The 187561-nt window shown below is 69.4% G+C and carries 184 protein-coding genes, 1 tRNA gene and 3 pseudogenes (1 of these 188 only partly in view); 71 read left to right on the forward strand and 117 right to left on the reverse strand.

From position 1 onward, the window contains the following. The 7 genes from ACQFZP_RS06000 to ACQFZP_RS06030 all read left to right on the forward strand — a co-directional run. Nucleotides 1-522 carry the 3' portion of an ABC transporter ATP-binding protein gene (locus ACQFZP_RS06000; RefSeq protein ID WP_211890613.1) on the forward strand. It extends 339 nt beyond the left edge of the window, so 522 of the gene's 861 nt are visible here — the last part of the coding sequence; its start codon lies off the left edge, out of view; its stop codon occupies nucleotides 520-522. 54 nt (nucleotides 523-576) lie between these two features. Continuing rightward, a complete protein-coding gene (locus ACQFZP_RS06005; protein ID WP_104311715.1) occupies nucleotides 577-1038 on the forward strand; it encodes a LexA family protein in 462 nt (153 codons plus the stop codon). Further along, the gene (locus tag ACQFZP_RS06010) at nucleotides 1031-2335 is read left to right on the forward strand and encodes a Y-family DNA polymerase (RefSeq protein ID WP_179556908.1); all 1305 of its coding nucleotides are present in this window, start codon (nucleotides 1031-1033) and stop codon (nucleotides 2333-2335) included. The genes ACQFZP_RS06005 and ACQFZP_RS06010 overlap by 8 nt, the downstream gene beginning before the upstream one ends. Before the next feature lie 197 nt (nucleotides 2336-2532). Beyond that, entirely contained in the window at nucleotides 2533-4014 is a 1482-nt protein-coding gene (locus tag ACQFZP_RS06015) for an HNH endonuclease signature motif containing protein (protein ID WP_211890614.1), read from the forward strand. A gap of 200 nt (nucleotides 4015-4214) precedes the next feature. Further along, on the forward strand, nucleotides 4215-4937 hold the full coding sequence (locus ACQFZP_RS06020; protein WP_307852759.1) for a DsbA family oxidoreductase: 723 nt from the start codon (nucleotides 4215-4217) through the stop codon (nucleotides 4935-4937). Then, complete coding sequence (locus ACQFZP_RS06025; RefSeq protein ID WP_104311710.1) at nucleotides 4934-5122, forward strand: hypothetical protein; 189 nt, start codon at nucleotides 4934-4936, stop codon at nucleotides 5120-5122. The genes ACQFZP_RS06020 and ACQFZP_RS06025 overlap by 4 nt, the downstream gene beginning before the upstream one ends. A 36-nt stretch (nucleotides 5123-5158) precedes the next feature. Beyond that, a complete protein-coding gene (locus ACQFZP_RS06030; protein ID WP_104311709.1) occupies nucleotides 5159-5908 on the forward strand; it encodes an SGNH/GDSL hydrolase family protein in 750 nt (249 codons plus the stop codon). 61 nt (nucleotides 5909-5969) lie between these two features. On the opposite strand, the gene ACQFZP_RS06035 is transcribed toward ACQFZP_RS06030, so the two are convergent. After that, nucleotides 5970-6488, reverse strand: a complete 519-nt coding sequence (locus tag ACQFZP_RS06035; protein WP_211890615.1) for an SRPBCC domain-containing protein — start codon at nucleotides 6486-6488, stop codon at nucleotides 5970-5972. 360 nt (nucleotides 6489-6848) lie between these two features. Between ACQFZP_RS06035 and ACQFZP_RS06040 the strand changes: the two genes are divergently transcribed. After that, the gene (locus ACQFZP_RS06040) at nucleotides 6849-7094 is read left to right on the forward strand and encodes a hypothetical protein (protein WP_179556911.1); all 246 of its coding nucleotides are present in this window, start codon (nucleotides 6849-6851) and stop codon (nucleotides 7092-7094) included. A 171-nt stretch (nucleotides 7095-7265) separates the two neighbouring features. Here the strand turns inward: ACQFZP_RS06040 and ACQFZP_RS06045 are convergent, their stop codons facing one another. The 4 genes from ACQFZP_RS06045 to ACQFZP_RS06060 form a co-directional block, all read right to left on the reverse strand. Continuing rightward, a complete protein-coding gene (locus ACQFZP_RS06045; RefSeq protein WP_211890616.1) occupies nucleotides 7266-7547 on the reverse strand; it encodes a hypothetical protein in 282 nt (93 codons plus the stop codon). Nucleotides 7548-7708: 161 nt separating this feature from the next. Further along, nucleotides 7709-8134 (reverse strand): hypothetical protein, encoded by a 426-nt coding sequence (locus ACQFZP_RS06050; RefSeq protein WP_104311705.1) that lies wholly within the window; start codon nucleotides 8132-8134, stop codon nucleotides 7709-7711. A 47-nt stretch (nucleotides 8135-8181) separates the two neighbouring features. Continuing rightward, nucleotides 8182-9438, reverse strand: coding sequence for an alpha/beta fold hydrolase (locus ACQFZP_RS06055; protein ID WP_249312225.1), 1257 nt, complete (start codon nucleotides 9436-9438; stop codon nucleotides 8182-8184). 122 nt (nucleotides 9439-9560) lie between these two features. After that, nucleotides 9561-10778, reverse strand: coding sequence for an MFS transporter (locus ACQFZP_RS06060; RefSeq protein WP_211890617.1), 1218 nt, complete (start codon nucleotides 10776-10778; stop codon nucleotides 9561-9563). A 121-nt stretch (nucleotides 10779-10899) separates the two neighbouring features. Between ACQFZP_RS06060 and ACQFZP_RS06065 the strand changes: the two genes are divergently transcribed. The 8 genes from ACQFZP_RS06065 to ACQFZP_RS06100 all read left to right on the forward strand — a co-directional run bounded on the left by ACQFZP_RS06065 (nucleotide 10900) and on the right by ACQFZP_RS06100 (nucleotide 16970). Beyond that, complete coding sequence (locus ACQFZP_RS06065; RefSeq protein ID WP_211890618.1) at nucleotides 10900-11346, forward strand: MarR family winged helix-turn-helix transcriptional regulator; 447 nt, start codon at nucleotides 10900-10902, stop codon at nucleotides 11344-11346. Nucleotides 11347-11481: 135 nt separating this feature from the next. Then, nucleotides 11482-13131, forward strand: coding sequence for an ABC-F family ATP-binding cassette domain-containing protein (locus tag ACQFZP_RS06070; protein ID WP_211890619.1), 1650 nt, complete (start codon nucleotides 11482-11484; stop codon nucleotides 13129-13131). A 45-nt stretch (nucleotides 13132-13176) separates the two neighbouring features. After that, on the forward strand, nucleotides 13177-13914 hold the full coding sequence (locus ACQFZP_RS06075) for an MSMEG_4193 family putative phosphomutase (RefSeq protein WP_211890620.1): 738 nt from the start codon (nucleotides 13177-13179) through the stop codon (nucleotides 13912-13914). Nucleotides 13915-13930: 16 nt separating this feature from the next. After that, nucleotides 13931-14539 (forward strand): DUF3090 domain-containing protein, encoded by a 609-nt coding sequence (locus tag ACQFZP_RS06080; RefSeq protein WP_104311700.1) that lies wholly within the window; start codon nucleotides 13931-13933, stop codon nucleotides 14537-14539. A 185-nt stretch (nucleotides 14540-14724) separates the two neighbouring features. After that, the gene (locus ACQFZP_RS06085; protein WP_211890783.1) at nucleotides 14725-15468 is read left to right on the forward strand and encodes an SCO1664 family protein; all 744 of its coding nucleotides are present in this window, start codon (nucleotides 14725-14727) and stop codon (nucleotides 15466-15468) included. Nucleotides 15469-15680: 212 nt separating this feature from the next. Next, complete coding sequence (locus ACQFZP_RS06090) at nucleotides 15681-16145, forward strand: SRPBCC family protein (protein ID WP_211890621.1); 465 nt, start codon at nucleotides 15681-15683, stop codon at nucleotides 16143-16145. A 124-nt stretch (nucleotides 16146-16269) separates the two neighbouring features. After that, nucleotides 16270-16755 (forward strand): DUF2975 domain-containing protein, encoded by a 486-nt coding sequence (locus ACQFZP_RS06095; RefSeq protein ID WP_211890622.1) that lies wholly within the window; start codon nucleotides 16270-16272, stop codon nucleotides 16753-16755. Beyond that, nucleotides 16755-16970: a helix-turn-helix domain-containing protein gene (locus ACQFZP_RS06100; RefSeq protein ID WP_104311697.1), complete on the forward strand. Its 216-nt coding sequence runs from the start codon at nucleotides 16755-16757 to the stop codon at nucleotides 16968-16970. The genes ACQFZP_RS06095 and ACQFZP_RS06100 overlap by 1 nt, the downstream gene beginning before the upstream one ends. Nucleotides 16971-16986: 16 nt before the next feature. On the opposite strand, the gene ACQFZP_RS06105 is transcribed toward ACQFZP_RS06100, so the two are convergent. Next, on the reverse strand, nucleotides 16987-18180 hold the full coding sequence (locus ACQFZP_RS06105) for a zinc-dependent alcohol dehydrogenase (RefSeq protein WP_211890623.1): 1194 nt from the start codon (nucleotides 18178-18180) through the stop codon (nucleotides 16987-16989). Between the two features lie 161 nt (nucleotides 18181-18341). Between ACQFZP_RS06105 and ACQFZP_RS06110 the strand changes: the two genes are divergently transcribed. The 3 genes from ACQFZP_RS06110 (at nucleotide 18342) to ACQFZP_RS06120 (ending at nucleotide 20822) form a co-directional block, all read left to right on the forward strand. Beyond that, nucleotides 18342-18959, forward strand: a complete 618-nt coding sequence (locus ACQFZP_RS06110; protein ID WP_307852760.1) for a maleylpyruvate isomerase family mycothiol-dependent enzyme — start codon at nucleotides 18342-18344, stop codon at nucleotides 18957-18959. Continuing rightward, nucleotides 18956-19939 carry a carbohydrate kinase family protein gene (locus tag ACQFZP_RS06115; RefSeq protein WP_211890625.1) on the forward strand — a complete coding sequence of 328 codons (984 nt, stop codon included), beginning with the start codon at nucleotides 18956-18958 and terminating at the stop codon, nucleotides 19937-19939. The genes ACQFZP_RS06110 and ACQFZP_RS06115 overlap by 4 nt, the downstream gene beginning before the upstream one ends. A 130-nt stretch (nucleotides 19940-20069) precedes the next feature. Continuing rightward, nucleotides 20070-20822, forward strand: a complete 753-nt coding sequence (locus ACQFZP_RS06120) for a sulfite exporter TauE/SafE family protein (RefSeq protein WP_104311693.1) — start codon at nucleotides 20070-20072, stop codon at nucleotides 20820-20822. 46 nt (nucleotides 20823-20868) lie between these two features. On the opposite strand, the gene ACQFZP_RS06125 is transcribed toward ACQFZP_RS06120, so the two are convergent. From ACQFZP_RS06125 to ACQFZP_RS06165, 9 genes are all read right to left on the reverse strand, one after another. Further along, entirely contained in the window at nucleotides 20869-21162 is a 294-nt protein-coding gene (locus ACQFZP_RS06125; RefSeq protein WP_211890626.1) for a hypothetical protein, read from the reverse strand. Between the two features lie 56 nt (nucleotides 21163-21218). Then, on the reverse strand, nucleotides 21219-22250 hold the full coding sequence (locus ACQFZP_RS06130; protein WP_211890627.1) for a heme-dependent oxidative N-demethylase family protein: 1032 nt from the start codon (nucleotides 22248-22250) through the stop codon (nucleotides 21219-21221). Further along, nucleotides 22247-23272 carry a PDR/VanB family oxidoreductase gene (locus ACQFZP_RS06135; RefSeq protein WP_211890628.1) on the reverse strand — a complete coding sequence of 342 codons (1026 nt, stop codon included), beginning with the start codon at nucleotides 23270-23272 and terminating at the stop codon, nucleotides 22247-22249. Before ACQFZP_RS06135 ends, ACQFZP_RS06130 begins: the two co-directional genes overlap by 4 nt. After that, complete coding sequence (locus ACQFZP_RS06140) at nucleotides 23269-23955, reverse strand: dimethylamine monooxygenase subunit DmmA family protein (RefSeq protein WP_211890629.1); 687 nt, start codon at nucleotides 23953-23955, stop codon at nucleotides 23269-23271. Before ACQFZP_RS06140 ends, ACQFZP_RS06135 begins: the two co-directional genes overlap by 4 nt. Nucleotides 23956-24002: 47 nt before the next feature. Then, nucleotides 24003-24404 carry a cupin domain-containing protein gene (locus ACQFZP_RS06145; protein ID WP_211890630.1) on the reverse strand — a complete coding sequence of 134 codons (402 nt, stop codon included), beginning with the start codon at nucleotides 24402-24404 and terminating at the stop codon, nucleotides 24003-24005. An 87-nt stretch (nucleotides 24405-24491) separates the two neighbouring features. Next, nucleotides 24492-24821, reverse strand: a complete 330-nt coding sequence (locus ACQFZP_RS06150; protein ID WP_211890784.1) for a biopolymer transporter Tol — start codon at nucleotides 24819-24821, stop codon at nucleotides 24492-24494. A 95-nt stretch (nucleotides 24822-24916) separates the two neighbouring features. Then, nucleotides 24917-26734: a dipeptide ABC transporter ATP-binding protein gene (locus ACQFZP_RS06155; RefSeq protein ID WP_249312047.1), complete on the reverse strand. Its 1818-nt coding sequence runs from the start codon at nucleotides 26732-26734 to the stop codon at nucleotides 24917-24919. 66 nt (nucleotides 26735-26800) lie between these two features. Then, nucleotides 26801-28129: an enolase C-terminal domain-like protein gene (locus tag ACQFZP_RS06160; RefSeq protein ID WP_211890631.1), complete on the reverse strand. Its 1329-nt coding sequence runs from the start codon at nucleotides 28127-28129 to the stop codon at nucleotides 26801-26803. A gap of 150 nt (nucleotides 28130-28279) precedes the next feature. Beyond that, nucleotides 28280-29179: a LysR family transcriptional regulator gene (locus tag ACQFZP_RS06165; RefSeq protein WP_104311687.1), complete on the reverse strand. Its 900-nt coding sequence runs from the start codon at nucleotides 29177-29179 to the stop codon at nucleotides 28280-28282. Nucleotides 29180-29326: 147 nt separating this feature from the next. Here ACQFZP_RS06165 and ACQFZP_RS06170 point away from each other — a divergent pair, with 147 nt between their 5' ends. The 3 genes from ACQFZP_RS06170 (at nucleotide 29327) to ACQFZP_RS06180 (ending at nucleotide 32776) form a co-directional block, all read left to right on the forward strand. Next, nucleotides 29327-30286: a 5-dehydro-4-deoxyglucarate dehydratase gene (locus ACQFZP_RS06170; RefSeq protein ID WP_211890632.1), complete on the forward strand. Its 960-nt coding sequence runs from the start codon at nucleotides 29327-29329 to the stop codon at nucleotides 30284-30286. A 97-nt stretch (nucleotides 30287-30383) separates the two neighbouring features. Further along, nucleotides 30384-31742 (forward strand): enolase C-terminal domain-like protein, encoded by a 1359-nt coding sequence (locus ACQFZP_RS06175; RefSeq protein ID WP_211890633.1) that lies wholly within the window; start codon nucleotides 30384-30386, stop codon nucleotides 31740-31742. Between the two features lie 62 nt (nucleotides 31743-31804). Further along, the gene (locus ACQFZP_RS06180) at nucleotides 31805-32776 is read left to right on the forward strand and encodes a 2-hydroxyacid dehydrogenase (RefSeq protein ID WP_211890634.1); all 972 of its coding nucleotides are present in this window, start codon (nucleotides 31805-31807) and stop codon (nucleotides 32774-32776) included. 219 nt (nucleotides 32777-32995) lie between these two features. On the opposite strand, the gene ACQFZP_RS06185 is transcribed toward ACQFZP_RS06180, so the two are convergent. The 4 genes from ACQFZP_RS06185 to ACQFZP_RS06200 form a co-directional block, all read right to left on the reverse strand. Next, nucleotides 32996-33724 (reverse strand): sulfite exporter TauE/SafE family protein, encoded by a 729-nt coding sequence (locus ACQFZP_RS06185; RefSeq protein WP_211890635.1) that lies wholly within the window; start codon nucleotides 33722-33724, stop codon nucleotides 32996-32998. A gap of 70 nt (nucleotides 33725-33794) precedes the next feature. After that, complete coding sequence (locus ACQFZP_RS06190) at nucleotides 33795-34835, reverse strand: ABC transporter permease (RefSeq protein ID WP_104311682.1); 1041 nt, start codon at nucleotides 34833-34835, stop codon at nucleotides 33795-33797. After that, nucleotides 34828-35874 carry an ABC transporter permease gene (locus ACQFZP_RS06195; RefSeq protein WP_104311681.1) on the reverse strand — a complete coding sequence of 349 codons (1047 nt, stop codon included), beginning with the start codon at nucleotides 35872-35874 and terminating at the stop codon, nucleotides 34828-34830. Before ACQFZP_RS06195 ends, ACQFZP_RS06190 begins: the two co-directional genes overlap by 8 nt. Before the next feature lie 34 nt (nucleotides 35875-35908). Continuing rightward, entirely contained in the window at nucleotides 35909-37528 is a 1620-nt protein-coding gene (locus ACQFZP_RS06200) for an ABC transporter substrate-binding protein (RefSeq protein ID WP_211890636.1), read from the reverse strand. A 276-nt stretch (nucleotides 37529-37804) separates the two neighbouring features. Here ACQFZP_RS06200 and ACQFZP_RS06205 point away from each other — a divergent pair, with 276 nt between their 5' ends. Continuing rightward, the gene (locus ACQFZP_RS06205; protein WP_211890637.1) at nucleotides 37805-38833 is read left to right on the forward strand and encodes a 2-hydroxyacid dehydrogenase; all 1029 of its coding nucleotides are present in this window, start codon (nucleotides 37805-37807) and stop codon (nucleotides 38831-38833) included. 120 nt (nucleotides 38834-38953) lie between these two features. Here ACQFZP_RS06205 and ACQFZP_RS06210 read toward each other — a convergent pair whose 3' ends face one another. After that, nucleotides 38954-40534, reverse strand: a complete 1581-nt coding sequence (locus ACQFZP_RS06210) for an aldehyde dehydrogenase (NADP(+)) (RefSeq protein ID WP_211890638.1) — start codon at nucleotides 40532-40534, stop codon at nucleotides 38954-38956. Nucleotides 40535-40887: 353 nt separating this feature from the next. Here ACQFZP_RS06210 and aqpZ point away from each other — a divergent pair, with 353 nt between their 5' ends. After that, on the forward strand, nucleotides 40888-41652 hold the full coding sequence (aqpZ, locus tag ACQFZP_RS06215; protein WP_211890639.1) for an aquaporin Z: 765 nt from the start codon (nucleotides 40888-40890) through the stop codon (nucleotides 41650-41652). A gap of 116 nt (nucleotides 41653-41768) precedes the next feature. Here aqpZ and ACQFZP_RS06220 read toward each other — a convergent pair whose 3' ends face one another. The 3 genes from ACQFZP_RS06220 to ACQFZP_RS06230 all read right to left on the reverse strand — a co-directional run bounded on the left by ACQFZP_RS06220 (nucleotide 41769) and on the right by ACQFZP_RS06230 (nucleotide 44630). After that, nucleotides 41769-43091: a glucose-6-phosphate dehydrogenase gene (locus ACQFZP_RS06220; RefSeq protein ID WP_211890640.1), complete on the reverse strand. Its 1323-nt coding sequence runs from the start codon at nucleotides 43089-43091 to the stop codon at nucleotides 41769-41771. Nucleotides 43092-43173: 82 nt separating this feature from the next. Continuing rightward, on the reverse strand, nucleotides 43174-43890 hold the full coding sequence (locus ACQFZP_RS06225) for a DUF4166 domain-containing protein (RefSeq protein ID WP_211890641.1): 717 nt from the start codon (nucleotides 43888-43890) through the stop codon (nucleotides 43174-43176). Further along, a complete protein-coding gene (locus ACQFZP_RS06230; RefSeq protein ID WP_211890642.1) occupies nucleotides 43890-44630 on the reverse strand; it encodes a TetR/AcrR family transcriptional regulator in 741 nt (246 codons plus the stop codon). Before ACQFZP_RS06230 ends, ACQFZP_RS06225 begins: the two co-directional genes overlap by 1 nt. Before the next feature lie 26 nt (nucleotides 44631-44656). Between ACQFZP_RS06230 and ACQFZP_RS06235 the strand changes: the two genes are divergently transcribed. The 4 genes from ACQFZP_RS06235 to ACQFZP_RS06250 are packed head-to-tail and all read left to right on the forward strand — an operon-like array spanning nucleotide 44657 to nucleotide 48994. Next, nucleotides 44657-45673, forward strand: coding sequence for an epimerase (locus ACQFZP_RS06235; RefSeq protein ID WP_211890643.1), 1017 nt, complete (start codon nucleotides 44657-44659; stop codon nucleotides 45671-45673). A 47-nt stretch (nucleotides 45674-45720) separates the two neighbouring features. Beyond that, nucleotides 45721-46638, forward strand: coding sequence for a WcbI family polysaccharide biosynthesis putative acetyltransferase (locus tag ACQFZP_RS06240; RefSeq protein ID WP_211890644.1), 918 nt, complete (start codon nucleotides 45721-45723; stop codon nucleotides 46636-46638). Further along, entirely contained in the window at nucleotides 46635-47612 is a 978-nt protein-coding gene (locus ACQFZP_RS06245; protein WP_211890645.1) for a hypothetical protein, read from the forward strand. Before ACQFZP_RS06240 ends, ACQFZP_RS06245 begins: the two co-directional genes overlap by 4 nt. Further along, the gene (locus ACQFZP_RS06250) at nucleotides 47609-48994 is read left to right on the forward strand and encodes a glycosyltransferase family 2 protein (protein ID WP_211890646.1); all 1386 of its coding nucleotides are present in this window, start codon (nucleotides 47609-47611) and stop codon (nucleotides 48992-48994) included. Before ACQFZP_RS06245 ends, ACQFZP_RS06250 begins: the two co-directional genes overlap by 4 nt. A 23-nt stretch (nucleotides 48995-49017) precedes the next feature. Here the strand turns inward: ACQFZP_RS06250 and ACQFZP_RS06255 are convergent, their stop codons facing one another. Continuing rightward, on the reverse strand, nucleotides 49018-49332 hold the full coding sequence (locus tag ACQFZP_RS06255) for a hypothetical protein (RefSeq protein WP_211890647.1): 315 nt from the start codon (nucleotides 49330-49332) through the stop codon (nucleotides 49018-49020). 157 nt (nucleotides 49333-49489) lie between these two features. Here ACQFZP_RS06255 and ACQFZP_RS06260 point away from each other — a divergent pair, with 157 nt between their 5' ends. Together ACQFZP_RS06260 and ACQFZP_RS06265 are read left to right on the forward strand one after the other, a co-directional pair. Beyond that, nucleotides 49490-51238 carry an ABC transporter transmembrane domain-containing protein gene (locus ACQFZP_RS06260; RefSeq protein WP_211890648.1) on the forward strand — a complete coding sequence of 583 codons (1749 nt, stop codon included), beginning with the start codon at nucleotides 49490-49492 and terminating at the stop codon, nucleotides 51236-51238. Then, nucleotides 51235-53085 carry an ABC transporter ATP-binding protein gene (locus ACQFZP_RS06265; RefSeq protein ID WP_211890649.1) on the forward strand — a complete coding sequence of 617 codons (1851 nt, stop codon included), beginning with the start codon at nucleotides 51235-51237 and terminating at the stop codon, nucleotides 53083-53085. The genes ACQFZP_RS06260 and ACQFZP_RS06265 overlap by 4 nt, the downstream gene beginning before the upstream one ends. Nucleotides 53086-53160: 75 nt before the next feature. On the opposite strand, the gene ACQFZP_RS06270 is transcribed toward ACQFZP_RS06265, so the two are convergent. Beyond that, nucleotides 53161-53631, reverse strand: coding sequence for a hemerythrin domain-containing protein (locus ACQFZP_RS06270; RefSeq protein WP_104311665.1), 471 nt, complete (start codon nucleotides 53629-53631; stop codon nucleotides 53161-53163). Between the two features lie 32 nt (nucleotides 53632-53663). On the opposite strand from ACQFZP_RS06270, the gene ACQFZP_RS06275 reads away from it, so the two are divergent. The 4 genes from ACQFZP_RS06275 (at nucleotide 53664) to ACQFZP_RS06290 (ending at nucleotide 58031) form a co-directional block, all read left to right on the forward strand. Then, nucleotides 53664-54320: a pentapeptide repeat-containing protein gene (locus ACQFZP_RS06275; protein ID WP_211890650.1), complete on the forward strand. Its 657-nt coding sequence runs from the start codon at nucleotides 53664-53666 to the stop codon at nucleotides 54318-54320. A 251-nt stretch (nucleotides 54321-54571) separates the two neighbouring features. Continuing rightward, the gene (locus tag ACQFZP_RS06280; RefSeq protein WP_211890651.1) at nucleotides 54572-55036 is read left to right on the forward strand and encodes a DoxX family protein; all 465 of its coding nucleotides are present in this window, start codon (nucleotides 54572-54574) and stop codon (nucleotides 55034-55036) included. 138 nt (nucleotides 55037-55174) lie between these two features. Continuing rightward, nucleotides 55175-57037: an AMP-dependent synthetase/ligase gene (locus tag ACQFZP_RS06285; protein WP_104311662.1), complete on the forward strand. Its 1863-nt coding sequence runs from the start codon at nucleotides 55175-55177 to the stop codon at nucleotides 57035-57037. Nucleotides 57038-57110: 73 nt separating this feature from the next. Continuing rightward, the gene (locus ACQFZP_RS06290) at nucleotides 57111-58031 is read left to right on the forward strand and encodes a DUF1295 domain-containing protein (protein ID WP_211890652.1); all 921 of its coding nucleotides are present in this window, start codon (nucleotides 57111-57113) and stop codon (nucleotides 58029-58031) included. On the opposite strand, the gene ACQFZP_RS06295 is transcribed toward ACQFZP_RS06290, so the two are convergent. From ACQFZP_RS06295 to ACQFZP_RS06330, 8 genes are all read right to left on the reverse strand, one after another. Next, the gene (locus ACQFZP_RS06295) at nucleotides 58012-58272 is read right to left on the reverse strand and encodes a hypothetical protein (RefSeq protein ID WP_104311660.1); all 261 of its coding nucleotides are present in this window, start codon (nucleotides 58270-58272) and stop codon (nucleotides 58012-58014) included. The two genes, ACQFZP_RS06290 and ACQFZP_RS06295, sit on opposite strands and share 20 nt — an antisense overlap. A gap of 188 nt (nucleotides 58273-58460) precedes the next feature. Continuing rightward, nucleotides 58461-59504, reverse strand: coding sequence for an LLM class flavin-dependent oxidoreductase (locus tag ACQFZP_RS06300; protein WP_104311659.1), 1044 nt, complete (start codon nucleotides 59502-59504; stop codon nucleotides 58461-58463). A 35-nt stretch (nucleotides 59505-59539) separates the two neighbouring features. After that, a complete protein-coding gene (locus ACQFZP_RS06305) occupies nucleotides 59540-59737 on the reverse strand; it encodes a tautomerase family protein (RefSeq protein WP_104252646.1) in 198 nt (65 codons plus the stop codon). 5 nt (nucleotides 59738-59742) lie between these two features. Next, complete coding sequence (locus ACQFZP_RS06310; protein ID WP_211890653.1) at nucleotides 59743-61224, reverse strand: aldehyde dehydrogenase; 1482 nt, start codon at nucleotides 61222-61224, stop codon at nucleotides 59743-59745. Then, nucleotides 61217-61993, reverse strand: coding sequence for an alpha/beta fold hydrolase (locus ACQFZP_RS06315; RefSeq protein WP_307852761.1), 777 nt, complete (start codon nucleotides 61991-61993; stop codon nucleotides 61217-61219). Before ACQFZP_RS06315 ends, ACQFZP_RS06310 begins: the two co-directional genes overlap by 8 nt. Before the next feature lie 10 nt (nucleotides 61994-62003). Further along, the gene (locus tag ACQFZP_RS06320) at nucleotides 62004-62555 is read right to left on the reverse strand and encodes an amino acid synthesis family protein (protein WP_104311656.1); all 552 of its coding nucleotides are present in this window, start codon (nucleotides 62553-62555) and stop codon (nucleotides 62004-62006) included. Continuing rightward, on the reverse strand, nucleotides 62552-63208 hold the full coding sequence (locus ACQFZP_RS06325) for an amino acid synthesis family protein (protein ID WP_211890655.1): 657 nt from the start codon (nucleotides 63206-63208) through the stop codon (nucleotides 62552-62554). Before ACQFZP_RS06325 ends, ACQFZP_RS06320 begins: the two co-directional genes overlap by 4 nt. Nucleotides 63209-63253: 45 nt before the next feature. Next, nucleotides 63254-63961 carry a GntR family transcriptional regulator gene (locus ACQFZP_RS06330; protein WP_104311654.1) on the reverse strand — a complete coding sequence of 236 codons (708 nt, stop codon included), beginning with the start codon at nucleotides 63959-63961 and terminating at the stop codon, nucleotides 63254-63256. Between the two features lie 117 nt (nucleotides 63962-64078). Between ACQFZP_RS06330 and ACQFZP_RS06335 the strand changes: the two genes are divergently transcribed. Both ACQFZP_RS06335 and ACQFZP_RS06340 read left to right on the forward strand, forming a co-directional pair. Further along, nucleotides 64079-65023, forward strand: coding sequence for a flavin reductase (locus ACQFZP_RS06335; RefSeq protein ID WP_104311653.1), 945 nt, complete (start codon nucleotides 64079-64081; stop codon nucleotides 65021-65023). 69 nt (nucleotides 65024-65092) lie between these two features. After that, nucleotides 65093-66841, forward strand: a complete 1749-nt coding sequence (locus ACQFZP_RS06340) for a BCCT family transporter (protein WP_104311652.1) — start codon at nucleotides 65093-65095, stop codon at nucleotides 66839-66841. 97 nt (nucleotides 66842-66938) lie between these two features. Here ACQFZP_RS06340 and ACQFZP_RS06345 read toward each other — a convergent pair whose 3' ends face one another. Together ACQFZP_RS06345 and ACQFZP_RS06350 are read right to left on the reverse strand one after the other, a co-directional pair. Continuing rightward, nucleotides 66939-67430 carry an SRPBCC domain-containing protein gene (locus ACQFZP_RS06345; RefSeq protein ID WP_104311651.1) on the reverse strand — a complete coding sequence of 164 codons (492 nt, stop codon included), beginning with the start codon at nucleotides 67428-67430 and terminating at the stop codon, nucleotides 66939-66941. 211 nt (nucleotides 67431-67641) lie between these two features. Beyond that, complete coding sequence (locus ACQFZP_RS06350) at nucleotides 67642-69381, reverse strand: FAD-binding protein (protein ID WP_211890656.1); 1740 nt, start codon at nucleotides 69379-69381, stop codon at nucleotides 67642-67644. Nucleotides 69382-69458: 77 nt separating this feature from the next. On the opposite strand from ACQFZP_RS06350, the gene ACQFZP_RS06355 reads away from it, so the two are divergent. After that, nucleotides 69459-70385 carry a LysR family transcriptional regulator gene (locus tag ACQFZP_RS06355; protein WP_181026954.1) on the forward strand — a complete coding sequence of 309 codons (927 nt, stop codon included), beginning with the start codon at nucleotides 69459-69461 and terminating at the stop codon, nucleotides 70383-70385. Between the two features lie 19 nt (nucleotides 70386-70404). Here the strand turns inward: ACQFZP_RS06355 and ACQFZP_RS06360 are convergent, their stop codons facing one another. The 3 genes from ACQFZP_RS06360 to ACQFZP_RS06370 are packed head-to-tail and all read right to left on the reverse strand — an operon-like array spanning nucleotide 70405 to nucleotide 73611. Continuing rightward, a complete protein-coding gene (locus ACQFZP_RS06360; RefSeq protein ID WP_211890657.1) occupies nucleotides 70405-71943 on the reverse strand; it encodes a tripartite tricarboxylate transporter permease in 1539 nt (512 codons plus the stop codon). A gap of 1 nt (nucleotide 71944) precedes the next feature. Next, nucleotides 71945-72574: a tripartite tricarboxylate transporter TctB family protein gene (locus tag ACQFZP_RS06365; protein WP_211890658.1), complete on the reverse strand. Its 630-nt coding sequence runs from the start codon at nucleotides 72572-72574 to the stop codon at nucleotides 71945-71947. After that, a complete protein-coding gene (locus tag ACQFZP_RS06370; RefSeq protein ID WP_211890785.1) occupies nucleotides 72571-73611 on the reverse strand; it encodes a tripartite tricarboxylate transporter substrate binding protein in 1041 nt (346 codons plus the stop codon). The genes ACQFZP_RS06365 and ACQFZP_RS06370 overlap by 4 nt, the downstream gene beginning before the upstream one ends. Before the next feature lie 172 nt (nucleotides 73612-73783). On the opposite strand from ACQFZP_RS06370, the gene ACQFZP_RS06375 reads away from it, so the two are divergent. Continuing rightward, a complete protein-coding gene (locus ACQFZP_RS06375) occupies nucleotides 73784-75076 on the forward strand; it encodes an ATP-binding protein (RefSeq protein ID WP_249312051.1) in 1293 nt (430 codons plus the stop codon). A 121-nt stretch (nucleotides 75077-75197) separates the two neighbouring features. Next, a complete protein-coding gene (locus ACQFZP_RS06380; protein WP_211890659.1) occupies nucleotides 75198-75980 on the forward strand; it encodes a response regulator in 783 nt (260 codons plus the stop codon). A 32-nt stretch (nucleotides 75981-76012) separates the two neighbouring features. Here the strand turns inward: ACQFZP_RS06380 and ACQFZP_RS06385 are convergent, their stop codons facing one another. Beyond that, a complete protein-coding gene (locus ACQFZP_RS06385) occupies nucleotides 76013-78163 on the reverse strand; it encodes a cell wall-binding repeat-containing protein (protein ID WP_211890660.1) in 2151 nt (716 codons plus the stop codon). 134 nt (nucleotides 78164-78297) lie between these two features. Between ACQFZP_RS06385 and ACQFZP_RS06390 the strand changes: the two genes are divergently transcribed. Continuing rightward, nucleotides 78298-79092, forward strand: coding sequence for an alpha/beta fold hydrolase (locus ACQFZP_RS06390; protein WP_211890661.1), 795 nt, complete (start codon nucleotides 78298-78300; stop codon nucleotides 79090-79092). Between the two features lie 86 nt (nucleotides 79093-79178). Here the strand turns inward: ACQFZP_RS06390 and ACQFZP_RS06395 are convergent, their stop codons facing one another. The 6 genes from ACQFZP_RS06395 to ACQFZP_RS06420 form a co-directional block, all read right to left on the reverse strand. Continuing rightward, complete coding sequence (locus ACQFZP_RS06395; protein ID WP_211890662.1) at nucleotides 79179-80117, reverse strand: hypothetical protein; 939 nt, start codon at nucleotides 80115-80117, stop codon at nucleotides 79179-79181. After that, complete coding sequence (locus ACQFZP_RS06400) at nucleotides 80114-81811, reverse strand: ABC-F family ATP-binding cassette domain-containing protein (protein WP_211890663.1); 1698 nt, start codon at nucleotides 81809-81811, stop codon at nucleotides 80114-80116. Before ACQFZP_RS06400 ends, ACQFZP_RS06395 begins: the two co-directional genes overlap by 4 nt. A gap of 196 nt (nucleotides 81812-82007) precedes the next feature. Continuing rightward, nucleotides 82008-82481 carry a DUF2809 domain-containing protein gene (locus ACQFZP_RS06405; RefSeq protein ID WP_211890664.1) on the reverse strand — a complete coding sequence of 158 codons (474 nt, stop codon included), beginning with the start codon at nucleotides 82479-82481 and terminating at the stop codon, nucleotides 82008-82010. Then, the gene (locus ACQFZP_RS06410) at nucleotides 82478-83722 is read right to left on the reverse strand and encodes a flavin monoamine oxidase family protein (RefSeq protein WP_211890665.1); all 1245 of its coding nucleotides are present in this window, start codon (nucleotides 83720-83722) and stop codon (nucleotides 82478-82480) included. Before ACQFZP_RS06410 ends, ACQFZP_RS06405 begins: the two co-directional genes overlap by 4 nt. Nucleotides 83723-83858: 136 nt before the next feature. Next, nucleotides 83859-84545, reverse strand: a complete 687-nt coding sequence (locus ACQFZP_RS06415) for an ABC transporter ATP-binding protein (RefSeq protein WP_211890666.1) — start codon at nucleotides 84543-84545, stop codon at nucleotides 83859-83861. Then, the gene (locus tag ACQFZP_RS06420) at nucleotides 84542-85726 is read right to left on the reverse strand and encodes an ABC transporter permease (protein ID WP_211890667.1); all 1185 of its coding nucleotides are present in this window, start codon (nucleotides 85724-85726) and stop codon (nucleotides 84542-84544) included. The genes ACQFZP_RS06415 and ACQFZP_RS06420 overlap by 4 nt, the downstream gene beginning before the upstream one ends. A gap of 165 nt (nucleotides 85727-85891) precedes the next feature. Between ACQFZP_RS06420 and ACQFZP_RS06425 the strand changes: the two genes are divergently transcribed. Both ACQFZP_RS06425 and ACQFZP_RS06430 read left to right on the forward strand, forming a co-directional pair. Further along, nucleotides 85892-87184 carry a sensor histidine kinase gene (locus ACQFZP_RS06425; RefSeq protein WP_211890668.1) on the forward strand — a complete coding sequence of 431 codons (1293 nt, stop codon included), beginning with the start codon at nucleotides 85892-85894 and terminating at the stop codon, nucleotides 87182-87184. Then, nucleotides 87181-87807, forward strand: a complete 627-nt coding sequence (locus ACQFZP_RS06430; RefSeq protein WP_211890669.1) for a response regulator transcription factor — start codon at nucleotides 87181-87183, stop codon at nucleotides 87805-87807. The genes ACQFZP_RS06425 and ACQFZP_RS06430 overlap by 4 nt, the downstream gene beginning before the upstream one ends. Before the next feature lie 106 nt (nucleotides 87808-87913). On the opposite strand, the gene ACQFZP_RS06435 is transcribed toward ACQFZP_RS06430, so the two are convergent. Together ACQFZP_RS06435 and ACQFZP_RS06440 are read right to left on the reverse strand one after the other, a co-directional pair. Next, nucleotides 87914-88441 carry an HNH endonuclease signature motif containing protein gene (locus ACQFZP_RS06435; RefSeq protein WP_211890670.1) on the reverse strand — a complete coding sequence of 176 codons (528 nt, stop codon included), beginning with the start codon at nucleotides 88439-88441 and terminating at the stop codon, nucleotides 87914-87916. A gap of 1188 nt (nucleotides 88442-89629) precedes the next feature. Then, nucleotides 89630-91150 (reverse strand): amino acid permease, encoded by a 1521-nt coding sequence (locus tag ACQFZP_RS06440; protein WP_307852762.1) that lies wholly within the window; start codon nucleotides 91148-91150, stop codon nucleotides 89630-89632. 128 nt (nucleotides 91151-91278) lie between these two features. Between ACQFZP_RS06440 and ACQFZP_RS06445 the strand changes: the two genes are divergently transcribed. After that, nucleotides 91279-91731, forward strand: a complete 453-nt coding sequence (locus tag ACQFZP_RS06445; RefSeq protein ID WP_211890671.1) for a VanZ family protein — start codon at nucleotides 91279-91281, stop codon at nucleotides 91729-91731. A gap of 41 nt (nucleotides 91732-91772) precedes the next feature. Here the strand turns inward: ACQFZP_RS06445 and ACQFZP_RS06450 are convergent, their stop codons facing one another. Further along, nucleotides 91773-92891, reverse strand: coding sequence for a sensor histidine kinase (locus tag ACQFZP_RS06450; RefSeq protein ID WP_211890672.1), 1119 nt, complete (start codon nucleotides 92889-92891; stop codon nucleotides 91773-91775). Further along, nucleotides 92888-93583, reverse strand: a complete 696-nt coding sequence (locus ACQFZP_RS06455) for a response regulator transcription factor (RefSeq protein ID WP_104311630.1) — start codon at nucleotides 93581-93583, stop codon at nucleotides 92888-92890. The genes ACQFZP_RS06450 and ACQFZP_RS06455 overlap by 4 nt, the downstream gene beginning before the upstream one ends. An 86-nt stretch (nucleotides 93584-93669) precedes the next feature. Between ACQFZP_RS06455 and ACQFZP_RS06460 the strand changes: the two genes are divergently transcribed. Then, on the forward strand, nucleotides 93670-94380 hold the full coding sequence (locus tag ACQFZP_RS06460; protein WP_211890673.1) for a M15 family metallopeptidase: 711 nt from the start codon (nucleotides 93670-93672) through the stop codon (nucleotides 94378-94380). Between the two features lies 1 nt (nucleotide 94381). Here ACQFZP_RS06460 and ACQFZP_RS06465 read toward each other — a convergent pair whose 3' ends face one another. The 3 genes from ACQFZP_RS06465 to arfB all read right to left on the reverse strand — a co-directional run bounded on the left by ACQFZP_RS06465 (nucleotide 94382) and on the right by arfB (nucleotide 96838). After that, nucleotides 94382-95806, reverse strand: a complete 1425-nt coding sequence (locus ACQFZP_RS06465) for a purine-cytosine permease family protein (protein WP_211890674.1) — start codon at nucleotides 95804-95806, stop codon at nucleotides 94382-94384. After that, nucleotides 95803-96219 (reverse strand): YybH family protein, encoded by a 417-nt coding sequence (locus ACQFZP_RS06470; RefSeq protein ID WP_211890675.1) that lies wholly within the window; start codon nucleotides 96217-96219, stop codon nucleotides 95803-95805. Before ACQFZP_RS06470 ends, ACQFZP_RS06465 begins: the two co-directional genes overlap by 4 nt. A 196-nt stretch (nucleotides 96220-96415) precedes the next feature. Further along, nucleotides 96416-96838, reverse strand: coding sequence for an alternative ribosome rescue aminoacyl-tRNA hydrolase ArfB (arfB, locus tag ACQFZP_RS06475; protein ID WP_104311626.1), 423 nt, complete (start codon nucleotides 96836-96838; stop codon nucleotides 96416-96418). 254 nt (nucleotides 96839-97092) lie between these two features. Between arfB and ACQFZP_RS06480 the strand changes: the two genes are divergently transcribed. From ACQFZP_RS06480 to ACQFZP_RS06510, 7 genes and pseudogenes are all read left to right on the forward strand, one after another. After that, the gene (locus tag ACQFZP_RS06480; protein WP_211890676.1) at nucleotides 97093-97485 is read left to right on the forward strand and encodes a hypothetical protein; all 393 of its coding nucleotides are present in this window, start codon (nucleotides 97093-97095) and stop codon (nucleotides 97483-97485) included. Continuing rightward, nucleotides 97482-97721: a hypothetical protein gene (locus ACQFZP_RS06485; protein ID WP_211890677.1), complete on the forward strand. Its 240-nt coding sequence runs from the start codon at nucleotides 97482-97484 to the stop codon at nucleotides 97719-97721. Before ACQFZP_RS06480 ends, ACQFZP_RS06485 begins: the two co-directional genes overlap by 4 nt. Nucleotides 97722-97746: 25 nt before the next feature. Next, entirely contained in the window at nucleotides 97747-98403 is a 657-nt protein-coding gene (locus ACQFZP_RS06490; protein WP_307852765.1) for a cyclase family protein, read from the forward strand. A gap of 250 nt (nucleotides 98404-98653) precedes the next feature. Further along, nucleotides 98654-100555: an ABC transporter ATP-binding protein gene (locus tag ACQFZP_RS06495; RefSeq protein WP_211890678.1), complete on the forward strand. Its 1902-nt coding sequence runs from the start codon at nucleotides 98654-98656 to the stop codon at nucleotides 100553-100555. Between the two features lie 63 nt (nucleotides 100556-100618). Next, nucleotides 100619-101170, forward strand: a complete 552-nt coding sequence (locus tag ACQFZP_RS06500) for a HEAT repeat domain-containing protein (protein WP_249312053.1) — start codon at nucleotides 100619-100621, stop codon at nucleotides 101168-101170. 262 nt (nucleotides 101171-101432) lie between these two features. Further along, nucleotides 101433-101570: pseudogene (locus ACQFZP_RS06505) on the forward strand (IS481 family transposase); the annotation flags it as partial. A gap of 37 nt (nucleotides 101571-101607) precedes the next feature. Beyond that, nucleotides 101608-101874, forward strand: coding sequence for a hypothetical protein (locus ACQFZP_RS06510; RefSeq protein WP_211890679.1), 267 nt, complete (start codon nucleotides 101608-101610; stop codon nucleotides 101872-101874). A 77-nt stretch (nucleotides 101875-101951) separates the two neighbouring features. On the opposite strand, the gene ACQFZP_RS06515 is transcribed toward ACQFZP_RS06510, so the two are convergent. The 4 genes and pseudogenes from ACQFZP_RS06515 to ACQFZP_RS06530 all read right to left on the reverse strand — a co-directional run bounded on the left by ACQFZP_RS06515 (nucleotide 101952) and on the right by ACQFZP_RS06530 (nucleotide 106018). Continuing rightward, the gene (locus tag ACQFZP_RS06515; protein ID WP_211890680.1) at nucleotides 101952-102872 is read right to left on the reverse strand and encodes a restriction endonuclease; all 921 of its coding nucleotides are present in this window, start codon (nucleotides 102870-102872) and stop codon (nucleotides 101952-101954) included. A gap of 402 nt (nucleotides 102873-103274) precedes the next feature. Next, nucleotides 103275-103916: pseudogene (locus tag ACQFZP_RS06520) on the reverse strand (IS481 family transposase); the annotation flags it as partial. Between the two features lie 281 nt (nucleotides 103917-104197). Then, on the reverse strand, nucleotides 104198-105460 hold the full coding sequence (locus tag ACQFZP_RS06525) for an ATP-binding protein (RefSeq protein ID WP_211890682.1): 1263 nt from the start codon (nucleotides 105458-105460) through the stop codon (nucleotides 104198-104200). Nucleotides 105461-105944: 484 nt separating this feature from the next. Beyond that, nucleotides 105945-106018, reverse strand: a tRNA-Pro gene (locus ACQFZP_RS06530). A 405-nt stretch (nucleotides 106019-106423) separates the two neighbouring features. Between ACQFZP_RS06530 and ACQFZP_RS06535 the strand changes: the two genes are divergently transcribed. After that, nucleotides 106424-107686: an MFS transporter gene (locus ACQFZP_RS06535; protein ID WP_211890683.1), complete on the forward strand. Its 1263-nt coding sequence runs from the start codon at nucleotides 106424-106426 to the stop codon at nucleotides 107684-107686. Between the two features lie 21 nt (nucleotides 107687-107707). Here the strand turns inward: ACQFZP_RS06535 and ACQFZP_RS06540 are convergent, their stop codons facing one another. After that, nucleotides 107708-108142 carry a hypothetical protein gene (locus ACQFZP_RS06540; protein WP_211890684.1) on the reverse strand — a complete coding sequence of 145 codons (435 nt, stop codon included), beginning with the start codon at nucleotides 108140-108142 and terminating at the stop codon, nucleotides 107708-107710. A 326-nt stretch (nucleotides 108143-108468) separates the two neighbouring features. Here ACQFZP_RS06540 and ACQFZP_RS06545 point away from each other — a divergent pair, with 326 nt between their 5' ends. After that, nucleotides 108469-108651, forward strand: coding sequence for a hypothetical protein (locus ACQFZP_RS06545; RefSeq protein ID WP_146080763.1), 183 nt, complete (start codon nucleotides 108469-108471; stop codon nucleotides 108649-108651). A gap of 10 nt (nucleotides 108652-108661) precedes the next feature. Here ACQFZP_RS06545 and glsA (ACQFZP_RS06550) read toward each other — a convergent pair whose 3' ends face one another. From glsA (ACQFZP_RS06550) to ACQFZP_RS06565, 4 genes are read right to left on the reverse strand one after another with little or no spacing between them, the layout of a single operon-like run. Continuing rightward, nucleotides 108662-109708 carry a glutaminase A gene (gene glsA, locus ACQFZP_RS06550; protein WP_307852768.1) on the reverse strand — a complete coding sequence of 349 codons (1047 nt, stop codon included), beginning with the start codon at nucleotides 109706-109708 and terminating at the stop codon, nucleotides 108662-108664. A 10-nt stretch (nucleotides 109709-109718) separates the two neighbouring features. Continuing rightward, nucleotides 109719-110765, reverse strand: coding sequence for a glutaminase A (gene glsA / locus ACQFZP_RS06555; protein WP_307852769.1), 1047 nt, complete (start codon nucleotides 110763-110765; stop codon nucleotides 109719-109721). 9 nt (nucleotides 110766-110774) lie between these two features. Further along, nucleotides 110775-112487 carry a flavin monoamine oxidase family protein gene (locus tag ACQFZP_RS06560; protein ID WP_374100748.1) on the reverse strand — a complete coding sequence of 571 codons (1713 nt, stop codon included), beginning with the start codon at nucleotides 112485-112487 and terminating at the stop codon, nucleotides 110775-110777. Then, a complete protein-coding gene (locus tag ACQFZP_RS06565) occupies nucleotides 112484-113992 on the reverse strand; it encodes an amino acid permease (RefSeq protein ID WP_211890685.1) in 1509 nt (502 codons plus the stop codon). The genes ACQFZP_RS06560 and ACQFZP_RS06565 overlap by 4 nt, the downstream gene beginning before the upstream one ends. Nucleotides 113993-114126: 134 nt before the next feature. Here ACQFZP_RS06565 and ACQFZP_RS06570 point away from each other — a divergent pair, with 134 nt between their 5' ends. Next, nucleotides 114127-115635 carry a PucR family transcriptional regulator ligand-binding domain-containing protein gene (locus ACQFZP_RS06570; protein ID WP_211890686.1) on the forward strand — a complete coding sequence of 503 codons (1509 nt, stop codon included), beginning with the start codon at nucleotides 114127-114129 and terminating at the stop codon, nucleotides 115633-115635. On the opposite strand, the gene ACQFZP_RS06575 is transcribed toward ACQFZP_RS06570, so the two are convergent. Continuing rightward, nucleotides 115636-116220 carry a hypothetical protein gene (locus ACQFZP_RS06575; protein WP_211890687.1) on the reverse strand — a complete coding sequence of 195 codons (585 nt, stop codon included), beginning with the start codon at nucleotides 116218-116220 and terminating at the stop codon, nucleotides 115636-115638. Between the two features lie 228 nt (nucleotides 116221-116448). On the opposite strand from ACQFZP_RS06575, the gene ACQFZP_RS06580 reads away from it, so the two are divergent. The 3 genes from ACQFZP_RS06580 to ACQFZP_RS06590 all read left to right on the forward strand — a co-directional run bounded on the left by ACQFZP_RS06580 (nucleotide 116449) and on the right by ACQFZP_RS06590 (nucleotide 120430). Beyond that, nucleotides 116449-118191, forward strand: coding sequence for a sensor histidine kinase (locus ACQFZP_RS06580; protein ID WP_211890688.1), 1743 nt, complete (start codon nucleotides 116449-116451; stop codon nucleotides 118189-118191). Then, nucleotides 118179-118859 (forward strand): response regulator transcription factor, encoded by a 681-nt coding sequence (locus ACQFZP_RS06585; RefSeq protein ID WP_211890689.1) that lies wholly within the window; start codon nucleotides 118179-118181, stop codon nucleotides 118857-118859. The genes ACQFZP_RS06580 and ACQFZP_RS06585 overlap by 13 nt, the downstream gene beginning before the upstream one ends. A gap of 74 nt (nucleotides 118860-118933) precedes the next feature. Beyond that, entirely contained in the window at nucleotides 118934-120430 is a 1497-nt protein-coding gene (locus ACQFZP_RS06590) for an RNA polymerase sigma factor (RefSeq protein WP_211890690.1), read from the forward strand. Nucleotides 120431-120560: 130 nt separating this feature from the next. Here ACQFZP_RS06590 and ACQFZP_RS06595 read toward each other — a convergent pair whose 3' ends face one another. From ACQFZP_RS06595 to ACQFZP_RS06605, 3 genes are read right to left on the reverse strand one after another with little or no spacing between them, the layout of a single operon-like run. Further along, nucleotides 120561-121787, reverse strand: coding sequence for a serine hydrolase domain-containing protein (locus tag ACQFZP_RS06595; protein ID WP_211890691.1), 1227 nt, complete (start codon nucleotides 121785-121787; stop codon nucleotides 120561-120563). 43 nt (nucleotides 121788-121830) lie between these two features. Further along, nucleotides 121831-123489 (reverse strand): D-alanyl-D-alanine carboxypeptidase/D-alanyl-D-alanine endopeptidase, encoded by a 1659-nt coding sequence (dacB, locus tag ACQFZP_RS06600; protein ID WP_211890692.1) that lies wholly within the window; start codon nucleotides 123487-123489, stop codon nucleotides 121831-121833. Then, a complete protein-coding gene (locus ACQFZP_RS06605; protein WP_211890693.1) occupies nucleotides 123486-124682 on the reverse strand; it encodes a serine hydrolase domain-containing protein in 1197 nt (398 codons plus the stop codon). Before ACQFZP_RS06605 ends, dacB begins: the two co-directional genes overlap by 4 nt. 166 nt (nucleotides 124683-124848) lie before the next feature. Here ACQFZP_RS06605 and ACQFZP_RS06610 point away from each other — a divergent pair, with 166 nt between their 5' ends. Next, entirely contained in the window at nucleotides 124849-125358 is a 510-nt protein-coding gene (locus ACQFZP_RS06610) for a hypothetical protein (protein WP_211890694.1), read from the forward strand. 111 nt (nucleotides 125359-125469) lie between these two features. Here the strand turns inward: ACQFZP_RS06610 and ACQFZP_RS06615 are convergent, their stop codons facing one another. The 12 genes from ACQFZP_RS06615 to ACQFZP_RS06670 form a co-directional block, all read right to left on the reverse strand. Further along, complete coding sequence (locus ACQFZP_RS06615; protein WP_211890695.1) at nucleotides 125470-125697, reverse strand: hypothetical protein; 228 nt, start codon at nucleotides 125695-125697, stop codon at nucleotides 125470-125472. A gap of 76 nt (nucleotides 125698-125773) precedes the next feature. Continuing rightward, nucleotides 125774-125995, reverse strand: coding sequence for a hypothetical protein (locus ACQFZP_RS06620; RefSeq protein ID WP_211890696.1), 222 nt, complete (start codon nucleotides 125993-125995; stop codon nucleotides 125774-125776). A gap of 197 nt (nucleotides 125996-126192) precedes the next feature. Next, nucleotides 126193-127215 (reverse strand): MBL fold metallo-hydrolase, encoded by a 1023-nt coding sequence (locus ACQFZP_RS06625; protein ID WP_211890697.1) that lies wholly within the window; start codon nucleotides 127213-127215, stop codon nucleotides 126193-126195. 246 nt (nucleotides 127216-127461) lie between these two features. Continuing rightward, nucleotides 127462-128445 (reverse strand): agmatinase, encoded by a 984-nt coding sequence (gene speB, locus ACQFZP_RS06630; protein ID WP_307852771.1) that lies wholly within the window; start codon nucleotides 128443-128445, stop codon nucleotides 127462-127464. A 620-nt stretch (nucleotides 128446-129065) separates the two neighbouring features. Then, nucleotides 129066-130325 carry a M20 family metallo-hydrolase gene (locus tag ACQFZP_RS06635; protein WP_211890698.1) on the reverse strand — a complete coding sequence of 420 codons (1260 nt, stop codon included), beginning with the start codon at nucleotides 130323-130325 and terminating at the stop codon, nucleotides 129066-129068. Beyond that, nucleotides 130322-131296 carry an NAD(P)-dependent oxidoreductase gene (locus ACQFZP_RS06640; RefSeq protein WP_211890699.1) on the reverse strand — a complete coding sequence of 325 codons (975 nt, stop codon included), beginning with the start codon at nucleotides 131294-131296 and terminating at the stop codon, nucleotides 130322-130324. Before ACQFZP_RS06640 ends, ACQFZP_RS06635 begins: the two co-directional genes overlap by 4 nt. Before the next feature lie 10 nt (nucleotides 131297-131306). Beyond that, a complete protein-coding gene (locus ACQFZP_RS06645; RefSeq protein ID WP_271982391.1) occupies nucleotides 131307-132089 on the reverse strand; it encodes an amino acid ABC transporter ATP-binding protein in 783 nt (260 codons plus the stop codon). After that, a complete protein-coding gene (locus ACQFZP_RS06650) occupies nucleotides 132089-133036 on the reverse strand; it encodes an amino acid ABC transporter permease (protein ID WP_179556999.1) in 948 nt (315 codons plus the stop codon). Before ACQFZP_RS06650 ends, ACQFZP_RS06645 begins: the two co-directional genes overlap by 1 nt. Before the next feature lie 40 nt (nucleotides 133037-133076). After that, nucleotides 133077-133967 (reverse strand): ABC transporter substrate-binding protein, encoded by an 891-nt coding sequence (locus ACQFZP_RS06655; protein ID WP_104311599.1) that lies wholly within the window; start codon nucleotides 133965-133967, stop codon nucleotides 133077-133079. A gap of 171 nt (nucleotides 133968-134138) precedes the next feature. Further along, a complete protein-coding gene (locus tag ACQFZP_RS06660) occupies nucleotides 134139-134732 on the reverse strand; it encodes a helix-turn-helix domain-containing protein (protein ID WP_104252584.1) in 594 nt (197 codons plus the stop codon). Then, nucleotides 134729-136405, reverse strand: coding sequence for a thiamine pyrophosphate-binding protein (locus tag ACQFZP_RS06665; protein WP_211890700.1), 1677 nt, complete (start codon nucleotides 136403-136405; stop codon nucleotides 134729-134731). The genes ACQFZP_RS06660 and ACQFZP_RS06665 overlap by 4 nt, the downstream gene beginning before the upstream one ends. A 3-nt stretch (nucleotides 136406-136408) precedes the next feature. Beyond that, nucleotides 136409-137422: a dimethylarginine dimethylaminohydrolase family protein gene (locus ACQFZP_RS06670; RefSeq protein ID WP_179557000.1), complete on the reverse strand. Its 1014-nt coding sequence runs from the start codon at nucleotides 137420-137422 to the stop codon at nucleotides 136409-136411. A 172-nt stretch (nucleotides 137423-137594) separates the two neighbouring features. Between ACQFZP_RS06670 and ACQFZP_RS06675 the strand changes: the two genes are divergently transcribed. Continuing rightward, a complete protein-coding gene (locus ACQFZP_RS06675; protein WP_104311596.1) occupies nucleotides 137595-138050 on the forward strand; it encodes an SRPBCC family protein in 456 nt (151 codons plus the stop codon). A gap of 9 nt (nucleotides 138051-138059) precedes the next feature. Here ACQFZP_RS06675 and ACQFZP_RS06680 read toward each other — a convergent pair whose 3' ends face one another. From ACQFZP_RS06680 to fdhD, 8 genes are all read right to left on the reverse strand, one after another. Then, nucleotides 138060-138527, reverse strand: a complete 468-nt coding sequence (locus ACQFZP_RS06680; protein ID WP_104311595.1) for an SRPBCC domain-containing protein — start codon at nucleotides 138525-138527, stop codon at nucleotides 138060-138062. Nucleotides 138528-138685: 158 nt separating this feature from the next. Then, nucleotides 138686-140200, reverse strand: coding sequence for an MDR family MFS transporter (locus ACQFZP_RS06685; RefSeq protein ID WP_211890701.1), 1515 nt, complete (start codon nucleotides 140198-140200; stop codon nucleotides 138686-138688). 95 nt (nucleotides 140201-140295) lie between these two features. Next, on the reverse strand, nucleotides 140296-141450 hold the full coding sequence (locus ACQFZP_RS06690) for an ABC transporter ATP-binding protein (RefSeq protein WP_211890702.1): 1155 nt from the start codon (nucleotides 141448-141450) through the stop codon (nucleotides 140296-140298). Beyond that, the gene (locus tag ACQFZP_RS06695; protein WP_211890703.1) at nucleotides 141447-142307 is read right to left on the reverse strand and encodes an ABC transporter permease; all 861 of its coding nucleotides are present in this window, start codon (nucleotides 142305-142307) and stop codon (nucleotides 141447-141449) included. The genes ACQFZP_RS06690 and ACQFZP_RS06695 overlap by 4 nt, the downstream gene beginning before the upstream one ends. 5 nt (nucleotides 142308-142312) lie before the next feature. Then, complete coding sequence (modA, locus tag ACQFZP_RS06700; protein WP_307852772.1) at nucleotides 142313-143149, reverse strand: molybdate ABC transporter substrate-binding protein; 837 nt, start codon at nucleotides 143147-143149, stop codon at nucleotides 142313-142315. Next, a complete protein-coding gene (locus tag ACQFZP_RS06705; protein WP_211890704.1) occupies nucleotides 143142-143555 on the reverse strand; it encodes a TOBE domain-containing protein in 414 nt (137 codons plus the stop codon). The genes modA and ACQFZP_RS06705 overlap by 8 nt, the downstream gene beginning before the upstream one ends. A 99-nt stretch (nucleotides 143556-143654) precedes the next feature. Next, nucleotides 143655-144137: a hypothetical protein gene (locus ACQFZP_RS06710; RefSeq protein ID WP_104311589.1), complete on the reverse strand. Its 483-nt coding sequence runs from the start codon at nucleotides 144135-144137 to the stop codon at nucleotides 143655-143657. After that, nucleotides 144134-144988 carry a formate dehydrogenase accessory sulfurtransferase FdhD gene (gene fdhD / locus ACQFZP_RS06715; protein WP_179557005.1) on the reverse strand — a complete coding sequence of 285 codons (855 nt, stop codon included), beginning with the start codon at nucleotides 144986-144988 and terminating at the stop codon, nucleotides 144134-144136. Before fdhD ends, ACQFZP_RS06710 begins: the two co-directional genes overlap by 4 nt. 96 nt (nucleotides 144989-145084) lie before the next feature. Between fdhD and ACQFZP_RS06720 the strand changes: the two genes are divergently transcribed. Genes ACQFZP_RS06720 through ACQFZP_RS06740 form a run of 5 tightly spaced genes read left to right on the forward strand, consistent with a single transcriptional unit; the run spans nucleotide 145085 to nucleotide 149250 of the window. Then, entirely contained in the window at nucleotides 145085-146299 is a 1215-nt protein-coding gene (locus ACQFZP_RS06720) for a ThiF family adenylyltransferase (RefSeq protein ID WP_211890705.1), read from the forward strand. Then, the gene (locus ACQFZP_RS06725; RefSeq protein WP_211890706.1) at nucleotides 146296-147555 is read left to right on the forward strand and encodes a molybdopterin molybdotransferase MoeA; all 1260 of its coding nucleotides are present in this window, start codon (nucleotides 146296-146298) and stop codon (nucleotides 147553-147555) included. Before ACQFZP_RS06720 ends, ACQFZP_RS06725 begins: the two co-directional genes overlap by 4 nt. Nucleotides 147556-147557: 2 nt before the next feature. Next, nucleotides 147558-148031, forward strand: a complete 474-nt coding sequence (moaC, locus tag ACQFZP_RS06730; protein WP_104311585.1) for a cyclic pyranopterin monophosphate synthase MoaC — start codon at nucleotides 147558-147560, stop codon at nucleotides 148029-148031. Then, complete coding sequence (locus ACQFZP_RS06735) at nucleotides 148013-149005, forward strand: NTP transferase domain-containing protein (protein WP_211890707.1); 993 nt, start codon at nucleotides 148013-148015, stop codon at nucleotides 149003-149005. Before moaC ends, ACQFZP_RS06735 begins: the two co-directional genes overlap by 19 nt. Beyond that, a complete protein-coding gene (locus tag ACQFZP_RS06740) occupies nucleotides 149002-149250 on the forward strand; it encodes a MoaD/ThiS family protein (RefSeq protein WP_104311583.1) in 249 nt (82 codons plus the stop codon). Before ACQFZP_RS06735 ends, ACQFZP_RS06740 begins: the two co-directional genes overlap by 4 nt. A 50-nt stretch (nucleotides 149251-149300) precedes the next feature. Here the strand turns inward: ACQFZP_RS06740 and moaA are convergent, their stop codons facing one another. The 4 genes from moaA to ACQFZP_RS06760 are packed head-to-tail and all read right to left on the reverse strand — an operon-like array spanning nucleotide 149301 to nucleotide 151830. Beyond that, nucleotides 149301-150428: a GTP 3',8-cyclase MoaA gene (gene moaA, locus ACQFZP_RS06745; RefSeq protein ID WP_104311582.1), complete on the reverse strand. Its 1128-nt coding sequence runs from the start codon at nucleotides 150426-150428 to the stop codon at nucleotides 149301-149303. Further along, on the reverse strand, nucleotides 150425-150847 hold the full coding sequence (locus ACQFZP_RS06750) for a molybdenum cofactor biosynthesis protein MoaE (protein ID WP_104311581.1): 423 nt from the start codon (nucleotides 150845-150847) through the stop codon (nucleotides 150425-150427). Before ACQFZP_RS06750 ends, moaA begins: the two co-directional genes overlap by 4 nt. Further along, nucleotides 150844-151386 carry a MogA/MoaB family molybdenum cofactor biosynthesis protein gene (locus ACQFZP_RS06755; RefSeq protein ID WP_211890708.1) on the reverse strand — a complete coding sequence of 181 codons (543 nt, stop codon included), beginning with the start codon at nucleotides 151384-151386 and terminating at the stop codon, nucleotides 150844-150846. The genes ACQFZP_RS06750 and ACQFZP_RS06755 overlap by 4 nt, the downstream gene beginning before the upstream one ends. 39 nt (nucleotides 151387-151425) lie before the next feature. Next, nucleotides 151426-151830, reverse strand: a complete 405-nt coding sequence (locus tag ACQFZP_RS06760) for a DUF1304 domain-containing protein (RefSeq protein WP_211890709.1) — start codon at nucleotides 151828-151830, stop codon at nucleotides 151426-151428. 55 nt (nucleotides 151831-151885) lie between these two features. On the opposite strand from ACQFZP_RS06760, the gene ACQFZP_RS06765 reads away from it, so the two are divergent. From ACQFZP_RS06765 to ACQFZP_RS06775, 3 genes are all read left to right on the forward strand, one after another. Continuing rightward, nucleotides 151886-152446, forward strand: coding sequence for a TetR/AcrR family transcriptional regulator (locus tag ACQFZP_RS06765; RefSeq protein ID WP_211890710.1), 561 nt, complete (start codon nucleotides 151886-151888; stop codon nucleotides 152444-152446). A 106-nt stretch (nucleotides 152447-152552) separates the two neighbouring features. After that, a complete protein-coding gene (locus ACQFZP_RS06770; RefSeq protein ID WP_211890711.1) occupies nucleotides 152553-152921 on the forward strand; it encodes an ArsR/SmtB family transcription factor in 369 nt (122 codons plus the stop codon). Beyond that, nucleotides 152918-153403, forward strand: a complete 486-nt coding sequence (locus tag ACQFZP_RS06775; RefSeq protein ID WP_104311576.1) for an SRPBCC family protein — start codon at nucleotides 152918-152920, stop codon at nucleotides 153401-153403. Before ACQFZP_RS06770 ends, ACQFZP_RS06775 begins: the two co-directional genes overlap by 4 nt. A 139-nt stretch (nucleotides 153404-153542) precedes the next feature. Here the strand turns inward: ACQFZP_RS06775 and ACQFZP_RS06780 are convergent, their stop codons facing one another. The 4 genes and pseudogenes from ACQFZP_RS06780 to ACQFZP_RS06795 form a co-directional block, all read right to left on the reverse strand. Further along, on the reverse strand, nucleotides 153543-154832 hold the full coding sequence (locus ACQFZP_RS06780) for a glycosyltransferase (RefSeq protein WP_179557015.1): 1290 nt from the start codon (nucleotides 154830-154832) through the stop codon (nucleotides 153543-153545). Between the two features lie 196 nt (nucleotides 154833-155028). After that, a pseudogene (locus ACQFZP_RS06785) lies at nucleotides 155029-157107 on the reverse strand (glycoside hydrolase domain-containing protein); the annotation flags it as partial. Between the two features lie 112 nt (nucleotides 157108-157219). After that, on the reverse strand, nucleotides 157220-158119 hold the full coding sequence (locus tag ACQFZP_RS06790) for an oxygenase MpaB family protein (protein ID WP_211890712.1): 900 nt from the start codon (nucleotides 158117-158119) through the stop codon (nucleotides 157220-157222). Then, complete coding sequence (locus ACQFZP_RS06795; RefSeq protein WP_104252558.1) at nucleotides 158103-158510, reverse strand: MarR family winged helix-turn-helix transcriptional regulator; 408 nt, start codon at nucleotides 158508-158510, stop codon at nucleotides 158103-158105. Before ACQFZP_RS06795 ends, ACQFZP_RS06790 begins: the two co-directional genes overlap by 17 nt. 89 nt (nucleotides 158511-158599) lie before the next feature. Between ACQFZP_RS06795 and ACQFZP_RS06800 the strand changes: the two genes are divergently transcribed. Further along, nucleotides 158600-159526, forward strand: a complete 927-nt coding sequence (locus tag ACQFZP_RS06800; RefSeq protein ID WP_179557017.1) for an SDR family NAD(P)-dependent oxidoreductase — start codon at nucleotides 158600-158602, stop codon at nucleotides 159524-159526. A gap of 12 nt (nucleotides 159527-159538) precedes the next feature. On the opposite strand, the gene ACQFZP_RS06805 is transcribed toward ACQFZP_RS06800, so the two are convergent. Next, on the reverse strand, nucleotides 159539-160252 hold the full coding sequence (locus ACQFZP_RS06805; protein ID WP_307852773.1) for an RraA family protein: 714 nt from the start codon (nucleotides 160250-160252) through the stop codon (nucleotides 159539-159541). Nucleotides 160253-160359: 107 nt separating this feature from the next. Between ACQFZP_RS06805 and ACQFZP_RS06810 the strand changes: the two genes are divergently transcribed. Further along, nucleotides 160360-161826, forward strand: a complete 1467-nt coding sequence (locus ACQFZP_RS06810) for an alanine--tRNA ligase-related protein (protein WP_211890713.1) — start codon at nucleotides 160360-160362, stop codon at nucleotides 161824-161826. Next, on the forward strand, nucleotides 161823-162494 hold the full coding sequence (locus tag ACQFZP_RS06815) for a hypothetical protein (protein ID WP_146079098.1): 672 nt from the start codon (nucleotides 161823-161825) through the stop codon (nucleotides 162492-162494). The genes ACQFZP_RS06810 and ACQFZP_RS06815 overlap by 4 nt, the downstream gene beginning before the upstream one ends. A 57-nt stretch (nucleotides 162495-162551) precedes the next feature. Here ACQFZP_RS06815 and ACQFZP_RS06820 read toward each other — a convergent pair whose 3' ends face one another. The 6 genes from ACQFZP_RS06820 to ACQFZP_RS06845 all read right to left on the reverse strand — a co-directional run bounded on the left by ACQFZP_RS06820 (nucleotide 162552) and on the right by ACQFZP_RS06845 (nucleotide 166801). After that, nucleotides 162552-163214, reverse strand: coding sequence for a PadR family transcriptional regulator (locus ACQFZP_RS06820; protein WP_211890714.1), 663 nt, complete (start codon nucleotides 163212-163214; stop codon nucleotides 162552-162554). Nucleotides 163215-163331: 117 nt separating this feature from the next. Then, entirely contained in the window at nucleotides 163332-163757 is a 426-nt protein-coding gene (locus ACQFZP_RS06825; RefSeq protein WP_211890715.1) for an NUDIX hydrolase, read from the reverse strand. Between the two features lie 70 nt (nucleotides 163758-163827). Then, nucleotides 163828-165318: a S1C family serine protease gene (locus ACQFZP_RS06830; RefSeq protein WP_211890716.1), complete on the reverse strand. Its 1491-nt coding sequence runs from the start codon at nucleotides 165316-165318 to the stop codon at nucleotides 163828-163830. A gap of 69 nt (nucleotides 165319-165387) precedes the next feature. Beyond that, nucleotides 165388-165684 carry a hypothetical protein gene (locus ACQFZP_RS06835; protein ID WP_104252551.1) on the reverse strand — a complete coding sequence of 99 codons (297 nt, stop codon included), beginning with the start codon at nucleotides 165682-165684 and terminating at the stop codon, nucleotides 165388-165390. Next, nucleotides 165681-166256, reverse strand: coding sequence for a hypothetical protein (locus ACQFZP_RS06840; protein ID WP_104312637.1), 576 nt, complete (start codon nucleotides 166254-166256; stop codon nucleotides 165681-165683). The genes ACQFZP_RS06835 and ACQFZP_RS06840 overlap by 4 nt, the downstream gene beginning before the upstream one ends. Continuing rightward, a complete protein-coding gene (locus ACQFZP_RS06845; RefSeq protein WP_104252549.1) occupies nucleotides 166253-166801 on the reverse strand; it encodes an RNA polymerase sigma factor in 549 nt (182 codons plus the stop codon). The genes ACQFZP_RS06840 and ACQFZP_RS06845 overlap by 4 nt, the downstream gene beginning before the upstream one ends. A gap of 230 nt (nucleotides 166802-167031) precedes the next feature. On the opposite strand from ACQFZP_RS06845, the gene ACQFZP_RS06850 reads away from it, so the two are divergent. Further along, complete coding sequence (locus ACQFZP_RS06850; RefSeq protein WP_104312638.1) at nucleotides 167032-168531, forward strand: APC family permease; 1500 nt, start codon at nucleotides 167032-167034, stop codon at nucleotides 168529-168531. Nucleotides 168532-168627: 96 nt separating this feature from the next. Here the strand turns inward: ACQFZP_RS06850 and ACQFZP_RS06855 are convergent, their stop codons facing one another. From ACQFZP_RS06855 to ACQFZP_RS06935, 17 genes are all read right to left on the reverse strand, one after another. After that, entirely contained in the window at nucleotides 168628-170079 is a 1452-nt protein-coding gene (locus ACQFZP_RS06855; RefSeq protein WP_104312639.1) for a glyceraldehyde-3-phosphate dehydrogenase, read from the reverse strand. A 231-nt stretch (nucleotides 170080-170310) separates the two neighbouring features. Next, nucleotides 170311-171858 (reverse strand): ribosome biogenesis GTPase Der, encoded by a 1548-nt coding sequence (gene der / locus ACQFZP_RS06860; protein ID WP_104252546.1) that lies wholly within the window; start codon nucleotides 171856-171858, stop codon nucleotides 170311-170313. Next, nucleotides 171855-172646 carry a (d)CMP kinase gene (locus ACQFZP_RS06865; RefSeq protein WP_104312650.1) on the reverse strand — a complete coding sequence of 264 codons (792 nt, stop codon included), beginning with the start codon at nucleotides 172644-172646 and terminating at the stop codon, nucleotides 171855-171857. The genes der and ACQFZP_RS06865 overlap by 4 nt, the downstream gene beginning before the upstream one ends. Continuing rightward, nucleotides 172643-173737, reverse strand: a complete 1095-nt coding sequence (locus tag ACQFZP_RS06870) for a prephenate dehydrogenase (RefSeq protein ID WP_211890717.1) — start codon at nucleotides 173735-173737, stop codon at nucleotides 172643-172645. The genes ACQFZP_RS06865 and ACQFZP_RS06870 overlap by 4 nt, the downstream gene beginning before the upstream one ends. Continuing rightward, nucleotides 173734-174639 carry a pseudouridine synthase gene (locus ACQFZP_RS06875; protein ID WP_179557190.1) on the reverse strand — a complete coding sequence of 302 codons (906 nt, stop codon included), beginning with the start codon at nucleotides 174637-174639 and terminating at the stop codon, nucleotides 173734-173736. Before ACQFZP_RS06875 ends, ACQFZP_RS06870 begins: the two co-directional genes overlap by 4 nt. Nucleotides 174640-174742: 103 nt before the next feature. After that, nucleotides 174743-175339: an SMC-Scp complex subunit ScpB gene (gene scpB, locus ACQFZP_RS06880; RefSeq protein WP_179557023.1), complete on the reverse strand. Its 597-nt coding sequence runs from the start codon at nucleotides 175337-175339 to the stop codon at nucleotides 174743-174745. Next, nucleotides 175332-176201: a segregation and condensation protein A gene (locus ACQFZP_RS06885; RefSeq protein WP_374100749.1), complete on the reverse strand. Its 870-nt coding sequence runs from the start codon at nucleotides 176199-176201 to the stop codon at nucleotides 175332-175334. Before ACQFZP_RS06885 ends, scpB begins: the two co-directional genes overlap by 8 nt. Then, nucleotides 176185-177057: a ParA family protein gene (locus tag ACQFZP_RS06890; RefSeq protein WP_104312643.1), complete on the reverse strand. Its 873-nt coding sequence runs from the start codon at nucleotides 177055-177057 to the stop codon at nucleotides 176185-176187. The genes ACQFZP_RS06885 and ACQFZP_RS06890 overlap by 17 nt, the downstream gene beginning before the upstream one ends. Nucleotides 177058-177080: 23 nt before the next feature. Continuing rightward, on the reverse strand, nucleotides 177081-178016 hold the full coding sequence (xerD, locus tag ACQFZP_RS06895; protein WP_211890718.1) for a site-specific tyrosine recombinase XerD: 936 nt from the start codon (nucleotides 178014-178016) through the stop codon (nucleotides 177081-177083). A 10-nt stretch (nucleotides 178017-178026) separates the two neighbouring features. Next, entirely contained in the window at nucleotides 178027-178671 is a 645-nt protein-coding gene (locus tag ACQFZP_RS06900; RefSeq protein WP_104312645.1) for an NUDIX domain-containing protein, read from the reverse strand. Then, the gene (locus ACQFZP_RS06905) at nucleotides 178668-180389 is read right to left on the reverse strand and encodes a CTP synthase (protein WP_244295986.1); all 1722 of its coding nucleotides are present in this window, start codon (nucleotides 180387-180389) and stop codon (nucleotides 178668-178670) included. The genes ACQFZP_RS06900 and ACQFZP_RS06905 overlap by 4 nt, the downstream gene beginning before the upstream one ends. A gap of 11 nt (nucleotides 180390-180400) precedes the next feature. Further along, the gene (gene recN / locus ACQFZP_RS06910) at nucleotides 180401-182170 is read right to left on the reverse strand and encodes a DNA repair protein RecN (protein WP_211890719.1); all 1770 of its coding nucleotides are present in this window, start codon (nucleotides 182168-182170) and stop codon (nucleotides 180401-180403) included. Beyond that, complete coding sequence (locus tag ACQFZP_RS06915) at nucleotides 182167-183090, reverse strand: NAD kinase (protein ID WP_104312646.1); 924 nt, start codon at nucleotides 183088-183090, stop codon at nucleotides 182167-182169. The genes recN and ACQFZP_RS06915 overlap by 4 nt, the downstream gene beginning before the upstream one ends. Further along, entirely contained in the window at nucleotides 183087-183968 is an 882-nt protein-coding gene (locus tag ACQFZP_RS06920) for a TlyA family RNA methyltransferase (RefSeq protein ID WP_211890720.1), read from the reverse strand. The genes ACQFZP_RS06915 and ACQFZP_RS06920 overlap by 4 nt, the downstream gene beginning before the upstream one ends. Next, nucleotides 183965-184180: a hypothetical protein gene (locus ACQFZP_RS06925; RefSeq protein WP_211890721.1), complete on the reverse strand. Its 216-nt coding sequence runs from the start codon at nucleotides 184178-184180 to the stop codon at nucleotides 183965-183967. Before ACQFZP_RS06925 ends, ACQFZP_RS06920 begins: the two co-directional genes overlap by 4 nt. After that, nucleotides 184177-185214, reverse strand: coding sequence for an HAD-IIA family hydrolase (locus ACQFZP_RS06930; protein ID WP_104312649.1), 1038 nt, complete (start codon nucleotides 185212-185214; stop codon nucleotides 184177-184179). The genes ACQFZP_RS06925 and ACQFZP_RS06930 overlap by 4 nt, the downstream gene beginning before the upstream one ends. A 171-nt stretch (nucleotides 185215-185385) precedes the next feature. Continuing rightward, nucleotides 185386-187561: hypothetical protein (locus ACQFZP_RS06935; protein WP_211890722.1), on the reverse strand; the 2176-nt coding region annotated here is incomplete at its 5' end.

Consider the following 187561-nt stretch of genomic DNA (forward strand, 5'->3'; position numbering starts at 1 on the left):
AGGTGGAGCCACGACGACGACCTCGCCGTCGCCGCTGCCCTCGAGGCGACCGAGACGACGGCACTCGCCGACCGGCACGTCGACGAGCTCTCCGGCGGGCAGCGCCAGCGTGTGTGGATCGCGATGGCGCTCGCCCAGCAGACCGACCTCCTGCTGCTCGACGAGCCGACGACCTTCCTCGACGTCAGCCACCAGGTCGAGGTGCTCGACCTGCTCACCGATCTGAACCGCTCGCGGGGCACCACCATCGTCATGGTGCTGCACGACCTCAACCTGGCCGCACGCTACGCCGACCACCTCATCGCGCTCGCCGACGGCGGACTCCACGCGGCCGGTCGGCCCGGTGACGTCCTCACGGTCGACACCGTTCGCGCCGTGTTCGGCCTCGAGAGCCTCGTCGTCGAGGACCCCGTCTCCGGCCGGCCCCTCATGGTGCCGATCGGACGACACCACGCGCCGGGCGCATCCGTCACGCACTCCGAAGGTTCATCCGCGACAATTGGTGCTCGCACAACCGTGTAATGCACGCGCGCCGGCACCGGGCCCGCCTGCCGGACGAAGGACAGGAGGCGGCGCATGAGCGATGCAGGCGTCGAAGTCCTCGCCTCCGTCTCGCTGCCCGCTGAGGGCGCGAGCAGCTCGGAGTCGCGGGCGCCGCTCGCGGAACGTGCCGAGGAGGCCGTGCCCGCCGGCTTCCCATCTCCCGCGCAGGGCTACTACTCGGGCCCCGTCGACCTCAACCGGCACCTCATCAACGATCCCGCTGCGACCTTCATCGTGCGCGTCAGCGGTGACAGCATGATCGGGGCCGGCATCTTCGACGGCGACGAGATCATCGTCGACCGATCGCTCGAACCGCACGACGGCAACGTCGTCATCGCCGTCGTCGATGGCGAGCTCACCGTCAAGCGCCTTCGATTCGACCACGGCCGCGTACGGCTGGTGCCCGAGAACCCCGCCTACGCCGACATCGTGCTCGAAGAGCTCAGCGAGCTCACCGTGTGGGGCGTCGTCACGAGGTGCCTGCACCGTGTCTGAGGCGAGCCAGACTCGCGACGCGCCACAGTCATCGATCGCGATCGTCGACGCCAACAACTTCTACGCATCCTGCGAGCGCATCTTCGACCCGAGCCTCGAGGGCACGCCCATCGTCGTGCTCTCCAACAACGACGGATGCGTGATCGCGCGCTCAGAGGAAGCGAAGGCCGCGGGAATCCCGATGGGCGCCCCCTGGCAGGCCATCGCGCCGGAGGCCGCGATGAAGGGCGTCGTCGCCCGCTCGAGCAACTACGAGCTCTACGGCGACATCAACGCGCGCACAATCGAGCTCCTCGGCCGGTACACGCCGTCGCAGGAGGTCTACTCGATCGACGAGAGCTTCATCCGCCTTCCGGGCAGCCGCGCGGAGGCGCTCGCCGTCGCGCGCGAGATCAGGGTCGCCATGCGCAAGCTCATCGGCATCCCCGTCAGCATCGGCATCGCGCCGAGCAAGACGCTCGCCAAGCTCGCGAACCGCGGCTCCAAGTCCGAGCCGTCGCTCGGCGGGGTCTGCCACCTCGACGCCTACGGTCGGGAGCAGCTGAGCGGCATCCTCGGCACGATCGACGTCGGCGATGTGTGGGGCGTCGGCCGCAAGATGGCCGCGAAGTACGTGGGACTCGGCATCCGCACCGCCCTCGACCTCCGCGAATCGTCGCCGACCGCGATCCGGCGACGCTACGGGGTCGTGCAGGAGCGTGTCGTGCAGGAGCTCCGCGGCATCGACTGCCTCCCCATGGATGAGGTGCCGTCGGAACGCGAGCAGATCCAGTTCTCGAGATCGTTCGCCGTGCCCATCTCGACGGTGCAGGAACTCGAGGAGGTGCTCTCCGTGTACACGCAGCGCGCCTCAGCCCGCCTGCGGTCCCAGGGCTCGCTGGCCCGGGCGATGAGCTGCTACGCGGCCACCTCCCCCTTCCGCGAGGGGCACGAGTCGCATGCCGTGTCCGTCGCCTTCCCCGAGCCGACGGACGACCCGGTGGTGCTGTTCCGGGCGGCCGCCACGGCCCTGGGCCCGCAGCTGCGCAGCGACCTGAAGTACGTGCGCGTGGGCGTCTCGCTGTTCGAGTTCGTCGCTCGCGACTCGTACGCCGCGCTCGACATCTTCGGCGAGCGCAGCGAGGACCGGCGCGTGGGAGAAGCCCTCGACGCCGTCGCCGCGAAGTTCGGGCAGGAGTCGCTTGGCCTCGGCGTCGCCGGTCTTCGAGGTGGACGCAGCTGGACGATGCGTCGCGAGATGATCTCGCCGCGCGCCACGACGCACTGGGATGAGCTGGCCGTCGTCAAGGCGGAGTGAGTGCGGGGACCCCGGAGTTACAGCAAGTTCACTTGCTTGAACTGCTCGCCTTCGTGGCATACAAACGAACACAGCTCGCTGAAGTCGCGTCCAGATCAGGTGATAGCCAGCGCGTGAGCCCGTAGAGAGCAACTCACGGGTGAGGAAGTTATCCACGAACCCGCAGAATGTCGGTGGTGCTCCGTAGGGTTGGGGGCATGCAGCAGCACCGCGATGGCCACGTTCCGGACCGGGGGTTCGATCCCTCGGATCCGGGGTCGGTCGCGGCGCGGCGGTCGGAGGTTCTGGCTCTGGAGGAGGCGGCTGCGGCGATGCTGGCGGCTGGCACCGCGCTGCAGTTGCGGGCGCACGCGGCGGCGTACGAGTTCGGGCACGCACTCGATGTCGCTGAGGGATGCGCGGAGTCGGCGATGCACGTGAGGTCGATCGCGAACGAGGTGGGGCTGCTCGTGAAGCTCGCCGCTGGCACCGCGCAGGGGCACCTCGCGTTCGCGTCGGTGACGTTACGCGAGTTCCCGGCACTGGCCCTCGCGCTCGAGGAGAACCTAGCGACTCCCGCGCAGGTGACCACGCTCGCGAGTGTCGGGTTGAAGGTGAACCATGCGGACCCCGCCGAGCAGTCCGCGCGGCGCGCGGAATTCCTGCAGGTCATGCTGGAGCGGGTGCGGGTGGAGCCGTTGCCGCCGAGAGCGTTGCAGAAGGCGGCCGAGCGGGTCGCGGAGGAGCTCACCGGGGAGTCCATCGACGAGCGCTACGAGCGAGCGAAGAAGCGCCGCCGCGCGACGGTCGAGGATCTCGGCGACGGCATGAGCGTGCTCTGCGTGCTGATGAGCTCGTTCGTCGCGAACGCGGTCCTGGACCGGGCACGGAAGCAGGGGAAGGCGATCATCAAGGCCCGCCCCAAGCCCGGCTCGCAGGCGGCAACCGGAGCGGGCGCAGCAGCCGACGCGAACGCGAACCCGTCGAACGCGGCGAGCGGTGGAGACAGCACGGCGCTCGCGCCCGATGAGCGCACCCTCGATCAGGTCATGTCGGACGTCATCGCGGACATGCTCCTCACGAGCGACCCCATGGCGGCGAGCCTCGCGAAGGGCATCCAAGCCATCGCGCACATCAGCATCCCCGCGACGACGATGCTGGCCGGCCCCAACACCGGCGGCCCAGGCAGCACGGGCCTTGCCCCGGCGCTGCTCGATGGCATGTCCCCCATGCCGCTCGAGGAGGCGAAACGCCTCGCCGCCACCGCCCCAGCCTTCATCCGCGTGCTCACGCACCCCGTGACGGGCCCAGTGCAGGCCGTCGACTCGTACAAGCCGACCACGGCGATGCGGGCGTTCCTCCAAGCCCGCGACATCCACTGCCGCTTCATCGGCTGCCGACAACCCGCAGCCAGATGCGAACTCGACCACACCAAGGACCACCAATACGGCGGCGAGACCGCCGTCTGGAACCTCAGCGACTTCTGCCTCGCACCACATCGTGAAACACCACACCGCCTGGGAAGTCCGACAACTCGGCGGCGGCGTCCTCGAATGGACCACACCCAGCGGGAAGATCTACATCGACCGACCCGAACCCTACGACGTGATCTTCAGACCAAGCGGCGAGCTCCCACGGATGGCTTCGGGGAGCCCAACGCCCGGAGCAGCATCAGCGACGGCGACTACGACGACGGATGACCACCCGCCAGGAGATGACCCGCCTCCGCGCCAACACGCTCCAAAACCACCGCCTTTCTAGGCTCGCCGGTTGCGAGAGAGCATGGCGAGATGGTTCCTGCCCGGTACGGGCAGCCGAGTGGGGGTATCTGCGAAGGGGGCCCGGAACAGCTGCGAACGCAGCCGGGAATAGCCGCGGAGCGGGCCCGGTTGCAGTGCGTGTGACGACAGCAGCGCAGAACGCACCCCAGACCTCTCCGCAAGCCAGCCCAGAGCAGGCACCGATCCGCATCGACATCTGGTCGGACATCGCGTGCCCTTGGTGCTACATCGGGAAGCGGAAGCTGGAGAGCGGCATCGAGCAGTTCTCCGCGTCGGGCGACGCCCCGGCCGTGGAGGTCGAGTACCACAGCTACGAGCTCTCCCCCGATACGCCCATCGACTTCCACGGGTCGACGACCGAGTACCTCGCCGAGCGCAAGGGACTCCCCCTCGTGCAGGTGGAGCAGATGCTCGACCGTGTGACCGGCATCGCGAAAGACGTCGGCCTCGACTACGACTTCGACTCCGTGCAGCACGTGAACACTGTGCGCGCCCACGAGCTCATCCATTTCGCCAAGGCGAACGGCCGCCAGCTCGAGGCAAAGGAGCAACTCCTCAAGGCGTACTTCGTCGAAGGGCAGGACCTCAGCGATATCGCCGTGCTCGCCGACCTGGCCGACGAGCTCGGACTCGACCGGGCCGCGGCCGTCCACGCTCTGGAGGAGCGTGTGCACCACGACGACGTGCTCGCCGACCAGCAGCAGGCGCAGGCCTACGGCATCCAGGGCGTGCCGTTCTTCGTCATCGACGGCAAGTACGGCGTCTCCGGCGCGCAGGAAGCAGCAACCTTCGCGGAGGTCCTCGCCAAGGTCACGAGCGACCGCGACGAGGCGAACGCATGAACGCCGAGACCGGCATGAGCGACACCAGCACGAGCGACACCAGCACGACTACGACCACGACGCTCGAGGAGCTGCCAGGAGCAGGCGCAGCGGCCCCGGCCGACGGGGTCGCGCCGGCCGCCGGTGGCTTCACGATGCTCGGCGTCGCGGGCACAGCCTGCGAGGGCGACTCCTGCCTCATCTGAACGTCACCTCGCCTCCGGTGTGATGGACTCTCCCGCATGGGATTCACGAGTTTCGCGGCCGTCGGAGACAGCTTCACCGAGGGTGTCGGCGACGAGCTGCCGGATGGACGCGTCCGTGGGTGGGCCGACCTGGTCGCGCAGGGCCTCGCCGTCTCGTCGGCGGAACCGGTCAGCTACGCCAACCTCGCGATCCGCGGTCGTCTGCTCGACGCGATCCTCGAAGAGCAGCTTCCCGCCGCCATCGCGCTCAAGCCACAGCTCCTGAGCCTCAACGGCGGCGGCAACGACATCCTGCGGCCGCGCGTCTCCATCGACGCCGTCGCCCAGCGCCTCGTCGACGGCGCCAAGCAGGCCCTCGACGCGGGCATCCACGTGATCCTCCTCTCGGGCGCCAACCCCTCCGACCACCTGCCCATGGGCAAGCGCATCAGCGCCCGCGGCGACGCCCTCGCGGCCGCCGTCCACGCGAAGATCCCCGCCCAGCCGGGCCTCACCTTCGTCGACAACTGGGCAGACCCCGAGCTCACGCACCTCGACTACTGGTCGCGGGACCGCCTCCACATGGGCGTCAGCGGGCATCAACGAGTGGCGGCCAACGTGCTCGCCGCCCTCGACGTTCCCGCGCCGGACTTCGGCCCCCGCGCCCCGAGCATCCAGCGCCCCCGCAACTCCGCGTACTGGCGCGAATACGTCCTCCCATGGATCGGCCGGCGCCTCACCGGGAAATCGTCGGGCGACACCCGGACGGCCAAGTACCCGACGCTCGAACGCGTCATCACCGAGTAGGCAGCCGACACCACGACCCCGAAGGCCGCAGCGCCGGTCAGGGAGACCCGGGCTTGGCCAGTTACCTGTAGAACCCTTCGCGGAGACGAATACCGTGCTCGAGCCACACCTTCATGGCCGCGAGCATGCCCGTCCACCCCATCGAGTTGCCAAACGCAGCCTTCGCACCGGCATCGCTCAGGCGCCAGGCCGCCTCGCTGATGCGCACCCTCGTGCGGGATCCGTCGTCAACAGGATCGAACTCGAACGTCGTCGTCGTGAAGCCTTGCCTCGCGCTGTCCTCATCGGCCTCCCACCGGACGACGATGCGGCTCGGTGCAACCGCCTCGATGACGTCGACGGGGAACGCCCCAGGGAAGTCCGCGAAGTCCCACTGCACCTCCGCTCCGGCCTCCAACCGCCCCTTCGCACCTCCCGTCGTGAAGTACTCGGAGAGGACGGAGGGGTCGGCGACCGCCTCGTAGACCTCACGCACCGGCTTCGAGATGAAGCCCGAAACCGTGAAACCAAGCTCCGTCAACTCACCGCTCTCGCTCGCGCCGCCATCCTCGCCGACGCTGCTCTTCGTGTCATCGCTCATAAGAAAACCCTCTCACTCAGGCTTTGTGCCGTATAGTCGTGGAGTCGACGCATGATCACCCCGCTTCTCGCGGACATTCCAGATCTTGCCAGTCGCCATCCGCGCCACCGGATCCGTGGCCACCAGGACCCAAGTCCGAGACGCCGTTCCACTCAACAGCAGACGCTGCTCGCGAAGACGCTCTCCACGAGAGCACACGGCTGACCAGCACGCGCCCACCCGGGCGCACACATGCTTGAAATACCGCGCCCCGCCAACGCAGGCGGGCTGCGCCGCAACGAAACGAAGAATCGCATCACACTCGCACTACCATTCACTCTGCCCGCACCTCGAGTCTCCTGGCGACAAGCCGACGACGATGTGTACGCGGCAACCATCAGCGACGAGTTCGCTGGCTTCATCACGATCGCAGACACCGGTCTGCACACGCTGCAGGGCCCTCAAGGCCAGAGCATCGGCGACTTCGGGACGCTCGACGAGGCCCAGGAGGCACTGGCCGCAGCCCTGTTCCCGCTCGAGCACGACCAGTCCGACGTCGCGGCGGCGCGGCCCCGTCGCCGCCGCGCGGGTCGACGCAGCGCCGTTGGCACGCGCACTGCCGGATAGCTAGGCGAACTGCTGGGTAGAGCTTCCGGCGCAACGGCCCCTTGAACGGGAGCCGCCGCCGTGGAGTCAACGCCGTCGCCGACAGCAAGTAGCCGCAGCCCATTTCCAGGCTGCGGCTACAGCTGTACCAGGGGCTAGAACTCGGCGTCAGGTTGAGACCGAGACGGCCGCTCAGCTCTCCCCCGGGTCGTCGCCGTCGGCCACTGCGACCGTCGTCGGCGCAACGGCCGGGCCCGCCACCTCCGGACGCGCCTGTCCCGGCAGCACCGGGTCAGGCCGCCAGCCGTGCGCGCGAAAGTGCGTGCTCTCACCAGAACCGCCCTCGTCTCTCCAGCGCTCCTCGCCCTCGGGAACTCCCTCTTCGATGCTGTCTTCACCCATGATCGTCGCCGCCTCACTGCGCTCGGATCCCGCGGGCGACTGACTGTCGCCCGACTCATCCCAGAGAAGCACTCGAGGCTCCGAACCGGATGCACGCGAGTCGAGCAGTCGCTCCGCATCCGCACCAGCGCTCGCACGCCCACCCGCATCCAGCACCAGGCACCAGCAGCAGCACCAGCACCAGGCACCAGCACCAGCGCTATCACCCGCACCGGCACCGGCTCCGGCCGAAGCTAGTCCGCGAGCGGCTCGATCGCAGTGATCTTCGCCGACCACGGGCAGTACACGTCGCTCGTGACGGTTCCGTCCTCGACGTACTCGGGAAGACCGTCGCAGACCTCCGTCGTGAAGTCTGCGAACTCGAGCGTTGCCGGGTCGATGTGCCACGTCCACGGTTCGTTGACGGACGCGTCGCCGCGGACGACGGTACCCAGAGGGATCGACGACACGTCCTCGCCGTCGAGGAGCTTCTGCGCGTGCTCGACGAGCTCCGGGGTTGCGAGCTCGACCTTGAAGCTCTGATCGACGACCTGGAACGTGGCGACCGCCCGCGTGAGGGGCGCGTCCGCTTGCGGCGAGCATCCGCTCAAGGCGGCAACCGCCCCGGCACTCAGTAGCACCGCGAGGCCAGTGGATGCGGCGCGACGGGTCTTGGACATCAGGAGCCTCCGTTGTCGGGGACGTGCTGTTCGAGCCAGCGTTCCAGCTAGGGAAGCGCTTCATAGGCGATCGTGCCGTGGCTCGCGCCTGGCACGGTCACGGCATGGACGTCGACCCCGATGGATTCCTCGTGGGCGACGAACGCCGAGGTATCGGCGGGCAGCACCAGCTCGTCCGCGCTCCCCTGCGCGACGAAGAGCGGCGCCTCGAACGCCTTCGCCCCGGCCGAGTTCTCTGCAAGGAGCGTCGCCCAAGGCTCGACCGTGGTCGGGTCGTGCAGCGTGAAGTCACCGACGAGCGGCTGCCCGATGTCGTGCAGTTCGGTGAGGCTCGTGAGCAGGCACAGCGAGTTCATCTGCGCGACCTTCGCGATGGCAGGTGGAGTGAGGATGCCCGCGAGCTCCGCCCCCGGCACGTCCGCGTAGACCTCGGCGAAAGCCGGGAACGCGTACGAGCCGATCGTCACGCCCGAGATGTCGTCGAGGTGAGAGCCCATGAGTTTCGTCAGGTCCGCGGCGGGTGCCGCCGCCGCAACCGCCACGACCTTGAGCTCGGGCGCGTAGCTCGGCGCTTCCTGGGCCGCGAACAGCACAGCCTGGCCGCCCTGCGAGTGCCCCCAGAGCACAACCTCGGTCCCGGCCTCTGCTGCTTCGATCTGCTGCGCCGCGCGCACCGCGTCCAGCACGCTTCTGGCCGCCGTCTCTCCCACGAGGTACGAATCCCGCTCGGCCTGCTTGCCGTCGGCGGTCACAACGCCCATCCCGAGATAGTCGGTCGCGACGACCGCATAGCCGCGGTCGAGCATGAGCCGCATCCCCTCGATTCCGAGGAACGGATCGAACGCGCGTGAGGGAGCGCACGACGGGTCGGTGCCGGTCGTGGGGTGCCCCCAGGCGAGCACCGTGCGGCCCCCGGCGGGCGCCTCCCCATCCGGGACGACGACAACGCCCGTGACCAGCACCGGCGAGCCGTTGAGATCGGTCGACGAGTACATGATGCGCCACGCCTGCGAGCCGAGGGGTGTGCCGAGGAGCTGCTCGCTCCGCACGAGGGTGCCAGGCTCGCTCGGCGCGTCCCCGCCCGGCAGCTCGTAGAACGCGGCAAGCTCACCCTGCTCGATCGTGTCACCGCTCACACGCAGCACCTCGGCGCCCACGATGATCGCGACGAGAGCGAGCGCCCCGGTCAGGACGAACGCGGCAGCACGCTTCAGAGCTCGCTTCCGGGTCCGAGCCCCACTCAGCTGGGGCGGGCGCGGACCGGTCGCTCGACGCGGGGATACCTCTGGCGGGTTCGCTGGCATCTCGGCCACTGGCGGTCCTCTTCTGAACTGCTCCGGCCTCAACTGCTTCCTGAGGCGAGCTTCGACGCAGCCTGCGGGGATTCGAGGCTACGAGATCAGTGTCGGCCCGCCCAGGCAGGCGGTCAAGCAGCACGTGCTGACGCGGGCGCCGGTTGCTCGCGCGGAGCCTCTCCCCCTCGCGAACCGCGTCGGAGTTCACCGCCGGGCATGACGCCGGCGATCACCAGCGCGGCGAGCCCGGCAAGCGTCACCGCGGCGCCGGCCCAGAGCGGCGAAGCGTAGCCGAGCCCGGCAGCGATGGTCAGCCCGCCGATCCACGCGCCGAACGCGTTCCCGACGTTGAAGGCGGCGATGTTCGCGCCGGAGGCGAGCGTCGGGGCGTCACCAGCGAAGTTCATGATGCGCATCTGCAGTCCGGGGACCGTCGCGAACCCGAAGCCGCCCATGAGGACGAGCAGCACCAGCGTCGCGACCTGGCTCGACGCGAGCAGCGCAAACGCGACGAGGATCACGATGAGTCCGACCAGCAGGACCAGCAGGGTGCGCCCAAGGTTCCGGTCGGCGGCCCTGCCGCCGACGATGTTGCCGACGAAGAGACCGACGCCGAAGAGCACCAGGAGCCAGGGCACGGTGGACGCGGCGAACCCGGACACCCCGGTCAGCGTGAAGGCGATGTAGCTGAACGCCCCGAACATGCCGCCGTAGCCGAGCACCGTGATGGCCGCCGAGGCCCAGACCTGCCCGGAGCGGAAGATGCGGAACTCGGCGAGGACGCTGCCGCCGCCGCTGCGCCCGGCGGACGCGGGGATCAGCACCGCCATGCCGACGAGAGCGACGACGCCGATCGACGCGATCACCCAGAACGTCGAACGCCACCCAGTGGCCTGCCCGATGAACGTCCCGATCGGCACGCCGAGCACGTTGGCGACCGTGAGACCCGCGAACATCAGCGAGATGGCCGCCGCCTTCCGGTTCGCGGGAACCAGGTTCGCGGCGACGACCGCGCCGATCCCGAAGAAGGCGCCGTGGCTGAGGGCCGCGACGATGCGCCCGAGCATCATCACCTCGTAGCTGGGTGCCAGCGCCGAGAGCACGTTGCCCGCGATGAAGATGATCATGAGCCCCACCAGCGCCTTCTTGCGGTCCAAGCGGGTGAGAGCGACCGTGAGTCCGATCGCGCCGACTGCCACCGCCAAGGCGTAGCCGGAGATCAGGGCGCCGGCGACAGCCTCCGAGACGGCGAAGTCGGCAGCGACCTCGGGGAGCAGCCCCATGATGACGAACTCGGTCAGACCGATTCCGAACCCGCCGAGTGCGAGCGCGAAGAGCGCGATTGGCATGTTTCCTCCAGCGATATACGGCGCGTGCAGTAGTTGCACACGCAACGAAGATGATCGTTGCACACGCGCTATATCCGCGCAAGTGGAGTAGTATTGGCAGCCACGCACCTGAGGAGGGCACATGGGAATCGCCGACGACGCCGTGGAGATCCGCGCCAGAGGCTGGCGCACGCTCGCGGCCCTCCACGGACTCATCGAGATGGAGCTCGAGCGCTCCCTGCAACGCGAGCACAAGCTCTCGGTCGTCGAGTTCACCGTCCTCGACGCCCTGAGCCGCCAGGACGGATGGCACATGCGGATGCGTCAGCTCGCCCGAGCCGCCGCACTCTCGAGCAGCGCGACCACTCGCCTCGTGACCCGCTTGGAAGACCGGAAGCTGCTGACGCGCATCCTGTGCGACGACGACCGACGTGGCATCTACACGGAACTGACGCCGCTCGGCCGCGACCTCCTCGAGCGTGCACGTCCCACGCACGATTCAGTGCTCGAGCAGTCCTTGTCCGAGGCGGCGAAGGTGCCTGAGCTCGCACCACTCGTCGGAGCCCTCCACGTCGACACCCTCGTGTAGCCACTCCCGCCGAAGGGACCAACGGCCGGGGCTCGACACCAGGCCTCGGACCACGGGCCCGGAACCGAGGCTGCGACCGGGCGCTGAACAGGGGCGCCGTCGCCGCGCAGCGCCGGAGTGCGCGACCATAGAACAATGACCGCAACCCTCGTCGCCAAGGACCTCGCCGGTGGCCACGACCACCGAACGCTCTTCTCCGCCCTCGACCTCGTCGTCGCCCCGGGCGACGTGGTCGGAGTCGTGGGTGCGAACGGTGCCGGCAAGTCGACGCTGCTGCGCCTCCTCGCCGGCATCGACGAGCCCCAGGAGGGCAGCGTCTCGCTCGCACCCGCCGACGCCTTCATCGGCTGGCTGCCGCAGGAGCACGAGCGCGTCGCCGGCGAGAGCGTCGCGCAGTACGTGGGCCGCCGAACCGGCACCACCGAGGCGACCAGAGAGATGGATGCGGCCGCCGAAGCCCTTGCCGAGGAGGCGAAGCCCGGCGCCCCCGACCCCGGCGAGATCTACGCGCTCGCCCTCGATCGCTGGCTCGCGAGCGGCGCTGCCGACCTCGAGGAGCGCCTCCCCGCGGTCCTCGCCGAGCTCGGCCTCGAACTGAGCGCCGACGCCCTCATGACGTCCCTCTCCGGCGGGCAGGCGGCCCGAGTCGGCCTGGCAGCGCTCCTCCTCTCACGCTTCGACATCGTGCTCCTCGACGAGCCGACCAACGACCTCGACCTCGACGGTCTCGATCGCCTCGAGGCGTTCATCCAGGGCCTTCGCGGCGGAGTGGTCCTCGTCAGCCACGACCGCGAATTCCTCGCCCGCAGCGTCACGCGTGTGCTCGAGCTCGACCTCGCCCAGCACAGCAACCGCGTCTACGGCGGCGGCTACGAAGCCTTCCTGGAGGAGCGCGCCACCGCGAAGCGGCACGCGCGCGAAGAGTACGAGGAGTTCGCCGAGAAGAAGGCAGACCTCGTGGGGCGCGCGCGCACGCAGCGTGAGTGGTCGAGCCAGGGGGTGCGCAATGCGATGCGAAAGGCGCCAGACAACGACAAGATCCGTCGCAAGGCGTCCACCGAGTCCAGCGAGAAGCAGGCCCAGAAGGTGCGCCAGATGGAGAGCCGCATCGCCCGCCTCGACGAGGTCGAGGAGCCGCGCAAGGAATGGCAGCTGCAGTTCACGATCGGCTCGGCTCCGCGTTCGAGCAGCGTCGTCTCCACCCTGTCGCGCGCGGAACTCCGCCTGGGCGAGTTCACGTTCGGCCCCGTGTCCGTGCAGGTCGACGCCGGCGACCGCATCGGCATCACTGGCCCGAACGGCGCTGGCAAGTCGACCCTCCTGCGCCTCCTCCTCGGGCGCATCCAACCGGATTCGGGCACCTCGAGCCTGGGTTCGAGCGTCGCCATCGGCGAGATCGACCAGGCCAGGGCGGCCCTCGCGGGCCCCACGCCGCTCGCCGAGCAGTTCGAAGCGCAGGTGCCAGACTGGCCAACCGCCGAGGTGCGCACCCTCCTCGCGAAGTTCGGGCTGAAAGCCGACCACGTCGGTCGAAGCGCCGACGAGCTCTCCCCCGGCGAGCGAACCCGGGCGGGCCTCGCCCTTCTCCAGGCCCGCGGCGTGAACCTGCTGGTGCTCGACGAACCCACCAACCACCTCGACCTCGTCGCCATCGAGCAGCTCGAGCAGGCGCTCGAAAGCTACGACGGCACCCTCCTGCTCGTCACGCACGACCGGCGGATGCTCGAGACCGTGCAGCTGAACAGGGCCTGGCACGTCGAAGGCGGGCAGCTCACCGAGCGCTGACACCGCGCAGGGACTTCCCGTGACGCACCGATTAGGGTGACTCGCATGGCCACCGTCATCCTCGTCCGCCACGGACGCACCACGGCGAACGCGAGCGGACTCCTCGCGGGACGCACCCCGGGAGTCCTCCTCGACGAGACCGGGCGGGCGCAAGCCGCCGCGACCGGGGCGAGGCTCGCGTCGGTGCCCCTCGCCCGCCTCGTCACGAGTCCTCTCGAGCGATGCGTCGAGACCGCGGCCGCGATCCGCGCGCAGCAGCCCACCGACCCCTTCGACGCCCCTCACGTCGACCCCTCGCTCGACGTCATCGACGAAGACCTCACCGAGTGCGGCTACGGGGCCTGGCAGAATCGGAGCCTCGCCGACCTCGCCAAGGAGGACCTCTGGGCGACCGTCCAGACGCAGCCGTCCGCCGTCTCGTTCCCCGACGGAGAATCGATGGCCGCCATGCAGTCGAGGGCGGTCGCCGCGGTGCGTCGGCACGACGCCGACGTCGAGCGCGAGTTCGGGCCCGGCGCCGTCTGGGTCGCCGTGAGCCACGGCGACATCATCAAGGCCGTGCTCGCCGACGCGCTCGGGATGCACCTCGACCTGTTCCAACGGCTCGCCGTCGGACCCGCATCGACCTCGATCATCAGCTACGGCAAGGCACGCCCGAGCGTCCCCATCATCAACTCCGATGCCGGAGACCTGTCCTGGCTCGCCCCGTCGCACGCTGCCGCGGCAGGTGGCCCCCAGACGGGAGACGCGACCGTCGGCGGCGGCGCGGGCAGAGCCTCCTGAGCATAGGCTTGAGACCATGACGACCCTCGTGCACGAATTCGACTGGCCGGACCGATTTGTCGTCGGCACGCTCGGCAAGCCCGGCGAGCGAACCTTCTACCTGCAGGCACGCGACGGCTCCCGCGTCGTGAGCGTCATCCTCGAGAAGGAGCAGTCCGCTCTGCTCGCCGAGAAGGTCGACGAGATCCTCGACCAGCTCATGCTCGAAGACGGCAACCGCTACAGCGTTCCGAGTTCGACCCCCATCGAGCTCATCGATGAGGAGCCGCTCGACACGCCCGTCGACGGCCGCTTCAGAGTCGGCACGATCGGCCTCGGCTGGGAGCCGGCAACCGCGCAGGTCATCCTCGAGGTGATCCCCGTCGTCGAGGTCGAACTCGAGGTCGACGCGGACGTGGACACCGAGGCTCTCGAGGCTGAGCTGGCCCGCATGGCCGGCCTCGACGAGCTCGTCGAGGCGGCCGAACCCGAGGAGCTGCTCCGCGTGCGCATCCCCGTGGGCTCGGCCCGTGCCTTCGCGAAGCGGACCCTCGAAATCGTCGGCGCCGGCCGATCGCTGTGCCCCCGCTGCGGCCTCCCGATGGACCCGGAAGGCCACGACTGTCCGGCAGACGACGGCCTGTGACCGAACCCGAGCCGAACGAGGAAACCGCGGACACGGCTCAAGTGCCCGAGTCCGAGGGGCCGACGGCGTCCGCGTCGATCGCCTCCGACCCGGGTGACACCGACCCGGGCGACACCGACCCGGGCGACATCGCTCTGGGTGACGCCGCTCCGAGCGGTCCGGTGCTCGAGCTCACCGCCCGGCTCATGAGCGCGTCGAACGCGACCTTCGTCGGCACCTACACCGTTCCAGGTGCCGACCCCGTCGACGTCGTGTACAAGCCATCCCGCGGCGAGAAGCCGCTCTGGGACTTCCCGAACAACGACCTCGCCAATCGCGAGGTCGCCGCGTACCTCGTCTCGGAGGCCCTTGGCTGGAACATCGTGCCGCGAACCTGGCTCGGTGACGGCCAGTTCGGGCCCGGGATGCTCCAGCTGTGGCAGGACATCGACGAAGCGCAAGACCCCGTCGATCTCGTCGCCGCGACCGAGGTGCCGGGAGACGGTTGGCGGACCGTCCTCAGCGGCGAAGACGAGACCGGTCGCGAGGTCGTCCTCGTCCACGAGGACTCCCCCATCATGCGGCGCATGGCGATCTTCGACGCCATCGTCAACAACGCTGACCGCAAGGGCGGCCACGTGCTCGCCATGCCGGACGGGCACCGCTACGGCGTCGACCACGGCCTCTCATTCCACGTCGAGCCGAAGCTGCGGACCGTCCTGTGGGGGTGGGTCGGCGAGCCGATCAGCGACGATGAGGCGACGAGCATCCGAAAGCTCCACGAGGCGCTTGCCGACACGCGTGGCGGCGGTCTCGGAGCCAGGCTCGCCGAGCTCCTCTCGGTCGCCGAGCTCGGGCAGCTCGCCGCCCGCGTTGAACGCCTCACGGCCGAACGCGAGTTCCCGGCCCCGGAGGGCGACATGCCCGCGGCGCCCTGGCCGCTCTTCTGAGACACGACCCTCGGTTGCCGGGCTGCACGGCGCGCCGCCCAGTGACGAGGCACGGGGCCCCGGTGACGCGCGTTGTCGAGGAGACTCCAACCCTGGGTGCCTAGCCTTGCTGCAGGCCGACGAGCTGACCCCACCGTGGCCAGCCGCGACCTGAGTCGCGGTGACGCAGCGTCGATGAAGACCGCGTCCACGAACACGCAGAGGAGTCAGCCATGACCAGCCCGGAAGCCGTCGCACAGCCGGTGTTCGCCCTCAGCCGCACCGTCGCCGCTCCTCGCGAGCGCGTCTGGCGCGCGTGGACGGACGCCGACGACCTCAGCCACTGGCACCACCCCGTGAGCGTCTCGACGCCTCGCGAGACCATCAACCTCGATGTCCGAGAAGGCGGCGCCTACGCCTACACGATGGTGAACGACGACACCGGCGACGAGTATCCGACGGCGGGCACCTACCTGCTGGTTGCCGAACCGGAACGCCTCGTCTTCACGTGGGGCTCGCCCGACGACGATCCGGCGGCATCCCCTGTCGTCAGCGTCGACCTCACGACGGGCGACCATGAGACCGACACCGAGGTCGCGCTGCACGTCCGGGGAATTCCCGGCCAGCCCGGTGACGACAACGTCTACGACGGCTGGATGCAGGCGCTCGACAACCTCGCCGCATACCTCGCCCGATAACCACACCAGTGTCAACGTGCTGAGGTGAGCATGGACAGGTGATCGTGTCGCATGTCAGCGTCCACCTGCTGTAATCTATCGAAAATCGATAGAAAAGCATCGCTAGACAGCAGGAGGTCACACCGTGGGCACCGTCACCATCTTCGTACTCAAGACCGTCATCGCGGTCTCGCTCCTCGGGTCGCTCGCAGTCCAGCTCCTGCTCCTGCCGCTCGCCTGGGCGGACCTCGCGGGTGTTCCCACGCCGGCCCGGGTCGCTCTCGTCGCGCTCGCCGCGATCTTCGTGCTCACCCTGCAGGTCAGCGCTGTCAGCATCTGGCGTCTGCTGACGATGATCCGCCGAGGCTCGGTCTTCTCCGCAGGAGCCTTCCGCTACGTCGACACGATCATCGGCGCGATCGCCGTCGCCTCACTCACCATCCTCACGCTGGCCATCCTGCTCGCTCCGGGACCCGCGGCTCCCGGCCTGATCGGCCTTCTCTGCGGTGCCGCGCTCGTCACGGCCGGCGGCGCCCTCCTCATGGTGGTGATGCGGATGCTGCTGCGCCTCGCCACCAGGCGCGAGGCCGAGGCCGAGGCGCTCCGCGGCGAGCTCGGCGAGGTCATCTGATGCCGATCGCCATCGATATCGACGTCATGCTCGCGCGCAGGAAGATGTCCGTGGGCGAGCTCGCGGAGCGGGTCGGCATCACCCCGGCCAACCTCGCCGTCTTGAAGAACGGCCGAGCCAAGGCAGTGCGCTTCACGACGCTCGAGGCGCTCTGCGTCGCCCTTGAGTGCCAGCCGGGCGAGCTCCTCCGCTGGGAACCCGCCGCGGCCGAGTGACTCCTCTGGACGTGGCTCAGCCGCGAGGCTTCAGCACGACCTTGATGCACCCTTCGGCCTTCTTCTGGAACACCTCGTACATCCGTGGCGCGTCTTCGAGCGGCATGCGATGCGTCACGAGATCCTCCGTGCCGAGCGGGTCGCTGCGGTCTTCCACGAGCGGCAGCAGCTCAGGGATCCAGCGCTGCACATTGCACTGGCCCATGCGCAGGGTCAGCTGCTTGTCGAACATCTTCATCATCGGCATCGGGTCGGCCGTGCCCGCGTATACACCGCTCAGCGAGACCGTGCCGCCCCGGCGCACCGCGTCGACGGCGAGCATGATCGCCGGCAACCGGTCGACACCGGCGGTCTTGATGACCTTCTTCGCGATCGCGTCCGGCAGCAGGCCAGCACCCTTCTGCGCGAGCTCCGCGAAGCCGGAGCCGTCTCCGGAACCGTGCGCCTCCAGGCCGACCGCATCCACGACGGAATCGGGGCCACGCCCGTCGGTGGCGGCACGCAGCGCATCAGCCGTCTCGTCGTCGTAGTCGAAGACCTCGACCCCGTAGCGCTCCGCGAGCGCTCGCCGCTCGGGCACCGGGTCGACCCCGAGCACCCGGTAGCCCAGGTGCTTCCCGATACGCGCCGCGAACTGGCCGACCGGTCCGAGGCCGACGACGGCGAGCGTCCCGCCGTCGGGAACGGCGGCGTACTTCACGCCCTGCCAGGCCGTCGGAAGGATATCGCTGAGGAAGAGGTAGCGTTCGTCGGACAGCTCGTGCCCGACCTTGATGGCGTTGTTGTCAGCCAGGCGAACCCGCAGGTACTCGGCCTGCCCGCCGGGCACCGAGCCGTAGAGCTCCGTGTATCCGTAGAGGTCGGCACCGGTGCCCTGCTCGGTGTTCTGCGTCACTTCGCACTGCGTGGACAGCCCTGAATGGCAGGCGGCGCAGTCGCCGCAGGCGATCACGAAGGGCACGACGACTCGGTCGCCCACGCTGAGCTTCGTCACGCCAGAGCCGACCTCCTCGACGATGCCCATCGTCTCGTGGCCGAGGATGTCGCCCTTCTCGAGAAACGGCCCGAACACGCTGTACAGGTGGAGGTCAGAGCCGCAGATGGCCGCGGACGTCACGCGGATGACGGCGTCACCCGCCTCTTCGATCGTCGGCTTGGGGACCGTCTCGACGGACACTTCGCCGGTCGACTGCCAGGTGAGCGCGCGCATGGGGATTCCTCTCGTCGGGGTGGCGCCATCTTCGAGCGGGCACCAGACATTCGGGGGTACGCCTCGAGGCTACGAAGGAAGGCGGCCCGGATGCGCGGGGTTGACTTCACAGGCGCGCCCACGGCTCGCCGATGGGGCCTCGACGCGGTAGCGTCAGGGCTGTGAGTCGACCGGGAGCCCATTGGCGCATCGTGCACGCGGAACGCGCGGCGCTCATCGCCGACCTCCGCAACCTCGACGACGCCGACTGGGTCACCCCATCGCTCTGCGCGGGGTGGACGGTGCACGACGTGCTCGCGCACCTCGTCAACGACGCGACGACGACTCGCCTCGGCTTCGTCGCGCAGCTCACGGCCGCACGCTTCGACTTCGACGCCTTCAACCAGCGAGGAGTCGAGGCGGAGCGTCGAGCGCATCCCCTCGACACGCTCGCCCGATTCGGTGAAGTCGCGGACCGCACGTCGAGCGCTCCGACGCCGGCCGCGACGCGCTACGTCGAAGCCATCGTGCACGGTGAGGACATTCGCCGCCCCCTCGGCATCGCGCACGACTATCCGCAGGACGCCGTCCTCGCCGCGATCGCTCATCAGCGCAAGACCCCCGTCTCGATGGGCGGCGGACGCGAACTCGCCGCCGGCCGCAGACTCGTCGCAACCGACGCGGTCACAGCGAATGGAAAGCCCCTCGCGCTCGGCGAGGGCCCCTCCGTCCGGGGAACCGCCATCGACCTGCTCCTCTGGCTGAGCGGTCGCGACATCGAACCGGAGGCGATCTCATGAACGAACGCGCAGCATCCGCCGCAGACACGCAGAACGACGCCGCGGGCAGCGAGCTGGCGAGCGCGCTCGTGATCGGCGAGGCGCTTGTCGACCTGCTGCCCGGTGACGAGCATTCCCCAGAGGGGCGGGCCCTCCCGGGAGGCTCCCCCATGAACGTCGCCGTCGGCCTGGCCCGGCTCGGCCACCGCTCTCAGCTCGCCGCGCGGCTCGCCGACGACGAGCTCGGCGGGCTGGTGATCACCCACCTCGCGGAGTCCGGCGTCGAACTCGTCGATGGCGCGCTCGACGGCGAGCGCACCTCGACCGCGAGCGCCACCCTCGATGAGCACGGCAGCGCGAGCTACGAGTTCGATCTCGACTTCTCGCTGCCCACGCCAGATCTCACGCGCGTCGACGTGCTGCACACGGGGTCCATCGGCGCGGTCGTCGACCCCGGAAGCGCAGTCGTCCGAGCCGTGTTCGAGGAGGCAAGGGACCGCGGCGGCATCCTCACGAGCTACGACCCCAACGTGCGCGCGGCCATCATGGGCGAGCGCGCGGCGGTCGTCGAACGCGTCGAGGCCCTGGTCGCCCTCAGCCACGTCGTGAAGCTCAGCGACGAGGACGCCGCCTGGCTGTACCCGCAGCTGAGCCCCTCAGATGTGCTCCTTCGCCTCACCGAGCTCGGCGCCCGCCTCGCCCTCATGACGCGCGGCGGCGACGGCGCCCTTGCACGCACGGCCGAGCGCGAGTTCACCGTGCCGGCCCCGGCCGTCCGAGTCGTCGACACGGTCGGCGCGGGCGACGCCTTCATGTCGGGCCTCCTCCACGCCGTCTCCACCCCGAACATCCGCAGGGTGATCCTCGGTGGCGCTCACGGCAGCACCTTCGACGACTCCTGGGTGGATGCTGCCCTCGCGACAGCCGCGCAGAGCGCCGCCGTCACGGTGGCCCGAGCTGGCGCGAACCCGCCGTGGCCGGACGAGCTCGACCGCGCGTGACGACGAGCCCCGCGTGACGACGAGCGGCGCGTGCCGACGCTCGAGGCGTGGCGGGACCGATTCCGTCCCCGCCAGCACCGCGCTTGTCGTCACGACAGGACAAGGACGGCCCCGGCCCTAGACTCGACAGGTGCTCGAGCTGATCCCCCAACTCCCCACCTTCGGATGGGTCCTGCTCGCAGTGGCCGCCTTCGCCGTCGGAATCTCGAAGACGGCACTGCCAGGCGTCACGACGCTGTCGGTCGCGACCTTCGCGGCCGTGCTCCCCGCCAAGCAGTCGACCGGGGCCCTGCTCGTGCTGCTCATCGTCGGCGACATGTTCGCGCTGTGGACGTATCGCCGCCACGCGGACTGGTCGACGCTCGTCAAGCTCATCCCGGCAGTCGCGGTCGGCCTGCTCGCGGGCGCCGCCTTCCTTGCCTTCGCCGACGACGACTGGGTGCGCCGCGTCATCGGCATCATCCTGCTCATCCTCGTCGCCATCACCGTGTGGCGCCGCTACCGCACCCCGGAGACGCCTGGCGACCGCGCCGCCAAGATCGCGCGTGTCGGCTACGGATCGCTGGGCGGGTTCACGACGATGGTCGCCAACGCCGGCGGTCCCGTCATGGCGATGTACTTCCTCGCCGCCAAGTTCCCCGTCAAGGCCTTCCTCGGAACTGCCGCCTGGTTCTTCACGATCGTCAACATCGCGAAGCTGCCGTTCTCGATCGGGCTGGGCCTCATCACGCCGAGCACCCTCGTGCTGGACTTGCTGCTCGTTCCGCTCCTCATCGGCGGCGCATTCCTCGGGCGCTGGCTCGCCCCGCGGCTGAGCCAGCAGCTCTTCGACCGCATCGTCCTGGTGCTCACGATCGCCGGTGCCGTCTACCTGCTCGTGTGAGGGCACCCGGCACCGCGTGAGGGCGCCGCGGCTCTCGAGACGCCGCCTACTTCGCGCGGCGGAAGAGCGACTTCAGCCGCGACACGTGGCGGTCGGTGAAGTCGTTCGAGAGCTTCATCGTCTCGGCGGTGAGATTGCCACCGGACATGATGGAGCGCAGTGTGGCCTCGGCCCGCTCCTGCTGCGTCAGCTCGAGCGGCTCCGCCGCGGTAGGGGCGGCTGAGTCCACAGCCGAGTCCTCTGGCCGGTCCTCGACATTGCCCTCAGCGTCGTGCCCGGGAGCGCGCTCACGTCCAACCCCGTGCTCTCGCTCGCTCGGGACCTGCGCTGCATCAGCCATGTCGGCCAGGCTACACAGGAACGGGAGCACCCCGGCCCGCGGCGAAAGCACGAGCATCACGCCGCCCCCGCCGCGCTCCCCTCGCAGACTCCCCCGAACTCGCGCAGCCACCTGATGCCCACCTCGCGGGTGCGCGTCACTCCCTTGTACTCGGCCATGTCGGCTGGCAGCTCCTCGAGCACCTCGACCGTTCTCGCCGCCCACTCTGGCACGGTCGCGAGGGCCGCGAACGGCAGCAGGTAGCTGCGGATCAGGAACATGATGGCGTTCGACTCGGGGAGGCGGATGAGGTGCTGCACCTCGGTCCGCAGGTGCAGCCTGTCGCCGACCGCGACGAGCGGGCCGTCCACGAGCGAGGTCCGGTCCGGACCCCACTGCGGGTACGTCTCCGTCGACGTGTCGAGCTTGCCGTCGACGGTCAGCGTCCAGTTCGTGCGCCGGTAGCTCTGCCCGGGCTCGAGCCGCATGATGAAGGCCTGCGCCCGTGGGATGACCCCTTCGTCGTGGACACGCGGCACCGGTCCGTGGATCTCGAGGAACGACATCCCGACATCGAACCCGAACGACCAGTCCGCGGCGAACGTCACGAGGCCGGCGTCGGCCCACAGCTCCCCGTCACGCTGGTCGAGGAGCACGACGTCCTCCTGCAGCTGCTGGCCGATGAACCCGAGGGGCCCTTCAGGCATCGACGAGGTCTCGCCGACCGCGAAGCACCGGTCGATGCCGAGGAGAGCGTTGTGCCAGTGCCAGCCGCCGCCCTCCCTGGTGAGGCTCATGTGCTGCGGGTAGGCATCGGCGAGCTGCTCCATGAGCACGAACATCGCATCCCACGCGGCTGGCAGCATGTGCGGCAGGCACTGCAGCCGTGACGGGTCGGCGCTCAGGATGCGTGCCCGCTCGGCGAGCTCATCGCGGTAGCAGTGGTCGATGTCGACCGGATGCTCGCCCCAGGAGCCGGCCGCCGTCGGCCGCGGCACCGAGGCCGGCTCCACGTTGGTGCTGTAGCGGTAGGTCTCTTTCGGGAAGGGGAACGGGAAGCCGGCGACGGCGACGGAATGGTCGGCCTTGCCGGTGGCGGATGCGGTCACAGTTCGAACTCCAGGATCTCGCCTCTCGGGCGGGAGACGCACGGCATGAGGCAGTCGCCGCGGTCCTTCTCCTCATCGGTGAGGAAGCTGTCGCGGTGGTCGATCCCCGCGGGGTCGCGCGCGTCAGCGCCCTGCGAACCGGACGGCGCGCGGACGGCGACGCGGCACTCGCCGCACACGCCCTGGCGGCAGAGGTTGGGCACCGGCACGTTCGCGCTGAGCAGCGCATCGAGCAGGGTGACGCCGGACTCGACTCGGATCGTCCGGCCGAGGCCCAGGAGCCGCGCCTCGAATGGCTCGCCCGGGTCGAGGGCGGGCGGGGTGAACGCCTCTGCGTGGAGGCGCGCCTCGGGCCAGCCGGCCGCGCGAGCGGCTGCCTGCACCGCGTCGATCATGGCGACCGGACCGCAGACGTAGAGGTGCGCGCCGAGTGGCTGGTCGAGCAGGGCCGCCGCGAGGTGCGTGTGCAAGGCGGCGCGGCTCGCGCAGACGGTCAGGCGGCCCCCGCTCAGGCGCTCCAGCTCATCCCGGTGCGCTCCCCCGCCCTCCCCGTACGCGTACACCACGTCGAAGGAACGCCCCCACTCGGCCGCGGCCCTGGCGTGCGAGAGGATCGGGGTGACCCCGATGCCGCCCGCGATCAGCAGGTGGTGGCGTGCCGCGAGCACAGGCGGGAACGCGCTGGATGGGGCGCTCACCGTCACCTCGTCGCCGACGCTGAGGCCGTGCATCCATTTCGAGCCGCCCCGGCCCGCGTCGTCGAGGCGCACCGAGATCGCGTAGTGGTCTGGGCGCCGCCCGCTGCCGGTCAGCGAGTACGAGTTTCGGCCGCCGTCGCCGAGCTGCACCGCGATGCTGCTGCCCGGCGCGAAGGATGGCAGGGAACGGCCCCGCGGGTCGCGAAGCGTGAACGAGCGGACGCCCCTACTCAGCTCCGCGATGTCGGAGACGACGAGGTGAAGCGCGGCGCCGGCAGCAGGACGGCGAGTCGTCGCAGCGTCGGCTGCGGGAGCGCGGGTCACGCGAGCACCGGTTCGCTCTGGCTGGGCGCAACGGCGACGAACCGGGTCGGGATGCCGGCAGCGCGCGACCCGTCGGACTCGGCAACCTCGGCCTCAGCGAAGTACCCGAGGTAGGCACCCTGGCTGCGCGAGAAGTGGGGGTAGACGGTGAGGTGCAGGCCGCATCCCGAGCACGGCACGCTTCCGCCTGTCGGCGCACTCGTCTTCGCCTGGCAGTGCCCGCAGTGCACGAGGACCTGGGCGACGCCTAGCTCCGGGGCCGTGAGCGCGAACTCGATCTCCTCGTCGAGCACGCCGGCGTCGTGCAAGATGGTCCGCAGCGCGCCGAGCGCGAGCTCGTCGCCGACGACTCGGAACCGCCACCCCGTGCGCGCGGCCCGGAGCGCCTCGAGGATCCGGGCTCGCGACGCGGCCGAGGTCGCGTCCTCGAGCTCGACCGACACCGTGCCACCGGACGTCGACCGCGCCGTCTCGGCGGGCCGGGAGCCGCTGGAAGCCGTGTCGCCTGGCCCTGACTCGTTGGGAGCACCGCGTTCGGGCACCCCGCCATCTGGCGCCGCGCCGACCACGAACGTCATGGTGCGCGCTGGGCAGACCGCGTCGCATCCGGAGTCGGTCGCCTGCTGGTTCCCCGCTTCGAGCAGCTGCCGCCATCGAGCTGAACTGGTGGCGGTTGCGCTCACGCCCGGCCCGACCTCGGCCGGTTGCATGGTGGACGTCGCCATGATCGTCAGGGAGCGACGGAGCGGTGGCCGACGTAGAACGCGAGCGCCGAATCCTCGGTGCTGAAGAGGATGCGCGACCCCTTCGGGAAGAAGATCGCGTCCTTCGGGCCGGCATACGACACCTGTCCGGTGTCGACGTTCTCGAGCCGGAACGTGCCGGAGATGACGACCTTCATCTCGTCGTAGTCGTAGAAGTAGTCGAGCGGGGCGTCGGTGTGGGTCAGGGCGAAGTAGCCGGCCGACATGGCGGAGCCGTCCGGGTTCGAGTAGACGTCGGCGATGTAGCCCTCAGTGCCCGGGTACTGCTCGAGCGGCATCCTGGGCAGCTGTGACCAGAAGTCCGGGGTCACGCGGAACGGTGGAACGGCGGTGGCCACGGCATCGGTGCTCATGAATTCTGTGCTCATGAACCAAGTATCGAGTGAACACAGTTTCCTGGGTGTAAACACTGGTGGTCGATCATGTGCCCGAGCGACCCGCCGCGATCGGCAGCGTCAGACGCTCTCCGGGGTCGTCCGGTCGAGCTCGTCGAGCTCAGCGAGCGCCTCCCGGGCCCGCTCGAGTCGAGCCGCCTCCGGTTCCTCCCACCAGCGCGGACCGCGCTCGCCCAGCCCGTGCTTCGCGAGTCCGACGCGCTTGCGCGACGCCGCCACCGCGGAGTCGTCGCCCCGACGCTTCGCAGCACCCACGCCCGATCGCCCGCGGCCGAGATGCGACTTCAACCGTTCGACGACGTCGGCGGGGAGACTCGGATCGGTGCGCCGCCAGCGCCGGCCCTTGACGACGAGCCAGCGCTCGTCGGAGTACTCGTCGCCGACCGCCAGACCATCGACCCCACTGCTCGTCCCGCCAGTCGTGCTGCCAGCACCCCCGGCGGCACCTCCTCCGGCCCCGCTCACCTCGCCCATAGGCGCCGAGCCTACGCGGCGTGCGAGCTTCCGTGACCGGGGATGGCGTCGATGAGCTTGCGCGTGTAGGGCTCCTGCGGCTTCATGAGGATGTCGCCGGTCTTGCCCAGCTCGACGAGCACGCCGTTCTTCATGACGGCGACCCGGTCGGAGATCTGCGCGACGACGGCGAGGTCGTGCGTGATGAACAGGTAGGTGAGGTCGTTCTCCTGCTGCAGCTCAGTGAGCAGGTCGAGGATCTGCGCCTGCACCGACACGTCGAGCGCCGAGACTGCTTCGTCGAGCACGATGAACTCGGGCTCGAGGGCAAGGGCCCTCGCGATCGCCACGCGCTGGCGCTGCCCGCCGGACAGCTCGTCCGGGCCGCGGTTCAGGAACAGCTGCGGCAGCTGGACCTGGTCGAGCAGCTCCCGCACCCGCTTGGCCCGCGACTTCGAGTCGCCGAGCTTGAACGACACGAGGGGCTCTGCGATGAGCTGCTCGATGGAGAAGCGGGGATTCAGTGACGCGTACGGGCTCTGGTACACCATCTGGAACCTGCGGCGAAGGGCTCGCAACCGCTCACCCTCGAGGTCGGTGATGTCCTGGTCGTCGAAGACGATGCGGCCGGAGGTCGGCTTCTCGAGGCGCAGCACGAGGCGCGCCGTCGTGCTCTTGCCGGAGCCGGACTCCCCCACGACCGCGAGCGTCTCGCCGCGGTGCAGGTCGAAGCTCATGTCGTCGACCGCGGTCAGCGTGCGCTTGCCACCGCGCCCGCCGGGAAGTGCGAACTCCTTGGTGAGGTTCTCGACCCGCAGCAGCGGCGCGGTGATGTCGGGAGCCCCAGCACGCGCATCCGCCGCTCGACTCGACGCCTTGCCCGTCGCTTTGTCGGTCACGAGCACGGTGCGCGCCTCGTGGCTGTGCAGGCTCGGCGCGGCACGCAGGAGCTTCTTCGTGTAGTCGTGCTGGGGGCGGAGCATGACGTCGTCGGCCGTGCCCGTCTCGACGATCTCGCCCTTGCGCATCACGATGATGCGGTCGGCACGGTCGGCCGCGACTCCGAGGTCGTGCGTGATCATGAGCACGGCGGTCCCGAGCTCCTTCACGAGCCCGTCGATGTGGTCGAGGATCTGCTTCTGCACCGTCACGTCGAGGGCACTGGTCGGCTCGTCGGCGATCACCATCTCCGGCTGACCTGCCAGCGCCGTCGCGATGAGCGCGCGCTGCTTCATGCCACCCGAGAACTCGTGCGGGTACTGCTGAGCCCGGGCCGCCGGCTCGGTGAGGCCTGCCATGTCGAGGAGTCGCACTGCCTCGGCGTGCGCGTCCTTGCGGCTCGCGAGTCCGTGGATGAGGAGCGGCTCGGCGACCTGGGCGCCGACCTTCGTCGTCGGGTTGAGGGAGAGGGCCGGGTCCTGCGGGACGAGGCCGATGCGCCGACCGCGGATGCCGCGCCACTGCGCGTCGCTGAACCCCTGGATGGGCTCCCCGTCGAACTTGATCTCTCCCGAGGTGACCGTCGCATTCGGTGCGAGGAGGTTGATGAGCGCGTGGGCCACCGTGCTCTTGCCGGAGCCGGACTCGCCGACGACCGCGAGCACCTCGCCGGCGTACAGCTCGAACGAGACGTTCCTCACGGCGTCGACGGCGCGTCCGCCGATGCCGTAGGAGATGCAGAGATCGCGGACCGAGAGGAGCATGGCCTTCTCCACTTCTTGATCGGGTCGAACCTGATCGGGTTGAGCCTGGCCGTTGAGGGCCTCGCCATTCGGGGCCACCTCGTCCCGGCTTCCGGCCTGGCCGGCCGTCGCGGCCAGTTCGTCGGCCTGGAGCTGCTGCTGCGTCATTCGCTGGTCCATTCTCACACCTCGTCGTGTTGGATTGGTTGCTCTGGGGTGCCTGTGCCGCGTCCGCTAGGCGCGGATGAGGGCGGGCCGCTTCGGGTGGAATGCCCACTCGGGCATGAAGGTCTTCATCGCGAACGCGTCGTCGCGCGCCGAGTTCTCGAGGCTCAGGTAGAGCTCGTGGGCGCGGTTCACCGCGCCGTCATCGAGCGTGACGCCGAGGCCGGGTGCCGTCGGCACCTGGATGACGCCGTCCTCGATCTTGGGTGCGGCCGTCGTGAGCTCCTCGCCGTCCTGCCAGATCCAGTGCGTGTCGATCGCCGTCGGCGTTCCAGGGGCCGCCGCTGCGACGTGCGTGAACATCGCGAGACTCACGTCGAAGTGGTTGTTCGAGTGCGAGCCCCAGGTGAGGCCGAGCTCGTCGCACAGCTGGGCGACGCGCACGGAACCGCTCATGGTCCAGAAGTGCGGGTCGGCGAGCGGGATGTCGACGGCCTGCGAGCGGATCGCGTGCCCCAGCTCGCGCCAGTCGGTCGCGATCATGTTCGTGGCGGTTCGCAGCCCCGTGGCGCGGCGGAACTCCGCCATCACCTCGCGTCCCGAGTAGCCGTTCTCCGCGCCGACCGGGTCCTCGGCGTACGCGAGCACGCGCTTCAGGTCGGGGCCGAGGCGCAGCGCCTCGGCGAGCGGCCAGGAGCCGTTCGGGTCGAGCGTGATGCGCGCATCCGGGAACTCGGCGGCGAGGTCGGTGACGACGGCGGCTTCGACGGCCGGTTCGAGCACGCCGCCCTTGAGCTTGAAGTCGCGGAAGCCGTAGCGCTCCTGCGCGGCCTTCGCGAGCCGCACGACTCCCTCGCTGTCGAGGGCGCGCTCGCGGCGCACCGTGCCCCACGCGTCGCTCGTGTCGTCGCCGCGCAGGTAGTCGAGTCCGGTCGCGTCGGGGTCGCCGACGAAGAAGAGGTAGCCGAGCACGTCGACGGCCTCGCGCTGCCTGCCGTCGCCGAGGAGCGACGAGATCGGCAGGCCGAGCTGCTGCCCGAGGAGGTCGAGGAGCGCGCACTCCCAGGCGGTGACGACGTGCACGGTCGTGCGGAGGTCGAAGGTCTGCGCTCCGCGGCCGGCGCTGTCCTGCCACGCGAATTCCTGGTGGATGCTGCGCAGGATCGCGCGGTAGTCGGCGACGGGCTTGCCGACGATGAGTTCGGCCGAGGCGATCAGCGTCGATCGGATGCTCTCCCCGCCGGGGACCTCGCCGATGCCGACGCGTCCTTCGCTGTCGGTGAGCTTCACGAGGTTGCGAGTGAAGAGGGGCGCGTGGGCTCCGCTGAGGTTCAGCAGCATGCTGTCGTGGCCCGCGACCGGGATCACTTCCCACGTCTCGACCGTCACCTGGTTCATAGCTCCGCCTCCATCGCCGCGCTGAGTGGTCACGCGTGGCTTGGGCCACGGTGCCGTATTGCCACTCTAAGGAGCCGCATCCATTCGATCGAGGGCGTATTCGGCATGACCGGATGCGCGTTGAGCATCAATGCTCGTCCGAGGCCGCGCTCACGCGTTGCGCTGCATGAGCTCGACGACCGCCGCCACGAGCGGGTTGTCGGAGTCCTCCCGCCACGCGATGTCGAGGTGCACGCGGTTGTACGGCTCCGACCGGTCACCGTCGGCAACCGGCCGGCAGATGACGCCGTCGGGCGCGAGCTGCGTCGCGGACTCGGGGATGAGCGCGACGCCGATGCCCGCGTTCACGAGCGCAAGCAGTGCAGGCACCTGACCCGCGTACTGCACGATGCGCGGGTGGCTGGACGAGGCGACGAACATGCTGAGGAGCAGGTCGTGGAAGTAGCGAGCCCCGCCCGGCGAGTACATGAGGAGCGCCTCATCGTTGAGGTCGCTCAAGAAGATAGGCCCGGTGAACTCCGCGAGCCGGGACCCCCGCGGGAGCGCGAGCACCAGGCGCTCGGTGAGCACCGTCGTCGACTGGACGCCCGGGCGGTCCCGCATGGGACGAAGGAGGCCGATGTCGACCGTGCCGCGCTCCAGCTCGTCCATCTGGTCGACGGTCACCGACTCCTGCAGGATGAGCTGCAGCCCGGGCAGCTCCTCCGCCGCCGCCCGCAGCAGCTTGGGCAGCACGCTGTGGGCCGCGACCGCGGTGTACCCCACGGTCAGCGTGCCGGTCGCCCCCTCGCCGACGGCGCGGACATCGGCCGCGGCCTTCGCCGAGAGGTCGATGAGCTTGCGTGCGCTCGGCAGGAGGGTGCGCCCGGCCTCGGTGAGCGCGACACGGCGGCTCGTGCGGACGAACAGCTGCGTGTCGAGCTCGCGCTCCAGCTGCTGGATCTGGCGGCTGATGGGCGGCTGCGTCATGCGGAGGCGCTCGGCGGCCGCGCCGAAGTGCAGCTCCTCGGCGACCGCGACGAAGCACTCGAGCTGAACGAGGGTAAACATCAATTCACTCCCAACATTGATTCATCCACACTTTAGTTTGTTTGCGCATCCATAAGACCATAGCGTCGCAGATAGCCGGGCAACCAACTCGGAACAGCCGCACCGTGCAACGACGCACCGCGGAGACACGCAACTAAGGAGATCGACGTGCTCGACAGAATCCTCTTCTTCCCGGTCACCCCCTTCACGGCCGACGATGCCGTCGATGTCGCAGCCCTCGCGCAGCACCTCGAACAGGGGCTCGCCCATGAGCCGGGCGGAATCTTCATCGCCTGCGGCACCGGCGAATTCCACGCGCTGAGCCTCGACGAGTACACGACCGTCGTGGACACGGCCGTCACGACCACCAAGAAGGCCACGCCGGTGTTCGCCGGGGCCGGCGGGACGCTCGCCGACGCCAAGGCGCAGGTGCGCAGCGCCGAGGAAGTCGGAGCGGACGGCATCCTCCTCCTCCCGCCATACCTCGTCACCGGCCCCAGCGAAGGCCTCGTCGCCTACGTCGAGCAGGTCGCGGGTGCCACGACGCTGCCCGTGATCGTCTACCACCGCAGCACGGCCCGGTTCGACGAGCACACCGCCGTCGCCGTCTCCCGCATCCCGAACGTCATCGGCCTCAAGGACGGCGTGGGCGACATCGACCTCATGTCCCGCATCGTGCGCTCCGTCACCGACGAGACCCAGTCGCGCGGCGAGGACTTCCTCTTCTTCAACGGCCTCCCCACGGCAGAGATCGCCCAGGAGGCGTACAAGGCCATCGGCGTTCCCCTCTACTCTTCGGCGTCGTTCGCGTTCGCCCCCGACATCGCCCTCGCGTTCTTCGACGCCGTCGAATCCGGCGACAAGGAGCGCCTCGCCGAGCTCAACCGCAGCTTCTACCACCCCCTCGTGCGCCTCAGGAACTCGGTCCCCGGGTACGCCGTGTCGCTCGTCAAGGAAGCCACGAAGCTCGCCGGCATCAACGCCGGCCACGTGCGCGCGCCCCTCATCGACGCCAAGCCCGAGCACGTCGAAGAGCTCAAGAAGCTCATCGACGACACCAGGGCCCTCCTCGCGAAGCGCCGAGCCACTCCGGCCGAGCAGGACCGCGTCGCGACCCCCGTCGCCTGAGCCTGAGCGCACCCGGTTGCGCTGACGAAGCGCAACCGGGCGCGCCCGCCCGCAACGACGAACACACCTCGTTCAACGACGAACACAGGGAGACGACATGACCGCGCAGAGCACGTCCACCGCATCCACGACCGCATCCGAGTTCGCGTCCACTTCGACTGCCGCCGCGGCGGCGGCCTTCGACCGGAACCCGCAGAACGAGATCGCCGCCGTCACGATCACGCCGGTCGCCTTCAAGGACCCGCCCCTCCTGAACACCGTCGGCGTGCACGAACCGTACGCGCTCCGCGCGATCGTGCAGGTCACGACCCGCTCGGGCCTCACCGGACTCGGCGAGACCTACGGCGATGCACCCCACCTGCACCGCCTGGCCCTCGCGGCGGACGCCGTCGTCGGCATCAACGTCTTCGACACCAACCGCCTGCGCTTCGCGGTCGCGCAGGCGCTCGCGGCCGACACCTCGCAGGGTGGCCACGGCATGAGCGGCATGGTGACCGGCTCGAGCACGGCCGACCGCGTCCTCTCCCCCTTCGACGTCGCCGCCCTCGACCTGCAGGGCAAGATCCTCGGCGTGCCCGTGAGCTCGCTCCTCGGCGGCGCGATCCGCCCGGAGGTCGCGTTCAGCGGCTACCTGTTCTACAAGTGGGCCGGCCACCCCGGCGCCGGCGCCGACGAGTTCGGCGAGGCGCTGAGCCCAGAAGGCATCGTCGAGCAGGCACGCCAGCTCGTCGACGGCTACGGTTTCTCCGCGCTCAAGCTCAAGGGCGGCGTCTTCGAACCCGACCAGGAGATCGCCGCGATCCTCGCCCTCGCAGACGCCTTCCCCGACCTCGGGCTGCGCCTCGACCCCAACGCCGCGTGGAGCGTCGAGACGTCGCTGCGCGTCGCGAAGGCCCTCGAATCGTCGCTCGAGTATCTCGAGGACCCCACCCCGGGCCTCGCCGGCATGGCCGAGGTGCGCCGAGGCACGACCCTCCCCCTCGCCACGAACATGTGCGTCGTGAGCTTCGCCGACGTGAAGCCCGCCGTCGAGCAGGGCTCCATCGACATCGTGCTGTCCGACCACCACTTCTGGGGAGGCCTCACCCGGTCGCGCACCCTCGGCGGCCTCGCCGAGTCGCTCGACTGGGGCCTGTCGATGCACTCCAACTCGCACCTCGGCATCAGCCTCGCGGCGATGGTGCACCTCGCCTCCGCGACGCCGTCGCTCAGCTACGCGTGCGACACGCACTGGCCCTGGAAGCAGCCGGACGAGGACGTCGTCACCCACGACCTCTCCTTCGTCGACGGCTCGGTGCTCGTGCCGACCGGGCCCGGCCTCGGCGTCGAGCTCGACGAGGACGGCCTCGCGAAGCTGCACGAGCAGTTCCTCGAGAGCGGCATCACGCAACGAGACGACACGGGCTACATGCAGCGCTTCCAGCCCGGCTACACCGTCGCCAGCCCCCGCTGGTAGCGGCAGAGCTCGACTTCCCGCCCAGCCGCCGACCCACCCCCGGAGAGAGTCAGAGACTCCGCATGCGCATCCTCGTCACCGACCCGATCATCGCCCGCTTCGCGGAGCTCCTCGCGCAGACGGAGCGCGCGCACGAGTGGGGCTTCGCCGCCGAGCTCGGCCCCGCGGAGCTGGACGACGCGCTCCGCGGGGCCGACGTCGTCATCGCCTCCGTGCTCACGCCGGAGCAGGCGGCTTCGCTTCGCCCGGACGCGCTCCTGCACGTCACGGGTGCCGGCGCCGACCGCGTGAGCGTCGATGCGCTCCCGCCTGGCGTGACGATCTGCAACACCGGCCACCACGGGGCGGCGATCGCCGAGCACGTCGTCATGACCGCGCTCATGCTGCGCCGGCGCGCGCTGGAGGCGGATGCGCAGATGCGCGCGGGCGAGTGGCGCACGATCGGCAACGACGCGAGCGTCCCCTTCCATCCCATGCTGCGCGGCACGACGATGGGCCTCCTCGGACTCGGTGAGATCGGCACGGAGGTCGGGCGCCTGGCGCAGGCCCTCGGCATGCGCCTCACCGCGCTCCGACAGCGACCGGATGCGCCCAGTCCAGACGGGCTCGTCGCCGAGGTCTACGGCCCCGACCGGATGCTCGAGTTCGTGGGGGGCGCCGACGTGCTCGTCGTCTCCATCCCCCTCTCTGAACGCACACGCGGCATGATCGGCGCGGCCGAGCTCGCGGCCGCGAAGCCCGACCTGCTGCTCATCAACGTGGCCCGCGGCGGAGTCGTCGAGGAGGACGCGCTCTTCGACGCGCTCTCCGAGGGCCGCATCGGCGGCGCCGGCATCGACGTGTGGTGGGGAGCCCCCGACTCGGAGGGCCGCGTTCCCGCATCCGTCGAGCGCTTCTCGACCCTCGACAACACCGTGCTCACGCCCCACCACTCCGGCCACGCACGCCGGGTCTTCGAGCAGCGCGCCGCCGACATCGCGCGCAACATCGACCTGCACGCGGCCGGGCTGCCCCTGGAGCGCGTCATCCGGTAGCCGGCGCCCCGCTCGCCACCTGCCCCGCCCCGTTATCCCGCTCGGCGCACAGACATACGTCAGATGCAGGTTCGTCTCCCAACGAACCTGCATCGCTCGCGTGTTCGCCCCTCCGCTGGAGGTACAGCGCGGGTCGTCAGCCCAGCAACTGCAGGTTGGTTCGTCAACCAAGCTGCATTTCTCGTGTGGCTGCGCCGCGACTCAGGCAGGACGGCGCTGTCACCCGAGCAGCTGCACGAGCTGCGTCGCGACGAGCAGTGCGCAGCCGAGGAGGGATGCGCCGAGTGCGAGCCGCTTCGTGCGCGTCTTGTCGAGGTGCGGGGTGATGAAGCGGCTCGCGACGAAGCCCATCAGGACGACGGGGACCATCCACAGCACGACCGTCCAGGTCTGCGGTGCGACGGCACCGAACGCGAGCAGCAGTCCGAACGAGATGATCGACCCGACCAGCAGGAACGCCGAGAGCGTGCCTCGCAGCCGCGCCGAGTCGGAGCCCTGCCAGATGATCGCCATGGGCGCCCCGCCGATCGACGTCGTCGTGCCCATGACACCGGAGGCGGCCCCGGCCACGATCTGCGACCAGCGCGTCACCTTCGGTGCCCAGCCGCGCAGCGAGAAGACCACCCCAGTGACGACGGTCGCGACGACGACCCAGGAGAGCGCGGCCGGCGCCATGACGGTCACGAGCAGGGCCCCCGCGACGCTGCCGGGCACCCGCCCGACCAATGCCCACCCGGCGCCCCTGAGATCCAGCGAGTCCTTCTCCGCGACCGTCACGATCGAGGTGAGGAGGATCGACATGATGATCACCGTCGCGGGCAGCAGCGCCGGGTCGATGAGGGCGATGAAGGGTGCCGCGAGCATCCCCATCCCGAAGCCGATGCCGGCCTGCAGGCAGGAGGCCGCGAAGAAGATGACAACGAGGGCAGCCCAATCGGCCGGAGTCATGCTGCGACTCCGGCCGATCGGGCGTGCCCGGCGCGTGGCACCGGAAGGCGTTGCTGCGGGAGGATGAGGGTCACACCTCGCCGGCGGGCTCGCGCGTCGGGAGCGACGGGCGGAGCTTCACCTTGGCGGACTTCTGCATGAGCCGCCACTTCTGGTTCGGGTCGGTCGCGATGCGCAGCCAGGAGGCGAGCACGTTCGCGGCGACGGCCGTGATGACGATCGCGAGGCCAGGCAGCACCGAGAGCCACCACGCCTGCTGCAGGTACTGGCGCCCCTGGGCGACCATGAGCCCCCAGCTGACGTCGGGCGACTGCACGCCGATGCCGAGGAAGCTCAGCGACGACTCCGCGAGCATGACGTAGCAGAACTCGAGCGTCGCGAGCGTGACCAGGGTGGGCACGACGTTCGGCACGATGTGGCGGAAGATGATGCTGCGCGGCTTCGTGCCGAAGTTGGTGGCCGCGTCCACGAACATCCGCGATCGCAGCTCGGCGGCCTCGGCCCGCGCCGTACGCAGGTAGATCGGGATGCGGGTCAGCGCCAGCACGGCGACGATGTTCGCGAGGCTCGGGTTGAAGACGTACAGGATGACGACCGCGAGCAGCAGCGACGGGAAGCTCATGATGATGTCGGCGATGCGCATCGACACCGACTCCCGCCAACCGCGGAAGTAGCCGGCCCAGACGCCCCAGATGGATCCCACGATGAGGGCCACGAGGACGGCGGGGACCGCGACGCCGAGCGTTGTTCCCGTCGCGATGACGAGGCGCGCGAGCATGCTGCGCCCGAGCGAGTCGCTGCCGAGGATGAACGCCCAGCCGTTGTCGAGGCTGAACGGGGCCAGGTTGATGGCCGTGAGGTCCTGCTTGGAGGCGAGCTCCCCCACGAGCAGCGGCCCGAAGACGGCCACGAGGGCGATGAAGGCGAGCACGGCGGCCGCGACCGTCGCGACCTTGTCCTTGAGGAGCAGCGTGAAGAGCGTGGGTCGCTCGGCGCCGTTCCGCTCGCGCTTCTCCTTCTGCAGGAGCACGTTCGTCGTCGCGGGCGGCTGCTGCGGGGCGGCGCCCGTGCTGGGGCCGCCGGGGACCTGTGGGTTCTGCGGGTCAGACATGCGCCTTGCCCTTCTCTGCGTCGCTGCTCTCGGTGCCCTTCGCGGCCGACTTCCGTGCGGCCGCTCCGGCGGCGTCGCGCTTCGCATCCTTGTCCGTAGGACGGATGCGCGACTGCTTCGCCACCGGTCGCACCCGCGGGTCGAGGAGCGCGTAGCCGAGGTCGATGAGGATGTTGAGGATGAAGATGGACAGCGCCGTGATGAGCACCGCGGCCTGGAGCACGGCGAAGTCGCGCTGCAGGATGGAGTCGATCATGAGCTTGCCGATGCCGGGCCAGCCGAAGATGGTCTCGACGACGACCGCACCGTTGATGAGGCCAACCGTGAGGTCACCGGCGACCGTCAGCGCGGGAGCCGCCGCGTTGCGCAGCGCGTGCTTGAACACGACGCGGAGCTGACCGGCGCCCTTGCTGCGGGCCACCTTGATGAAGGGCTGCCCGAGCACGCTCACCATGGAGCCTCGGACGATCTGCGTGAGCACTCCGACGGGCCTCAGCATCAACGTCGCGATCGGCAGGATCCAGGAGAGGCCGCCGCTGTCGACGCCCGAGGTGGGCAGCCAGCCGAGCGTGATCGCGAAGATCCAGATGCCCATGATGGCGAGCCAGAAGTCCGGCACGCTGGCGGCGGCCATCGAGAAGAAGCTCGCGATGCGGTCGGCGACGCCGTTCGGCTTGAGGGCCGCCCAGCTGCCGATGATGATCGCGAGGACCACCGTGAGGAGCATCGTGACGCCGGCGAGCTGCAGCGTGGCCGGGAAGGCCCGCAGCACCATGGCCGCCGCGGGCTCTCCCGTGCGGAGCGACTCGCCGAAGTCGAAGCGCGCCACCCCGGAGAAGTAGTTGACGATCTGCATCCACAGCGGCTGGTCGAGCCCGTTGCGGACCGCGAAGTCCTCTTTCATCTGCTCCGTCGCGTTGAGCGGCAGGTACAGGCTCGCCGGGTTTCCGGTGAGGCGGGCCAGCACGAACACGCCGAGGACGACGGCCACGAGTGGCAGCAGACTGGAGACGATTCTGGTTCTGAGATAAGTCCACATGAGCGGCTGCTTTCTCCAGGGTGGCGGGCGGCCGTCAGGCCGCTGGCTTCACCTCGGCGATGCGCAGCTCGTCGCCGCTCGCCGAGTTCGGCTCGTAGGTGATGCCAGACGCGATGCCCAGGAGGCCCGTCTGGTGCGCGATGTGCGCGAACTGCACGATCTCCTCGTTCTGGTCGGCGAAGATCTGCTCGTAGGCGGTCTGCCGCTCGTCGCCGGAGGTCTTGGCCGCGGCGTCGAGCTTCTGGTCGAACTCGGGGGTGCCGAACGTCGACTGCGCGCCCGTGGAGCTCATGTACTGGTCGACCGTGAACTGGGCATCACCGGCCTGGTTGCCGTGCTGCACGAGCAGCGCGATGGGGCCCTCGTTGGTGACGAACGGGCGCAGCTGGTACTGGAGGTGCTGCGTCGTGTCGACCATGCGGAGTTCCACGTTGAGGCCGGCCTGGCTGAGCTGCTCCTGCAGCACCTGCGACAGCTCGTTGACCTTGGGGAACTGCGCCGTGCGGGTCACGAGGGTGATCTTCGTGTCGACGGGGACCCCGTCGGCCTTGGCCTCGGCGACGAGCGCCTTCGCCTGGTCGAGGTCGAACTCCCACGGCTCGAGCGAGTCGTTGTGGCCGACGACGCCCTCGGGGATCAGCTGGGACGCGACGACGTCGCCGTTCGGGTAGAGGGAGGCGATGATGCCGTCCTTGTCGATGGCGAAGTTGATCGCCTGGCGCACCCGGATGTCATCGAGCGGGGCGATGTCGCCGGAGAAGCGGAGCGCGATCGTCTCGTTGTTCGGGTAGCTGACGCCGTTCTCGCCGATGCCGTCGTCCGGGCTGAGGCCCATGGCGATGTCGGCTTCGCCGCCGGTGATCATCGCCGCGCGGACGGTGCCCTCACCGCGCCACTGGTACTCGACCGATGGGTAGGCGGGAGCCTCGCCCCAGTAGCCGTCGTAGGCGCCGAGGGTGAGCTTCGTGCCGACCTCCCACTGGTCGATCTGGTAGGGGCCGGTGCCGACGGGCTCGCGCACCTTGTCGGTGGTGCTCGTCGACGTGGGGACGATCTCGATGAACGAGAGCTTCAAGGGGAGGATGGGGTCTGGTTCGGGCGTCGTGACCGTGAGGGTGGTCGCGTCGACCGCGTTGACCTCGAGGTCGGACTCGCCGAACACGTAGCCCTCGACGTTGCAGCCGAGGTCGCTGTTCACGGCCCGGTCGATCGAGAAGGCGGCCGCTTCCGCGTCGAAGGGGGTGCCGTCCTGGAAGGTCACGTCGTCGCGGAGGGTGAAGGTCCACTCGTTGTCGCTCGTCTGCTCCCACTCGGTGGCGAGCAGCGGGTCGAGGTCACCCGTCGTGGGGTTGCGCTCGATGAGCGGCTCGGTGATGTTGGAGCGCACGACGACACCGGTCGACGTGAGGTTCGCCTCGCAGGGCTCGAGTGTCGGCGGCTCCTGCTGCAGGACAACACGGAGGGCGCTGGCAGCACCTCCGCCACCGCCTCCGGCCGCGCCGTCGGAGTTCGCGACGGCGCAGCTGCTGAGGAGCAGCGCGGCGGCACCGACGGCCACCGCCTTGCTGACGGATGCGAGGGGGCGGCGCGCTGGGGACGGCCTGTTGGATGCGGTGCGCCCGAGTGTCGGGGATGGTTCGTGTGAAGAAGACATCGTTGTTCCTCCGGTGTTGTGAACTCGAGGGCCGAGCCCTGAGTCAGTGGTTCTCCTCGTTGAGACGCCTTCAGCTTGGGCGCGTCGATTCGACTGCGTCAACACGACTGGGCGAGGGAGCCGCGGGGGACGGCGGGAGGCGCGGGGCCGGACTCAACCCTAGCGACCCGCGTGCCCTAGTGATTACTGGCAAGACTCGCATCCATGCGCCGAGTGGATCAATCAATGCAAAGTGCATCTTGGACCAGCATCGGTCCTGCGACCTACGATCCAGACATGGAATCCCCTCTCGCAACGACGCCAGACGCCGCCCCCGCCAGCACTGCCGCGGCCACCGCCACCCCAGCGGCGACCACCGCGACCCCCACCGTGCTGCGCGTCGGTCCCCTTATGCCGCAGCTCGAGCAGGAGCTCATCGCCGAGTTCGGTGCGCCGATCATCTCCGCCGTCGCGAGCGAGCTCACCGCCGAGCAGGAGGCGGAACTCGCCGACGTGCGCGTCGTCGTGACGGGCGGCCGGTTCGGGGTCTCACGCGCACTCATGGAGCGGCTCCCCTCTCTCGAGGCGATCGTGAACTTCGGCGTCGGATACGACACCACCGACACGAGCGCAGCTCGCGATCGGGGCATCGCCCTCAGCAACACCCCTGACGTGCTCAACGACTGCGTCGCCGACACCGCCCTGTCCCTGCTCCTCGACGTCTACCGCGGCATCAGCGCCTCCGACCGCTACGTGCGGGCCGGCTCGTGGGCGAGGTCCGGCAACTTCCCGCTCACGACGAGGTTCACCGGCACCCGCGTCGGCATCGTCGGGCTCGGGCGCATCGGAAGCGCGATCGCCAAGCGCCTCTCGGGCTTCGACTGCCCCATCAGCTACCACAATCGGCGTGAAGTCCCCGGCTCCCCCTTCCGGTACGTCGACTCGCTTGTGGAGCTCGCACGGAGCAGTGACGCGCTGGTCGTGGCGACCGCTGGGGGTGCGGACTCGCAGAAGCTCATCTCCGCCGAGGTGCTCGACGCGCTCGGGCCGAACGGCGTCCTCGTGAACATCTCCCGCGGCTCCGTCGTCGACGAGGATGCGCTCGTCGCGGCCCTGCAGGCTGGCACGATCCGCGGCGCGGGCCTCGACGTGTTCGCCGACGAGCCGAACGTCCCGGAGGCGCTCATCGGTCTCGACAACGTCGTGCTGCTCCCCCACCTGGGCAGCGGTACGCGGGAGACTCGCGACGACATGCGGCAGCTGGTCGTCGACAACCTCAGGTCGTGGCTCGCGAACGGCGCGCTCGTGACGCCGGTCAAGCTCTAGTTGCGCATCGGCCAGATCGCGCCGAGCGGGCCTCGCTCGGACGCCGCGTGAACGGAGCTCACCCGTCCGGGTGAGCTCCTTCCACGTTCAACGAGTCGGCGCTTCGTTGGGCGCCGGGGCTCAGTACCCGCTCGGCAGCTGGATGCGCCCCTCGACGAGGCGCGGCACGCCCCACTCGTTCGCATCGCGCAGCGCCTCGGGCAGCAGCGCGTCGGGCACGTCCTGGTAGGCCACGGGGCGGAGGAACCGTTCGATGGCGAGCGCCCCGACCGACGTGGAGCGCGCATCCGACGTCGCCGGGTACGGCCCGCCGTGCACCATCGAGTACCCGACCTCGACGCCCGTCGGCCAGCCGTTGAACAGGATGCGCCCGACCTTGCGCTCGAGCACCGGCAGGAGCGCGCGGGCCGCGTCGGTGTCGTCGTCGGTCGCGAGGACCGTCGCGGTGAGCTGGCCTTCGAGCTGCTCGGCGAACTCGCGGAGCTGGTCGGCGTCGTCGTAGCGCAGCACGAGCCCGGCAGCACCGAAGATCTCGCCCTCGAGCGCCTCGCCGAACGCCTCGACGGCTTCGCTGAAGACGATGGGGGCCGGCGCGTTCAGGGTCGAGTCGCCCTGCCCCCTCGCCACGACCGTCGCCCCGGACGCCTCACGTTCCGCGACGCCCTCCCGGTAGGCGTCTCCGATGCCGTGCGTGAGCATCGTCTGCCCGTTCGCCTGGGCGATGCGCTCGCCGACTTCGCGCAGGAACGCGTCACCCGCGTCGCCGCCCGGCACGAGCACGATGCCGGGGTTCGTGCAGAACTGTCCGGAGCCGAGCGTGAGGGATCCGACGTAGTCGGCCGCGACCTCCTCGGGGTCGGCCGCGAGGGCGGCCGGGAGCACGAAGACCGGGTTGACGCTGCTCATCTCGGCGTACACGGGGATGGGCTCGGCCCGCTGCTGCGCGATGCGAACGAGCGCGAGCCCACCCGAGCGCGAACCGGTGAATCCCACAGCCTTGATGCGCGGGTCGGCGACGAGCCCCTGTCCGATCACCCGGCCCGAGCCGAACAGCTGCGAGAACACGCCGCTCGGCAGCCCGGAGGCCTCGACGGCGCGGGCGATGGCGTGGCCGACGAGCGATGCGGTGCCGAGGTGTCCGCTGTGGGCCTTCACGATGACGGGGCTCCCTGAGGCGAGCGCGGACGCCGTGTCCCCACCTGCGGTCGAGAAGGCCAGCGGGAAGTTGCTCGCACCGAAGACCGCGACGGGGCCGAGGGGAATCTTTCGCTGGCGGATGTCGGCGCGGGGCAGCGGGGTCCGATCCGGCAGCGCCTCGTCGATGCGGGCGCCCTGCCAGCCGCCTTCGGCGATGACCTTCGCGAACAGTCGGAGCTGGCCCGTGGTGCGACCGACCTCACCGGTGAGGCGCGCGACGGGAAGCCCGGTCTCCTCGTGCGCTCGGGCGATGATCTCGTCCTTGTCGGCCTCGATCTCCGTCGCGATGCGCTCCAGGAACGCCGCCCGGTCGGCCGGTGACGTCGCACGGTAGACGTCGAACGCGTCGTGCGCGGCCTGCACGGCCAGCTCGAGCTCCTCCGCGGTGTTGCTGCGGAAGGTCGGCGCGAGCACCGCCCCGTCTGCGGCGCGACGGGCGACGAGCTCGTCGCCTCCCCCGAGCTCGCTGCTTCCGGCGATGAGCGAATGTGGTGCCAGCGTCATTGCGTGCCTTTCGTCGTGCGTTGGAGCCTCGTGCGGCGACGAGCCTCGTGCGGTACTGAGTCCTTCTTCGAGGCTATGGCCGTCCGCCGACACTGGCGCTTCAGATTCGGCATGACCCGATGCAGTTTCGACATGCTCCCGGCGTCGGCATCGGTGTCGGCCCCGAGCGAAGCGACACGGGGCCGGGAACCGCCCCGAGCGACCGACCGGTGGGTTTTGTCGTACACTTCAGAGTCGATTCAGGGGGAACGATCCCCCAGGCGAGCCCTGGGTCGTGGGACGAGCACCCTCGTTCCCGAGATCACCGCGCGGTGAGAATCCTCATTCCACGCGCCCACCTCCTAGGAGCATCCATGACCACCGATGTTGCAATCGCCGACGTCGCCATCGAACGCGACCCCTCGACGACCAGCCGCCTCGCCGCCGAGTTCTTCGGCACCTTCCTGCTCGTCTTCGGCGTCATCAGCGCCGCGATCTTCGCCGCCGCCAACGGAGTGGCCGAGACCGGAATCGGCTGGGTCGGCGTCTCGCTCGCCGTCGGCATCACCGTGATCGCAGGCGCCTACGCGGTCGGCCACATCTCGGGCGGCCACTTCAACCCGGCCGTCACCGTCGGTGCCGCTGCCGCCGGCCGCTTCGCGTGGAAGGACGTGCCCCTGTACGTCGTCGCGCAGATCCTCGGCGGCATCCTCGCCACGACCATCGTCGTCCTCATCGCCTCGAACGGCCCGGACGGCTTCCTCGCCGCGGCGCAGGCGGGCGGCTTCGCGTCGAACGGCTACGGCGAGGCGTCGCCAGGCGGGTTCGGCCTCGTCGCCGTCATCGTGACCGAGATCGTCGCGACGGCGCTCTTCCTCTACGTCATCCTCGGTGTCACCGACCGTCGCGCGCCGAGCGGCTTCGCTCCCCTCGCGATCGGCCTCGCGCTGACGCTCTTCCACCTCATGACGATCCCAGTGTCCAACGCGTCGCTCAACCCGGCCCGCTCCATCGCGACGGCCGTGTTCGGCGGCTCCGAGCCGCTCGCGCAGCTGTGGGTGTTCATCCTCGCCCCCGTCGCGGGCGCCCTCATCGCTGGCTTCACCTACAAGCCGCTCTTCGAGGGACTTCGCAGGTAGGGCCCTCCATTCGGACCACCGCTCGCCTCGAGCGAGACCGCCGCGGGGCGGCACCAGTTCCTGCTGGTGCCGCCCCGCTGTGGTCCGCTCGCGCTGCCAGCGTCAGGCGTCAGGCGTCAGGCGTCAGCGCCGACGGTGCCGGCCGCGTACTCGGGCAGCTCTCCTGCGTCGCTTTCCCATGCTTCGAGCACGGGCGTCACGATGCGCCACAGCTCCTCGGCGACGTCGCCGCGCACCGAGAGCAGCGTGTTCCCGGTCAGCAGGCCCGCGATGACGCGCGCGTACGGATCCGCGCTGCTGTCGCCCGCAGGGGCGCGGAGCGGGATGCGTGTGGGCGCCGACCCGTCGCCAGGGGTCAGGACGATCTCCTGCCGCGCCTCACCGATGGCCTTCGCGGAGCGCAGCACGAACGGCACGCCGCGCCACCTGGGGGTGTCGATCTGCAGTGTGATCTCGGCGAGCGTCTCCGTCCCGCGGTCGGCATCCACGTCGTCCTCGTCGACGTACGCCTCGAGCGGCTTCCCGTCGACCTCCCCGGTCGCGTAGCGGGCGCGGCGGGCGGACACTGGGTGCTCGTCCCACAGGCGCACGGCCCGCAGGACCTCCGCGAGGGCGTCGTCGAGCCCACCGGTCTCCTCGTCCGGCTGCTCCATGGCCGTCAGCGCGAGCATGAGCATGAGGTGGCTCTGCAGCATGTCCCGCAGCGCGCCGGTCTCGTCGTAGAAGGCGCCTCGCCCCTCGATGCCGAGGCCTTCCTCGAAGATGATCTCGACGCGGCCGGGCGACTGCGCATCCCGAGTGTCCTCCGTGTCCTCCCTCTTCGACCCACCGTCGGCAACCGGCACGCCGCTCGCCTCGATGCGGTCCCGCGACCGAATGAGCCCCACGGCCGCCGGGGTGCCGAGGAAGTGATCGATACGCCAAAGGCGATCCTCCGGCACGACGGCGGCGAGCGCCTCGTTGAGCGCCCGCGCGCTTTCCTCACTCTCGCCGAACGGCTTCTCGATCGCGATCCTGAGGTCGTCGGGGAGATCCAGTTCGGCGAGGGCCGCCGCGACCTTCTCGCCCATGATCGGCGGCAGCGCGACGTAGAGCAGCGGCGAGCTCGGGCACGCTTCGAGCAGCTCCCGCAGCTCGTCGGCGGAGGACGCGTCGGTCGGCACGAAGTCCGAGCGTGATACGAGCGCATTGATTGTGTCCTCCGAGACGCCCGTGCCCTCGAGGCTCTGCCGGACGACGTCACGCCACTCGTCGCGCGACTGCGGGGTGCGGGCGGCGCCGATGATGTGCAGCTCGACGTCTGGGCTCGCGTCGGCGACCCTCGCGATCCCCGGCAGGAGGAGGCGCTCCGTCAGGTCGCCACCGGCGCCGAGGATCGCGATCGTCCGCCTGACCTTGCCGCCGGTGGCGACCTCTGGAATCTCGGTGCTCGTCTGCATGTGACCTCCGGGTGCTGGCTTCCTCGGCTGGGCTGTTCCGGCGCGAGACTACGCGCTCGTGCCCGAGAATCCGCCGGTCATGTCAGGGCTCGCTGACGGCCACGACGTCGTACGCGAATTCGCCGACGTAGCGGAACACGTCGCCGATGATCGGCGACCGCAGGCGCACGTCAACGCATTGGCGACCGTCGCCGTCAGGATGCGCCCGCTCGTCGAGCGTCATGGTGACGACGCGAGGCAGTGGCACGCGAAGGACCGCGACTGCGACCGGGACCCGCATCCGGAGCCACAGGCGCGTCGAGCGCATCCGCACACCGCCCTCGTGCACTCGGACCTCGAGCTCGACCTCGAGGCCCCGTCGGCGACCGAGCCGGTCGACGAGCCGCGGCCTCCCGCCCGGCACTGGGATGGCCCTCATCGTGTCCTCCATGACGCGCGTGACGAGCGGGAACGCGAACTCACGCCTGGCGGAGAGGGCACCATCGTCCTCCGGTCGATTGCGGATCGTGAAGGGAACGCTGCGCCCGCGCTCCGGGAACAGAACGTGCCGCCAGGCGAGCCAGGCGAACACCGGCCGCAGCACCGAGTGGCGGGGGCCCGCCCACGAGTAGACCCCACGACCCCGGCCCTCGTGCCCGGCGGGTATGAGGCCGAAGTAGCGGCGGAGCTGCGGGTGGAGGAGTTCGATCTGCGACCCGAGGACCTGCTCGTAGACCGACTGCAGCGGCTGGGTGCAGCGCTCTTCGACCGCGCTGCGTCCGGACGAGGCCGCTCCGGGTCCGAACACGGAGCGCGCCATCAGGCGCGCACCTCCCCCGCGAGCGCGAGCAGCTCCCGCAGCGGCGCCCGGACGACGGGGATGCGCGTGAGCGGCAGCGTCATGCGCAGCAGGTTGAGGGCGCGGTCGAGGATGCGGTGCGTGCGCTCCCGCCCCGGCGACGAGTCGTAGACCCAGAGGAGCGCCAGCAGCAGGTGGCTCAGCACCAGAACCTGCGGGAGGCCGGTCTTGAACTCGTCGGGCAGCGGGGACTTCGCGTCGTCGACGGCACGCTCGAAGAGGCCGCGGATCACCGCGAGCGCGGGCGCGGATGCCTCGGAGAGCGGGTTGATGGGCGACCTCGGCGACACTGCGGCGGCGAGGAACTCAGGCGCGTGCGGGTGGTAGGGCTCGAGCTGCTCCAGGCCGGTGCGGTAGACGATGGCGAGGCGCTCGGTGAGCTCGCGGATGCCCTCCAGCTGCGGGATCGCGGCGTCTGCGTGCGATTCCTGCACGTCCAGGTACAGCTCCTGCACGAGGTGGTTCTTGGTCGCGAAGTGGTAGTTGGTGGTGCCGACTGACACCCCGGCCTCTTCCGCGATGCGACGGATCGTCGTCGCGTCGTAGCCGCGCTCGCGGAAGGAGCGGAGGGCGACGTCGCGGATGAGCGCCCGGGTGCGCTCCCTCTTGGTGGACGGCACCGCCGGTCCTCGCTCTTCTCGGGGTGCCTCGTCGACGGAACCGCCCGAGTCGCCGCTGCCACCGGATTCAAAACTGAACATGTTCAGAAAGTACTACACTCGGCCTCATGAAACAGCACAACCACGCCAGTCACGGGGCAGAGCGCCCCGACGCGCTCCGGGTCGTCATCGCGGGAGCGAGCGGATTCGTCGGCCGAGCGCTGGAGGACGACTTCGAGAGCCGCGGCTGGGAGGTCGTCCGCATCGGCAGGCGCGAGGCCGTGCGCTGGGGCGACGCAGACGCCATCCAGCGCGCCATCGACGGTGCCGAGGTGCTCATCAACCTCGCCGGCAAGTCCGTCAACTGCCGGTACAACGACGCCAACCGCGCCGAGATTCTGCGCTCCCGCGTGGAGACGACGGCCGAGCTGCGGGCCGCGGTCGCAGCAGTGCCGAACCCGCCGCGGGTGTGGTTCAACGCCTCCACTGCCACCATCTACCGCCATGCGACCGACCGGCCGAACACGGAGTCCGAGGGCGAGCTCGGGCAGGGCTTCTCCGTCGACGTCGCCCGCAACTGGGAACGTGCCTTCTTCGAGGGCACCCTCCCGAAGACGCGCCGCGTCGCGCTGCGCATGGCCATCGTGCTCGGCGACGGACCCGCCGTGAGCACCCTCTTCACCCTGGCCCGCCTGGGCCTCGGCGGCCCGAACATCGACGGCTGGGCCCCGAACCACCGGCGCTATCGCGGCATCGGTCCCGCACCGAGCGGTGACGGGCGTGCCCCGCAGTACCGGACGCGGGGTCGGCAGAAGTTCAGCTGGGTGCACGTCGACGACGTCATCGGCGCCGTCAGGTTCCTCATCGACCGCGACGACCTCGACGGTGTCATCAACGTGAGCAGCCCCAACCCGAGCGACAACCGAACGCTCATGGCGAGCATCCGCCGCGTCGTGCGCGCCCCGTTCGGGCTGCCATCCTGGCGGTGGATGCTCGAGCCCGCGATGGCCGTGCTGCGCACCGAGCCCGAGCTCATCCTGAAGAGCAGGTGGGTGACACCGCAGCGGCTCACGAATGCCGGCTACCACTTCGTGCACCCGGAACTCAACCCCGCGCTGCGCCAGGTCGCGCGGGAGCTAAGATAACTCGCCCCCCCCACCCACCTCGGCAGGTTCGGAGACCTCTCCCCTCGATGACGCACGCCACCGCACGCCTCGCGCACTACGCAGACTTCTTCGCCTCCGGAAGCGACCCGTCTCCTGCCGGGGACGACCGGCCCATCGGCCTCACGATCGGCAACTGCCAGGCTGAGTCCCTGCGTCTCGCTCTCGGCGACGACGTGCGCTTCGTGCGCACGCCGCCCGTACACGAGCTCGAGCCAGCCGACCTCCCGCACCTGGAGTCGTGGCTCGCACGCGCCAGCTTCCTCGTCGCGCAGCCCGTGCGCGACGACTACCGGGGGCTGCCCGTCGGCACGAAGCAGCTCAGCACCAGGCTGCGCGCCGGTGCACGCACCGCCCTGTTCCCCGTCATCAGGTTCGCGGGGCTGTACCCGTTCCAGGCGATCGTCCGGCCACCGTCCGACACCTCGCTTGTGCCTCCCCTGGTCCCCTACCACGACCTCCGAATCCTGGCAGAGGCCGCGGGCCTGGACGCACTGCCCCAGTCGCCGTCGCGCGATGCGATCACGGCGGTCGGGGCCGAGTCGATCGCGCAGCTGCGGGCCCGCGAGGACCGCCACGGCACCGTGCGCGTCTCCGAGCTCTTCGCCCGCCCCTCGTTTGCGCAGGCTCGCACGATCAACCACCCGGGAAACCCCATCTGGCTCGCGACCGCGGAGCGCATCCGCGAGCGCCTCGGCCTCCCGGAGCGGGAGCTCACGCTCGACCGGGAGATCCTGGACTCGATCCACGCGCCGCGCGAGCAGGCGGTCATCGACGCCTGGGGCCTCGACGCGGAGGCGACCGAGTCGTGGACACGCGACGGCGAGCCGATCGACAGCGAACGCATCCGTGCCGCTCACCTCGAGTGGTACGCCGAGCATCCCGACGCCGTTGCGGCCGGATTCGCGAGACACGGCGCGACGATCGAGACGTTGAGGGCCGCGTGAACGCCCCTCCGCTGCTCCTGCACCGCGACGACGAGACCCACGGTGTCGACCAGTACGCCCGCGCCGTCGCGACGGCCGTCGCGAAGCTCGACTCCGCCGTGACCTACCGCAGCGCGCACGGGCTCGTCTCGTCGCAGCTCGCGCACGTCCACTTCACCGACCGCCTGTGGGGCAGCACGCCCGAGCGGGCGGCTGAGCGCTTCGAGCGTCTCGCCGCGCGCGGCCCCGTCAGCGTCACGCTCCACGATGTGCCGCAGGCCTCTGACGGAGCGAATGGCTTCCCCCGCCGCACCGAGTGCTATCGCCGAGTGGTCGCGGCAGCCGCCGGTACCGTCGTCAACAGCACGCACGAGCAGCGCCTGCTTGAGGTCGCTCTCGGGAGCCGCGTGCAGGTGCACGTCGTGCCGCTCCCCGCGCAGCCACCCCAGCCGCGACCCGACGGGTGGCTCCCGACCGACGAGGTCGCCGTGCTCGGCTTCTACTACCCAGGCAAGGGGCACCTCGAGGTCGTCAACGCTGTCGCCGCCATTCCGAGCGAGCGGCGGCCGCGCGTCGTCGCGCTGGGATGCGCGTCGGCCGGGCACGAGCAGGAGCTCGCGGACCTGGAGCGGTACGCGGGCGGGCTTGGCGTGGAGTTCTCGAGCACCGGCTTCCTCTCGCCCGAGGAGCGCCTCGAACGCAGCCGCAGCGTGGCCGTTCCGATCATCGCCCACCAGCACGTCTCCGCCTCCGGCTCCCTCACCGACTGGCTCTCCGCAGGCCGCAGGCCCCTGACCGTGGACTCCGCCTACTTCCGCGAGATGGATGCCATCCGGCCAGAGACCATGCACCTCGTTCGGTCTGGCGAGCTCGCAAGGGCGCTGCAGCTCGCGCTCCTGCAGCCCGAGTCGACGTGGCTCGACGACGGGACGTCGACCTCCCCGAGCATCGACGAGATCGCCCGCGCCTACCTCAGCTGGTGGGCGGCGCTGTGACCATCAGCACCCCGAGCCGCCCGCCGTTCGGACGCACGGTTCCGGGCAACCGCTGGGACCTGGCGGATGCGGACGGCGCTGACGGCGGCGCATCCGCCAGGTCGGTGTCGGTCATCGTCGCGCACTTCGAGCAGCAGGCCGAGCTCGACCGCACGATCGCCGCGCTCGCCAGGCAGACGCATCCGACGCAGCTCATGGAGGTCATCGTCGTCGACGACGGCTCCCGCGTGCCCCCGACGGTCCCGGCCGACGTTCGAGTGCTGGCGCAGGAGAACCTCGGGTTCCGGGCCGGCTCCGCCCGCAACCTCGGAGCGCGGGCTGCGACGGGAGACATCCTGTGCTTCCTGGACGCCGACACGTCCCCCGAGCCCGACTACGTGGCGCGCATGGCTGCGCTTCCGTCGTCGCTGCCGGAGGCGGTCGTCGCGGGCCACCGCAAGCACGCCGACTTCACCGGGGTGGACGTGGATGCTCCCGTCGAGACTGCCGGGCCGGCGCGCGAGCTCCCCGAACCCAGCTGGCTGGCTTCCGCCTACCGCGCGTCGAGGGACCTGCTCGACGCGGACGACCGCTCCTACCGGTTCGTCATCGGGGCCGTGTTCTCCTGCACGAGGTGGTTCTTCGACGAGACCGGCGGATTCGACGAGGACTTCCTGGGCTACGGCGGTGAGGACTGGGACTGGGCCAGCCGCGCCTGGCTGGCCGGCGCCGTGCTGGCGCACGAGCCCCTCGCCGTGGCCTGGCACGACGGTCCGGACTGGGCGGGACGGAGCTCAGGCGACGCGAAGCGGCAGGAGCAGAAGAACGGGGAGACGCTGCTGCTCGCGCAGAAGATCGGCGTCGTGGGCTCACGTCCGCGCGCCCTCCGCACGGTCGCCGCCGACGTCGTCGCGGTGCTGGCGTCCGCGCCGAGCGACGGCGCGGCCTTCGTCTGCGTCGACAGCCTGCTGGAGCAGCTGCCGCACGCGAGCGTCGTCGTCCCGGCCGACACGCATCCGCTGTTCGCGTCGGACCCGAGAGTGCTGTCCGCTTCGGGGCCGATCCCGCGGGGCCGCGTGCGCATCGACGTCGACGCCGCCGTGCACTTCGGCAGCCCCGTTCGGTCTGTCCAAGAGACCGGGGCTGCGACAGGAACGGAGTCCCCCGCGGTCGGGTCCACCGCCCTTCAGGACGCTGCCGCCCGAGTCGGCAGCTCCGACCTCGGCGCCGTGCGCGTCGGCGAGCACGTCACCGTGCGGTCCGAACGCGCGCTGCGACGCGAGGAACGCTGGGGCGAGGCAGCGGGCTGGCGCACCGAGTGCGTGACCGACGACGCTGTTCGCCCGCTTCCCGCCGACGTCAGTGTGGCCGCCCACCTCGGCGGGTGGCTCTCGCTCGACTGAGCTCCCACCGCATCGCGATCGCCTCAGCCCGCGCCCGCGCCCGGCAGCCTGGTCCGCCAGCTGGCCTCGAAGTCCGCATGCTGGTCCCACGTCGCCGCGAGCGTCACGAGCAGCTGCAGACTGAGCCGCTCGCCCTCGCTCGCCGGATCCGCGCCGAAGAGGTACTCGATCGCCTTCTCCTCGTCATCGGCCCCGAGCAGCCAGTCGACGATGTCGTCATCCTCCCCGCCGGTGACGGCCTCGCCCGCGAGAGCGAGCAGCCGCCGATACGTGCGCTCCACACCGTCGGGCAGTCCGCCTTCGTCGAGCCGCGCCACCACGAAATCCCTAGGATTCATGCGCTCATTCTGACGCGACTTCCCCACACATCCATGGGGAGTGGGCGGAAATCGCGATTGTAGGGAAAAATAGGAAGGTCGCCCTCACCACGGGCGTCGCTCGTTGCGGCTTCGCGCATCCGGAGCGCCCCGACCGAAGCCGCCAGGAGGCCGCCGCGTGCCAGCAGCAGCAGCAGCAGCTCAGACGACCGGACCGCGTCGCCTCATCGTGCAGACCGCGCTTGGCGTGAAGCGCTGGCTGGCGCCCGCGACCACCCTGTTCGTCTCGCACCAGCTGTGCGAGGTGGCAGTGCCGGTCGTGGTCGGGCTCGTCATCGACCGCGGCATCGTCGACCGCGACCTCCCGCAGCTCGCGGTCTGGGCCGCGGTGCTCGTCGGCGTCTTCGTGCTCCTCGCCTGGTCGTACCGGGCGGGCGTGTACTTCCTCGTCAACGGCATCCAGCGGGCCCATCACGAGTTGCGCATGCGCGTCAGCGAGCGCTCCCTCGACCCGCGCGGCTTCGGCGACCGGCAGCGGCCCACCGGCGAGCTGCTCGGCATCGGCGGCTCGGATGTGCAGCGCGTCGCGTTCGGCGGCCTCCTCTTCGTGCACCCGGTCGCCGAGCTGGCGGCGGTCGCGGCGGCCGGGGCCGTCCTCATCAGCATCGCCTGGCCGCTCGGCCTCGCCGTCATCCTCGGCGGCCCCGTGTTCCTGCTCCTGCTCGACCGCTTCGGGCGGCACCTCCGTGCGAGGGCTGAAGACCAGCAGCGGCTCACCGCAGACTCCGCCTCGCTGGCGGCGAATGCCATCGCCGGCTTCCGCACGCTCACCGCCCTCGGAGCGACGGGGCGCGCCTCGCGCAGCTATGCCGAGGCCAGCGAACGCGCCCGTGTCGCGGCGATCGCGACGCGCCGCGCCGAGGCGTGGTTCGTCGCCGTCTCGAGCACGGCGACGGGCATCTTCGTCGTCGCGATCGGCGTCATCGCCGCGGCCCTCGCATTCCAGGGCGCCATCACGGTCGGCCAGCTCATCACCGTCGTGGGTGTCGTGCAGGTCGTCATGGGCCCGATGGAAGCGCTCGCCGTCAACGTCGGAGCGGTGTGGGCCCGCGCGGGGGCCTCCGCGAAGCGCGTGCTCTCGCTGCTGGAGGCGCCGTACGCGCGGGAGACGCTCGTCGACACGACGAGGGTCGGCGAACCGCGAGACGACGATCGACGCCCGAACGGGACGGAGCCGGCTCTCGCCGTCGCCCGGCTCGCAGGCGAGCACCTGCGCGACCTGAGCTTCACCGTCGAGCGAGGTGAGACCGTCGGCATCGTCGCTGAGGCGCACGAGGCGGCCGAGCTCGTGCAGCTCCTCGGCGGTCGCATCCACCCGACGCAGGGATCCGTCACGATCGACGGCCTGCCCCTCGCCGAGGTCGACGCCGGCAGTCTCCACGAGCTGGTCACCGCGCCTCCGCACGCCGCGCACACGCTGCCCGGCACCGTCGCGGCCAACGTCGTCGGCATCGGCGCAGCCTCCCGTTCGCTGTATGAGGCGCACGAGGCGCTCGACGCGGCGGCGTTCACGGATGTCCTCGACCAGCTCCCCAACGGCATCCGCACCCCGCTCGGCGGCGCGGGCAGAACCCTCTCCGGCGGCCAGCGCCAGCGCCTCGCCCTCGCGAGGGCCCTCGCGGCACCAGCTCCCGTGCTCGTCCTTCACGAGCCGACCGGTTCGGTCGACGCCGTCACCGAGCAGCGAATCGGCGAGCGGATGCGCGCCGCCACCGCGAGCCGGGCCACGGTCGTCGTGTGCTCGAACCCGCAGCTGCTCGTGCGCGCGCACCGCGTGCTGGTGGTCCGCGACGGCGCCCTCGCCGCCGAAGGCACCCACGACGAGCTGCTCGCGAGCAACGCCGACTACGCGGAGGCGATCGCGTGAGCGCCACCACCCCGGGCTCGCAGGCCGAGGCCCAGCCAGCCGCACCAGCGCTCCCCATCGCAACCGGGAAGCGCTCCACGCGCCTTGCCTTGCACCTCCTGACGCTGCGCCCGTGGATGCTCGTGCTCGCGATCGTGCTGCTCGGCGCGGCCGCCGCGGCCGCCCTGCTGGTCCCAGCGGGGCTCGGGCGCCTCGTCGACGCCGTCACGGGTGTCGACCGGAGCCTCGTCGAGGTCGCCCTCATGCTGCTCGCCGGTGTCGCTGGCAGCGCGGCGCTCGGAGCGCTCGGGTCGATGGCGCTCGCCGCGGTCCTGGAGACGGCGCTGGCACGGCTCCGGGAGGACTTCGTGGCGGCGTCGCTCGCCCTCCCCGCCGTGCTGGTGGACGAGGTCGCCGACGGCGAGCTCGTCTCGAGGGCAACCGACGACGTCGACACGGTCGGCGAGGTCACGACGGGCGCCGTTCCCGCGGTCGTGTCCGCCGGCCTGGCGATCGTCGCGACGGGCGTCGGGCTCGCCGTGCTGAACCCGCTGTTCCTGCTCGCCATGCTCACGGTCGTTCCGGTGCACGCGTTCGCGCTCTGGCGCTACCTGCGGAAGGCGCCGCGCCTCTACGCCGCGGAACGCGTCGCCATCGCCTCGCGGTCCCGCGAGATGGTGTCCGCCATCCAGGCCCTCCCGACCGTGCACGCCTACGGGTGGGGCGGGGCTGTCACGGAGCGCATCCGCACCCGCTCCTGGAACGTGCTCAGGTGGGCGCTGCGCACCCGCATCGTGCAGAGCCGGTTCGGGTTCCGCATGAACATGGCGGAGGCGGTGGGCCTGACCTCCGTGCTCCTGGTCGGGGCGTGGCTCGCGTTCACCGACGCCGCGACGATCGGCGAGGTCACGACGGCGGCGCTGCTCTTCCAGGCCTTGTTCGGCCCCTTCATCTCGCTGCTCATGCTCGTCGACGACCTGCAGTCGGCTGGCGCCTCGCTCGCTCGCGTCGCGGGTGTCATCCAGCTGGCACCGGTCCCACCGGACGAGCAGCCGCGTGTGCGCGTTGCCCTCGGGGAGAGCCTCGCGAACGCGGGCGCGGCGATCGCCAGCGCCGCCGCTGGCGAACCGCCGGCCCCCGAGATCGCCCTCGAGTCCGTGGAGGCCGCCTACCCCGGGCGCCCGGTCGTGCTCTGGATCGACGAGCTGCGCATCCCCGCCGGCCAGCGGGTCGCCGTGGTCGGTTCGTCCGGCGCCGGCAAGAGCACGCTCGCCCGCGTGCTCATGGGCCTCCTCGAGGTGCGCGATGGGCACGTCGACGTCGGTGGCCTCGATCCGGCAGAGATGAGCGAGCTCGAACGCGCGAGTCGCATCGTCATGGTGAGCCAGGACGTGCACGTCTTCTCCGGCACCCTCCGCCACAACCTGCTCATCGCGAGGGAGTCGGCGAGCGACGACGAGCTGCGGGATGCGCTCGAGTCAGTCGCGGGCCCCCGCTGGCGGCACACCTTCACCGACGGACTCGACACGATGATCGGCGAGGGCAACGCAGAGGTGAGCGCAACGGATGCGCACCGCCTCGCCCTCGCGCGTGCGCTCGTGACGCGGGCGCCGATCGTGATCCTCGACGAGGCGACGGCGGATGCCGACACCGCCGACGCTCGCGACCTGGAGGCCGCCGCGGGGCGGGCGCTCGCCGGGAGGACGGTCGTGACCATCGCCCACCACCTGTCGCAGGCGAGCAGCGCCGAGCGGGTGCTCGTCATGGAGCACGGCCGGGTCGTCGAAGATGGAACGCACGACGAGCTGCTCGAGATCGAGGGACCGTACCGCGAACTCTGGGCTGCCTGGACCTCGCACCGCGCGTAGGCGGAGGGCGGCGGTGAGGGTCAGCGCTGAGCACTACCCGGCCCGCTCGGAGTGGCCTGTCGCCCCGCCACCTCGCTACAGGGGTCCGAGCACTGCCGCCGGGTCTGCGTCGAGAGCCAGCGTCTCCAGCACCCCGAGCAGCTGGCGCTCCTCGTAGCGGAAGTGCGACTCCATGATCGCCGCGATGCCCTCCAGGTGCCGGTCCAGCTCGCTCGGCGACTCCCCCGCATCCACGGACGCCTGCAGCCCGGAGATGAGGTGGCCGATCATCGAGTGGTCCTGCTGCAGGCGGGCGAGCGTGTCGCGCAGCTCGGGATGCGCCGCAGCGATCGCGGGGAACAGCTCGCGGTCCTCGCCCCGATGGTGACCGTCGAGCGCGGTGCAGAAGCCGTGGCAGTACAGCAGCAGGTCGCGGGTGGCGGGCTCAGCCGGGTCGCCGCGCTTCACTGCCTCACGCGTGACGGCCAGGGCCTTGCGCAGCCGCGCGTGGACGGCCCTCAGCTCGCTGCTCCACGCGGCCAGCCGGTCCTTCTCCTGTGCACTCATCTGATCGCCTCGCTCACCAAGATAGTCATCGCGTGGCAAGTACGCTCGACGGCATGAGTGCCGCCGACAGCAAGACCCTGCGCGACCGCTGGACCTCCTCGGAGCTCTCGTCGCTGCGGACCCAGCTCGCGCGGCTCTCCGAGGTGGTTCCAGGGCCGCATCGCATCACGCCGAGCTGGCACGATCCGGCATCCTCGGTGACCGACCTCCGAGGGCTGCAGGCCGGCAGCCTCGGCGTGAGCATCACCCACCTCGAGGTCTCCGAGGTCGACGCGAGCAGTTTCACGGGCGGCCTCACCATCCGGGACAGCACGCTCACGCACGTCCGCTTCGAGCACGCGAAGGTCGCGGCGCACGCACGACTCGAGGGTGCTCTGCGGGCCTGCACCTTCACGGGGGCGAACATCCCGCAGGCGTCCATCGGACCCGAGGTGTCGAACTGCTCGTTCGCCGACTCGAAGCTGCGACGCCTCCACGCTGTGCCAGGAACCGTCTTCTCGAACTGCAGCTTCGACGGCGCGGAGCTGTCGGGGGCGGAGTTCACCAACACGCGCTTCATCGACTGCAGCTTCACCGGCGCGAAGTTCAATGCGGCCACCACGTTCCACGGCTGCACGTTCGTTGGCGCGTCCCCGAAGTTCGGCAAGGCGAGCGAGACGGGCACGAAGATCGAACCGCTGGCTGGCTGACGTGGCCCGCCACACCCGGGAGCGCGCGGGCTGAGAGAGTCATAGCAACCTCATACGCGCTGGTACGTACTGAACGGGGCCGTGCTCGAGCCTTCCACGCGCAGGCACTGCGTTCAACGGCGCGTGCCTGGTTCCGTGAACGGCGTTTCTCATGCCGAACTCATGACCCGGGTCGTTCCCCGGGTTTCGCGGTGGCACGGTCGGCCGCCCCTCTCAGCATTCAGCTGAGGGGCCTTCCTACCGTCGAGCGCATGTCATCTTCAGCGAACGCCGCACTGCTCATCCTCCGACTCGCCCTCGGCGCCACCATGCTGCTGCACGGCATCCAGAAGCTCACGACGACCGGGATCGGCGGCGTGCAGGAGATGCTCGGCAGCCTCGGCATCCCCCTCGCGGACGTCGCCGGGGCTGCGCTCCCCTTCGTCGAGATCGTCGCCGGCGCCCTGCTCATCGTCGGGCTGTTCACGCGAGTCGCCGCCGCGCTGCTCGCGGTCGTCTCCCTGGGGGCCATGTTCACCGTGCACTTCACTGCTGGCTTCTTCGCCCAGGACGGCGGGTACGAGTTCGTGCTCGTGCTGGCGCTCGTCGGCATCGCGCTCGTGCTGACCGGTGGGGGCCGCTGGGCGGCGGATGCGCTCATCCGTCGGCCTCGGAGCAACCGCGAGAGCCACCCCGAGAGCCACTCCGAGCGTCGGTCTGCAGCTCAGGTGGCCTGATACCTAGTCCGCCTAGCTACTTGCGGCGAGTCGCGCCCGAGTGGCCGAGGTTTGCGATACGGTCCAATCCACCGGCCCCCCTGCTCCGAATCTCCTCGCACACGGGTGAAGTGACCCGGCGCGCGAAAGGCGGCTGCAGTGCTGGAATCGACAACCCCTCTCCTTGTGGGCCCCGAGACCATCGGATCCGCGGGCACGTACCGAAATGTGACCGACCTGCTCGTCCGACGCCTGGAAGTCGCGCCAGATCACGCCGCATTCGACGTGCCGAGCGACTCCGCTGACCGCTCCGCTCCCTGGCGTCAGGTCTCCACGCGCGAGTACACCGACGCGGTCCGGGCTGTCGCGAAGGGCCTCATCGCCCTTGGCGTGCGCCCCGGTGATTCGATCGCGATCATGGCGCCCACCCGGTACGAGTGGGCCGTCGCCGATCTGGCGGTCTGGTTCGCCGGGGCCGTCGTCGTGCCCATCTACGAGACGTCGGCGCCCACGCAGGTCTCCGCGATCATCCACGACGCCCGCGTCGTCCTCGCGTTCGGCGGCAGCGCGCAGCACGTGCGTCTCCTCGAGGAACCGCTCACCGAGCGCGGCAGGGACGCCCTCGGCGTCTGGTCGATGGATGCGACCTCTGGCCGGAACGAGGGACGCGACCTCGACCGCCTCGCCGCGCTCGGGGCCGGTGTGGCGGATGAGGCGCTCGAGGAGCGCCGACTGCTCGCGACGCCCGACTCTCCCGCGACGATCGTCTACACCTCCGGGACCACCGGCGAGCCCAAGGGCGCCGTCCTCACGCATGAGAACTTCCTCGGACAGGTGCTCAACATCGCGGCCGCCTACGGCGAGGTCGTGCACCCTGCCGGCAACACGATCATCTTCCTGCCCCTCGCCCACGTGCTCGCGCGAGGCCTGCAGCTCATCTGCCTCGCCAGCGGCATGCGCATCGCCCATCTCGCCGACCCGGCCGCTGTCGTGGGAACGCTCGGACAGCTCACGCCGACATTCCTTGTCGTCGTGCCTCGAGTGCTGCAGAAGATCCAGGCCGCCGCGGGGGCCAAGGCCGCGGCCAAGGGCCTCGGCAAGGTCTGGGCTTCGGCGCAGCGCACGGCGGTGCAGTGGGGCGCGTTCCGCGAGACCGCCAGCCCGACGACGCGTGCACCGATGGGTCTGCGCCTCCGCCACGGCGCCTTCGACCGGCTCTTCTTCAGCCGCCTCCGCGAGGTCATGGGCGGCCGCGTCACCCACGTCCTCTCCGGCGGCGCCACGCTCGATGCCGAGCTGTCCCTGTTCTTCGGCGGCATCGGCGTGCCCGTCATCGAGGGCTACGGTCTCACCGAGACCACGGCGCCGCTCACCGGCAACCTGCCGAACGACATCCGCTCCGGCACCGTCGGCCGGCCGCTCCCCGGGTCCACGGTCCGCATCAGCGACGACGGCGAGATCCTCGCCCGCGGCATCGGCGTCTTCAGCGGCTACCGCAACCCGGAACACAACCGCGACGCCTTCGTCGACGGGTTCTTCCGCACCGGCGACCTCGGCCGCCTCGACGAGCAGGGGCGGGTCGTCCTGGAGGGCCGCCTCAAGGACGTCATCGTCACCTCGAACGGCAAGACGATCGTGCCCATGAGGTGGGAGTCGTCGGTCGAGTCCGACCCGCTCGTCTCGCACGCCGTCATGATCGGCGAGGGACGCAACTACCTGTCCGCGCTCATCATCCTCGACCCGGAGGCGCTCGCCGAGTTCTCGGCGGAGATCGCCGCCGCCACCCACCCGGACCCCGCGCACCACGAGCTGCTCACCGTCGTGGACGCCCGTGCGCGCGACCACGTGCAGGCGGCCGTCGACCGGGCCAACGCGCTCGTCGCCCGAAGCGAGCAGGTTCGACGCTTCACGCTCATCGCGACCGACCTCGAAGACCCCACCTTCATCACGCCGACGCTGAAGCTCAAGCGCGCCGCTGTCCTGCAGCGCAGCACCGACGCCGTCGCGGCCCTGTACGCCTGACGCACGGCCCCACCGACTTTCCCCGTTCACCCGGCGCCAGTTCCAGGCGCCCGACGCCTCGAGAGGCACCAGCATGAGCAGCGAGACCACCGCGAGCAGCAGCACCGCCGGCAAGAAGAACAGGGCGACGATCGTCACGATCCTCATCGCCCTCCTCATCGGGGCGCTCGTCGCCCTCGCCGGGAGCCAGGGCGGAGCGCAGCTCGCCGGCATCCCCCTCTACGCGTGGGCGGTCGCGGCGGCCTTCCTCATCCAGGTCCTCGTGTACCTGCCGTCCGCGGCAGCGAAGACCGAGCGCTTCTTCGACCTCACGGGAAGCGCGACGTTCATCGTCGTCACGATCGGCCTCCTCGTCGCGGCCCCCGAACCGGATGCGCGCGCCTGGGTCCTCGGCGCCATGGTCATCCTGTGGGCGCTCCGCCTCGGGTCGTTCCTCTTCGCGCGCATCCACCGCTCCGGCTCCGACGACCGCTTCGACGACATCAAGGGCGACAAGCTGCGCTTCCTTCGCGTCTGGATCATGCAGGGGCTGTGGGTGAGCCTCACCGCGGCCGCGGCCTGGATCGCGATCGCGGGCGGAACCGACGACCGCGAGCCGTTCGGCTGGCTGGGCGTCGTCGGCATCGTCGTGTGGGCGGCCGGGTTCATCATCGAGGTCGCCGCCGACCTGCAGAAGAACGCCTTCAAGGCGGATCCCGCGAACGAGGGCCGCTTCATCCGCTCGGGCCTCTGGTCGCGTTCGCGCCACCCCAACTACTTCGGCGAGATCCTGCTCTGGGTGGGCGTCGCCATCGTCGCCGCGCCGGTCCTGGTGGGCTGGCAGTGGGTTGCGCTCATCTCCCCCATCTTCGTCGCACTCCTGCTCCTGCGCGTCAGCGGCGTCCCGCTGCTTGAGGCGAAGGCCGACAAGAAGTGGGGCGGCGACGCCGACTACGAGGCGTACAAGCGCGAGACGCCGGTGCTGCTGCCGCGGCTCACGAGCCCGAAGGCGTAGCGCCCGGACGGGGGTCCTCAGGTCGAGGGTCTCCCGGACGCCCGCCGCGCTTGGCCAGGCGGGCGAGGATCGCACCCGTCACGATGCCGAGGACGAGCCCGAGGGCGAGGCCGATCGCCCAGCTGTCGAGGATGAGGGCGAGGGCGACGCCGATCGCGAGTCCGACAGCGATGCCGGTCCCCATCTGGGTCGAGCCGTTGGTGCCGCCACCTCGAGTGCCGTCCTGCTGCGTGCTGTCCATGTCATCTCCCATCGTCGTTTCCGTTGCGCTCAACGCTACGGAGCCGACGCGGGCCGTGCTTCCCCCCGGCGGCTGACATCCCTCCCCCTGGTGCCGGAGATGCGACTCACCACAGCGGAGGACGGTGGCGCACCTGCGGGCGGATGCGTGTCCGCACCCGCCCGCCTGTCCACCGTCTCGCGGAGGTCCTACGAGAACTCCGGGACGACCTTCTCGATGAACAGCTCGAGCGAGCGCTTCTTCTGCTCGTGCGAGAGCGAGTTGTCGCTCCAGAAGCTGAACTCGTCGACGCCGAGCGCCTCGTACTCGCGCAGCCGAGCGATGACCTCATCCGCCGTGCCGATCATTGCGGTCTTGTGGAGCGCCTCGGGCGTGAACTCGGGCCGTTCGGCGAACTTCGCCGCTGGGCTCGGCTCGAGGAACCCGTCGACGGGGTCGGTCTTGTTGCCGAACCAGGCATCGAACGTGCGGTAGAACTTGTTGACGCCCTCGGCTGCCGGACGCCACCCCTCCGGGTCGGCGTCGTCGTGCACGTAGGTGTGGCGCAGCACCATGATGTCGGGGCGTGCAACCTCCGGATGGTTCGCGACGGCCGTCTCGAACTTGCTCACGAGGTCGGCGACCTCCTCGTCGCCCTTCATGAGCGGCGTCACCATGACGTTGCAGCCGTTGGCGACGGCGAAGTCGTGCGTGTCGGGGTCGCGGGCCGCCACCCACATGGGCGGCGTCGGCCGCTGAACGGGTTTGGGCACGCTCGTCGAGACGGGGAACTGCCAGATCTCGCCGTCGTGCGCGTAGTCGCCCTGCCACAGCTCGCGGACGGCGGGGATGAGCTCGCGCAGGTGCTGCCCGCCCTCCTTGCCCGGCATGCCACCGGCCAGGCGGTCGAACTCGAACTGGTACGCACCTCGGGCGAGCCCCACCTCTGCGCGGCCGCCGCTGATGACGTCGAGCAGCGCCGTCTCGCCGGCCACGCGCAGCGGGTTCCAGAACGGGGCGATGATCGTGCCGGCGCCGAGCCGGATCCTCGTCGTGACTGCTGCGAGGTATGCGAGCTGCGGCATGGGGCTCGGCGAGATCGTGTACTCCATGGAGTGGTGCTCGCCGATCCACACCGTGCTGAAGCCGGCTTCCTCCGCGAGGAGCGTCAGCTCGACGAGCTCCGCGAACAGCTGCTCGGTGCTGACGGAGTCGTCCCAGCGCTCCATGTGGATGAACAGAGAGAAACGCATTGTCGTGTCCTTTCGAGAGTGGATGTGCTCCGCGGTCAGCTGCGGCGGGCTCGTTCTGCGATCGTCGTGTTGCCGCGCGACCAGTGCTCGTGCTCGATCTCGCGGACGACGACCGTGATGTTCTCGGGCGCGGCCCCGACGGTCTCTTCGGCGACGCGGTGGACGCCGTCGATGAGGGCGCGGAGCTGCTCGGGTGTGCGCCCCTTGGCGATCGAGATGTCGATGAGTGGCATGGCCCCTACCCCCGCATCACGAAGGGGTCGGCGACGGGTGACTCGTCGGTGTTGATCCACACGCTCTTGAGGCGCGTGTACTCGTGCATCGACTCGATGCCGTGCTCGATGCCGACGCCGGAGCTCTTGAAGCCCTGCCTCGGTGACATGGGCGACATGGCGCGGTAGGTGTTGACCCAGATCGTTCCCGCCTCGAGTCGGCGAGACATGCGGTGCGCCCTGGCGAGGTTCTGCGTCCAGACGCCGGCGGCGAGGCCGAACTCGGTGTCGTTGGCGAGGCCGACGACCTCATCCTCGGTGTCGAAGGGCATGATCGCGGCGACCGGTCCGAAGATCTCCTCGCGGACGACGCGCATGCTGTTGGTCACGTCGGTGAGCACGGTCGGCTCGAAGTAGTAGCCGGGGAGGGCCACGTCGGGTCTGCCGCCGCCCGCGTAGAGGGTTGCACCCTCGTCGACGCCGATGCCGACGTAGGAGCGGACCTTGTCGAGCTGGTCGCCGAACGCGAGGGGCCCCAGCTCGGTCGCGTCGTCGAGGGGGTCGCCGATGACGATCGACTTCGCCCGCGTCGAGACGCGCTCGAGCAGCTCGTCGTAGACGGACCTGTGGGCGAAGACGCGGCTCCCGGCGATGCACGTCTGCCCTGCGGCCGCGTAGATGCCGGCGATGACGCCCATCGCCGCGTTCTCGATGTTCGCGTCGTCGAAGACGATGTTCGGGCTCTTGCCGCCGAGCTCCAGCGTGCACCCGATGAACCGGGCCGCGGCGCTCGCCGCGATCGCGGAGCCCGTGCGAGTCGACCCGGTGAAGGAGATCTTCGCGATGGTGGGGTTCTCGACGAGCGCGGCGCCCGCCTCTGCCCCGAAGCCCGTGACGACGTTGACGACGCCGTCGGGGAAGCCTGCCTCGCTCGCGAGCTGCGCGAAGCGGAGCACGGTGCGCGACGTGTACTCGCTCGGCTTGATGACCACGGTGTTCCCTGCGGCGAGCGCCGGGGCGAGCTTGGAGGTCGTGAGCGTGAGCGGGGAGTTCCAGGGCGTGATCGCGCCGACGACGCCGAGCGGCTCGTGCTGCGTGTAGTTGAGGATCTGCAGGTTACTGGTCGGGATCTGCGAGCCCTGGATCTTGTCGGCGAGACCGCCGTAGTAGTAGAGGTACTCGGGCAGTGAGGCGAGCTGGCCGCGCATCTCGCGGAGGAGCTTGCCGTTGTCGAGGCTCTCGAGGCGGGCGAGCTCGTCGGCGTTCTGGGCGACGAGGTCGCCGAGACGCCGGAGGAGCTTCCCTCGCTGCGTCGCGGTGAGGCCGCTCCAGCTGGGCGCCTCGAACGCGCGTCGCGCGGCGGCGACGGCCAGCTCGACGTCGGCCGCATCGCCGCGGGCCGCCTCGTAGAGCACCTCGAGGGTCGCCGGGTTGATGCTCTCGAAGTAGGCGCCGCCTGCGGGGTCGCGCCAGGACCCATCGATGAAGTGTCCGTAGCGGTCAGTCATGGTGTGCTCCTTCGTGATGCCGTTGGATGGAGAGTTCTGCGTCGCCGATGAGCGCTTCGAGCTCGTCGACGAGCGTGGAAGGTGCTTCGACCGGGAGCATGTGCCGCACGCCGGGGACGACTTGGGTTCGCGTGCCGGGGATGGCGTCGGCCAGCCTGCGGGTCATGTCCGGGGTCGATCCTGGGTCGAGCTCCCCCGTGATGGCGAGGGTCGGCGCCGTGATCGCGCCGAGCGCGTCCGACACCTGCTGGTCGCCGGTCGCGAAGATCTCGTACGCGTGCCCGAACGACTCGACGTCGTTGGCCTCGAGCACTCGCCTCGTCTCGGCGATCGTCGAAGCGCTCACGCCGCTGCCCGAGTACCAGCGTTCGAGCGACCGCTCGACGGTCGCGCCGAAGTCGGTGCCCGCCGAGGCGAGACGCTCGAGCACCGCGGCACGTTCATCCGGTGTGCGTCGGCAGACCGAGCTGACGCAGGTGAGCGTCGCGACGCGCTCCGGTGCGCGGCTCGCGATGTGCTGCGCGGCGAGCGCGCCGAGCGAGAAGCCGACGAGGTGGATCGGCCCGTCAGGCAGTCGCCGTTCGATGTCGGCCGCGAAGTCGGCGAGCGAGGTTGGTGCGCGCAGCGGGGGCTGGGCTCCGTGGCCGGGAAGATCGAGAGCGACGGCCCGCTCGCCGAGCAGGGCCTCGACCGGGGCCCACATCGTGCGGTCGAGCCCCACACCGTGCAGCAGCACGATGGGGGTCTGCTGCGCCTGGGTCGAGCTCACGGTCGCTCCCCTAGAGCTCGGTGGAGAGCGCCGCGAGCCGCTGCTGCGGGCGTCCCTGCGCCGCGCCTGCCAGCGCGATGAGGATCTCGTCCGGGTGCGGCGCATCCGCGATGCGCACCTCGAACGACTGGTGGTGCGAGCGGATGGTCGCGTCGGTGAAGTGCTTGAGGGGGATGTCGAAGGCCACTCCGGCCGGCCCGCGCTTCTCGACGGCGGGGAGCAGCGTGCTCGCGTTCGCCGCCTTGCGGAAGTGATCGCCGAACTTGAGCGTGTGGATCAGCGCCGACCCGTGCTCGACCTCGCCGTTCAGGCCGATGATCGCCGCCTTGCCGTAGGCCTCGAGCGGAGCGCCGAGCGCCTCGATGACGCGGGGTGCGAGCAGCTCCCCGAGCTCGGAGGCGACCGCGTCGATGCCCGCGGTCAGGTCCTCGACGAAGCCCTGGCCAGCCCACGGGTTGTCGATGATCGCCGCGACGACCGCTGTGCGTGCCGCCGGTGAGACCTCGCGGCCTCCCTCGATGAGCGTCTCGTCGACGATGGTGATGACTCTGCGAACCTTCATGCGGTGATTCCTTTCAGGATGTCCGAGGTGACCGGCACGTCAGTCGTGCGGTCGCCGATTCGGGGATGTGGGCGGGGTCCAGAGGAAGCGACCGCGATGACCGCGATCTCGTCGCGGTGCGGCGCATCCGCGAGGTGCACGTCGAGCGATTGGTAGTGGCTGCGCGTCGCGGCCGCAGTCTTGTGCCAGAGCGGCACACGGAGGTCGCCGCCGGCATCAGCCCTGGTGTCGGAGAAGCAGATGATCGAGGTGCCCTCGAGGAACTCGCGCAGCAGGTTCCCGAAGTACGGGGTGTGGATGAGGGCACCCGCGTGCTCGATCTCGCCCTCGAGCCCGACAACCGCCGCCTTGCCGAAGGCCTCGACCTTGCCGGCACCCCCGAGGGCAGCGAGGAGTCGGTCGCTGAGGAGCTTTGCGACGACCGGCGCGACCTCGGCGGTCGCTTCGGTGAGGTCGGCGAGCTTGCCCTGCCCGATCCACGGGTTGCGGACGACCGCAACGGCGCTTGCCTGCCGGATCGCCGTGGGCGCGTCGACGCCGCCGTCGGAGATGACGTCCTCGTACGCGGTGAAGATCTTCCGAACCCCGAGCGCGACGGCCCGTTCGAGCAGGGCATCGCCGTGCTGCTCTGTTGCAGTGACGGTGGTGGTCATGGTGGCTCCTGGTCTTCCTATCGTTCGCGAGCGAGCGCCAGCGGGTCAGGCGTGCGCCGACTCGCTTTCGGCGGGGTTGCCGTGGTCTTCCGGTGCGAGCGCTGCCCGGCTCGAGGCCTCGACGTGGGTGCGCATCGCGAACTCGGCGCCGATGGCGTCCTTCTCCACGATCGACCGCACGATGGCATGGTGCTCATGGTCGGATGCGAGCAGACGGCCGGGGCGCTCGATGGTGCGGAGCACGATGCGGTGGTACGCAAGCTGGTTCATGAGGCGCTCGTAGTGCTCGGCGAGCTTCGCGTTGTCGGCTCCGAGCACGATGGTCCAGTGGAACTCGTGCACGAGGCGTGCGTACTCGGCCGTGTCGTTCGCGCGGACGGCGGCATCGCTCTCGTCGAGGTTGCGTGTGAGGGCCGCGAGCTCTGAGGTCGGCCCGCGCCGGGCGAGCAGGTTCGCGGCGAGGCCTTCCAGCGACTCCTTGAGTTGGAAGAGCTCCACGATCTCGCGCCGAGTCGGTGTCCGCACGAACGTTCCGACGCGGGGGCGGATCTCGACGAGGCCCTCGTTCTCGAGCTGCTTGAGCGCCTCGCGGATGGGCGTGCGGCTCACGCCGAACTCCTGCGCGAGTACGAGCTCCGGCATCGGATCGCCCGGAGGGTACGTCCCGCTCGTCACGAGGCGCCGGAGCCGCTCGAGGAGCGGGAGGTCTGCGTAGGCCTCATCACCGAGACCCAGGGGCGTGATCTGTTGCATACAAGAAAGCTAGCTGGCATGCCACAGGATTGTCAACGGGTCCCGCCTTTCCCAGGAAGCACAACGTTTACAACGAATCATTGACGCATACATGAACCCGGGGTTACGCTCCGTTGCATGCAAGCAAACATCAAAGATGCTGTCGCAGCTGCATGGTCCGACGCGTGGGATCGGGGTGACTTCGGTGCGTTCGAAGCTCTCGTGACGGAGGACTATCAGCGCGAGAGCACACGGTCAGGTCGAGTCTCCGCGCTCGACGAGTTCAAGCAGGAGGTCACCGAGGTGCGCGCCGCGTTCCCGGATCTCGTCACGCGCATCGATCGAGTCCTGGTCGAGGATGACGCCCTCGCCGTCTTCTGGACCTCCGACGGCACGTTCAGCCAGCCGCTCGGCACGGTCCCCCCGACGGGCAAGCGCGTCGTCACGAACGGATCCAACTACGGCACCCTTCGGGACGGGCTCGTCTCCTCCGAGCGTGTGACCTGGGACTCCGCGGAGCTCCTCGCCAACCTCGGCCTGCCCTCGCTGCGCTCGGCGTTCGAGGACGCTGAGGATGACTACGCTGACGAGTCTGCGGCGCCCCCGCGCGAGATGCTCAAGGCGTTCAACAAGCAGTTCATCTCCGGCGTCACGGTCGTGACCACGAAGGATGAGGAAGGCAAGCCGCGCGGTCTCGCCGTGAGCGCCTACTCCTCGGTGTCGCTCGACCCGCCCCTCGTGCTCGTCTGCGTGCAGAAGTCATCCTCGACCTACCCGTCGCTCTTCCGGTCCACGAACCTCGGCATCAACATCCTGTCGAGCGAGCAGCAGGATGTGCTCGCCACCTTCGCCTCGAAGAGTCCAGACAAGTTCGCCGACATCACGTGGCACGAAGGGCCGGATGGCAGCCCCCTCATCGACGGCTCGTCCGCGTCGATCGAGGTCGAGATCAAGGAACGCTTCCAGGCCCTCACCCACACCATCTTCATCGGCCGCGTGCACCACGCGACGACCACCGACGACGCGCCCATCCTCTACAAGGCCGGCAAGTTCTTCGATGGACGAGGGCTCTCAGAGCTCTGACCAGGTCATCACAACCGCGATGACCGTTCCGCCCTCCCGGGCCTGCCTCCTCCGAAGTGGAGCAACACCATGACTCTTCACCATCCCCCGAAGCCCGAGCTGCATGATGACGACGCACTCGATGGTCACGGGCTCGAGCCGACGTCCGGCCCGAGTCGAGCTCAGGCGGCGGCCGACGCGCTGCGTCACCGCCCCGGCGTCGTCTTCTGGGTGTCGATCGCCCTCATCCTCGCGTTCGTGTCGTGGGCTGCGCTGTCGCCCGAGACGCTCAACGCGTCGATGACGGGAGCCATCAACTGGGCCTCGGCAACCGTCGGCTGGTCGTACCTGCTTGTCACGACCGGCTGCATCGGCCTGCTCATCTACCTCGCGTGCAGCAGGTTCGGACGGGTCCGGCTCGGGGCCGACGAGGACCGCCCCGAGTTCAGCACGTGGGCCTGGCTCGCCATGATCGTCTCGACCGTGATGGGCGTCGGGCTCATCAGCTACGGTGTCGCCGAGCCGATCTCGCACTTCGTGCTGCCGCCGCACGCACTCGCCGACCCGGGCACCGCTGAGGCCGCGGTCGTCGCCATGCAGTACTCGTACCTCGACTGGGGCCCCCACGCCTGGGCCGTGTTCGGCGTCTTCGGCGTCGCGATCGCCTACTCGACGCACCGCAAGGGCAACACCGGTCTCGTCTCCCCCATGCTTCGACCCATTCTCGGCAAGCGCGTCGACGGGTGGCTCGGCAACGTCATCGACGTCTTCGCCATCATGGCGACGCTGTTCGGCACGACGACCTCGCTCGGCCTCGGAGCCTCGCAGATCACCGAGGGCCTGAACCGGGTCTTCGGCCTGCCCGCAGAGACCTTCACGCAGATCCTCGTCATCGCCGTCATCACGGTCATCTTCACGCTCTCCGCACTGTCGGGCGTGAACCGCGGCATCAAGTACATCAGCCAGTTCACGATGCTCGCCTCGATCCTCCTCGCCATCTACGTCTTCTTCGCCGGCCCGACGAACTTCATCACCAACCTGTTCTTCCGGTCGACGGGTGCGTACTTCGCCGACTTCTTCTCGATGAGCCTCACGACGCCGCTCACGGCAGAGGACGGGCAGTGGATGCAGTGGTGGACGTACTTCATGATGGCCTGGTGGCTCAGCTGGGGTGCGTTCGTGGGCGTCTTCCTCGCAAAGATCTCGCGCGGCCGCACGATACGCCAGTTCGTGATCGGGGTGATGGTCGTCCCGAGCCTCGTCTTCTTCGCCTGGTTCACCATCTTCGGCGGGTCGGCGATCAAGTTCGACATGGACGGCGTGGGCAGCATCGGCGAGGCCGCCAGTGCCGACGTCAATACGGCGTTCTTCGAGATGCTCTCCAACCTGCCGCTGGTGGGCATCACCTCGGTGGTCGCGATCATCCTGGTCGTGCTGTTCTTCGTCTCCGGCGCTGACGCGAACACGTTCGTCCTCAGCATGATGTCGTCCCGCGGCGCGCTCGAGCCGACGAAGCTGGTGCTGGCGATCTGGGGTGCGCTGACCGGCCTCTGCGCGGCCCTGCTGCTCCTCACCGGCGGGTTGCAGGCGCTGCAGCAGGCGGCGATGCTCTCCGCGCTGCCGTTCACGGTCATCGTCGCGCTGCTCGCCGTCTCACTGGTCATGCAGCTGAAGAAGGACCCGCACTTCGACTACACGCGGGACGTGCGTCGGGAGGACCTCCGCACCGGGGTCCTTCGACTGCCCTTCCACGGCCCCGCGCGGAAAACGGAGTCAGATTCAGCGCCTGAGCCACCGGCCTCGGCGGGTCAACGGCCGCTCCTGCCTCCGACGCCGTAGACGACGATCGCGGGAATGGGGATGGGGATGGCGAGGAAGAAGATCCACGCCCATCCCCATCCCCATCCCCCGGCGTCTCGCCCCGAACCCGCTTTCGCTACTCCGAAGCCAATTTCTCGGACAGCTCCGCCAGCGCTTCGGTGACTGCGCCCCAGCCGTCGAAGAAGCCGAGCTCCGCGTGCAGCGCACGTGCTGCCCCATCCACGTGACGGGCGAGAGCAACGTATTCGGTGCCCTCTGGGTGCTCGAGGAACAAGAACGATGCCACGATCGAGACTGGGGCAGGCTCGGCTGGGCGCAGCGCCGACGTGACCGCGTTCGTGAAGACGAGGCGTTCCCCCTCCTCCACGATCAGGAAGATGCCGTCGGTGTGCGGGACGAACATCTCGCCGTCGTCGCTCATCTGCGTCGTCAACGCGCCACCGGGCCGGACATCGAGCTGCTCGACGCGGGTCATCGTCGGGGCGGGCGTCCACCAGCTCGCGAACAGCTCCGGGGTGGTCCAGGCGCGCCAGACCACATCGCGTGGTGCGCGGATGACGCGACTCAGGGTGAGGTCGAGCTCGGGGTCGAGTGCTTCAGCTGTCATGGGCGCTCCAGTTCTGCGATGACGAACAGCCCGATCCTGGCAGACCGCGAGCGTGCAGTCGACCCGGACCGGGCTGAATCGCCGTTCAGTTCCCGAAGTACGAGGTGTGGCTCTTGGAACCGGCGCTGGAAGCCGACCTGTGGTCACGTCAGCTGCGTCTTGACGACCACAACACCGCCACCGGTGTGTGGCCCGTCCGGGCCCCAGCGCGTTATTCGACGAGCTTGCCTTCGACGGAGACCTCTCCGATGAGCTCGGCGATCTCGGCTGGCACCGGCGGGATCTCCTCACGCGTGATGCCGCCCGTCGGCGACCACACGAGGTTCACCTGCATGGCCGGGTCGAGCTCGGGGAAGTCGCTGCGGTTATGGCAGCCGCGCGTCTCGCGACGCTCGAGGGCAGCCTCCAGCGTCGCCCGAGCGGCGAGGGCGGACGACTTGAGGTCGAAGGCGTGCGCGAGGTCCTGGAATCCGGCGATGTCGGGGTGGATGCCGACGTCCTCCATGCGCGACTCGATGACATCCAGCGCTGCGATGCCCGCCTTCAGCCCTTCTTCGTCGCGAACGACGCCCGCGTACTCGGTCATCGTGTCGCGGATCGCGCGCTGCAGGGCGCGCACGTTCTCGCGTCCGTCGGCCGAGAGGAGGTCGTTGATCTCGCCACGTGCCTGCGCGACGGCCGATGCTGAGCGGCGCTGCGCATCCAGTCCCCCGGAGTGCGCGACGGCTGCCTGGCCGACGATGCGGCCGAACACGAGCAGCTCGATGAGCGAGTTGCCGCCGAGGCGGTTCGCGCCGTGCAGGCCGCTGGATGCCTCGCCGATGGCGTAGAGGCCGTCGACGTCGGTGCTGTGGTCGTCGGGGCGAACCCACACGCCACCCATCGAGTAGTGCGCGGTTGGCGCGATCTCGATCGGCTTCTCGGTGATGTCGAGCATCTGCAGCTCGAGCATCTGCTGGTAGATGCGCGGCAGGCGGTTCATGATCGTCTCGCGGGGCAGGTGCGACACGTCGAGCCAGACGCCGCCGTTCGCGGTGCCTCGCCCCTCCTTGATCTCCGTGTAGGCGGCGAGGGCGACGCGGTCGCGCGTCGAGAGCTCCATGCGCTCCGGGTCGTAGCGTTCCATGAAGCGCTCACCGAGGCCGTTGGTGAGGATGCCGCCTTCGCCGCGGGCGGCCTCGGAGACGAGCGTTCCGGCCGCGTTCTCGGGCTCGATGATGCCGGACGGGTGGAACTGCACGAGCTCAGGGTCGCGGAGTCGCCCGCCGGCCTCGACGGCGAGGCGGAACGAGTCGCCGGTGTTCTCGTCGCGGCGTGAGGACGTGCGCCGCCAGATGCGGTTGTGGCCGCCGGCCGCGAGGATCACGGAGTCGGCGTGGATGAGGTACCGGGTTCCGTCGTTGATGTCGAAGCCGTACGCGCCGAAGACGACGTTGTCGCTGACGAGGATGCGCGTGATGTAGACGGTGTCGAGGATCGGGATGTCGAGCTGCTCGCTGCGTGCGACGAGGGAGCGCTGGATCTCGAGGCCGGTGTAGTCGCCGGCGAAGGCGGTGCGGCGGAACTTGTGGGCACCGAAGAAGCGCTGCGAGATGCGGCCGTCGCCTTCGCGCTGGAAGCCCATGCCGTAGCGCTCGAGGTCGCGGATGCCCTGCTCGGCGCCGCGGGTCACGATCTCGACGGTGTGCGGGTTGGCGAGCCAGTAGCTCTCCTTGATGGTGTCGGCGGCGTGCTGCTGCCAGCTGTCTTCCTCGTCCATGGTTCCGAGGGCGGCGTTGATGCCGCCGGCGGCGAGGGAGGTGTGGGCGTCGTGCTTGGGTCGCTTGCCGACGGCAAGCACATCCACGCCCTGCTCGGCGACTCCGATGGCGGCGCGCAGCCCGGAACCGCCGGTTCCGATGACGAGCACGGTGGTGGAGATCTGGCGTTCAATGGACGTTGTCGCGGTCATGACAGCAACGCTAGAGAGCTTCGTGTGATTACTCCAATGCATAGTCCTGCTCGTGGTGATGCGCGTAGGCTATGGCCATGAACTTGGACCAGTTGCGGAGCTTCGTCGAGGTCGCCTCGCAAGGGCACTTCACGCGGGCGGCGGAGGCGCTGCATCTCGCGCAGCCCTCGCTGAGCCGACAGATCTCGACCCTCGAGCAGGATCTCGGGGCGCCGCTGTTCAACCGCACGCCCGGCCGGGTCGCGCTCACCGATGCCGGCGAATCCCTGCTCCCCCTCGCGAGGCGAATGCTCGCCGACGCCGACTCGGTGCGCCGGGAGATGGCGGAGCTCGCCGACCTGCAGCGGGGCACGGTGCGCCTCGGCGCGACCCCGTCGCTCTGCGTGAGCCTCGTGGCGGATGCGCTGCAGTCGTTCCACGCATCGCATCCCGGCATCGAGCTGCACGTCTCGGAGAGCGGCTCGCAGGGGCTCATCGAGCAGCTCGCTGAAGGCGCACTCGACCTGGCGCTCATCACGACCCCCGAGTCGCGGCAGTCTCCGCGCGCGACGCTGAGCCGGATCCCGCTGCTCAACGAGGAGCTGCTCGTCGTCTCTTCCCTGACGGGCGACCGGGCGCTCGACGCCCAGACGCTCACCCTCGCCGATCTTGCGGCCAGGCCACAGGTCGTCTTCCACCGTGGCTACGACCTCCGCGCGACGACGGAGGCCGCCTACCTCGAGGCGGGTCTGAACCCGAACGTCGTCGTCGAGGGGCCGGAGATGGATGCGGTGCTCCGGTTCGTGGAGCTGGGCCTGGGCGTGGCGGTCGTGCCGGCCATGGTGCTCCGCGGACGGCAGGGCTTCCGCTCGGCCCGCCTCACCGACTCGAGCCTGCAGCGCACCGTGAGCCTTGCGCACCGCAGCGACGTGCCCCTCTCCCGCGCCGCACGCGCCATGGCGGCGACGATCGAATCGATCGCCGCCGCCATGGTCGGCCAGACGCCGGGAACCAGCAGCGTCTGACCCAGCACGTCCCCGAGGGTTATCGTGCGTCGGAGCTCACGAGCTCCTTCTCCTCCTGCTTCGCACGCTTGCGAGCCACGAGGCGGCCGCGCACGGTGAAGGCAAGCACCAGCGCCAGGAGGGTGTAGAGCGCGATCGCGATCGGCCCCTGCACGAGCACGGAGAAGTCGCCATTGGCGCTCATCGCCGCATCCCGCAGGCTCGTCTCGGCCAGTGGGCCGAGGACCATGCCGATGATGAGCGGTGCGATCGGGAAGTCGAGAGCCCGCATCAGGAAGCCGAGCAGGCCGACCCCGAGCAGCATGAGCAGATCGAAGGTCGAACCCGACGTGGCGTAGATGCCGAGCGCGCAGAAGATCGTGATGCCCGCGTACAGGTAGGGGCGCGGGATGAGGAGCAGCTTCGCCCACAGCATCGCGAACGGCAGGTTCAGGATGAGCAGCACCACCATGGCGATGAAGAAGCTCGCGAGCAGCGCCCAGACCAGCTCAGGGGCGCGGTCGAAGAGCAGCGGGCCCGGCTGCAGGCCGTACTGACGGAACGCGGCGAGCATGATCGCTGCGGTCGCCGAGATGGGGAGGCCGAGCGCCAGGAGCGCACCCATCGCCATGCCCGTCGTCGCGTTGCCAGCGGCCTCCGGGGCTGCGAGGCCCCTGATCGCGCCCTTGCCGAACTGCGGGTTCGTGCGGCGCGCATCCAGTCGCTTCTCCAAGCCGAAGGCGAGGAACGTGGGGATCTCGGAGCCACCGGCCGGCACCACGCCGAACGGGAGACCGATGACGGTGCCACGCAGCCAGGCCGGCATGGCCTCCTTGAACTCCTTGCGGCTCAGCCACGGGCGCCCCTTCGGACGGATCAGGCCCTTGTCGTTGACGTGCCGCTCGAGGCAGGCGACGTAGATGACCTCGCCGAGCGCGAGGACCGCGACCGTCACGGTCACCAGCGATATGCCGTCGAACAGCTGCGGGGAGTCCATCGTGAAGCGCGGGGCGCCGGAGACGCCGTCGATGCCGATGACGGCGATGCCGAGGCCGATGAACAGGGCCGTGAGCCCCTTGACGACGTTGTCGGTGACCACGGTGGAGGTCGCCGCGAACGCGAACACTGCGAGGGCGAAGAACTCCGCCGGCCCGAAGCTGCTGGAGAAGTCGGCAAGCGCGGGGGCCAGGAAGACCACCACGATCGAGGCGATGAAGCCACCGATGAAGGCGCCGATGGCAGCCGTCGCGAGCGCCTGAGCGGCCCGCCCGTTCAGCGCCATCTTGTGGCCCTCGAACGTGGAGGCGATGGCTGATGCCTGGCCGGGCGTGTTCATCAGGATGCCCATGGTCGAGTCGCCGAAGAGGCCGCCGAAGTAGACGCCGGCGAACATGATGAACGCGGCCGTCGGCTCGAGGGAGAACGTGACGGGCAGCAGGAGGGCGACCGCCATCGAGGAGCCGAGGCCCGGCAGCACGCCGACGGCGGTGCCGAGGAGGCACCCGACGAAGACCCACATGAGGTTCTGCCAGGTGAGGGCACCGGCGAACCCCTCCATGAGGAGTTGGAGCGTTTCCATGTCAGATACCTCCGAGGATGCCGGACGGGAGCGACATGCCGAGTGCCATGTCGAAGGCGATGTAGGCGAGCGAGCTCAGCGTGAACCCCACGACGAGGCTCGCCACTGGCTTCGTGGAACCGAAGCCGCGGGCCACGCACCAGAAGAGGAGGGCGGCTGCGATGACCCAGCCGAGCAGGTCGAGCGTCAGCGAGAACACCAGGAACGAGCCGACGACCCAGGCGAACGACTTCACGTCGACGCGCACCTTGCGCGGGGCGTCTGCTGCACCCGCCGCGGCGAGCGCCTCGTCGTCGGCCAGTGCACGGGCGAGAAGCTCCTCCTCGGTCATGGTCGACGCAGAGGTCGCGGTCGCGCGCATCTCCCGGACAGCACCGACGGCGAGCAGAGCCGCGAAGAGGTACAGGCCGGCGGCGATGAGGCCGGGGAAGAACTGCGGTCCAGGGAAGTCGGCGCCCTCTGGCACCTTCATCGTGACGATGCCGAAGACGAGGTAGGTGGCGAAGGCTGCGATGACCAGCGGCATCGTCAGTCCCTTGAGGAGGGTGGCCGTCTTGCTCGGGCCGGCGGCGAAGGTCAGGTCTCCGCCGATGACCGCTGACGCGGCCGTCGGGTTCGCGTGGTGCGTCATTGTCCCATCTCCTCGTAGAGCTCCTTGATGCGCAGTTCCTCTTCGGCGAGGAAGGTGTCGAGCTCGTCGCCCGTGATGAGGCGCTCGTTCCAGTGGTACCTGTCGATGGCGTCCTGCCACTCGGGGGTCTCCGTCGTCTGCACCACGAGTTCGGCGAGCGCGTCCGTCTGCTCCTCGGTCAAGCCGGAGGGAGCGTGAATCGAGCGCCAGTTCGTGAGCGAGATGTCGTAGCCCTGCTCGGCGGCTGTCGGAATGTCGACGCCTTCGATGGGCTCCTTCGCCACGACCGCGAGCGCCCGCAGCCTGCCGGCCTCGATCTGGTCGATGTTGTCCGCGTAGCCTCCGGCCGCGGCCTGCGCCGTTCCGTTGAGGAGCGCCTGAATGGCCTCGCCACCGCCATCAGATGAGATGTAGGTGGTGTTGACGGGCTCGATGCCTGCGCTCAGCGCGAGGTCGGTCACCACGAGCTGGTCGAACGAGCCACCGCCCGTCCATGGAATGGACTTCGGGTCGGCCTTCCATGCCGTGGCGAGGTCCTCGAGGGTCTCGTACGGCGAGTCGGCGGGGACGACGATGACGTCGTACTCTTCGACCATCACCGCGAGCGGCGTGACGTCCTCGAGCTTCGCCGCGGAGTCGTACTGGATGGTGGCGGCCAGCAGGCCGGTTCCTCCGACGAGGAGGTTGTTGGGTTCACCATCGAGCACGCTCACGTTGCCGAGCGCGATCGTTCCGCCGGCCCCGGGCATGTTGACCACCTGCACGTTGTTGACGAGCCCGTTGGCTTTCTGCGCCTGCTGCAGTTCGCGGGCGACGGTGTCCCAGCCGCCACCGGCAGCTGCCGGGGCGATGATCGTCATGGACGCGTTGATGTCCTGACCCGCCGCGGCGGACGTGATCGAGCCGAAGCTCGCGACGGCGATCGATGCGGCGGCCACGACCCCGCCGATGACGCGGCCGACGACGCGTCCGCCACCGGACTTGGCCCGCCGGCCAGGTTCGTCCGGTGCCACCGGCTCTCTCGTTGCTCGGATCATCATTGCTCCATTCGCGCGGACATCGTTGTCTCCGCAATATCGCCCTAGGATTGCATCGCGTTCGAACGTGGGGAGCTCCACGAGGAGTTGTGCTCATAAGTGCTCGTGAGCCCGGTGCGAAGAGGCATCGCGTGGCGACAGCGGGCCGGAGGCGAGAGCGCGGGAGGTGAGGATGACGTTGCCGTTCAAGCTCAGCCAGCGGGCCGTGCGCCTCGGGATGCTCGTGGTGCCGAGTCTCATCACGCTCGGCTCCGTCTCGATCACGGCCGCGATCGCGTTCTCGGCGCAGGAGCGAGAGCTGCGCGACACGACCGCCGAGCGCGTGCAGGAAGTCGCGTCGAGCCTCGCGGAGCTGGATGAGGTGCGCGGCGCGCTCGAGGGCGTCGCGAACGCGGGAACCGCGTCGGCGCTCGCTGACGCGGATGACCTCGCCGTGGCCACCGATGACCTGCAGCCGCTCGCAAGCCTCGTCGAGAACGCGACGGGCGTCTACTACGTCGTGGTGACCGACGACGAGGGCGTCCGCATCACGCATCCGGACCCCGCCGAGCGCGGGGTGCAGGTCTCGACGGCCAATGCGTCCGTGCTCGCCGGTGAGCCGTACCTCGGGACGGAGGAAGGCGCATCCGGCCCCTCGCTGCGCGCGAAGGTCCCGGTGTTCGGGGACGACGGCGCCATCGTCGGAATGGTCGCCGTCGGCGTGCTCGAGTCGAGCATCTCCGCGGAGGGCGCCGAGGCCCTCGGGGAGCTCCTCCCCTGGACGATCGGCGCGCTCGTCCTCGGCACGCTCGCCAGCTCGGCCCTCGCGTTCGCGGTCGAGCGCCGATTCCGCAGACTCGACGCGCTCTCCGCCGAGCACGCGCAGATGCAGCGGACGACAACCGCCCTGCGGGAGCAGTCGCACGAGTTCAGCACCCGCATGCACGTGGTCCACGGCCTCGTCTCGAGAGGCGACGCCCAGGACGCGCTCGAGTACATCGACGAGGTCGTGCCGGTGCGGACGGCAGGGGTCGGTGCCCCCGACAGCACCGACTCGAGCATCCACCTTCCCCTGCTTGACGCCACGACGCAGGCGGTGCGGGCTGAGCTGCACGAGCTGGGAACGCAGGCGAGCTTCGACCTGGAGCTCGACGACGACATCGACGACGGAGTCGTGACCGTCATCGCGAACCTCTGCCGCAACGCCGGCGAGGCAGGCGCATCTCGGGTGCGCTGCACGCTTCGCGAGAGCGACAACCGCATCATCGGGCTCGTCGACGACGACGGTCCAGGTCTGGATGCCGAGGCGAGCGGCCGCATCTTCACTCCAGGGTTCTCGTCCAAGGCGGACCCCACTGGGCTCGGACGGGGCATCGGCCTCGAGCTTGTCCGCCGGACGGTCACGTCGCGCGGCGGCACCATCGAAGTCGGAGCGTCCAGACTCGGCGGGTCGCGCTTCGCCTTCGAGATCGAGCGTCTGAGGTGAACGCGATCGCGGAGGCAAACGCAGGCGCAGACGCCGACGCCAACGCCAACGCAGGCGCAGAAGCGGCGGCGGCAGCAGCAGCAGGAGCAACATCAGCAGCGAAAGGGATGAGAGGAGCCGGATGAGCGATCGAGAAGGCAGCAGCCCGCAGGCGACTGCGAACCCGATCCGGGTGCTCGTCGTCGACGACGATCGCGGGGCTCGGGCGCTGCACAGCGGGTTCGTCGCCGACATCCCCGGGTTCGCCCTCGCCGGGACCGCCAGCACGGGTGAATCCGCGCTCGCGCAGAGCATGAGCGGCGTCGACCTCATCCTCCTCGACATGCGGCTTCCCGACATCAGTGGGGTGGAGGTGCTGCACCGGCTCAGAACGCTCGGAGCGAAGGTGCCGGATGTGCTGGTGATCAGCTCCTCCCGAGACCAGACCACGGTGAGACAGGCCCTCGCGGCGCACGTCGTCGGCTATCTCATCAAGCCGTTCACGCAGGCGGCCCTGCACGAGCGCCTCGACCTCTACATCGCAGAGCGTCGGGCGAGCTCGGCGAACGACCGCGAGCGGCCGCTCGGCCAAGGCGAGATCGACCGCCTGCTGGCCACCGGCAGCATCCGCCAGCCCGCAGCGCCGCGAGGCCCCTCGAGCGCGGCCCGAAGCGGGGCATCACCGTCCACCGAGCTTCCCAAGGGGCTGGCCCAGGTGACGCTCGAGCGGGTCGTTGCTGCGCTCGACCCGGTGATCCCCGCGACGGTGCTCGACGTGGCCGAGGCATGCGAGATCTCCCGTGCGACGGCCAGACGCTACCTCGACCACCTCGTGGTCACAGGGGTGATCGACCTCGCGCATCGGTACGGCAAGCGCGGGCGGCCGCAGGTGCTCTACCGGTTGTCTCCTTCCCCCGAGCGCTGATCGGCGGTCGCGGGCACTGCGTTGCTCGACTCCTACGTGCAGCGCTTCTTGTGGATGTCAGAGACCAGGTCGGTGGTCGTCCCGACGATGCTGTAGTTGGCACCCGGGTACTTCGATGTGACCTCACTCGCCCCCGCAGGGACGCACGATTGCTGGGCGAGCACGAGTGGATACCCGGTGCGCGCTGTGACGAGGAGGGCCACGGCGATGTCAGCGGCACTCCCGGAGTTCGCGATCGCGAAGCCCTTCGGGCGGACGCTGCCGGCATCGAAGTCCTTGAGCAGGGCCGCGTTGACGCTGAAAGCCTCCGAGGAATTGACCCGAGTCGTCGCCGCGACCTTGGCCTTCACCTCGTTGAAGACCGCCGCCGAGATCGATGTTCCTGTGCCGATGACGCGGGCGGAGGTGACCTTCCCGGTCGCGAAGTAGGCCTTGAAGTTGGCGCTGGTCTGCGTCGGGCCGGTCAGGAGCAGGGGCGCCTTGGCGAGTGCGGCCCGCCCGGCGGCGTTGGCGATGTCCGTCGCCATGCCGCTGTTGGCGATGTACACGGCGGGGTCGTTCGGGAAGAACCGCTTCGCCACCGCCAGCGCGGTCTCGGACTTGTCGGCCGCCGCGACGACCTCGAGCCTCGGAGTGAGCTTCCCGAGCGCCGTCTTCTGCGCTTCTGAGATCTGCCCGATCACGAAGATCGCGGAGGGTTTCAGTCTCGTCAGCTCTGCGGAGACGTTCGTCGGCAGTGCGCTGGGTTTGGTGAGCAGCATGCTGCCGCCGATCTTCGCGGCGACCGGGGCCGCGAGCAGCGCATCCACTCCCCCGTCTCCGCTGGCGATGACGAGCTTGCCGCCGACCGTGTTGAACTTCCCGGATGCCGTGACGGCGTTCGCGTACGTGTCGGCCGAGCCGATGCGCTCGGCGACCCCGGGCTGCACCGTCGGCGTCGGCGTGACCGTCGCGGTCGGGGTGGCGGTGGGTTTCGGGGTGGAGGTGGGCGCACCGAACTGCGGCAGCTTCGTGCTCGAGGTGATCTCGCCCCACTTGGTGAGGGTCCACGGGATCTTGTTGATCAGGTCGACGTTGCCGTGCTTGTTGTGCACGATGCCGCCAGGCAGGTACGGGTTGGGCTTGCCCTGGGCGGTGAAGGTCACGGGATGCTGCAGGTTGAGCGCCATGGTCCAGTAGTTCTGGTCGGTGACGATGCCCCCGTACTCCTGCAGGTTCTTGACGACGACCTTCTCGAAGCTGGAGAGGCCGAGGGCCGCGATCTTCGCGTTGGTCGCGGCGTCGTTCGGGATCCAGAACCGCTGCCCCATCTTCGGCGCATGCGCCTCGCTCAGCTTGCCATCCGTCTGATAGGCGGGCCACATCGCGGCCCCCGAGCGGGTCGATGGGAAGGTCCAGCTGGTGATGTGGTTGATCGACCCGGCAGCGATCTCCTCGGCGCCCGCCATGAGGAACTCGTTCATGACGCCACCCACGGAGCTCGTGCCGCGCTCCGTCTTGAGCCACTCGTTCTGATCGAACCAGTTCGTCGACTTCGGCGAGTTCAGCGTGGTGAGGTAGCCGCCGCCCATGAGCCAGGACCCGTCGGCCTGCTTGTCGGCGACGTAGTAGCCGCGCACGATGCCCGTGGCGATGTCGACGACGGTCATCGACTTGTCCCCTCCGGGCAGCGGCCCGCCTGGTTCGGCATGCGCCGGGATGACGACTTTCCCGTAGTTCTTGGCGTTCGACTGGAACGGGGTGATCTGGAAGCCGTAGGTGCCACCGGTGGCCGAGGCCGTCGCCTTGCCCTCCATGACGGGATGGATGTCCGGGTAGAGCGCGTAGCTCTGCATCTTGACGGTCACCCAGTTGGCGTCGGCCCTCGAGCTGTCGACCGTGTAGATGGGGATGGTGAAGTTCTCCCGGTTGGTCGAGGTCTTCAGGCGCCCCTTCCAGAAGTCGTTGAGGTACCGGTCGGGGAGGGTGTCGACCATCGCCGCGGTCTGCGCGGAGAGCGACGAGACCGGCGCGCCCTGGGGTGTGGTGGTCGCGTAGCTGCCCTTGGCGACGTAGTTCGCGGGCGACATGACGTCCTGGTTCACGACCCCGAAGGACGCGGCCTGCGCGGGCGTGGTTCCGAGGAACGTGAGGGCCGAGGCCGAGAGCAGGAGCGCGGCGAGGAGGGAGAGCGCCTTTTTCATGGTCACATCCGGGTTGTGTGATCGAGCGGTGGTCCCCCCAGGGTGAATCGTAGGGTGATTTCTGGACGAAACGCCGTTTTGCGTGCAAATTCACGCGGATCCGGACACACCGAAGCAGAGGTAGCGTTGCTGGCATGGCCAACTTCGACGGACATCTCGGCCTCGGCGGATGCACGGTCTGGTTCTCGGATACCGGCCCCGGCGCGGTGCCGGGCTCCGTCGTCTTCCTGCACGGCGCCGGCGCGGACCATACGATGTTCGAGCGCCAAGCCGCCGCGCTCCGTCGCGCCGGCCACCGTGTTGTGCTCGTCGATCTGCGGGGGCATGGCCGGTCACGCCCGACCACGATCGCGGTCTCCCCGGAGCTGCTGGCGAGCGACATCGAGCGGCTCATCGCCCACCTCGACCTCGGCCAGGTGTCGCTGGTGGGGCACTCGCTCGGCGGCAACCTCGCGCAGGAACTCGTCCGTCGCGCGCCGGAGCGCTACGGGAGGCTCGCGGTGCTCGACGCGACCTGGAACGCGGGGCCGCTGACTGTCGGCGAGCGCGCCGCGCTCCGGCTCGCGGGGCCGATGCTGCGGCTCATCCCGTCAGCCCGACTCCCGCAGCTCATGGCAGACGCCTCGGCGACCACGGCCTCCGCGCGAGGTGCCCTGACTCGAACGTTCGCGTCCATGTCGAAGGGCGAGTTCATCGCCGTCTGGCGCGCGACGACCGAGTTCGTGCGTCCGGACGCCAGCTACCGCACCCCGGTGCCGACCCTGCTGGTGCGGGGCGAACGCGACACAACCGGCAACATCGCACGCGCCATGCCGGCCTGGGCGGCCGCAGACCGACTCACGGAGGTCGTGATTCCCGACGCGGGGCACGTCGTCACGATGGATGCGCCGGAAGCGACCTCAGAAGCCCTCTTGACCTTCCTCGCCTGAACACCGCAGCGCCGCACGTCCCAGCGTCCCAGCGTCCCAGCGTCCCGAGGGCGCTCTCTTTGCGCGTTGACCAGCTCCTGTGCCGTTCACTGAGGGGCGAGGACCGATGGCACCTCGCGCTGACGCTGTCGCAGCGGCGAGATCGGTCTGCGTGCTCGCACAATGTGCAGGACGAGCGCGAGGAGCCCCGCGAGCACCGCGGCTCCGAGAGCAGGGGGCGCAAGCTCTCCCGCGAGGGGAACGAACAGCGTCCTCGCCAGATCCGTCATGAGGTACACGTCTCCGAAGGCGTTCCGGGTGCCAAGCGCGTACTGCACCGAGCCGAAGACGACGGGGAGCAGCCAGACGGCGGCAAGCGACCCCGCCCAGACGCCGATGCGTGCCCATGACGAGACGCCGAGCATCCCGAGCACGACGCCGACGGCCAGGCCGGGCGCCCAGCGGACGAGCTCGTACGAAGCCACCCCGCCGCCGGCCGGGCCGTTGGAGAGCATGTACCAGAGGCCGAGCCACGTCCCGATGGGGATCACGCCGAGGCAGAGGCCGAGCGCTGAGACGGGCGCGCGGCGCGAGCTCACGAGCCAGTAGACCGCCTGGGACGCACCGACGACGGCGAGCGTGCCGAGGAGCATCCCGCCCGTGTAGGCGAGCGCCCGGATGCCCATGCCGAGACCGAAGGCGAGCCCCAGGCCGAGGCCGCCCGTGAGCGCGAAGAAGCTCTGGAAGACCGCGAGGAGCTGGACTGCGACGAGCGCGAGCGCCGCCGCCCGGCGAACCTCTGATGCGCGCTCGCGGAGCAGCCGGACGGCGAGGCCGGCCAGGGCTCCGCCGAGAACGAGCAGGGCGACCAGGTCGATGGCGAAGTACTGGTGGATCGGGAGCAGCGCTATCGGCATGTCAGCGGGCAGCGTGTCGGACGACCAGAGGTTCTGCCCGGGCAGGTTCGCGCCGGTGGCGAGCCAGGGCGCCAGTCCGAGGACCCCGGCGACGACTCCGATGATGGTTCCTCTGCCGGGGCTTCTCATCTGATCATCCTCGCATCAGCCACCGACATCGGCGCGGGCCCGAGGTCGCGGTCGAGGTCGCCCGGGCCTTCCAACCGCAGCTGCGGCCACTGCTCGGTGTCCCGAAGCAGCTGGCGGTCGTGCGTCGACAGCAGGACGGCGGCCTGCGTCGCGCCGAGCGCCTCCGTGAGCTCGTCGACGAGCGCGATCGAGAGGTGGTTGGTCGGCTCGTCAAGCAACAGCACGTGAGGCCGCGAAGCGAGGACCATCGCGAGATCCAGTCTTCGCTGCTGCCCCATCGAGAGCTCGCCGACCCGTTTCCCGGCCTCCCTGGAGCGCAGCAGCCCGAGGTGCGAGAGACCGACGGTCTCGCTCGCGGCGAGCATGCCGGATGCCTCGAGTTGTCCGAGATGCGCCTCGAACAGCTCGGCGGCGCGGCGCTCGGCGGGGAGTGACGACTCCTGCGACAGAACCCCGACCCTGGTGCCAGGCTGGACCCGCACCACCCCGGAGTCCGGGGGCAGCTTGCCGGCGAGCAGACTCAGCAGCGTCGACTTGCCGGCACCGTTCGGGCCCGTGATCGCCAGCCTCCCCTCCCGTGAGAGCGCCACGGATACGGGCTCGGCGAGACGCCCGGCGACGGAGACGCCCACCGCCGTCAGGAGCTCGGCGCCCGCCCTCGCCTGGAGTTCCGGGAATCGGAAGCGCTGCGGTGGCACTGGCACCGTCACGGCATGCGCCGCCAGCGCTTCCTGCCGGCGATGCACGCTCTGCGTCAGGCCGGCGGCTCGGGTCGCGCGCCCGTGCTTGTTCGCTCCCTTCTCGGGCCGCCACCCCGTGACGAGCCGGTTCTGTGCGGCGCTCAAGCTGTCCTGCAGCCTCGCGTGTTCGAGCTGCTGCCGTTCGTACGTCTGCTCCCAGCGCTCGCGCTCCGCGAGCCGCCCCTCGCGGTAGCCGTCGAACCCGTTCCCGTACACGCGGGGAAGCCCATCCGGTGTCGGGTCGAGGTCGACGATCGTCTCGGCGACGTCTGCGAGGAGGGCCCTGTCGTGGCTCACGATGACCACCCCTCCTTTGCGGGATCGGAGCTGCTCGGTGAGGAAGTCGAGGCCGGAGCGGTCGAGGTGGTTGGTGGGCTCGTCGAGGAGCAGGAAGTCGTGGTCGGCGCCCAGCAGGCAGGCGAGGCGGACCCGGTAGCGCTGGCCGACCGAGAGCTCCGCGAGCCGTCGAGTCTGATCGGTCTCCGCGTCGAGCGCTTCCAGGGCGATCAGGACTCGACGTTCGGCGTCCCACGCGTCGAGCGCTTCGGCGGATTCGAGGGCCGCCGCGTAGCGGTCGTCGGCACCGCGTGCGCCGTCGGCGAGTGCGGCTCCGGCCAGGTCGAGCGCGGCGAGCGCGGCGATGGGTTGAGCGATGGCGTCTGCGATGGCCTGCCCCACGGTCCGGTCGTCGTCGGCGCTCATCTCCTGCTCGGCGATGCCGAGCGTTCCGACCCGATGCACGGTGCCGCTGTCAGGGGCGAGTGTGCCCGCGAGCACGTGGAGGAGCGATGACTTGCCTCGCCCGTTCTCGCCGACGATCGCGGTCCGCGACGCCGGCGTGACCGAGAGATCGACAGAGGTGAGGACCTGTGTTGCGCCCCGCATCAACGAGACGTCCGAGAGGGTGAGCTGCGCGCGATGGCGCGCTGGAAGAGCGATGGAGGTGGCGTGCATGGTGGTTCCTTCGAGCAGGCGCACACAGCGCTGCCGGGCCAGGCGGAAGCTGGCCTGCAGCAGGGTGCGCAGAACGGCGACCCGGGAGGGTCAGAGCTTTCGGCCGCCGCCTGCTCGGAGGGTCTCGAGGAGACCGAGCTCAACGAGCGCGGAGGGCCAGCTCAGCCGTTAGGAGAAAAGCAAGAGGAACACGCGTTCACCGTACCAGCGGTGTCGCGGCTCGTCGAGGGGCCTCAAGGCGTCGAGCACGGATGCGATGGACAACGAGGTCGGCCGCGCAGGCGAGCACGCCGGCGAGCGCGTAGACGAGGAGGTCGCGCGGGTCGAATCCCGCCCCGAGCACCAGTCGGGTTGGCGCGAACGCCTCGGCGGCGCGATGCGGCAGCTCCGTGAGCTGGAGGAACTCGACCGCGAAGGACCAGCCGACCGCGAGCGCGGCGAGCAGCCATGGTCGAGCCCGAGGTGCGAGCAGCATCACACCGAGGTAGACCGCGACCGTGTACAGGGCGTCGCCGGCGATGTCGGAGACGGCCCCCTCCGGAAGCAGGAAGTGGGTCGCGAGGCCGAGGGCGACCGTCACCGCGAGCAGCACTGCGGCGGCGGCGCGACGGCGGCGGCCAGCCGGCCTTACCCGTCCGGCGCTGTCGGGCTGCTGGGCGCGGGTCTTCATCGCGCGCCGCGCGCAGTCGCGCCCACGGGTTCGAGCGCTCGAGCCGCGCGCAGCCCGGAGACGACGGCACCGTTGAGGGTCTGCTCGAGGCCCGTGTGCTCGCCGGCGAACGCGACGCGTCCGGCTGGGGCGTCGAACGCGTCGAGGTCGGCGGGGGTCCAGTCGAGGGACGCCGCCGAGTACGAGCCGTGAGTCCACGGGTCGGCGCTCCAGTCGGTGAGCAGCACGTCGCCGTCGATGACCAGCTCGGGGCGCAGGGCGCCCAGCTGGCCGACCCAGGTGTCTGGCCCGTCGGCCGTGCGCAGCGCGTCGAGCGTCGCGCGGTTGCCCGCGAAGCACGAGAGGGCAGGGATGCGGTGCTCCCCATCCGCAGACAGGGACCGCCACGACCACCAGCTCAGGTCGGCGCTCTGCAGGGCAACGTCGTCGTCGACCGCGGTGAGCGGCACGCCGAGCTTCGCAGCCGTGCCCATGATGCGGTGGTCGAGTGCCGCCTGCTGTGCATCCGGCAGCTCGAACCCGAGCCGCAGTCCGCGCAGGATCGGGAGCGGCACCGCGATGACGGCCGCGTCGCCGTGCAGCGCGGAGCCGTCGGACAGGGTCACCTCGACCCCGGCCGGGGACTCGTCGACGGCCGTGATGGGATGCTCGAGCCGCACGGCCGTCCCCAGCCGGTGCGCGAGCTCGATCGACAGTGACTGGTTGCCGGCGACGAACCGCCCGCCGTCGTCGATGAACGGCTGGCCTGCGTCGGGATCGTGGAGGAGGGCCGATTCGGCGCTGACGAGCCTCGGGTCGTTCGCGAGCGACGTGACCACGCGCCGGTACACCGGGTCGTGTCGGTAGCCGGGGCCGAGCGCCTCCCTGTGCGCCTCGTCGACGGAGACTTGCGTGGCCCCGTCGGCGAGCATCCGTCGCAGCGTCTCGGTGACGCGCGCGGTCGTGGCCTCGAGCTCGGCGAACGACACGTGCCGGCCGTAGAGGGTGCGCCTGGCGTAGCGGACGTTGTGGCTGAGGATGGGCACCCCGACCTCGGCGGCGAGGCGGCGGATCGCGAACTCGGTGGGGAACACGTACTCGCCGCCGCGCTCGGTCAGCTGCCCGTTGCCGAGTCGCTGCGACCAGGTGCGGCCGCCGACGCGGTCCCGCGCCTCGAGCACGGTGACCTCATGGCCGAGCTTGTGCAGTTCCCAGGCGGACGTGAGGCCGGCGAGGCCGGCTCCGACGACGATGATGCGCATGCGTTTTCGGCCACCTTCCTCAGCGGCCGGAGTTCGGTCGCCTCCCGATTCTCGCGCAGCTCGACCGCGTTCGTGCCAGCTTGGCGGAACCGAGCTCGCCTGGCTGCGTCGAGGCCGTCTGGCGGAGCCGCATCCGTCAGCTCTGGAGCTGCGCGAGGCGCCCGTCGACGAGCTGCACCGACGAATGCAGGCTGGGGAGGTGCGTCAGGTCGTGGGTGACGAGCAGGGTGGCGGTGTCGAGCTCCCTGCTGAGGCGCAGGACGAGCTCGATGATGGCCGCTCCCCGCTCCTGGTCGAGCGCGCTGGTCGGCTCGTCGACGAGCAGCGCGCTCGGACCGTTCATGAGGGCTCGCGCGATGTTGACGCGCTGCCGCTGGCCACCGGAGAGCTGGTGCGGGCGCTTCGCCCGGTGCTCGGCGAGGCCGACCGCGTCGAGCAGCTCGTCAGCGCGGGCGGACACGTCCCGCCGGCGCTCGCGACTGCCCGGCTCACCGAGCTCGTTCATGACGAGGAGCTGCTCGCGCGCCGTCAGCGAGGGAAGGAGGTTCGGCTGCTGGAAGACGATGCCGATGGAAGAGCGGCGCAGGGCGGCCGACTCGGAGCGGCTCAGCGTGCTTGCGTCGACGTCTCCGATGCGCACGCCGCCTGAGTCGGGGCGGATGAGGGTGGCCGCGACGGCGAGCAGGCTCGACTTGCCGGAGCCGCTCGGCCCTGTGATGCCCGTGACGGTGCCGGGCGCGGCCGTGAGGCTGACGCTCTCGAGCGCCGTGAGGCGGCCGGCGCCGTCTGGGAAGGTGAGCGTGACGTTGTCGAGGGTGATCATCGGTTGCCTCCGAGGGCGGTGAGCGGGTCTGCTGAGGTGACGGATCGCAGCGCGAAGGCGGCGCCGGCGAGGCCGAGCGCGACCATGATCGCGCCGGGAACGAGGGTCGTGAGGGGGCTGAGCAGGAACGGGAGCGCCTGGCCGGCGAGGGCGCCGAGGATCGCGACGAGCCCGATGCCGGTGCCGATGCCGACGAGTAGGACGAGGAGCGCCTGCCCCAGCGCATCCCGAGCCAGTGATCGTGTGCTCGCGCCGAGCGCCTTGAGGACCGCGACATCACCCTGGCGCTGCATCGTCCAGACGGTGAAGAACGCGCCGATCACGAGGCCGGAGATGCCGAACAGCATGGCCACCATGAGCAGCAGCGACCCCACTTCGGAACGGAACGCGGAGAGAGCGGTGAGCGATCCGACCAGGGTCTCCGAGACGACGCCGGCCTCCGCATCCACTGCGGCCCAGTCGGGGGCGCCGGCGACGGCGAGCACGGTGGCGAACGCGTCGGGTGACCCGGTCGCCTCGGCGAGTGCGCGCCAGTCGGCGATGCTGATCTCGACGACGGGCGTGTGGCTGTACCAGGCGTCCGGGCCGACGCTGTCGACCCTGAACGACGTGCCGCCGATCGTGACGTCGTCCCCCACAACCGCGTCGAGTTGGTCTGCGGCCGCCTCGGAGAGGACGATCGTGCTCTCGGCGGGTGCGGAAAGGGCGTGCGTGCCTGGTGCTGGCTCGGGGATGGTGTTCGTGCCGTCCGAGGGCACGGAGAGGGGGCTCGTCCCCTCCGAGGGCACGGAGAGGGGGCTCGTCCCATCCGAGGGCCCGAAGATGCTGGAGTCTGCAGGGACGCCGAAGACGGCGACTGCGGCGCCCGTGGTCGGGCTCTCTGCGCGGAGCTGGCTGATCCCGAGCGGGTCGACCCGAGTGACCCCCGGCATGGCGGCGATCGTGTCGGCCTGGTCTCGGGTGGGCGACGACGTCGAGAAGCTCGGGGCGTCGTCGCCGGCCGGAACCGTGAACGCGAGCCGGTCGGCGGGCAGCGCGAGGATGCCCGAGATGTTATGCGTGGCGAGGCCGCCGGTGAGGCCGCTGAGAAAACCGACGAGCACGGTGATGAGCGTCACGACGGCGCCGATGAGCATGAATCGGCCGCGTGCGAAGCGGAGGTCGCGGAGCGCGACGAACATGGTGGTCCTTTCCCGCCGCCGGTTGCGGCGACTCAGGCAACCTTCTCGCCGCGGGCCGGGGCCGGGCATCGGCCGTCGGCACGGACCTTTCGCTCCACACGGCGGAGCGACCCGTCCAACTTTCGAAGGATGCCGGCGCTCCGACTCGTGTCTAGGCTGAGCGGCATGTCCCCCTCCGCGCTCACCCCCGTCTTCGTGGGGTTGCGCACGGGGCTCCACGTGCTGCTGTTCGGGCTGCTCGCACTCGTCGCGGCTCGGGCACTCCTCGCGCCCGAACCGAACACGCCCGCTGTGCTCGGCGCGGTTGCATTGTTCGCTTCGACCTACGCCCTCGGGATCGTCGCGGGTGCCCGTGCCCGTGCCAGCGCCGAGCCTGCAGCTCGCGCCGAGCGTGCAGCCAGCGCCGAGCCTGTAACTGGCGCCGAGCGTGTAGCCAGCGCCAAGCCGGGCTCGCGCGCCGAGCGTCTAGCTCGCTTTGAGCGTCTGCGTCTGCTCTGGCTGGTCGCGCTGACGCTCGAGTGGATGCTGCTTCTGTGGCTGTCCAGAGAGGCCGCGTACCTCGTCTTCCCGCTGTTCTTCGTGGTCCTGCACGTGCTCGGTCGGCGTGCCGGGATGCTCGCGGTCGCCGCGATGACCGCCGTCGCCGTCGTCGGGCTCGGCGTGCACGAGGGCTGGTCGGTGGCTGGTGTCATCGGCCCGTGCATCGGGGCCGGCGTCGCCGTGCTGATCGGTCTCGGCTATGCGGCGCTCGCGGAGGAGGCGAGGGAGCGGGAGGCGCTGATGCGGGAGCTGCTCGAGACGCAGGCCCACCTGGTCGCGACGGAGCGGGAGGCGGGGACGCTCGGTGAGCGGGCGCGGCTTGCCCGCGAGATCCACGACACGGTCGCTCAGGGGCTGGCGAGCATCCAGATGCTCTTGCACGCCGCCGAGCGCGCGGACCCGGAGGGGCCTGGCGTCGGGCACATCCGTCTCGCCCGGGAGACGGCCGCGGCCGATCTCGCGGAGACGCGGCGCTTCATCCGCGAGCTCTCGCCACCGGACCTCGACGGTGCTGACCTGGAGCAGGCGCTCCGTCGGCTGGGCGAGGCGACGACCGCGGCGCACGGTCTGCGTGTCGACGTGCGCGCGAGCGCCCACCCGCTGCCGATGCCCGTGCAGACTGCGCTGCTGCGCATCGCCCAGGGTGCGCTCGCGAACGTCACCCAGCATTCGGGTGCTCGCCGCGCGACGATCACGCTCGACGAGACGGATGCCGGACTGGTGTTCACGATCGCCGACGACGGCCAGGGGTTCGATGCGGATGCGGCTTCGAGGGCGGCGCGTCCGAGCTCCGACTCGTTCGGTCTCGTCGCGACCCGCGACCGTGTGCAGCAGCTGGGCGGCACTCTGGCAGTGGCGTCCATGGCGGGCCGGGGCACGACCCTGACCGTCACGCTCCCTCGCGAGGTCGCCGCATGATCCGCATCGTCCTCGCAGATGACCATCCTGTGGTCCGTGCTGGCCTGAGGGCTCTGCTCGGCGGCGAGTCCGACATCGAGGTCGTCGCTGAGGCTTCGACCGCGGAGGAGGCGGTGCGCGCCGCGGTGGACACGCGGCCGGACCTGGTGCTCATGGACCTGCAGTTCGGGGCTCGCGAGAACGAGACGGGGGCTTCGGCGACGAAGCGCATCCGCGCCTTGCCGGCTCCCCCGCACGTGCTCGTGGTGACGAACTACGACTCGGATGGCGACATCCTCGGTGCTGTCGAGGCCGGTGCCAGCGGGTATCTGTTGAAGGATGCGCCCCCGCACGAGCTGCTCGCGGCGGTGCGGGCGGCGGCGGGAGGCGCGAGTGCGTTGGCCCCGCCGATCGCGTCGCGCCTCATGGATCGGCTGCGGGCGCCGCAGCAGAGTCTCTCGCCGCGGGAGATCGAAGTGCTCGAGCTCGTCGCGGCCGGCCGTTCCAACACGGAGGTCGCTGCTGCGCTGTTCGTCACGGAGACGACGGTGAAGTCGCACCTTGCGCACGTCTTCACGAAGCTCGGCGTGACGTCGCGCACGGCGGCGGTCTCCGAGGCGAGGGCGCGCGGCGTCCTCCGCTAGTCCTCCGCTCGTCCCCGCGGCGGCCCTTGCGTGCAGGTATGACCGCGCGCAGGAGTCAGGAGCAGCAAAGAACACGGCAACGACAACGACAACGGCAACGACGGGACTAGAACGGTGGAGTCGCGCTGCTGTTGGGCCGCGGCGGCAGAGCTTCACTGACGGAACGCGCTCGTTCGCGTCGCTCCGAGTGAACGGGCTCGCCTCTCCTGGGTTCTTCCATCGGTCTGAAGAGTTGGTCGGTTGGTCTGAAGATCACCCCGTGTGGTTCGGGTCTGCTGATGTAGATCCTCCCGCTCGGCGTGGTCCATTCGAGGACGCCACCGCCGAGCTGTCTGACTTTCCAGGCGGTGTGGTGCTTGACGATGTGGTGGTTCTTGCAGAAGTCGCTGAGGTTCCAGACCGCGGTCTTGCCGCCGTGCTGGTAGTCCTCGGTATGGTCGAGCTCGCACCTCACGGCGGGTTGTCGGCAGCCGATGAAGCGGCAGTGGATGTCGCGGGCCTGCAGGAATGCGCGCATCGCCGCGGTGGGCTTGTACGAGTCGACGGCCTGCACGGCCCCGGTGATGGGGTGCGTGAGCACGCGGAGGAAGGCTGGTGCGGTCGCGGCGAGGTGTTTCGCGTCCTCGATCGGCATGGTGTCATCCCGTCGAGCGCGGGCGCCCGGCCCGGCTGGTCGCTGGCGGGTCGCTGTCGGCGAGTACCGTCGTATCGGGATCAGGCTGCACGCTGGCTCGATGCCGGCGCGGCGGAGTTCATCGGATCGCTGGTGAACATGTCGGCGACGACGTCGGACATGATCGTTCAGACTCCGCTCGTCCAGGGCCGCGGCATCTCCGCCCCGCTGTGACACCACTGTTCAGCTCAGACGCAGGGCAGGTCATCGCCTGCGCGAGCATGGTCGACGGCGGCCCCGAACGCACTCGCGGATTCGACGCGGAACGACGACCCGAGCTGTCTTGTCTCCGACCTTCTGGCGCGCCTGATGATCTGAGCGCCTGTTTCCGCACCCGGTCGCGGATCGCGTGCGCGACGAACGTGTCCGTCGCATCCGAATGATGCTCATGCCGTCGCCAGACCTTCGACCGTCGCTCGGCGTTGCAGCTCGCCCGCGTATGCCGTTGATCGATGGACTCCAGTGGCTCTGGCACGCCTGGCGGCCTTCCGCGCCTGCGGCGGCAGGCTCCTGCCGCACGCGCTCGAGCATCACCTCCACGAACAGCGCCCGCCGCTCCGCCTGCTCGACCGGATCCTCGTGGCTGACTTTGAGGCCTACCTCGACGAGCTTGTGCACCTGCGCGGGCGTCACGACGTTCTCGTCAACGCGACCGCCAAGGTAGGAAGTCCTGCTGCGTCATCGACGCGACGCCAGCTGTCCCTGATATTCCGGACGTCACCTGCATGACCAGCGCAACCTCGTTCGCGATCGACCGCACATGTATCGCCGACTCCGCGCACCCCCCCGCCGCATCCAACGCGTGACCGAAGTCGTACTGCAGCGTGCGCCCGCAACTGCAACGCGGACCCTGCCGCGATCATCGCGGCCCGCTCCTCAACGCCAGAATGTCCGACCTACGCGCAGCAACAGACGCCGGATCGAAGGGTCGAACCTGATCGAAACGCCGAGGAGCGGTGCTGTTGCATGACCCCAACGCTACGGACAACCACCGACATTCCGCGGTTTCGTGGATAACTTTCTGCACCGATCGCGACCGAAAATCGGCCACCCTTGGACTTATCCCGTGACGTGGGTGGAACCTAGATTCCCGACTTCCCGAACATAGGTTCGGATGAACGGGTCAGGCAGTGCAGAAATCAGGTTCACTTACTTCTTCTGTGCGTTGCCAGATCCGGGCGCCTCAGTTCCTGCAGCCCCTTCGTTCACCTCTCCGCGCAGCAGCTGCACGGGGTCGACGCCCTGCCTGCGCAGGTGCCGGTTGGTGAGCGCGCAGGCGACGGCGATGACCGCGGTCATGCCCAGCGTCGCGAGCAGCTGCTCCCGAGAGCCCTCGTTCAGCATGGTCAGCACGACGATGACGGCGAGGATCACGGCCGCCAGGATGCTCAGCCAGGGGAAGCCGGGCATGCGGGCTGTGAGGGTCTCGCCGCGCGCATCCGCTCGCCGCCGCAGCACGAGCTGGGAGGCGGTGACGGTCGCCCACAGCACGATGAGGGTCGAGCCGACGATGTTGAGGAGGGTCGGCAGGACGGCGTCGGGCGCAAGGAAGTTGAAGATGACGGTGAGGAAGCCGACCCCGACGGAGACGAGCACGGCGACGGTGGGCGTGCCGTTGCCGGCGAGGCGTTGCATGCCGCGGGGCGCGAAGCGGCGCTCGGACAGCGAGTAGACCATGCGGGAGGCGCCGTAGAGGTTCGCGTTGAGTGCCGAGAGCAGGGCGATGACGATGATGGCCGACATGATGAGGTCCACGCCGGGGATGTTCGTGAGGGCGAGCACGGCGGCGAACGGGCCGGCGACGACGCCCGGGTCCATCCACGGCAGGGCGGCGACGATCACGAACACGGAGCCGATGTAGAAGAGCAGGATGCGCCAGAGCACGCTGCGCACGGCGCGGCGGATGCTCGTGGCGGGGTCGCGGGTCTCGGCGGCGGCGATCGCGGTGAGCTCGGTGCCGCCGAAGCTGAACATGACGATGAGGAGCGCTGCGGAGATTCCGAGGATGCCGGTCGGCGCGAAGCCGTCGTGCGCGACGAGGTTGGACAGGCCGGGCGAGGGCACGTCGGGGATGAGCCCGAAGAGGAGCGCGGCACCGAGGGCGAGGAAGCCGATGATGGCGGCGACCTTGAGCACCGCGAACCAGAACTCGAAGGAGCCGTAACGGCGCACGCCGAGGAGGTTGATGAGGGTGAACGCCACCATGAAGGCGAGCGCCCAGATGCCCTGCGGGATGCCGGGCGTCCAGGTGGCGACGATCGCGGCGGCTCCCGTGGCCTCGGCGGCGATGACGATGACGAGCTGCATCCAGTAGAACCAGCCGAGCGTCGCACCCGCGGTGGCGCCGAACGCCTTCGCGGCGTACACGGAGAAGGCACCGCTCTGCGGGTCGGCGGCGGCCATCTCGGCGAGCATGAACAGCACGAGGATGACGAGGAGGCCCGCGACCGCGTACGACACGATGACGGCGGGTCCGGCGACCGCGATCGCCTGCCCGGAACCGACGAAGAGGCCGGCGCCGATCGCCCCGCCGAGGCCCATCATCGCGAGCTGCCGAGGCGTCAGCGAACGCTGCAGGTGGTGCGCGTCGCTCTTCTGGCCGGCGACGGCTTGCGGTTCGCGCGCGGCCTCATGCGGGTTGCTGTTCTCGGATGCGCTTGCGGAAGTCACAAGCCGGAAGTCTCTCACGAATGGCGAGCGCGGCCCGTCGCCTGTGGAATCCGCCCACCCGCCGGGTATCGTCCGCGTATCGAAACTCGCATACGCTCCCGCAACACGCCCCTCGAGAGGCTGTAGCCATGAGCTACAGCCGCGCAGACCAGACCCTCGAACTCCCGACGACCGGGGCGTTCGTCAGCGCCCAGCGCCAGCCGCGGACTCGTCGTCCGTCGCGCGCGCCGCGCTTCCTCGTGGCCGTGCTCTTCCTCGCGTACCTGGTGATGCTCACGTGGCTCATCGTGTGGAAGCTCGAGGCCCCGTTCGTCGGATGGGGTGAGATGCGGGCGCTCAAGCTCGTCCCGTTCGTCGCGAGTGAGGGGTACGCGGCGAGCCTCCCGCTCGAGGTGCTCGCGAACGTCGCCGTCTTCATCCCGTTCGGCCTCTGCACGGGCTACCTGTGGCGTCGGTCGCCCGGCCCGAAGACGTTCTTCGCGGCCGGGTTCGCGAGCCTCGCCATGGAGACCACCCAGTTCGCGCTTGCGGTCGGCAGCTTCGACACGAGCGACATCATCGCGAACACGGTCGGCGCCTGATCGGTGCCGCGGTCCTCGCGCCAGCGTGCGGCGCTCGGCGTTCAGCTAGGCGCTGCCGCCCGCCGGTGCGCCCGTCGCGGCATCGGTGGCGGCGGCAGCCGCACGGTCACGCGCAGCCCGCCGCCGTCTCGCGCCGCGAGCCGCATGGACCCGCCGTGCGCCTTGACGACGCTCTTCACGATCGCCAGCCCAAGCCCGACACCGGCGTGGTCGCTGCGCGCACGCTGCTCGCCTCGCTGGAACGGCTCCGTCAGCGTGGCGAGCAGGTCATCGCCGATCGGGCTGCCGGTGTTCTCGACGACGAGGACTGCCGCATCCGTCGCCGAACTCGTCGTGAGGGTGACCGAGCCGCCCTGCGCCAGGTTGTGCACGATCGCGTTGTGCAGCAGGTTCGTGGTGAGCAGCGAGATGAGCGCGGGCGAGCCGATCGTGGTCGCGGCCTCCCCCGCCGTCTCGATGGCGACGCCGCGCTTCTCGGCGAGCGGCAGCAGCGTCTCGGCGGCCTCCTCGGCGACGAGCGACAGGTCGACGCGCTCGGTCGCGAAGGTGCCGTGCTCGGTTCGGCTCAGCACCAGGAGCGCCTCGGTGAGCTCGATGGCGCGCGCGTTCACCGAATGCAGGCGCCCGAGGACCTCGTCGTGGTCGTGGTCAGGGTCTCTGCGGGCCACGTCGAGGAGCGTCTGCGAGATGGCGAGCGGCGTGCGCAGCTCGTGCGAGGCGTTCGCGGCGAACCGCTGCTGCTGGGCGACGTGCGCCTCGAGCTGCGCGAGCATCGCGTCGAAGCTGTCGGCCAGCTCGGTGAACTCGTCGCTCTTCCCGTCGAGGCGGATGCGGTGCGACAGCGACCCGGCCTCGGCGGCCCGCGTCGCGGAGGTGATGCGGGTGAGCGGGGCGAGCATCCGCCCGGCGAGGAACCAGCCGCCGACGAGCGCGAAAACGAGCAGGAACAGCAGTGCCCACGCCGCGGCGGGAACGAACGCGCGCACGAGGTCGGTGCGGCCGGGGAAGAACGTCCACTCGCTGGCCATCGCCTCGGCGGGCACGTAGCGGAGCAGGAACGCGTAGACGACGGCGAGCAGCAGCGCGCCGGCGATCATGAGGAAGCCGGCGTAGCTCAGGGCGAGCTTCAGCCGCACGCTGAGCCCGCGCTGCCGGGTCACCGCTGGTCGTCCTCGTCGAGCACCGAGTTCGCTTCGGCGTCGATGCGGTAGCCGACACCGGGCACGGTCATGATGAGCCAGGGCTCGCCGAGGCGCTTGCGCAGGGCGGAGACGGTGATGCGGACGGCGTTCGTGAACGGGTCGGCGTTCTCATCCCACGCCTTCTCGAGCAGCTCCTCGGCGCTGATCACTCCCCCGCCCGCGCTCATGAGCACCTCGAGCACCGCGAACTGCTTGCGCGTCAGCGCGACGTAGCGTCCGTCTCGGTACACCTCGCGGCGGAACGGGTCGAGCTTCAGGCCAGCGATCTCGTGGATGGGCGGGCGGCTGTGCGCGCGGCGGCGGTTGAGGGCGCGCAGCCGCAGCACGAGCTCCTGCAGCTCGAAGGGCTTCGTGAGGTAGTCGTCGGCGCCGAGCTCGAAGCCGGACGCCTTGTCGTCGAGGCGGTCGGCGGCCGTGAGCATGAGGATGAGCACGCCGCTGTTCGAAGCGACGATGCGCTTGGCGACCTCGTCGCCGGAGGGGCCCGGGATGTCGCGGTCGAGGACGGCGACGTCGTAGTCGTTGACGCTCAGCAGCTCGAGCGCGGCGTGCCCGTCGCCGGCGATGTCGGCGGCGATCGCCTCGAGGCGCAGCCCGTCGCGGATCGCCTCCGCCATGTAGGGCTCGTCCTCCACCAGCAGCACACGCATGAGCCGATGATACGAGCCGCGGCATATTGCCGGCGTATGCGAAAGACGGAATGCCCCGGCAACGTGCGCGCACGTGGACTTGCCGTATGACGCTCACCAGCCCGACCCGCCATCAGCGCACCGACGACGACCAGCCACCTCGCAAGCGCGGGGTGCGCCTGCTGCTCTGCGGCGCATCCCTCGTCGCCCTCGCAGGCCTCGGAGTCGCGCTGTTCTCGGCGCAGCTCGGCGAGACGACGGCGTCGCACACCGAGCTGCCGGCCCAGGACACGGTGCTCGCGGAACCCTCAGACCTCGGGCCTGTCGAGACCGGCGACTCACCTGTCTCGGAGACAGACGGCGCCGAGAACCCAGACGGGCGCCTCCAGTTCGGCACGACCGCCTTTGACACCGAGTACGCGGGCATCGGCAAGCTGTCTCCCGAGCTGCGTGATGCGCTCCAGGCAGCGACGCGCGACGCGCAGTCGGCGGGCGTGTCCGTCATGGTCAACAGCGGCTGGCGCTCCGTCGAGCTCCAGGAGCAGCTGCTGCAGGATGCGGTCGCCGAGTACGGGTCAGAGGACGAGGCGTCGCGGTGGGTCGCCTCGCCCGAGACGTCGCTCCACGTGTCGGGCGACGCCGTCGATGTGGAAGGCAACGGCGCATCCGACTGGCTCGCCACCAACGGCGCCAGCTACGGGCTCTGCATGACGTACCTCAACGAGCCGTGGCACTTCGAGTACCAGGCTGGCGCATCCACGAACGGATGCGCGGAGCCGTACGCCGACCCGACGGACGACCCGCGGTTGCGCGGGTAGGTCAGCGGCCCCGCGTCGGCTCCCCCGCCTCTTCCTCCTCGTCGAGCAGGTGCCCCGCCTTGATGGCGTCGCGCGGATCGGCGAGCGCGAGCGGCTTCACGCCGCGCAGCGCCCAGGTGAGGCCAAGGTAGAGGGCGAAGCTCACCGCGAAGGCCGGGATGTTCGCGCCGATGGGGCTCGGCGCGACGTACGCGAGCACGTAGGAGAGGGCCGCTCCGACGATCCATACGGCCACGGCCACCCAGTTGATGCCGCGCAGGTACCAGTAGCGGCTCTCGCGCCGCTCCTGCAGGATCTGCCGCGAGTAGCTGCGGCGCTTCAGCAGGTAGTAGTCGGCGATCATGATCGCGAAGACGGGCACGAAGAACGCGCTGATGATGAACAGGAAGTCGGTGAACTGGTTCAGCAGGCCGAGGAACGTGGACCCGATGATCGAGATGATGCCGAGGATGATCGCGGTCGGCAGGAAGCGCAGGTGCCACTTCGACTGCGCGTTGATGACCGAGGTGACCATGCCGAAGACGACCATGGTGTTGGTCGCCATGACCGACAGGAAGATGGCGATGCCGAGCGGCCAGCCGAACTCGGCGACGATGACGGTCGGGTCGAACGCGATCGCCTCACCGCCGCGAAGGAGCACGACGCTGAAGGCGACGAGGCCGAGGAACATGGCGATCGTGGTCGAGAGCGTGTAGCCGACTCCTGAGCCGATGACTCCGGCGACGCTGTTCTTCGCGTGCCGGTTCATGTCGGCGGAGAGGACGGTCCACGAGATCGCCGTCGCGATGACCAGGTCGAGGGTGATGAACGCGGTGCCGCCGAGCTCCGCATCCACGGTCATCGCCGCGAAGTCTCCGGGGCTGAACGCGCCGAACGCCGCCGCGAACACGAAGCCCATCACGACTAGGATCACAAGCGCCAGCCACGGTTCGACGCGCGAGATGCCCGTGTGGCCGAAGATCGCGAGCACGACGACGATGCCCTGGCAGATGGCGGAGAACAGCATCGGGTTCGAGAAGCCCGTCGCCTCGAACACGAGGTAGTCGACGGTGACGCCGGCGAGCATCGCCTGCACCCAGCTCCACCCCATGAGCACGATGAGGTTGGAGGCCGCCGGCACGAGGCTGCCTCGGATGCCGAACGCACCGCGCGTGAGGGCCATCGTCGGCAGGCCGGTGCGGGTGCCCATGTTGCCGATGAGCACCAGCACGACGACGCCGAGGAGCGTGCCGAGCACGATCATGCCGGTTGCCGTGCCGAACGAGACGCCGGGAACGAAGAGCGTGCCGGTGAGGAGCGTCGTGACGACGAGGTTCGCGGCGAGCCAGATGAGGGCGATGCGGATGAGCGACTGCGTGCCGCGGACGGGGCCGGCCGAGTCGTCCTGGCCGTCGAGGTTCAGGGCCATGGTTTTCGGCCCGGTCATGAGGTGGCCTCCGTGTCCGTCGTCGGCGCGGACAGGTGCTCGTGGATCGCGAGGAGGGATCCGTCGTCGCCGACCGTGAAGATGATGCTCTCCCGCTCGAGGTACGAGTCGGGGCCGTCGGCCGAGTCGATGCTGGTCGCAACCGTGTGGCTGAAGACCGCGCCGCCCGGGAAGACCTGCACGAGGCGGTCGGTGGATGCGCAGGAGGTGACCCGCCAGCCGCCCGCGATCCAGCCCGCCCACAGCGCTTCGTACTCGGCGCGCGAGTCGAGCCGCGCGGGCTCCGGGTGGAAGATGAACGACGCGTCGGGCACGAACCCGGCGAAGTACGCCTCGGTGTCCGTGGCGCGGAACGCGTCGATGATGGCGTCGGCGGCGTCGAGCACCGCGTCGTGTGTAGGTGTGATCGACATTCAAGTGCTCCCTTGGACTTGGCGTGCCCTGCTGCGCAGGTGTCGCACGGCGATGATGCATGCGACTGCCGCACTGCGGCCGCCGCTCTACACTAAGGAAACACCCGCTGCCCGAGTCTCGTCCAGGGAACAATCGAACAAGTTTCGGTTCTTGAGGGGCGATTCGCCCGGACGACCGTGGGCTTCGGTCGCCGTCTTAGTCGGCGGCCGGACGCCTGCGTTGCGCCTTGGTCGCGGAGCGCTGGCCCTTCGATTCGAGCCTCCGCCGCTGCGAGCCCTTCGTCGGCTTCGTCGCCCGACGCTTCGGTCCGGGCGGGGCGAGGCCTTCGCGCACGAGGTTCGCGAGCTTCTCGAGCGCCGCCTCCCGGTTGCGGAGCTGCGAGCGCCGTTCGGAGGAGGCAACCGTGAGCACGCCGTCGACGAGGCGCTTCCCGAGGCGATCCAGGAGCATCCGGCGCCGGTCATCGGTCAGCACCAGGGATTCGCTGATGTTCCAGGAGAGCTCGACGCGACTGTCGGTGGTGTTGACATGCTGCCCGCCCGGCCCTGAGGATCGCGAGAACCGCCAGCCGAGCTCCGCGGCCGGAATCGTGAGCGAGCGCGACACCTCCAAGTCCATGCGCCAAGCCTCCCACGCGCGGGGCACCTCCCCCGTGAAGCCTGCCCGCGCTCTGTGCCCACCTATATTCGCGTTCGGGTCGCAGGGAACGAGATGCTCACGGTTGCGATCCTGCGTTTGTGAATCCCCGCTTCGGTCACGGTTGCGCACCGGACTGCACTCACACCTTTCACCTTCTCTTCGCCGGGACTAACGTCGGGCTCAGCCCCCTCAACCCACGAGTGGGTATTCCGTTTGGCCCCGGGAGGCTCCACATGCAAACAGGATTGATGGGTTGGCGGGGAGTGTTCACGCTCATTCTGCTGCTCATCGTTACCGCCGCCGTTACCTTGGCCATTGCGACTTCGGCAACTGTTCCGACCTTCGATGCGAAGGGAACGCTGCTCGTTGACCCCCATGAGAACAGCAAAGACATCTTGGCAGTCGTGCTGGCTCCCGCGACACTCGCGCTCGGCTACTGGTTCGGTTCTTCCGGAACGGAGAGGGCAGAGGAACAACGCGCGACTGCCGTCGTCGCGGAGAGAACAACGAAAGAAAAGCTGAACGACGCGCAGTCTGTGGTTGCGGCACTTGAGAGCGATGCCAGTCCGGTTCGGCTCGCGGAACTCAAGGCTCGCTACCCCCAGGCGTTCGGAACGCGGCCGTGAGCGTCCTCAAGCACGATGACGACGGAGGCGATCTGAGCCTCATCGTCGCCGACTCGACACTCGTGGTGGCCTGCAATCAAGGTCACGCCTGGACACTTCCGCTCACAGCTCTCGACGGCGACGGCGCTGCGCTCGAGGACTCCCCCGTGCTGCGGAATCTCGTCCCAGACGACGAGCCCGAAACGATGGACCGCGACCGATTGTCGAAGATCATAGAGAAGTACCAAGAACACTGATGCCCGAAAGGCAGGGCCCCTGCCCGTGATCGTCGACCTCACGCATCCGCTCGCCTCTGGGATGCAGATCTACCCCGGCGACCCGGAGGTGCGGATCGCGCCCGCCACCTCGCTGGCCGAGCACGGGGTCGTCGTCCATGGTCTTCAGCTCGGCACGCACGCGGGCACGCACCTGGATGCACCCTCGCATTCGATCGCCGGCGGAGACACCGTCGACAGCCTCGACCTCGCTCGGCTCGTCGCGCCGCTGCACCTCGTCGACGTGACGGCAATTGCGGCTCCCTCGCGTCGGATCGCGCTCGCCGAGGTCGCCTCGCAGCTCGACGCGGTGCAGACCGGCGCGATCGTTGTCTTCAGGACCGACTGGTCCGACCGGTTCGGGCAGCCGGACTACCTCGAGCATCCCTACCTCGACGTCGCGATCGCCGAGCGGCTACTTGCTGCGGGCGTGACGGTCGTCGGTGTCGACACCCTCAGCCCTGACCGCACGGACCCGACTGCCGAGTCTGCCGAGCTGCCGTTCCACGAGGTCTTCCTAGGCGCGGGCGGCGTCATCATCGAGAACCTGACGAACCTGTCGACCATCGACCCCGCGCGCGACCCCTGGATCTCGGCGCTGCCGCTGCCGTTCACGGGCCTCGACGGGTCCCCGGTTCGAGCGGTCGCGATGCATCGCGCCTGACTGTCGGAGGCGTCGCGATCGCCGAGTGGGTCGCCGTGCAGGCGGCGTGGAACGGAGACCTCGCCGAGCACTCCTTCTCCCCGATTTCCCGCGCGTCCCGAGCAGCGACTCGCGTGAGACGCATCAGTCGAGGCCGGCTCCGAGCAGGTGTGGATTACCTACATCGAACTTCCTTCGCCCCTGGCGGACAACGCCAATCGCGGGCAAACCGCGATCTAGGCTGAGCCTCCTGCTAGGGGAAGGAACCGCTATGAGCATGGAAGGCGCGGCCTGGAGTTCGCTCTACAAGATCTCGTCCGCCAGGGATGGGAAGCACGGCTTCTCGCGTGAGTCGGTGCGGCGCATCCTGACGTTCGCGGTGCCCTACCGGTCGAAGCTGGTGCTCTTCATCGCCCTCTCCATCGTGGGCGCGTTCCTCGCAGTCGCGACGCCGGTCCTCGCCGGGCAGGTGGTCGACGTCATCGTCGCCAAGGGCGCGCTCTCCACGATCGTCTGGCTCGCCGTCCTGATCGCCCTCGTGGCCGTCGCCGACGCGGGCGTCTCGCTCGTGACGCGCTGGTACTCGGCGCGGATCGGCGAGGGCGTGATCCTGGACCTCCGCACGGCCGTGTTCAACCACGTGCAGAAGATGCCGATCGCGTTCTTCACCCGCACGCGGACGGGCGCCCTCGTGAGCCGCCTCAACAACGACGTGATCGGCGCGCAGCAGGCCTTCAGCGGCACACTGTCGGGCGTGGTCACGAATCTTGTGGCGCTCATCCTGACGCTCATCGTCATGCTCAGCACGTCCTGGCTCGTGACGGTGCTGGCCGTGATCATGCTCCCCATTTTCCTGATTCCCGCGCGCCGCATGGGTAGCCGCCTGGCTGCGCTGCGCCGCGAGGCCGCCGATCACAACTCGGCCATGAGCACGCAGATGACGGAGCGCTTTTCGGCGCCCGGCGCGACGCTCGTCAAGCTGTTCGGTCGGCCCGACGAGGAGGCCGAGGAGTTCCGCGTCCGGGCGGCCCGTGTCCGCGACATCGGGGTCCGTACCGCAATGCTGCAGTTCGTCTTCTTCACCGCGCTGATGCTCGTCTCCGCGCTCGCCCTTGCCCTCGTGTACGGGCTCGGCGGCGCCCTCGCGCTTGGCGGCCAGCTCGAGACCGGCGACGTGGTGACCCTGGCACTGCTCCTCACCCGCCTCTACGCGCCGCTCACGAGCCTCGCGAACGCGCGAGTCGAGATCATGAGCGCGGTGGTCAGCTTCGAGCGCGTCTTCGAGGTGCTGGATCTCGAGCCGCTCATCAAGGAAAAGCCGGACGCGGTTTCCGTTCCTGAGGGCCCGGTGTCTGTCGAGTTCGACGACGTGCACTTCGGCTACCCGTCTGCGGACAAGGTGTCGCTCGCCTCCCTCGAGGAGGTGTCGACGCTGGATACGCGCGGCGGCGAGGAGGTGCTGCACGGTGTGTCCTTCCGGATCGAGCCGGGGCAGACCGTTGCCCTCGTGGGCACGTCGGGTGCCGGCAAGTCGACGATCGCGCAGCTCCTGTCGCGCCTCTACGACGTCGACAGCGGCGCTGTGCGCCTCGCGGGGACGGACGTTCGCGACGTCACCTTCGCATCGATGCGGCACACGCTTGGCATGGTGACGCAGGACGGCCACCTGTTCCACGAGACGATCCTCTCCAATTTGAAGCTCGCGAGGCCGGAGGCGTCTGACGATGAGGTGTGGGATGCGGTGCGCCGTGCACGGCTCGAGCCGCTCATCCGGTCGCTGCCTGACCAGCTGGACACCATGGTGGGCGAGCGCGGCTACCGGCTGTCGGGCGGTGAGCGTCAGCGGATGACGATCGCGAGGCTCCTGCTGGCCCAGCCGCGGGTTGTCATCCTCGATGAGGCGACGGCAGCGCTTGACTCGACGTCGGAGGCGGCCGTGCAGGCGGCGCTGAGCGAGGCGCTCGAGGGGCGGACGGCGATGGTGATCGCCCACCGCCTGTCCACGATCCGCAGCGCTGACATGATCCTCGTGGTTGAGGACGGCTCGATCGTGGAGCGCGGCACGCACGAGGAGCTGCTCGCCGCGGCTGGGCGGTACGAGGAGCTGCACCGGACGCAGTTCGCAGTGCAGAAGAAGCTGGCGGCGGATGCGGATGCGGCGGGTGGATCCTGACTTCGAAGCGGTAAGGCGTTTCTCGGGCACCTGACCGGACGTCGGCCCGCGTAGGGTGAGCTGATGCCTGAAAACTCTTCCTCGAACCCTGCGCCCGTTCCTGTAGACCTTCCGCTCGAGCAGCGGCTGGCTGCTGCCGCGGAGCGATACGGCCACTCCGAGTTCGTTGAGCGGGTCCTCAACCTCATCAAGGGGTATGACGAAGGCGACGACCTTCTGCTCTTCGTCGGCGGCGATCACGCGCAAGGAATCCTCGATGGGGCGCCCGTGCTCTACTGGCCCGAGCTCTGGGGCACCCGTGCGTTGCTGTATGTGTGGGATGAGTCGGCCGCGCCTGCAGTGATCGGCACGCTCGGGAACCCGGCTTGGCGGGTCCGCGAGATGGGTGCTCGGGTTGTCGCGGCGCACGAGCTCCCGGCAGTGTCCGAACTGGCCGGGCTGCTCGGCGACGGCGTGGCTCGAGTGCGATCGGCTGCCGCGAGGTCATTGGAAGCCGTGGGCGCGCTCGAAGACGTGGATCGCCTGCTCCCGCTGCTGAAGGATCCCGAAATCGATGTGCGGCGGAGTGCGCAGCAGAGCATCGACGCGCTGCGCGCGAGGTTCCCGAAGGACTAGCGGGCGTCACGCGTCGGCTCGAACCACCGGCTCCGGAGTGGTGAAGCAAAGTCGGCTACGACGCTCCGAGAAGACGACACGAGCGGGCACGTTCACGAGGTTCCGCGGCTCGTGGCGATAGTCGCTGATGCGCGGATTGGCTGGAGTACTCAAGGATGTTTGTTGACCTGTGACGACTCGCGGGAGGCGAGGAAATGGGGTGAGAAACCCTCAGTGCATCGTGGAGCTGCCTACCACCACCCGCTGCGCCCGAGGGGTCCTCATGTCCCACGCTAACGCCGCGCTGACGCCGCGTCACCGTCTGCGCCTCGAGCGCCCTGTCATCGAGGACGGATGGACGGTCGCTGCCGCCGCCCGTTTCCTCCGAGTGTTCTGGCCCACCGCTGACCGGTGGTCTGAGCTATCAAACTTCGGCCAAGGAACTTGGTATCCGACGCGTGGCAGTAGCTTTTGGGCTTAGCGAATTAAAGCTCACCGACCTGGTCAACAGCGCACCGGACGAATTCAGCTATAACGCGTTTGGAAGGTTCGATTCGATAATCGCCGACCTCGATGCCGATGCGGCGATGAGCTATACCTCCCACGCGGAGGGGAAGCCTGCACCAAGGTACAAGGCAGTGATGCGGGTGAAAAATCTCATTCGTGAGTTCGTCCTCCACGGCACTCTGCCTGCCGCCCTTTCGGATAGAGATACGACCGGTTAGGTGGTTAGGGAAGTTAGTAGACAAACCTTGTACCAGGCCCGTCACGCAACGCTTCGACGTCGCTACCCTTCGGTCAGCTACTCGAAGTAGTCCTCGTCGATCTCAATGGCGCTGAACTTCTGCTTCTCCTGCACGCCGATTCGGTAGGCGATCATCAGCTCTACGAGCTTGGCTCCGTCGATAAGGATGATTCGCGACTGCACCCTTTTTGCGTAGTCGATCGCACTCGACGTGAACGCACTCGTCGAGAGAAACACTCCTCGGGAAGCGCCAAAGCCGTGGAGCGCGCCGACGAACGCCTGGATCGGCTCTCGACCGACGTTGTTGCCCTCCTTGTAGCGCTTCGCCTGGATGTAAACCTGGTCGAGGCCAAGCGCATCCTGGTCGATGAGCCCGTCGATGCCCTCGTCGTTTGAACCACCGATACGGCGGCCCCGCTGGGCGGCCCCACCGTAGCCCATCTTCAGGAGCAGATCCACGACCGCCTGTTCGAAGAAGTCGGGATGGCTGTCGCGGAGGCGGTCAAGCAGGTCGTTACCGATGCTCGCCTCAATGCGGGCGACCGCGTCCTCGATCACTTCGATCGGGTCCGAGATCGCGTCGGAGGGCCTCTGCTCAGACGCAGCCGAGGGTCTAGAGGCCTTGGGTTTCTCAGGCCAGAATTTGGCGAAGACCTCGCGCGCCAGCGCGTAGTCGAACCCCTGAGGATATTTCACGAGCGCTGACCTGCCCGCTTCGTTGATGACATAGCGGCCGCGTTCGGGACGGTCCACCCATTGCGCCTTCCCGAGGTGGCTGAGGACCCACCCCATGCGCTGCTCGTAGCGGCTGCCGCCCGACTTCAGCGTTTCAGCTCGAGCTTCATCGCTGACGCCTGCGTGCACGGCCACGGCGTCGAAGACCTCTCTGCGCTGACGGCTATGACCGTCAGCGAGGACCTGGAGCGTAGGCACGACTAATTCGGGCCAGATAGGAACGAGCGAGGCTTCTTCGGGCATAGAGCTCATTATCCCAGGCGCACCCGGGCGAGTTCGACGATCAGGTTCCAGGTCGATTGCTTGCGAAATTGACCTGGTCGTCTCCTGGCGTCCGGCTCGTCCCGTGCCGCGCGGGAGCAGCTTGCGCCACAGCAGGTCCCTCACCCATGCACACGAACTCCGCCGGGCAGAACGTACGGTTCTACGTCATGCGCGCGCTCGAGTTCAGTTCGGCTCGTGTGAATGCGGAGCAGCCGCAGCTGACCCGTTCGGAGGTGGGCTTGATGGTAACGCCGGTTTGGATGCGGCGGCTCTTGCCACCCCGCTCGCGATAGCGGGCTCGAGCAACGCAGCGGTCGCCTGGGGTACGCGCGGTGGTGATGCTGGCGGTCGGGGTGCGGGGCCGAGCTTGTATTCCGTCGTGAGGTTGTGAACGCGTTCTGATGGGGTCGCGCCTTTGATGACGGTGTGGGGTCGGTGGTGATTGTAGTGATGGAGCCAGGTGTCGTAGGTCGCGGCCCTGGCTTCGTCGCCGTCGTAGGTGCTCGCGTAGGTCCATTTCTGGGCGAGGGTTCGGTTGAAACGTTCGACTTTGCCTTCGGTTTGGGGGCAGTAGACGCGGGTTCGGCGGTGCGTGATGTTCGTGTTGGCGAGTGTGTCTCGGAAGGCGTGTGATCGGTAGCAGGAGCCGTTGTCAATGAGGACTTCTTTGACGGTGATGCCGATGCTGGCGAAGTAGGTGTTCGCGCGGTGCCAGAAGTCGGCGGCGGTGTCTTTACGTTCGTTCTCGAGGATCTCGGAGTACGCGATCCTGGAGTGGTCATCGACCGCGTCGTGGAGGAAAACGTAGCCGCGGCCCTGTTTTCGTTGTTGTGGTTCCCGATGGTGCGGCCGAGCTTGCGGTGCCCACCGCCGGGGATGCGGCCGAGTTTCTTGGTATCGACGTGGACGAGATCGTCTGCGTGTGCTCGCTCGTATCTGACCGGCCGCGGCTTTCGGATAGGGAGTCCGGCGGCTTGGTCGAGTTGCGAGGCGGGGCATGCGGAAGCGTCGGAGAGCGCGGTCCGGAGGAGTCATTCGTCAGCGCTTCACCGTCGCGGAAGCAGTCTGGGCAGTTCTCCGTGTTCGCCGCTGGTACTGGAATCGCTCCACAGCACTGCAGTAGCTCTACCCGCAATCAATAAACTGGAACACGATGCTAAGGCATCCATCCGGGCGAGGGTTCAGGGGTGCGTTTTTGCGGCCTACGAAAACTCTCGTGCTCGTGATGGTGAATAGCATGCACGACATGCTGCACAAACGTCTGCGCTTGCGTCAGTCGGTCAAAACGTCCGAGGGCAGTAAGCCTAGACGTCTACGCCAATGATCTCCAGTAAGTCGCTCTGATCTTGATGCTGCAGCCAGACGAGAAAACTGCGGTCCACGACCGCGAGTCTTCTTGCAGTCTGATCGTAGTCAAGAACGATGGGTTTCACGGCCAACTTGTTCACCTGCAATCGCGCGATCGCGGCAAGTGCGATGGTTATGTTTCCCGCGTTCACCTTCTGCTCAGGGTGAGCATCGTTGATCGCACGCGAGATCTCACCGTATGAGACTCCCTTCTCGAGTTGACTGGAGTCCGCCATGATGACTGCGTACAAAAGCCACCGGTAGATCTCCAAGCGTGCACTCTGGAACCCTTCAGCAAAGTGGGTGAGGAAACCGTTGAAGCGCGCGGAGTCAGAGTCAACGACTGCCTTCACGATCGCGGTACCGTCCGCGGAAACGAGCGTACGGTCGCTCATCGTCGCAAAAACTCCGGCTGCCTCACACGCGATTTTGCAAGCTTCCTGAACAATCCAGACGCTATCCATCGCGCTCTCAAGCACTGCGTCGACGAACTCGGGTGCAAAATCGATCGCCAACAATCGCGCCCCTTCGTTGACGACTTCGCGCAGATCAACCTCGCGCCACTTGTCGACGTTGATCGACACCACTCGTCCGCCAAGATCGCCGTTGTGTTGCGTCATTCGGTTCTCGTCGATCCACACTCCGACGACTATGAAGCTGTACAGCGACGATTCATGGAACGCTTTGAGTGCGACCGCGAAGTCCTTCTGGGTGTCTTCCGGCAAGTAATGGAAATCCTCCAGCACGAGGTACTTTGGCGCCTCCGCGTTCTGGAGGCCAGAGATCACGTCGTTCACATCGTTCGGATCGAGCTCCAACGCCTGACCCTGCTGGGTCGTTTGCTCCGTGTGGCCTGCATCAGTCCCGGCGGCACCCCCGAATTCTCCGACGAGTGGCACCTTGATCCCGGCGCGAGCTTCAACGCGAATCTTGAAATCACCAGAGACCGTTCGTGTAGTCGTTCCCTCAACCACATACCCCGCAGCCTTAAGGACTGCGGTGTGCAAGTCTCGAAGCGCCCACTTGTTAGAACATGTCACAACTAAGTGGTCGCCTTCACCGAGGTTAAACTTGCGTAGCGAAGTCTTGCCCTGCTTCGAACTTCCATGAATGACGATGTGCTTATCCTGCGTCAGCGCGTCAACGAATGCCTTGTCAACCGCCTGACGGACAGCGTAGTTCGCCGGCACGTCGCGTGACATGCCGAAAACGTCGTACACGGAGTATTCCTTCGACCTGGCCATAGTCGAATGATAGCGGAGGTGTTGGGGATTCCCGCACGCAGATGGCCCGGAGACTCTTGCGAGCTTCCGAGCCTTTCTCGGTCAAGCCGCCAGCGTGTGATTCCAGGACATCCTGTGCAGTTTTCCCAAGACACCCTGCACATACCCTGTCTCGGGGGTCGGCGCGCGAGCGAAGTGTCGGGACATGCTGGACACCCCCGACGGTGAGGCATGTCTGCCGGGAACCGAAACCGCGTCATCGTCCTCGCCATCAGGACCGGGGCCCTCACCAGTCCTCATCCTGATCCACGACCGCGACACCATCGTCACGAACCCGACCACCGGCGAGATCCTCGCCCAACACACCATCAACCCAAACCGCGACTATCAACCCAAAAACAAAAATCCCCCTCCCGAAGGAGGGGGATAATCGCCGAAGAGTGGGGACATCTTTTTTACGATGTCCCGACACTTCACACCGTCGGGCTGACAAGATTTGAACTTGCGACCCCTTGACCCCCAGTCAAGTGCGCTACCAAGCTGCGCCACAGCCCGTGGCTTTCGTTATCCGCGAGGACAACTCGACCATCCTACCGGAACCTGGGAGGTTCGCGCACCACCGTGTCGAACGTGTCGCGCACCGACGAACGTCGCGCGGCCGCGGTCGACCACCGAAGAGTTGTGGCGCGATGTACGAAGCAACCGCGCCGACAGCAGCGGGCCACAACTCTGCTCCGGGGCAGCCACCTGGCGCGCACAGCCGCGCGAGCAGGAACCGGGAGCGGCAGCGGGCGCCCAAGTGAATCCGAGGCGTGGGCACGCTCGCGGCCGCACCGGCCCCGAGCACATCCACATGCCCGATTGTTCGCACAATCGACCGCCTGGGAATAGCCTGGTAGGCGCGCAGCGTTGCGAACCCAGTCCCCGAACTCAGAACCAGAGGTCCGCAACATGCAGGTCATGCCCGAACTCACCCCCTTCCGGCGAGGAATCGCCCTCTTCGCGCTCGCGCTCGGAGGGTTCGGCATCGGCGTCACCGAGTTCGCCACGATGGGCCTGCTGCCCGACATCGCGCGCGAACTGCTCCCCGGCTTCGAACAGAACCCGGATGCGGTCATCGCGCAGGCGGGCATCCTGATCTCCGCCTACGCCCTCGGCGTTGTGGTCGGCGCCCCCGTGTTCGCGGTGCTCGCGGCACGCATGTCGCAGACGAAGCTCGCCTTCTGGCTCCTCGGCATCTTCATCGTCGCCTCGGCCGCATCCGCCCTCATGCCCGACTTCGGCACGACCGCCGTCATGCGCTTCATCGCGGCGCTCCCTCACGGCGCCTACTTCGGTGTCGCCTCACTGCTCGCCGCCCGCATCATGGGCCCAGGCAAGCAGGGCCAAGGCGTCGCCCTGGCCCTCTCCGGCCTCACGATCGCCAACATCTTCGGCGTGCCCCTCGCGACCTGGCTCGGCCAGGCCAGCGGCTGGCGCTACGCGTACGTGCTCGTCGCCGCGATCTTCTTCGTGACGTTCCTCCTCGTGTTCTTCTTCGTGCCCCGCTACCCCGGCAACCCCGAGCGCAGCGCCATGAAGGAACTCATCGCCTTCAAGAACCCGCGCCTCTGGATCATGGTCGCCGTCGGCGCCATCGGCTTCGGCGGCTTCTTCGCCGTCTACTCGTACATCGCCGAAGTCACCACCCGCGAGACCGGCCTCGGCGCCGGCATCGTGCCCTGGGTGCTCGCGACCCTCGGCGTCGGCATGACGCTCGGCAACCTCATCGGCGGATGGGCAGCCGACCGCAACCTGACCCGCACGATGTTCATCGGCTTCGGCTCATTCATCGCCTCACTCGTCTTCTACAGCCTCATCGCTTCGAACCCGATCGGCCTGTTCATCGCCGTGTTCTTCCTCGGCCTCACCTCGTCGTCGCTGCTGCCGGCAATCCAGTCGCGCCTCGTGCGCATCGCCGACGAGGCCGCGCTCCTCGGAGCGGCCATCAACCACGCCGCCTTCAACGTCGGCAACAGCCTCGGCGCGTGGCTCGGCGGCATGGTCATCGCCGGCGGCCTCGGCTACCTCGCCCCCGGCTGGGTCGGCGTCGTCCTCGCCGTCCTCGGCATGGGCCTCACCGCACTCGGCGTCTCCGTCGAACGCCGCGACAAGCGCCACTCGCTCGACACCACCGGGCTCCGCACGATCCCCGCCGCCGAGCGCGCCGACGTCGGAGCCTAGCCGGGCCAGCGGCCTGCCTCGCTACGCTGTCGCCTCCGCACGCGTGCGGAGCCGCGGCAGGAAGCCGACGTAGCTCGGCCGCGACAGCCAGCCGAAACCGACTAGGGCTTCCACGCTGAGCGCCGTCAGCGCGCACCACAGCGGGACGCAGAGCCACACCCACGCGAGCGCACTCGTCGCCGGCACGCTCAGCACCTCGAGCGTCACACCGAACTCGGCCACGAACATCCCGACCGCCACGACCACAGAGCTCACCAGCGAGCCGACGGCCGCGAACACGACCGCCCAGCGCGCATCCCTGGCCCCGCCGACCACCCACGCGGCAGCCTCCGCGAAGATCACCGCAAGCACCGGCAGCAGGAACTCGCCAGCAGCGACCGGGCGGATCCCCTCCTCCGGTGTCGTCCCCCACACACACCACAGCACCGACACCGCGAACGTCACCAGAAACGCCACCAGCTGCGCTCCGAGACTCGACGCGTACCAGGCAAGAGCCGGCCGAAAAAGCAACCCACGAACCGCCATGAAGACCCCCATCCCCCGCGCCCGAATGTAGCACCGGCCTGAGACGCCCAGCCCCTGCCGGGCGCCACCGAGTCCACATACGTGCGCCAGCCTCGCAACTCCGAGAAAGCGGCCACGCAACCGCGATCACCGCCCGTGTTTTCAACCGCCGAGTCAGGCTCAGAGGTTGGGAACTCAAGCAGCGAGAGAACGCCCCTAGGATTCAGAGGCCCCCGACGATCGGACATCCGATAGCGGGAGCCGCGTAGGCTTTCGGCGTGAACCGATACCCGAGACCGTTCGCATTGACCATGGTCATCGCCGCCAGCCTCCTCCTCATCGGCTCCGTCGTGGTGATCGCGGGAGACCCGAGCCAGTTCGGCCCGTGGCTCACCGCCGGCGCGATGCTGCTGATCGTCGTCATCTTCGCTCCGTCATTGCGGCGCGACCGCAACGACTGAGCACCCGCGCCTACTGCACGGTCGACGCGAACATGTTCAGGCCAAGCTTGTTCGAGAGGTGCCTGGTCGCGCGGATGCCGCGCACGCTGTTGCCGGCCGCATCCAGTGGCGGTGAGAACGTCGCAAGCGAGCCCTTGCCGGGCGCGATCGTGACGATGCCGCCCGAGACGCCGCTCTTGCCCGGCATGCCCACCTCGAACAGCCAGTCGCCGCTCGCCTCGTACATGCCGTTCGTCGCCATTACGGACAGCACGTCGCGGCTCACCGACGGATCGACGACATCGACGCCGGAGATGGGGCAGTCGCCGCCGTCGGCGAGCGTCGCCCCCATCGTGGCGAGGTCCTCGGCCGTGACAAGCAGCGAGCACTGCCGCGTGTACAGCTCGGTCACCTGCGTCGGGTCGAGCGAGATGTGCCCGTAGCTCTCGAGCAGCCTCGCGATGCTGCGGTTGCGCGTGTTGGTCTGCATCTCAGACTCGTAGACGCGCTCGTCGATCTCGAGCGGGTGGCCGACGAAGTTCGACAGCCCCGCGTGGATGAAGTCCCACTTCTCATCCCACGTCTTCCCGGGCACGAGCGACGTCGTCGCGATCGCCCCCGCGTTGACGAGCGGGTTCATGGTGCGTCCGCCGTTGAGCTCGATCGCCATGACCGAGTTGAACGGCAGCCCTGTGTTGTTGACGCCGATGCGCTCGCGCACCTCCTCGTGCCCCAGCTCCTGCACGACCAGCGCGTAGACGAACGCCTTCGAGATCGACTGGATCGAGAACTTGAGCTGCGCGTCCCCGAACGAGAATCGGTGCCCCGTCGCCGAGGTGAGGCTCAGCCCGAACCAGGACGAGTCGGCCTCCGCGAGCGCAGGGATGTAGTCGGCGACGGCGCCGTCCTGCACGTGGCGGTACCGCTCATATGTCTCGGAGAGCATCTCCCGCACATGCTCGGCATCCGGCAGACTGCCGGTCGACACCACGCGGGTGTCGGGATGCACGAGGTCCGGCTCGCTGGGGAACGCGGTCGGGTGTTCCGGCAGGAGCGTCTGTTCGGGGAGAGTCGTCACGACCCCGAATCTAGTCCTGCACGGTGCCCGACGCGAAGAGGTTCATGCCGAGCTCGTTCGAGAGGTGCCTGGCCGCCTTGATGCCGCGCACGCTGTTGCCGGCGTCGTCGAGGCGCGGCGAGTAGCTCGCGAACCCGCCCTTGCCCGGGGCGATCGTGACCAGACCGCCCGAGACGCCGCTCTTCGCGGGCATCCCGATCTCGTACAGCCACTCGCCGCTCGCCTCGTAGAGCCCGTTCGCGGCCATGACGGCGAGGGCGTCCCTGGACGCACCCTGCCCGATCACCTGCTCGCCCGTCTTCGGGTTCTTCCCGCCGTCGGCAAGCGTGGCCCCCATGACGGCGAGGTCTTCCGTGTTGACGAGCAGCGCGCACTGCCGCGTGTACAGCTCCGTCACCTCGTGCGGGTCGAGCGTGATGTGCCCGTAGCTCTGCAGCAGGCGCGCGATTCCCTGGTTGCGGATGTTGTTCTTGCGCTCAGACTCGAACGCGTCCTCGTCGATCTCGAGGTCACGCCCTGCGAAGCCGGAGAGGCCACGGAGGATGAAGTCCCACTTCTCCTCCCACGTCTCCCCCGGCGCGAGGGCCGACGTCGCGAGCGCGCCCGCGTTGACCAGCGGGTTCATGGTGCGGCCGCCGTTGAGCTCGATCGCCATGACCGAGTCGAACGGCAGACCCGTGTTGTTGACGCCCACGAGCTCGCGCGCCTTCGTGTGCCCGACCTCCTCGCGCACGAGCGCGAACACGAACGCCTTCGAGATCGACTGGATCGTGAAGAGCAGCTCCGCGTCGCCGCGACTGTAGCTCTGCCCCTCCGTCGAGACGATGCAGATCCCGAACAGGTCGGGATCCGCATCCGCCAGCGCAGGAATGTAGTCGGGCACCTCGCCGTCGTCGACCGACGAGAACTGCTCGTACGTCTCGTCGATCGCCGTCTTCACGTCGCCCGAGTCGGGCAGCTGCCCCGTCGAGATCGCCGAGCGGCTCGAGTGCACCATCTCCGGCTCGTCGCCGAACATGTGCGTTGCGTCTATGGAGCCGTTCCCAGTGTCAGTCACACGGGAAGGCTAGTCGAGGCGCACCGGAGCAAGCTCCGACCACACGTCCCCCGGTCCAGGGTTCTCGGCAGCGGATGCGCCGCCCAGGTGCTTCGCGACGCCCCACACGGCGTTGAGTGCCGTCGTGACGGCACCCTCCGCCCAGCCGGCCGTGAACGAGATGTCGTCGCCCGCGAGGAAGATGCCCCGCTGCTCGGCGGCGAGATCGTCCTGCACGAAGTGCCCGAAGAGGCGCTCCTGGTACCGGTAGTGGCCTGGCAGGTTGTTCTTGAAGGCGCCCATGTAGTTGGGGTCGGCCTCCCACGACACGGTGATCGGCTCGCCCACGATGTGCGCGCCGATGTCGAGCCCTGGGTAGATCTTGTCGAGTGAGTGCAGCATGAGCCGCGTGCGCTCCGACGCGTCGAGGGCCAGCCACTTGAGGGCGTCGTCGTTCCACGTGTAGGAGAGCAGGATGACCGCCGGCTTGTCTGGCCCCTCGTCGATCAGGTAGGTGGCGCGGGGCAGACGGTCGGTGAGGGTCATGCTCATGACGGGCTTGCCCGTCGCCGGGTCGAGGTCGCGCCAGAACGGGCGGTCGACCATGACAAACGTCTTCGAAGAGAGCATGTAGTGGCTCTTCTCGATGGCCGTCCACATCTCCGGCGTGAACAGCGCCTCGTCGGTGTCGATGCGGGCCGAGAGCAGCCACGACTGGCACGTCACGATGGCGGACGCGAACTCCTGGGTGCGCCCCCACTTCTCCGTGATGCTGACCCCGCCGTTCGCGCCGCGCCTGATCGCGGCGACCGCGCCGCGCGGCACGCCGCCGTGAAGGCTCGCGAGGCTCGTGCCCTCTGGCCAATGCTCGAGCTCGGTCGGCTCGTGGTGCCAGAGGTCGACGGGCAGCTTCTGCGCGCCACCCACGATGCGGCGGTGCGCGTCGTCGGCGTTCGTGAACACGACCCGCAGGATCTCGAGGATCGAGTTGCCGAAGTCGGTGTCCCATCCACCCGTACCGAAGCCCACCTGCCCGAAGGCCTCGATGTGCTCGAAGCTGAGATCCCTGAAGGCCGCGCTCTCTGCCACGAAACCGTAGAACGAGCGGTTGTCGAACTTCCCCACCAGCTCGTTCCAGGCGGCCTTCAGGGTCTCGGTGTCACGCGCCCGGATGGCGTCCTGGATGCGAACCAGGTCGGCCTCCTCCGTCAGCGCGCGCTTCCACGCCTCCGCCACCTCCGTGAAGAACGGGGGCAGATCGGCGGGAGTCTCCGCGTAGAACGAGGTCCCGGCGAGCTCGATGACGGTCGACGGGGTCACCTCCGCGAGCGGGTTGGGGAACGCCTGCGTCTCGAGCCCGAGCAGATCGACGTAGTGGTAGAACGCGCGCCCCGACTCGGGGAAGCGCATCCCGCCCAGGTCGGCGATCACGCTCGGAGCGGCGTCGAACGAGCGCGTCTTCAGGCGCCCACCGATGCTGTCAGCCTCGAAGATGACGGGCTTGAGCCCCATCTTCATGAGCTCGTACGCGGCGACGACACCTGCGACTCCGGCGCCGACCACGGCCACCTCGGTGCCGTGGCGGTGCTCCGGCACCGAGCCGAGGCCAGCCGGGTGCGCGAGGAACTCGTCGTAGCTGAACGGGAAGTCCGGGTTCAGCATGGTCACCGGCTGCGGGTCCTGCGGCGTGGATGCGCCTTCAGCGCGCTGGGGGCCGCTCGGCATCGGGGTCGCGATGGTCACTTGTGCTCCTTCATGATGACGGGGGTCGCGGCCGTTGCCGCGTTGACGTAGTCGTTCTCGCTCATGGCGCCGACGATGGAGTGCTTCCGACCGTACGCGAAGTACAGGGCGACGCCCACGAGCATCCACAGACCGAACACCATCCACGTGGTACCGCCCAGGGTGACCATGAGGCCGAGGCACATGACGATGCCGAGAATGGGAACGACGGGGAAGAACGGCACCTTGTAGCTGCGTGGCAGCTCGGGGCGTGCCCGGCGCAGGTAGATGACCGAGAGGTTCACGAGCGCGAACGCGAACAGGGTGCCGATGCTCGTCGCATCCGCCAGCTCGCCGAGCGGGATGAAAGCGGCCACGATCGCGATGATCGTCCCGACGATGACCGTGCCGGCGACCGGGGTGCCGGTCGAGGGGCGCACGCGGCCGAAGATCTTCGGCACCATGCCGTCGCGCGACATGCGGAACAGGATGCGCGTCTGCCCGTAGTAGACGGTCAGCACGACGCTCGCGATGGCGATGACGGCACCCACCGAGAACATGAGGGCGAGCGCCGGCTGGCCCGTGATGTCGGTGAGGATGCGCACGAACGCGGCCTCGCCGTCGTTGAACTCGGTCCACGGGAGCGCGCCGATGGCGGCGACCGCGACGAGGATGTAGACGACCGTGACGATGACCATCGACAGGATGATGGCGCGCGGCAGGTCCTTCTGCGGGTTCTTCGCCTCGTCGCCCGCCGTGGAGGCGGCGTCGAAGCCGATGTACGAGAAGAAGAGGCGGCTCGAGGCGGCCGCGACGCCGGCGGCGCCCATGGGGGCGAGCGGTTCGAAGTTCTGCGTCGTGAACGCCGTGAAGGCGATGAAGACGAAGATGAGCAGCACGATGACCTTGATGGCGACCATGACCGTGTTGACCCAGGCGCTCTCCTTCGCGCCGCGCACGAGCAGCAGCATCGCGACGATCACGAGGGCGGCCGCTGGCAGGTTGAAGAAGCCGCCGTCGAGGCCGATCGGGTTCGCGAGGGCCGGTGGCAGCGCGAGGCCGAAGACGCCAAGGGTCTCGTTGACGTACTGGCCGGCGCCGACGGCGACGGCTGCGACGGACACGCCGTACTCGAGCACGAGACACCAGCCGCACACCCAGGCGACGCCCTCGCCCATCGTCGCGTACGAGTAGGAGTAGCTCGAGCCGGACACGGGAACGGAGCTCGCCATCTCGGCGTAGGAGAGGGCGGAGAGGAGCGCCGCGAGACCGGCGACCGCGAACGCGATCCAGACGGCGGGGCCCGCCAGCGGGACCGCGGTGCCGAGGATCACGAAGATACCCGTGCCGAGCGTCGCACCGACGCTGATCATCGTCAGCTGCCACATGCCGAGCGTGCGCTTCAGGCCGCCCTCGCCAGACTCGGTCAGCGACTCGTCGGTGAGCTGCTCCAGCGGCTTGCGGCGCAGGAGCTGCGCGCCGAGCGGCGTGCGGGACCTGCCGGTCGTGGTGGGTGATGTCGCCATTGACGGTTCCGTTCTTGATCAGGGATCGATCAGCTCTGTTGAGCGTGGCCATCGTATGGTCGCACCGCGCAGCGCAGACACGGGCGATATGCTCGGTTCGTCGCGAAGATGCGACAGAATGCACGGGAGCTCGCATGCCATCACCCTCGTCACCGCACGGCCAGATCACCATCGCCCAGCTGCTCGCACGCCCCGAGCTGCACCTCGAGGCGGTCGTCGACGGATCCCTCGACACGAGCATCCGCTGGGTCGCCTCGAGCGACCTCCCCGACCCGACCCCGTACCTCCTCGGCGGAGAGTTCCTGCTGACCGCCGGCGTGGGCCTGCGCGGCCTCGACGAAGCCGGCCTGGCCCGCTACATCGAGCGGGCCGTCCGGGTCGGCGTCGTGGCGATCGGCTTCGGCATCGACCCCGTCTTCACCGAAGTTCCCCCCGCGCTCGTCGACGCGTGCCGGGCGCACGCCCTCACCCTCATCCGCATCCCGAGCGACACCCCGTTCGTCGCCGTCACCCGCACCTTCGCCGAGATGACCGAGCTGCGGCGAGTGGATGCGCTGCGCACGCTCGCCGACGCCACCCGCAGGCTCCTGCGCGCCGCATCCGCCGACCAGCCGGAGACCGCCGTCGCGGCGGCGCTCGCCGAACGCCTCCACTCGTGGGCCGCCGTCGTCGGCCAGGGCGGAACCGTGCGCGCCCGGGCGGGACAGGTGCCGCCGGCGCCCGTGCTGGGCGCCCTCGCGGAGGCCGCCGACCCGACCAAGAGCGGCCACGCCATCTACCCGCTGCGCAGCCTTGGCGGCGCGTCCCTCGGCACCCTGCTCGTCGAGGCCGCTCCCCCGGCCGGCTCGACAGCCCACGCGTTCCTCACGACGGCCCACGGCATGCTCGAGCTCATCGCCCGACAGCGCACCTCCGGCAGCGTCGCGCCCGGGCAGCTGCTCGTGCCGCTGCTCCTCGAAGACGGTGACGTCTTCGCGCGCTCGAACGTCGGCCAGGACGGCGAGCTCTGGCGCGAGCTGCTCGCGCAGGCCGCAGGCGGTGATGCGCGCGCCCGGACGCTTCGGGTCGTCGTCGCCTGCGCACCATCCGCCGCGAAAGGCACCAGCGAGCTGCACCGCTGGCGGAGCCTCTTCGACACGAAGCTCGTCACCATCTCCGCCGAGCACGCCACCGTGACGCTCATCACGCGCCTCGACGTCACCGAACGACGACTCTCATCCCTCGTCGACGAAGGCTGGAGCTTCGTCGTGGGGCGGCCCGTCGCACCCGAGCAGCTGCGCGCATCCGCCGCCGAAGCCCGCGCTCTCGAGCGTCGCGCGCGCGAAGACGGTGGAGTGGTGCGCGTCGGCGCCGACCTCGCCCCCGTGCACTCCTTCATCGGCACAGCCTCAGGCCGGGCGCTCGCCGACCGGCGCCTCGAACCGCTGCTCGCCCTCGACGCCGACGCGCGGGATGCGAAGCTCGCGCTGCTCCGAGCCTGGCTGCACGCCAACGGGCACTGGGACGCGACCGGTCGAGAACTCGGGATCCACCGCAACAGCGTGCGCCGCGGCATCGACCAGCTGCGGGGGCTGCTCGGTCTCGACCTCGACGACGCGCGCGTGCGCGCCGAACTCGTCATCGCCCTCGACTACGTCGAATAGCTACCCGGCGAGCAACTCGGTCAAGGCCCAGAGCAGCACCAGCGCTGCGACGACGATCGCGAACGCCGGCGCTCCCGCCACGAGAACCTCGCCGACACTCGCCCCGCCCCGGTACCGGCGCCGCACGCGCATCGGCGAGAGCGGTTCGCTGATGCGCGTGACGCTGCACCCCGCCGCCAAGAGCGCGTCCACGACCCGGAGACCATGCGGCGTGAACGCCGCGATCGTGTCGTCACGGCGCCGCAGAATCACTCGCGCGGCAGTCCCCGGGCCCGTCCTAGTCGGAAGCAGCAGGCGCTCGACGACGACGACCTCGTCGATGACGTCGACAGGGATGACCCGCTCCCTTCGCCGCACGGACCTGATCACGAGACCGGCCCCCTCGACCCTCGCCTCGACGAACCGACCGAAGAGCACCGCGCCCGCGCTGAGCGCCACGGCCCCGAGCAGCGCCAGCACCGCGCCACCCGTCGAACCCTTCGCCCACGACCCCGCGACAGCCTCGACGAGCGCGAACCACGCGAGGCCGGCGATAAATGCGACAGCCGCCACCACCAGAAACCACCGCCCAGCCCGTACCGACACGCGTCTCCTCCGCCCAACCCGCCGCGAGTGCCCAGCACCGGTCCACTCCGTCACCCGCGCCCACGGCGAGCAGCCGCCCGCACGAGCAAACCACCAGGGTAGCCCGCGCGACACCGCGGGGATAAGCTTCGTCCACGCTCCCCCAGCGCGCAGCACCGCATCTCCGCGAGACGAGCGCTCGCGGGACGCACCGTTGCATTTCGTGGCCTGAGCCGAGGTGAGCTCGACGTGACCCGATCCACCGATGCCCGAGCAGCACGAGTCCCCCTCCGTGCGACGCGAGGCGATGCGCTGCGCCCAGCCTTGCTGCTCATCGCCGTGCTCGCGATCGCCCTCGGCGGCATGCAGCTCGCCGTCGGCGTGGATGCACCCGCCCCGTTCTGGGTGCCGGTCGCGTTCACCGTCGTCTTCTTCGTCTGGACCGCCGCCGGCGTCATCGCGTGGTGGCAGCGGCCGCTGAGCATGGTCGGCGGTCTGCTGCTCGTCGGCGCGATCGCGATGTTCCTCGGCGGGGTCGGCAACCTCGGCCTGCCCGTGCTCGTCGAGCTGAGCACCGTCTTCGCCACCCTCATCCTCTCAGTGACCGTGCACCTGCTGCTCGCGTTTCCTTCCGGACGGCTCCAGGGGCGGCTCTCCATCGCCACGGTGTCCGTCGGCTACGGGGTGACGCTCCTGCTGCAGATCCCGCTCTACGCGCTGCCGCCCGACTCCACCTCGCACGTCATCGCCGTCTGGGTGCAGGCGGCCGTCGGACTCAGCGTCATGGGCGTCACCGCCGCGCTGCTCATCCGCCGCCTCCGCTCCGCCGACCCGAAGAACCTGCGGGTGCTGCTCCCCCTGTACCTGTACGGGATCCTGGCGGTGCTGAGCATTCCCCTCTCCGCCAACGTGCTGCGTGTCCTCGGCGCTCCGGGCGAGGTGATCGGCTCCATCCAACTGGTCGTCATCGCGGGCATCCCCGTCGCATTCCTCCTCGGTGTGCTCATCGGCGGCTACGCGCAGACAGTGGAGGCGGAGGCGCTCAGCGCCTGGTTCAGCCTCGCCGGCTCCGCGCGCACGGTCGTCGGCCCGGCGCTCGCCCGTTCCCTCGGTGACGACTCGCTGCGTGTCGCATACTGGGCGGACGAGCGGCAGGCGTTCGTCGACGAGGACGGGCTCGACGTGGATGTGCGCGCCCAGTCCGAGCCGCGCCGCTGGCAGGAGGTGCACGTCGAGTCCCGACTGGTCGGTGCCATCAGCTACGACGGGCGGATGATCGCCGACCCGGAGAGCGTGCGCCGGGCCGGTCGCGTGCTCGCCATCGCACTCGACCGCGAACGACTCACCGCGGCGCTCCTCGCCAGCAACGACGCGCTGCAGCAGTCGAGGCTCCGCATCGTCGAGACCGCCGACCGCGAGCGCGGCCGCATCGCCCGTGACCTGCACGACGGGCTCCAGGTGCAGCTCGTGCTGCTCGCCCTCGAAGCGCAGCAGATCGCGAACTCCGCCGACGCGCATCCGTCGACCGTGACCGAGGCGACCGCCTTGCGGCACCGCATCGACGTCGCCGCCGCCGACCTGCGCAGCCTCGTGCACGCCGTACTGCCGTCGGCGCTCGTGGAACGCGGCCTGACCGCGGCCGCGGAAGACCTCGTCGACCGGCTGGAGATCCCCGCCAGGCTCGTGAGCGACGCCGACGACGCCGCTCTGCCCTCCGCCACCTCGCAGTCGGCGTACCTCATCGTCGCCGAGGCCCTCACCAACGCCGTCAAGCATTCGGAGGCGCGCTCGGTGGAGGTGCGCATCACGCGGACGGGAAGCCTGCTGAGCGTCTCGGTGCGCGACGACGGACGCGGCGGCGCTCGCATCGAGGGCGGCTCCGGGCTGAAGGGGCTCGTCGACCGCATCGACACCCTCGGCGGGTCCTTCGCCTTGATCTCCCCCGTCGGGTCGGGAACGGAAGTACGAGTGGAGCTGCCATGCGAGTCGTGATCGGTGAGGATGAGGTGCTGCTGCGGGAGGGGCTCGGGCATGTCCTCACCAACGACGGCTTGGAGGTGGTCGCCTCGGTCGGGACGGCGGTCGAGCTGGAGGTCGAGGTCGAGCGGCACGTCCCCGACCTGGTGATCACCGACATCCGGATGCCGCCGAGCTACACCGACGAGGGTCTCGTCGCGGCGCTCCGCATCCGCCAAGCCCACCCCGAGGTGGCGGTCGTCGTGCTCTCGCAGCACGTGCAGCGGCGATACGCGAGCGAGCTCATCGGGCAGCGCGACGGGGGCGTCGGCTACCTCCTCAAGCAGCGCATCGCGGATGTGCGCGCGTTCACCGCGGACCTGCGCCACGTGCAGGCCGGCGGCACGGTGCTCGACCCCGACGTCGTCGCGGTGCTGCTTGCGCGAGCGAGCAAGCTCAGCGGGCCCGTCGGCGACCTCACCCCCCGGCAGCTCGAGGTGCTCGGCCTCATGGCCGAAGGGCGCAGCAACAGCCACATCGCCGCGCGCCTCGGGTCGTCCGAGAAAGCGGTGGTGCACCACACCTCGAACATCTACGACACCTTCGGCCTGCCCGTCGCCGCCGACGACCACCGCCGCGTGCTCGCGGTCGTCCGCTACCTGGCGGCGGCGGGCGACCTGGATGGCGGAGCCGGAATCCACTGAACGCACCCGCGTGTCCGTCGACCTCGATCTGCGCGGATTTGTAACAGTCACGCGTTTCTGGGCATGTAGGAGATGTGAGCCCAAACAGACTCGAGAACCACCGCGCGGAGCGCTTCTCCGCGCTGTACGACGACAGCTACGTCGACGTGCTGCGCTTCCTCGCCCGCCGCACGTCTCTCCACGCGGCCGAGGACGTCGCGCACGAGGTCTTCCTGACCACGTGGCGCCGCCTCGACGACGTGCCGACACTGCGCGACGAGGCGCGCGCCTGGCTGTTCGGCACGGCGCGCAACTGCCTGCTGCGCGAGTGGCGCGAGAGAGGCAGGCGGAACGACCTCAGCGTGCGGATCGCGGACGCCGAGCAGACGCTGCCGTTCAGCGACGAGGCGCGGGCAGCTGACACCCGCCTCGACCTCGCCACCGCGTGGAGCCGACTCGACCCGAGCCACCAGGAGGTCCTCTCGCTCGCGATCTGGGAGCAGCTCCCCTCCTCCCTCGCCGGGACGGTGCTCGGCATCAGCGCCCAGAGCTACCGCGTCCGCCTGCACCGCGCCAGAGCCGCGCTGCGTCAGCACCTCGAAGAGCCGACACCACCACCGCATTCCCCCCTCGACCGTCACGGAGCACCAGGCATGAACGTCGACGACGAAACCCTGAAGCAGCTGCGCAAGCTCGACGCTGCACCGTTCACGACCCTGACCGAGAACCAGCGGGCACGAGCCGCGACGGGCAAGGCGAACATCCTCGCCACCCCTCTCGAGGGTGAAGCGCAGCCGGTCCCCTCCGCCCGTTCTCGCAGAGGCCGCGCACGCACTCGCTCGCGCCTCGCGTGGAGCGTCGGCCTCGTCGCGGTGACGGGCGCAGCCGTGGCAGCACTCGTGTTCGCCGCGACCACCTATCTCGGCGCCCCGGGCCCCGTCGTCGGCACCACGCCGGACGCGACGAGTGAGCCGTCACCGTCGACGCCCGCGCCCGCAGAACAGCCGCAGCTGACCGAAGCCGAGGCTGTTGCCGGATGCGTCGAGGCGTGGCGACCAGATCCGTCCATCCAGTCACCAGAGCGGTACAACGCCACCTACGTGAACGACAAGGCCATCGCGAACGTCGTGGACGGCGAATGGCAGATCACCCTCGTTCCAACGCGGCAAGTTGAGGCCGAATGGAACCTCTTCTGCAACTCGTTTGGCGAGGTCGTGACGACGTTCACCAACGGCTACGAGGATTGGCCGACGCTCCCGTCACTCCTGGCGACAACCACCGGTGAGACCGTGCTGCTCACACCGGAGCACTCGCCCACGCGCCCGATGTACAACCAGGTGATGGGGACACTCGAGTTGAGTGACACCGGCTGCTGGTACCTCGTCGATGGCCGGAGCCGGGCGCTGCTGCAGTTCCCGTTCGGTTCCGTCCTGAGCGACGACGGCCAGAGCGTCGACGTTCCAGGGCTCGGCACCGTGCGCGCAGGCGTCGCGATCGATGGGACCGGTGAAGTCGGATCGGCCCCGTCTGATACCCCGGAGAGCTGCGGCGGACCGGCGCAGCCGATGGCGTTCTGGCACGTGACCTCGTGACGCGCCGGCCCCAACCTCTTCAAGACGCCGACACGTCCGGTGCCATAGGTCGTTTTCACCCCATTCGACCGCCCCAAGAGGGGTGAAAACGACCCAATTGCGGGGGCGCGGGCGCGGGCGCGGGCGGACGCTAGCCCTCCACCGGCTTGCTGTACAGCGCCCCGATGAGCGCCTTCGCGATCTCGGTGGCCGGCCCCGCGCCGTTCGCCGCCGGGGCGAGGTTCGCCCACACCACCAGCGTGACGTCGGCCTCCGGGTCGTAGCCCATGAAGGAGTTGAAGCCGGGAAGCTCGCCCGTGTGGCCGTAGAACTGGCCGAAGTGCGCGATGTTGTAGCCGTACGACGGGTCGGCCGGGTTCTTGCTGGTCGGCTGGAAGCTGTCCATCCGCGCCTGCTGCATGTCCGGTTCGAGGATGTCGCCGCTCTTCCCGCCGAGCGCTTCCACCCAGTCGGCGAGGTCGCCCGCGGTCGAGAGGCCGGCGCCAGCCGACCACGCCCACGACGGGTTGTCGAGGGTGCCGTCGTTGGGCGTGAACGTGCCCTCCTCGACCTGCTTCATGAGGTCCGGCGGCAGCTTCGACGAGCCGAGCGTGTTGACGTTCGTCCACCAGAAGTAGCCGTCGGAGTGCGGTGACGGGATGCTGCTGTCGCCGATCTCGGGGAACGACGTCTCGTCGAGGCCAAGCGGCGTGAAGATGCGGTCCTGGTAGATCTCGGCGAGCGGCTTCCCGTCCAGGTCCTCCGCGATGAGGCCGAGGAGGATCGTGTTGGTGTTCGAGTAGTGGTAGTCGGTGCCCGGCTCGAAGTCCACGGGCAACGGCAACGCCAACTTGATGAGCTCCTCCGGCTGCCACACCCGGTCGGGTTCCTCATCCAGTGCCGTGTTGAGCTCGAGCGTCTCCGTGTAGTTGGCGAGCCCGCTGCGCATGAGCAGCATCTGCTCGATCGTGATGCTGTCGCCGTTCGGCACGTCTGGGCGGTACTTCGACACCGGGTCCTCGAGCGCGATCTTGCCCTCCTGCACGAGCTGCAGGATGACGGTGCCCGTCCACGTCTTCGTGTTGGAGCCGATGCGGATGTGGTCGTCGACCGAGACGGGCGTGCTGCCGCCCGGCTTCGTCACACCGTAGGTCGCCGTGAACTCCCCCTCCGGCGTGCGCAGCAGCATCACGGCGCCCGGCTGCCCGAGCGCCTCCGCGGTCTCCTCGAAGACGGCCGTGACCGCGGCTTCGTCGAACGGCTTGAGCGTGGATGCGGGTGCCGAGGCTGCCGGCGTCTCAGCCGCGCAGGACGCCAGCCCCAGAAGGGCCACCAGTGCTGCGGCGGTCACCGTCGTGCGCTTCGCGATCGTGGACATGTCCTGTCTCCTCATCTGGTTCGTGCGCGTGCATCCTGGTCGGTCAGTAGGCCTGTTGGATGATCGCCGCGACCTGGCCGACGTTGTCGTTCGCCTCGAAGACGCCCGGCATGCCCTCGTAGAAGCCCTGGTTCACGATGATCGTGAAGGCCAGGTTGCGGCCGGACTCGGTCTGCATGACGCCGCCGAGGGTCTTGGTTGCGAGGCGGAGCCGATCGTTGAAGGCGTCGCCGCCCACGAGCGTGCCCGTCTTCGCGTACACCTTGCCCGCGGCGGGGCTGTCCTTCTGCACGTCGGCGAGCGACCCGTCGACGCCCAGGATGGGCATCGTGTCGCGCCACCGCTCGGCATCCGGCCGCTCGGCCATGAGCGACTGGATCTGCACCGCGTTCTTCGGGGTGATGTAGTTGCCCTCGAGGCCCGAGCCGTCGACGAGGGAAGCCCCCGTCGTATCCAGGCCGGCCTCGACCCAGATCGCCTGCGCGACGCCCATGCCATCCTCGTCGCAGTCGTTCTTGCCTGCGTCGACCGCGAGGCGGCAGATGAGGGTCTGGGCGCCGCGGTTGTAGCTGACCTTCATGACGTAGGTGATCTCTTCGGCGAGTGGGAGCGACTCGAGCTCGGCGACCGCGGGCAGCGCCTCGACGGCATCCCACTCGGGGAGCACCGACGTCGGGTTTTCCGCGAACGGGTCCGCACTGACCGTCACTCCCGCGCGCTCGAGCGCCTCGATGAAGGCCGTACGGGCGAACGTCGACGGGTCGTCGAACTCGAAGACGCGCAGCACGGGGTCAGCATCCGCGGCGATCGTGCCGGACACGACAAGCGTGTTGGGGTCGCTCGCCGATACCTTCGGCGCGGAGACCTTGGACTCCTCGCCCGCAGGCACCGTCTCCACCTGCAGGTCCAGTGTCCACTTGCCGACGGCTGGCGTCAGCGCGGCAGTCGCAGGCTGGCCCGCCTCGCCCGGCGTGACGAGCACGTCGAGGAGGTTCTGGTTGATGACGATCGGGGTGATGGGCTGCTCGGCGAGCGTCCCCTCAAACAGGCGGTCGTCGATGATCACGTCGCCGTTCACCGTCGTGATGCCGGACGCCTTCACCTGCCCGGCCAGCTCGTCGAGGCCCGTGAGCGGGTCCTCCGGGGTGAGCGTCGCGCCCGGCAGCGGGTTGGCGTCGTTGTGATCGAGGTTCGCGAAGCTGACCGTGCCGTCGTCCTTCGTGCGCCCGCCCATCGTCAGGTCTCCCTGCCCGACGAGCACGAGGTCGCCGTCGAGGGTGCCCGCCGAGACCTCACCGGACTGCTTCACTGGCGTCGTGACCGTGTGGTCCGGCCCCCACTTCACCCACGCAGCTCCTGCGCTGTACGTCTTCACGAACGAGCCAGGCTCGGCGAGCTTCCCACCGTCGAGATCGATGAGCGTCTCCCCCGTGTCGAGGTCCTCGACCGAGATCGACCAGCGACCGCTCGCGAACTGCGGCTGGTTCATCACTTCCAGCGCCTCATCCGGGAGCCCGGGAACCGAGACGAGCGTCGTCCCGTCCCACACCGGGCCCTCCGCGTCGTTCGCGTCGGCCGCGACGCACCCCGTGAGCAGCAGCATCGCGACGGCCCCCGCCGTCAGAACGCTTGCGCCGCGGCCGAACTCTGGTCGGCGCATCCGCCCGGCGCGCTCGCCTGGGTTCGCTGTGCCGAAGATCATGCGCCCGTTCCGTTCGCGAGAACCTCGGCGAGAGCGCGGAAGCCCTGATCCGCTGGATGCGCATCCGGGTTGTTCGAGACGTTCATGTAGACGACGATGCTCGCCCCGGTCGCCGGGTCGTGGAAGGTCGCGGCCGTGAAGCCGAGGCCCTCCCCGTTGTGCCCGAACCAGCCGTTCGTCTCCCCCATGCCGACCGCGTACAGGTCGTAGGGCGGGCTCGGGATCTTGTGCCCGATCTCCCGCAGCTCCTGCGTCTCCGGCTTCAGCAGCGCGCCCGTGCCGAGCGTCTCGGCCCACGCCCTGCCGTCTTCGAGGGTCGAGAACAGCGAACCGGCCGGCCCGAGGATCGAGGAGTTCTCCTCCATCGGCATCGGCTCGCCGTCGATGACGTACCCGGTGGGATGTGGCTCCGCCCAGTCGTCGACGTCCGTGATGTACGTCGTGCCGGTCTGCCCGAGCGGGGTCAGGATGCGCTCCTGGATGGCGTCAGCGTAGGCCGCGCCGGTGACCTTCTCGACGACCGCGCCGAGCAGGTTCGTGTTGGCGTTCGTGTACACGTACTCGGTGCCGGGCTCGAACTGAGCTGGCTGGTCGAGGACGAAGCTGTTGAGCTCCTCGAGCGTGTAGATCTTCGTCGGGTCGGCCAGGAACTTGTCCTGGAAGGCTTCGGTGACGTAGTCGGCGTTGCCGCTCGACATGTTCGCCAGCTGCAGCAGCGTGATCTTGTCGCCGTTCGTGACGCCATCGACGTACTGGTCGATCGTGTCGTCGAGGCTCAGCTCGCCCTCGTCGGCGAGCTGCAGGATCATCGAGACCGTGTACGACTTCGTGATGCTTCGGATGGGCCACGACATGTCGGTTGTCGTCGGTGTGTTCGCCTCCACGTTCGCGAGGCCGGCAGCGGTCGTCCACGAGCCCTGGCCCGGAATCCACACACCGACAGCAGCGCCCGGAACGTCGTACTCGGCCATGACCTCGTCGAGCGCTGCCCGCAGCTCGTCCTGGAGCTCAGCGGGCAGCTCGCCCTCCGGGGCGGCCGACCTGGTCACCTCCGGCGAGGCCGGGTCTGCGGAACTGCCGCCGCCGTCACCGCCGGCACTCGTGCATCCGCTCACCAGCAGGCCGAGGACGGTCGTCAGCGCCGCGAGCGGCAGGATTCGGGAGGTTCGGTGTGGAGCCTGGTGCGTCGGCATGATTCCTCATTCGTCGAGGTTCCCTGAGACGCGTCGGGGGGGGTGGCGTCTCAGGAAACAGACTCGCGGACGAGTGCGGGGCGCGGAAGGGACCTAGGTCCCTGCTGGTCAGGCGCGGTCGGGAGGCTTCTCGGAGGTGTTCCTCAAATTCAGTAGCATCACGCTCATGAGCGAAGCGCGCGTGAGGGCACGACGAACCGAGGCAGGCCGGGCGCCGGCGGCGAGACGACGCCGCGGGGTCAGCGTCGTGCTCGGCGTCGCGATCACCTTCGGAGGGGCACTCACCGCGTGTGCGCCGACCGCGCAGCCATCGGAACCGGGCGAGACGATCTGGCCAGCGCCGGGGCCCGCGAGCACGAACACCACCGACACGACCATCCTCTACGCGGCTGGCCGCGAACCGACGTCCGTCATGGAGGCGAGAGTCACGGGCACGCTCGCGCTCAGCGAGGGCGGATGCTGGGTCGTGGGCACGGGCGATGAGCAGACCTTCGTGCAGTTCCCCTTCGGCTCGGTGCTCGCGCCCGGCGGGCAGAGCATCGACGTGCCGGGCTTCGGAACCGTCGGCGCCGGCGACACCATCGACGGAGGCGGCGGGTACGGGAGCGCGCCGGCTGATGCGCCCGAGGCCTGCGGGGCCCCTGGTCAGCCGATGGTGTTCTGGCAGACGACCTGAGCGGCCCCGGAGGGCGAGCGGTGGGGCTCAGACGGAGGGGTCGGCTTCACCCGGAGGCGTGGACCTCAACCGGAGCGGGTGGGCTTCAGCCGGAGCGCGAGCGACGAGGCCTCAGCCGGAGGGATTCTCAACCGGGAAGCCGTCGGCATCCGTGCCGGCTTCAGGGTCTACCTCGCTCGGCGGGGTGGGCACGCTCTCGTTTCGGGCCGCGTCCGGGTCGCCGCGGTCCTCGCCCACGGCGCGGACGCTTCTCAGCGCGTCGCGCTCGGCCGCTTCGGCCGCCTCCGCTGCGCTTGGTCCCTCGTCGGACGTGTCGGCACCTGCTGGCTCATTGGTCATGGCCCGGACGCTACGCGACGAAGATCTGTGGCCCCGAGGGGTTGCGCGCCAGCGCTGGCGATGCATCCCTCCGCGATCAGCGGCGGCCGGTGCCCTGGTCGCCGCCCTCACCCGACGAGACCTGTGCGTCGCGTCGTCGGCGGGCCGCCTCACGGTAGACGACCCAGAGGAGCGTCGTCGGCAGGACCAGCAAGATGCGATGGAACAGGTCCCCGGTCTGGAAAGACGCGGCGACGACGAGTACCGACAGCAGCACGAGGCCCGCGAGAATCCAGCGGCGTTCGGTCCTGGTGTTCATATCGACCTCCGGTGTTCGACATTGTGGCTCGCGTTCCGGTCGCGCTCCCGTGAAAGCGCCCGCGACCCAGCCAACCAGTCGTCGCTCCGCGTTCGCTCCGCACGCTCCCGCGCATCTGTCAGGAACGTTGGTATGGCCATACGGTGACGCTCCGGCGGTCCGGCGCACCGCCGACGGAAGCCCGGGCAAGGCTGCGCTCACGCCGAGCCGGTTCGCACCGTGTCAGCGTGCATCGCCGTCTGCTGGAGCGCCGAGCGCAGCGAGAAGCCGGCGAGCTTCTCCCAGCCGGCTGACCACGTGAGGCGCGAGGCGATCTCGAAAATCGAGGCGTCCGGCGAGACGGCGAGGGCGTCCAGCACCTCGTCGGTGCGCTGCTGGTGGTGGCGCGCATGCTCGACGCACCGCTGCGCGAGACCCGTGAACCGGAAGCCGTGGCCCGGCACAGCCTCGTCGACGCCGAGGCCGCCGAGGCGCCGCAGCGAGCGCTGGTACTGCAGCACCGGGTTGGTGCCGTCGTCGCCGCCGAGACCAAGCCCGGGGTGCAGCACCGGCGAGACGTGGTCGCCGGTGAAGACCAGGCGAGCGTCGTCGTCGACGAGCGAGAGGTGGCCCGGTGTGTGTCCCGGCGTGTGGACGGCGCGCATCCGCCGCCCAGGGACGTCGAGCAGCTGAGCATCATCGACGAGCACGTCGGCCTGCAACGACACGGGCGTCGCCGACCGCCCCACGAGCGTGAGGATCTCCGGGTGGCGTTCAACCGGCACTCCCCACGCGGTGAGCCGCGTGCGTTCGGCGGCGACGTCCGGGCGGTCGGCCGCGAGCCGGTCGAGTGCCGCCTGTTCGGCCCGGTGCAGCACGATCGGCGCCCCCGTCGCACTCCGAAGCCGTTCGGCCAAGCCGAGGTGATCGTGGTGCAGGTGCGTGACGATGATCGATCGCACCTGGTCGAGCCGGTGTCCGGTGGCCGCGATGGCCGCGGTGAGGACGCCGAGGTTCTCATCGGAGCCCGAGCCCGGATCGACGACGTGCACCCCGTCCGCATCATCAGCGACGACCGATGCGAGCGTGCACGGGATGCGCCCGCCCGGCGTCGGCCCCGGTGGCATGGGAATGCCCACTGTCCAGATTCCGTCACGGACGAGTTCGAGCGGCGCGACGGCTCCCGCGTTCCAGGCCGCTTCCTGCGGGGCGCTGCTGGCCACGACCCCGGAGCTGCTCATCGCTCGTTCACCAGGTCGGACACGATGCCGCACGCAGTGCTTCCCATGCCTGAAGCCTAGGACGTCGCTGCCTCTGGCTCACCGGGGGCGTCCGGGCGGCTCGGAACGGCAACCCGCCGCGCCCTGCCGCGCCTCGTGTCCAACATCAGTGCGAAATCGGCCGAAACCGCCTCCAGAACGTCGATCGGGCCCGATATTGCACTGATGTTGGACAGCGAACGCGGCGAGCGCGCGCCGGTGGACGCGCTAGCTGCGCAGCGCGAACATCGACACGAGCTCGTACACGACGTGGGCCGCGGCGACGCCGGTGAGCTCCGCGTGGTCGTAGGCCGGCGACACCTCGACGACGTCGGCGCCGACAACGTTGAGGTCAGCGAGCCCGCGCAGGATCTCGAGGAGCTCGCGGCTCGTCATGCCGCCCGCCTCCGGCGTTCCCGTGCCGGGCGCATGCGCCGGGTCGAGCACGTCGATGTCGATCGAGATGTAGAGGGGGCGGTCGCCGATGCGCTCGCGCAGCTGCTGCACGACGGCGTCAGCTCCACGGCGGTAGATGTCGGCCGAGCTGACGATGCCGAAGCCGAAGCGCTCGTCGTCCTCGAGGTCCTGCTTCCCGTAGAGCGGTCCGCGCGTGCCGACGTGGCTGAGCGCATCCGTGTCGAGCAGCCCCTCTTCGAACGCGCGACGGAACGGCGTGCCGTGCGTGTAGGCAGCGCCGAAGTAGGTGTCCCACGTGTCGAGGTGCGCGTCGAAGTGCAGCATCGCGACGGGTCCGTGGATGCGCGCCATGTTGCGCAGCAGCGGCAGCGCGATCGTGTGGTCGCCGCCGATGGTGACGATCTTCGCGCCGGTGGCGCTCAACGCCTTGGCTGCCGCCTCGACCGTGCCGAGCGCCTCCTCGATGTCGAACGGGTTGACGGGCACGTCGCCCGCGTCCGCGACCTGCTGGGCGGCGAACGGGGACACATCGAGCGTCGGGTGGTACGGCCGGAGGAGGCGGCTCGACTGGCGCACGTGCGCCGGACCGAAGCGGGCTCCGGGGCGGTACGAGACGCCACTGTCGAAGGGAACGCCGAGGATCGCGACGTCGAGCTGCTCGACCTCGTCGACACGCGGCAGCAACGCGAACGTCGCGGGGCCCGCGAAGCGCGGAACCTGCGCCGAGTCCGTCGGTCCGATGTTGCCGTTCTGCGTCACCCGAGGCGGGTTCGTCCAGAAGAAATCGTTGCTCACTGTGGGGCCTCCTTGCCGCGTGCTTCTCAGTCGAAGCTAGCGAAGGTGGCCTGTGGTGATGCGCGCGCTTTGCACCGTCGCCTACAACTACCGGTGCAAAGCGCACCCGTCCGGGCGATCTCGTCCCGACCGGTGCCGACGGCCGTGACTCTGCGCATCCACCCCGCGCCCGACCAAGCCCAGCCAGGACCAGCAGAGACCAGCAATGCCCCGGCTGTGTCGCTCGCGACCGCGATCGCTGCCAACCGAAGCGCCCTTCAGAACCGCCGTATAGGGCCAATTGGCTGGCAGCGATCGTCGCAGAGCCAGCCGAAGGGGCCATCCGGCTGGCAGCGATGGGCGATGTGCGAGCGGATGCATCCACCTGACCGGCGGCGACCAGCGCGCACGGCCCGCTCATGCACGGGTCTCACCCAAACAATCGCGATCACTGCCAGCCGACACGCCCTTCAGAACCGCCGAAAAGGGCCATTTGGCTGGCAGCGATCGTCGCAGAGTCAGCCGAAGGGGCCATCTGGCTGGCAGCGATTCGGCCCGTCGGCAGCGGATGCGGCCACACTGGCAACGGATTCGGCTCGTCGGCAGCGGATGCGGCTAACCGGCTGGCAGCGATCAAGGGCCTAGGAGAGCTCGCCCCGAACGAGGCGCCGGACGACTTCGGTGAGCACGTCGAGCCCTGCGACGAGGTCGTCGGGCTTCGTGTACTCGCCTTCGTTGTGCGAGATGCCGTCGACGGATGGCACGAAGAGCATGACCGTGGGCACGAGCTCCTTCATGTTCGTCGAGTCGTGGCCGGCGACGGTCATGATCTCGTCGTTCGAGAGCCCCAGCTCCTCGGCGACCGAGCGCGTAAGCTCCACGCCGGCGGGCTGGTACGGGTTGACGTCCCACGAGTGCGAGAGGGTGCGGTCGATCTCGACGCGGGCCTTGGCCTCGATCTCCGCGAAGCGCGCGTCCAGGAGGGCGTTGGCCTCGGCGAGCAGCTCCTCGTCGTCGCTGCGCAGGTCGAGCAGCAGCGTGACCTCGCTGGCGACGACGACGGGCGAGTTCGGGTACACGTCGAGCTGCCCGACGGCCGTGTGCAGCTTGCCGGGGAAGCGGTCGGTGAGCTCCCGCGCGAACACGACGAGCAGCGAGGCACCGTAGAGCGCATCCTTACGGTCTTCCATGACCGTCGCGCCGGAGTGCGCCTGCTCGCCCTTGACGACGACGCGGTACTTGCTCGCGGCCCAGGTCGCGGTGACGAGACCGATGGTCGTGCCGGCGTTCTCGAGCAGGCGCCCCTGCTCGATGTGGATCTCGGCGCAGAGCGCGGCGACGGGGCCGTTGCCCTCGCCGAGGAATCCGGTCGGGCGCAGCGCCTGCTGGACGCTGATGCCCGCCTTGTCGCGCACGGCGAGGGCATCCTCGAGCGGCAGCACGCCCGTGTACACGGAGGACCCCATCATGGAGGGCACGAAGCGCGATCCCTCTTCGTTGAACCAGTTGACGACGGCGACGTTGTACCTGGCGCCGGCGACCCCGCCGGAGACAGCCTCATCCGCGATCCGGAATGCCGCGTGGGCCGCGGCGAGCACCCCGTAGGCGCCGTCGTACTTGCCTGCCGTGGGCTGCGAGTCCATGTGCGAGCCGATGAGCACGTATGGCGCACCGGGCACGAGCTCGAGCAGCCCGAACTGGTTGCCGATCCGGTCGTACTCGACCGTGAAGCCGTGGCCCTCGAGCAGGCCCTGGAACCAGCGGCGCTGCTCGTTGTCGGCGTCGCTCGCGGCCTGCCGGTCGACGCCCCCGTGCCCGGTGGCCCCGAAGTCACCCATCGTGTCGAAGTCGCGCAGGAAGCGCTCGTGCGCGTCGGAGAGGAGGATGCTGCTGTCTGTCATGAGGGACTCCAGGTGGGGTCGGCGGGTGCGCCGAGCTCGGCGATGATGTTGAGTGCCGGCTGGGCCTCGTAGCCGGCGAGGGCCGCATCCGACCACCAGGCGGTGTGCGGGGTGATGAGGGTGCCGGGGTCGGTGCGCATGGCGTCGCTCGGATGCGGCGGCTCGCCGTCGAGGACGTCGGCCGCGTAGGTGCGCAGCGCACCGCTCGCGAGGGCAGCCTGGATGGCGGCCTCGTCGACGAGGCCCGCCCGTGAGACGTTCACGACCACCGCGCCGTGCGGGAGCAGGGCGAGGGCGGCCGCGTCGAGGATGCCACGCGATTCGGCGGTGAGCGGCAGGTGGAGGCTGAGCGAGTCGGATTCCCGCAGCAGGTCTTCGAGCGAGTCGACGAGCTCGACACCCGCCGGTGCCCCCTTGGCGTAGGGGTCGAAGGCGAGCACGCGCCCGAAGCTGGGTCGAGCGATCTCGGCGAGCCTGCCGCCGATGCGACCGAGGCCGACGAGTCCGAGGGTGAGCGAGCTGAGGCGGCGCGGAACCTGGAGGCGGGCCGTGGCCTCGTCGGTCCATTCGCCGCTGCGCACGAGCTGCAGGCTGCGGAGCAGCGAGCGCTCGGCAGCGAGCAGCAGGGTCAGCGCGTGCGCCGCGACCTCCTCGGTCGCGACCCCGGCGAGGGTCACGACCTTCACGCCTCGGGCGGCAGCTGCATCCGCGTCGATCATGTCGGTGCCGACCGAGCTCGTCGCGAGCAGGTGCAGCGATGGGAGCTGCGCGAGCACATCCGCCGTGATGCGCGCGTAGCCGACGATGGCCGCGACCGCGTCGAGGTGCTCGCGCGGCACGACCGCGTCGAGCCCGGGCGAGGTCGGCAGCTCGAGGTGGGCGGTTGCGTACCCCGCCTCTCGCAGGAGCCTGGCTGCAGGCTCCTGCGACAGGTCGGTGGTGTCGGTGAAGATGACGAGGGGACGTGTCATGTCAGCTCTCTCACTTGAGGACGCGTGCGAGGAAGCGCTTCGTGCGCTCGTGCTGCGGGTTCTGGATGACGTCCTCCGGGGCGCCCTCCTCGACGATGACGCCGCCGTCCATGAATACGACGCGGTCGCAGACGTCGCGCGCGAAGCCGATCTCGTGGGTGACGACGACCATGGTCATGCCCTCCTTCGCGAGCTTCGTCATGACCTGCAGCACCTCGCCGACGAGCTCCGGGTCGAGGGCGGACGTCGGCTCGTCGAAGAGCAGCACGCTCGGCTTCATGGCAAGCGCGCGGGCGATCGCCACGCGCTGCTGCTGTCCGCCGGAGAGCTGCGACGGGTAGTTGTCGCCCTTGTCTCCGAGGCCGACCTGCTCGAGCAGCACCTTCGCGTCGGCGATGGCCGCAGACTTCTTGTGGCCGAGGATCTGCACGGGCGACTCGATGATGTTCTCGATGGCCGTCATGTGCGGGAAGAGGTTGAAGCGCTGGAACACCATGCCGATGTCGCGTCGACGCTTCGCGATCTCGTTCGGACGAAGCTCGTACAGCTTGCCGTTCTTCTCCTTGTAGCCGACGGGCTCCCCCGCCACCCGGATGACGCCGCGGTCGGCGGTCTCGAGGTGGTTGAGGCAGCGGAGCAGCGTCGACTTCCCTGAGCCGGAGGGGCCGAGGATGCTGACGACCTCGCCCGCGTGGACGTCGAGGGAGATGTCCTTGAGCACCTCGACGCTGCCGAACGACTTGGCGACGTTGCGCAGCTCGATCATCGGGGCGGACCCAGTGGATACGGGCATCAGCGGAGTCCCTCTCTGCGGTTGGGCAGAATCGAGTTGAGCACTCGCTTCCACACGGGTTCGGGGGTCGCGAAGCCGCGGGACTTGCCGAGCTTGCGCTCGAGGAAGCCCTGGCCGATGCTCGCGATCGAGGTGAGGATCAGGTACCAGATGCTCGCGACGAGCAGCATCTCCATGCGGCTGAAGTCGGCGGCGCCGATCTGCTGCGCCCTGGTGAGGAGGTCGCCTGCGCCGATGACGGACACCAGCGAGGTCTCCTTCAGGAGCGTGACGAGCTCGTTGCCCATGGGGGGAACGATCGAGCGAAGCGCCTGGGGCAGGATGATGCGGAACATGATCTTGCCCTGCGTCATGCCGAGCGCCTCTGCCGCCTCCTTCTGACCTGGGTCGATGGAGATGATGCCGCCTCGGATGATCTCCGACATGTAGGCGGACTCGTTGGCCGCGAGCCCCAGCACGGCCGCGGTGAGCGGCAGGATGAGCGCGTTGGTGTCGAGCTGCACGAACACGAGGTCGATCTGCGGGAAGAACAGCGCCAGGTTGAACCAGATGAGGATCTGCACCAGGATCGGCGTCCCGCGGAAGATCCACACGAACCCGCTCGAGATGGCGCGGAGCACGGCGTTGCTGGAGATGCGCATCACGGCGAGCGTGATGCCGCCGATGATGCCGAGGATCATGCTGACCACGGTCAGCATGATGGTGATGAGGAGGCCCTGCATGATGGCCTCTGCGAAGACTCTCGAGCCGACCTTCTCCCAGCGGATGCTCGATCCCGTCGCGACGTCGTAGACGAGCTTCGCGAGGAAGAGGAGCACGATGGCGGCGAAGATCCATTGGCCGTAGTGCCGTAGCGGGACGATCTTGGGGGCGTCGGCCGCGGGCGCGGCGGGGGCGGTGGTGACCGCTCCCGTCGCGCCCGTGGAGGGGCCGGTCGAGGTGTTCACTGTTCTTCAGCTCCGTTGTTGTTCGTCAGCTCCGCGGGCGCTATTCGGCGCCGTTGATGGTGACTTCTTCGACGGCTCCGCCTTCCTGGCCGTGGGCGGCGAGGATGTCGGTGTAGGTGCCGTCGGCGACCAGGGACTGCAGTGCGGCCTGGATGGCTGCGCTCAGCTCGTTGTCCTTCGCGACTGCCATGCCGAGGGGCTCAGGCTGGAAGGGCTCCTCGTTGGCGAGCTCGAAGCCGCCGGCCTGCTCGACGTTGTAGCTCGCGACCGGGTACTGGCTGACCGACGCTGCCGCGCGGCCGGACTGCACCTGGATGAGGGCGTCGTTGTCGGTGGCCTGCGCCGAGATCTCGATGGGGCTGGAGGCGCAGATGTCGCTGTTGAAGGCTTCGAGGATGCCCTGCTGAGCGGAGTCGCGGAGCACGGAGACCGCCTTGCCGCAGAGGTCGGCCTCTGCGGTGATGCCCTCGGGGTTGCCTTCTGCGACGACGATGCCCTGGCCCGCGTTGAAGTAGTCGACGAAGTCGTAGTTCTCCTGGCGCTCCGGGGTGTCGGTCATGGCTGCCACGACGACGTCGTAGCGGGCCGTGTCGAGCGACGGGAGGAGCGTGTCGAAGGCGACGTTCTCGATCTGCACCTCGAGGCCGAGCTTCTGGCCGACTGCCTTGATGAGGTCCATGTCGAGGCCGATGACGGTCGCGCCGTCAGCGTCGAGGTACTCGTAGGGCGGGTAGTACGCCTCGGTGCCGACCGTGAGGGTGCCGGCGTCGGCGATCTCCTGCGGGAGGAGCGCGACTGCGGCCTCGTCCACGGCGACCTCGGAGACGTCCGCCTCCGGTGCATCGCCTGACGAGCATCCTGCGAGCAGTGCGGTGAGGGCGACGAACGAGGCGCCAGCCAGGCCCGCCTTCATGAGCTTCTTGGATGCCATGTGAATTTCTCCTTCTCTCGATCACCAGCGGTGATCATCTGTAGGCAACATGCGTAATCTAGGAGGCAACTTGCCGCTGGATGGGCCAAGTCACGCAGGGTTTACAAGGGTGTTACGTGCCGAGCGAACGCTCGGTCTGCCAGGGAACCGACAGTATTGCGTGGATGGAGCTCAGGTGGTGCCTCCCCACGCTGCGGGAGCGAGCACCCAGAGGAGCTCGACCCCCTCAGTCGAGTCGCGTGTGTGCCACGTGTGCGGTTCGCGCCCGTCGAGGGTGATCGAGTCTCCGGACTCGAGCTCCCACGTCTCGGAGGCGAGGACCACGGTGATCGATCCGCGCAGGACGTGCAGAAAGTCGACCTCGCAGTTCACGGAGTAGAGCTCCGCTCCCCCGGTGCCCGACATGCCAGCGTCGACTCGCGAGCGCACCACCTGGAAGCGCGGATCGTTGCGGGGGCTGAGGAGCCGCTCGTACACGTTCGTGCCGCCGAGGTTGATCTGCGGCGCGTCCTCGAAGCGCACGAGCTGCGCATCAGGCGCGCTGAACAGCTCGCCGACCTCGATGTTGAGCACGTCGCAGAGCAGCACGAGCGTCGACACGCTCGGCGACGTCTGGTCGCGTTCGACGCGGCTCAGGAAGCTCTTGCTGAGCCCCGTCGCGCTGGCGAGCTGCTCGATCGTCATCTGCCGCAGCTGGCGCACCGATCGGAGCCTGCCGCCGATGGCGGCCGGCTCGTTGCGGGGAACGACGGGCAGCGCCCTCATCGGTGCACCGCGGGCCGATGCGTGTGGGTCGCCTCGAACAGCTCGAGGGTGGCGGGCAGCACGAGCACTCGTGGGCCGGGGGTGCGGATGCTGTCGGCGAGCTCCTCGGCGAGCGTCTCCATCTCCACGGCCCGCGACTCGACGCCGAAGGCTCGGGCGACGGCGAGGTAGTCCGGCCCGGTGAGCTCGGTGGCCGTCGCTCGCCCGTACGCCTCGTTCATGTAGCCGCGCAGCACGCCGTAGCCGCCGTCGTCGACGACGAGCCAGGTGACGCTGAGCTGCGACTGCGCGAGCGTCGACAGCTCGGCGACGCCGTACAGGCCGCCGCCGTCTCCGGAGATCGCGACGACGGGCGCACCGTTGGGGTTCTCGCGCGAGCGCGAGGCGAAGGATGCGCCGATGGCACCAGGCAGGCCGAAGCCGAGGCCGCCGCACTGCCCGTTCTCGTACACGCCGCCGCGAGCATCCCACGCCGACCATGCCCAGTAGGCGCTGATCGTCATGTCCCAGAAGGTCGCGACGTCGTCCGGGATCGCCGAGCGGAGCGTGTCCAGCAGCTCGCGTTCCTTGGCGAGGGGCTGCGCATCCAGCCGCGTGCGGACGGTGGCGAGCAGCTCCTCGATGGCGGGGCGCGCGTCCGCTCGCTCGCCGACACCCATCGTGCGGAGGCGGTCGAGGATGCCCTGCAGCGCCAAGCCTGCATCCGAGCGCAGCGTGATCGTGCCGTCGTGGTTGGCGCCGAGCACCCGCGCGTCGGCGTCGATGTGGATGACGGTGCCTTTGGGCGCCAGGCGGAAGTAGTTCGAGGAGAGCTCGCTGAGGCCCGTGCCGATCACCAGCAGCACATCGGCAGCCTCGAGGAACTCGGTGGTCGCGATGTCCTCGATCCAGCCCTCGGCCGACAGCGGGTGCGCCCACGGGAACGCGCTGCGCCCGCCGTACGTGGTGACGACCGGTGCCTGCAGCTGCTCCGCGAGCTGCTCGAGCAGCTCCCCCGCGCCGGAGCGGACGACACCGCCGCCCGCGTAGACGCGGGGTGAGCTCGACGCGGCCAGCAGCTTCGCGAGGGAGGCGAGCTGCGTGTCCGATCCCTCCGGCGCGAGCGCGTACGCCTCGGCCGCGATGCCGCCGAGCTGCCCGTCGACGAGCTCGATGCTCGCCTGCTGCACGTCGTGCGGCACCTCCACGTAGACGGGACCGGCCGGCGCGCTCTGCGCGGTGCGCCACGCGTCGACGAGCATCGGCACGATCTGGTCGACCGAGCGGATGCTCCAGGTGGCTTTCGCGATGCCGCGGAAGTGCGCCTCCTGGTCGCGCAGCTCGTGCAGGTAGCCGTGCGCCTGGCCGCCGATCCCCGGGGTCGGGACCTGCGCGGAGATGAGGAGCACGGGCGAGCTCGCCGTTGCCGCTTCCTGCATGCCAGGCAGCGCTGTGAGCGCACCCGGCCCGGCGGAGAGGAGCAGCGGGGTCACGGTCCCGGACACGCGGGCGTGCCCGTCGGCCATGAACGCGGCGTTGTTCTCGACGCGCGCGCCGAGGTAGTCGAGCGAGCTGTCGCCGAGCGCGTCGAACATGGGCAGCGCGTGCTGCCCCGGGAGCCCGACGACCCGTTCGGCGCCGAGCGCCTCGAGCGTTCGGATGACGAGTTCTCCGCCGGTGACGTTCTCTGACATCGCTTACCAGTCCCTCTGCAGTTCCATCGTCGAGCAGTGCAGCCCGCCGCCGTTCTTGTTGATCTCCCGGTACGTGACGGGGATGATCTCGACGCCGTACTTCGAGTTGAGGAGCTCGGCTGTGCGCGGCAGGTGCGACGGGAAGAGCAGCTTGCGGCGGTCGAGGGTGAGCAGGTTGCACGCCCAGTCCTCCTGCGGCGCGACATCCACCGTCTCGATGCCCAGCTTCCAGAGCGCGTCGAGGAAGTCGTACGGCGCGATGCGCGAGTTCACGAGCGCGAGGTCGTCGTCGAGCATGGCGCAGCACAGGTCGAGGTGGATCTGGTAGCCGGGCATCTGCGAGTGGATGAGCTGGATGCCCTGCTCTTCGAGGATGTTGCGCAGCTGGCGGTAGCCTTCGACGTTGCAGCGCACCGACGTGCCGAAGAACGCAAGGTCGGGGCGCACCTTGATGAAGCTGCCGCCCTCGACGAGGCCGGTGCCGGTGATGGTGCCGAGGATCGGCATTCCCTGGGCCGCGACCGTCTGCGTGATGGACTGCTCCTCGCCGCGGCGCATGCGCGGGGCGAGTCGTCCGATGATCGCGCCGCCCGGGATGGTGACGAGTGGGTCGCGCGTGAACACCGACTTGGTGAAGCTGGGCGCGAGGTCGGGGGCCATGACGACCTCGACGTCGTTGTCCTCGAGCACCGTGACGAAGCTGTCGAACTCGGAGTGCAGCTTCTCGAGGTCGGGGAACTCGCGACCGGACCAGTACCAGCGGCGGTCCGGGTCGACGTAGGCGCCGATCTCCGGCATCCAGGTCGACTCTCCGGCCTTCTCGACGGCTTCGAGGCCCGCGCTCGGGCGGCGCATCATGATCGTGCGGAGCCGTCCGACCTCATCCTGCGCGCCCCATTTGCGACCCCAGTATGCGGGCAGCTCTGAGTCGGCGAGGAAGCCCGGCTCTGCTTCTGGGCCGAGGAGGCGGTGGAAGGCGCCGTCTGACATCTCGAGGGTGGGGTCGACGTCGGTCATGTGAAAACCTTTCGTGGTCGCGTCGTTGCGACTCCAAGAGTTTCGCTCACGACATCATGCGTTGTCTAGTGCGAAACTACGACCGCTGTTTTCCGAGCGCGTCACGCCCATGTTTCCGGCCCGTAACTTCTGCTGAGTCCACGCATAGCCACGTTTCTGTCACTATGCACGCATGACCACGTACGAAGTGCAGCGCGAGGCCGTGATCCCCGCGGACATCGAGCGTGTGCACGCGCTCATCGACTCCTTCCACAACTGGAGCTCATGGTCGCCCTGGGAGGACGTCGACCCGACGATGCGACGCGAGCACTCCGGACCGCAGGCTGGGCCCGGCGCCCACTACGCGTGGGAGGGCAACCGCAAAGCCGGCAAGGGCTCGATGACGATCGTCGCCTCCGCGCCGCAGCGGATCGACCTCGTCATCGACTTCGACAAGCCCTTCAAGGCGCACAACCCGACGTCGTTCATCCTCGAGCCCGTCGACGGCGGCACGCACGTTCGATGGCTCATGACGGGCGAACACAGTGGCGTCGCGGCCATCGTCTTCCGGTTCATGTCGATGGACAAGCTCATCGGCCCCGACTTCGAGCGCGGCCTCACGCGACTCGAGGCGGCGGCCACTGCCTGACGCGTCCGTCTAGGGCAGCGGCAGGTCCTCCGCCGGTGCCTCGCCGAGTGCCTCGCGCAGCAGCGGCAGCGCCGCGGTCCACGCCATCGTCTCGATCTCCGCCGACGTCGAGTCGGCGGCAAGACCCTCGAGACCCTCGAAGCCCGAATGGCGCACCGTCAGCGCGGAGCCGCCGTCGGCCGGTTCGATCGTGAACTCCACGACCGTGCTGTTCTGCGGCTGCGGGTCCTCCTCCGGCACGGCCGCGAGCCGGTAGCCGAAGCGGCGCGGCGACTCCACGAGCATCACCTCGCCGCGGAACGTCCCGTGCTCGGGCCAGTGGACCGCGAGCACGCCGCCAGGCTCGGCCTCGATCGTGGCGCCGCCGAACGCGTACCAGCTGGCGAACGACTCCTGCTCCGTGAGCATGCTCCAGAGCCGCTCCGGCGCGGCCTCGAAGGTGACGGACTTCTCGACGATCTCTGGGGCTTCAGCCATGGTCGCTCCTCAGCGCGGTGGATGCTCGACGCCCCATCTTCGCAAACCTCGCCGGGAGGCGCGCCCGAGCGGGCACGCAGAAGGGCCCGGCACCAGAGGCGATCTGATGTCGGGCCCTTCTGATGCGACGCGCTGAGCTCAGCGATCGCCGGATGCGCCTAGTGCATGGCCGGCGCTTCGGCGCCTTCACGCTTCGGTGTCGCCTTCACGAAGAACGCGCCGACGATGGTGACGATCGAGATGCATGCGCCAACGAGGAACGCGGCGTGGATGCCCTGCGCCTCCGCCGCGATCGGACCGAAGCCCTCGCCTGCGGCAGCGACCGTCGAGTTCGCCATGACCACGACGAACATCGCCGTTCCTGCGGCTCCCGCGAGCTGCTGGGCCGTCGAGACGACCGCCGAGCCGTGGGAGTACCGCGAGCGGGGCAGGTCGCCGAGCGCGCTTGTCATGAGCGGCGTGAACATGAGCGCCAGGCCCACCGAGAGCGTGACGTGTGCGGCGATGACCATCCACTGCTCGGAGTTCTCGGTGAGCATCGTCATGCCCCAGATGGCGGCGCTGACGATGATGGAACCGGGGATGATGAGCGGCTTCGTGCCGAGCTTGTCGAAGAGACGACCGACGAACGGCGCGAGCAGCCCCATCGTGAGACCACCCGGCAGCAGGGTCAGGCCGGCGCGGAGCGTGTCGTAGCCGAGCACCTCCTGCATGTAGATGGGCAGCAGGATGATCGTGCCGAAGAGCGACATGAAGCTCACCGCGAGCAGGACGAGCGACACCGTGAACTGGCGGCTCGTGAAGACGCGGAGGTCGAGCAGAGCCGAGTCGGTCTTCTGGCGGGAGATCTGACGCCAGATGAACGCGGCGAGCGCGAGCACGCCGACGAGGATCGGCACGAAGGCCGGCATGACGGCGGTTGCCGAGCTCTCGCCGAGGCCAGAGAACCCGTAGACGAGGCCACCGAACGCGAACGCGGAGAGGATGACGGAGAGCACGTCGATCTTCGCCTGGCGCGGCTCGGTCACGTTCTTGATGAACAGCGCGCCGAGCACAAGCGCGACGAGGGCGATGGGCAGGACGAAGCCGAACATCCAGCGCCATTCGAAGACCTGCAGGATGAGGCCGGAGACGGTCGGCCCGATGGCCGGGGCGACGGAGATGACGATGGAGATGTTGCCCATCGTGCGCCCGCGGCGCTCCGGCGGCACCATGTTGAGCACCGTCGTCATGAGCAGCGGCATCATGATGGCCGTGCCGGAGGCCTGCACGATGCGGCCGAGCAGCAGGATCTCGAACCCCGGGGCCAGGAAGCAGAGCAGGGTTCCGAGCGAGAAGAGGATCATCGCGGCCATGAACACCTGGCGCACGTGGAAGCGCTGCAGCAGGAAGCCCGTGATCGGGATGACGACGGCCATGACGAGCATGAACGCCGTCGTGAGCCACTGACCAGTCGCCAGCGGGATGCCGAGGTCCTGGTTCAGGGCGGGCAGCGCCACACCCATGATCGTCTCGTTCAGGATGACGACGAACGCCGAGACGAGGAGGAGCGGGATGACGAAGCGAGTGCGCGGGTCGGTGCCCTGCTCGCTCGCGGATACGGCTGAGCCCGCGGATGCGGACTCGGCTGGGGTCGGTTCGGCGTCGCGTGTCGCGGTGCGCGAGTCGGTCACAGTACTCCTTGAGAGGTTCAGATCTTGGCGTGCGGGCACGCCCGCACGTTCGCTCTTAACGCTGAAAGCGCGCGCGGCATTCCCCGGCGCGTCGCTCAGCGGGTCGCGGCGAAGGCGACGTGAGCGGGTGGAAGGTGGACGATCACCGACTGGCGTTCTCGCAGTCCCCCTGGAATGCGCGAGCCGGTGTCGAGCGGAAGCCGCGCCGTGAGGCGGGGCGTCGTCTGCTCTTCGCCAAGAAGGAGTGTAGCCGTCACGGAGCCGAGGTCGCGCTCGAGGCGCAGGACTTCAGCGTGCCAGGTGTTCGGGGCGAGCGGCCGGGCCTGGGCGACAGGCCCCAGAGCATCGTCCGCACCGGGGAGGACGAGCTCAAGACGGTCAGTGCGGATGCTCGCGAACAGCGGCTCGCCCGGTCCGGCCCGCCCGTCAGACTCCCCTGGCGCGCCCGCCTGGCCGACGAGGTGGCCACGGATCTCACCGAGATCGCTGTGCGTCGCGAACCCCGGCTCCCGCAACTCCACCTCGAACCCTGTTCGCCCGACAAGCGCCGCGACGTATGCGGTCGCCGGCCCCGCGGCGATGGCTTCCGGTGTGCTGAGCTGCGTGATCGCGCCTCCTTCGACGATCGCGATCCTGTCGGCCAGCGCAGCAGCATCCGCCGGGTCGTGCGTGACGACGAGGGCCGCACCCTCGAAATCCGCGAGCACGCGGCGCAGCTCGGCACGAACTTCCGAACGAGACTCCACGTCGAGGGCGGAGAGGGGCTCGTCGAGCAGCAGGACACGAGGCGAGGTCGCCAGCGCCCGGGCGAGCGCAACCTTCTGCGCCTGCCCTCCCGAGAGCTGGGCAGGGCGACGGGACGCGAGGTCGTGGATGCCGAGGCGCTCCAGCCATTCGGCGGCGACTCGGCGCGCCTCCCCGCGGCCGATTCCCCGAGCGCGCAGCCCGAAGGCGACGTTGTCGAGCGCGCTGAGGTGGCCGAAGAGGACGTAATCCTGGAAGACGACGCCGAGCTGTCGCTCCCTCGCGCCGAGCCGGACGCCTCCCGGCGCCTCCTCCGCGAGACGGCCCCCAAGCTCCAATGTTCCCCGTTCGAGTGCCGCGAGGCCGGCGATCGCGCGCAGGAGCGTCGACTTGCCTGCCCCGTTCGGGCCGAGCACGGCGAGCACCTCGCCCGGCCGCACCTCGAGCTCGTAGCTCGCGTGGAAGCCGCCGACGGCGACGCTCGCGCGGATGAGCCCCGCGCTCATCCGCGCCGCCCCGAACCCCTCGCGCGCACCGACCCCGAGGCGCCGAGCACCGCTGGAGTCCCTGCGACGCCGGACACCCAGCGACCCCGCAACGCGAAGAGCACGACGACCGAGACGAGCAGCAGCAGGAGCGCGAGGGCGATCGCCGCATCCGGATCCGACTGCATGGCGAGGTAGGTGGAGATCGGCATCGTCCGAGTGACCCCGGGGAGGCTGCCCGCGAGGGTGATGGTCGCGCCGAACTCGCCGAGGGCGCGGGCGAAGGCGAGCACCGCACCGGCCCCGATCGCAGGCCCGACCATCGGCAGCGTGACCCGCGAGAAGGTGAACCAGCGGGTCGCGCCGAGCGTCGCCGCCGCGTCCTCGACCCGGCGGTCCGCCCCGAGCAGCGCCCCCTCGACAGCGATGACGAGGAACGGCAAGGCCACGAACGTCTGGGCGACGACAACCGCGGCGCTCGTGAACGGAAGGCTGAACCCGGTGAGCTGGGCGATCGGGGCGCCGAGCAGGCCGGAGCGGCCGAAGAGGAGCAGCAGTGCGAGGCCACCGACGACCGGCGGGAGCACAAGCGGCACAAGCACCAGTACCCGGACCACGCGATAGAGGCGCTGACCTGGCAGCTCCGCGAGCGAGACGAGCCACCACGCGAGCGGCACCCCGATGACCAGGCAGACGGCCGTCGCCACGACGGCGCAGGAGAGCGAGAGCCACAGGGCCTGGCCGACGACCGGCTGAGCGACGATCTCCGGGAACTCAGCCCACGGCACGCGGAGGACGAGGGCCAGGATGGGCAGCGCGAGCAGCGCCAGAGCCACGAGCGCGAAGGGCGTCAGCGCCGCAGGCGGGCGGCGGCTCATCCCGGTCATGTCAGGCTGAGGAAGCCGGCTTCCTCGAAGACCTCGACGCCGCGGGCCGTCAGGATGAACTCGGTGAACGCGGCCGCCGCCTCAGGGTTCGGCGCCGCCTTGAGCGGGACGATGCCGTAGTTGTTGACAGCGTCGAGCGCTTCAGGGAACTCGATCGGGTCGACCTCGAGAGCCGCCGACTTCGCGTCGGTCGCGTAGACGAGGCCGGCGTCGACCTCCCCGAGACTCACCTTCGTGAGCACTGCCTTGACGTCGCTCTCGAGGGTGTCCGGCTTCGGCACGATGTCGGTCTGCTCGAAGATCTTCGCCGCGGCCGCGCCGCATGGCACCTCTTCGTCGCAGAGCGCGATCTTGAGCTTGGGATCGGCGAAATCCTTCAGCCCCGTGATGCCAGCCGGGTTTCCTTCCGGGGTCACGATGACCAGCGCGTTGCGGGTGAACGTCGCCGGTGTCCACTCGACAAGCCCCGCATCCACGACCGTCCTCATCGTCGTGTCGTTCGCGGATGCGAAGACGTCGACGGGCGCCCCGCCCGTCACGATCTGCTCGGCCAGCGTCGAGCTGCCACCGAAGTTGAGCGTCACCGTGACGCCGGGGTGGTCGGCCTCGAACTCCTCCGCCAGCTGCGTGAACGTCTCGGTGAGCGAGGCGGCCGCGTAGACGGTGACGGTACCGGTCGGGCCTGTCTCGGTGGGCGATGGCATGGGGTCGGCGCTGCCGGAAGGTGTCGCCGGACCACCTGCGGGCGCGCAGCCCGCCAGGGCAGCCAGCAGAAGCACGCCAGCGGAGGCGGCGAGCGCGCGCACCATCCCGAGTCTCCGCGTCTTACGCACTGTGCACTCCTTCGATTCCCACGTTGGTGGCCTTCACGCTCGCCACGACAAGGCTTCCGACCTCGAGGCCGAGCTCGTCGACGGCCTCGCGCGAGACCAGTGAGACGATTCTGAACGGCCCCGCCTGGACGTCGACCTGGGCCATGACGGTGTCGAGCGTCAGCTTCGTGACGATGCCGCGCATCCGGTTGCGAGCGGATGCGGGTGGCAGCTCGACGAGGTCACCGCGCGCGTCGCTCTCCGCGAGCTCCTTCGCGAGGGAGGCGAGCTGCACGCCGGAGACCGTCTTCGCGCCAGCCTCGCCCTCGAGGTCGAGGCGGCCGCTCGCGCCCCAGCGTCGCAGGGTGTCATCGCTGACTCCGAGGAGCGAGGCTGCCTCGCTGACGCGGTATCGCTGTTCTGGCATGGGGGCATCTTCTCACGGTGAACCGCAGATGCGTCCGTCGAGTCCGCTTTCGACCCGCAGGTGCGCTCAGGATCGTCGGCTGAGCGCGAGCTCGCGGCGCTACCGGAGGATCTCGACGAGCAGCACCCACGCGTTGAGGGTCGCCCCGGCGAAGGTGAGGAGGAACCCAGCGGCCACCCAGGAGAGCGCCTCCCACGTTCCGAACGCGAGGACTCCGCCGATGAGCATCGGCAGGAGCTGCAGGACGGTGAACGCCACACGGAGGATGTGCTCGCGCAGGTGCCCGTTCGGATTCCTGAAGCCGATGACGCTCGTGCGCCAGTACAGCGCCGCCACGACCAGCGTGACGGCGAGTGTCACACCGCCGAACGCCATGTTGCTGATGCCGGGGATGAGGCCGGCCGCTCCGACGATGACGATGAGCAGCAGGGACGCGATGGTCGCGCCTGCCCTCGACGGCATGCTCTTGATCTTGATGATCATCGCGACGTTCACCGACATCGCCACGATGATGAGGCCGGCCAGAGCTGCGCCAGCGCCGACCGTGGCGACGAAGAAGCTCTCCCAGGCGTCGACGCTCATGCCTTGACCTCTTCCGTGGGCAGGATGCGGTCGGGGCGCGAGTAGATGACCATCGACTCCCCGCGGAGGAAGCCGATCAGCGTCATGCCGCTGGCTTCGGCGAGCTCGGCGGCGAGCGATGACGGCGCGGAGACGGCGGCGAGGATGGGGATGCCCGCCATCTTGGCCTTCTGCACGAGCTCGAAGCTCGATCGCCCTGAGACCTGCAGCACCGTTCCAGTGAGGGGCAGCCGGTCGTTCTGCACGGCCCAGCCGACGACCTTGTCGACGGCGTTGTGGCGGCCGACGTCCTCGCGCAGCACGAGCAGCCTGCCGGTGGCGGCGTCGAAGAGCGCGGCGGCGTGCAGGCCGCCCGTCTTCTCGAACACCGCCTGCTGCTCGCGGAGCTTGTCGGGGAACGTCACGAGCAGCCCCGCATCAAGCGTCACCGGGTCGCTCGCCACCTCGTAGCTGGAGGTCAGCTCGACGGCGTCGATGCTCGCCTTGCCGCAGAGCCCACACGAGCTGGTCGTGTAGAAGTTGCGCGCGAGGTCGGGGTCAGGCTGCGGGGTGTCCGCCGACAGGAGCACGTCGAGCACGTTGTAGGTGTTGAGCCCGTCGGCAGTGCCATCGGCGCCCGCGCAGTACATCGCCGACCGGAACTGATCGCCTCGGGCGATGACCCCCTCCGAGACGAGGAAACCCGCCGCGAGCTCGAAGTCGTTGCCAGGCGTGCGCATGGTGATCGCGAGCTGCTGGCCTCCGACGCGGATCTCGAGGGGCTCTTCGGCCGCGAGGAAGTCGGCCTTCCGGCTCGGGGGCTTCCCGAGACTCAGCCGCGTGACGCTTCGCCGCACCGTGATCCGACCCACGCGCCCATGCTAGCCGCCCCCGCGCATCCGCACGCGGACCTGCACCGGAACGACGCCGGTCCCGGGCGGCTCGGGATGCGGCGGTAGGGTGACGCCATGCGTCTCGCCCCGCTTGTCGACCCCTCCCCTGAACTCGGTGGTGACGAGCTCGCCCGCACGGCACGCCAGCGCCGCCTGCCGGAGCTCGGCGAGATCGGCCAGCGTCGCCTCGCGGCGAGCAGGGTCGCCGTGCTCGGCGCCGGCGGCCTCGGAGCCCCCGCCCTGCAGTACCTGGCGGCCGCCGGGGTCGGCACGATCGGCATCATCGACGCGGATGCGGTCGAGCCGAGCAACCTGCACCGGCAGGTCATCCACGGCATCGGCGACGTCGGCGCTCGCAAGACCGCGAGCGCGGCCCGCAGCCTCCGCGAGCTCGCGCCGGACGTCACCGTCATCGAACATGACGAGCGGCTCGACGAGTCCAACGCGACGCGCATCCTCGGCGGCTACGACCTGGTGCTCGACGGGGCGGACAACTTCGCGACCCGCTACGCCGTCGCCGATGCCTGCGAGCACCTCGGCCTCCCCCTCGTGTGGGGGTCCGTGCTTCGCTTCGACGCGCAGCTCAGCGTGTTCTGGTCGGCGCCGCCTGCCCCAGCCGTCGGCGTCACGCTGCGGGACGTCTTCCCGGAGCCGCCGCCCGCCGGGTCCGTGCCGTCCTGCGCCGAGGCCGGCGTGCTCGGCGCGCTCTGCGGCATCGTCGGCTCGATGATGGCGGTCGAGGCGATCAAGCTCGTCACAGGCATCGGCGAGGTGCTGCTCGGCAGGCTCGTCGTGGTCGAGGCGCTCACGATGCGCGTCTCCGAGCTGCCGCTGCGCGTGGTCCCCCAGCAGCTCCCCGCACAGCCCTCGGCGCGGACCGCTGCCCGGGATCAGCCGGCGGCGTCCCCACCAGGACAGCCGAGCCCGCTCGATTTCGACCCGACCCGGGACGCGCGCGGCCACTTCGTCGACGTGCGAGAGCCGGACGAGTACGCGGTCGACGCGATCCCCGGTGCCCATTCCCTCCCGCTCAGCGAGCTGATCCACCTCGAGCGAGAGCCAGAGGCTCTGACCGCTCGCCTGCGCCACCTTCTGCGTGAAGATGAGGCCGAGGTCCCCACACCGCTCAACCTCTATTGCGTCTCGGCGACGCGGGCACGACGTGCCGCGCTGCTGCTCGCCCCGCACGGCTACGAGGTGCGCGTCGTCCAGCCGTCGGCCCTCAGCCTGCTCCGGGCCCCAACCGGACTGCCGGACGCCGACGCAGCTCAGGCCGGGACGCTCGCATGATCGAGGTCGAGACCCAGCTGGCTCGCGTGCTCGCGGAGACACGGCCCCTGTCGAGCGAGACCGTTGCGCTCGCGGCAGCCCACGGGCGCGTCATCGCCGAGACCGTCGCCTCGAGGTACGCGCTGCCGCCGTGGACGAACTCCGCAATGGACGGCTACGCGGTGCGCTCCGCCGACGTGGCCACCGCGAGCGCGGACACCCCAGTCGCCCTCGAGGTCGTCGCTGATCTGCCCGCCGGCGCGTCGGCAGACCCAGCCCTCTCGCCGGGGCAGGCCGCACGCATCATGACCGGTGCACCCGTCCCGGCGGACGCCGATGCGATCGTGCCCGTCGAGGCGACGGACGGAGGCGAGCGGCGAGTGAGCGTCACCGCCCCCGCCGCCCCCGGCGTGCACATCCGCTCGGCTGGGGAGGACCGCCAGCCGGGTGATGCGCTCGTCTCGGCCGGGTCACGCGCCGGAGCCGAGGTGCTCTCCGCGCTGGCATCCGCCGGCTACGGCAGCATCGCCGTGGCTCGACGCCCTCGAGTCGCCGTCATCGCCACGGGCAGCGAGCTCGTCGCCCCTGGCGAGCCGCTCGACCGCGGCCAGATCCCTGATTCCAACTCGCTGCTCATCTCCTCGCTCGCCATCGAGCACGGTGCGGAGCTCGTCGAGGTCGTCAGGGTCTCCGACGACATCGCCGACCTCGACACGGCGCTTCGGCGGCTCGCCGGCCGGTGCGACGTCATCGTGCTCACGGGTGGTGTGAGCATGGGCGCCTACGACCCCGTCAAGGAGCTCCTCTCTCCCGGCGGCCAGGTGAGCTTCGAGAAGGTCGCCATGCAGCCGGGCAAGCCGCAGGGCTTCGGCCGCCTCGGTGACCCCTGGGTCGGAGCGGGCGAGCCCGGCCCCCTCGTGTTCGGCCTCCCCGGCAACCCCGTGAGCGCCTGGGTCTCATTCCTCGTGTTCGTGCGGCCGTGTCTGCGCGCGCTGCAAGGCGCATCCCTCGTCGAGGATCCGCGGCTGAGCGCGCGAGCCGAGACCGGATGGCGCACCCCGCCGGGGCGCCGCCAGTACCTGCCCGCACGCATCCGCCTCACCGATGCGGGAGTCCTGGTCTCCCCGGCAGCCGCCCGTGGGTCCGGCTCGCACCTCGTGGGCAGCCTCGCCGACGCGAACGGCTACGCCATCGTCGATGCGAGCGTCGAGCGCGTGCAGGAGGGTGACCTGGTGCACGTCGTTCGGCTGATGTCGGACGTCGGTGCAAGACTCTGAGCATGACGAACTTCACGCACCTCGACGCAGCCGGCCACGCACGCATGGTCGACGTCACCGAGAAGCAGCCGACCGTGCGCGCCGCGACGGCGTCCGGCATGGTCTTCTGCGGCGAGCAGGTGCTGGAGGCGCTCACGAACGACGCCGTGCCGAAGGGTGACGCGTTCGCGGTGGCGCGCATCGCCGGCATCCAGGGCGCGAAGAAGTGCGCCGAGCTCCTCCCGCTCGCCCACATCATCGGCGTGCACGGCGCGGCGGTCGACCTCGAGCTGCGCGACGACGGCGTGCTCATCACGGCGACCGTGCGCACGGCCGATCGCACGGGCGTCGAGATGGAGGCCTTCACCGCCGTCTCGGTTGCGGCGCTCGCGCTGGTCGACATGGTGAAGGGCATCGACAAGTCGGTGACCATCGGCGACATCAAGCTCATCGCGAAGACCGGCGGGAAGTCCGGGCCGTGGAAGCGCGAGCAGTAGGGCAGTCGCCCGGCGCGCCCACGGCGTCTGTCGGGTTCGACGCCGTCATCCTGGCCGGTGGCCGCGGCTCGCGCCTGGGAGGCGTGAGCAAGGGCGAGCTCGAGATCGGCGGTCGTCGCCTCGTCGACATCGCCGTTGTCGCCGCGAGGGATGCCGGGGCGAGACGGATCATCGTCGTCGGTCCGGTTGCCGTGGCTTCACCTGCCGTGGTCGTGCGCGAGGAGCACCCGTTCGGCGGGCCGGCGGCTGGGCTGGCGGCGGCCCTCCCGAGCGTCGAGTCGCCGCGTGTCCTGCTGCTCGCCTGCGACCTCCCGCGCGCTGCAGAGCTCGTCGCGCTGCTGGTCGGGCGCCTCGAGTCGCAGCCGGCCGGGCTGTGCGCGGCGGACAACGCCTCCGGCCCGGACGGTGCTGTGATCGTCGACTCGGATGGGCGCGTGCAGTGGCTCGCTGGGCTCTACCGCGCCGAGGCGGTGAAGCATGCGCTCGCGAACTCTCCGGGATCGGGCGCGCACGGCCTCCCTCTCCGCCGGGTCCTCGAACACCTCGAGCTCGCGCGAGTGCTCGACGAGACCGGCGCCACCGCAGACATCGACACCCCCGAGCAGCTTGAGGCGGCACGCGCCCTGGCCGCCGCCTCCGCCTCCCCAGGCCTGCCGACAGACCAGCCGACAACGAGGAAGGAACCGTCAGCGATGACCGAGAAGCCCAAGCATCTGCCCCCTGAGGCGCTCGACGCGTGGCTTGCCGAAGCCAAACGCGTGCTCGAGCTCGACGACGACATCGACGTCGCCGTCGTGCTCGATGTCGCCAGGGACGTCGCCCACAACGTCGCTCGGCCCGCGGCGCCACTCACGACGTTCGCGCTCGGGCTCGCGCTGGGGCGGCAGAGCTCTGCCGCAGACTCCCCCGAGGTGTTCGCGCGCCTCGCCGAGCTCGTCACCGAACGGGCTCTCGCCTGGGACCATCAGGCATGAGCGCGGCGTCGCGAGTGCGCGTCTTCGCCGGCGCCGCCGAGGCCGTGGGCGGCAGCGAGTTCGCGGTCGAGGTCGACTCGATCGGCGCGCTGTTGACGGCGCTCAACCCGTCGGCTGACGCTCACATCGCCGAAGTCCTCGCGCGCTGCTCCTTCCTCGTGGACGGGGTGCGAACCTCCGACGCCGGCGCGACCATCGCGCCCGGAGCATCCGTCGACGTGCTCCCGCCCTTCGCTGGCGGCTGATCGCTGCCGACCGCCAGGCGCGGCGCGAACGGCCGACTGCGCGTCGCCCGCTAGCCGCCGATCGCGTTCATGCCGCGGGCAGGCTGCAGGAAGCTGGGGTCGTTGATGGCGTGCCCGGGCAGCTTGTTGTGGATGCACGAACGCAGCATCGCGTCGACCGCCAGTTCCGAGTCGGTCCAGTTCCCCGCCGCGTGGCGTGCTCGCGCGGCATCGTCGGCGTCGAGCGCGAAGCTCGGGTCCGCGCGGAGGATCGGCATGAGGTCGTACTCGCTCGTCGAGAACAGGCAGTTGCGGAGCTGCCCGTCAGCCGTGAGCCGCAGGCGGTCGCAGTTCCCGCAGAACGGCGCCGTGACGGAGGCGATGACACCGACCGTGTGCGGCCCGCCGTCGATGGTCCACCGTTCGGCCGGCGCACCGCCGCGTCCGGGGACCGGGGCGAGCTCGAATCTCGCGCCGAGGGCCTCGAGGATCTCCTCCCGGGTCACCATCTGCATGCGATCCCAGGTGTGGCCGGCGTCGAGCGGCATCTGCTCGATGAAGCGCATCTGCGCGTCGTGCTCCATGGCGAACTCCACGAGCTCCACGATCTCGTCATCGTTCACGCCGCGCATGGCGACGGCGTTGAGCTTGAGCGGGCGCAGCGACGACGCCTGCGCGGCGCGGATGCCGGCGAGCACCTCGTCGAGCTTGTCGCGCCGGGTGAGGGACGTGAAGCGGTCGCGTCGCAGGGTGTCGATGGACACGTTGAGACGGTCGAGACCCGCGTCGATGAGCTGCGGCAGCATCCGCGGCAGGAGGATGCCGTTGGTGGTCATCGCCACTTGCACGCGGCCGTTCGGCCCCTCGATCGCGGAGATGCGCCGCACGATGTCGGCGGCGTCGCGTCGAAGGAGCGGCTCCCCGCCGGTCAGTCGAAACGTCGTGATTCCGGATGCGGCGGCGAGCTGCGCGATGCGCACGATCTGGTCGGTCGTGAGGATGCTGTCCTTCTCGAGGAACTCGTTGCCTTCCGCCGGCATGCAGTACGTGCAGCGCAGGGAGCACTTGTCGGTCAGCGAGATGCGGAGGTCGCGGTGCACGCGCCCGTGCGTGTCGACAAGCGGGGCCCCGGGCGCAGCTGCGAGCTGCGGCTCCACGAGCCGTGGCCTGCGCGAGATCGTGACGGGCACTGCGCTCATGGCAGGCCGACCCAGGATGCGGCGCCGTCAGCCTCGTGCTGGTGCTTCCAGATCGGCACCTCGGACTTCACGTCTTCGACGAGGGCGCGGCTCACGTCGTAGGCCTCGCCGCGGTGGGCGCTCGAGACGCAGGCGATGAGTGCGATGTCGCCGACCTTCAGGTGCCCGATCCGGTGACTCACGGCGATTCGGACGCCGTCTTGAGCATGGGCCGTGACGAGCTCCTCGAGCACGCGCTCGGCGTCTGGGTGCGCGGTGTAGTCGAGCGAGACGACGCGGCCGGCGGCCTCCGGGTCGTGGTCTCGGATCTGCCCGACGAAGGTGACGACGGCGCCCGCTCGGGGGTCGTCGACGGCGGCGAGATGCTCGGCGAGCAGGAGCTCGTCGGTGGTCACGCGGGCGAGGGGGGTGCCGGTCACGAAGGGTGGTCTCCGCCACGCAGCTGGTCGAGGATGTGCGGGATGAGGGGCGCCAGCAGCGCCACGCCGTCGCGGGCCGCGCCAGGTGAGCCCGCGAGGTTCACGACGAGGCTCGGCGCTCCGCGGCCAGGTCGGTCGATGATGCCGGCGAGGCCCCGCGAGAGGACCGCCGTCGGCACCCGGTCGCGGGCTGTGGCCCTGAGCGCTTCAGCGATGCCGGGAAGCTCACGTGTGATCAGCGGCCAGGTGGCCTCCGGCGTCTCGTCGCGCGGCGAGAGCCCGGTGCCCCCGAGCGTGACGATGAGCTGCGCGCCAGCATCCGCTGCGTGCGCGATGGCGTCGCGCACGACGGTCGCACCGTCCGGGACGACCGAGAGGGCGACGGAGGTGTAGCCGTGCCTCGCGAGTGCGTCGACCGCCGCGGGACCGGAGAGGTCCTCGCGCTCGCCCCGAGCCGAGCGGTCGGAGACCGTGATGACGGCGATCGTCGCCTGCTGCTCTTCGTTCGATGCTTGCCGCTCGAGGGACGCTTCCTGCATGGGTCGAGCGTACCTGCTCGGCTCGCGGGGAAGCCCTGCTCAGGCCGCGAGCGCGCCGGTCGCTGCGGCGATGCCGAGGAGCACCACGGCGAGGAGGGGGAAGCTCCCCTGGATGCTGCCCGCGCGCAGCTTCGTGCGGTCGCTCGTGACGAGCACCAGGGCGGCGAGCAGCATGGACCCGGCGCCGGCGAAGATCAGCGTCGCCCCGATCGCTGGGTGACCTGCGACCGTGAGCACGACCCCCAGGCCGGCCATGGTCGCGAGGAACAGGTTGTAGAAGCCCTGGTTGAAGGCCAGCGACTTCGTGGTCTCGGCGACCTCGAGCGACGGGATGCCGAACGTTCTCCGAGTCGATTCGGCCGTCCATCGGAGGGATTCGAGGATGAAGATGTAGACGTGCACGAGGGCCGCGAGAGCGGCGAAGACGAGGGCGGCGACAAGCACGAGATGCTCCTAGATCGGTGTATTCTGAAACGAACGTTACAGTATCGGGGGCCAGATGGCACGCACGAAGAACTTCGAGCAGGATGACGCAACTCGAGGGGCGCGCACGCTCTTCTGGCGCCAAGGCTACGACTCTGCATCCATGAGCGACATCGAGGCCGCAACCGGCTTGAGTCGGTCGAGCATCTACAACACCTTCGGCAGCAAGCGAGGACTCTTCGACGCCGCCGTGCAGAGCTACCTCGACGACGTCGTGCATCCCTTGCTCGCGCCGCTGCTGGCCGAGCCCGTCTCCGCGTCCGCCCTCGATGACTACCTCGCGAGACTCTCGGCAGCCGTCGCCGCACAGGGTCAACGAGACGACGTGCGCGGCTGCCTCCTCCTCGCCACCGCCGCGAGCTCACTTGCACGAGACCCCGCGGTTCGCGACACCATCACCGACTATCGCGCGACACTCGAGCGGGCGATCCTCCGCGGCACCGCCGCACTTGGCCACCCCCGTGAGACCGGCGCCCTGGTGACGTCAGCGGTCGTCGGGGCGCTGACCATCGCGCGCGTCGACACCCGCGCGGCGACGGATGCACTCGAGGCCGCCCGCGCCGCCGTCCGCGCCTGATCCAGTGACCCCTCGGAGGTTCATCAACTCAGTGGTTGACAAGCGCGCAACCCGGTCGCAGACTTGGGCCATCAACCATCTGGTTGACAAAACACCCCGAGGAGCCATGGACCACGACGCGCTCTCCCCCGTCTTCGCCGCACTCGCCGACCCGACTCGACGAGACCTCATCGCCAGGCTCGCCGATGGCGACGCGACGGTCGGCGAGCTCGCCGCCCCCTACGACGTCTCCGTGCAGGCCATCTCGAAGCATCTCCGCGTTCTCGAGGATTCCGGACTGGTCTCCCGCACGAGCGACGCGGTCCGCGCTCCCCGCCACCTCGAAGCCGAGGTCCTCAGCCTGATGACCAAATGGATAGAGCGCTACCAGGCGACCGCCGAGACCAGATTCCGCCGACTCGACGCGCTCCTCGGATCCCAGACCGACCAGACCCCACCCACAGCAGCAGCACCCGAGAAAGGAACACCATCATGAGCACCACCTCAGCCAAGGACACCGTCGTCACCGTCGGCGAGGACCTCCCGAACATCACCGTCGTCCGCGAGTTCGACGCCACACCCGAGCGCGTCTTCTTCGCGTTCATCGACCCCGACCTCTTCACCAAATGGGTGGGCCCGCACGACGTCTCCACCAACATCGACCACTGGAACGCCGTCACGGGAGGCGCCTACCGCTGGGTGAACCTGCAGGGCGGCGAGGAGATCGCGAGGTTCTTCGGCTCGTTCCACGAGATCCGCGAGAACGAGCGCATCGTGCAGACGCAGACCTTCGAGATGATCCCGGACGGCGTCCTGCTCGAGACCATCACCTTCGAGGCACTCGAGGGCGGCCGCACGAGGGTCACGAGCACGAGCCTGCTCGAGTCCTTCCAGATGCGCGACGGCCTGGTCGCGAGCGGCATGGAGCACGGCGTGCGGGACGGCTACGAGAAGCTCGACGCGCTCCTCGCCGCGTGAACGGCCCTCCCGACGCGCACATCTGACGCCAGGCCCGGCCGGTTTGCGTGCTGAAAGCCCCGAGATCCAGCACCACGTGCCGGGTCCGGGGCTTTCATCACGCAAGCTGGTCAGGCGAGGAGGAGGCCAAGCGCGGTGCTCAGGCCGCGAGCGCCGCCCGGGGCAGCCGATCGAAGAGCTTGTCGAAGACGGCCAGCCGGTCGAACTGCAGTGCGTAGTCCCTCGCCTGGACGGCGAGCAGTCGGCGTTCGGCGGCGCTCGTCTCGAGCACGGCCGTGTTGAGCGCCTCTGCGATCGACGACGGACTGTTGACGGGCACGATGATGGCGTGGTCGCCGACGGCCTCCCCCACCCCTCCCGTGACGGTCGTGATGACGGGGCCTCCACCTGCGAGCATCTTCTCCGCGAGCGCGATCCCGAAGGTCTCGATGAACTCCGGGCGCGGCTTCGTCGGCAGCACGAACGCGGCGCAGCCCGCCATGAGGAAGGGCTTCTCCGCGTCGCCGACGTCTTCGAGGAAGTGGATGCGGTGGGCGAGCGGCGACGCGGCCCCGATGGCCTTGAGCTCCTCGGCCTGCGGCCCGCGCCCGGCGATGACGAGCTGGATGTCGGGGTCGTCGGCGACGCGGGACTGCTCGAAGCCCGCGATGAGGTCCTCGACGCCCTTCGCCTCGGTGAGGCGCGACAGGAACATGACGTAGCCGTCGCGCTTCAGCCCGCGCGCCTCGACGGCGGCGGTGATGTCGGTGTCCGCGAGGCCGACGTAGGCGCTCGAGTCGATGGCCGGGTAGGAGATCTCGATGCGGTCTTCGCACTGGGGCGCGTAGCGGGTGCCGTGCTGCGCGTCCACCTTCGCCGCCTCCCCCACGATGAGGTCGCGCGTGTACTCGGAGACGGCGACGCAGACGTCCTGCGACAGGTAGGCGGAGAGGATGTGGGCGGCGGCCCCGAGGCGGCCCTCCTCGACGGCGTGCTTGACGACGTTGGTGACGTCGGATCCGACCGCCTCGGCGATCGTCGTCACGTTGACGGGGAGGCCCGTCGAGCGTGCGACGGTGAGCGCCTCGGCCACGGCGAGCGTGTGCGGGCTGAGGTACAGCGACATGCACACGGTCGGGACTCCGTCGGTGAAGAGCTCGACGAGGCGCCCGATGAGGCCGGCGAGGTAGCGGCCGTCTGGCACCTTGTAGTCGCCGACGGGTGCTGGTCGGTCGACGAAGATGCCGTCGCTGTATGGCATGACGGTCTCGAGCGGCTTGAGCGGCAGCCCTGCCGCTTGGAGGCGCTCGATGGGCCAGGTGACGATGCGGACTTCGTCGAAGCCGCGCAAGCGTGCGGCTTCCGCGAGGTTGCGGGCTTCCACGGAGTGCCCGCAGATGACCGGATCGGCGCGGACGACGATCACGAGGCGGTTCTGGATCTTGTTCATGAGGGCCCTCCCGGGGTTGGTGTCGACGGCAGGCCGTCGGCGGTGGGTGGTGGGGTGAGGTGATGGGGGCGGATGCTGGGGCTGGGAACGAGGTGGGGAGGTCCTGCTCACGGGTTCCCCAGTCGCTCGGCTCGGGTCCGAGCTCGAGGTGCAGCTCCTGCGCGGCCATGAGCTCGCTCGGGGAGAGCCAGCTGCGAGCGAGTGGGCGCCCGTCGAGGTGGGCGCTCTGCACGTACTGCACTGGTCCGCCGTGGGTGGGCTCGCGGAAGCCTGTTGTGGTGATGCGGAAGCGCTCGCCGTAGACCGCGAGCGAGGACTCCGCGAAGGCTGGGGCGTTGACGAGGAAGCTCGCCTGGCCTGCGACGGGGAACAGCCCGAGCGAGGCCCAGACGTACCAGGAGCTGAGGCCGCCGGAGTCGTCGTTGCCGGGCAGGCCGCCCCGTCCCGTCGCATACTGCTGGGTGATGACGGCGTGCACGATCTCGGCGGTGCGGTCCGGTCGCCCCGCGTAGTGGTAGGCCCAGGGGGCCTCCATGTCCGGCTCGTTGTTGAGGCCCTCGAAGCGGCCGAGTGCGTAGCCGGCGGCGAGCTCCTCGATGCCAGGCGAGCGGCCCGGCTGCTTCACGTGCGGCGCGCCGTAGCCGAAGAACTCGTCGAGCTGGGCCACGAAGCCCTCCGGCCCGCCGCTCAGCTGCATCCGCCCCGCCATGTCGTGGAGGATGCGGAACGAGTAGTTGTGCTTGGAGCCCTCGTAGAAGTTCGAGTCGACGAGCAGGCCCGTCTCGGGGTCGAATGCCCCCTTCCACTGCCCTGCGCGCTTCTCGAGCTGCTGCACGAGCTGCAGGTCGCCGACGCGGGCGGCGACGCGGGCCGTGCACCAGTAGCCGAACGCGAGGTCGAGCGTGTGGGTGATGGGATGGGCGACGCCGCGCAGCAGGAACTCCTCGCCGTAGGTGCGCCGCAGGTCGTCGGCCATGTGCACGAGCGCCCAGTCCCAGTCGATGCCAGGCAGTCCGAGCTGGCAGAGGTCGGCGAGGAAGGTGTGCGCGAGCGCGCTGCCCTGCCTTGAGAAGCGGTCGCTGCCCTTGGCCATGCGGTAGCCGATGGGGAAGTTGCCTTCCTCCTCGCAGATGGTGAGGAGCGCGTTGGCGAGTTCGACGGCCTTGTCGGGGCGTAGCGCGGTGAGTAGGGGCAGCTGGGTGCGGTAGATGTCCCACATCGTCGAGAGGTCGAAGACGAAGGCGCCGTCGCTCGGCCAGAAGGGGCTCTCGTTGAGCGCGAACGATGGTTTCACGAACGAGTGGTAGAGGGCGGTCGAGAAGACCGTCTCGCGCTCGGTGGAGCCAGTGTCGACGTCGATCTCGTCGAGCAGGCTCTGCCAGTCGCGCTCGGTCTCGGCGAGCCGGTCGGCGAACCTGGCCTCCCCGTCGCCGCAGTCGTCTCTGAGGTTCTGCTCGGCCTGCTCGACGCCGCGGAGCGAGAAGCCGATGCGCACCTCGATGACCTGGCCTTCCTCGCTGGGACCCGCCCACATGAGGCCGAAGGGGCGCAGCGTGGTGGGGCGGATGTGGTCGAAGTCGAGGCGAGTGCCGCCCGGCATGAGGCGACGGTCGTGCCAGAGCAGCTGCCGCCACTGAGGCGTGTCGCACTCGATGTGCACGGCGAGCGGAGCGCCTTCGGCCACGATCTCGCCCGTCGCGACGCCCGGCCTGACCGTCTCGAGGTGGGCCCGCAGCGGCACCGTGGCTCCGTAGGGAATGGCGAGGCCTCCCAGGGAGAAGTCGATCACGACTCGCGCGCTCGCGTGCTTGGGGAACGTGTACCGGTGCACCGCGCTCTTGGGGCCGACGGTGATCTCGGCGCGGATCCCGTTGCCCAGCGTCGCCGCGTAGTAGCCGGGCGAGGCGTCCTCGTCGCCGAGCGACCAGGTGCGGCCGAGCACGTCGAGCGGCTCGGTCATCGGCGTCACGCGGAAGTAGTTGTAGTACTTGCGGATCGCGCCCGTGCCCGACTGCTGGAAGTGGGTGAAGCCAGAGGCGAGAGACCGGTCGTAGATCGTCTCCGGCACGCCCTCGAGGCTCAGGTCGTATCGGCCGTAGCCCGTCGGGTACGCGCCCGAGTAGGCGCAGGCCGACACCATGCCGAGCGGATAGGTGGCACCGGGATGCGTGTTGCCGATCTGCGGCTTCGGCCACCACCAGGTCGCGGCGAGGCCCGTCTGCGGCGGCAGCGCGGTGGGCTCTGTGCCGATGAACGGGTCTACTCGGGTGGTCATGCTGTGAGCCTGAAGGGGCCCTGCTACGGGCGTGTGGACGCCAGGTTACGTTCGCGCGTCGGGAGACTGTGCACGCCCTGGCCGAGGCGACGCCTGACGGATCCGAGACTGGTCAGACGAGCGGCCGACCGCGTCGGATGCGCCGGCGCACGTCAGCGAGGAGGAGCCGGTAGACGAGGCTGGACGCGGCGAGCGGCAGCGCTCGCTCGATGCGCACGAGCCGCGCCCGCTGGCGCACGAACCACGCCTCGTCCGCGGCAGTCCACCGCACCCGCAGCGCGCGGCGGAACTCGGGCGGCAGGAAGCCGATGGTGAGCCGCTGATGCCAGGCCCGCATCCGCTCGGGCAGCACCCCAGCCGCGAACCCGAGCCGTGCGACGTCGAGCAGGTAGGTGCGCACCTCGTCGTCGACGCGGAGCTTCGCGACCTCCGCGTTCCAGTACGCGTCGAACGCGACCAGGTTGCCGGGCCAGGCACTCGGCGGCATCTGCAGGGTCGTGCCGAACACCCGCCCCTCGAGGAGGAAGCGCTCCGCGGTCGCGGTCGGCTGCGGCCCCTCGACGAGGTCGAGCACGTCGCGCGAGCCGACGAACAGGCACGCGGCCACCCACTTCTGCAGGTCGACCCAGAGCGCCGAGTACTCCTCGGTCGCGCGAGGGTCGCGGTCGGAGCGGACCTGCGCGTGCTGGCGCGTGACCGCCCTGCGGTACGCGCGGCGTTCATCCGGCGTGCCGAGCACGGCCACCGCGAGGTAGCTCAGCGTTGTCCTGGTGCGCTTGATCGGACGCACGTCGAGCCGACCGCTGCGCACCCGGCTGTGCGCGACGCCCTGCCCCACGGCAGGGTTGGAGAGCTGCATGATGACGTTCGCCGCCCCCATGGTCAGGGCCAGCAGACGCGAACTGCGCGGGAGCTCGATGCAGACGAGGTCGTCGACAGACGCCGCCGTCCACCGCTCAGATGGGGCAGTACCCTCCGCTGCTCGAGCCCCGGTGTCAGAGGCCGTGCGCACTCAAGCTCTTCGCGATCGCCTTCAGTTCGGTGCTCGAGCAGCCAGCGAGTGGCGAGGCGCGCTTGAGCGCCGCGATCGCGAGCTTTCGAACGCGCTTGCCCTCGGCCGTCAGCGTGACCACGCGCGAGCGCCGGTCGTGCTCGCTCTCACGCCGCTCGACCAGGCCGCGGTCGACGAGCCGATCCGAGACGAAGGTCAGGTTCGACGCGTTGCAGTGCAGCTTCGTCGCGAGCTCTTTCATGGCGGGCGGCTCACGGTCGGGGTCGATCGCCCAGAGCGCCTGCGCGGTCGCGAAGGTCAATCCGAGCGCTTCGAGCTCCCGCTCAGCAGCCACATTGGTGCTCTGCGCGGTTTCGTAGACGGCACGCATCGCCCGTTCCAGCGAATCCATATTCAGTACCTTACGCCACGGAAATATTTCAGCAATCGAAGCGTTGTACTCTGAGTCTCGAAACGTTCGAGGCTTGAAGGAGTGTGACGATGAAGACCTTCGCCATCACCGGTGCCACGCAGGGTGTGGGCTACTTCGCCGCGGAAGAGCTCGCCCGCCGCGGCCACCACGTCGTCCTGCTGGGGCGCAGTGTCGAGAAGCTGAACAGAGCCCTCATCTCCATCACCGAGCAGGTGCCGGATGCGAGCACGAGCCGCATCCTCCTCGACCTGACCTCCAGTGAGTCCATCGCCAGCGCAGCCGCCTCCCTGAGCGCCCGCGAGCGCCTCGACGGGGTGCTGCTGAACGCCGCGCACGTCTCCCCCGGCGCGCACCGCGAGCAGGACTCCGAGGGTCGTGAGCTCACGATGTCGACGAACCACCTCGGGCACTTCGAACTGACCGCACAGCTCATGGACGCGCTCGTGGCCACGAAGCCCGCCCTCGACGGGGAGGCGCCGGAGAAGAGCCGCGTCGTCGCGGTCGGCAGCCTCGCGACGCGCATCTACCCCTTCGACCTCGAAGACTGGCAGAGCACCCACCTGTACGAGCCGAAGCGCGCCTACGCCGCGTCGAAGCACGCCCTCGAGATGTTCACGTTCGAACTCGACCGACGGCTGCAGGCCGCCGGGGCTCCCGCGGAAGCGCTCGTCGTCGACCCGGGCATCCCCGTCAACGGCGCGACGCCGCCACGCACAGGCGTCAGCGAGCCAACCGCGTGGCAGCGCTTCGCATCCCGCCTCGCCGGCCCGTTCGCCCATGGCAAGCACCGTGCGGCGGCCATTGCCGTGCACGCGCTCACGAGTGACGCCGTCGCCGGCGGCGACTACCTCGGCCCGGCACGCACCCTGCGCGGCACCCCCGTGAAGCTCGACAAGCCGGCGACGCAGCGCGACCGGGAGCGAGCGGCGCGCCTCTGGCACCTCAGCGAGGCGTCGACCTCCGCGACGTTTCGCCTGAGCGAGACGGTCAGCTGAGGCGCGGCCGCGTCACACCTCGACCGCTCCCCCGACCCGGCTCAGGTGCTCGCGCAGCGTGAGCGCGGGCTCGGCGCGGCGGGCCTGCACATAGGCGGAGAAGCGCACCTGGTCCCGGAGGCTCGTGCCGAGGCGGATGCGCGATGCCTGCGCGCGCTCGACGTCGCGGATCTGCAGGGCGTGCATGAGCACCTCGTTGGCACGATCCTCCGGCACGAAGAGCAGACCGTCCTCGTCGCCGAAGACGGTGTCGCGCGTGCGGATGGTGTGCTCTCCGAACTCGGCCGACGCGAACGTGTTGCGTCGCCGCTCGTCCAGCCGTCGGGGCCCAGCAGGCAGCGCGCCGAGACTGAAGACCGGGAGACGGATGCCGCGGATGTCGCGGGTGTCCCGGTGGAGCCCCCAGATGGCGATGCCGGCGAGACCAGCCGACTTGGCCTCGAGGACGACAAGATCACCCACGCAGCTCTCGTCAGAGCGTCCCTGGTTGTCGACGATGAGCACGTCCCCGGGATGCGCCCGCTCGATGACCTCGAGGAACACGTCGACGCTGCCGAAATGACGCACGGGCAGGCACCGACCAGCCAATCTCGTCGCCCGACCGGAAACGGCCGTCAGCCCCGGCGGGCCGCAACGCACCTCAACCCCGGCTCGGACGCATCCGTCGGCGATGTGCGCCGTCGAAAGCCCCGTCGCATCGGTCCACAATTGCGCGATCTCCTGCACAGACGACTCCCCTGAACCTCACTCGAGCACTCGTCTCCGAGTGCCTGAACGCCCCCACGTTCGGCGAGGTCACGATACGGCATGCGCAGGTGTGAAACACTCTGCACATGGACGCGCACGAGATTCGCAATGCCTACCTCGACTACCAGGAGCGACTCGGGCACGTCAGGATCGACCGAGCCCCGCTCATCCCCCGCGGAGACGGCTCGACGCTCTTCACGGGAAGCGGCATGCAGGCCCTCCTCCCCTACCTCCTCGGCGAGGACCACCCGGACGGCACACGCCTCACGGACAGTCAGCCGTGCGTGCGCGCGCAGGACATCGACGACGTGGGCGACAACCGCCACACGACCTTCTTCGAGATGCTCGGCAACTGGAGTCTCGGCGATTACTTCAAGGCCGAGCAGATCCCTGCCTTCCTCTCGTTCCTCGTCGACACGGTGGGCCTCGACCCGAACCGCCTGTACGTGACGGCCTTCATCGGCGACGAGGCTGCCGGCATCCCGCGCGACGACGAGGCGGCCAGCATCTGGCAGAAGGCCTTCGCGGAGCGCGGCATCGAAGCTGGCATCGTCGAGATGGGCAGCCAGGCCGACGGCGACGCACGCGGCGCGCAGCCCGGTGAGCGCATCTTCTTCTACGACGGCAGCGAGAACTGGTGGTCGCGCGGCGGATCGCTGCAGGCGACGCCCATCGGAGACCCCTGCGGACCAGACAGCGAGGTGTTCTACGACTTCGGACCCGAGCACCACGACCCGTCCTACGGTGCGGCGCACCCCGCGAGCGACAGCGGCCAGTTCATGGAGATCGGCAACCAGGTCTTCATGCAGTACCGGCGACAGGAGGACGGATCGTTCGTCGAGCTGGAGCGACGCAACGTCGACTTCGGCGGCGGCCTCGAGCGCATCGCGGCGGCGGCCATCCACTCCCCGGACGTGTTCCGCATCTCGCTCCTGCGCCCCATCGTCGAGCAGATCGAGCAGCTGAGCGGCGAGAGCTACGAAGCGCACACGCTGTCGATGCGCATCATCGCCGACCACCTCCGCGGCGCCACCTTCCTCGCCGTCGACGGTGTCGTGCCCTCGAACAAGGAGCAGGGCTACGTCATGCGGCGCCTCGTACGCCGCGCGATCCGCGAGGCGCTCATCCTGGGCATCTCGGACAACTTCTTCGCCGAGCTCGTTCCCACGATCGCCGACCTCTACGTTGACGACTACCCGGAGGTGCGCGAGCGCCGCGACCAGGTCGTCGCGGTGCTCGTCAAGGAGGAGCGCTCGTTCCGCCGCACCCTCAAGGGTGGCCTCAAGGCGCTCGCCGCCTACAAGGGCTCGACCCTCACCGGCGCTGATGTGTTCCTGCTCTCCGACACCCACGGGTTCCCCCGCGAGCTGAGCGTCGAGGAGGCGAAGCGCCAGGGCATCGAGGTCGACCCCGCCTGGGAGGCGGAGTTCCTCGCAGCGCTGGAGGAGCAGCGTGCTCGCTCGCGTGGCGCGACGAAGCTGGGCACCGCTGGCCTTCCGCACCAGGAGACAAAGGCTCAGCAGGAGTCGCAGGCCCCCAAGGACCAGGGATGATGTTCCGCTGGCGCCGGAAGTCTCGAACCTCCTCGACAAGTCAGCAGACGAAGCCGAAGAAGAAGGCCGGGCTGCCGCCCGTCATCTTCCCTGAGCTCTCCGAGGCGATCGACGACGGACTGCTGCTCGCGCTGCGCATCGTCAGGCTCGACGTGAAGAACGCCATCATCAAACGCACGGTCGGCGAGAAGGTGCCGTTCGCCGCAGCCGACTATCGCGAGGCCGCGAACGCGTCCCTCGACCGGGTTCTCAAGGAGCTCCGGTACTCGGCGGAGCGCGTGGCCGGTGTGCGCGACCGCGCGCGGCCTGGTCGCTCGCTGAGCGCGCACGACTACCGCCACGCAGACATCGAGACGCTGAGCTTCCGTGAGCGGGCGTCTCAGGCGGTGAGCGAGCGGATCGAGTCGGAACGCGAGGACGAGGCGTACGTGGACGGCCTCATCGAGCAGGCGCGAGCCGACGCGTGGGCCGAGATCTCCGCGCACATCGAGCATGAACTGCTCGACCCGTGGTCGAAGGGCAGTCCGCGGATGCAGCTGCCGACCTCGCCGGAGGACGACCCGGAGCGCGGTGAGCGCTTCGACGACCTCGAGAAGGAGCTGCGGAAGCTCGCTCGTGAGGCGAAGATCCAGGAGCGTCGCGACGCGAAGCAGCGCGAACGCTCCTGAGCCTCGTGCTCTGGCCCCGCGGGAGTGTCACCCCCGCGGTCGTGACCCGCACCCCGCCTACTTGGCGAGGATCGAGTAGAGGGCCTTGCGAGCGTCGTCGAGCACCTTGGTGGCTTCCTGCTGCTGCTCCTCGGTCGCGCCGAGGCGGAACTGCTGCATGACGCCCATGAACTGCATCGCGGACTCTCGCAGGCCGGTCGCCGTCTCCGACATACCGGCGACGCCGCGCCAGCCCTGCTCGAGCTCCTCGGCGTGCTCGGACACGTACGTGCGGCCAGCTTCGCTGAGCTCGAAGACCGGCTTCTTCTCGGTGCCGCCCTGCTCGATGAGCTCCTCGTCGACCAGCTGCTGCAGCGTCGGGTAGACGGAGCCGGGGCTCGGGCGCCAGACGCCGTCGGTCTTCTCGGCGATGCCCTTGATCAGGCCGTAGCCGTTCGAGGGCCCCTCGGCGAGCAGGGAGAGGATGGCGGCGCGGACGTCGCCCTTGCCAGCGCGGCGGTGGCCGCGTGGACCGAACTTGGGCCCGAAGCCGGGGCCGTGACCCGCGCCCGGCCCGAACCCGGGGCCGAAGCCTCGTCCGGGACCGAAGCCGTGCGAGAACCGTCGGACGCGCTCGTCCTGCTGGTGCTCCTGGCCGTAACCGTGACCGCGACCACCCTCGTGGGAGTGTCCCCGTTCGGTTTCGAACGGGTGGTGATTGTGAATGAAGTGCTTGCGCATTGGATGAACCTTTCTGCCGGAGCTGCACGCTGCAACTCCGATAGCTCGACGATATATCGGTGAATGATCGGTGTCAAGCGATATATCGGAGAATGTTCACCGCCGCGGGTTCCGCCCTCAGCCCCGCGCGTCCCGGCGCCTCCGAAGCTCGGGCATGACGCACTCACTGAGCAGGGGCGCAAGGTCCTGCAGGTCAGCATCCGGACCCGGGTACGCATCCACCCACCGCAGCTCCTCGATCTCGGCCCGCGCGTTCGGCGTGCCGGTGAGCGCAGCGAGGTAGACGGTCCCGACCAGGTCGGTCGCCGCCTCGTTGGCAGCCGCGGTCGTCCACTCGCCGAGGAAGGCGACCTCGGCATCGTCGAGCACGATGCCGACCTCCTCCTCGATCTCTCGGATCGCGGCGGCCTTGGGCGACTCCCCCGGCTCGAGCTTGCCGCCGGGAAGCATGAACTTCGTCGTCCCTCGCTTGCGAACCGTGAGCACCCGCCCCTCGGAGTCTTCGAAGCAGATGGCGGCGACGGTAAACACAGGAGCGGGCACGCACCAAGGATAGGTGCGTGCCCGCCGTCGTCGAGAGGATCTGCCGCGAGTCTGGTCCTGAGGCTGGGTCCTACTGCCCGAGCTCCCCCACCGTCACCTGGACGGTCTGCTCCTGGCCACCGCGCACGAGCACGGCCTCGACCTGCGTGCCGGGCTCGAGGGCGCGGATCTGCGCCGTCAGGTCCGTCGAGTTCGAGACTCGATGGCCACCGAAGGAGGTGATGACGTCACCGGCCTGAATGCCGGCCTGCGCCGCAGGTCCTCCCGCTGTGAGCTGGGCGACGTAGGCGCCCGCCACGCTCGAGTCGGCCGCCGTCGGGTCGCTCACGCTGGCACCAAGGAACCCGTGCGACACCGCACCGTCGGCGATGAGCTGCTCGGTCACCCGCTTGACGAGGTTCGACGGCAGCGAGAAGCCGACCCCGATGTTCCCGGCAGTCTCGCCGCCGCTGCTCGCGCCGGCGATCGCGACGTTGATGCCGATGAGGGCACCGTCCTGGTCGACGAGTGCGCCACCCGAGTTGCCCGGGTTGATGGCGGCGTCGGTCTGGATCACGGGCAGGGCGACCGAGGACGAGCCTTGCGTCGTGCTCTGCCCCTCTGGTGAGTTGGGGTCGCCGCGCCAGAAGTTGTACGGGCTGTCCTCCTGTGTGCCGTCGGACTCGACGTCCTCGGGCACCGCGGAGGAGCTGACCAGGATGCCGCGGTCGAGCGCGCTCACGACGCCCTCGGTCACGGAGTCGGAGAGTCCGAGGGGCGCGCCGATGGCGACAGCGACGTCCCCGACATTGAGCTTGTCGGAGTCGCCGAAGGTGATCGGCGTCAGGGACGTGTCCTCGACCTTGATGATCGCGAGGTCGAGCACGGGGTCTCCGGCGACGAAGGTCGCAGGCAGCAGGCGACCGTCGCTGGTCTGGACGGAGAGCTCAGCGTTGCCGGTGGCGCCGTCGATCGTCGCGACGTGGTTGTTGGTCACGATGTAGCCGGCACCGTCGATGACGACGCCCGAGCCGCTCGCGGCCGTCTGGCCGGAGGAGGCCGAGATCGTGACGACGCTCGGCGAGGCCACAGCCGCGATGCTCGTGACGAGCGTTGCATCCTGCGGGTTGTTGACCGTGATCGACTGCGAGCTCGACTGGCCCGCGGCGACCTGCGACGAGCCGAAGCCCCCGACGACCGCACCTCCGACGCCACCGCCGACGACGCCGCCGACGAGGAGACCCGCGGTGAGGAGCGCGACCGTGCCGAAACGGCGCTTTCGCGGCTGGAGGTCAGGGCCGACTGCAGGGCTGGCTGCAGGGCCGAAGCCGCTCGACGCGAAGTCTGCAGTCGGGTACTGGTGGCTCCGCGAGTCAGACGAGGCGTAGCCACCCGAAACAGACCCACCTGGAACGTACTGGCCCGGCTGATACTGGCCGGACCCCGACGAGTACTGGGGCGCGAACGAGTGCGCCTGCTGGCCGGCTGGCGCCTGAGGGGCGAAGGGCTGCTGGGGGAAGGACTCGGGGTACGACGTTGCGCCGTCCTGCGGGGAGTTCTCCGGGGTGAAGGGGGTGGACATGTGTGGTTCCTTTCGACACCACTGAGCATCCAACCCGGGGCTATGGCATTGCTATGCCGCAGCTGTGGCTCAGCTTCGACCCGCGATGGCGTGCACCCGCACACGCACCCGCACGGTCGATCCGACCGGGAGCACCGTCAGAGCAGCCGCCTTGATCCGCGTCGCGAGCCCTTCCACGATGCGCCCCTGCGGGCCCGACGAGTCGACGCGCACGCGCACCGTGATCGAGACGACACCGTCTGCAGTGCCGACATCCACGTGCAGTGATCCCAGGTGGATGCCGATGATGGGCAGCAGCTCCACAACGCCAGGGGTTCCGAGGGCCGCACCCTCGACCACCTCGGCGACGCGCTCACGGTCGATCATTCGACGCTCCTCACATCTGCGATGACGATATCGATGCCCGTGACCCGCAGCGTCGTGTCGAGTGCAAGCGCCTCCGCGATCGCATCCCGCACCTCGTCGGCGAGCGGATGCAGCGGGCGCAGCCCGAGCACCGTCACCGAGACGGTGACGTGCACCGGCGCTCCCGGCGTGGTCACGTCGCCGTCCAGCACGCACCGTCCGATCAGCACGCCGTCGATGGCGTCGCCAGTCCGGCGGATGAGCTCGCGGATGACACCCTCGCTCTGCGAGAACTCGAACTCGGGTTCCGGCGAGGCGAGCGGGATCTCGCGGCCCGCGCGTGCATCCATCGCGATGCCGCGCAGCATGGACTGCAGCCAGGCGCTGCTCGGTGCGGGCGTGGCCGCGGACTCCGCCTCGATGAGGTCATGGGACGCCCTCGTCACGCGCTCGAGTGCCGCGAGCGCCCGCTCGCACTCAGGGTCTTCCTCGATGTCGGCGTTGTACGGCAGACGACCGGCGTCCAGGTACTCCGAGAGCTGCGTCAGGGTGTACCCCGCGGCGCCGATGGTCGGCTCGACTTCTTCGCTCATGCCCATTCCTCCATGCCCCGCAGCAGCGCGATCCGGGCCCGAGAGAGGGCCCCACGCACCGTCGATGTGTTCGTGTCGAGCTGTTCGGCGATCTCCGCGTACGTGAACCCGGCGGTCTCCTTGAGGATCCAGCACTGTCGCTGCAGCTCGGGGAGGCCCGCGAGCACCCGGGACGCCGAATCGAGCTTCGCGTTCAGCTCGAGCTGCGCGAGCGGACCGAGCTCCGGGGCCTCCGGGGCGTCCACGTCGTCGATGTCCTGCTCGAACTTCCGCCTCCTGAGGCGATCGGTCGCCTTGCGTGCCGCGATCTGCACGAGCCACGCGCGCACGGCATCCGGGTCGCGGAGGAGGTCGAGGCGCTTCCAGGCGACGATGCAGGCGTCCTGCACCGCGTCCTCGGCGTCAGCGCGCGACGACAGCAGCCTGATGGCGGTCGCGATCATGAGTCCCCAATGCCGGCGGATGAGCACCTCGAACGCACGCTCGTCACCGTCTCTAGCGCGGGCGACGAGCAGCGCATCCGGCGCATCTGCGAGGTCAGGCACGCTTCCTCCTTCGCGACGTTCGGAACTGGCTGGTCCTGCCGGGCAACCCTAGGGCATGCAGACCCGGCACTCCCTGCCAATGAGCGGGTTCACCACCACGTGGGGATCGACGCAACTTCTCCCCCGGCAATCGCCATCGTGTTTCCGGCAGGTAAACTCCACACGCGCGCGGGTGCCCGCGCGCGGAGAGAACACACTGGGGGAACACCTTGAGCTTTTTCCAAAGCCTGATGCGAACGAAGAGCATCGAGGCCTCACTCGCGGACTCGCACTCCGAGGAACGGTCGCTCAAGCGGTCCCTCGGAGTGTGGGACCTCGCCATCATGGGCGTCGCCGTCGCCGTCGGCGCCGGCATCTTCTCCGTCGGAGCGAAGGCGGCCGCCAACAACGCCGGCCCGTCCATCACCCTCGGATTCCTGCTCGCCGCCGTGACCTGCGGCCTCGCGATCATGGCCTACGCGGAGTTCGCCTCGTCCGTGCCCGTGGCCGGTTCCGCCTACACCTTCACCTACGCGACGCTCGGCGAGCTCCTGGCCTGGATCATCGGCTGGGACCTCATCCTCGAGATGCTGTCAGCATCCGCCGTCATCGCGAGCTACTGGGGCGTCTACCTGCAGGAGGTCGTCAACATCTGGGGCTGGGACATCCCGCCCAAGCTCAGCATCTTCGGCCTGTTCGAGCTGAACTGGGCCGCCTTCTTCATCGTGGCCGTCCTCACGACGCTGCTCGTGCTCGGCACGAAGCTCTCATCACGCGTCAGCGCGGTCCTGACGATCCTCAAGGTCCTGACCGTGCTGTTCGTCATCGTCGTCGGCGCGTTCTTCGTGAAGGCCAGCAACTACACACCGTTCATCCCGCCGTCGCAGCCTGCGGCCGAGTCGGGCACGGATGCCTGGCACCAGTCGCTCTTCTCGTTCATGTCCGGCGCTGAGCCGAGCATGTACGGCGTCTTCGGGCTCCTCGCCGGCGCATCCATCGTCTTCTTCGCGTTCATCGGCTTCGACGTCGTCGCGACGAGCGCGGAGGAAGTCAAGAACCCGAAGAAGAACCTGCCCCGCGGCATCTTCCTCGGCCTCGGCATCGTGACGGTGCTCTACCTCTCGGTGAGCCTCGTCATCACCGGCATGGTCTCCTACAAGGACCTCGCCGCCGCCGAGACCCCGTCGCTGGCGACCGCGTTTGTCCTCGTCGGCGCCGACTGGGCGGCGCAGATCATCTCCATCAGCATCCTGCTCGGCTTCACGACCGTCATCCTCGTGCTGCTCATGGGCCTCGCCCGCGTGCTGTTCTCCATGAGCCGCGACGGCCTGCTGCCGCGTTCGTGGAGCATCACGAGCGAGAAGCGCAAGACCCCCATCCGTCTGCAGATCGGCGTCGGCATCGCCGTCGCGCTTCTCGCCGGCCTCACGAACGTCGACTGGCTTGAGGAGATGATCAACATCGGCACGCTCTCCGCGTTCGTGCTGGTGAGCCTGTCCATCCTCGTGCTCCGCAAGAAGTACCCGAACCGCGAGCTCGCCTACCGCATGCCGTGGTCGCCGTTCCTGCCGATCCTGTCGGCCGTGCTCTGCTTCTGGCTCATGCTCAACCTGTCGACGCTCACCTGGCTCCGCTTCGCCATCTGGCTGGCCATCGGCCTCGCCATCTACTTCCTCTACAGCCGCCGCAACTCGCGGCTTGGCAAGGAGCGCGCCTCCTACACCGAGATCCTCGGCGCCGAGCTCAAGTAGTCCAGCGACGAGATACCCCGAAGGGTCGTCATCCGCACAGGATGGCGACCCTTCGGGGTATCTGGCGCACCACGCGACGGCGCAGCGGCGCCGGGCCTAGAGCTGTGAGACTTCCCTGCGGTGCGGCACGATGGGCGGCTGGACGCCACCGAGCTGCTCGATGATGCGCACCACCTGGGTCGAGTAGCCGAACTCGTTGTCGTACCAGACGTAGAGCACGAGGTTCTTGCCCTCGGCGATCGTCGCGAGGCCATCCACGATACCGGCGCGCGTCGTGCCGACGAAGTCGGTGGAGACGACCTCGCTCGACTCGATGTAGTCGATCTGCTGGCGGAGCACCGAGCTGAGCGACACCTGGCGCAGGAAGTCGTTGACCTCGCCGCGGGTCGTCGGGCGCTCGAGCGTGAGGTTGAGCACGGCCATGGAGACGTCCGGCGTGGGAACGCGGATGGCGTTGCCCGTGAGCTTGCCCTCGAAGTGCGGCAGCGCCTTCGCGACGGCCTTCGCCGCACCGGTCTCGGTGATCACCATGTTGAGTCCGGCGGCCCGACCACGACGGTCGCCCTTGTGGAAGTTGTCGATGAGGTTCTGATCGTTGGTGAACGAGTGCACCGTCTCGACGTGACCGTGCACGACCCCGTAGCGCTCGTCGATCACCTTGAGCACCGGCGTGATGGCGTTGGTCGTGCACGAGGCGGCCGACAGGATGCGATCGTCGTCGGTGATGCCGGCGTTGTTGATGCCGTAGACGATGTTCTTCAGCTGCCCCTTGCCGGGCGCCGTGAGCAGCACTCGACGCACTCCGGGGCTCTGCAGGTGCTGCGCGAGACCGTCGGCGTCGCGCCAGCGTCCCGTGTTGTCGACCACGATCGCGTCGCGGATGCCGTACGACTCGTAGTCGACAGTCGCGGGGTCGTTCGAGTAGATGACCTGGATGACCGTGCCGTTGGCCTGGATCGTCGAAGCGGCCTGGTCGACCGAGATGGAGCCGGCGAACGCGCCGTGCACCGAGTCGCGGCGCAGCAGGCTCGCACGCTTCTCGAGGTCGTTGTCACTCCCCTTGCGGACGACGATGGCGCGCAGGCGCAGCCCCCGTCCCGTGCCGGCGTGCGAGATGATGATGCGCGCCAGGAGGCGGCCGATGCGGCCGAAGCCGTAGAGCACGACGTCGGCGCCCGAGTCCGGAGAGCCGGTTCCGATGACTTCGAGGAGCTGGTTCGCGAGGAACGTGTCGAGGTCCTCACCCTGTGCCGCGAAGCGCGTCGCCAGCTCGCCGAGGTCGATGGAGGCGGTGCCGAGATCGAACTCCTGCAGCCGCTCGAGGATCGGCAGCGTCGCGTCCAGCGACAGCTCGACGTCGTTGATGCGGCGGGCGAAGCGGTGCGCCTTGATGATGTCGATCGCGGAGAGGTTGATGAGGCGGTGACCGTAGATGGAGGTCACGACGTTCCGCGTGCGGTACAGGTTCCCGATGAGCGGGATCATCCGCTCGGCGATGCCGACTTTCTCCAGCCACTCGTGCTGCGTCTGCTCGGACTTTTCCATCATCGAATGGGACCCCTCAACGTCGAAAGTTCTCGCCTGAACGCCAGGCACAGACAAAATCCTACGGTTCTGCGTCCTGCACCAGGCCCGAATCGGCGGCATGGAGCGCCGAGGTATTCACGATGAGAGAAATTCTGGCGTTTTTGACAGACAGGATCTGCCACGCGAAAGGGGCCAGCCCCGCCGACCCGACCGGGTCGAACTGGACTGGCCCCATCGAGCTCGAGGGCCCGATCAGCTGCGCTTGGCCCGCTTCTCGCGAACACGCATGTTCGTGATGATGGGCGACCCCTCGAAGCCGTACACCTCGCGCAGGCGACGCTGGATGAAGCGACGGTAACCCGGGTCGAGGAAGCCGGTCGTGAAGAGCACGAATGTCGGCGGGCGCGTCTGCGCCTGCGTGCCGAACAGGATGCGCGGCTGCTTTCCGCCTCGGAGCGGGTGCGGGAACTCGGCCGTGAGCTCGGCCAGGAACGCGTTGAACTTGCCGGTCGGGATGCGCGTGTCCCACGAGTCGAGGGCGAGCTCGAGCGCTGGCACGAGCTTCTCGAGGTGGCGCCCCGTCTTCGCGGAGATGTTGACGCGCGGCGCCCAGGCGACGTGGGCGAGGTCCCGCTCGACCTCACGTTCGAGCTGCCAGCGGCGTTCGTCGTCGAGCATGTCCCACTTGTTGAACGCGAGCACCAGCGCGCGGCCGGACTCGAGGACGAGGTCGATGATGCGCAGATCCTGCACGTTGACGGCCTCGGTCACGTCGAGGACCACGACGGCGACCTCGGCCTTCTCAAGAGCTGCCGTCGTTCGCAGCGAGGCGTAGAAGTCGGCGCCCTGCTGCAGGTGCACGCGGCGGCGGATGCCGGCCGTGTCGACGAAGCGCCAGATCTTGCCACCCAGCTCGACCTGCTCGTCGACGGGGTCGCGCGTCGTGCCAGCGAGCGAGTTGACGACGACGCGTTCCTCGCCCGCGGCCTTGTTCAGGAGGCTTGACTTGCCGACGTTCGGGCGCCCCAGGATGGCGACGCGGCGGGGTCCGCCGATCTCCTCCTTCGCGACCTTCGAGACCTCGGGGAGGATCTCGATGACCTTGTCGAGGAGGTCCGCGACGCCGCGGCCGTGCACGGCGGAGACCGGCCACGGCTCACCGAGGCCGAGGCTCCACAGCTGCGCTGCGTTCGGCTCCTGCACGGCGTCGTCGACCTTGTTCGCGACCAGGATGACGGGCCGGTCGGTGCGGCGGAGCAGCTTCACGACGTGCTCATCGGTCGCGGTCGGGCCGACGTTCGCGTCGACGACGAACAGGACCGCGTCAGCGAGCTCGACGGCGATCTCGGCCTGCTGAGCGACGGAGAGGTCGATGCCCTTGGCGTCCGGCTCCCACCCGCCGGTGTCGACGATCGTGTACCAGCGGTTGTTCCACTCGGCCTTGTACGAGACGCGGTCGCGCGTGACACCGGGGGTGTCCTCGACGACTGCCTCGCGGCGGCCGATGATGCGGTTGACCAGTGCGCTCTTGCCCACGTTCGGGCGTCCTACGACTGCGAGCACGGGGAGCGCGGGCAGGTAGGTGATGGCGTCGCCGTCCTCGGAGGCGCCGAGCAGCACCTCGAGGTCGTCTTCCTCGAGCTCGTAGTCGTCGAGGCTCTGGCGCAGCGCCTGGGTGCGCTTCTCCACGACCGTGTCGTCGAGCTCCTCGAGGCGCGCGACGAGCTCTTCGCCGCCTGCTGGGTCGAACTCCTCGGAGGCGTCGGTCGCCTCGTCGTTCCGTCCTTGGTCGTCAGTCATCGTGACTCCTTCGTGTTGTCGTGTCTGACAGCGCTTGGGGCGGCTGCCAGCGACGGTGCTGTCGTCTGGTGCGGACCTGGTGTCGCCGAGGCGACGATCCGCAGGAATTCCTCGACGGACTGCTCGAAGTCGAGCCTTGTCGTGTCGAGCACCGTGACGCCGTCGGCGGCTTCGGTGAAGTTGGTGACCTTGGCGTCGCGGGCGTCGCGCGCTGACACGGACTCCGCAACGGCGGCGACGGTCTCGCCGACCTTCTCGCCCGCCCTGCGCGCGATGCGCACGGCCTCGTCGGCGGTCATGAGGATGCGCGCAGGGGCATCCGCGGCCACGACCGTCGTGATGTCCCGACCCTCGGCGATGATGCCTGGGCTCGTGGTGCCGGCCATGGTGCTCCGGAAGAGCGCCGTGAGGGCCTCGCGGGCAGCAGGCACGCGGGAGACCCGCCAGACCTCGCCGGAGATGGCGGTGTCGCGGATGAGCTCCGTGACGTCGCTCTCGCCGACGCGAACCCAGCGTTCGTCCGGGCTCTCCGAGATGCGGTACCGGTCGATGAAGCTCGGGAGCAGTGCCGCGACGGCGTCGACGTCGTCGAGGTCGCATCCGCTGTCGATCGCGAACCAGGTGAGCGCGCGGTACGCGGCACCTGTGTCGAGGTAGCCGAAGCCGAGGCGTCGCGCGCTCTCACGGCAGACGCTCGACTTGCCGGAGCCTGCCGGCCCGTCGACGGCGACGACGACGGGCGTGCCAGCGGCGAGGGCGTCGTGGCTGATCGGGGTGGTCTCGGTCATGCGGCGATCCTCCATCCGCGCTGTTCGAGCTCGTCGACGAGCTTCGCGGTTGCCGAGGGGACGACGGAGATGACGACGAGGCCGACGTTGGAGGCCTGAGCGTGCTCCATGCGGAAGTCCTCGACGTTGACCTGGGCGTCGCCCACGTCGCCCATGAGCTTCGCGAGCTGGCCTGGCTTGTCGTCGATCATGACCGTGACGGAGTCGAACTCACGCCTCGAGGAGCCGTGCTTGCCTGGCAGCCGCGCGACGCCGGCGTTGCCGGTCGCGAGCTGCTCGGCGATGATGCGGCCCGAGCCGCGCTCGTGGCTGTGCTCGAGTGCGCTGGCGACCTTGTCGAGGTCTGCCTGCAGCTTGCGGAGCACAGCAGCGGTCGGGGCGGCGTTCGCGGTGAGGATCTGCGTCCACAGCACGGGGTCGCTGGATGCGATGCGCGTGAGGTCCCGCAGGCCTTGGCCCGCGAGCGCCGTGGCCCCGTCCTCGTCGTCGACGAGACGCGAGGCGAGCAGCGTGGAGACGAGCTGGGGAACGTGCGAGATGAGCGCGACGGCCCGGTCGTGATCGTCCGCGGTCATGGTGACGGGAGTGGCGCCGACGTCGAGGGCGAGCCCCTCGATCTCCTGCAACGCGAAGACGCTGGTCTGCTCGTGGTGCGCGATGACCCAGGGGCGGCCGACGAAGAGGTCTGCACGGCCCGAGAGCGGCCCGCCCGTCTCGCGCCCGGCCATGGGGTGCGACCCGAGGTAGCGGCTGATGTCGGCGCCTCGGGCGACGAGCTCTGCGAGCGGCGCCGACTTCACGCTCGCGACGTCGGTCACGATGGCGTCGGGCCAGCGTTCGAGTTCCGCGGCCACGACCTGGCCGGTCACGTCAGGGGGCACGCAGACGACGACGATCCGCGGGGCTTCTCCCCCGGCGGCGTCAGCGGCCAGGGTCCCCGCCCCGTAGTCGACGGCGAGCTGGAGCACCGAAGGTGAGATGTCGTCGAGCTGGACGTCGACGCCGAGCCTGCGCAGGGCGTGCCCGACGCTGGTGCCGAGCAGCCCGGCACCGACCACCCGTACCGGGGAGTTGGTTCGAGTTGGCGTCATCGACGACCTTTCGATCTGGTGGGCGGCGCCTGCCGCGGGCCGCGGCCCTGCTTGGGCTCGCGGGCCGGCTCTGCCGCCTGGGTGAGGGAGCCGCCGTCGCGCTGCTCCCCGGCTCGCCGGGCGAGCTTCAGGATGCGGCCGAGTTCCAGTGTAGTGAACTCGCGCATCTCGCCTTCGCGGAGTGTGCCGAGGTTCAGCGGGCCGAAGCTGCGGCGGACGAGCGCGGTGACGGGGTGGCCGACCTCCTCGAGCATGCGACGCACGATCCGGTTGCGGCCGGAATGCAGCACGATCTCGACAAGCGAGGCGGTGCGGCTGGGCTGGTCGGCGAGGAGCCTCGCGCTGTCGGCCTTGATGAAGCCGTCCTCGAGCTCGAAGCCCTGGCGGAGGCGCTGCAGGGCCTTCGCGGAGACCCGCCCGTCGACGCGTGCGATGTACGTCTTCTCGACACCGAAGGACGGGTGCGCGAGCACGTGCGCGAGCTCACCGTCGTTGGTGAGGATGAGCAGGCCGCTCGTGTCGACGTCGAGCCTGCCGACGTTGTAGACCCGCTCGCTGAACTCCCTCGTGAACTCGCGGAGGTCGGGGCGTCCCTGCTCATCGCGCATCGTGGAGACGACGCCGGTCGGCTTGTTGAGCACGACGTAGCGCTTGCTCGGGTCCAGCTGGATGGGCGTGCCGTCGACGGCGACCTCGTCGCGGTCCGGGAAGATGCGGCTGCCGAGCTCGGTCACGACGACGCCGTTGACCTCGATACGACCCTGCGTGATGTACTGCTCGCACACGCGACGCGAGGCGACGCCGGCCGCGGCGAGGGCCTTCTGCAGGCGCACGCCGTCGCTCCGCTCCGGCGCCGGTTCGGCTTCACGCCCCGCGAGCGGGATGTCGTCGAAGTCGTCCATCGAGTAGCCGCCCTCGGGGCGAGCCTGCGCCGCCTGGCGGAGTGCCGCTGCCTCGTCGGCGGTGCGGTCGGTGTCGCCGCGGCGCGATCCGCGCCCTCGCTGGTCACTCATGGAATCCGTCCTGTCCTTCGTCGAGCAGAGGTGAGATCTTGGGCAGCTCGTCGAGCGAGTTGAGTCCCAGATGCACCAGAAGCGTCTGAGTCGTGACGTAGCGAATGGCCCCGGTCACGTCGTCGTGGCCGTCTTCTGCGATGAGGCCACGTGCTACCAGAGTACGCACCACCGAGTCGACGTTCACGGCGCGCACCTGCGCCACCTGCGAACGCGTGATCGGCTGGCGGTACGCGATGACGGCCAGCGTCTCGAGCGCGGCCTGCGAGAGCTTCGACGGCTGACGCGTGAGCACGAAGTCGGCGACGATGTCGTCGAGGTTCTCGCGCACGTAGAGCCGCCATCCTCCACCCACTTCGCGCAGCTCGAAGCCGCGCTCGGGACCAGCGAGGTCACCGTTGTAGTCGGCGACCAGACGGCCGATGGAGGCGCGCACATCGGGGACGGGGCGGCTGACGGCCCCGGCGATGGCCACGAGCGACAGCGGCTCGTCGGCGACGAAGAGGATCGCCTCGACGGCTCGGTCGAGGTCGATGCTCGGCTGGTGAGCTTCTTCGGCCGCGCGGTCGAGCTGCCGCGGATCAGTCATCGTCGTCTCCGAGGCTCGAGAGCTGCGCGGCGTCCCAGTCGTCGGCATCCCAGGTCACCGTCAGCTCGCCGAGGGGCGTCTCCTGCTCGAAGCTGAGCGCTGCACGCCGGTAGAGCTCGAGGAGGGCGAGGAAGCGAGCGATGACGACACCCCGCGCGTCGGCGTCGGCGACGAGCTCGCGGAACGTCCGCGGCTCACCATCCTGCAGCAGGGCGACGAGGATCCGGGCCTGCTCGCGGATGCTCACCTTGGGCGCGTGCAGGTGGGTGAGGCCGACGGTCGGGATCTCGCGCGGTGCGAGCGCGAGGGTCGCGAGCGCCGCGAAGTCGGCGGCCGAGAGCGTCCAGACGAGATCCGGGATGCGCTCCCTGAACTTCGGCTCGAGCGGCACGGCGCGGGTCGTGCGCTGCCCCTCGACGCCGAGCGCGGCCGCGAACCAGGTGGAGACCTCTTTGAAGGCCTTGTACTGCAGGAGACGGGCGAAGAGCAGGTCCCTCGCCTCCAGGATCGCCACGTCCTCCGCATCCACATACTCGCCCTGCGGCAGCAGGCTGACGATCTTCATGTCGAGGAGGGTTGCGGCGACGACGATGAACTCGCTCGCGCGGTCGAGCTCCTCCGGCGTCGACAGATCGTTGAGGTACCCGATGAACTCACTCGTGACGCGGCTCAGCGACACTTCGGTGATGTCCATCTCGTGCTTCGAGATGAGGGTGAGGAGCAGATCGAACGGGCCCTCGAAGTTGCTCAGCGACACCCGGAAGTCTGGGTCGGACGCGCCTTCGAGGTCGGGCGCGGCGGAGGCGCCGACCCGCGGTGCTGAGGTTCCCCGGGTGGTCAGGGCGCTAGGCGACGGCGCCACGTTCGATCAACTCGCGCGCGAGCTGGTGGTACGCCTTCGACGCGGTGTGCTCTGGAGCGAATCGGACGATGGGCACTCCGGCGACGGATGCGTCGGGGAACTTCACCGTGCGGCCGATGACCGTGTCGAAGACCCGGTCGCCGAACGCCTCGTACACGCGGTCGAGCACCTCGCGCGAGTGCAGCGTGCGGCCGTCGTACATCGTGGGGAGGATGCCGTCGAGCTCGAGCGACGGGTTCAGCCGGTCGCGGACCTTGTCGACGGTCTCGACGAGCAGCGCGACACCGCGGAGCGCGAAGTACTCGCATTCGAGCGGGATGACGACGCCGTGGCTCGCCGTGAGCGCGTTGACGGTGAGGAGGCCCAGTGACGGCTGGCAGTCGACGATGATGACGTCGTACTCGCTCGACACCTTGCGGAGCACGCTCGCGAGGATCTGCTCGCGAGCGACCTCGGTGACGAGGTGCACCTCCGCAGCGGAGAGGTCGATGTTGGCGGGCATCACGTCGAGGCCAGGGAACGCGGTGGCCTGGATGACGTCGTGCGGGTCCTTGACCGTGCCGATCAGCAGATCGTAGACGGTCGGCACGTCGTACGTGCGGATTCCGAGGCCGGCGCTCAGCGCACCCTGGGGGTCGAAGTCGACGGCCAGCACCCGGCGACCGTAGAGGGCGAGGGATGCGCCGAGGTTGATGCTCGTCGTGGTCTTCCCGACGCCACCCTTCTGGTTGCACATCGAGATGATGCGCGCGGGGCCGTGGCTCTCCAGCTCTTCCGGCACCTCGAAGTGGTTGTAGAGTCGCGTCGACACCGCGCTTGCGCTGCGGGGCGTGGATTCGATCGTCTCTTCGCTCATGACCTCTGCATCCTATCCCCGCCTCAGCCTCCGCCGAGGGTGGCGCGCGGATGGCTCGTCGCGTACACGTCGCGCAGGGTGTCGGCGGTCACGAGCGTGTAGATCTGCGTCGTCGACACCGAGGCGTGGCCAAGCAGCTCCTGGACGACTCGCACGTCAGCACCGCCCTCGAGCAGGTGGGTCGCGAAGGAGTGTCGCAGGGTGTGCGGGGAGACTCGACCCGCGAGGTCGGCTCGCGTCGCGATGGCGTCCAGCAGGTTGAACGCGCTCTGCCGCGACAGCCGCGCTCCTCGTGTGCCGAGGAACAGCGCGGGAGTCGCATTCCCCCGCGTCGAGAGCTCACGCCGCGCTCGCACGAGGTAGCGGTCGAGCGCCCGCTGGGCGAAGCTGCCGACCGGCACGATGCGCTGCTTGTTGCCCTTGCCTCGGACCCGCAGGATGCCGGGCTCGATCAGATCATCGACGTTGAGGTCGACGAGTTCGGAGATGCGGGCGCCGCTCGCGTAGAGGAGCTCGACGAGTGCCGTATCGCGCATCGCCTCGAGCGTCTCGCCGTCAGCCGCCTGCAGCAGCCGTTCGACCTCGGCGACCGTGAGCGCCTTCGGCAGCCGTGACGGGAGCTTCGGGGCACGCGTGCGTGTCGTGGCGTCCACATCCAGCACGCCTTCGTCGAGCAGGAACCGGTGGAAGCCGCGGACCGACGACAGGGCCCTCGAGACGGAGGACGCAGCCAGGCCCTCGCCTTCGCGGAGGTGCGCGAGGAACGCGGACGCGTCGTCGGCGGTCACCGCACCGATCGGCCCACGGTTGGTGCCCTCGAGCCATTCGAGGTACTTGCCGAGGTCGCGCCGGTAGGCGCCGAGGCTGTTGCTCGACAGACCACGCTCGATGGTCAGGTGTCGGAGGTAGGTGTCGAGCAGTGCCGTGTCCGTCTTCGCATCGCCCGGATGTGCAGCCACGGCGCGTCGACTACTCTGGGCGGCCCGGCGACCGGGTCGGCCACTCCGCGCCGGCAGGGCGCAGCGTCGACCAGCCGCGCTCCTTCGCGAGGTGGAGCGCCATGATGCCGGAGATGACGAACGGGTTCTGCACCGAGCCTGCGAGGACGGCGTCGAGCGCCTCCGGCAGCGCCACCCAGCGCTGCTCCAGCTCCGCTTCCTCGCCGGTGCGGGCGAAGGCCTCTGGCGTCGAGGAGACCGCGCGCGCGAGGTACACGCGCACGTTCTCGCTGCTCCCGCCTGGCGAGGTGTACTGGTCGAGGAGCACGTCCCAGCGGTCGGCGACGAGGTCCACCTCTTCAGCGAGTTCGCGCTTCGCCGCGTCGAGCGGGTCCTCGCCTGGCGCGTCGAGAAGCCCTGCGGGCAGCTCCCAGTCGCGCCGCCCGACGGGGTGACGGTACTGGCGGATGAAGAGGATGCGGTCGGCGTCGTCGAGCACGAGCACCGCGACGGCGCCCGTGTGGGCCATGAACTCCCGGGTCAGCTCCTCGTCACCGAAGCGGAACCGCTCCCGGACGATATCCCAGACGGCGCCGCGGAACACGACGCTCGATTCGAGCACCGTGTCCTCGGCGACCTGGTCGGCGAAGGGACCCGCTCCGGCGGCGTCGGTCACTGCTGGACCTGGTCCACGTCCTGCACGTTCTCCTCGACGTCGACGAGGCGTCCCGAGCGCTGACGCTCGAGGCCGGCGGCGACGAGGCCGGAGAAGAGCGGGTGCGCGCTGTTCGGGCGCGACTTCAGCTCGGGGTGCGCCTGCGTCGCCACGTAGAACGGGTGCACCTCGCGCGGCAGCTCCACGTACTCGACGAGCGTGCCATCCGGGGAGAGCCCAGAGAAGTGGAGCCCCGCATCCGCGATCTGCTCGCGGTACGCGTTGTTCACCTCGTAGCGGTGGCGGTGGCGCTCCTCGACGAGCGTCGAGCCGTAGAGCTCCGCGATGATGGACCCCTCGTCGAGGGCCGCCGGGTAGGACCCGAGGCGCATGGTCCCGCCCATGTCGCCGGTCTCGATGATGTCGACCTGCTCGGCCATCGTCGCGATGACGGGGTTGGGCGTCTCCGGGTCGAACTCGGAGGAGCTCGCGTCGGTGATGCCGACGACGTTGCGTGCGTACTCGATGACCATGCACTGCATGCCGAGGCACAGGCCGAGCGTGGGGATTGCGTTGTCACGCGCGAAGCGCAGCGCGCCGAGCTTGCCCTCGATGCCGCGGATGCCGAAGCCGCCTGGCACGCAGATCGCGTCGACGTCGCTGAGCTGTGCTGCCGCGCCGTCGTGCGTCTCGCACTCGTCGGACGGGATCCAGCGCAGCTTCACGCGGGTCTGGTTCGCGAAGCCGCCGGCTCGCAGCGCCTCGGTGACCGACAGGTAGGCGTCTGGCAGATCGATGTACTTGCCGACGAGCCCGACCGTGATCTGGTGCTTCGGCTGGTGCACGACCTCGAGCAGGCGCTCCCAGGCGCTCCACTCGATGGGCTCGGCCGGGAGCTTGAGCTGCTCGATGATGTACTCGTCGAGGCCCTGCTCGCGCAGCACGCGCGGGATGTCGTAGATCGAGGGCAGGTCGATGGTGTTGACGACCGCACGCTCGGGCACGTCGCACATGAGCGCGATCTTGCGCTTGTTGCTCTCCGTCACCGGGCGGTCGCTGCGGAGCACGAGAGCGTCCGGCTGGATGCCGGCGGAGCGCAGCGCGGCGACCGAGTGCTGGGTGGGCTTCGTCTTCTGCTCCCCGGATGCGCCCATGAACGGCACGAGCGAGACATGCACGAAGAAGACGTTGTCGCGGCCGAGCTCGTGGCGCAGCTGGCGCGCCGACTCGATGAACGGCTGCGACTCGATGTCGCCGATGGTGCCGCCGACCTCGGTGATGATGACGTCGGGGCGAGGCTCCTCGCTGGCCTGCAGGCGCATGCGGCGCTTGATCTCGTCGGTGATGTGCGGGATGACCTGCACGGTGTCGCCGAGGTACTCGCCGCGTCGCTCCTTGGCGATGACGCTCGAGTAGATCTGTCCCGTCGTGACGTTCGCCGACTGGGCGAGGTCGACGTCGAGGAAGCGCTCGTAGTGCCCGATGTCGAGGTCGGTCTCAGCGCCGTCGTTGGTGACGAACACCTCACCGTGCTGGAACGGGTTCATCGTTCCCGGGTCGACGTTCAGGTACGGGTCGAGCTTCTGCATGACGACTCGCAGGCCTCGGGCCCTGAGCAGATTGCCCAGGCTGGCGGCGGTCAAGCCCTTGCCGAGCGAGGAGACGACGCCCCCGGTCACATAGATCTGCTTGACAACGGCCTGGTCGTTTCCCGCAACTGGGATATCTGCGCTAGTCACGGAATTCCATCTTAGACGACGGACCGCGATCCGTCTGCGCCTGCGTCGTGTCCGACGCTCCCCTGCACTGCTCGATTCGCCGCAGCGAGCTCCAGCAGCTCCTCGGCGTGGGCGTTTCCGGTCTCGCTGTCGGAGAGTCCGGACAGGAGCCGGGCGATCTCCTGCGTGCGGTCCGCCCCGCTGATCCGGCGGATGCTCGACGTGGTGAACTGCCCGTCGCTCGACTTCTCGATGCTGATGTGGTTGTCCGAGAACGCCGCGACCTGTGCCAGGTGGGTGACGACGATGACCTGCGCGTTCGCGGAGAGCCGCTGCAGGCGGCGCCCGATCTCGATGGCGGCGGAGCCTCCGACGCCGGCGTCGACCTCGTCGAAGACGAGCGTCGGCACCGAGCTCACATCGGCGAGCACCACTTCCAGGGCCAGCATGACTCGGGAGAGCTCACCGCCTGATGCCCCCTTGCCCAGGGGTGTGGGCTCCGTTCCCGGGTGCGGGCGGAGCATGAACGCGACACGGTCGCCTCCGTGCGCGGCGATCTCGTCGAGCGACGAGATCTCGACCGTCAGCTGCGCCGCAGGCATCGCGAGCGCGTGCAGCTCCTTCGTGACTCGTTCTTCGAGCACCGAGGCGGTCGCCGTCCGGAGTTCGGTGAGCCGCGAGGCCGCCGCTGCGAGTGTCTCCTCGGCCTCGGCGATCTGCGTCTCCAGCTCCTGGATGCGCGTGGAGTCGTTCTCGAGCTCGAGCAACTGCATGCCGGCCTGCGAGCCGAGCTCGATGACGTCGTCGAGGGTCGGCCCGTACGTGCGCGTCAGGCTCGTGAGCAGCGTCAGGCGGTCGTTGAGCTGAGCCAGCTCGCCGCTCCCCTCCGCCTCGAGCCCGTCGAGGTAGCCCGCGAGGCGGAGCCCGAGCTCGTCGATCGCGAACGAGATGTCTGCCGCGGCCTGTCCCAACTCACCCAGCGCGGGGTCGCTCGACGTCGCGCTGTCGATCAGGGATCGCACCTGGGAGACGAGCTCGGTCGAACTCCCGCCACCCTCGCCGCCGAACCCTGCGGAGCTGTCCCCCGCCAGCAGCTCGTGCGCCTGGCCGACGTCGCGGCGCAGGGCTTCGAGGTTCGAGAGACGCTCGATGCGCGCCAGAAGCGTCACGTCCTCCCCCGGCTGGGGCTCGGCTGGCTCGATGTCGGCCAGGGCGCGGCGCAGGCGGGCAGCTTCGAGCTCACGCTCGGCCTCGGCGTCGCTCAGCGTCTGCAGCTCCGAGCGGAGCTCGCCGCGGCGGATGTGCGCGTCGCGGACCGCGGACCGCGCGGTGCGCAGCTCAGCGCCGCCGAACGCATCCAGCGCCGCTCGCTGCGCGCCCTCGCTGCGCAGCCGCCACTGGTCGCTCTGCCCGTGCACGACCACGAGCCGCTCGCCGAGGTCGGCGAGGATCGACGCGGGGACACCGCGCCCGCCGAGCCAGGCCCGGCTCCGGCCTTCAGCGCTCACCTGGCGGGCCACGAGGAGCTCGTCGTTCTCGTCGAGCTCGGCGCCCGCGTCTGCGGCGAGCCTTGCCGCGGGGCTGTCGGAGTCCAGCTGCCAGCGCCCCTCGACGACGGCCTTGCTGGCTCCGGAGCGGACGGCGTCGGCAGACGCGCGTCCTCCGCGCAGCAGACCGAGTGCGGTCACGATCATGGTCTTGCCCGCGCCGGTCTCACCCGTGATCGCGGTGAAACCGGGCCCCAGGGGAAGCTCGGCTCGCTCGATGACGCCGAGGCCGGAGATATCGATGTCAAGAATCATGCGCGTGCGGGTCCTCGCCATCCTGAGGTCGGGAGTTGGAACTTCTCGACAAGTCGCTTGCTGAACGGCGCGCTGTGCAGGCGCGCGAGACGGATCGGGGCGCCGCCCCTCGTCGCCGTCACGCGGGAGCCCGCGGTCAGGTCGTACGTGCGTCGCCCGTCGCACCACAGCACGCCGGGCGTGCCGGTTCTGGGCACGATCTCCACGGCGAGGGTGGAGCTCGGCCCCACCACGATCGGTCTCGCGAAGAGCGCGTGCGCGCTGATGGGCACGAGCAGAAGGGCCTCGACGGTCGGCCAGACGATAGGCCCGCCAGCCGAGAACGAGTAGGCGGTGGAGCCGGTCGGCGTGGAGAAGATGGCACCGTCGGCGCCGAAGCTCAGCAGCGGCTGACCGTCGACCTCCAGGACGAGCTCGAGCATCCGCTCCCTGCTGGCCTTCTCGATCGTCGCCTCATTGAGGGCCCACGTCTCGTAGACGGTCTCGCCGCCGAGCGTGACGCGGACGTCGAGGGTCATGCGCTCCTCGACCTGGTAGTCGCGGTCGAGGGCGCGGCCCACCGCATCCGCCAGCGAGTCTCGCTCGCTCTCCGCGAGGAACCCGACGTGGCCGAGGTTCACGCCGAGGATGGGCACTCCTGCCTCGCGCACGATCTCAGCGGCGCGGAGGATCGTGCCGTCGCCTCCGAGGACGATCGCGATCTCCACCTCGTGCGCCGCGAGCTCCTCCCCGAGCGAGATCGTCGTCCTGGGCACCCGGTTGCGATCGAGGCGCACCAGCTCACGGTAGGTCGCAGGCTCCAGCACGGGCGTGACTCCCGCATCGTCGAGCAGCTGCAGCACGGTCATGGCCGCCTCGATGGCGTCCTCCCGGGCAACGTGGCTGACGACGAGGATGCGCCGCTTCGGGAACTCCGTCATCGATCTCCCTCCAGGTCCTCCGCTTCGACGATGGCTCGTCGCAGAGTGACGAGTCTGTCAGCATCGGCTGGACTCGCGCCTGTCGACGTGCGGAGAACCGCAACGAATTCTGCGTTGCCGTGGGTGCCGACGATCGGCGACGGGCGCAGCGAGACGAGTTCGAGCCCGCAACTCGCCGCCTCGACGAGCACCCGCTCGAGTGCGGGCGCGACCAGTTTCCGGTCGTGGACGATGCCGCCCTTCACGCCGGTTCGGCCAACCTCGAACTGCGGCTTGATGAGCAGCACCGCGTCCGTGAGACCGGGCGCCATCGCCAGGATGGGGGCGATCACCTTCGTCAGCGAGATGAACGAGAGATCGCCGACGACCAAGTCGAGGTCGCCAGAGCGCACGGGAGCATCAGCGGCCTCGAGCAGCTCGTCGAGCTGCTCAGCATCGGTGAAGCGCGCGTTGACGCCCTCGAGGTTCGTCACACGGGGATCTTCGCGCAGGGCGGGCGCGAGCTGGTCGTGACCGACATCCAGGGCCACCACGTGCCTGGCACCGCGCGCGAGCAGCACCTGCGTGAATCCGCCGGTCGAGGCTCCCACGTCGAGCGCTGCCCGCCCAGCCGGATCGAGGGTCGGGACGGCGTCGAGTCCGGCGACGAGCTTGTGCGCGGCGCGGGAGACGAAGTCGTCTCCCCCGGCGACGGCCAGCGCATCGCCAGGCGCGACTCGCACGCCGGTCTTGGTCGAGATGACGCCGTTGACCGACACGAGGCCGGACTCGATGAGTCGCGCCGCCGCCGTCCGACTGCGCGCGAGACCGCGGCGCGTCAGCTCGGTGTCGAGCCGCTGGAGGGCTTCGCTTCCGGCGCTCTGAGATCGCGAGTTCATGACTGGTCTCCATCGAAGAGCTGGACCGGGGTGCTCTCGAGGAGCTGACCGAGCTGCTGATGCACTCGCGAGAACTCGGCTGCCCGCTCAGAGACTGGCAGGGCGCCGATCCGCTCGAGCTCCAGCGTCAGTTCGTTTTCGGGCTCGACGACGTGGTCGCCGCCCGTGCGACCTGCTCCCTCGTGGCCCTCACCCGTGTGTTCGATGGTCACGAGGCGAGCTCCGAGTACAGCACCTCCGGCACGCGGAGCGCGTAGATCAGCTTCTCCGAGGCTGCGATCGCCGCGCAGCCCGCGCGCAGCAGGTTGATGGGCGAGGATCCGGCGCGGTCGACGATGACGTCGATGCCGCGCACCGTGACCTGCGCGTCGCCGACCCTCGCGACGGCGTGCTCGGCCTGCGGACGCTCGGCGATGACCTTCGGGTACGGCTGCGAGAGCTCCCGCAGGTCGCTCAGGATGAAGTCGGGGCGCTGGCCGGGAGGTGCCGCGATGAGCTGCTTCGGGCGGTCAACGCCCGTGAGCACGAACGCCGAGGTCATGCCGGCGTTGTCCGCGCCCTTGATGTCGGTGTCGAGGCGGTCACCGATGAACAGCGCCTTCTTCGCGTCGAAGCGACGCACCGCCTCGTCGAAGATCGCCTTCTCGGGCTTGCCCGCCACGAGGGGCAGCTTCTGCACCGCTGTGTGCACTGCGGAGACCAGCGTGCCGTTCCCGGGCGCGATCCCGCGGGCGACGGGGATCGTCCAGTCCTGGTTCGTCGCGACCCACGGGATGTCGCGGGCGAGCGCAAACGAGGCCTCGGCGAGGTGCTCCCAGCCGACGTGGGGCGCGAAGCCCTGGATCACGGCGTCCGGTCCGTCGTCGGCGGACCGCGTCACGCGGAAGCCGCCCTTCCCGAGCTCGTCGACGAGCCCATCGCCGCCGACCACGAGGATCAGCGCGCCAGGGGCGACCTTCGTGGAGAGCAGCCGGACCGCAGCCTGCGGGCTCGTGACGACATCCTCAGCGGTGAGCGACAGCCCGAGGTCGCGCAGGTGCTGAGCAACCTGCTCGTCAGTGCGTGATGCGTTGTTCGTGATGTAGCCGGAGCGGATGCCGGCGGGCGCGAGCGCGTTCAGGCTCTCGACCGCGTGCGGCACCGGATTCGGGCCGCGGTAGACGACACCATCGAGATCGGCCAGCACAACGTCCACGCCGTCGAGGGGCGCTGGTCCGGTTCCGGTGCTCTTCTTGAACAATGCCATCGGGATCTCTCGTCTCTCTGAGCGTGCCACCGTGCGGTGCCGGGCCGGCGCTCGTACTCGTCATGGGTTGTGCTCGTGGCGCGTTGATCGCTGAGTGCGTGGTGGCGTGACGCAGTCGCGCCGGGGACGCAGGAGCGGGACGGCAGAGTGCATCCGCCGCCCCGCATCCGGTCACAGGTCGAAGAGCGGCTCGGGCTCGTCGCCCTTGCGCTTTCCTTCGTTGTCGTCGTTCTCGTCGTCAGCCTCGGCGTCGGAAGCTGCCTCAGGCTCGGAGGCCGCAGCCGCGGCCTCCGGCTGCGTCGGCTCTACGCCGGCTTTCTCGGCTGCTTCCTCTTCGAGGGCAGCGGGAACGACGTCGAGCTGGACTTCGAGGACGGCAGGTGCGTCCGCCTCGTCTTCCAGCTCTTCGAGCTCCTCAGCGGCGGCGACGATCTCGTCTGCCTCCTCCTGGACCTCGGCGACCTCGTCGGCGGCTTCGGCCTCGGCCACGATGTCCTCCGCCTCGGCCTCCACGTCATCGGCTGCCTCGGCTTCAGCGACGATCTCGTCTGCCTCCGCCTCGACCTCGGCGACCATTGCGTCGTCGAGCACAGCGGCGGCTCCGTCCACAGGTTCAGCGTCGCTCGTCGAGCTGGCCTCTGTGGTCAGCTCGTCGCCGGCGGCGAGCAGCTCGTCGACTTCAGCTTCGAGATCGTCGTCGTCGCTTGAGTAGGGCGCGTCGGTGGCCTCGACCGCGGTGGCCTCAGCCGCGTCTTCGCCGTCGATGCTGTCCGCGGCGTCGGTCGATTCGGTGTCCGAGTCAGTGTCTTCGGTGAGGGCAGCCTCGCCGTCGATCTCGTCGTCCTCTTCCTCGAGCGGTGGGAACTCGCCCTCGGTGATGACCTCGATCGTCTCGTGCTCGTCGTGCTTGACGGCGTCGAGCGCATCCTGGGCACGGGTCGCGAGCGCAGTCCAACGCTCGGCCTCCGACTGGCGGCCGAGCTCTTCGAGCACGGTCGCGTAGGCGCCGAAGAGCGCCGGGCTGTACGAGTAGGCGCGCTTGGGGTCGAGCTGCGGGATCTCGAGCTCGGCGAGCGCAAGATCGGGTGAGCCCTGGTCGAGGCGTGCGCCCGACATGGCGATGGCAACCTGGACGAGTTCCGCTGGGCCGAGGCCCGTGCGATCGGCGGCGCGGCCCAGCTCGAGGGCTCGGTCGGGGCGACCGAGCCCACGCTCGCTGTCGATCATGAGCGCCAGCTGGTCTTCCTTGCCGCTGATGCGTCGGTAGGTGCGCAGCTCTCGCAGCGCGAGGGCGTAGTCGCCGATCGTGTAGGCCGTGATCGCGAGCGTCTCGCGGACCATGGCGATTCGACCGCCGCGACGGGCCGCGGAGACGGCGTGCTGGTGAGCCAGCTCCGGGTCGGTGTCGATGAGCACGGAGGCCATGACGAGGTGCCTCGCCACGAACTCCTGGTTCGTCGCCTCGAGCGTCTTGAGCTCGTTGCGGGCGCCCTTCGGCAGGTCCGATTCGCTGACCTCATCGGGCACGATGGGGTCGATGTGCTCCGCGCGGACCGGGCGCAGCTCGCGTGCAAGCAGCTCCTCTTCCGTCAGCTCCGGGCGTTCCGGCGCGGGACCACCGCGTCCGCCGAAACCGCCTCGGCGGTCCTGCCCACGGTCGTCACGTCCGCCGCGGCTGTTGTTGCGGGGGCCGGATGAGCGGCGTTCCCCGTCGCGGGGCGGGTAGCTCTTCCGCTCGCCATCGCGGGGCGGGTACGACTTCCGCTCGCCGTCACGGGGCGGGTAGCTCTTCCGCTCGCCATCCCGGGGCGGGTACGACTTCCGCTCACCATCCCGGGGAGCGTACGACTTCCGCTCACCGTCGCGGGGCGGGTAGGACTTGCGCTCGCCACGGTTGTCACCGCGGTCATCACGCGATCCGAACGAACGACGCTCGCCATCGCGGGGCGGGTACGACTTCCGCTCACCATCGCGGGGAGCGTACAACTTCCGCTCACCGTCGCGGGGCGGGTAGGACTTGCGCTCACCGCGGTTGTCACCGCGGTCATCACGCGATCCGAACGAACGACGCTCACCATCGCGAGGCGCGTACGACTTCCGCTCACCATCGCGGGGAGCGTACGACTTCCGCTCACCATCGCGAGGCGCGTACGACTTACGCTCGCCATCGCGGGGCGGGTACGACTTGCGCTCGCCACGGTTGTCACCGCGGTCATCACGCGAGTTGTACGGACGACGCTCACCGTCCCGGGGCGGGTACGACTTCCGCTCACCATCGCGGGGAGCGTACGACTTCCGCTCACCGTCGCGGGGCGGGTAGGACTTGCGCTCACCGCGGGTGTCACCG

It is taken from the genome of Pseudoclavibacter sp. Marseille-Q434, from assembly GCF_050315415.1.
In the GTDB taxonomy this organism is placed as follows: domain Bacteria; phylum Actinomycetota; class Actinomycetes; order Actinomycetales; family Microbacteriaceae; genus Pseudoclavibacter.

Excerpts from the sequence above, each read along its gene's own strand:
- ACQFZP_RS06640 (WP_211890699.1), bottom strand. The coding sequence starts at position 131,296 with ATGACACGTCCCCTCGTCATCTTCACCGACACCACCGACCTGTCGCAG.
- ACQFZP_RS06515 (WP_211890680.1), bottom strand. The coding sequence starts at position 102,872 with ATGCCCGAAGAAGCCTCGCTCGTTCCTATCTGGCCCGAATTAGTCGTG.
- ACQFZP_RS06185 (WP_211890635.1), bottom strand. The coding sequence starts at position 33,724 with ATGACTCCGGCCGATTGGGCTGCCCTCGTTGTCATCTTCTTCGCGGCC.
- ACQFZP_RS06920 (WP_211890720.1), bottom strand. The coding sequence starts at position 183,968 with ATGAACTCGCGATCTCAGAGCGCCGGAAGCGAAGCCCTCCAGCGGCTC.
- ACQFZP_RS06655 (WP_104311599.1), bottom strand. The coding sequence starts at position 133,967 with ATGGCATCCAAGAAGCTCATGAAGGCGGGCCTGGCTGGCGCCTCGTTC.
- ACQFZP_RS06375 (WP_249312051.1), top strand. The coding sequence starts at position 73,784 with ATGACGTTGCCGTTCAAGCTCAGCCAGCGGGCCGTGCGCCTCGGGATG.
- dacB (WP_211890692.1), bottom strand. The coding sequence starts at position 123,489 with ATGATCTTCGGCACAGCGAACCCAGGCGAGCGCGCCGGGCGGATGCGC.
- ACQFZP_RS06085 (WP_211890783.1), top strand. The coding sequence starts at position 14,725 with ATGAGCGCGTCGAACGCGACCTTCGTCGGCACCTACACCGTTCCAGGT.
- ACQFZP_RS06620 (WP_211890696.1), bottom strand. The coding sequence starts at position 125,995 with ATGAACACCAGGACCGAACGCCGCTGGATTCTCGCGGGCCTCGTGCTG.
- ACQFZP_RS06765 (WP_211890710.1), top strand. The coding sequence starts at position 151,886 with ATGGCACGCACGAAGAACTTCGAGCAGGATGACGCAACTCGAGGGGCG.
- ACQFZP_RS06725 (WP_211890706.1), top strand. The coding sequence starts at position 146,296 with ATGATCGAGGTCGAGACCCAGCTGGCTCGCGTGCTCGCGGAGACACGG.
- ACQFZP_RS06385 (WP_211890660.1), bottom strand. The coding sequence starts at position 78,163 with ATGAAAAAGGCGCTCTCCCTCCTCGCCGCGCTCCTGCTCTCGGCCTCG.
- ACQFZP_RS06300 (WP_104311659.1), bottom strand. The coding sequence starts at position 59,504 with ATGCGTTTCTCTCTGTTCATCCACATGGAGCGCTGGGACGACTCCGTC.
- ACQFZP_RS06800 (WP_179557017.1), top strand. The coding sequence starts at position 158,600 with ATGAAGACCTTCGCCATCACCGGTGCCACGCAGGGTGTGGGCTACTTC.
- ACQFZP_RS06165 (WP_104311687.1), bottom strand. The coding sequence starts at position 29,179 with ATGTTTACCCTCGTTCAGCTCGAGTGCTTCGTCGCGGTCGCCGAGGAG.
- ACQFZP_RS06155 (WP_249312047.1), bottom strand. The coding sequence starts at position 26,734 with ATGACGCAGCAGCAGCTCCAGGCCGACGAACTGGCCGCGACGGCCGGC.
- ACQFZP_RS06815 (WP_146079098.1), top strand. The coding sequence starts at position 161,823 with ATGATGTTCCGCTGGCGCCGGAAGTCTCGAACCTCCTCGACAAGTCAG.
- ACQFZP_RS06430 (WP_211890669.1), top strand. The coding sequence starts at position 87,181 with ATGATCCGCATCGTCCTCGCAGATGACCATCCTGTGGTCCGTGCTGGC.
- ACQFZP_RS06840 (WP_104312637.1), bottom strand. The coding sequence starts at position 166,256 with ATGAGCGAAGAAGTCGAGCCGACCATCGGCGCCGCGGGGTACACCCTG.
- ACQFZP_RS06850 (WP_104312638.1), top strand. The coding sequence starts at position 167,032 with ATGCGAACGAAGAGCATCGAGGCCTCACTCGCGGACTCGCACTCCGAG.
- ACQFZP_RS06425 (WP_211890668.1), top strand. The coding sequence starts at position 85,892 with ATGTCCCCCTCCGCGCTCACCCCCGTCTTCGTGGGGTTGCGCACGGGG.
- ACQFZP_RS06605 (WP_211890693.1), bottom strand. The coding sequence starts at position 124,682 with ATGCCGACGCACCAGGCTCCACACCGAACCTCCCGAATCCTGCCGCTC.
- ACQFZP_RS06065 (WP_211890618.1), top strand. The coding sequence starts at position 10,900 with ATGGGAATCGCCGACGACGCCGTGGAGATCCGCGCCAGAGGCTGGCGC.
- ACQFZP_RS06220 (WP_211890640.1), bottom strand. The coding sequence starts at position 43,091 with ATGCAGACGAGCACCGAGATTCCAGAGGTCGCCACCGGCGGCAAGGTC.
- ACQFZP_RS06705 (WP_211890704.1), bottom strand. The coding sequence starts at position 143,555 with ATGCCAGAACAGCGATACCGCGTCAGCGAGGCAGCCTCGCTCCTCGGA.
- arfB (WP_104311626.1), bottom strand. The coding sequence starts at position 96,838 with ATGGACTTGGAGGTGTCGCGCTCGCTCACGATTCCGGCCGCGGAGCTC.
- ACQFZP_RS06570 (WP_211890686.1), top strand. The coding sequence starts at position 114,127 with ATGCCATCACCCTCGTCACCGCACGGCCAGATCACCATCGCCCAGCTG.
- moaC (WP_104311585.1), top strand. The coding sequence starts at position 147,558 with ATGACGAACTTCACGCACCTCGACGCAGCCGGCCACGCACGCATGGTC.
- ACQFZP_RS06050 (WP_104311705.1), bottom strand. The coding sequence starts at position 8,134 with ATGTCCAAGACCCGTCGCGCCGCATCCACTGGCCTCGCGGTGCTACTG.
- ACQFZP_RS06075 (WP_211890620.1), top strand. The coding sequence starts at position 13,177 with ATGGCCACCGTCATCCTCGTCCGCCACGGACGCACCACGGCGAACGCG.
- ACQFZP_RS06070 (WP_211890619.1), top strand. The coding sequence starts at position 11,482 with ATGACCGCAACCCTCGTCGCCAAGGACCTCGCCGGTGGCCACGACCAC.
- ACQFZP_RS06740 (WP_104311583.1), top strand. The coding sequence starts at position 149,002 with ATGAGCGCGGCGTCGCGAGTGCGCGTCTTCGCCGGCGCCGCCGAGGCC.
- ACQFZP_RS06125 (WP_211890626.1), bottom strand. The coding sequence starts at position 21,162 with ATGGCTGATGCAGCGCAGGTCCCGAGCGAGCGAGAGCACGGGGTTGGA.
- ACQFZP_RS06795 (WP_104252558.1), bottom strand. The coding sequence starts at position 158,510 with ATGGATTCGCTGGAACGGGCGATGCGTGCCGTCTACGAAACCGCGCAG.
- ACQFZP_RS06455 (WP_104311630.1), bottom strand. The coding sequence starts at position 93,583 with ATGCGTGTGCTGCTGGTGGAGGACGAGCCCTACATGGCGGAGGCGATC.
- ACQFZP_RS06160 (WP_211890631.1), bottom strand. The coding sequence starts at position 28,129 with ATGAACCAGGTGACGGTCGAGACGTGGGAAGTGATCCCGGTCGCGGGC.
- ACQFZP_RS06090 (WP_211890621.1), top strand. The coding sequence starts at position 15,681 with ATGACCAGCCCGGAAGCCGTCGCACAGCCGGTGTTCGCCCTCAGCCGC.
- ACQFZP_RS06645 (WP_271982391.1), bottom strand. The coding sequence starts at position 132,089 with ATGCCCGTATCCACTGGGTCCGCCCCGATGATCGAGCTGCGCAACGTC.
- ACQFZP_RS06865 (WP_104312650.1), bottom strand. The coding sequence starts at position 172,646 with ATGACCGAGACCACCCCGATCAGCCACGACGCCCTCGCCGCTGGCACG.
- ACQFZP_RS06460 (WP_211890673.1), top strand. The coding sequence starts at position 93,670 with ATGACGCTCACCAGCCCGACCCGCCATCAGCGCACCGACGACGACCAG.
- ACQFZP_RS06915 (WP_104312646.1), bottom strand. The coding sequence starts at position 183,090 with ATGACGGAGTTCCCGAAGCGGCGCATCCTCGTCGTCAGCCACGTTGCC.
- ACQFZP_RS06410 (WP_211890665.1), bottom strand. The coding sequence starts at position 83,722 with ATGCGCATCATCGTCGTCGGAGCCGGCCTCGCCGGCCTCACGTCCGCC.
- ACQFZP_RS06190 (WP_104311682.1), bottom strand. The coding sequence starts at position 34,835 with ATGTCTGACCCGCAGAACCCACAGGTCCCCGGCGGCCCCAGCACGGGC.
- ACQFZP_RS06400 (WP_211890663.1), bottom strand. The coding sequence starts at position 81,811 with ATGCACGCCACCTCCATCGCTCTTCCAGCGCGCCATCGCGCGCAGCTC.
- ACQFZP_RS06320 (WP_104311656.1), bottom strand. The coding sequence starts at position 62,555 with ATGAAGGTTCGCAGAGTCATCACCATCGTCGACGAGACGCTCATCGAG.
- ACQFZP_RS06680 (WP_104311595.1), bottom strand. The coding sequence starts at position 138,527 with ATGGCTGAAGCCCCAGAGATCGTCGAGAAGTCCGTCACCTTCGAGGCC.
- ACQFZP_RS06025 (WP_104311710.1), top strand. The coding sequence starts at position 4,934 with ATGAACGCCGAGACCGGCATGAGCGACACCAGCACGAGCGACACCAGC.
- ACQFZP_RS06105 (WP_211890623.1), bottom strand. The coding sequence starts at position 18,180 with ATGCGCGCGCTCACCTGGCAGTCGACCGGCGAAGTGTCCGTCGAGACG.
- ACQFZP_RS06230 (WP_211890642.1), bottom strand. The coding sequence starts at position 44,630 with ATGTTCAGTTTTGAATCCGGTGGCAGCGGCGACTCGGGCGGTTCCGTC.
- ACQFZP_RS06585 (WP_211890689.1), top strand. The coding sequence starts at position 118,179 with ATGCGAGTCGTGATCGGTGAGGATGAGGTGCTGCTGCGGGAGGGGCTC.
- ACQFZP_RS06115 (WP_211890625.1), top strand. The coding sequence starts at position 18,956 with ATGAACGAACGCGCAGCATCCGCCGCAGACACGCAGAACGACGCCGCG.
- ACQFZP_RS06470 (WP_211890675.1), bottom strand. The coding sequence starts at position 96,219 with ATGTCGATCACACCTACACACGACGCGGTGCTCGACGCCGCCGACGCC.
- ACQFZP_RS06390 (WP_211890661.1), top strand. The coding sequence starts at position 78,298 with ATGGCCAACTTCGACGGACATCTCGGCCTCGGCGGATGCACGGTCTGG.
- ACQFZP_RS06875 (WP_179557190.1), bottom strand. The coding sequence starts at position 174,639 with ATGGACGACTTCGACGACATCCCGCTCGCGGGGCGTGAAGCCGAACCG.
- ACQFZP_RS06210 (WP_211890638.1), bottom strand. The coding sequence starts at position 40,534 with ATGACGCTGGCACCACATTCGCTCATCGCCGGAAGCAGCGAGCTCGGG.
- ACQFZP_RS06495 (WP_211890678.1), top strand. The coding sequence starts at position 98,654 with ATGAGCATGGAAGGCGCGGCCTGGAGTTCGCTCTACAAGATCTCGTCC.
- ACQFZP_RS06080 (WP_104311700.1), top strand. The coding sequence starts at position 13,931 with ATGACGACCCTCGTGCACGAATTCGACTGGCCGGACCGATTTGTCGTC.
- ACQFZP_RS06930 (WP_104312649.1), bottom strand. The coding sequence starts at position 185,214 with ATGGCATTGTTCAAGAAGAGCACCGGAACCGGACCAGCGCCCCTCGAC.
- ACQFZP_RS06870 (WP_211890717.1), bottom strand. The coding sequence starts at position 173,737 with ATGACGCCAACTCGAACCAACTCCCCGGTACGGGTGGTCGGTGCCGGG.
- moaA (WP_104311582.1), bottom strand. The coding sequence starts at position 150,428 with ATGAGCGCAGTGCCCGTCACGATCTCGCGCAGGCCACGGCTCGTGGAG.
- ACQFZP_RS06635 (WP_211890698.1), bottom strand. The coding sequence starts at position 130,325 with ATGACAGACAGCAGCATCCTCCTCTCCGACGCGCACGAGCGCTTCCTG.
- ACQFZP_RS06625 (WP_211890697.1), bottom strand. The coding sequence starts at position 127,215 with ATGAGCAGCTCCGGGGTCGTGGCCAGCAGCGCCCCGCAGGAAGCGGCC.
- ACQFZP_RS06365 (WP_211890658.1), bottom strand. The coding sequence starts at position 72,574 with ATGACGCACCACGCGAACCCGACGGCCGCGTCAGCGGTCATCGGCGGA.
- ACQFZP_RS06665 (WP_211890700.1), bottom strand. The coding sequence starts at position 136,405 with ATGTCAGAGAACGTCACCGGCGGAGAACTCGTCATCCGAACGCTCGAG.
- ACQFZP_RS06355 (WP_181026954.1), top strand. The coding sequence starts at position 69,459 with ATGAACTTGGACCAGTTGCGGAGCTTCGTCGAGGTCGCCTCGCAAGGG.
- ACQFZP_RS06755 (WP_211890708.1), bottom strand. The coding sequence starts at position 151,386 with ATGCAGGAAGCGTCCCTCGAGCGGCAAGCATCGAACGAAGAGCAGCAG.
- ACQFZP_RS06615 (WP_211890695.1), bottom strand. The coding sequence starts at position 125,697 with ATGACCAATGAGCCAGCAGGTGCCGACACGTCCGACGAGGGACCAAGC.
- ACQFZP_RS06855 (WP_104312639.1), bottom strand. The coding sequence starts at position 170,079 with ATGATGGAAAAGTCCGAGCAGACGCAGCACGAGTGGCTGGAGAAAGTC.
- ACQFZP_RS06205 (WP_211890637.1), top strand. The coding sequence starts at position 37,805 with ATGGAATCCCCTCTCGCAACGACGCCAGACGCCGCCCCCGCCAGCACT.
- ACQFZP_RS06030 (WP_104311709.1), top strand. The coding sequence starts at position 5,159 with ATGGGATTCACGAGTTTCGCGGCCGTCGGAGACAGCTTCACCGAGGGT.
- ACQFZP_RS06240 (WP_211890644.1), top strand. The coding sequence starts at position 45,721 with ATGACGCACGCCACCGCACGCCTCGCGCACTACGCAGACTTCTTCGCC.
- ACQFZP_RS06890 (WP_104312643.1), bottom strand. The coding sequence starts at position 177,057 with ATGAGCGAAGAGACGATCGAATCCACGCCCCGCAGCGCAAGCGCGGTG.
- ACQFZP_RS06325 (WP_211890655.1), bottom strand. The coding sequence starts at position 63,208 with ATGACCACCACCGTCACTGCAACAGAGCAGCACGGCGATGCCCTGCTC.
- ACQFZP_RS06830 (WP_211890716.1), bottom strand. The coding sequence starts at position 165,318 with ATGTCCACCCCCTTCACCCCGGAGAACTCCCCGCAGGACGGCGCAACG.
- ACQFZP_RS06310 (WP_211890653.1), bottom strand. The coding sequence starts at position 61,224 with ATGACTGACCGCTACGGACACTTCATCGATGGGTCCTGGCGCGACCCC.
- scpB (WP_179557023.1), bottom strand. The coding sequence starts at position 175,339 with ATGACTGATCCGCGGCAGCTCGACCGCGCGGCCGAAGAAGCTCACCAG.
- ACQFZP_RS06015 (WP_211890614.1), top strand. The coding sequence starts at position 2,533 with ATGCAGCAGCACCGCGATGGCCACGTTCCGGACCGGGGGTTCGATCCC.
- ACQFZP_RS06695 (WP_211890703.1), bottom strand. The coding sequence starts at position 142,307 with ATGAGCCGCCGCCCGCCTGCGGCGCTGACGCCCTTCGCGCTCGTGGCT.
- ACQFZP_RS06290 (WP_211890652.1), top strand. The coding sequence starts at position 57,111 with ATGAGCAGCGAGACCACCGCGAGCAGCAGCACCGCCGGCAAGAAGAAC.
- ACQFZP_RS06535 (WP_211890683.1), top strand. The coding sequence starts at position 106,424 with ATGCCCGAACTCACCCCCTTCCGGCGAGGAATCGCCCTCTTCGCGCTC.
- ACQFZP_RS06405 (WP_211890664.1), bottom strand. The coding sequence starts at position 82,481 with ATGAAGACCCGCGCCCAGCAGCCCGACAGCGCCGGACGGGTAAGGCCG.
- ACQFZP_RS06225 (WP_211890641.1), bottom strand. The coding sequence starts at position 43,890 with ATGGCGCGCTCCGTGTTCGGACCCGGAGCGGCCTCGTCCGGACGCAGC.
- ACQFZP_RS06775 (WP_104311576.1), top strand. The coding sequence starts at position 152,918 with ATGAGCACCACCTCAGCCAAGGACACCGTCGTCACCGTCGGCGAGGAC.
- ACQFZP_RS06305 (WP_104252646.1), bottom strand. The coding sequence starts at position 59,737 with ATGCCACTCATCGACATCTCGATCGCCAAGGGGCGCACACCCGAGCAG.
- ACQFZP_RS06810 (WP_211890713.1), top strand. The coding sequence starts at position 160,360 with ATGGACGCGCACGAGATTCGCAATGCCTACCTCGACTACCAGGAGCGA.
- ACQFZP_RS06770 (WP_211890711.1), top strand. The coding sequence starts at position 152,553 with ATGGACCACGACGCGCTCTCCCCCGTCTTCGCCGCACTCGCCGACCCG.
- ACQFZP_RS06500 (WP_249312053.1), top strand. The coding sequence starts at position 100,619 with ATGCCTGAAAACTCTTCCTCGAACCCTGCGCCCGTTCCTGTAGACCTT.
- ACQFZP_RS06175 (WP_211890633.1), top strand. The coding sequence starts at position 30,384 with ATGACCGCGCAGAGCACGTCCACCGCATCCACGACCGCATCCGAGTTC.
- ACQFZP_RS06335 (WP_104311653.1), top strand. The coding sequence starts at position 64,079 with ATGCAAGCAAACATCAAAGATGCTGTCGCAGCTGCATGGTCCGACGCG.
- aqpZ (WP_211890639.1), top strand. The coding sequence starts at position 40,888 with ATGACCACCGATGTTGCAATCGCCGACGTCGCCATCGAACGCGACCCC.
- ACQFZP_RS06415 (WP_211890666.1), bottom strand. The coding sequence starts at position 84,545 with ATGATCACCCTCGACAACGTCACGCTCACCTTCCCAGACGGCGCCGGC.
- ACQFZP_RS06690 (WP_211890702.1), bottom strand. The coding sequence starts at position 141,450 with ATGAGCGCGGGGCTCATCCGCGCGAGCGTCGCCGTCGGCGGCTTCCAC.
- ACQFZP_RS06565 (WP_211890685.1), bottom strand. The coding sequence starts at position 113,992 with ATGGCGACATCACCCACCACGACCGGCAGGTCCCGCACGCCGCTCGGC.
- ACQFZP_RS06340 (WP_104311652.1), top strand. The coding sequence starts at position 65,093 with ATGACTCTTCACCATCCCCCGAAGCCCGAGCTGCATGATGACGACGCA.
- ACQFZP_RS06675 (WP_104311596.1), top strand. The coding sequence starts at position 137,595 with ATGACCACGTACGAAGTGCAGCGCGAGGCCGTGATCCCCGCGGACATC.
- ACQFZP_RS06330 (WP_104311654.1), bottom strand. The coding sequence starts at position 63,961 with ATGCAACAGATCACGCCCCTGGGTCTCGGTGATGAGGCCTACGCAGAC.
- ACQFZP_RS06235 (WP_211890643.1), top strand. The coding sequence starts at position 44,657 with ATGAAACAGCACAACCACGCCAGTCACGGGGCAGAGCGCCCCGACGCG.
- recN (WP_211890719.1), bottom strand. The coding sequence starts at position 182,170 with ATGATTCTTGACATCGATATCTCCGGCCTCGGCGTCATCGAGCGAGCC.
- ACQFZP_RS06350 (WP_211890656.1), bottom strand. The coding sequence starts at position 69,381 with ATGACCGCGACAACGTCCATTGAACGCCAGATCTCCACCACCGTGCTC.
- ACQFZP_RS06280 (WP_211890651.1), top strand. The coding sequence starts at position 54,572 with ATGTCATCTTCAGCGAACGCCGCACTGCTCATCCTCCGACTCGCCCTC.
- ACQFZP_RS06005 (WP_104311715.1), top strand. The coding sequence starts at position 577 with ATGAGCGATGCAGGCGTCGAAGTCCTCGCCTCCGTCTCGCTGCCCGCT.
- ACQFZP_RS06035 (WP_211890615.1), bottom strand. The coding sequence starts at position 6,488 with ATGAGCGATGACACGAAGAGCAGCGTCGGCGAGGATGGCGGCGCGAGC.
- ACQFZP_RS06270 (WP_104311665.1), bottom strand. The coding sequence starts at position 53,631 with ATGAGTGCACAGGAGAAGGACCGGCTGGCCGCGTGGAGCAGCGAGCTG.
- ACQFZP_RS06720 (WP_211890705.1), top strand. The coding sequence starts at position 145,085 with ATGCGTCTCGCCCCGCTTGTCGACCCCTCCCCTGAACTCGGTGGTGAC.
- der (WP_104252546.1), bottom strand. The coding sequence starts at position 171,858 with ATGACTGACGACCAAGGACGGAACGACGAGGCGACCGACGCCTCCGAG.
- ACQFZP_RS06345 (WP_104311651.1), bottom strand. The coding sequence starts at position 67,430 with ATGACAGCTGAAGCACTCGACCCCGAGCTCGACCTCACCCTGAGTCGC.
- ACQFZP_RS06360 (WP_211890657.1), bottom strand. The coding sequence starts at position 71,943 with ATGGAAACGCTCCAACTCCTCATGGAGGGGTTCGCCGGTGCCCTCACC.
- ACQFZP_RS06435 (WP_211890670.1), bottom strand. The coding sequence starts at position 88,441 with ATGCCGATCGAGGACGCGAAACACCTCGCCGCGACCGCACCAGCCTTC.
- ACQFZP_RS06180 (WP_211890634.1), top strand. The coding sequence starts at position 31,805 with ATGCGCATCCTCGTCACCGACCCGATCATCGCCCGCTTCGCGGAGCTC.
- ACQFZP_RS06420 (WP_211890667.1), bottom strand. The coding sequence starts at position 85,726 with ATGTTCGTCGCGCTCCGCGACCTCCGCTTCGCACGCGGCCGATTCATG.
- ACQFZP_RS06820 (WP_211890714.1), bottom strand. The coding sequence starts at position 163,214 with ATGCGCAAGCACTTCATTCACAATCACCACCCGTTCGAAACCGAACGG.
- ACQFZP_RS06060 (WP_211890617.1), bottom strand. The coding sequence starts at position 10,778 with ATGCCAATCGCGCTCTTCGCGCTCGCACTCGGCGGGTTCGGAATCGGT.
- ACQFZP_RS06145 (WP_211890630.1), bottom strand. The coding sequence starts at position 24,404 with ATGAGCACAGAATTCATGAGCACCGATGCCGTGGCCACCGCCGTTCCA.
- ACQFZP_RS06445 (WP_211890671.1), top strand. The coding sequence starts at position 91,279 with ATGAGCTACAGCCGCGCAGACCAGACCCTCGAACTCCCGACGACCGGG.
- ACQFZP_RS06100 (WP_104311697.1), top strand. The coding sequence starts at position 16,755 with ATGCCGATCGCCATCGATATCGACGTCATGCTCGCGCGCAGGAAGATG.
- ACQFZP_RS06780 (WP_179557015.1), bottom strand. The coding sequence starts at position 154,832 with ATGAACAAGATCCAGAACCGCCTCGTGATCGTCGTCCGCGCCGATCCG.
- ACQFZP_RS06660 (WP_104252584.1), bottom strand. The coding sequence starts at position 134,732 with ATGAGGGCGCTGCCCGTCGTTCCCCGCAACGAGCCGGCCGCCATCGGC.
- ACQFZP_RS06255 (WP_211890647.1), bottom strand. The coding sequence starts at position 49,332 with ATGAATCCTAGGGATTTCGTGGTGGCGCGGCTCGACGAAGGCGGACTG.
- ACQFZP_RS06370 (WP_211890785.1), bottom strand. The coding sequence starts at position 73,611 with ATGATCCGAGCAACGAGAGAGCCGGTGGCACCGGACGAACCTGGCCGG.
- ACQFZP_RS06295 (WP_104311660.1), bottom strand. The coding sequence starts at position 58,272 with ATGGACAGCACGCAGCAGGACGGCACTCGAGGTGGCGGCACCAACGGC.
- ACQFZP_RS06710 (WP_104311589.1), bottom strand. The coding sequence starts at position 144,137 with ATGAGCGTCGACGCCTGGGAGAGCTTCTTCGTCGCCACGGTCGGCGCT.
- ACQFZP_RS06480 (WP_211890676.1), top strand. The coding sequence starts at position 97,093 with ATGCAAACAGGATTGATGGGTTGGCGGGGAGTGTTCACGCTCATTCTG.
- ACQFZP_RS06395 (WP_211890662.1), bottom strand. The coding sequence starts at position 80,117 with ATGAGAAGCCCCGGCAGAGGAACCATCATCGGAGTCGTCGCCGGGGTC.
- ACQFZP_RS06465 (WP_211890674.1), bottom strand. The coding sequence starts at position 95,806 with ATGACCGGGCCGAAAACCATGGCCCTGAACCTCGACGGCCAGGACGAC.
- ACQFZP_RS06195 (WP_104311681.1), bottom strand. The coding sequence starts at position 35,874 with ATGTGGACTTATCTCAGAACCAGAATCGTCTCCAGTCTGCTGCCACTC.
- ACQFZP_RS06200 (WP_211890636.1), bottom strand. The coding sequence starts at position 37,528 with ATGTCTTCTTCACACGAACCATCCCCGACACTCGGGCGCACCGCATCC.
- ACQFZP_RS06595 (WP_211890691.1), bottom strand. The coding sequence starts at position 121,787 with ATGTCCACGATCGCGAAGCGCACGACGGTGACCGCCGCAGCACTGGTG.
- ACQFZP_RS06055 (WP_249312225.1), bottom strand. The coding sequence starts at position 9,438 with ATGCCAGCGAACCCGCCAGAGGTATCCCCGCGTCGAGCGACCGGTCCG.
- ACQFZP_RS06610 (WP_211890694.1), top strand. The coding sequence starts at position 124,849 with ATGAGCGAAGCGCGCGTGAGGGCACGACGAACCGAGGCAGGCCGGGCG.
- ACQFZP_RS06670 (WP_179557000.1), bottom strand. The coding sequence starts at position 137,422 with ATGACCGACGTCGACCCCACCCTCGAGATGTCAGACGGCGCCTTCCAC.
- ACQFZP_RS06835 (WP_104252551.1), bottom strand. The coding sequence starts at position 165,684 with ATGATCGACCGTGAGCGCGTCGCCGAGGTGGTCGAGGGTGCGGCCCTC.
- ACQFZP_RS06380 (WP_211890659.1), top strand. The coding sequence starts at position 75,198 with ATGAGCGATCGAGAAGGCAGCAGCCCGCAGGCGACTGCGAACCCGATC.